The following is a 230043-nucleotide window of genomic DNA, read 5'->3' as shown; positions in this document are numbered from 1 at the left end:
CCGACACCATCCGGGCGATCTCCCGAGTGTTTCCCACACGCAGCACCACCGAAATACCAGGGTAGCGAGCAGCAAACAGCGCGATCCCAGTAGGCAGGAGGTAGTCCGCAATGGATGTACTTGCCGCGACGAGGATGCGCCCCTTACGAAGGCCACGCAGGTCCGCACTCTCCCGCTCCGCCTCATCCACAGCAGCGCAAACCCGCTTGGAGTAGGTCAGCAGATACCTACCGGAAGCGGTGAGCACAACTCCACGAGCCTGCCGCTCAAACAGTTGCACCCCCAACTCGCGCTCAAGTTCTGAGATCTGCTTAGACAAGGCGGGCTGACTTACAGAGAGTCGATCAGCCGCAGCAGAAATGTTCCCCTCCTCCGCAGTGACCATATACGCACGCCAGTGTCTAAGTTCGATCATTACTGTTAGTTATAGCTCGTATCATCAGAATGATTATCTGTTATGGCTGGCGAGGCTGTATTGTTTCACTATGAGCGCAATAACAGTGCGGGAAAGTTCAGTCAATCGAGTGGCGTTCTTCACCCTCGCCGCTCTTTGCATGGCCCCACTGTTTCCCATCCCGAAGGGCTCCGAGGCGTTCATCGCTCCGCTCTCGCTGGTCGCAGGCGTAATCCTCGGCCTAACCATCGGGAACCCCTATCCCGCAGATTCCAAAAAAGCGAGCAAGGTGCTTCTTCAGCTCGCCGTCATTCTGCTCGGCTTCTCGTTAGAGATTTCCGAAGTCCTCAAGGCCGGCAGCAAAGGCATTCTGCTCTCAAGCGTATCCATCGCTTTGGTATTCGGACTCGGGGCGCTGCTCGCTCGCTGGCTCAAAGTCCGGCCAGTGACCAGCCTACTGGTTTCCACAGGAACCGCCATCTGCGGAGGCTCAGCCATCGCCGCCATGTCCACCGTCATCGATGCTCCCCAGGAGGATGTAACGGTCGCAGTCGGCACCGTGTTCTTGCTCAACGGCGTAGGACTAATCATCTTCCCACCGATTGGTCACGCACTTGGTCTCACAGATGCCCAGTTTGGAACCTGGGCAGGCATCGCCATCCACGACGTATCGAGCGTGGTAGGTGCTGCCAGCGCATTTGGTGGGGCAGCCCTCGCCACGGCCAGCGCAGTAAAGCTATCTCGGGTGCTGTACCTAGTTCCAGCCACACTGATCGGAGCCTGGAAGTCACGTTCCGAACAGAAGAAGGTCCCAGTGCCCTGGTTCGTGGGCCTGTTCCTCCTGGCCTCCGTAGTTCACGGCCTCCTGCCCAAGGATATCACGACCACTGCGGTGCCACTCGCCAAGCATGTCGCAACGGCGGGCTTCGCACTCTCGCTGTTCCTCATCGGCTCAAGCCTCACCCGAAAGACCCTCAAAGCAGTCGGCTTCCGGCCCATGCTAGAAGGCATGATCCTCTGGCTCTTCATCTCCGTTTTTGCTCTCTACATCGCCCGCACTATCTAATTCAAAGGTTCAAACTATGTCCACCACCACCTCCGCCGCCAGTCTTTCCAAGCTCATCCAACTCCTGGATGAAGCCGTTGAAAAGCAGACCACCACGGGCTGTTGCAAAGCCGTTAAACGAACGCTAGAAGAGATCATCGCTTCCGAAGGCGAGTTCATCCCCGCCGAGTTCTTGCAGCCTGCCCCAGACAAATACGCCCGCCGCCTGGTCCACAAAGACCCCCAAGATCGCTACAGCGTGCTAGCCATGGTGTGGGGTGTCGGCCAAGGAACAGCCCTTCACGATCACGCCGGTATGTGGTGCGTAGAGTGCGTCTACCGAGGCCGAATCCTAGTCAAGAGCTACTCGCTAGACGATGAGATCGATGGCAAGTTCCGCTTCGAAAAGGAGCAGGAAGTCTATGCCGGTGTGGGCGAAGCCGGAACCCTCATTCCTCCGTTCGACTACCACACCATCGAGAACGCCGACACCGATCGCCCAGCAGTCACGCTGCACGTATACGGCGGCGAGATGGACTGGTGCAACGCGTTCATTCCAGACGGCGACCTTTACCGGATGGAAAAGCGGGCCCTCAGCTACACCGAGTAGCCCCTCGTTCCCACTGCTGGTCTAGGATATAGTGCAGGGACCAGCATGGCAGATCGAGATAGGAGGGTGCAGGAGTTAAGAGACCTGCTCGGCGCAGACAATGTGCTGAGCGGGGATGCGGTCTCGCGGGCGTACGATTGCGATGCGTACACCGTAGACCGCAGTTCGCCAGATGCGGTGGTATTACCCAAGGACACAGCTGAGGTTGCCAAGGTGGTGCGCTGGTGCAACCAACGGAGTGTCCCGTTCACCGCTCGCGGAGCAGGCACAGGTCTAAGTGGTGGGACCATGCCCGCGCTTGGCGGAGTGGTGATCTCCTCAAAGCGCATGACCGAGATCTTAGAGATCGACCGGGTCAATCGCTGCCTGCTGGCCCAAGCGGGGACGGTCAACAAGAAGCTGAGCGACGCCGTAAAACAGCACGGCCTCCACTTCGCGCCCGATCCTTCCTCCCAATCAGTCTCCACCCTCGGCGGAAACATCGCCGAGAATGCGGGCGGGCCGCACACCCTCAAGTACGGCGTCACCGTGCAGCACGTGTTGGGCGTCACCATGGTGGACCCTGCGGGCGAGATCGTGACCCTGGGCGGCAAAGTGGCGGGTGGACCAGGCTTCGACCTCGTGGGCCTGATAGTCGGCGGCGAGGGGACGCTCGGCGTGGTAACCGAGGCTTGGGTCAAGCTCACGCCACTTCCTGTGGAGGTTCAAACAGCCCTCATCTCCTTCGCAAGCGTCCGCGACGCCACCCAAACGGTAGCCGACATCATCGCAGCAGGCACCATCCCCGCGGCCCTTGAGATCATGGACAAGGGCATCTTAGTCGCCGTGAAAGCTGCCTTCAACTTCACTTTTCAGCCTGGGACGGAAGCCATGCTCTTGGTGGAGTGCGACACTGCCGCCTGCGAAGACCCAATCGGCAAGGTGGCCGCCGAGATGGAAGTCGTACACCAAGTGAGCCGGAAGAACGGTGCCCTCGAAATCCAAACAGCGCGAGACGAAGCAGAGCGCGCACGGCTCTGGATGGTCCGAAAGAAGAGCGTAGGTGCCATGGGACGCCTAGCTCCCAGCATCGTCACTCACGACGGAGTCATCCCCCGCTCCAAACTGCCCGAGATGCTGGACTACGTCTACGAAGTCGCCGCCCGAAGAGGACTCGGCATCGCCAACATGTTCCATGCCGGAGACGGCAACCTCCACCCCTGCTTCTACTTCGACGACCGCGACCCACATCAGGTGGAGCAGGTGGTAGAGGCCGGTGAGGAACTGATGCGCCGCTGCATCGCGCTTGGCGGAAGCGTCACAGGAGAGCACGGCGTGGGTGTCGAAAAGATCGACCTCATGTCCCTCATGTTCTCCGAAGAAGACCTCCGCTTCCAAGCCGACGCAAAGCGAATCTTCAACGATGGAACGCTCTGCAACCCCTGCAAGGTTCTGCCCAACCAGAAGTCATGCGTAGAGCACAAGAAACGTTGGCGAGGGGCAGCATGGTAGAGCCGGACCTTCGTAAAGTTCATCCTGCCAGCGTGCAGGAGATATCAGATTTGCTCAGAGAAGAGGGGCCAATCGTATTCGGTGCCTTTAAAGGATTCTCGTTGCCGACGGACTTACGTGCGGCTGCGAATCGCGATGCGGGCCGACAGGTTCGCGAGATGGAGCCTCAGCTTTACGATGCGTTTTTGCAGAAGGGCACGGAGGATCCAGACTTTTCTGAGCCGATGTCAGGCACGTTTTTAACTCTCAAGAATCTAGCCGGAGTGATCGAGCACGATGTGGCAGACCAAGTGGTGGTAGTTCGTGGCGGAACTAAGATTCATGACCTCCAACTCGAACTCAAAAAGGTGGGCCAGTGCCTTCCTTTGTTGGGTTACTTCCACCTCGAAGAGAACCCGACCGATGTAGCGGAGTTCGTCTCAAGCTATCCCAGTCGGCTGTCTGACGCGATCCTGCTGAACCTACCGCATGGCTTAGAAGCTCAGTGTGGAACCTGGCGCGACTGGGTGCTTGGGATGACGGTGGTGAGGGCGGACGGGACTGTGGTGAAGTGTGGAAGCAGAGCCGTGAAGAACGTCGCAGGGTACGACGTTCAGAAGCTGATGATCGGCTCACGCGGAACTCTTGGAGTCGTGGTGGAACTCATTTTGAAGACCCTCCCAATCAGTGCTGTCCCGTGGCACAGCGTGGTTCCGGGGCCAGCGGTCAAACTGTATGAGGGCTCAAACTTGGTTCAACGAGTGGCGCTAAGCGATCTTCCCGAAGCAGTCTCGCGCGCGGAGCAGTGGATCGTGGGAGCTGATCAGCTGACGGGCACTCTTTGGTGTCACGTCCCGCACGAAATCGACCTCCCGAGATACCCAGGTGACTGGTTGATTCGACGGGACGTCGGAGCGAGAAACCTCCAAATCACCGACCCCACACTAATCAAGTACATGACCAGGGCAAAAGACATCTTCGACCCAACCCGCAAGCTCAATCCTGGGGAGATGGGGATCTTTTGAAGACAGTAACTGAGTTGAAAAAGGTCTATCCCACGACCGTCGACGAAATATCGCAGCTGCTCCAGGAAGAGGGACCATTCTTGATGGGTGAGTTTGAAGGATTTTCTTTCCCAAATCAGCTCAGGCAAGTGTTTGATACTCAGCAATCCCGAGCTTGGAAACGACGTTCTCGGCCCACTGTAGAGGAGACGCTAGAGGAAGAATCGATCATTGAAGTCGGTACCAATATAAGCTTCCGTAAGTTCAAGGATGTGATCGATTTTCGCCCGGACGACCATGTAGTTGTCGTTCGGGCAGGCACCACGTATGGTGACCTCGAACATTTTCTGAAAGTGCATCAGCGTTGGTTACCGCTGTGTACTCACATCTGCTTCGGTCCAGTTCGAAACAGAGATGGGAATCTATGTAGGGGATTTGTGCGAGCAACCCCAATCTCTATCGGGGATTCAATCCTCCTGAATCTACCGAACGGATTTGCATCCCGGTTTGGGTCCTGGCGCGATTGGATAGTTGGGATGCGGGTCGCATTGGCGGACGGTCGCATTGTGGAGGATCGCTTTGAGGGGTATGACCTAGGCGATCTGTTCACAGCATCAAGAGGAACCTACGGGGTCATCGTCGAAGTGAGCCTCAAAACTTGGCCACTGGACGAACGTCAAAAACCTCTCAAATCTGAGATACCAATTCATGACCAGGATCGGAGCTATAACTGGATTCAACGTGTAGCGGACCATGAGTTTGAAGATGCTGTTCGGCGAGCCGGAGATAGCTTGTTTGTAGCGGACCAAGCATCCAACGCTCTTTGGTGCCACGTACCACCAGATCAAGACTTACAGCGGTACCCAGGCGACTGGGTCCTGCGTCGAGGTTGCGGAGAAAAGAACCTCCAAATCACCGACCCCACACTGATCAAGTACATGACCCGAGCAAAGGACATCTTCGACCCAACCCGCAAGCTCAATCCTGGGGAGATGGGGATCTTTTGAAAGACATTCTCGAACTGACAACCCACTGCATCCGCTGCGGCTTCTGCTTGGAGGCATGCCCAACCTTCACCACCACCGCCAGCGAAACAGACTCCCCACGAGGCCGCATCTACCTGGTGCGGTCGGCCGAAGAAGGGAAGTTAAAGTGGCAAGAAGATGTTCGGGAGTCGCTGGACAGGTGCTTGGGTTGCCGAGCATGCGAGACAGCCTGTCCCAGCGGAGTGGAGTACGGGCTGATCCTGGAGATGGCAAGGGATAAGCTAGAAGATGAAAAGGGGCAGCTTGCAAAGTCGCTACTCCTCAAGACCACGACAACGCCCGCCCTACTGAAGCTGAGCGGCTTGCTTCCAGGCCAGCGCGTGCCAGGCGTGCTCTCAAAAATGTTGAGCGGACAGGCACCAGAAGCGGACAAGCCGATCCCACAAAGAGGCCAGCTGCCCAAATGGGATGAAACCCAACTTCCGCCTGTAAAAGGGGAGGTGTACTTCCTGGAGGGCTGCGCCATGAGCGTCCTCTACAAGCGAGTCAACGAGGCGAGCAAGCGTCTGCTCAGGCGAGTTGGCTACACCGTTAAGGAACTGAAGGGGTGTTGTGGGGCTCTCCACGCACACAACGGTCATGGCGGCGAAGCGCGAATGATGGGTATTGAACTCGTGGCAAGCACGGCTAGAGGGCTGCCATTCGTGGTCAATTCCGCCGGTTGCGGTTCGACAATGAAGGAGCTTGGAAACCAATTTCAGATGCCAGGGGTGATTGATTTCTCAAGCAGAGTCTTCGACCTCTCCGAGTTCCTCCTCCAAAACGGCTTACCAGAACAACTCGCCAAAGCTCCAGGCATCACCCAACGAGTCACCTACCACGACGCCTGCCACCTAGCCCACGGACAGAAGATCCGAAACGAACCCCGAGAACTCATCAAAGCGATCCCAGGCATCGACTACGTCGAACTCCCCGAAGCCGACACATGCTGCGGCAGCGCCGGAATCTACAACGTCACCCAGCCGGTACTCGCAAGGCAACTGCTGGAAAGGAAGTACCAACACATCCGGGAAACAAACGCTTTACTGGTGGCAACAGGCAACCCAGGCTGCCACGCCTGGATCGCGCAGGCCGCGCGAGAGCACGGCCAATACGTACAGGTGATGCATACGGCTGAACTGCTGGAGTCCGCCTTTAACCAAATCGAGCAATAAGCGCTTCTTGCCGCTCGTTCATCTTTTCATCGACCTTCTGTCGAGTAGGGTCGGCATCGTACCAACTCATGATCTCCTCGGCGCCCCGTGAGAATGGAATGTCGCACTGGAAAGATGGCACAAGTTTCTTGACCTTAGAGTTATCAAACATCATGCTGTTGCTCTTGTCGCCCAGAAGTCCTGGACCCCAATCGGGGAACATCTTGGCAATAGCCAGCGAAGGGACGTGGACCTTCGTGGCCACCGTCCCTGCAGCCGAGGCCACGAGGTCGAAGATCTGGTTCCAAGTAAGCCACTCATCGCTCGTAATGTGAAACGCCTCCCCAATCGCGTGGCTATTACCCAGGAGCGGCACAAAGCCCTTGGCGAAATCCTTGTGGTGAGTGAGGACCCAAATGGAAGTGCCGTCACCAGGAACCACCACGGGCAACCCCTTCCGCATTCGATCAACAATCGTGTAGCCACCATCAAAGGGCAGCAGCGTCTTGTCGTAAGTATGCGAGGGCCGGACGATGGTGTAAGGGAACTTGTGTTCGCGGTATGCCCTCACCAGCACCTCTTCACAAGCGATTTTGTTGCGCGAGTATTCCCAGTAAGGGTTGTCGAGCACAGTGGACTCGGTCACAGGAAGTATCGACGGAGGAGTCTGATAAGCCGAGGCCGAGCTGATGAACACGTACTGCTGGGTTCGGTTCTTAAACAACTCAATGTCTCGTTCGATCTGACCAGGTGAATAAGCAATCCAGTTAACAACCCCATCGAACTTGAGGTCACCCAGCGCCTTCTGGGTGGCTTCAACGTCATTGATGTCGGCTTCAACAACATGCGCTCCCGGCGGCGTTCCACGGTGCGACTTGCCCCGGTTGAGCAGATACAGTTCAATCCCCGACTCCAAGGCAAGCGGGGAACAGGCCGAGCTGATAATCCCAGTCCCACCAATGAAAAGCACTCGCATGGTGGAGTTTTACCGGATCAAGACGAGGATAGTTGCCAGCCGCCAGCGTTTCCATTGCTGATGTCGATATCAACATCCAGACCAAGCACGTGAGTCACCGAAGTCTGCTTCATGTTCCAACTGCTGTAATCATGACCAGCCCACCCAGAGGAAACCGCAAGCCAGGTGTAGTCCAGGTAGGCCGCGTTCTCGGAAAGCCACTGACAAGTGAGGCCCGATCCGTACACACCAACGTGATACAGCGGCGTGTCCGTGGAAGCGTCTAGGAAGTCAGCAATCGCGTCGAAGTAAGGCTTGATCGAGTGGACCAGATGGGAAAGAGGCGCATCGTAGTCCACCGCAAAATAGATCGGCGACGTGGAAGGCTGTCCAGCTGCCTGAGCCTGCAAACACGCGATCTTAGCATCATGAACCCCTTGCTGAGCCGTGAAGTACGACCGATGATCCGAAGCGCCTTCGTACACGGTGACGATATAAAGCCCCGCATCAGTAAGCGCCTGTGCCTCCTTCCGCGTCAGGTGCGGATAAGAGCTCGCCTGCGACCGGTAGTACCGCACCACAAACTCAAACCCCTGTTCAGCAATGTCCGCAGCATAGTCGGTCGTGTCAACAGCAGTATCCAGTCCTTTGGGCATGAAAGGAGTTTACAACGGGTTCTTTCGTGAGGACTGTTAAGAACTCCTGACTCGGGCCAGAACCATGTCAGTGAGCCCCCTCGAAACTCCTCTCCCAAAACCGCCCTAAAACCAAGAAAAACCCAAAAAAACGCCCAAAAAACACCAAATTTTAGTACTATTTTTCACCCAACACGCCCTCTCCAACCCCCAAAAACCACCCCATCCCCAGCTTCAAACCCAGCCCAAAGCCCCACCCCCAAAAAACCTGTCCCGTAACATCCCAACCAAGGAACACCCCCAAACGACCTCTGAAAACCGAATATCCCCAAAAAATTTCCGAAAAACGAGAAAAAACGCCCCCACCAAACAGGTGGCTTTCAGAACTCGAAATGCAGGCGGAACCCTGCTACCGGCACGGGACCTCGGTCTTTGTTGTAGCCGGGGTTAGAGATCAGTTGGAGGTCAAGGCCAGCAGTAATGCCCTTCTTCACCGAGTAGTTGTAGTAAGACTCCAATATCCGCTCTGGCCCGTAGTTGAGCTTGCCGTCCCCCAACAGGAACCCAAGTCCACCCGCTGCCAAGTAGTCTCGATGAGCTGACGAGAGTCCGTTTTGAGCAAGTGCAATGGCGAAGTGGTCATCCGGTCGGTGCCAGCGCTTGCCGCTGATCTGCAATCCCAAGCTAAAGCTCTGCTCAGCCTCGGTATAAGCAAAACTCTCCGTAGCCCCATCATTCCATGCGGCTCGCGCGAAGAGACCGGTGTCCCCATCATCGTTCAGTGGCTGCTCAAAACTGGCACTGAACCCATACTTGATGGCCCCATCTTTGCGGACAGCCGTGATGTCAGGGGTACCGCCGCCCGCATGTGCCAGCGCATCTCGGTAGTTGCCCATACGTGCTTCGTTTCGATAACCAAGAACCCGCAAGGTAGATGGTGCGAGTTTGTGGGCGAGGGTGGGGTGGACTTCGAGTTCGAGTTGATCCCCTCTTGAAGACGAGATGTTCGCATCCAGCACCTCACCGTTTGCTACCTTGGGCATTTGAAATGAACCTAAACGGAGGGTGTAAGTAGGTTGCACCCACTCGATGGCAAGCCCTTGTGTATAGCCTCGCGTGTCGGCGGCGTAGTCATAGGCGGCGTTGTTGATGAGTGCCCAGTTGGCAAACTGGGTTCGGCTGCTATTGGCATAAGTGTTGACATCAAAGATGTCGTTGGAACCGAACTTGCCACCCGTGATAGTGATCCGATGGGTAGGTCGGGTACCCGCTACCTGGTTGGGGGCCTCGGCTACCTTCTCTTCACCTTCACCGGTCTTGATATTCCAGCGGAACATGTATCTTGCAAAGTAAGGGCTCACGTCAAGCGATGGGTTTCGAATGACTTCGCCATTGGTGTATCCAGCAAGTCCGATAGCATTGCCAACCCCCTGCCCACGTGCCATTTCTGGGTTCAAATACAGCTCAAAGTTAGGCGTCACTCGCTTGCCGATATAGAGCGTGTAGGTTTGTGAGAGCGCACCTTCCTGGCGGGAGGGAAGGCTATTGGTTCCAGCGTAAGGGCTCTTGAAAGGGAAGAGCTGCTGTTGAATAAAAGTTGCTTGCCCCAGGATCGAGATCTGGGGCTCAGGTGCCTTGCTCTCGGTTTGGGAGATGGCCAGAGGAGAGCAAGACAGGATGAGGGCGAGGGCGGCGGATTGGATCGTGGTCATAGTAGGTTCTCCTGTGTTTGGGTTGCTTCCTCAGCATCGCGGAGCAGGGCAGCGATTCCTCCAGTCTTTGGAAATGGAGTGGTCTCAAAAAAGGGTTGGCAGGCGGTCTTCACTTCCTGCTTGGTGGCTGGGGCGACTTTGCCCACGACGAAAAGGTTGGCCAGTTGGATGCGTGGCAGAGTCCATGCGCGCATGTTCTTACCTCCTGTTTTTCGGTCGTGTTCATCCGTAGGGGATGAACCCAGAAACGAAAAGGCGTTCGGAAACAGCTGTTTCCGAACGCCCTCAGGAGGGACTCCTAATCAGAGATTAGGTTCGGAAACGACGTTTTCGGTCAGCCTTGCCAAAGATGCACATGGTGCAACTCGGGGGTTGGGTTTTACTGTCGTGTTCCATTGGTTTGTTGGGTGATTTGTCATGAATTGACGTGAATCACCGATATTTGGACTGTACCGCCGTATTTTTTGGTTTGGCAACCATTTGGGTCCTTCTTAAACAGAAAAACTCACTTTTTCTTAGTGAATCGCGTGTTTTTGAAGCTGAATACGATACGGGCTTATGGTATTTCGATGTCCCGCTCGATCTGCGTTGAATCAGTTGAAAACCTCAAAACAAGTAGCTTGTGTTGGCGAAACTCAAGCAAATGGAACGCTCTTGACGGTATCTTTTTAACTTAGATTGAAGCGATTCCTCATCCTTAGTGACGGTATGGTCTACGAGGGCAAGCCCCTTGGAGCCTCGGGAGAAACAGTCGGTGAGGTTGTATTCAACACCGGCATGACCGGGTACCAAGAGATCCTCACAGATCCAAGCTATGCAGGTCAGATTGTCCTGCTCACCTATCCTCTCATCGGCAACTACGGCATTAACGACGACGATTTTGAGTCGGATCGAATCCAGCCGACCGGGTTCATCGTTCGCGAGGCCTGCGAGATTCCATCCAACTGGCGGGCTACTAAATCCATCCATCAGCTACTTGAAGAGCGGGGAACCGTCGCCATTCAGGGGCTAGACACACGAGCGATCACCAAGCACATCCGAAGTGCGGGCGTGACCATGGGTGTCATCGCGGATGACTTGGAAGCGGGCAAGGCACGTTTGCAGGCTGCTAAGTCTTACGATGAAACCGACTTCGTGATGGACGTCAGCACCAAGACGGCGTACAAGTGGGGCAGAGAGGGGCGCGAGTCCATTGGCGAACCTGGCGAGGCTGGAAGGTTGAAACTTGCTGTAATCGACTGCGGTCTCAAGTACAACATTCTCCGACGTTTCTACAAAGCAGGCTGCCAGCCCATCGTTTTCCCTGCAACTACAAGTGCCGAGGAGATACTGTCTTGGAAGCCAGACGGCATCTTACTCTCCCCTGGACCTGGCGACCCTGCTCGGCTTGAGCCTGTGGTTGAGACCGTGCGGGGGCTGATTGGTAAGAGGCCGATGTTTGGCATCTGCTTGGGTAACCAGCTACTTTGCCATGCGATTGGCGGCGAGACCTATAAGCTGAAGTTTGGACACCGTGGCTCGAACCACCCGGTGAAAGATCTTCTGACTGGAAAGGTAACGATTACCTCCCAGAACCACGGTTATGCGATTGATCCGAACTCCCTGGTGGGTACCGGTGCCGAAGTCACACAGATCAATCTGAACGATGAGACAGTTGAAGGTATCCGGATCAAGGCTGAGCAGGCCAGCAGCATCCAGTACCACCCAGAGGCCGCTCCTGGCCCTTGGGATTCACGCCCTTACTTCACGGAATTCGTGGAGCAGATGGCGCTTGTTGGTAAGAAGTAACAGTCGCTTAGGCGACCGTTGAGTTGTACGCTCCGATCTTCTTGGAGCGTACAAACCAAAATGTACCGAGTCCGACCAGAACCAAAACGGCGGACGACCCCACGATCACTCCAATCTCGCTGGAAGAGCTCTTCGTTTCCTGGATAGGTGCTTCACTTGTCGACTGGCTCACCGTCGGGCTGGATTGTGGCTTCGGTGCCGGAAGCACGGGGCCGGTGTCTGCGTTCTTTTCGGGTGTCGCTGCATTTCCAACAAGCGAATTGGTCGCTTTAGTGCCGGATGTTTGGGCTTGGTGTTGGAGACCAGGAAAGGACTGTGCGTGTGATACGCCCCCTGCAACAACCAAGGCTCCGATTATTAAAGTACAACGCATTCCCAAAAAAAACTCCTTAATCAAACAATCGGCAACAGCAGGACCGCAAAGAAGGGATACAGGCAAATGACACGCAACAACTAGTAATTGCGCCGGAGTTGCCTCTATCAGACAGAAGACGAGTTTATCTTAACTAAGAGTTCCCAATACCTGTCACAATAAACATTCGAGAATGAAGGTCCTCGTTATCGGCTCCGGTCCCATCGTTATTGGCCAGGCGGCCGAATTTGACTACGCTGGCACGCAAGCTTGCAAAAGCTTGAAAGAAGAAGGCCACGAAGTAGTTTTAATCAACAGCAACCCAGCCACGATCATGACCGATCCTGGGGTTAGCGACGCACTCTATATTGAACCGCTCAACGTCGATTTCTGTGAGCGAGTTATCATCCGTGAGCGGCCCGATGCGCTCCTTCCGACCCTAGGCGGACAGACCGGTCTGAACTTGGCTACCCAGTTGCAAGACGCCGGCATCCTAGAGAAATACAACCTCAAGGTTCTTGGAACTCCTCTGAGCGCCATTAAGAAGGCTGAAGATCGCGAGAGCTTCCGCAACTTGATGCGCGAGATCAAAGAGCCTGTACCCGAGAGTTGGATCATTACCAATGAGCAGGAGTTGGAGGCGATTATGGATGTCGTCCCTTATCCTTGCATCATCCGCCCTGCGTACACGTTGGGTGGTACGGGTGGTGGAATTGCGAACACCCGCGAAGAACTGTGGGAGACTGGGCGGAAAGGGCTCAAGCTTTCCATGCGTTCTCAGTTGATGGTAGAGCGGTCTTTGCTCGGCTGGAAAGAGGTCGAGTATGAAGTCATGCGCGACTCTGCTGGGAACTGTATTACGGTTTGTAACATGGAGAACCTGGACCCTATGGGCGTCCATACAGGTGACTCCATCGTTGTGGCTCCATCGCAGACCTTGAGCGACTTGGAGTATCACATGCTCCGCACGGCTTCGCTGAAGATCATCCAAGCACTTGGAATCGAGGGTGGATGTAACGTGCAGCTCGCGGTGAATCCGGAGAGCTTCGATTACTACATCATCGAAGTGAACCCCCGTGTGTCACGATCCTCCGCTCTGGCATCCAAGGCGACGGGGTATCCCATCGCACGAGTTGCTGCGAAGATCGCGGTTGGGTTGACGCTTGACCAGATTGAGAACCAGGTCACGGGTAGCACGAAGGCTTGCTTTGAGCCTGCACTTGACTACTGCATCGTCAAGATCCCTCGCTGGCCTTTCGATAAGTTCGCCAGTGGTGACCGGTCGCTCTTCACACAGATGAAGGCGACGGGTGAGGTGATGGCGATCGACCGATCTTTCGAAGCTGCCCTCATGAAGGCGATTCGTGGGTTGGAAGTGAAGCAGAAAGACCTGCGCCATGTTGGTTTCCAGGCGATGGACGACGAGGGGCTGAGAAGCGCGATCGGGAAGCCTACGGACGAGCGTCTTTGGGCGCTTGCAGAAGGTTTGCGACGCGGATGGGATGTGGATGAGATCAACCGCATCAGCCGCGTGGATCGATGGTTCTTGCGCAAGATCAAGACGTTGATTGCTACAGAGCTCAAGCTGACCCATGTGTCATCACTTGCTGATGACGGGGAAGCGATGGCGAGTCTGATTGAAGAAGCGTTTCTGCTGGGATTCTCTTCGCCGAGCATCGAGTCGATTGTTGGTATCGACTTGGAGTTGAAGAACGGTCTGAAGGCACTGTACGGTGTCGAGGGTGCTTCTTATGAGCCGCTTGCGAAGCTGGGTGCGAGTCTTCAGCCAGAGAATCAGGCTGGCTGGATGCAGATCGCGGCTTCCGCGACGAGCAGCAACCCGGATGCGCAGGCGTTTTGGAGTAAGTACGACAAGACGAATGGCGCTACGGTGGCCAAGATCTTCTGCGCTCATACGATTGCGCATCTGAAGGTGATGCCGGTGTTCAAGATGGTCGATACCTGTGCGGGTGAGTTTGAGTCTCAGACGCCTTACTACTACGGGACCTTTGAGCAGGAAGACGACGCGATCACTGTCCGCGCTTAAGCGATGATTCCGCCCGACGTTCGAAGCGAGATAATGCGCCGCCTTGCTGCCTGCGAGCAAGAGCACGGTGTGCGCATTCTCTTCGCGATTGAGTCGGGCAGTCGCGCTTGGGGGTTTGAATCACCGAACAGTGACTATGACGTGCGCTTCATTTATGTGAGGCCCGCTGAGTGGTACCTGTCGGTGGATCTTGAGTATCGGCGGGATGTCATTGAGTATGAGATTGTCGATGACATCGACTTGAACGGCTGGGACATTCGGAAAGCGCTTGGGCTGTTTTGGAAATCGAACCCCGGGTTTGTCGAGTGGATTCAGTCACCGATTACCTATCTGAATCGAGGCTGTTTTGCCGAGGGAGTGCGGAATCTCTTGCCGGGTGTGTATTCACTCGATAAGGGAATTTATCACTACCGCAGCATGGCGAAGACGAACTTCCGGGAGTATCTGCAGCAGGACATGGTGCGGATCAAGAAGTATTTCTATGTGCTTCGTCCCTTGCTGAGTGTCATGTGGCTGGAGCGTTACGGCTCTGTTGCTCCGATTGAGTTTGGAAAGCTGTTGCATTTGATCGAGGATCAAGAGGGGCTTTACTCTGACGTCCTGGAGTTGCTTGAATTGAAGCGCGGCTTGGAAGAGATGGGGCTTGCTGCGCCGGTTCCGAGTGTTGATGCTTTCATCCGGACTGAGCTGGAAAGGTTGGAGTTGTTTGAGCCTAGCCAGGTGGATCGAACGGAGTCGTTTACGGAGCTCAATCGGTTGTTTCACTCCGTGCTTCGAGAAACCGACGCAGGTTTGTTTCAGTAAAGGCTTCTGCTAACCGTGCACGGGCGGCTCGAAATGAGCCACAATTCTATCTTAGAATGTCTGAAACTGTGCTCGTCCTTGGCTCCGGCCCAATTCGTATCGGCCAGGGAATAGAGTTCGATTACTCTTGTGTTCACTGTGTGTGGTCCCTGCGAGAATTGGGATACCGCCCGATCATCGTGAACAACAATCCCGAGACTGTCAGTACCGACTTTGACACGGGTGACGGTCTGTATTTCGAGCCTGTAACCCTTGAAGATGTTCTTGACGTGGTCGCTCACGAAAAGCCCATTGGAGTTGTGTGTCAGTTTGGTGGACAGACGGCGATCAACTTGGCTGAGGGGCTTGAGGATCGTGGAATTGCTGTTTTGGGTACTTCGCCCAAGGCGATTGCTCAGGCTGAAGACCGCGAGCAGTTTGATGCCCTTCTTGAGAGTTTGAACATTCCTCGTCCTAAAGGCAAGGCGGTTCGTTCTTTAGAGGAAGCGAGAGTTGTCGCGGCTAATGTTGGCTATCCGGTGCTGGTTCGACCGAGCTTTGTTCTGGGTGGCCGAGCGATGGAGATCGTTTTCAGCGAAGACCATCTCAACCGGTTTTACAGTGAGGCAGAGTCTGCGAATCCTGGTCAGCCTGTGCTTGTTGATAAGTACCTGTTGGGCAAGGAAGCTGAGGTTGATGTTATCTCCGATGGAGAGGACACATTGGTGCCGGGCATCATGGAGCACATTGAGCGCGCAGGCGTTCACAGTGGCGACTCGATGGCGGTTTACCCACCGGTATCTCTGAGTTTGGACATCCAGTCTCAGATGGTTCTGAGCGCCTGCAAGATTGCGCGAGCGCTTGGAGTTAAGGGCCTGATGAACATCCAGTTCGTGATTGCGGACGGCCCTGATGGGAAGCCGTTGGCATATGTGCTTGAGGTGAACCCTCGTGCGAGCCGAACGGTGCCTTATCTCAGCAAGGTGACGCGGGTTCCGATGGTGGACCTTGCCACTCGCTGCATGATGGGCAAGAAGCTGAAGGATTTGGGTTACAGCAGTGGCCTTTGGTGCCTGCAGGGTGGCGAGAAGACTTCCATTATCCCTGAGTCACAGTTTGAGGATGGCAGTGCGCAGCTTCCGACTCCGATTCTGTATGCGATCAAGGCGCCTGTCTTTAGCTTCCAGAAGCTTGGAAAGGTTGAGCCAAGTCTTGGGCCTGAGATGAAGAGTACGGGCGAAATCCTCGGGATTGACCGGACATTTGAAGGTGCTCTGTACAAGGCGATGGTTGCCAGCCACATTGTGTTCAAGGGCGATGGGGTTGTGATGATCACGGTCCGAAATGAGGACAAACCGATGGCGATCGACATTGCTGAGAAGCTGCTTGCGAACGGCTACCAGATCGCGGCGACGCCTGGTACGGCGAAGTCATTGAACGATGCGGGAATCGCTTGTGAGTCGGTGAATAAGATTCAGGCGGGGTCTCCGAACATTCTGGATGCGATCATGACTGGGAAGGTCAGTCTTATGATCAACACTCCTGGTCTTAATGAGACCAGTGAGAGTGAGGCTGCAAGGATTCGACGAGCGTGTATTGAGACGGGCGTTCCTTGTGTGACGAGCATTGACACTGCGGCGGCACTGATCCGAGCTCTTGAAGTGTTCTCCGACCCGACTAAGGCGACTTGTCTGCGGTTGGAAGAGTATTTCCAGCCCGCCTAAATGCGCAAAAAAGCTCCTGCGTTGATTTCAACGCAGGAGCTTTTTTGTTTGGGATGGAGTCCTCACTAAGGAGGTGTGATTCGGCCAGTTCCTCCGAATCCGCCGTACGCTCCCATGGGGGATTTCTTTAGCTCGGCGTACTTGGCGTCGATCTGTTTTTGCATCTCGGCTGGGAGAGCGTTTAGGTTGACTGTCTTGGCGCCTTTTGGTAGTTTACGGTCGGTGAGAGTTTGTCTGGTGACCACTCCGGGTGCTACGTGGAATGTGAATAGCATTTTGGTTTCTTGGCCCATGAGCGCTTTCTCCGGCAGAGTTACGCTAGCGCCAGCCACGCCCTTTGTGAGGTCTTGCATCAACTTCATCGATGCCATTTCGTCCGCACCCATGGCCATGCCATCGGTGGACCCTTCCTTCTCGATCATCTGGAGGTAGTTGCCAGTTTGGGCGGTCACTTCAATGTATCCGTCTCCTAGCAGGCCGGTCGGTAGAAGTTCGGTGGGTTCTGATTTGTAGTCGACCGCGTTGCCTCCCATCCCGAACATGTCGAATGCTCCCATGAACATGTCGGTTGCCGATGCTTTTTGTCCTTCGGGTCGGAGAGCAGTTCCTGCCCCGTATACCATTGCGGCGATGGTGCTTTGTTGGTCTTGGGTAAGGCTACGGAAGGCCAATTTTTGGCCACCTATAAGAGCCTCGCGCTGGCCTTGTGAGAGCTGTCCGTAGAGTCGAAGCATGTTCCAGTTGGTGAGGCCCTGGAATCCGCTCATGATTTCACTCCGAGCGGACCCTGCTAAGTACATCAGCGATACGAGATTCCTCAAGGGTGAGTCTGACTTGACGGCAAAGGTGCTGAGTGCTTCTAGCCTTGTCACCGAGTCGCTGTTCAAGTTGCCCAGGAACTTAGCCATAGCCTCTCGATCGAGTTGTTTTGCCCTGGATTCTGCCGGCTTGCTGGGTTTTATGATGAGGAATGCAGGGTCTTTTACGATCTGAACCCCGCCTTCCTCGTTGAAGTTTTCTTCGAATGCTTCGACGGTTGAGGCGGGAATGCCGTCAAGCGATCCGACGAGGATAGAGTCTGGGAGGTCTGCGATTACCTGTTGCTTGTTTCGCTTGGCCATTGCCAAGATGCTGTCCGTTGTTGCCAGGCTTAAGGGGTCGATTGTGTCGGGACTTCTGAGGACGGCTTTGGCGTCGTCGGGAATTGGGCTGCCCATGAGGCCACCGCTGCTTAAGGCTTTGACTGCGGTAATGAACAGTTGCGTATTTTTCGAAAACTCGATGGGGGTTGTTGTTGTGGGTTCCTGCTTTCCTTTATCTTTCGCTTTGCGCATGGCGGAATTCACCATGCCCATGAAGCCGCCCATTTCTAGAGTTGTGGAACCGTCGAGGAGAACATTGCCTTTTGCGTCGTAGGCGATGGCGGATGCGGTGGTCATGTCGAAAAGTGGCATCTGAGAGATGATGAGGATGACCTTGGCTATGGGTTGGTCGATCTTTTTCATCTTGCGGGCCATGCTCTCTTTGAATCCTGGCGGCAACATGGCGTCTTCCTCGGGGGAATCGGGGGTGCCGATGTCGCTGGGTGCATCTCCAAGTGATGTGTTGTGTTGGCTGACCCAATCGGTAACGACTGCGTTGATGTTGCCCGTAAACGGCCTTTGCGCGTGCGTAGGTGAGCTAGAGAAAACAATTCGTCCATCAGATCCCAGCGAAGCAAGGTCCGCTAGGTTGGCGAAGCTGAGCAGCTTGACCACCGGGATATCTTGAGGGGCAAAGGAATCTGGGAATGGGGCCGCTCCCTCTCCTATATTTTTCGATGGTTTGTCACTTGCTGGCACGCCCTCTCTGGCGGCGGGAAGGGGTTTGGGTCTGCTTTCGTCTATCTTTTTCTTGATTAAAGCGCGCAGATCGGCGATCTTCTTGTTGGTTTCTGCCAGTTGTTCTCGTTGGCGAAGCCCCGCTGCTGGAATGAGTCTGTAGGTTTTGCCATCTTGCTTCCACTCCCCTGAGGTGACGACGGCTATCTTGTCGAGCACTGTTTGAACGGGGGCATCTTGTACCGAAATGAGAAGGACTTCGTTTGCCATGGACGGGGTTGCTTGGATGTCCAGCTTGGCGGCCTTTCCTAGTTCGGTCAGAACGGTCTTCGCTCTGCCTGCGGGCATGGAGAATGTGACGTTCGGCGACTGCGCGTTCGCGATAAGCAGATGAGCCAGACAAGTAGCGACCAACATAGCTTTATCTTACTGTTGATTCGCGCGGCAGGGAAGTCTTCTTACCTACGGAGTTGGTGGAACTGTCTTGGGGAGTGTTTCGGAGGGGATGTTGAAGAGGTTGTGAGTTTCCTTTCTCTGGTTTCGCACTGCTTGCATTTTCTTTTGAATCTCCTCTGGAAGCGAGGCCATGCTGTAGATTCGCGCCCCCTCGCGGATTCGTGGTTCAGTTAGGTTGATGGTCGCTACGATTTGGTTTGGTAGCTGAATCGTTATCTCCGTAGAGTGGAATGCCGCAAGGCGACACCCCTGAGGTTGTACTGGTGGCTTTGTTATGAGCACTGCGCCAGGAGAATTTGATGATAAATCTTGTCCCACTTGAGACCAATTGACGTACGATTCGGGAGTTAAGAAGGCGTACGACACAAATCCCGTAGGAGCTTCCAATTGGAGACATGTGTAAGTTGAGGCTTTGCTGACGATCACGCAGGGCTTTTGCAAACCCTCTGGAAGAAGTTCTGTGATCTCCATACGGTAGTCGTCGGTTGAGAAACCGAGCTGTGCGAGGTGAAGAGGATCGTCTAGGCTCGTTTCTTCTTGGCTGCTTATGGTTATTTTTTCAGACAGTTCCGTACTGAAGATCAAGCTTTCGAGTGCAGATTTTGCTTTTGTTCCGAGCGCGGTGGTTTTGAGGCTTCCGCCGTTCTGAACGATTTTTCGTTGTTGCTCCGTTAGTAAGGCGTAAAACTGAAGCGTTTTCCAGGCGCTCTCTGCGATACCGTCTGGGCCGCTGAACGCGCTGAGATACAGTCTGCCAAGGTTTGAGTAGACGGTATTGGGTGCTTCGACGGCCAAGGTAGATAGGCTATCGAGGGAGGCATATTTGTTCTTTTGGACAGATGCTACGAACTTCGCCATTGCGACACGGTTCATTCGTGTTTCCCTCGCCTCCGCGGGTGAGGAGGGCATGATGATGATTGCTTGCTCTGTTGGAATTGTTTTGACGCTACTTTCAAGTACTAGTTGCTCTTCAACGGAGGAAATGTCTCCCTCAATCTCCGGATAGAGCCGTTCTATGGCTGCATCTGGGAGGCATGCGATTAACTGCTTGTTTTGGTATTTTGCGAGTTCTAGCAGGCACTCCGATGTTGAGTAGCTTAGGGGGTCGTTTGTATCTGGGTGAGAGAGGATATCTGCGACTTCTGTAGGGACGGCCACTGCGTTGGCGGTGTCTTGCTGAAGCCATTGGATGAGTGTTTGGCTCTCTTTTGAGAAAACTAAGCGGCTTTTAATACGTGGTGTTGCTGTGAATGTCTGAGGATCGCTGGGTACCTCATCTATTTTGGATTTGCCGGCCATGAGGATCTTCCCAGTTGTTGCCAGGGCAAGAAACTTAGCCTCAAAATTGCCTCCGATTCCGTGCTGAACAGCTACTAGAACCTTTGAGATGGGGGCATTTATTGTTTTGTCGGTTTCCGGGTAGGAGTCCCAGTAAATGGGGCCCGTGTGTTCTGCAGCGAATCGCTCTGCATTTTTGTTATGCAGTTGCTGCCACTTCTTTACGAGTTCGAGAGCTGCCTGCGCGAGCGGATATTGTCTTGAATTTGGTTCGGTTGAAAAGACAGCACGTTCGCCGTCTGGGAGGGCTCCAAGTTGGTCGGAGTTTACGAATTTCAGTAGTCTGAGGCAGTTGTATTCGCATTCATCTGGATTTCTGTAAAAGGAGGTTTCTTGGATGTCGTCGGCGGGTGTTTCGTCTCCTCCTATCTCTTGATTTAGGAAGGCAAGTCGTTTTGCGTCTTCTGCTAGTTTCTGTTTGGCCCGTAGCCCGACGTCTGGGACTAGCTTGTAGACGCCGTTTGAGAGTCGCCATTTGGAGGAGGTGACCCGTGCGATATTGTCCATTACGAACTGTAGTGGAGCATCTTTTACGGACACTAAGATGATTTCTTGTGATGTTTCGGGGGCGACTTCGAGCGGTATGTTGGTCGTTTTGGCTAGCTCTAAAATGATGGATGGCGCTGCGCCTGCACGTGCCGAGAAAGTGACGGTTTGACCGAGCGGGTTGAGGGTCGCCGCACATGCTAGGCACAGGCTGATGAGCATTTTTACATGTTAGCGCGGGTGTTTCGGGATTTAGAAAGTACGTAATAGATTGTTAAAAAAGAAAGTGCTCCGGCCATGTCGAGGGCCACGTCTTGCCATTGGCCGGTGCGGTCTGAGGTCATGGATTGGCGGTATTCGTCGAATGAGGCTAGAGAGAGGGCCATGAGTAGGCCGAAGAAGGTGGCTCCGCCAAGGGATTGTTTGCCTCGTTTGAGGGCGATACAGCAGGCTAGTGCGACGGTTCCATAGAAGCTGAAGTGGATGGATTTTCGGACTAGGACGATTGAGTGTTGGGCTAGTTCGGGGGACATGTGTAGTTCGGTGATGAAGAACTTTAACATTCGGCCCGCGCTGCCTGTGCTGGTGCTGAAGTAGGAGACTAAGCCGACGGGGACGCCTACCATGAGGAAGGCAGTGGTTAGGAGTTGTCTTCCTTCCTTTGTGACGATGAGGAGGCAGAAGCCGACTGAGAAGAGGAGGCCAGAGACTCCCATGAGGACGATGGGGTGGTGGATGTGAGTGCGTGGTTCGGAGGCTAGCCAGCCGATGTCTGCCAGTCCGATGAGGGACATGGCTAGCGGGGAGAGGAGTTCGATTTTTCGGTATAGGGGGGCGGTGAATACCAGGAGCGTGATGACGACACCTAGGCTGGTTGGGAGCCAGGCTCCTTGGGCTTCGCGGATCACCAGGGTTACGATCGCTGTGGCTAGGAGTGCGGCGATTGCGTGTGGTGCTGGCTTCATCGAATGAGATTGAACCAGAAAAGTAGTAAGAATACGTGTAAAGCGGTAACCTTTAGGTTATGCCAGTGCCGGACCCGAAAACATTCGCTCGTATTCTTGATGCTGCTCAAGCAGGGAACTACGCTCTTCCTAGCATCAACGTGACGAGCACCAATACGGCTAATGCTGCTCTTGCTGCTTTTGCCGAAGCTAAGTCTGACGGAATCATTCAGTTCAGCACTGGTGGCGCAGAGTTTGTGAGCGGTCCTGCGAAGGACATGGCTCTTGGTGCGATCTCTTTGGCTGAGCATGTTCACCTCATTGCTGAGCGGATGGGAGTTTATGTTGCTCTCACGACGGATCACTGTGTGGAGCCTAAGCTGGATAAGTTTGTTCGGCCTCTGATTGCCAATGAGGAGAAGCGGAAGCAGGCTGGTCAGCGGAATCTGTTCAACGGTTTTATGTTCGACGGTAGTGAGCTGCCTATGGAGAAGAACATTGCGCTGGCGAAGGAGTTGCTTTCGCGGATGGCTCCTCTTGGGATTATTCTTGAGGTTGAAGTTGGTTTGGTTGGCGGCGAAGAGGATGGCATCGATAATACGGGTGCTCATCACGACAAACTGTATACGACTCCTGAGGACATGCTTTATTCCTATGAGCAGTTGAAGGATACGGGGCGGTTTACTCTTGCTGCTACCTTTGGCAACGTTCACGGCGTTTACAAGCCGGGCAATGTTAAGCTTGAGCCGACTATTCTGCGGGATGGTAATGCGGCGATTACTTCGAAGTACGGGCCTCAGGCTAAGCTTGACCTGGTGTTCCACGGTGGTAGTGGCTCACTTCTCAGTGAGATCCATGAGACTTTGGAGTACGGCGTGGTGAAGATGAACGTGGATACCGACTGTCAGTATGCGTTCACTCGACCGATTGCTGATCACATGTTCAAGAACTATGACGGCGTTCTTCGCGTCGATGGTGAGATGGGCGATAAGAAGGTTTATGATCCTCGCAGCTATCTGAAGAAGGCTGAGACGAACATGAAGGATCGTGTGCTTCAGGCATGCGCCGACTTGAAGAGCACCGGCAAGACCCTATTCGCATAAGGAGTTATGGATGATCAAAGAGCTAATTGGTAAGAAGGTGGTTGTTTTCTGCAGCGATGGGACCCGTGATGTGGGGATTCTGGAAGGTGCGGATGAGGGTTGGCTGAAGCTGCACAAGGCGGACGACGACATTCTTTATTTCTGCATCCATCACGTTCGATCTGTTAAACCATTCTGATTTTACGAGTCGTTCCGCATGGGCTTTAAGTGTCAAACTGAAGGCTCATGCGGATCCTCATTACCAACGACGACGGTATTCATGCGCCTGGCCTTAAGGCCCTTGCCTCGGTTGCCAAGCAGTTTGGCGAGGTTGTGATTGTCGCTCCTGACCGCGAGCGGTCGGCGTGTTCTCATGCGATGACCATGCGTGATCCTTTGCGTGTTTCTCCTGTTAGTTGGGAGGGGTGCAAGGCTTTTGAGGTCAATGGGTTTCCTGTGGACTGTGTGAATGTTGGGTTGACCACCTGTTATCCCGATGGGTGTGATTTGGTTTTGAGTGGGATCAACAACGGGCCTAATCTTGGCTTTGATATCACTTACAGTGGGACTGCTGCGGGGGCGATGGAGGGGACTATTAATGGGATCCCTAGCATCTCGCTGAGCATGGCGCTGTTTGTGAGTGGTGCGCCTTTGCACTATGAGACGGGTGCGCAGTGGTTACAGGAGCACTGGCATATGTTGGTGGATGCTCCTTTTGAGCCGCTTACGTTTTTGAACGTGAATATCCCTTCGATTCAGTATCAGGAGCTGCGGGGGCACAAGGTGGCTAAGATGGGGCAGCGGGTTTATAAGGACCGTGTGGAGTATCGCGAAGACCCTTGGGGACGCCCTTATTATTGGCAGGGTGGGGTTGTTGTGATGGACAGTCATCAGCCTGGGACGGACGTTCAGGCTGTGAGCGAAGGGTTTGTGAGTATCACGCCCGTGAGTTTGGATTGGACCAACTATCGACAGGCTGAGAGCCTTGGGAAGTTGTTCGAAGAGTACAAGGCTTAGTCTAGTTCGGCGGCGGTTACTGCTTCCATGAAGGCTGTTTCTTGACCATCGAGTGCGGTGAGCGGGATGGCTACGAAACCTGCGTAGCGTGTTTTGAGGATGATGTGACCGTTTCGGATGAGGGCTTTGCGGACGGAGTCTAGGTTCATCTTCATTCCTTTCTCGGCGGCGCCATAGAAGTACATGGTGCCGTTTTCTAGGCGCATGGTGACGCCTTCGCGGAAGAGTTTGCCGACCTTGCTGGTGATGATGATTGAGCGGGCGGGGATGGTGAAGGGCCAGAAGAGGGCCATGGCGCCGACGAGTTGCATGAGTCCTTGTCCGAAGATGAGGAGCACGATTCCTGAGAGGGGGATTGCCATGAACACCCACCAGAACGTCCTCACGTACTCTTCGGCTGCTAGTCGGGCTAGCATCCATCGGGAGATGGTGTATTTCTGGGTGGTGAGGACGGGCATGCTTTTCTATTGTGAATGAGATCCGTGGTTCGGTGCGTTGCAGCCTTGTCGGAATGCTTGTAGGCCTCCCTCTGACTCGGGGGAGATGATGGCAGTGATCTTCATGTGCTCTCGCAGCAATGTGTCTGCGTGGGGGACTGTTTCGTGTCCTTTTTCTCTGAGATTGACGAGTACGACTCCTTTGGGGAGTCCGAGGTCGCGGACGTACATTCCATCGAAGGGTGAGTGGGGTTGGACTTCTAGCTCCAGCACGATGGGTTCTTCATGGTGCAGCGTCACGCTGTTTTTCAGCAGGTCTCGCTGGAGTAGGGCTTCGTAGATTGGCATGTCTCCGAGGAGTTCCGCGACCATGTAGGAGCAGAAGCAGGTTACGAGAAGGGGGAGCATCTGTGCGTAGCTGCCGGTCATTTCGATGATGAGCACCATGCCTGTGAGGGGTGCTCTTACGATGGCGGTGAAGTAGGCGGCCATTCCAACTACGGCGAAGGCTCCTGGTTGGATGTGAGCGTTGGGTAGTAGGTGGGCTGCGGATTCTCCTATGCCTAGCCCGACGAGCGCGCCTAAGGCCAGTAGGGGAGCAAAGATTCCGCCTGCGACTCCTGTGGAGTAGCTGGTCATGGACATGAAGAACCTGAGTAGGAAGAATATGGGAACGATGGTCAGGACGACATCCCCCCTCAGCACTCTTTCGGTGAGTCCGTGTCCGCCTCCTGCCAGTATTGGATGGTAGTAGGCAATTGCTCCGACAGCCGCTCCGACTGCTGCGACATAGATTGCTTTTCGTTGACTCTTCATGTTTCCGACGAAGTCGAGCATTCTGAGGAGCGTTTTGTTAAATAGGACTCCCAGTGCGCCTAGTAGAAGGCCAAGCAGGACGAAGAGGGGAAGCGTGTTTAACGCTGGAGACGGGTATGCGGGGGCGGAAAAGACGGGGAGTTGGCCTGAGAAACATCTGCCTACGACGTCTGCGCATGCTGCGGCTAGGAAGGCGGAGCCGAACACGACTGGGCGGAAGTCTTTTTGCAGTTCTTCTAGGACGAAAACGAGGCCAGCGAGTGGCGCATTGAACGCTGCTGCTAACCCGGCTCCCGCTCCTGTGGCAATCAGGACGAGGGTCTCTTGGGGGTTCATGGACATTGCCTTGGCGATTCCCTGACCTGTTGCGCCACCCATTTGGACGGTGGGTCCTTCGCGTCCGAGGGCCATGCCGGAGCCAATGGCTAATACGCCACCTGTGAACTTAGCGATGAGGACGCGGCTCCAGTTCATGAGCTTGTGGCGATGGAGAACAGCTTCTAGAAAGGGGATGCCGCTGCCGGATGTTTCGGGTGCGAAGCGGCTGACGATTTGGTAGGCACCCAATGTCATGAGACTGCTGAAGGTGGCGACGACGAGCCAGCCCATGGCGGGGAGTGTGTGTGCCCATTCTATGAGACGGTTGCGGCTTGCATCACTGAGCTCTAGGGCGGCGCGGAAGGCTACTGCAAGCAGTCCGGCGGAGACTCCTACGAGAACGGCTCTTGGGAAGAGTCGCTTTCGTTCGCTACGGGTGGATAGATACTGTTTTAGCTCACTGGTTGCTTCTTCATAGCTCATTTTCTGGCTCCGATTCGGTGGGGCCAAAGAGGCTGTGAACGTGGCAGAACTCGTTGATGAGGAGAAGGATTTGCGGAATTCTTGGACCTCTCACTTTGTAGAAGCGTGACGTTCCGCGTGGCTCTACTTTTAGGATGCCTGCGCGGGTGAGCGTGGCTAGGTGTTGGGATGCACCTGATTGTCCTACGCCCATGGCGGTGGCTACTTCGCCTACTGTGCGCTCGCCCTCGCAGAGGAGTTCTACGATTTTTAGGCGGACGGGATTGGACAACGCAGAGAAGAGCAGGGAGGCTCTTTCACGCGTTTGGTCGTCCATCGTCGTGTAGTTCATAATATTATAATATCATGAAATTGTGAATTATTGTTTGACTCATAGAACCCCTGTCATACTTCGACTCATATGCTCAGAGTCGAGTCTGATGGGGCGATCCTTCGTCTTACTATTGATCGTCCGGAAGTGAAGAACGCTTTCAACGACGAGTTAATTGCTGCGCTTACTGAGGCCATTCGTGGCGTGAGTTCTGGTGTTCGCGCTGTTGTGCTTACTGGTGAGGGCGAGGCGTTTTGTGCTGGCGGTGACTTGAACTGGATGCGGCAGGCTGCGAGCTACACCGAGGAGCAGAACTATCAGGATGCGCTGAAGCTGGCGCATCTGTTTCAGAGCATTGTTGATTGCCCGGCGTATGTGATTGCTCGGGTGGTTGGGCCTTGTTTTGGGGGTGGTTGTGGGCTGGTTGCTGCTTCGGACAGTGCGGTGGCTGCGAGCAACGCAACGTTCGCGTTTAGCGAGGTTCGGCTGGGGTTGGTGCCAGCGACGATTTCACCTTTTGTGTTGCCGAAGATTGGACCTGGACATGCAAGAGCGCTTTTTGCTTCTGGGGAGATGTTTGATGCGCCGCGTGCTTTGCGGATCGGCTTGGTTCATGAGGTGTGCGAGCGGGAAGAGATTGAGTCTGCGGTTGGGGCGAAGCTCAAAGCGATTTTGAATGCTGGACCGGAGGCTGTTGCTTCGTCGAAGCGGTTGGCGAGTGAGTCGCCGCTTGCTCTTGAGGATGCCGCGCGGTTGTTGGCTAAGACACGGGCCGGGGCGGAAGCGAGAGAGGGGATCAGCGCATTTTTGGAAAAGCGCAAACCTTCGTTTAAGGGTGAGCTATGAAGAAATTGCTGATTGCCAACCGTGGCGAGATTGCCGTGCGCGTCATTCGAGCGGCGCGGGAGATGGGGATCCGGACTGTGGCTGTTTATAGCGAGGCGGATGCGGGGGCGATTCATGTTCAGCTGGCTGATGAGGCGGTTTGTATTGGTGGATCTGAAGCTAGCCAGAGCTATTTGAATATTGAAGCGATTCTTCAGGCTGTTCGAGCTACGGGAGCGGATGCTGTTCATCCTGGCTATGGCTTCTTGAGCGAGCGGGCTGAGTTTGTGGACGCTTGTGTTGCTGCGGGCATTGTTTTTGTGGGACCGAGTTCTGGGGCGATGCGGCGATTGGGTTCTAAGATTGATGCGAAGAACCTGGCTGTTGAGGCGAACGTGCCGATTGTTCCGGGGATGTTCAAGGTTGGAGCGACACCTGAGGAGTTGGAGAAGGCCGCGGTTGAGATTGGTTTTCCGGTGATGCTGAAGGCTGCGGCTGGTGGCGGAGGTCGCGGAATGCGGGTGGTTCGTTCTGCGGATGAGTTTCAGGATCAGCTGTCCATTGCTTCGGATGAGGCCCTGAAGGGGTTTGGCGATGGTGAGATGATGGTGGAGAAGCTGATTGAGAAGCCTCGCCACATTGAGGTCCAGGTGATGGCGGACCACCATGGGAATGTCGCTTGTTTGTTTGAGCGAGAGTGCTCGATTCAAAGGCGGCATCAGAAGCTGATTGAGGAGAGTCCTTCGGCGCTTTGGGAATCAGATGCGCGGGGCTGGCCTGCTATGCGCGAGGCGGCTCGAAGTCTGATTAAGACCGCTGGCTATACGAATGCGGGCACTGTTGAGTTCATTTATGATGATGCAACTCATGAGTTTTACTTCTTGGAAGTGAATGCGCGGTTGCAGGTGGAGCATCCGGTTACGGAGATGATCACGGGTCTTGATCTCGTGAAATGGCAGTTACGCGTTGCGAGGGGGGAGCGGCTTGAGATTTCTGAGAATCTATTGGCTGGGAGTCGCGATGCGATTTGCGGGCATGCGATTGAGGTGAGAATTATTGCTGAGGATCCTGCTCAGAACTTTCTTCCGAGTATTGGAAAGATTCTTGCGTGGGCTGAGCCTCAGATGCCTGGAGTTCGAGTGGACACGGGTTATGGGAACGGTCGAGAGGTTTCTCAGTACTACGACTCGATGTTGGCGAAACTGATCGTTCACTCGTCAATTCGTGCTGAGGCGATTGAGCGAATGAGACAGGCTTTGATGGATTTCCATGTTCTTGGAATTAAGACCAACATCGCCTATCTGCTCGATGTATTAGATCACGAGGATTTTCGCTCTGGCACCATAGATACTGGGTTCTTGGGGCGGGAGTTCCCGCACTGGGTGAGTTCTGGGGTTCCCGCTGAGTTGGAAGCGATTTTGGGCTTTTCTAGTCCGTCGCCAACTGAAACGAGGGGATCAAAGGTCCTGACTTCGGCCTGGTCTATGGCGGATGGGTTCCGCAATGTTAAGGGCCGGTAGGCACATGGCCCCAGCACGGGAACACCCATTGCGTATTAATTTGCGTGATGGGAACAAGCAGCACATTAGAAACAAAAGCGATTAGAATCGCGATGGGAATTGTAGTAGGGGTTGTTACGGCGAGCGCCATTCTTTCGATGTCTTCATCGAGAGCGACTGCGCGAGCGCTTTCTGTGGAAGGCGTAAGTATTATTTCACCTGAGCTGATAGCCCTCCAGAAAGAGGACTCCAAGGCAGTGGGTGACGGCAAGGTCGTTGTTCGTCAGAAACTTTCCAAACTGGTTAGTGAGGGCAAGCTTGCGACTGGGGCCGACTATTGTATTGCCGCCCGGATTGCTACTCAGGGTGACAGTGCTGAAGACAAGCTGATCGCACATCATATGGCAGTGAACGCCTTGGCTTTGGGGGCGCACGATGCGGCTCCGCTTGCAGCGCTTACTGAGCAGGATTTCTTGGCGAAGATCAAGTTTATGCCGAGTGCTACTGCAAGCAAACTTCTTGCTAAGATGGTCACTCCCAAGATTGGGGTCGTTGCTGCACAGCCTCGCGCTTTGACTATGGAGTAGGAGTGGGCGGGGATTCCAGGTTTGAGAGCTGCGCATGGACTCCCCTTTCTTATACGTCGCCTTCTTCGTTGATGAGGTAGATGGTCATTGCGTACAGGACGATATTAAACAGGTTCGCAGCAATCGCGATTGCTGCGTTAGAAGAGCGTACTGGCATCATCAACTGAAGCAGGAGATTGAACGAGGTGAGTAGCAGCGATAGCATGCACGAGTACTTGACCAGAAATTGAGCCCAGGTTTGGTGGAAAAGCATGCCGAGGGCTAGGGTGCAGTGGACGACTCCCCACACACCTATGAAAGCTGAACCTCCCCATTTCGTGTAGAGGTTAGGGATCACATCGAAAGATTGCAGGAGTTCTAGGACACCCAACAACAGGAGAAGTACGCTGACCACGACGTAGCCTGCCTCTTTCCATGTGGGCATGTTGCGGCGGCGGTGATCTTGTAGGTCGATGTGCCTTGCGTAGCCGTGGGTTAGTTGATAGCCACAGAACTGGCAAACCTGAGTCCAAGCGGGTAGTGTCTGTTGGCAACCCGGACACTGAACGGTTTGCATCTGATTTGCTCTCATGATTTCGCCAGGTAATACGGCTTATGATGGTCATGGTTGCATGCGAGGCGTGATTTTTAACATTAAGATAGGTGCTGCGCTTTGTGTGGGTGGGGTGTTGTTGGCATCTTCGTGCGCGAAAGCTCCCAAGCCGGTTTTGTCCAAAGCTGTTTGGTATTGGCACACTCCGTTTGCGGTTGACGACGGCAAGCTTAAGGATTTGGGTGTGGAGCGCGTGTTTGTGCGCGGTTGCACATTAAGTTATGACGGGGAGAAGTTGGTTCCCATTTTGCGGCAGCAGTTTGTGGGTAAGTCTGCTGTTGAGACTCATCTCGTTTACAACTTTGATGCGGGTGCGTTGAAGCACTTTGAGCAGCTTGATAATGAGGTGCTTGCGGCGCAGATTGTGGCTGTGTTTGCGTCTGATAAGGAGCGTGCTGGCGCGGCTGGAGTGGGCGTTTCCGGGTTGCAGTTCGACTTTGATGTTCCGACCCGGCTTCTTCCGAAGTATGGGGATTTGGCTAAGCGGGTGCGCTCGAAGTTGAAAGCCAACATTAAGCTCTCGGCGACGGGGCTTACTACTTGGTTTGGAAGCAGGGACCTTAGGCGTCTCACGGAGAACCTTGATTTCTATGCTCCCCAGTTTTATGAGGGACATATTCCTAAGTCGGTTGGCGAGGATGGTGTCGTCGGTGATTTACGGCTCTTGGAAAGGGGGATGGCGCAGTGTGAGCGGCTGGGAGTGCCTTACTTTGTGGGCGTTCCGACTTATGCTCAGGCGTTGCTGTTTGATGAAGCTGGGCATTTGAGGGGTTCTTATAAGGGGCTTTCGCTTGATGATGCGTTTCGTCATCCCTCGCTGAGGTTGGAGAGCAGCCGGATGGAGGAGAGTGAGCAGCGGGTGCAGTTTGTTGCCACTCAGGCAGGTAGCAACGGAAAAGGGAAGGGGTACCGCATTGTTTATCGGATTCCTACTTCGCAGACGGTAGGCAAGTTCTGGAGCGGGGTTCAGAAATATGGTGGCGAGCACTGCCTTGGGATTGCTCTTTTTCGATATCCCGAGCGAGGGGAATCGATGGCTTTAGGTTTGGATAGTGTTTTGCAGGCGTTTAAGGGTCAGAGTCTGGCGCCTGCGTTCCATGCGACGTGTGACCTGCGGGCTAACCCTTGGACCAGCGTGGAGGGGAAGAAGGGTTTTCAGTATGACCTGAGCCTTCGGCTTAAGAATGTTGGCGCTGAATCGAGTGCGATTGGGGAGGGGGCTGTGCTGTACGAGGTTCGGTTTCCGGTTGGAGCTTTGTTGGAATTGCCTCGGTCGGCGGCGGTTGTTCCGTTTGCTGGGGATGTGAGCACGGCTGGGAAGGTGAGCTTGGCGCGGGCGGATGGAGTGGTTATTTCTGGCTATCGACTGGGGCCGGGGAGTTCGTTTGCTCCTGATGCGATCACTTTAGGGAAGAAAGAGGGAGTAACGGCTACTTGGCGTGTTAAGCTCATGGACGGATCTACTCAAGCTGGTAGGTTTGCTATGGAAAGCCGAAATGTTGATGTCCCGTAAGTTCAGGGTAGTTGCGTTTGGAGTCGTCCTTGCCGGATCGGCGACGATGATTGCTTGCATTGGTGAGTTGACGAATACCGTTCACTTCAATACCAGCGAAGTTGATTTTGGGACGCCTCCGCCTCCGCTGGTGATTGCTCCTTGGGATGAGAATACGAATCGGCCTGTGGTCCACAGTTCTGACCTTTTGACGGAGACGCCGGATAAGGGAGTTGAGGATCTGCAGAAGAGCCTTTATGAGAAGGCGAGTTATCTTGAGAAGATCGGGAAGCTTGAGGAGGCTTCCAAGGTGTACCTTCAGTACGCTTTGATGAATCCCCCTGACGCGGAGCGGGCGCGGGATCGGTCTGAGGTTCTGAGTGAGCAGGCGTCTGGCAGAGAGAAGCCGCCGGTGCGGGACTACTTTGACGCTATAGAGCTTCCTGCTGAGCAGGCGGAGCCTTTGTTACAGCGGATTGTTGCTAACCCAAATGCTGGGTTTCTCAGGGCTCATGCGCTGTATGCGTTGGCGGGTTTGAAGTACGACAAGGTTTCGCCTGTGGCTGCTGCGCCGCTTTATGAGCAGGTGGCTGCGATTGCTGGGAGTCCGCGGCGCGAGGGTGCGTTGATCATGAGTGCTCGTTGCCTGCTGTATGGGCCGAATATTTCCAAGGATGGGCTTTTGTGGAAGGACGATCCGAAGACGGTTGTTGCGAATGCCTCCAAGGCTACGGAGCACCTGAATACGCTTCTCAAGTTGTATCCGAAGACTCGTTTTCGTTCGAGTGCTTTGGGTTGGCTTAATCGGGCGAAGTATGTGACTGGTCGCCGGGTGGATGCTTTGAAGGGGTATTTGCGGGAGTTTGCTGGGGAGACCGATGCGAAGAAGCAGGTGTCGCTTTTGAGTAGCATCCGGCGAGTTTCGGAATCGTTGGCGCCTGCTGAGGCGAATGGCTTGCGCGGGGCGATCCTTGCTGACTCGACGCTTTTAGAGCCTTATTTGAACTTTCGGCTTTATCACAGCCAGATTAAGGCGAATGAGTTGAAGGGGTTGGCGGCGTTTGCGAAGATGGCGTTGGGGCGGAATAATCGGGCTGTTGTGACCTCTTCTGTGTTGGCGCGGCTTGCTGAGATTTGCTATCTCTCGAAAGACCCGAAGAGTGCGTTGGCGTTTGCAGAGCGGAGTTTGCAGGTGGGCGGGAAAGCTGGTTCGCGGCATGATTTGGCGGCTTATGTGATGGCGGGGAGCTATTTGAAGTTGAATCAGTATGCGAAGGCTGTTGGGACGTTGCAGGCTCATCAGTCGGCGCTTTCTGGGAGCTATTTGAGCAAGCCGGCTCAGGAGCTTTTGGCGGTTGCTTATGAGAAGCAGGGTGAGCTGGCCAAGGCAGTGGGCGTGTACGAGAAGCTGGAGTACTCGCTGGATGTTGCTTATCTGGTTGATGTGAAGATGAGCTTGGCTCAGTTGAGGGCCTTTACGGAATCGAGGGCTTCGACTTCGAAGGCGAATGTTTGGCGGTATTCGTTGGGGCTGCGGTATTTGAGGCAGGACATGTTGGTTGAGGCTGAACGGGAGTTTAGTGCGATTCCTTTGGTGGCGCGGGACAAGCTTGCTTTGCCAGGCAGTCATGATTTTGCTTGGGTGGGGGCGGATGAGAAGGCGGGGATTGATACGCTTGTGGATCCGCTTGGGGTAACGCGTGACCTGATTCAGCTGAGGAAGGAGATTTCTAGGGCGTCTCAGGTGGAACTTAAGGCGAGTAAGACGTACGAATTAGCCTCGTATTATTACAATCACCGGAATCTGATGCTGTACAACGCGCCGTTGTGGGGTGGGATGCGGCAGGTGATGGCTGGCATGAACGGTTCGTTCAATACACCTGAAGACAACCGGGCGGTTGAGACTCATCACTATGAGCATGAGTGTCTTTGGCGAGCGAGGAAGATATGTTTACAATTGGCCAAAGAGTATCCAAATTCGAGTTTTGCTCCGAAAGCGTTGTACCGTGCGGCTTGTGCAAGTCGGAGGTTGGCTAACTTCAACAGTTGGTGGCGGGCTAGGAATTCGGTTCAGGATTTGTATACGGACGCTGCGGATACTTTGCAGCGTATTTACAAAGGGTATCCAAACGATATTTTGGCTCAGAATGCGCGAAAGTATGAGCAGGTGTTTCGTGATGAAGGAAAGCAAAAACAGCTTACTTCCATGTTTAAATCGTTCAAAATAGAGCCACAGGTTAATTGACCGGGCTCCGGGGACTTTTTGAGATCAACTAGCTTCTTAGTTGATCGAAATGCCTAGAGGTTTAGGTAAGTTACTTTGCGAAGGTACAAGACGACGATGTTCAAGGCAAGACTTTTACCACTGATGACCGCAGCCCTCATTGTAGTTGGCTGCAGCGGTGGCTCTAACAATGAGAGCACACCTACTAACGGCACGAAGGGATCTGCTTCTGGCGATGCAAAGTCAGGCGGGAAGCTTCGAATTGCGGTGATTCCGAAGGGAAGCACTCACGAGTTTTGGAAGTCGGTTCACGCGGGTGCAGATGATGCGGCGGCTGAACTGAAGGACGTTGAGATTATTTGGAAGGGCCCTCTGAAAGAGGACGACCGCGACAGCCAAGTAAAGACCGTTGAAGACTTTGTCAACCAAAAGGTTAACGGCATTGTTTTGGCGCCACTTGATGACACTGCTTTGAGAGCGCCTGTAAAGGAAGCTGTTAAGAGCGACATTCCCGTTGTGATCATTGACAGTGCGCTTAATGGTGGAAACACTGTTAGCTTTGTTGCTACTAATAACCGTAAGGGTGGATTTACCGCTGGTGAGCATTTAGCTAAGCTGCTAAATGGCAAGGGTAAGGTAATGATGATGCGATACCAAGAGGGTTCTGCTAGCACTATGGAGCGCGAAGCAGGTTTCTCGGAAGCTATCAAGAAATACCCCGGTATTGAGGTTGTAAGTGACAACCAGTACGGCGGAGCCACTGTTGAAAGTGCTCAGAAGACTGCTGAGAACCTGATCGCTCGATTTAAGCAGGGCGACAAGCTTTCTGTGGACGGTATTTACACTCCAAACGAGAGCACGACCTTTGGAATGCTGAAGGTTCTTGAGGGTGCTGGTGTTGCTGGCAAGGTTAAGTTTGTTGGCTTCGACGCAAGTCCTAAGCTGATTGACGGGTTGAGCGCTGGCAAGATCGATGGCCTCATCGTTCAGAACCCTCGCAAGATGGGCTACCTTGGCGTGAAGACGCTGGTGTCCTCGATTAAGAAGCAGAAGGTCGAGACATTGATCGACACAGGCGCTACTTTGGTGACGAAGGAGAACATGAACTCCGACGAAAACAAGAAGCTGCTTGCACCTCCTGGAAACTAATCGATCCCTCTCCCTATAAAGCGCGCAAGTCCTGAGTCGACTTGTGCGCTTTCTGTCCGTTAATCCCCAATTCGATGCCATTTTTAGAAGCAAAAGGAATTACCAAAACGTTCGGATCGACTACTGCTCTGGATGATGTTCAGCTCTTGGTAGAAGCTGGCGAAGTACACGCCCTTGTGGGTGAAAACGGATCTGGTAAGTCCACGATGATGAAGATCCTTGCTGGAGTGATTCAGCCGAACTCGGGATCTATCACGCTTGACGGGAAGCCTTATAAACCTAGGTCCCCGCTTGAAGCGCGCATCGCTGGGATCTCCATGATTCATCAGGAATTGTCCATCTGCGGAGATCTTTCCGTGGCAGAAAATATTCTGTTAGGGATGGAAGACACTTCGGTTGGAGTGATCAATCGAAGCTTGGCTCGTCAGAAGGCGAGAGAGGCTCTGACGCAGTTGGGGCAGGGTGATTTGGACCCTGAGACTCCTGCGAAGAATCTTCCGCTGGCTACTCGGCAGCTTATTGAGATCGGACGCTCGATTGCTATTGGTAGTCGGGTTGTGATTCTGGATGAGCCTACGAGTAGCCTTACTGAGAAGGACGTGGAGAATCTGTTCCGCGTGGTGAACTCGTTGCGTGCTTCTGGCAAGGCGATTATCTATATTTCGCACTTTCTGGATGAGCTTCATGCGATTTCTGATCGGATGACGATCCTTCGGGACGGGAAGTTTATTAAGACCGTTCTTGAGAAGGATACGACCGATGCTGATATTGTTCACGCCATGGTTGGTCGGGAGATTGAGGATTTGTATCCTCGTTCCCAGCGGCCTTTGGGTGATCCGATTATTGAGGTTCAGCATGTTACGGGTCTGTCCAAGCCTACTGATGCCAACCTGACGCTTCGGCGTGGCGAGGTTCTCGGCATTGCAGGTCTTAATGGATCGGGTCGTACTGAGCTTCTTCGCGCTGTGTTTGGATTGGATAGCGTTCGATCTGGCACGGTTAAAGTTGGCACTTATCAGGGTGCTGCTTCTCCGGCGATTCGCTGGAAGCAGGGCGTCGGGATGCTGAGTGAGAACCGGAAGGAAGAAGGGCTGTTTTTGAACCTTTCGATTGCTGAGAACACCATCATGGCTTCGATGGACAAGCCTTTCGTGAACCCTCATAAGCAGTCGCGGGAAGCAGGAAAGTGGGTTGAGAAGCTTCGTGTTAAGTGTCAGGGACCTGACCAGATTATTGGTCACCTCAGCGGTGGTAACCAGCAGAAGGTTGCCCTCGCGCGCATGCTCCACAAAGATGTTGACGTGCTTCTGCTTGATGAACCGACACGCGGAATTGACGTGGGTAGCAAACAAGAAATCTACGCACTCATTGATGATCTCGCGCTGAAGGGAAGAGCAGTTATTATGGTTAGCAGTTACCTTCCCGAACTCCTGGGAACCTGCGACCGCATCGCCGTCATGAACCGTGGAGTGCTCAGTGAGCCTGTTTCAGTTCAAAACGCTACGCAAGAGAGCTTGATGCAGCTTGCCATCAGCTAAGAAGTAACCGAATGTCCAAGCCAAATCCAGTTAAGTTTCAATTACCGAAGTCGACGCTCAATCTAGCGGGACTGGCAGCTGCACTCGCTGCTATCTTCATCTACTTCAGCGTTCAGGCTCCTCAGTTTCACACCCTCGACAATGTTGAGTTGCTGTTGCGGCAAAGCACTATTGTTGCGGTGGTTGCTTTTGGAATGACGTACGTGATTATCAGTGGTGGCATTGACCTGAGTATTGGGTCGGTGGCTGCATTTTCCGGCGTTGTCATTGCGACGTTGATGCAGAAGGGGTGGGCTACGCTTCCTTCGTGCCTTGTGGGCATTGCTGCCGGGTCTGTTTGTGGTCTGATCAATGGTCTTTTGATTACCCGGCTTAAGGTCGGGCCGTTCATTGTCACATTGGGCTCTTTGTTGATTGCTCGTGGCGCTGCGAAGGGGCTTGCTCATGAGCAGAAAGTGAATGCTCCTGAGACTTGGTTGGGAGACATCCTTGCCAAGCTTGGGCACAACGAGACCTGGAAGATCTTCCCGGTTGGCGTGTGGATGACTATTCTGCTTGCCGTTCTGATGACGTTGATTCTTCGATACACCCGCTTTGGGCGCCATGTTGTTGCTGTGGGTAGTAACGAAGCGGCTGCGAAGCTGTGCGGCGTGCCGAATGATACGGTGAAGATGAAGGTGTATGCGCTGAGTGGGCTGTTTGCGGGGATTGCGGGCATGCTTTATGTGAGCCGTCTCAGCGTTGGAGACCCGACGATTGCTGAGGGGCTTGAGCTTGATGCGATTGCCGCCGTTGTTATCGGTGGAGCGAGTCTCACGGGTGGTGAGGGTGGCATTGTTGGTAGCATCCTTGGTGCGCTCATTATGGCGACCCTGCGGGGTGGTGCTAGTCAGCTTGGTTATCCTAACTGGATCCAGCAGATTGTTACTGGCTCCATCATTATCCTGGCTGTGTTCCTCGACCGAGTCCGCAAGCGGTAAGGTCTCTTAGTTCTGTGCCCCGCTGGTTAGCGGGGCCTTTTTTATGCCTGTAGATTTGGTATGAGAAAGCCCCGCTGCGATGGATCGCAGCGGGGCTTTTGTATTTATGAATTGGGGGATTAGCCCTGCTTGTCTTCTTCCTTCTCGAACTTCTTGCCGGCCATTGCCTTTAGCTTGTCTTTCTGAGCTGCGGTGAGGACCTTTCCGATTTCGTCATCGAGAGCTTTGTTGTTCTTCTCCATGATTGGGCGGACTTCTTCTCGTGTGATTTCCTTGTTGCGCATCTTCTCGAAGACTGCTCGGTTAGCATCGCCTTGCGCTTTAACGAGAGCTTCGATCTTTGCTTTCTGAGCGTCGGTGATTCCGAGTTCTTTCTGGAGATCCTTGTCGGTGACGGCTCGATTGCCGGACATCTGGATTCCGATCTCTTTCAGTCGCTTGAGCTGATCTGCGGTGAGGATGGTCTTGAGTTCGGCGTTTGCCTTCTCCTGCATCTTGGTGAAGATTTTGCCCATTGCTTCGCGGTCGCCTTGAGCGTCCTGCATAGCAGCCTGCATGTCTTCTCGCATCTTGGTGCGCATCTCGCTCAGCTTGGACTTCTGGTCGTCCGTGAGAGCTAGATCCTTCTGGACGTCGTCGCGGTTGAGGAGCATTGCGCCGCTCATCATTCCGCCGCCGCCCATCATTCCGCCACGGCCGAAGCCTTGTCGTCCGCCACCGCCGCCTTGGGCGAGTGACATTGCGGTCATTGCACATAACAATCCAGCAATTGCAATCTTCTTAATATTCATGTTAGTTACCTCCGTTGCCTTTAGTTGGGGGAACGGTGCCTCCGCCAATTGTTTCGATAAGTCTTTTCTGCGTTTCTGGAGAAAGCTTCTTCTGTTGGTCCTCGGTCATCTTTCGTGCCTCATCTGGGTCGCGAATGATGCGAGGTGTTAGGAATACGAGGAGCTCCGTCTTCGTGTTTTGTTTGCTTGTCGAGCGGAACAGTTGCCCGAGGATGGGAATATCGCCCAGGATCGGAACTCGGTTGTTAGTCGTACTGACGAGCTTACGGATGATGCCGCCCAGAATGACCGTTTCGCCGTCCTTTACGGACACGGTGGTTTCCGCTTCGCGTTGGTTCACGATGGGCGCGTTGAATGACGAGTAGCCTTGAAGATCGTTCGCCGTCTGCGTTACTTCCATGGTCACGTAGCCGTTGCTCGTGATTCGTGGAGTGACGGTCAAGATGATTCCAACTGGCTGGAATGCATACGTAGATGTCGTCGCTCCGGTTTGCGGGTCGATTCGGTTACTCGTGATATAGGGAATGCTCTGGCTGATGTTGATCGTTGCCACCACGTTGTTCGAGGTGAAGATCTTCGGTGTTGACAGAACCTGGTAGCGAGAGTCCGACTGCAAGGCGTTTGCAAAGGCGCTGAATGACTTGCCGCTTAAGCTGAATGACTTGCCGCTTAAGGTGTACTTGAAGCCTGTGAGCGGGTTTGTGTTTGCAGGCGGGTTCTTCAGTTGGAAATCGGTGCCTGTGTTTGCGGTGGAGGTTACACCTCCCGCTGGATTGGTGGTGTTGTTTGCAAGGCTCCATTCAACGCCCAGCTTGGTGCTGGCGTCCAGTGTTGCTTCCACAATCACCGTCTCGATCAGAACCTGCTCTGGGATGTGATCGAGTTGTTCGAGAATACTTCTGATGATCGCAGCATTTTCTGGCGCGGTTACGATGATCAGGGAGTTGGTGTTGATGTCGGGGATAGCGGTGACTTGACCGGTTAGGTCTCGCACGTTGACCAGCTTTCCGTTGGAATCACGACCCGTTTGTTGGGTTGTTGAAGATGAGCCGCTGCCAGTGTTTCGGTTCTGTCCGCCACCGAAGAACTGCCCGCCGAAGCCTTGAGTCACACCAATTGATGTGAGGAGGTCTCCTGATGTGGCGTTTGGATCCTGCATCTGGAGCTCAAGATCTTTTGCTGCTTGCGCGAGTGTTTGCTCGTTTGGAATCGAGCCACCCAGCGCCCGCCCGCTGCTTGTGTTCGAGTTATTTGAGACACCGTTGTTGGGTCTTGCGGCAGTTGACGTGGTGGAGTTGAACGTTGAGTTTGTGACGCCTGAGCCCTGTCGGTTACCGAACGCCTGTTGGATGAGCTTCGCGACGGCATCCGCCTTTGCGTTGTTCAAGGTCACCACGAAGGTGGTGGTTTGAACTGGGACGTCCTTATCGAGATCGGCGATGACCTTTTCGACGGTCATCATATTCTCATCGGTTGCGGTCACGACCAGGGTGTTGGTTCGTGTGTCGGCAGCTACTTGGCCTGAGCCAGCATTCTGGCCTCGGATGGCGTTGATGAACGCCTGTGGGCCTTGTGTTTGCTGGGTGCTTGCGCCTCCACGGCCACGGGGGACGTTGGAGTTCAATACGTTCTGGACGACCGAAACGAGGTCACTTGCCACCGCATATTGAAGCTTGAAGACTCGGGAGTGGACGGGTGCGTCGGTGTTGTTATCGAGCTGCTTGATGAGGTCGCGTACTTGACCCTGCTCTTTTTCTGGAGCGTTGATAATCAACGAGTTGCTGAAGTCGTCTGACGATGCCTTTACGTTCGATGTGCTTTGGTTTCTTCCGAATGCACGTGCGAAGTTTTGGAAGTTACCGCCGTTGTTTCGGCCGCCTGCACCTCCTGCTCCGCCTCGGTTAAATCCGCCTGGGCCGCCAAATCCGCCGCCGCCACCACCAAATTGGGCAAATGGGTTGCTGTTGTTGCCGCTATCGGCAAATACGTCGTTGATCACGCGTGCTAGTTGCGATGCGTTGGCGTATTTGATGGGATAGAACTTGAGGACAGACTTTTCTTGTCCGCCTCCGCCTGCGAAAATCGACGGATCAAAAGACGGCATGTTGTCGCGCGCTGGCTGCTGCTTTTTCTGACGAACGATCAGCAGGTTGTCCTCTTTTACGATCTCGAATCCCTTGAGGGATAGAGTGGTGCTGAGGATGCTGAAAGCTTCTGAAATTGTGACGGCCTTCGCGCTGGTGAGGGTCATCTGACCGGTGAGGGCAGGGTCCTTGACGATGGTGATTCCGGATGTCTTCTGGTACATGCTCAGAATGGCATCGACACCGCTGTTCTTGAACTCAAGACGGATCTTTGTCTTGGTGTTCAGTTTGAACTCGGTCCAAGGCTTGTTGCTTGTGCTTGGGTTCGATGTTGTGCCGCCACCCCAGTCAAATTGAGCATGGGCAATGAGGGGAATCATGGCCACTAGGCATATCCACGTACGCTTATAAATCATTTTGTTCACCATTGCCTGCGCCTTGTCGGGCACTTCTGCTACTTCTTCTTCCACGCCGTGTTGGCTGAGCGTCTGCTGCAGGAGCGACCGGCGTCACGTCCAGAGACTGGCCTATTGTTCCGCGAAGAGCACCTGGTTGGACTTTCACCGGTGCAACTCCCAGTCCGGCAGCGCCTGCTGCTGAACCCGAAGCACCGATGGCGGCTGGTTCTGACATTTTCACGTTAATGTCTTCGCCTCCCACACCAACTAGAATTACTCGGTCCGAATCAATGCTCTTGACGGTTGTTTTCTTCCAGTGTTCACCTACTTTTAGATAAACACTGTCTCCGTTTGTCGAATTCTCAAAAAGGGCCTGTAGTTGACCGTTAACTTCAACGAGGCCTGTGTATGTCCACATTCCGTCGCCCTCTGTGAGGGAGCCAGGAATTCCGCCCGGATTTGGCAATCCGTTTTCCGCTCTGGCTACAAGAGGTTTGAATACGTTCTTGGCTGGAGTGGTGTAGGCGGCAAATTTTGCGCTGTAGTCTTCGGGAGTGAAGGTGTCTGTGGAACCAGTACTCGCGACGTTGGATCTTGGTTTCTTGGCGACTTTCGCAGGTTCGTCATCTGAGGATGTTGCGATGAGGACTGCGACGGCCAAGCCAGCTATTCCAACCCAAAGGATTGGGCTTGATTTCTTTTTAGGTGCTGCCATTGGCTTTTGACTCCTTTTGTTGAGGTGCTGCTGGTTTTGCAGGCGCGGCAACAACGTTGGTGCGAGGGTCGAGGTAGGCTAGTACGTTGATGCTGGCTGTGACGCGGTCCGAACTGTTGTCGGCCGATGCGATTTGCACCATGCTGACTGCGAGCTTTAGCTCTGGCTTTTCGAGCTGCTTCTCGAAGCTCATCACGTCGGAAAAACCGCCGTCTACTGTGACAAGGAAGGGGAGCTGTTGAATTGCGCCGTTGTCGTTGATCCGTTGTGGTCTGAAAGCCACGAGTTTGATCTTGTTTTTGTTCGCGAGATCGGTGACTTTGGCGAGGGCTGTGGGGCTGATTTCCGAAACGGCGCCGCTCCACGTCTTGCTATCGACGGTACCGATTAGGCTGGCATTCTTGTCTTCTGCATCCTTCTTGGCGATCCTTGTTTTCAGGACGTCTTTGTCGTATGCGACCTTAAGGCCTTTTGAGGTTGGCTTGGGAAGGAGCATGAAAATGAGTGCTCCGACAAACACGACGATGGAGCCGATCATCAGCGCGTTTGCGGGTGCGTTCTCTTTGTCGTTGAGGATCTTCATTTTGCGACTCCGGGTGTGGTGGACTTTCTGGTTTCGACGATTGGGAGATTGCCAACTGGAAACGCCGACACGCTGAACTGTACGACCGGTATGCGTTCGATCAAGGAGTTGTTAGCGATGACGAGCTTGACGTCTCGCAGTCGCTTCTCGTTGTTGAGGCTCTTGAGGAAGGCGGTTACCGACTCGTTGGATTTGGCGACACCTCGCAGGGAGATGGGTTTGCCGCGTTCGGCGGTGATTCCGGAGAGCCATACATCTTTCGGGACGTAGTTGGTGATGACACCGATGACGTCTGAGATGTTTTGTGCCGGTTGGAAGGCTGTTTCGAGTGTTTTGTTCCAGGCGGCGGTGGTGGCTGCTGTGGTTTCGGCTGCCGTTTGTGCTGCTTTGAATTTCTTGAGAGACGATGCCTGTTTCGCTTTTGTTGCTTGAATGGCTGCTGCGGCGTCTGCTCGATCCATGTAGGTGAACGCTGCGAGTGCGAGTGCACCGACTGCCATGAGTCCGCCCTGTCTCAGTCGCGTGTTGCGTCTCTTAAAGTTTCGCTTCGCTACTTCCTCTGGCGACTCCAGGTTGATGGTGATTTTCGTGTCCCAATGGGTGCCGAGGGTCTCCAGCACATGGGTTCGCGAGATGTGGTCTGGGTCGGTGAGGGTATTTGGCCCTATGGCGACGGTGGGCAGGCATGTGACGCCAGCCAAGGAGTAGCTTCGGGTGAGCTCAACGTCTAGGTTTGCTGTGGGGCCTACGATTCGGCAGGCTCGGAGAACGCCTTGAACGACTAGGTCGATGGTGGCTCCTTCTTCGCTTTGCTCGACGACTGCTGCGTCTTCCAGTCCAAACTGTTGGGCGACGGCAAGTGAGCCGATTCCCGCTGGGACTGTTTGTTTGACCTTGATGTTCGAGGCCTTGAGTTCTGCCATTGCCTTGGACAGTTCTGTGGCGGGCATGGCGGCGACGAAGGCGAGGCGTCCATCTTGGTTGACATCGTCTGCGAGGAAGAAGTCGTAGGCTAGTTCCGTTTGGATAGGGAATAGCTCGGCCATCCGCATCATCAGGACCATTCGGACTTCGCTTGCGCCGACGTTTGGAACGCGGGTGGTGCGGACGAAGGACGATCTACGGGAGATCACCAGGACTGCGTCTCGACCGGAGAAGGGGAGCGAGGTGCCTGATGCGAAAGACTCCGTTCGACCGGTGAGTGCGTCGAAGATGGTGGTTCCGCGGGGAGACCACTCTACCAGGAGGCTGGCGGGTGCTGCTGTTTTACTCATGTGTCTCCACCAGGACCGTGTCGGTCGTTGTTGAGTCGTGCCAACCCCAGCGGGTCTGCATGTTGCTAAAGGGCTGTTCTACCATTCTAAGAATCTTTGGAGTGCCATTTTGAATGTCGATCACTGCCTCGACGCAGTATTTAAAACTGCCGCTCATCCCCATGATCCTGACTAGGAACGTGTTGGATTGGACAGTAAAGTAACCAGCGAGATCTCGTAGCGCGGTGCCGCTATTGAGTCCTGGAACAGACAGCATGTCGGACATGGCAGTGAAGCCTTGTGACTGTCTGGAAATGATCCCCTGCGCGATATCGGTGGTCATGTTGGGGATCGTGTCGAGCACGGCTTCCGTAGCCGTATTCAGATTGATCTTTCCCTCCACTCTTGTTGCTGCAGAAGTTGTGAGGTTGTCGAGAATAGCCGCGTAGCTGTTCTGACCGATGCCTGGTAGGGCACAGATCTGACCTATGGAAGTGTAGCCAGCGCCGGGTTTGGCGTTGGCGATGATGGTTGCGTCTTGAATTCGGATGCCAGCACCGACTAGGTTTTGGATGAGCTGTTGGGCTGGAACGTTCGCGTTTACGTTGAGGAGAGCCTGGCCATTGGTTCGCGTTCGGGTGGTGTAGCCTTCCACGCATAGGAGGTCTGCGAGGGTTGCTTGTCTTCCGTCGGGGAGGTTGGCAATGGGGGTGGTGCTCACTTGGTTGGTGGAGGCTTCGTAGATGTCTTTTGCCGTGAAGCCTTTGACATTTAGGAGTTCGTCGAGTGAGTTGAGTCGGCCCAGTTTTGCGATGTAGGGGGTGGTGAGGGCTGTGTAGAACTCGTCCTTGCCACCGTCGGCGCGTGGGGTGGTTGAGGTCTCTCGCCAGTCTAGGAGTGAGTCGATTTGCTCCTGCGTGAGCGGTAGGCGGTCGAGTTGAGCCTCCGGAATCGTATTGACGTTGAGCAGGGAGTTTGCGTCGATGATTTGACATCGGAAGGATGCGTTTCCGACGATGAACTTCTCATCTCCGTTTGTGCCGAACAGCGCCCAATCGTCTTGGAGGGTGGTGGCTGAGCCTGATGTGCTGGAGGTGCTTGTTGAGGTGGTGGATGATGTGCCGTTTGTGATTTGGTACATCAGTTGCATCACGCGTTGCAGGCCCGCTTGAACCACGAACTTGGACTGGCGCTCCTCCATTCGGTTGACTTCTGCTTTGGCGACCACGTGTTGGGTTGCGGCCATTGAGACTAGGATCGCTACGAGTGTGGCGAGGATCGCGAGTGTCACGACCATGACGCTTCCGTTCTCTCGTCTCATTGTCCGATCACCAAGGGGTTGGTTGTTGTGACGTCGCTTGCAGGGATCGCGATGATGAGGATGTTGTCTTGTTGGTCCCCTTGCATGCGGTAGGTGATTCGTACGGCGGCAGGGAGTCTGCGGGTGGTCATGGTGCGAGTGTCCCAGGATTGGGTCCACTCGGTGCCGTCGTAGTATTCGTAGCTGATTTCTGAAAGCTGTTCGCTTAGGACTGATTCAAAACCGCCTTGAGTTGGGTCTGTGTCTGAAGGGGTTTGTTTGCGAAGGAACAGGCCTTGTTTTCCGCTTGCGTTGTCTCCAACGGCGGTGGTGTTGAGGGAGATTTCTGAGACTCCGCCCACTGGCCCGAAGCGTTGGTTGTTGGTTGTGAAATCGTCCGTTGAGGCTATTACTGCGCCTGAAACTCTTTGGCCTACCGTGGTGAAGGTGACGCTGTTGTTGTTGGAGGCTGTCGTTTGGAGCGCTGTTTGTCCGTTTGAGCTTGCCGCGTTGTTGGCGACGCCACCGATGAAGTAGGTGGTGAGGTCGGTGGTGGTGGGCGAGATGTAGGCGTGTTGGAACAGTTGCCTCATCTGTGATTCGAAACTCTCACGTGCCGCGATGTTGTCTCGTTCGCGGGCTACTCGGTCGCCGTAGCTGAGGCTGAGGACGAAGGCTCTGGAAGATGCCAGGGTCACGATTGCAATGATCGTGATGGAGAGGAGCAGCTCCACCATGGTGATACCACGTCTCATTGTGTGGCTCCTGTGGTTGAGGTGGTTGGCGGGATGTAGAGCAGTCCGGTGACTGTTTGTTTGACCGAGTTAGAGGATTCCGAGCGCTTCTTGACCGTTACAGAGATTGAGCTGAGATCGGTGATTCCGCTTGGCTGAATCTCGATGGTCCAGACGTAGTCGTTGTTGTTTCGGTCGCTGAAGTCGCCGCTTTGGGAGGCTGTTGTTTGGCCGGTTGCTACCATCTCGTCGTACTTCTGGATGGCGAGTTGTTGCATGGCTTCGGACTCTCGGAGTCGCGCTTCGCCTTTGGCGATGGCTCCGTAGGCACCGATGACGGTGGCTATTCCGCCGCCCAAGAGAACGACGGCGACCATGGCTTCCACTAGGGTGAAACCGAGTCTCCTGTGTTTTCTAGGACCGATGTTCATAGTCTCCTGCGGGCCACTGCTGGGTGGTGGCGTCTGGAATGGGGCCTTCTACCAAGCTGACTCGGCCGTCTTTTTTGATATCGACTGACTGGATGGCGGAGCCTTCTGTTATCTGGACGCTTCCGCCGTCGCTTCGGCCGTCTGGGTAGAACTTCACTTTCCACTCGGCGGCATTGGAAGCTTTATCTTCCAAAACGAAGTTGTTGCAGGTAAGGCCTTGCGGGAGGTCCACGCTGAGAAGCGTGTTATCGCCGTCCATTACCTGCATGAGGGTTTTTGATTCATCGTATGAGAGGGTGAGCGTTTTGTTTTGCGAGATGGCTTCCTCTCTGGCTTGACGAATGACTCTTCCGAGCTTCGTGTAGACCTCACGACGATCTCGGGACTTCTTCATGGAGACGACGTTGGGGATGACCAGTGCTGATAGGAGCGTGATGATCACGATCATCACGCTGACTTCTACCAGGGTAAATCCTCTTGTCGTTCTTTTCATGAGAAGTTCCGAATGAGTGAATTACGACTCGTTGTCGATGTCTGCGTTGTCGCCGTCGCCGCCGGGTTGGCCGTCTGCGCCCAGGGATTTGATGGTGAATGAGTCTGGACCTGTGGAGCCTGGTGAGGTGTACTCATATGGGTGGTCCCATGGGTCGAGGGTGATCGCCTTCTCTGAGTAAGGTCCGTGCCATTTGCCTTCTAGACCAGCGGGTGGTGTTTGAAGAGCGTTGAGGCCTTCTTCCGTGGTTGGGTAGCGGCCGCAGTCCAATCGGAAGTTGTTGAGCATGGAGCTCAGGGCGGTGATGTTTGAGTGTGCTGCACCCACTTTGGCCTGGTTTTGTTTGCCGATAACTTTCGGAACAACCAGTGCTGCGATGATCGAAATGATGAGGATTACGACCATCAATTCGATGAGCGTAAAGCCTGCCCGTTTTTGTCTGTTGAATCTCATAGTCATTACTCCTAGGCGACGGTTCGCCACAGATTTGCTTAAGTTTTGGTTCACTATTTCACGAGGTCCTGGGCCGCAAAGATCGGTAGCAGAACAGAGAGGACGACAAAGCCAACGAAGACGCCCATTCCGAGAACGATCAATGGTTCGACCATTGCCGTGAGTCGGCGCATTCCGTTGTCCACTTCGAAGTCGAGGGAGTCGGAAACGCGGTTGAGCATCTTGGGGAGGTCGCCGGTTTCTTCGCCGACTGCGACCATGTGAGTGAGAACTGGAGGAAATGCCCCTGCGTCGCGCATTGCGTCGGCGATGGGTCTACCTTCACGAACTTCGCGCTCTACTTCGATAGCGCTTTGGCGGAAGACACGGTTGCCAGAGGCCATGCCTGCAAGCTCCAGTGCTTCCAAAATGGGAACGCCGCCATAGACGAGGGTTCCGAGAACTCGGGAGAAACGAGAGACGGTTGATTTCTGGACGACCTTTCCGAGGACGGGCGCGTTCAGGAAGAACTTGTCTCGCATGTAGGCGCCTTGATCGGTCTTGGTCCAGAATCGGTATCCGAAGAAAGCGACGACGATTGTGATGATGATCGCCTTCCAGTTGTTCGTCAGGAAGCCTGTCATGGCCAGCAGCATCTTTGTGGAGAGCGGGAGGTCATTTCCGAGGCTTGTGAAGATGCCGGTCATTCGAGGAACGACGAAGGCTAGGAGGAAGATGATGACAAAGACGGCGGTGCAGGAGAGGATGACGGGGTAGATCAGGGCTGAGACAACCTGTGATCGTCTTTCGGTCTCTTTCTCTTGGAAGTCTGCTAGACGCGCTGCGACTTCACCAAACTGTCCGCTTTGTTCGCCCGACTTGAGGGTCTGGGTGAAGACGTCGTTGAACATCTTGGGGTAGGCGGCGAGGGCTTCGCTAACTGGTTTACCGCCTCGGACTTCTTCGAGGGCGTGTTCGGCGACTTCTGCTAGTTCGGCGCTTTCGGACTGTTCTGCAACGACTTGTAGTACGCGGTCGAGGGGGAGACCTGCTTCTGCCAGGTCCGACATTCGACGGGTGAAGAGGGCGAGATCACTGCGCGAGACTTTGCCTCGTCGCTTGCCCTCCATCTTGGCTGACGAGCCTTGCTTGGCGGCTTGCTCCTTTAGTTCCAGTACAAAACGGCCTTCGCTGGTGATGGCCGCGATCGCTGCGTCGCGTGTGGACGCATCGACAAAACCGGTTTTCCGCTTTCCGGAGGGTTCAAGCGCTGTGTATGCAAAAGTCGTCATGGTTGATTGCCTCTAAAGGGACGTACAAGTAAGGTTAAAAGTCCTCTCGTTGTGAAACTCGCATCACTTCTTCTGGCGAAGTCTTTCCGGCCATGACCGCGATACGTCCATCGCCGATCAGAGTTCGCATAGATTGGAACTTGACGGCGTGGTCGCGCATGGTGGAGGCAGATGCTCGATCGACCGTCATGCGGCGGATTGTTTCATCGACGAGGAACAGTTCGTAGAGACCTTGTCGGCCTTTGTATCCGGTGCCTTGGCATTTCTCGCAGCCTTTGCCTTTGCGATAGTTGGCCTTTTCGTCTGGCGAGATTCCGATGGCTTGGAGCATCTCGGGTTCTGGCTGATACGGCTCGGAGCAGTTGGGGCAGATCCTTCTGAGGAGTCGCTGAGCGACCACTCCGACGAGCGAGGAGGCGACCAGGTAGGGTTCGACGCCCATGTCTAGGAGACGGGTGACGGCACCGGCCGCATCGTTGGTGTGGAGGGTGGAGAAGACAAGGTGACCGGTGAGTGCTGCGTGGATGGCGATCTCAGCTGTTTCGTGGTCTCGGATTTCACCGACCATGATGACGTCGGGGTCTTGTCGAACGATGGATCTTAGACCCGATGCGAAGGTCAGTCCGATTTGGGGGCGGACCTGGATCTGGGAGATTCCGGAGACCTGATATTCGACTGGATCTTCGATGGTCAGGATGTTTGTGGTGGGTGACCAGATCTCCTGAAGGGAAGCGTAGAGCGATGTGGACTTACCTGAACCCGTTGGACCTGTTGCCAGGATGATTCCGTGCGGGATCGAGATAACTTTTCGGTACTTCTCCAAAACATCGGGCTGCATGCCGAGCTCTTCTAGGCCGAGCATGGCTGTGCCCTTATCGAGGATACGCATTACTGCGCGCTCGCCAAAAACTGTTGGGACGATGGATACGCGGACATCGACAGGACGGCCTGCGATCATGATTTTGATGCGTCCGTCTTGTGGAAGCCGGCGCTCTGCGATGTTCATCTCACCAAGGATTTTAAGGCGGGAGATGAGGGCATTGTGCATGCGCTTGGGTGGGCGCATCATGTCGTTGAGCATGCCGTCGATTCGATAGCGGACTTTGACTTCGCGCTCGAAGGGCTCAATGTGGATGTCGCTTGCACCGTCTCGGACTGCCTGGGCGAAGATCAGGTTCACCATTTGAACGACAGCTGTTTCGCCGGCCATCTTGGTGAGGTCGGCAAGGTCTGTGCTGTCGTCTACTTCGGCGGCGCCTTCTTCACCTGGGAGGCCTTGTAGGATCTTCTCTAGGAAATACTCTTCGATCTTTTCGCGGATGAGGGCGGGATCCGCGAGTACGGGCATGGTGGTTCTGCCGATGAGAATGCCCAAGTCGTCTACTGCTTGCAGCGCGTTGGGAGATCCCATTGCGACGATGAGGTTCTCGCCGTCGAGCGCCATTGGGAGGACTTGATTCTTCAGTGCGAATTCGCCTGGAGCCAGTGCGAGCGCTTGAGGGTTCGGCTTCGTAAGACTAAGGTCTACGAACTCGTACCCACTATCGGTCACATTGGTTTTGAGGGTTGTTCCCTCGCTGAAAGGCAGATTGATGCTCATTGGGGTCTGGCTCGAATTCCGGTGCTGGCACCGACGACTTTTTTTCTTTTTTGTTCACCAAACCGTGCAAATTGTCGGTGAATTTTTTGAGTCATAAAGCCGATACCCCGGCCTCGACGGATTCCCTGACAATATGTTCTCAATTCGGAAAAATAAACCTATCGCAATTGCAAAAATAGGTCGTTTGGCACAAAAAAGAAAACCCAGCGAAACCATTATGCGGGTTCGCTGGGCTAGATGCAATGAAGATGCGATGAGTTTTATGCAGCTTGTTGAAGTGCGTCGAGAATTGGGGTGCGTGCCTCGCGTGGTTTGTCTCTGAGGCAGGTGACAATCCACGCCGCCAGATCGAATTCTGACGCCTGATGAACTAGGTCTACAGGTTCGCCATTGATGGTGATCAGGTGGTTGGAGCGTGGCGGTTTTGCTGTGAGTGGGACGAAGAGACGATTGTCTTCTTTGTTGGGTTGGACTTGGAAGGCTTCTTCGAAGTGCTCTAGATTCCATTTCTCCAGGAACAGGGCAAGATTGCGGACGATGTTGCGGTCGTAGTCGATCTCTAGCTGTTTGAAGGTGGTGGAACCTGCGTGGTGCAGGAAGGCACCGTCGATGATCCAAAGTGTGTATCCGGCAAGTTTTGCTCGGAGGTTGAGGTCGTCGTCTTCGAAGTTGCCTAGGCCGTACACGGGATCGAAGCCGCCGATGTCGCTGAGACAGTCGTGGGTGATCAGCATGAAGAGTCCGCGTACTTGGTTGGCCTGGGTACCGGCTGAGTGGTGCTCGCGGTGCCAGGACTCGGAGAACTGCATCATCTCGGCGTAGTTGGAGTAGGTGCCGATGTCAACTTTTTGTGCGCCGCTTACTTCGTTGCTTACGGGGCCGATGATGCCTGGCTTTTGGCCTGAGGCTTCAAGTTCTTTCAGACCGCATACGAGTTGGCTTACGCAGTCTACGGATGGGAGGACATCGTCGTTGGTCACACCGAAGAGGTCGTACCAGCCTTCTTGCCACAGATAGTCTAAGCCCTTGTTGGCGCCTTGGCCGTATCCTATGTTCTTGGGTTCTTCAAGGAGCGTGACGATGTGGGGCATGTTGTCTCTTAGCGAGTGCAGTCGCATGAGAGCTTCGTTGTTCGAGCCGTTTGCGACGATCGCGAAGTGGACGGTGCCTGGATAGTATTTGGTGAAACTGTAGATTGCCTCTTCCGCGCGTTGTGCCTCGTTGACGGTTGGCATGGAGAGGCCGATGGATGGCCACTTGGGGAGGGAGCCTTCACCGATGACGGCGATTGTGTACTTGGCGGCTTCGTCTAGTCCCTCTTGAATGAGGCCTGGCCATCGGTTTTCTTGGGAGAGGAAGCGCACTTCGCGGTCGGGGAAGTGGTCTAGGATGAGCTTCGCAAACTCCGATGGGGTCCATTCGATGGTGTGGAACTGGTTCCAGGGCTTGTCGCCGAGGAGGTTGCCTGGTGAGTGATTGAGTCGGTTAGGAGTGGAGATGACGATGCGACCTTTGCAGGTGTTGAGTGCCTTGAGGAATTTCTCTGGGTCTGGAAGGTGCTCGATGGTTTCAAAGCTTAGGACCAGGTCGGCTTCGGAGTAATCAACGTCGCAGACATCGGCTGCCGCGAACTTGGCATGAGGATAGCGGTTGGAGGCGTGGGCCACTGCTTGGTCGGAGATGTCGTAACCGAGTGCGGTTGCGCTGAAAGTGGCGGCGTAGCCGAGACCGTAGCCTTCGCCTGAAGCTGCATCGATGATGCGTGCGCCTTCGTACCAAGGTCGGAAATACATGTATCGCTGCCAGTGGAAGGTTTCCGTGATTGGATCTGCCTGGTGGGGAACCATCCGTTCTCCGGTCCACGATAATGACGCTGGCGTAACAAGGGCACTCATAAGTTCTTTGACTCCTGGTATTTGTGTCGGCAGGAGTCAAAAAAACTTGAGTGGTTGTTGAGCTTATAAGTTAAAAAAGCTCAAGCAGTGAGGCAGATTTACTTTCTAGCCCCGATTTTTTCGATCTTGTAGATTCGGTTTGTGCCGTCGTCGCTGAATACGACTGTTCCATCTGGAGCTTCCTCGACATCTACGGGTCTACCTAAGACATCGCCGTTCTTTGAGAGGGTGCTGACGATGGGTTGGCTGCCGTATGGCTCTCCGACCACTGTATCGAACATGATGCGCTCGATTCTGTAGCCAGCTTTCTTGACGCGGTTCCAGGATCCGTGTTGCGCGGTGAGAACATCGCCTTTGAAATCGCCGCCAAGGGAAGTGTGGCTAAGGAATGTCCAGCCGTTGGGTGCCCAGTGAGGGCCGAATGACCAAACTGGGGGAGTGGTTTTGTTTACCAGGTCCAGGATGTCTGGTCGGTTCATGTATTCGTAGCGGGGGATTTTGTTGCCTACTACAAACGGGTGGCCGTAGAAGTTGCCTTTGATATATTTGTTGAACTCGCAGGGAGGATTCTCATCCGTGACTGGCTGGTTGGAGCCTTCGCGTTCCTTGAGGCTTTTGCCGAAGTTGTCGCTTCCGTGATCGCAGCCGTATAGCTCTGTGGTGCCGGGCTTGAAGCGAAGCTTCTCGGTGTTTCGGATTCCTGAGACGAATAGTTCGCGTGTGGATCCGTCGAGTGAGTATTTCCAGATCTTCTGTCGGTCGGTTGCTGTTTCGTCGTTGGCGTTTCCTGAGTCTCCGATTGAGGTGAAGAATCCGTCGTTTGTTACGAGAATCGATCTCCACCAGTGACCGCCGCTAGGGAGGTCCTTGAGGACGGTGACCACTTCATCTGCCTTGCCATCGCCGTCTTTGTCTCGGGCCATGAAAACGGAGCCTGAGGTGGTGAACCAGAGCCAGCCGTCTTTGTAGTCCAGACCGTGGACGCTCTTGTATCCTTCGACGAAGGTTGCCTTAGGAATGTAGCGGTTTCCTTGACGTTTGAGCGTCTGGATGGTGCCGCGTCCTGGCTGGGATACGTAGATCGTATCGTTCCCGACGAATTGAAGGAAGCGCGCTTCACCAAAGTTCTCCGCAACAATGGAAACCTTATATCCGGGGCGAACCCAGAATTCTGGTACACCTTCGCCACGACCTGAGGCAGCATAACCAACTTCCGGAAGGGTCTGCCAGACGGGCGTTGTTTGTGGAGCCGTTGTGACGGGACTCGAGGATATCAACGACGAAAAGAACATAATTGAAGACAGCACACTCATAGCAACAAAGTAGTAATACGTGGTGGGTAGGCAATACGTGCCATACAATTCTTGGAGACGATTTTAAAGGGGATCTCCCACCCATTTGTACAGCAGAGCGATAGACTTTTCGGCCATCTTGGATTAAGATCAGTTAATAGCCCGTCAACCAGTCAATGTTCAACCTTCAGAGGAATACGATAGGCCGATGGATCGCATGCATCACATGCGTTGTTTTGGCGTCGGTGGCTCTGGCGGCTGATCGATTCCCGACTAAAGAAGAGCTTGAAGAGGATGCGCCGAAGCCTGCGGTTGCGACTCCGCCTCGCCCTGTTCGGCCGGTAGCGCCGGCTGTTCCTCATGCGCCCAAGGCACCCAAGAAACGGGGGGCGACAGATGATCGGTGTGATGTGCCTCGGAAGCTGAGTGACCGTCCCAAGCGAAAGCGGCGCCGTCGGCTGATTTAGCCTTGCATCTGTCGCAGTTGCTCTAGGCGCGTGCTGTGGTTTTCCCAGTCGGTCATCTTCTGTTCCAATTGGTTTTGTAGATCTTGATGCTTCTGGGTGAGGCTGAGCAGATCTGCGTCGGCCGGGATGTTGGAGAGGACGTCTTCTAGTTTCTTGATGTCCTCTTCGGTTGTGGAGATTTCCTGTTCGGTTTGCTCGACGAGCTTTTCCATTCGGCCAATCTCTTTGCTGAGCTCTCTCGGGGTGAATTCGGGCGGCTTGGGGGCTTCGACTTGCTTTTGGGCTTGGGTGGTCTTTGACTGTGTGTTGGCTTGGAGTGTCTTTTGTTTTCGGCGGTATTCGGTGTAGCCGCCTGGATATTGGATGGAGCCGGATCGCTTGACGTCGAGGGTGTGGTCGGAGACCTGTTCTAGTAGCCATCGGTCGTGGCTGACGAGCACGAGTGTTCCTTGGAAGTCGCGGAGAACCTTGGCCAGGGCGTCTCTTGAAGCCATGTCCAAGTGGTTTGTAGGTTCGTCCAGGATGAGTAGGTTGGGGTTTAGGTGGGTGAGTTTGGCGAGGGAGAGCTTGTTCTTTTCACCACCGCTCATGGTCTTGATAGGGCGGTAGACGTCGTCTCCGGTGATCAGGAATCGGGCGAGGAGGTTGCGTGCTTCGGCTGGTTTTAGGTCTAGCTCGAACACGAACATGTCTATCGGTGAGAGTTCTTGGTCTAGGTCGCTGGCGTCTTGGGTGAAATATCCGACTACGACATTGGAACCGATTCGGGTCTTGCCGGAGAGCGGTTCGATGGCTCCCATTGCGACTTTGACCAGCGTGGATTTGCCTGCACCGTTCTCGCCGATGATGCCCCATCGCTCGCCGAACCGAACGGTCCACTCGAAGTCTTTGAATAGGTATTCGATGTCTTCGGGATTGGATGGGTTAGGGAAGCCGACGCTTAGTTTCTCGGCAGTCAGGACTAGATCGCCTGAGCGTTTGACTGTGCCGAATCCGCCCTTCATTTGGGCTTCGTTTTTCGGAGCATCTACTCGGTTCTCTACGAGGCGGTTCATCAGCTTTAGCCGACCGCGGGCTTGGGCTGTGCGTTGGGAGTTCATGAACCGCCGGACATACTCGTCCATCTTGGCGATCTCTTGATCTTGTCGCTTTGCGACTTCGATCAGCCGTTCGTCTTCTTCGGCTCGAAGCTGGAGGTACTTGCCGAAGGGGCCGGGGTAGGGGCGGATTGTGCAGTCACGAAGTTCTAGAACTCGGTCGGCTGTGTTTTCCAGGAAGGTGCGGTCGTGGCTTACGAGTAGGACGGCTCCGTGGTAACTGCGAATCCAAGACTCGAGCCATTCGGTCGCTTGCAGGTCGAGGTGGTTTGTAGGCTCGTCTAGGATGAGGAGGTCTGGCTCTTCGAGAAGAAGTCGCGCGATGGCTAGGCGCGTTTTTTCTCCGCCGCTGAGTTTGCTGGTGGGTTTGTCAAACTCTTCTTCTGTGAAGCCCATCTTCTGGAGGACAACCCTGAGGTCTCTTTCGGCGCTGTAGCCTTCTGCGTCTAGGAAGTGCTCATGCAGGAGGGCGTACTCTTCGAGGTCGTCTGCGGTTGGCGTTCCGTTCTCTAGGATGATCTCTAGTTGTTGAAGGCGAGCCTTCATGGAGAGCTGGTTTTTGAGAGCCTCTTCGGCTTCTTGAATGACTGTTCGTCCGGCGTCTACTTGTGCTTCTTGGCGGAGGTAACCGATCTTGGCTCCCCGTGAGAGAAGGACGGTGCCTGTGTCGGGTTCGTGCTGCTTGGTGATGATCTTGAGCAGGGTGGTCTTGCCGGTTCCGTTGCGACCTACCAGGGCGACTTTCTCACGTGCTTCCAGTCGAAAGTTCACGTTCTCTAGAACGATATCGACACCAAAATTCTTTGAAACGCTGGAAACACTGAGAAGCACTCGTAAAGTCTACTTTCCTGCGAATGTAAACAGATCACACGCGAAGCCCTAAGGCGTGCGATTGTATCGACCAAATTTAAAATAGGGGCTAATGGGCCCTCTCACGTTACAGCGTCGTTCGTGATTTCTATATTTGTGGGTTGATGCTTGGCGGAGTCCATGATTGTATAGGCAGCAGGAACGAATAGAACAGAGCTATCAGGCATTTCGCGAAACAGCATGCATTTTTGCGGCGCGAGTTCATGCTGCGATTCTGGTGGGTCTATGGCTCATCGCTTGTTTCGTTGGGTTATTCAGCGCTTCACATTTGGGCGACACCGTTGCAGCCCAGCAACGCATTTATCTGACATTGCTGGTTGGTGCGTTGATCATTTTTCCGGCGGGAGCTTCCACTGTCGTTCGATTTCCGACGAACGGTGCCAAGTTGTTGGTTACGGCGGCTGAGTGTGTGTTGGTCGGTCATCTGATCTTTCACTTTCAGGGCTCATTCAACGTCCATTTCCTTCCTTTTGTCTCGTTGGCGTTGATGCTTTTGTTTCGGGACGAGCAGGTGCTGATGTTGGGGACTGCCGGGCTCCTCGGTGTGTCCTGGATTTTCCGTGATCTGTTCATCAGTCGGTCAGGGCCTTACCCTGCTTCGCTTTTGGTGCTAGGCGCGGTGTTTACGGGTGCTACCTATATGAGCAACCGTCAGTTGCTGCGTTTTGCTTTAGCCACGGATGCGTTGAACAGAGAGCACGAGGAGCTGTTGGAACATCGCGAGGTGAAGATTCATGAGATTGAGAATCGTTGCCATGCGCTCAGCCTCGTCACGCCGAATGGGATGTTTCAGGTGGATGAACGAGGGAACTATGCCTATGCGAATGAGCGGTTCCACGATATTCTGGGCCTCTCGCGTTTTGATGCGGAGGGGCATGGTTGGTGGAAGGTCTTTAGCTTAGAAGACCAGCAGAAGCTGGAGCACTTGTGGGATCGTGACGATCCAGTTGATAGCTTGTCGCTCACGCTTCTTGTGCATAAAGAGAATTGTTCTGCGGAGCATATTCATTTAAGGGCGATTGCGATTGTTGATTTTAAGGGGCGCGTTTCGTCGTTTGTTGGGACGATTGAAGATGTTACTGATCAACGGCGGCAAGAGGAAGAGCTTCAGGAGTCTTTGGTTGAGCTGGCTATGGCGCGGTTTGCTGCTGAGGACAAGGCGAGTGCCCTTCAGGAGCAGGCGGAAGAGCTCCAGCGTGCACGTGATCAGGCGCTTGCTTCCACTCGGGCGAAGTCCTCGTTCTTGGCGAACATGAGCCATGAGATTCGCACTCCCATGAACGGCATTTTGGGGATGATGAACCTGCTGCTAGGGACGAGCTTGACAACGGAGCAGCGGGACTATGCGTCGGTTGTGAACAATAGTGCAGAAGCCTTGCTTACGGTCATCAACGACATTTTGGATTACTCCAAGATTGAAGCTGGGAAGATGACGCTTGAGAGTGTTGAGTTTGATGTTCGGGATGAGATCGAGGAGATCTGCGAACTTTTGGCGTGTAAGGCGCGGGAGAAACGTATCGAACTTGTTTCGAGCGTTCCGCCGAACTTCCCACGCACTTTGAAGGGTGACCCAAACCGGATTCGTCAGGTTCTGACGAACCTTGTGGGCAATGCTCTCAAGTTTACGGACCATGGGGAAGTGACCGTTGAGGTGGTGCTGGAGGATCGCATTGGCGACAAGGTCCAGTTTGTTGTGAATGTTCGGGATACCGGGATTGGTATTCCTTTGGATCGACAGGCTGTGGTGTTTGAGAGTTTTACTCAGGTTGATGGGTCCACTAGTCGAAGGTATGGCGGCACTGGGTTGGGTCTCACGATCTGTCGCCAGCTGGTTGAACTGATGGGTGGTTCGATTGGGGTTGTGTCTGATGGAAGGAACGGATCTACGTTTTGGTTCCGGTTGCTTCTTGCGGAATCAGAGGCTTCGACGAAGGAGTTGGAGTGCTGTAGTTCGCTTTCGGATCCGGTGCGGATGTTGCTTGTGGAGGACAATGAAACCACTCGGAAGATGATTACCGACTTGGTGCATTTCTGGGGCGGGGAGGTTGTTGCTTGCGAGTCCGGCAGGGCAGCCCTCGAGGCCGTTGGGAGATATCGGGCAGAGTCTTTTAGCATCATTTTGATCGATTCTTGTCTTGCTGACATGGGTGGATTGGCGGCGTTGAGCGCGATACGAGAGAAGGAAGGCTGGGAGTCTGTACCGACTGTTATGCTGTCCAATGGCACCGCTCGTCCTTCTGAAGATGAGCTTGCTGCGATGGACTTGCGGGGATGGTTGATGAAGCCTTTCCGAGCGTCTGGGTTGTTTGAGATGTTGGTCTCACTTTCGGACTCGGGCGCGAAAGGGGAGTCTCATGAGGGAGTTCGGGAGGAGTTCGCGCCGTTGAACCTCTCGATCTTGTTGGCTGAGGACAATCCGGTGAATCAAAAGGTTGCCCTTCGCTATCTTGAGCGCTGGGGTTGCCGGGTGCGGGTTGCAAACAATGGGTGGCAGGTTTTGATGCTGATTAAGGAGCAACCGTTTGACCTGATTCTGATGGATGTTCAGATGCCGGAGATGGATGGGATTGAAGCGACTGCTGAGGTTCGGCGTTTTGAGTCTCAGTTGGGCCGGAGGACTCCGATCATTGCGATGACGGCTCACGCTATGACGGGGGATCGGGAAACGTGTCTTGAGGCGGGGATGGACGACTACGTGACGAAGCCTATCAATACGAAGCAGCTACATGCTGCGCTTACTCGGTGGTCGGCACGTGCGGACCACCGAGCGGCATAGGGTTTTACTTCTGGATGGCGATGACGCTGGCATCGAAGATGGCGTCGTCGAGCTTGATGCTGAGAAGTGTTTGGTCGGAGGGGCTTTTATCGAGGGCGATCTGGGCGATGGCTGCTTTGGCTCCGCCGAGGATGATGTTCTCCATCTCTTGGACGTTGACACCGTCGTCTTTGAGCTTACTTAGGACGCCTGCGAGCACGCCGACTCGGTCGATGTGGCGAACTACCAGTAGGTGAGTTGCGTTCTCGGCTTTCTTGACGTTGACCACGTTGGGTACGACGCCTGTGTTCTTGTACTCGCGGACGATGCGGACGACTTCACCTGCGACGGCATCTTGGGCTTGGTCTGTGCTGGCTCCGATGTGGTGGGTGCAGTAGACGCCTTGTTTGGTTTTGAGTGAGCCTTCGTAGACTCCCTCGCCGCCGGCTGGTTCGCCGTCGAATACGTCTAGGCCTGCGGTGATGTGTCCGGAGTCCACCGCTGCTTCCAGGGCTGCCTGGTCGACTACTTCGGCGCGGCTTGTGTTGATGAAGATTCCCCCTGGCTTCATGGCTTTGAAGAATTCATCGTTCAGGATGCCTTTTGTCTCGGGGGTGAGGGAGACGTGGACGCTGACGATGTCGCACATGGCTGCGAGTTCGGTTGGGCTGTTGGCTCGGCCAATTCCGAGGGCTGCGGCGACGTCTGGGGTCATCCAGCGTGAGTGGGCGACGACGTTCATGCCGAAGGCGCGTGCTCGGACGATCATCTCCTGGGAGATTTTGCCCATGCCGATGAGGCCGATGGTTCGTCCGTAGAGTCCGCGAGCTTTGCTGAACTCTTTCTTGTTCCATTTGCCTTCGCGGAACTGGATGACGTTGTCGGCGATGTGTCTGTCGCAGGCGAGGATGAGGCCGAAAGCGAGTTCGGCGACTGCGTAGGAGTTCTTGCCTGGGCAGTTGGTGACGAGGATGCCACGGTCGCTGGCGGCAGCTACGTCGATGGTGTTGTAACCTGCGCCTGCGCGGATGACGACACCAAGTTTGGGGGCGGAAAGCATCGTTGCGTTGACCTTGGTCGAGCGAACGACCAGAATCTCGCTTTCCGATTCGTTCAGTGCTTTTACCAGTGACTCGTCTTTGAGATCGGGCTCGTAAATGACCTCGACGCCCAGCTTCGCCAGCCCGTCGAGACCGCTCTTCTCGAATTTGTCAGCAACTAAGACCTTCATAGAAGCCATAGCGTACCGAGGTTCGGGTCTTAATTTGTGGTGCGAGTGTCAATCCGACCAGTAGGGGGTCGTGTTTGCATCTTGTGTTTGGGGCATTTGTGTGATCCGCCGTTGCGATACGTCCATTTTGAGTTCTGGATGGAGTAATATCTTAACCTCACGCCGGGGTGGCGGAATGGTAGACGCGGCGGTCTCAAACACCGTTGAGCTAAAACTCGTGTGGGTTCGAGTCCCATCCCCGGTACCAGGTTTTAAGGGCCTGACTCTGTTTTTACAGAGTCAGGCTCTTTTGTTTTACTTTGCTCCGTGTTTGCGGAGGGCGGCTTTTACGTCGTCCCTATTTCCGGCTATTTGAAGCATGGAGATGTTGTTTAGGTTGGCGGGGGCGTGGACGTCTGCTCCTGCGCTGATGAGCAGTTCGACGATCCCGACGTAGTCTCCGGCCTGGTTTCGGCACCAGTGAGAGCCGTGGCAGGTCCAGCCGAGAGGGGGGCTTTTGTGGTTGGCGTCGGTGAGGTCTAGCGGGACCCGGCCTATTAGGAGTCGGACGACATTGATGTGTCCGAACCAGCATGCTAGGTGAAGGGCGGTTCCGGAGTCCATTCCGGGAGTGAGCGGATCTAGTCCGGCTTCTAGGAGCAGTCGGACTGTTTCGGTTTTGCCGGCTTGAGCTGCGTCTGTGATGGCGCGTGCTTCGTGGCCCATGTTCGTGCCGAGTCCTGGGTGTTGCTTGAGGATCTTTGCGAATGATTGTGGGTCTTCTGCCCAGGCAGCGGCTATTAGCTGTTGGCTGGGTGAGGCGACTTTTTGTAGTTCTTCCAAGGCGGCCGTCTTCTTTCGTTCGGCGGCGATGTGAAGCGGTGACTTGGTGGAGCCAAGGAGATAGGCGTAGATGTGGCCGCCATTTGAGCTGGTGGTGACAAAGGGAGGTGCGCCTACGTGGGCTAGAGCTGCTTCTGGGGTCTCCGCGAGTATTTGACGGACAAGATCTCGGTCGTCCAAGACAACTGCCGTGAAGATGTCTGGGGTGGCGCCGTGCTCTAGTAGGAGTCGCGCTATTTCGGGTCGGTTGATTTGATACTGAATTGGCGTGCTTTCGTGATCGACGTCGCGTTGTTCGAGGTCGGCACCTGCTTCTAGCAGGAGTTTTGCTGTTTCTAAGGTTGATGCAACGTGGAGTGGACGCTGGCCATCTCCGCCGGGGGCGTTGGCACTGGCGGGGTCTTGTTTCAAGATTGCTTGCAGTACGTCGGCTTTGCCTTGTGCGGCTGCTGAGAAGGCGGTGAACTTTGCTCCTAGCTCGACCAGCACGTCCACGACTTTCTCGGACGCGAGATCTAGTGCGTCGAATCCGCCTGCCCACCACTCGGAACGTCCATTTGGATCGGCTCCGAAGCGGACGAGGGTTCGAATCAGTTGGGCGGAATCGGCGCGTCTGCAGGCTTGGACGATGGCAGGCGTGTCGAATGCGAAGAGTGGTTCGTTCAGCTGCTTTCGTAGGGAACTGTTTTTGGTGAGGAGGGTCTCCAGCTCTGAGACATTGCCGGATTCGACCGCACTCTTGAACTTCTCGATGAGAATGGGTGTTTCGATTTTGTCGACGAGTTTGGGCCAGCTCTCGAAGCCGTACTTTCGGGCAATGAGCCTTTGGGCGTCTGCGAGTTTGGCGTTGGCTAGTTTTTCGCCATCGACCAGGGTTTCGCCAGTTTGAAGAGAGCGAAGAAGTTCCTTCGCTTGGGTTCGGAGCTGCCGGATATCGGCTCGCTCGGGGATTTGTTCAGACATATAACCTCCGCTGCATGTCCTGTGGTCCGCGAACAGGCGACAACAAAGGTCGGTGTACTTAACGATATCTGATTCGGATGGACTCAGTCCTTCCCGCGGACCCGGCGGCCCTCTTAAGGCCACATCAACTTTAGCACGATCATGGGGAAGTAGGCAAGATGGCCTTTTTGTTATGTTTGGCGTCGGTAATATTCCACTCTCAATGAAAAGGGATCGGCTCAGTATTATGATCCTCGCCTATGATGGGGCGGAAGAATCTCGAATTGGTCGATTCGTTGCGGCGAATCTGGCTGAGATGGGGTTTGAGTTTCGATTTGTCCAGAGCGCGTTTGAGTATGAGCAGTTCAGCAGTGAGGCAGACACGCGGAGGCTGATTGTCATGAGTTCGGATTGGGATTTCTTCCTAGCGGACTTGATGACTGCAGCTAAAGTCCATTGGTCTTCTACTGATTCAAGGATAGCGAAGGCTTTAAATCAGCAAGAAGAGCAGCGCCGTTTGCGTTACCGATCACCGAGACTATTTGTCATCTGCTCCCATGGATCGAATTGGGACACGCCATATGAAAGTGTTGTATATGCCTTTCGGAACGAGGAAGAAGTGGGGGGACGCTTTCAATCTGCCTTTCTTAACTGGCATGTTGATGAAGAGTTCTGAAGAAGTTTGGGGCTACAGAAATCTCTTGCCCTAAACCCTATCATCGGACCGGTGTGGTTCGGACATACTCGGCCAATGAGTTCGATTCCTGTAGCTCTTCAGCTTTACTCAGTTCGAAACGAGTGTGCTTCCAATTTTCTAGACACCATCCGCAAAGTGGCCGACATGGGTTATGACGGGGTTGAGTTTGCCGGCTTTCATGGGCACTCAGCCGAGGATATTAAGGCTGTTCTTGAGGAGACGGGTCTTCAGGTTGAAGGCGCTCATGTGCCGCTTAATGCTTTCAATGAGGACGTGTTTGACGAGACGATTGCTTATTACAACACGATTGGTTGTAAGTGGCTGATTGTGCCGTGGATCCCTGAGTCGATGCACAACTCCGTTGAATCTGCGACGGAAACTGCGAAGCTGTTTTCGGGGCTTGCGGCAAAGTTAGAGCCTCTTGGTCTGCGTACTGGGTTCCACGCGCACAGTGGAGATATGCGGATTTTGGAGAATGGGAAGTCGGCGTGGGACATTATTGCTGCGAACACCCCTGATTCGTTCTTGATGCAGTACGACACGGCGAATGGCATGGAGGGTGGGGCTGACCCGGTGCAGCCTATTCTTGATTGGCCCGGTCGATCTGCGTCCACTCACCTTAAGGAGTGGGCTGGGGAGCATGGGGCTGCGCTCATTGGTGAGGGTGATATTCCTTGGGAGCGCGTTTTTGAGGCTTGCGAGGGAACGGGAGGCGTTCAGTGGTACGTGGTTGAGCATGAGGATGAGACGCTGATGCCACCCATCGCCGCTATTGAGAAGTGTCTTGCCAATCTCCGGGCTATGGGCCACTAGTCTGGCCTGGGTGCCATAATCTCTTAATGCAAATCGAAGCGTTCAAAAAGGCTCTTGGAGAGTTGACCCTTACTCGGGAGCAGATTGAGCGCTTCGAAGCCTTTGAAGAAGGGCTGTACGAATTCAACGAGGTGATGAACCTCACGCGCGTTCCTCGTGACGAGTGCTGGTTGCGGCACTTTGTGGATTCGTTGCTGTTTCAGGATCTGATTCCTCATGGAGCGTCTGTGCTTGACATTGGGACTGGGCCTGGTTTCCCTGCGTGGCCACTGGCTTGTGCTCGGCCGGATTTGGTGGTTACGGCTTTGGATTCGAGTAACAAGATGCTTGGGTTCTTGAAGTCGCAGCCGTTGCCGAACCTGATAACAGTTCAGGACAGGGCCGAGGACTGGGGCATTCGGGAGCACTTTGATGTGGTGACCGGTCGAGCTCTTGCTCCGCTTCCTATCCAACTTGAGCTTTCTGCACCACCGTGTAAGGTTGGTGGGCAGCTTGTGTTGATGCGTACACCTTCCGATGATCTGCTGTCTGCAAACTTTGAGATACTGGGGCTTCGACCTGCCGGGTTGCACAAGCGGACTCTTCCGGGGACAGATATTGTGCGGGCGTTCCCTGTGTATGTGAAGGAGAGGCCCACTCCGGCGCGTTTTCCTAGAAAGTGGGCGGATATTAAGGCTAAGCCATTGATTAAGGGTTAGGGAGTCCTGGGTTCTCGGAGGAGAGCATAAACTTCTGCAGTGTCACTGCTTTGGGATATTTGGGGTCTAGCTTGAGTGCGATTCTCAATTCGTTTCTTGCTTCTTCCACTTTCTTCATCTCCCACAGGGCCGCGGCTTTTTGAGTGTGGTAGGGCGGGGATGTTGGCACTTGCTTTGCAGCTTCATTAGCAAGCTTGAGCGACTGTTCAATATTGCCTTTGGCTTGAGCAATTTCGGAGAGTTGAAATCGCGATTCGGAACTCGTGCTCTTGGCGAAATTGATCAGTTGCTCGTGCTTTTCCTGGTCTGCGCGCTTGATGCATTCCTCGAACATGGGTTCAGCGCTCGGATCGTCACCCAGAATACGGTAGATCTTTCCCAGCGCGAAGTAGGGGTGCCAGTTATTCGGTTGAAGCGTGGTGAGCTTTCGAAACTCAGGGATTGCCTTCTTGAGATCGCTGGTTTCGACATCTGTGAGTGCGTCGCCTTTGTCGTACTTTTCTATCGCTTTCGTGCTCAGCTCGATGGCTTGCTTCATCGTCGTGTCTACGTCTGTGGTTCCTGACTTCGGGCTGGTTCGGGAAGCGAGCACCAAGCCTGCGAGCACCGCAAATGCGATCAAGTAGGGAAGAGCTTTCTTGATTCCTGACTTGGTTTCAGTTTGCGACAATGTTCACCAACTTGCCCTTAATCACGATGACCTTTCGGACGGTTTTGTCTTCCAGGTGGATCTGTACTTTAGAGCTTGCCAAGGCGGTTGCTTGGAGTTCTTCATCGGAGGAGCCTGCGGCTGCTTCGAAGGTGTCTCGGAGCTTTCCGTTTACCTGAACGGCTACGGTGACGGTGTCTTCTTCGGCCAACTTAGGATCGGATTTTGGCCATTGGGTTTCGTAGGTGAAGCCGTCTTTGTTGATGGAGCTCCACAGCTCGTCTGCGCTGTGAGGCGCACCGGGGCTGATGAGCAGGATGAGGGATTCTACGGCCTCGGAGAGGGCGATGGCGGTTGCTCGGGATACATTCGCGAGGTCCAAACCGTTGCGGACTTCGTACAACGTGTTTACGTAGATCATGAGTCCGGAGACGTAGGTATTGAAGGCGAATCGGTCGATGTCGTAGGTTGCTTTCGCGATGGTTTGGTGTGTGGCACGGCGTACCTTTCGGGCGGTGTCGTCCATCTCTTCAAACTCGACCAGGTCGCGCCACTCAGCCGCGTAGATGGGTTTGAGATCTTCTACGAGGCGGAAGATTCGCGAAAGGAACTTGACCATTGCGGCCATGCCTTCGTTTTTCCATTCTACGTCGGCCTCGAAGGGAGCGACGAAGAGCAGGTACATGCGCAACGCGTCTGCGCCGTACAGTTCTACTGCCTCGTTCGGGGTGACGACGTTACCCTTGGACTTGGACATGCGTGCCCAGCGGTGGAAGACTTCGTCTTGAGGCAGTGATTTTGCTTCCTCGAAGGAGACCAGGATGCCATCTTCACCGACCCCTAGATTCTCGTCCTCGCGAGGCTTTCGGTAGGGAGTCATTGCCAAGACCTGGCCTTGGTTTTGGAGTCTTGCGAACGGCTCTTTCACCTTTACCAGACCGGCATCGTACAGCACCTTGGTCCAGAAACGGGCGTAGAGCAGGTGCATGACGGCATGCTCGGCGCCGCCTACATAGCAGTCCACGGGCATCCAGTATTCGGCTTTCTTGGTGTCCCAAGGTTCGTTGCTATTGTGTGGATCGATGAACCTGAGGAAGTACCAGCTGGAGCAGGCGAATCCACCCATAGTGTCGGTTTCGCGTGAGCCGAGACGACCGTCGAGGTCGGTGGTATTGACGAACTCTGGGATGTGGGCGAGTGGGGAGGTGCCGTCTCCACTTGGTTCGTAGTTGTCTACGACCGGGAGTTCCACGGGCAGGCTGGACTTGGGTGCTAGCTGCATCTCGCCATCCTTAGTGTGGATGATGGGGATGGGGCAGCCCCAGTATCGCTGTCTTGAGATGAGCCAGTCGCGGAGCTTGTACTGGATCTTGCGCTCGCCGATACCGAGGGCTTCGACCCAAGTGCCTAGGCCGTGCTGGGCTTCCTTTACCGACAAGCCTGAGTACTCGCCGGAATTGACCAATAGCCCGTCTTTGGAGACGAACGGCAATTCAGTGTCTTCGCCGGTTTCGGGGGCGATGACTTGGATGACTGGGATGCCGAACTTCTTGGCGAACTCAAAGTCGCGCTCATCGTGGGCTGGAACGGCCATGATGGCACCTGTTCCGTATGTCGCCAGGACGTAGTCGGCTAGCCAGATTTGCACTTTGGAGCCGTTTGCTGGGTTGATGGCGTAGGCACCGGTGAACACGCCTGTTTTCTCGCGGGTGGTGGATTGGCGGTCTGTGTCGCTTAGCGTCTTCGCATGGAGTTGGTAGGCCTTGATTGCTTCTTGGTGCTCTAGATCGACGTTCTTTAGAATGGTCTCGACCAGTTGGTGCTCGGGAGCTAGCACGCAGAAGGTCATGCCGAAGACGGTGTCGATTCGAGTGGTGAAGACCTCAAAGGTTAGGGGGTTGTCGCCGTGTGACCATTCTAGGTCTCCGGTGACGGCTCGCATCTTGCCCAAGACGGCATCTACATCTGCGCCTATATCTCCGATGCCTGCATGAGCATCTTGAGCTTTGCTGACCATCTGATCTGCCTTGGCAGCGGTGGCTTGATCTACTTCCGGTTTGAAGCCGCTCTCTAGGAGTTCGTCTTTGATCTTCTGTAGTTCGTCGATGGGAGCGGAGGCACTTGCCGTCGTTGGTAGGGTGACTGGAGCCTCGAATACGATCTGCATCGAGAATTGGACACCTTCGCTTCTGCCGATCCAGTTTCGCTGCTGGTTTTTGATGCCCTCGGGCCAATCGAGTTCGTCAAGGTCGTCGATGAGACGTTGTGCGTACTCTGTGATCTTGAAGAACCATTGTGGGATGTACTTCTTTTCGACCAGTGCGCCGGAGCGCTCGGCTCGGCCTGCGATGACTTCTTCATCGGCGAGCACTGTCTTGTCGATTGGGTCCCAGTTGACGGCTGCCATCTTTCGATAGGCCAAACCGCGTTCGTAGAGCAGTTCGAAGATCCACTGAGTCCACTTGTAGTAGGAAGGATCTGAGCTGGAGAAGGATCGCGACCAGTCGTAGCTCACGCCGATGAGATCCATCTGGCTGTGGTATGTGTCTGCATACCGTGCGATCATGGGCGCGGGGTGCGTTTTGCGTTTGATCGCTTCGTTCTCTGCGGGGAGGCCGAAGGCATCGAAGCCCATGGGGTGGAGGACGTTGTAGCCCTGCATCACCTTCATGCGGCAGATTACGTCTGTTGGAACGTAGTTGCGGCAGTGACCGACGCTGAGCCCTGCTCCGCTAGGATATGGGAAAAAGTCCATACCGTAGAACTTGGGAGCGTCTGGGTTTTCTCGGGTTTTGAAGAGGTCTGCGTCTTTCCAGCTTTGACGCCACTTGGCCTCAAAGGTGGACGGCTCGTATCGGTCTGCCATACACCTTTGAGGGTACCGCTTTCAGGACGGTTTCTTATAGACTATCGCTTTGATTCGAATCATGGTTCGGCCTGCTTCGGTTCCTACCATGATCAAAAGGTCGTTCCCTTTGGGTGTTCGCCCGATGAGCTGTTTGCCGTTGTCTTGTTTGAGGGCGTCCAGATGGAGCTTGTCCACATAGAAGGTGCAGACTTTCTCTACTGGGTCCTTGGTGGCTAGGACGAGCTCGTATCGAGTGCCGCCTTGTTTGTCATCGACGGGTGGTCGTGTCATGCGGTCTGGTGCTTCGCTGCCGGGGTAGATCGGCACTTCCATCTTCTCGGACAGGGAAGTTGGCGTTAGTTCGCCTGCGGACTTCTGAACTTCAGGTTTTGGGGCAGGCTTTGAGTTGGACTCGGCAGGTTGTTCTGCGGGCTTGGAGCAGCCAGCGAGGATGGCGCTCGCTACCATCAGCGGCCAAAGATTCTTCACATGCCGAGTTTATCCGAATGTGTCTGGTTGCTAGTGGTGGATGGAGTGGTAAAGCGAATCGATCTTGTTGCGAACGGTTGAGGAGATTTGGTCGAAGGGAACAGGTGGAGTCTGATCTGAAATTACTTCTTGCAGTTCGCCTAGCAAGATCGATTTGTGTGAGGGTGCCTCGGCCGTGAGCCTGAACAGCTTTCTTTGACAGGTTCTAAATTTGAATTGCTTGCTGAGATCTGTATGAATGCCGTCTTTGGACCACGAGCGCACGGCGATGGACATCAGATCCGTTACTGAGCACGGGCCATCCTCGTTGGGGAACATCATGAGGCCGTCGTCATCGTGCTCAGTATTTGACACCAGGACGTTGGCCCCGGGCATGAAACTTGGTTCAATTTCTTCAACGAAAACTGGTGCACCCAGACCTGGCTTAACAAATCCATTTTGTCTGTAGACCGATTTTCTAATCAGGTTCTGGATGTCGGGAGTGAGTGAGTCGTAGGTAACAGGCGTGCCTGGTGCGATCGCATTTCTGAGAGAAGGCACTTCACGGTTGGCAGATGCGGTGGATATTGCATCTGACAGCTCTGGGTAGATGCTCCGTAGCAACTGTGTGTCGAGACCATCTATTTGCATGGAATAGTCTGAGGATTGCGAGTATTTTTCCAAGCTGTCGAACGGAACGTAACCATGTGTGCCGAGGTCTTTGACGACTGTGCTGAGCTGGTTCCAATTGATACTTGCTACTGGGCAATCGGTGGTGTCTGGGCCGACCACGAGGCAGGAATCGATGACTTGGGCTTTCAGTCCAAGGTCGGAGAGGTGGTTGTAGAGTTTTTCGGGCGCGCTTGCTAGATATGCGGTGGCTGCACCCATTTTCCAGTCTTCGAGGCAGAGAACCAGGTCAAGGGAGTTCTTTTCTGCGATTGCCTGGAGAACGCCTTCGATGGATTGGCTGACTTCAACGCGAACTGGCTCGGATTTCAGGGTTTCCCTTCGGTCTGCTGATAGGAAGTGAGGGCGCTCTCGGACAAAGTGCGGTCGGAGGGCGTCCACTGTGCCTTTGACTCGACCCGAGAAGTTGGAAGGCATATTGAGCGTCGGGGCTGTGGATGGAGGCGTGAGGGTTACTAGAACGCTTGAGATCCACTGTTGTCGGTCGTTGAGGTAGTTCAGCTGGCACTTTAGAGATGGTGAGTGAAGGGGTCTCTCGATGCTGATGTACTCCGATGTCGGATCTTCGGAGGGGTTGTCGAAGAATGCGTTTTCGTCTGGGGAGACTGGACGTCCGGGAACGGCTAGGCTCCAATTGCGGGCGGTGGTTAGCCACTCTGTGGCTTTGGTTGCTGCCGAGTCTGGGAGTTTTTGCTGTAGGGAGTTTGGGTTAATGGCTAGGACGAGGCGTGAACCCGAGGGGATGGCTGCGATGGTTGGGATGTCTAGTGTGCCGAAGACGTTGGCCCAGGTCTTTTTTGCTACTTCTTCCGGAGTTGTGGGTGTTGCAATTTGTCCGAACGAGGTGGCGATGTTTGTGAGCCAGAGGGTTCTGGTTGCTGCCTCTGAATGACGAGTGTTCGCGATTACGCCGTCATCTCTTGTGAGTGTAGAGCCCTTCCATTCGCAGCCGGTTGCTGCTGCAATGTACTTCACCAATTGATCAGGGGTGGACTTGTTGGCGTGGATCGAGAGGATTTCATTTCCCACTGTTCGATCTGCTTTGGCTTCTTTGGAGGTTTTGGACCAGAAGTCTGCGAGGCTTGCTCCCACTGGGGCCGCCGAGATCTGAAGGTTCGATTGGGTGATTGCACAAACTGAAAGGAAAACTAGCAAGTAAAAATACTCCCTCTTTTAGGACGCGAAAGACGATGAAAAGTTCTTCTTGATCGAAAAGCACCGAATCTGGACCTTAACCTTTCACAATGAAGGGAATGATTCTCGTAGCGGACCAGTTAGAGCGCTTGGACAAGTTCCTGGCAAGAATGATGCCGGAACACAGCCGAACGAAACTTGTTCGCCTTATTGATGCAGGTGAGGTGCTTGTAAACGGTCAGGTGACGACCAAGTCTTCCTTAATGTTGGAGCCTGGGTGGGACGTTGCTCTTGATGAGCCAGAAGAAGCGCCTTCTCACGACCTGACCCCTGCGGATATTCCTCTGGACATCGTTTTTGAAGACGAGTGCATGCTGATTGTGAATAAGCCACGTGGTCTTGCTTCGCACCCGGCAGCTTCTTTGAAAGAGCCATCGCTTGTGAATGCGCTGCTCAACCGAAATACAGAGCTGAGTCAAACGGGTGGCGCTTTTCGGCCTGGGATCGTGCACCGTTTAGATAAGGAGACGACTGGTCTGATGGTTGTTGCCAAGACCGATGCGGCCCATGTTTCGTTGGCTAAGCAGATCGAATCTAAGGATGCTGAGCGACGGTATGTGGCTGTTGTTGGTGGGTTGGTTGAGCGAGATCGCTTCAGTATCGATGCGCCGATGGGCCGAGATAAGGTCAACCGCATGAAAATGGCGGTTGATCCTAATGGTAAACGCGCGATCACTCATATCAAGCGAGTGGGGAACTACGGTCCGGGGACACTTGTTGTGGTTCGGTTGGAGACGGGGCGGACGCACCAGATCCGAGTTCATATGAGTTCGTTTGGTATGCCGGTGTATGGCGATGCCCTTTATGCTCCTAAAGGGTTCAATGAAGGGCTGATGCAGCTCCATGCGGCTTATTTGGAGGTGGACCACCCTCTGAGCGGAACGCGGATGAGTTTCTTTGCTGAGCCAGATGATTCTTTCTTCGGGAAAGAGGCTGTGACTCTCGGTTTGCTGGATCCGTTCTAGACGGTAAGTCCTGGTACCTCGGACCATCCCTAGTATTATCTCGGGATGCTCCGGTGGATCTTGGATTATCCATATGATGAAGCACGGCAGCTTGTGTCGGAAGTGTCGGTTTTTCGATCGGACGACTGGGTGTCTGCGTTGGTTGACCTAGTGGTTGCGGAGCGCGGTGATCTTTCGTTAGCGGCTCTGAAAGCGCTTGATGACCTGGCGCTTGGTTCAGACTTTTTACGTAGCTCTGGGCGTCGACAGGAGTTGGCGGACCTCGTATCAAGTCAGCCGGTCAAAATCATCAGGGCGCTCCATCAACATCCTGAATCTCTTGGATTTGCGATCGCTTGTTCGTTTCTTTCTGACGGCTATGTGAGAGAGTCTGCCGTTACGAACTTGATTGCGTTGGATGGCGAGAAAACACTCCCGTATCTCGTTTTTCGTAGTGGGGACTGGGTTTATCCCGTCGCAAAAGCTGCGGGGAAGGCTGCGGAAAGGCTGATGCCACTGGTGTCCGACCGGGCATTGCATGAGGCGTTTCTGGCTGTTTGGACACTTCGAAACAAGAACTTCTGGAGTTCGGGTGGCGTGCGTGATGCATTTCGCACGGAACTATTGATACGTCCCGGATTATTGGAGTCGTTGCGGAAGAGCACCTTCACGCAGGGTGCTTTGTGGCTACTCAATCAAGAGTTTTCCGGTAAGAAGTTGCTGGGGCCAGGAGAAAGGTGGATCGACGTTCTGAGAGATATGTTGCTTCATCGAGACCCGGCTGGCGTTGCTGCGGCTCTTCGGTTTATTGATGAACTGGATGAGGTGACGCAACAGAGTCTGCTGCCTGAACTTGCCAGTTGTCCGGTTCGTGTTGTGAAGCTGAAGGCGTTGGCTATGGCGGACCGTTTGGGGCGGATGGAGATCCTTGAGGCTGGTCTCAAAGATAAGAAGTGGCGCGTCCGAAACGATGCTCGGTTCTATTTGGAGAAGCGGGGAAGAGGTGGGTTCATTGAGTTCTATCGTGAACTGTTGCCAAACCCCTATGCTGTTGCGGACTTTGGCTATCTAGCTCCACAAGCAGATTTGGTCGAGCTGTTGCCTTACTTGGAGCATCCTTCTGCGCTGGTTCGAGTTGAAGCGATTCGGGTGCTTGGGAATCGGGGTTATACGAAAGCCGCTGACTTGATTCGAGGCCAAGTTAGGAGCGAGTCTTCGAAAGTTGTTCGGGCGGCTATTGCGGCTATGAGACAGATCGCTACGGCCTTTTCCGTTGAGGAACTGTTTCCCTTGATGGATGACTTGTCTCGGTCACCGCAGGCGAGAAAGTCGATTCAGTCAACCATTGTTCTTCTTTCGCGGTGGGACCAGTTGTTGGTTGTGTTGAGACTGACTTGTTCTGGAGCGCTCGTGCACTTGCCGACGCCCATGCTGCAAAAGTGGCTGGCGCGATCCGTTAGGGATGTGGTTGGTCCCAGCTTGGCGCAGTATCAGGCGATTGTGGGACAGCTTAAAGACTCTCATTCATTCTTGCAGCCTGAGACGTTTGATGCGCTTGAGAAGGAAGTTCTTCATTGGGGCCGATTGAAGGGGTTTTGAAGACTGTGGGTCAGTACCCACAGTCTTTTGCTGCTGAATCGCCTGCGACGTGGCCTGTGGCGAAGGCTGATTGGAGGTTGTAGCCTCCTACTGGGCCTGCTACGTCTAGAACTTCGCCGCAGAGATAGAGGCCTTGAATGATCTTGGATCTCATGGTTTGTGGGTCGACTTCTTCTAGGGACACGCCGCCTGCGACTACTTCGCCTTTTTCGATGGGGACGGTTCGGACTTCGCCTAGGTTCCAGGATTTGATTCCTGAGACGAGGCGGTTGCGGCTTTTCTTGTCGAGCTTTGCGCCGAAGGTTTCGGGTGGCATTTCTGCACTGGTTAGAAGGGCAAGGACCAGGCTCTCGGGGATGAGTTCTTCTAGGTAGGTGCGAATGAGTTTCTTGGGATGTTTGGTTGTGAAGTTGAGGATGTCGGAGTTCAGGTCTTCAAAGGGTGTGCCAGGAACGAGATCGACCTCTAGCTGGACGGGGCCTAATTCCAACTTCTCGGCGACGATTCGGCTAATACCTAGTGCGGTTGGGCCCGAGATTCCTTGATGTGTGAAGAGTAGATCTCCCTGCCACTTGGCAACTTCTTTGTTGGATTGTCTGGCCTTGAGGATACAGTCTCGGAGGGCTACTCCGGAGCGTTCGACTACCACGTCTTTTAGGTAGATGGGTGCTAGGGCGGCTCGGATCTTTACAAGCGAGTGGCCCAGTTGTTTTGCCCATTGCCAGCCGTCTCCGGTGGTGCCGCTGGTTGGGTAGGAGCTTCCGCCGGTGGCGAGGATGACTTTGGAACACTGGATGAAATCTGGCAGTGGTTTTGAGGGTGCTTCAGTGACTGAGGCGTCGTTTTGAACTGCACGAAGCAGCCCTTTTGCACCATAAGCCTTTTCTGAGGAAAGGGAGGATGGCTTTTGGGAGACCTCTGGTTTGCCGAGTCTCACGCCGGTTACGACGTTTTGTTCTGCCACGATCTGTTCGACGGGGCACTCGGTTCTTACTTCAACGCCGAGATTTTTTAGATAGTCTCGAAGGATTGCGACTACGTCTTTGGCTGTTTGATCTACGGGAAAGACTCGGCCGTCTGGGCGGGTGTAGACGTTTAGGCCGCGACTGGTAAACAGCTCGATTACCTGGCGGTTGGGCATGCGGTAGCAGGCTGGGCGGATGAACTTTGCTTCGTTGGGGCGGAAGGCTTTGATGACGTCTTCGAGCGGGCCGTCGTGCGCTACGTTGCACTTTCCGCCGCCTGAAATGAGGATCTTGGTGCCAATGCGGTTGGTCTTTTCTAAGACCAACACCTTGGCACCGAGTTTTGCTGCCTGGATGGCAGCCATGATTCCAGCAGCACCCGCACCTATTATCACCACATCGGGCTTTGCCATAGGTTAAAGGGTACCGACTTTACGGAGTTTTCGGCGCAGTGAGTCCGGGCCAATCGTCGGTCCGGAATGGGGAGGCGGGTAGACCGGACATGTTGACGACGTTGCAATCTGGATTGTCGGCCCAGCCGTATCGTACGGCTACGGGCTTTGGCACGTTGGGGCTTGAGAGGCTCACTACTGAGCCATCGATCCTGGCTTCTGCCCAGTAGAACTTGCGATCTTCGCCTGCGATGGCGAAGCCTTGGGGGGGACGTCCATCGGAGGTCTTGAGGCTTCCGTTTGAGAGCGTTACCTTAGCGACATTGCCGGAGATTTGGAGCAGTTCGAAGCGTGGGCTGTCGTAAAAGAGGGGCTGATGGTAGGTCTTGCCGAGAGCTTGCAGGGCGAGACGTCGCCCTACTTCACGCTTGTTTTTGGGATGGATGTCGGCTGCTTCGCCGATGTCGATGATCACAGCCATGCCGGTGTTGGGGAGTTTGAGCGTCATGGTCTGGGCTTCGCGTAGCTCGGCCCATTGGCTCTCGCCTGGTTCTGGCTGGCGAGGTTGGTAGTTGGCCAACTGCACGAAGTAGAAGGGGAAGTTGCCCATGCCCCACTTGTTGCGCCAGTCTTTGATCATCGTTGGGAACAGATCTCGGTATTGGTAGGCGCGTTCCGCGTTCGATTCGCCTTGGTACCAGATCACGCCTTTGATGTTGTAGGGGATCAGGGGGGCGATCATGGCGTTGTAGAGGGAGGTTGGCATCCATGGGTTGCCAGGACCTAGTGGGCGAATGGGACGGGGAGCCTTGGGATCGAGTCGTTTCTCGATATTCATCTTCCAATCGCCTTCGATGGGCATGCTTTCGCTGCCGTCGGCTAGGCTGATTTTTAGGGAATCGGCTGGACCGGTCATTCCTCCTCCTCCGCCGGAATCGAAGACGCGAATTGCGAGGCTGTTGGCTCCGCGTCGCACCATTCCAGAGGCGATCCGGTAAACGCGTTTGGTCTCCCAGGCGTTCTCTACGCGGCTGTCTGTGAGGCCTATACGTACACCGTTGAAGTAGGTGATGTCGTAGTCGTCGATTGGACCGAGTTCGATTTTAAGTTCTTTGCCGTACCATGCGTCTGGGATGTCGATCGACTTTCGGTACCAGAAGGAGCCGTCGAAGCTTGGATCGAAAGCTGTCTCGCAAGAGGTGCAGGGTGGGAAGGACTTCCAGCTTGAGTCGTTGAACTCGGCGGCTGCCCAACCGTTTAGGAATCCTTCGTTTTGTCCGCCTTTCTTGCCGTTTAGCCAGGTGTCCATCTCGTGTTGATAGGCTTCGAGTGCTTTGGGGAAGTCGTTGGCTACCAGCTTGGAAGTGGCCGCCATCTTTTTGAATTCGGGCTTGGCGTTGAGTGCTCCGTAGCTGGTCCATGACTCTGCGGGAGTGCCGCCCCAACTGCTGTGGATCATGCCGATGGGGACACCTAGTTTGCGATGGAGCTCTCTTGCGAAGGAGTAGCCGACGGCGGAGAAGCCACCTACTGAATTCGGTCCGCCTACGACCCAGTTGCCGACTACATCGCTTTTGGGCTCCGAGCCAGTGTCTTTTTGGACGGTGAACATTCGGATGTCGGACTTCACTTCGGATACGGCAACTTGGTAGTCATTCGCATTGGACTCTGTAAACTCCATGTTGGATTGGCCGCTGCAGACCCATACTTCGCCTACCATGACGTCGCGAACGCTGACCGTCTCTCCACCACTGTTCACTGTTAGGGTGTACGGACCTCCGGCTTGGAGGGGTTTTAGACGGGTCAACCAGCGTCCATTTTTGTCGGCAGTGGCTCCTGCACGTTGATTGCCTATGAGAACTTGAACAAATGAGCCTGGAGCTGCTTTGCCAAAGACGGGTGCGTTGCTGAAACGCTGGAGGACCATTCCATCGGAAAAAAGGGAGTTGAGCTTAAGGTTTGCGTGCTTATGTGTAGCTACAACGCAAAGCAGAGTCAGGAGCATTACAAGGGCTTTTACCCGGTTATTTTCGCTGGTGACCAGCGTTTAGGAGGGCAAGTGGATGAATATCGCAATGTCATTGACATTGGTGTTGGTAGGTCCGGTTACGATGAGTCCGCCGCATGCCTCAAGGAAGTGGAAGGAGTCGTTGTTTTTGAGAGCTCCTCGGGTGGTTTGTCCTTTTGCTCGAGCACGTGCGACTGACTTTGGATCGACAATGCCCCCTGCTGCGATTGTGGGGCCGTCGTTTCCGTCGGTACCTGCGACCAAGAAGGCGGAATGCTCTAACGACTGCATGGTTGTGGCGGCTGCAACTGCCATTTCTTGACATCGTCCGCCAAGGCCTGTCCCGTGAATGGTTACGGTTGTCTCGCCGCCTAGGTAGAGGCACCAGGGGCTATCCGGCTGGTTTTTCATGTGCCGTTTTGCCACATCCATGATCTTTGAGGACATCTCGCGTGCTTCTCCAAGTAGGGGGTCTGAAAAGCCGTAAGCAGGGAGGCCGAGTAGGGTGCATGAATCTGCAATGGCCTGCATTGCCAGGGACACGCTTCCGATTACGTAGTGGGGCACTGGTGGTACGGAAGGGGTTTCTTGGGGCGAGCTGGCGAGGACTGTTCGAACCGATTCCGGTAGCTTTTCGTTCCAGTGGAGTGTTTGCAAGAGGGGGCTAACTTTCGAACTTCGTTGAGGGAGCAACGGACCTGAGCCGACGCTTGTAAGATCGTTCCCGACGACATCTGACAGTACGAGGCAGACAACAGTGGCAGGCGCAAATGCTTCAGCAAGTGCCCCGCCTTTGATTTTGGAGAGCTGTTTTCGAACTGCGTTGATGGTTTGGATACTTGCGCCACTTTCTAGTAGGAACTCAGTTGTACGTTGTAAGTCTTCCAAACTCACACCGTCCACCAGCACTTCCATCAGCGAACTTGCCCCTCCCGATAGCAGGAAGATGACCAGGTCACCTTCCTTTCGTTCTTGAGCAAACTGATGCATTTTTTCTCCTGCTTCCAGGGAGTTTTGATCGGGAACTGGGTGGCTACCTGCAAATACTTCTAGGCCAGTTACAGGAACGCTTAGGCCAAACTTGGTCACGATCAGGCCACCGGAGACTTTATCCCCTAGGATTGGTAGCAGTGCCGTTGCCATTGCGACACTGGCTTTGCCTGCCCCACAGACGTAGATGTTCTCGAACTCGTTCAGGTGAATGTGGTGGCCTTGGATGAATAGCTGATCTCCAAGGCGCTCGACCGCATCTGCCACCAAGTGATCCGCGCGTAGACGATCCAACACGTCCTCGTAGATCTGGAGCGCAATTTTGGATGCTTCGTTTGCGGGGGTGGCGATCATACGTTACAGCTGGCTCAGGAACTCGTAGGCCATGTCTGCGAAGCCGGGAAGGTGCTCGTGGCCGAAGTCTGGGAACACCACCACGTCTTTCTTGGACTGGATCTTGTTGTACGCCGCGAAGCACGTGGAAGGCGGCGTGATGGTGTCCATTAGGCCGATGCTCATTAGGATCTCAGCTTTGATTCGGGGTGCGAGGTGCTGCACGTCGATGTATCCTAGCTTCTCGAAAATGGCTGCTTCTCGCTTGTGGAGAGGGTCGAACTGGCGGAAGTATTTTCGCAGTTCTTCGTAGGCTGCGACGTCTAGATCCATTTCCCATACACGTTGGTAGTCGCTGAGGAATGGGAACGATGGGACGGCACGCTTGATTCTGGGTTCGAGGGCAGCGCACGCCAGTGCCAGACCACCGCCTTGTGAGCCGCCGATGGCTCCGACTCGATCTGCATCTACTTCATCAAGCGACATGACGATGCCTGCAAGTTGGGCGGCATCTAGGAAGATGTTTCGGTAGAGCATTCTCTCGGGCTTGTCGTCTAAACCGCGGATGATGTGGCCGTTCAGGGTCGTGCCGGTGGTGATGCCATGGTCTTCGGAGCGTCCGCCCTGGCCGCGACAGTCTAGGGAAGCGAAGCACATTCCGTTTGCTACGTAGTTCAGCTTGTCGCACCAGTCGCCGCTACTCATGCTGTAGCCATGGAACTGGACTACGGCTGCGCAGCCCTTCTTGCCTTTGGGGCGCAGGTACTTGGCGTAGACGCGCTCTCCACCGACGCCTGTAAAGGTGAGGTGGAACATCTCTACAAATTCAAGCTGGATGGAGTGGGGAACGAGCTCTACTTGAGCATCGAGCGCTTTCATTTCGGCCACTCCGCGATCCCAGAACTCGTCGAAGTCGGCAGGCTTTGGATTTTTGCCTGAGTATTGGAGAAGCTGATCGAGCGGTAGGTCCACGAGTGGCATGAGGGATTCTAGCGGTTCTTTGCCTGTAGTTTCTACAGGCTGCTCAGTTCCACTCGACTTCCACCGGATTGGCTACTGCGATAGATCGCCAGAACCACTTTCAGAGGCTCTAAAGCCATCTCACCTGTGAGGTAGGGTTCGCGGTCTTCGAGAACGGCCTGCGCGAAGTCTTGCAACTGGAGTTTGTGTTGCATGTCCCAACGGGAAGTCTCGTCGTCTTCTGGCTGTTCGCTGCCGTGCATGTGCCAGTTGGGGGTTGGCTGCTGCATCACTCCGTCTCCGTATTTGCCTTTCTGAGCCATTTCGGCGTCGACTTTCCAGAGCTTGGGCTTGTCGCCTTCGATGATGACGCTTCCGTAGGTGCCGTGGACTTCTAGTCGCTCTGAGAGTCCGGGGTAGCAGCAGGTGGAACCCTGAATGACTCCCAGGGCGCCGTTGTGGTACTCCACCAGGGCGAGGGCGGTGTCTTCTACTTCGATGTTGTGGGCTAGGGTTCGGCAGACTGCTTGGACGGACTTTACGCCACCCATGATCCACTGGATCATGTCGATGTAGTGAACGCCTTGGTTCATCAAGCATCCACCGCCATCGAGGGCGTAGGTTCCTCGCCAGTCTCCGGAGTCGTAATACTGTTGGGTTCGGTACCACTTGATGTAGGCGTCACCTTGGACGAGTTTTCCAAGTTGGTCCGAAGCGACGAGATCTCGGAGCTTTCGGATGGTGTTTGAGAAGCGGTGTTGGGAGATGCAGGCCAGTTTGACGCCGTTTGCTTTGCACTCTTCTACCAACCTGGTGGCCGCGTTTAGAGTGATGTCGATGGGCTTTTCGACAACTACATGCTTACCTGCGCGTGCTGCAGCGATGCCGAGTTCGGCGTGAAGTCCGCTGGGGACACAGATGACGACGACATCGACGAGTTGCAGGAGCGATTCCCAAGTGCTTGCTGCTTGGGCGCGGTATTTCTCTGCGGCGGCTTGAGCGCGTTCTGGAAGGATGTCGTAGAAGGCTGTCAGCTGTGCCTCTTCGAGCTGCAGTAAGGCGTCCGCATGGGTTGGGTAGATCGCCCCACATCCTACGATTCCAAAGCGAACCTTTAGCAGCTTGCTCCTGCCTCCGTTACAACTTGTCGAAGCGCGTTGACGGCGACTTCGAAGCGCTGGATACCGGAGAAGCCTCCTAGGTGGCCAGCATCGCTTAGGTGGGGTTCTAATGTGAGAGGACCGTTCCAGCCTTCTCGAATCAGATAGGTTAGGGTTTCCAGTAGTTGGCCGTCGCCTTGCCCGGCGGGAACAACGGAGCCGGTTGATTCGATGGCGTCTTTGATGTGAAGCGTGTCGAGGTAGGGTGTGAGCCAGGGGAACCAGTCCTGCATTGGGCGGTAGCCGATGAGGACGGTATTGGCAAAATCGAAAACAGCGCGGAAGTTTTCATCGCCTAACTCGCCGAATAGTCGCTTTGCGTTCTCTGGGTAGGCGCTCCAGTACCGAGCGTCGTTTTCCACGATCAGGGTGATTCCGGCGTCTACGGCAAGACGTTTTTGTTCGCGCATCCAGTCGATGATGACTGGCGCTAGCTCTTCACTTTTCGCTGTGGGGACCGCTGGAGTGAAGAGCCGGACTCGTTTGCAGTCGAAGAACTTTGCGATCTCGAAGGAGCGCTTGAGGCGGTCATTTTCTTGCCGGGTGTGGTTGATGTCGTAGTCGAGCTTGTTGATCGGAGAGCCGATGCACTGAATGTGGATGTGAGATGCTGCACAGGCGTCTCGGACCGTGTTCATGTGAAGTTCGCTGAGATTCAGGACATTGATCCCCCAGACGCTTCGAAGGTCGAGGCCTCGTACTCCCAGTCGAGTGAGAGTCTCTGTTTGAAATATCAAGTCAGCGTCAATCTCGTCCGCAAATGCCGTTAATGAAAAGTGCAATCGTTCCCCCACGAAGTGGCACCATACCCGCTAAACGGTACTGGTTCGGTGCTCCTTATGCCATTTTAAGTCCTAGTGTATTTGCTGGTTTTATGAAACGGGTGTATCCGTATGTTTGGAGTGCTTGTTGTAGAGCGTCCTGGTTTTCCACCAGAGCGATGACGGTTCCACCTAATCCGGCGCCTGCAAGTTTCGCGCTCACAGCCCCGTGTTGTTTGCACCTTTCGATCAAGAGGTCGATTGCATCGCCTGATCCGCCGAGGTCGGCTACGAGTTGGTGGTTTTCATCCATGAGTCGTCCCAATTCGGTGTAGTTCTTAGACATCAGTGCGTCTGCACCTGGAACGGCTAGCTCTGAGATCCGGTTGATGGCGGATCTGACGGCTGCCTCACCATCCAGCCACCTTTGCGCCATGGGAGAGTGCACGGAGCCACTGAGACGTTCGACGCCGGTTGTGATGAGCAGGAAGGGTAGGTCGCAGTCGAGAGGCTTGAGCGTTGCGTTGGGTCCCGGTTGTGTTGGGTGTTTGCCCGCGAAGTTCATGAGTTGGGTTCCGCCGTGCGTGATCATGTAGGCGTCTTGGAAGCCGCACATGATGCCTGCGTCGTTGCGCTCGATGTCGCGGGTGAGTTCGGCGACAGCGATTGGGTCGATTGGGTTGGGTAGCTCGTTGCGTGCTGCTAAGACACAAGCCAAAGTGGACGCAAGGAGAGCGGTCGAGCCGGATAGGCCGCTGGATCTTGGAACCTCGCACTCCCATTCGATCTTGACGGGACCCGGTAGTGGGAAGCGTTTCATCACGGCATCCCAGAGGCGGGTGTCTGGAGGCAGTTCGCCGGAAACGTCTGTTGTGAGACGGCAGGTGTTTCTTGTTGGGACAGAACAACTTAGGACTGATCCGCCGTAGATGTCGCTCGGGTTGCCGATGATTCCGCAACGACCGGGGGCGCTGGCTTCGAACGTCAATCCCATGGCAACTGCCTTGCGGCCATATATTCTTCGGGGCTGCCGCTGTCTACTCGCTGCTGGTTAGGTTGGAGGGGAACGCCTTTGATGTCGAATCCGGCTGCGATGCCTCGTTGAATGATCTCTGTGAAGCCGATCTCTCCGGTCGTTTGATGGCGAGATGCTAGTTCGTGTTGCTCTAACAGGAAGGTCATGAAACGGATTCCAAATGCGTAGCGACCGGCGATTGCGTATCTGCTTTCTGTTTCCGTTGGCTTGGGCTTTTCTACCAGGCGCTGAATTTGGCCGGTGAATGTGTTTGCTTCGGCGATGCCGTAGCGACTGACTTCTTCATCGTCCACGAGTTCCAGGGCGATGGCACCGTCGATACTTTTGCGGACGATTTCGGCGAGTCTTGGTGCGGGGGAGGTTTCGATGAAACAGCAGTCTCCGAGGAGGATTAGGGCGTCGTCTTCCACTTGAGGGGTTGCTATCGCGTCTCCTAGTCCGCCGGGGCGAGCTTGCAACACCACGTCGACATCGGGGAACCGCTCCAAGAACTCCTGGATCTGAGGCTTGCTTTCTGAGGAGACGACGATGATGCGGTCGCACATGGCTTCTCGCGCTTCATCGATCACGCGCTCTAGGATTCGCTTGGAGCCTAGTGGCATCAGCTCTTTGGGTTTGCCGTTTGTGATTGACGCCATTCGGGTGCCGAGCCCTGCTGCGGGGATAATGCCAGTCATCGAATCTCGATTCTAGCCGCTTTAGGGGAATTGAGGCTCGTTTGGTCTGGGCAATCTTTCGGCTACGGGCAGGAGTGTGGGGAAGGGTTTGTGCGGCTCGTGTTGATACCAATATGCCGTGCTGCTGTAGTCGTTGGAGAGCTTGTTGGCGTGGCCGTGTTCGATGCTGACGCGGATGGACTTCCGGAAACGAATCGGGTCCTCTACGTGGTAACGATACATGGAGTTCTTTCCTTTCCATCGCCACTGGGGATTGCCTGAGTTGAGGGTGATTCCGTGATAGGGAGCACAGTATTCGGCGACCGGGCCGAAGGCGGTTCCGAAGTAGTCCTCTGTGCCGGTGCCGTGGAGTCTGGGTGGCCAGGGCTCGCCATCGATGATGAACATGTCGTCGCCTTCGCCGTACCAGTCGTTTCCTTGGCGGTTGAAGCAGTCGATGTTTAGGTTGCAGCCGACGTAGATCCCATCTCCTTCGGCATCAAGGATGAGATAGTTGTCTTCGTCGGATAGGTTGGGCTTGCGCGACCAGATCTCCTTCTGGTTGTTTGGGTTTAGCCTCTCCGTTAGCCAGCCTTCTGTGTTTGCTTCGCGACGCCATTGGGCGTGGAAGCGGGCAAGTTGTCCTGAGTTGGAGGTTGGATACGCCTCGTAGTCGATGTAGAAGTAGAGGTTGACGGGGACGTCGCACTCGTTTTCGATCTCGATTCGACATGCATCAAATGGCATTGGCCACCAGCAGTTGAACCCGCGACCGTCTTCGGGAGACATTTGCAGGGGGAGGGAGACGAAGTTCTTGAACACTCCGTGTCCGATGCCGAAGAAGTCGCCTATTGGAACCTCGACGCTGGGTTCGGACTCGCTATCCCAGAACATTCTGAGGACGAGTTTTCGGGGGAAGGTGTCGTCGCCTCCTACGGTCATCCAGATGTGTTTGATGCAGCCAGGGCTATCTGATTTCAGTAAGGTTGTGTTTGAGCCTGAAGGGAGGGTCCACCAGTCGTCGTTGTTGCCGCTCTTGTCGTAGGAGCTTGCACGTTGCGAAGAATAGTCCCGAAGAAGCGGTAGTTGACCCAGTGAAGTCGGCCCGATCATGGTGACAACTTATCAAGCAATCTGATTTAGTTCACGTGTAATTGAATTATTGCGCATGCAGGCGCAATAATTCAAAAAGTCCTACCGGATTTCCGGGACCTGTATGACACTACGTTTGTTCCTATTGGACCGGTCAAGTGACTCGGTTTTTGTTTTCTGCTATCGCCCAAAAAAACTGTGCTTCAGCACAAAGTCGAGCTGCTTGTTTGCTATCATTGTGGCGCTTCACTGAAATCAGTGAGCGCCATATTTCATGAGTGGTTCAAGGGGTGATTTGGTTCGTGCCCGGATTTATTTCTCGCAAATTGCGTAGTATCCACCTGTACGGTGCCAACTCCAATGTCCCAAGAGTGTCTCAGCTTCGATCTCTCACAGCTCCCTCCTGCCCAAAGCTACGAACTTCTTACGCGGGCTGTCCAGCCTAGACCCATTGCGTTCGTCTCAACCATTGGCACAAACGGTGTCTTGAATCTGGCGCCATTCAGCTTCTTTATGGCGGGGGGAAGTAACCCTCCGAGTCTCTGTTTCTCCGCGACGCTCACGAGGAACGGTTCTGAGAAAGACAGCCTACGGAACATTCGTGAGACGGGAGAGTTTGTGGTGAACTCGATTCAGCGAGAGATGGTGAATGGCATGAACGCCACAAGCGCTCCGTTTGGGCCTGACGAGAGCGAGTGGGAAGTTAGCGGGTTCACTCCTCTTGCGAGCCTTAAGGTTAAGCCTCCGAGAGTTGCGGAGAGCATGATGCAGATGGAGTGTCGTCTTTTTGAGGTTTTGAACCATGGCGACTCCAGTTCATCGGCTCGTTACATTGTTGGCGAGGTGGTTGCGGTGCATATCCATTCTGCACTTGCGGAAGACGGTTCGGTCGATTGGTCCAAGTATCAAACGGTTGCGCGGTTAGGTGGGGCAGATTATTTGGACAGCGCTTCATTTGAGACGTTTTCCTTGTCAAGACCCTAGCTGTTTTTAACATTCCTGCCTCGGGTAGGTGCTAATCGGCCTTCAATGCCAGTATCCTGTTTTCTCTCAGAACGGCATGCGACTCAAGCGCGTACGCATTTTCGGATTTAAGACCTTCGCCGACAAAACGGAGTTCAGCCTCGACGGAGGCGTGATTGCGGTTGTCGGACCCAATGGCTGCGGCAAGTCCAACCTTGTCGACGCTATCTTGTGGGGCCTGGGTGAAGGCAATGCCCGGCAGCTCCGTGCTCAAACCGGGCAGGACGTCATTTTCAACGGTAGTTCCAAGCGAAAGGCTGTGGGCTTTGCGGAAGTTAGTCTGCTGTTTGATAACGAGGATCGCTCGCTTCCGATTGACTCGCCTGAAGTGAGCATCACGCGCCGCCTGACCCGAAGTGGCAACAATGAGTACAGCATCAACAAGCAGTCTTGCCGCCAGCGCGACGTTTTTGAACTTCTGGCTGACTCTGGTTTGGGACGGGCAGGTTATGCGATTGTTGGGCAGAAAGAGATTGATGCGGCTCTAAGTGCGAGCGTCGAGGACCGGCGTGCTTGGATTGACGAAGCAGCGGGAGTTCAGCGATATCGGTCACGCAAGGTGGAGGCGCTGCGGCGACTCTCACAGGCCAACGAGCATTTGGAGCGTGTGGGCGACATCCTTGGGGAGCTTGAGTCTCAGCGTGAGCCTCTTAAAGAAGAGGCTGAGCAGGCTCTGCGTTTCAAGAGCATTCAGGGTTCTCTGCGTGAGGTGGAAGTCGGCCTGTTGGTGAACGAAGCTGCGTCTTCTATCCGAGAGCTGGCTGAGCTTGAGACCAAGATTGAAGACTCCATTAAGCTTTCAAGAAGCGAGCTGGTACGCGCGGAGCAGATTGATGAATTGGTGCGTGCTGCAGGTGTTGAAATCTCCGAACTGGAGGTTGAGATGGACCTGGTGCGGATCAAGCAGCAGGGAAGCCTTACGAAGCTGGAACGCTCGGAAGCTGACTTAAGGCTTGCTCAGCAGCGGTTGGATAGTCTTTCCAATCAGGAGAAGACCCTCCACGACGATAGTGGTGAGGCGGAAGCGCGAATCCAGGAAGCCGAGCTGGAGCTTCAGAAGCTTATTGCCGAAGAGGAAGAAGAGCGAACTGGTTTAGAAACTCTCAAGGTGAGTTTGGCGGGTGTGGGTGAAGAAGCCAAGCAGCTCCGTGACAACCTGAAGAACGCGGAGACGGAGCTTGAGCGGGCGCGAGTGATCGTCAGTCGTCGCATGAAGATGGAGGCGGATTTAGCCCACCGTCAAGATCGTCGCAAGTTGGTGGATCGTGAACTCAAGGGCGTTGTGGATGCACTTCCTGAACTGGAAGAGGCTGTTGCCGAAGCGACCAAAGAGTTTGAGTCCCAGCAGGCGGGTTACTCGGAGATCCAGCAGAAGATCGCGGCTATTGAGAACGCTGTTATTGCGATACGGCAAGAGGACGAGAAGGATGCTCAGTCTGTGCGCAGTGCACTCACAGAGAAGGCATCTTTGGAAGGCAGACGTCGCGGCATTGAGGCGACGATTGATGCACATGAGGGGCTGACACAAGGCTCTCGTGCTGTGATGGAAGCGATTGAGCGGGGTCTCTTGTCTGGAGAGTACACGCCGGTTGGCCAAGCGGTCGAGACTGAAAAGGATTACGCGCTGGCAATTGAGACGGCGCTGGGTGGAAGTGCTAACGACCTCATCTGCGACCATCAGTCGGATGCGAAGGCAGCGGTTGAGTGGTTGAAGCAGCACCGAGCGGGTCGTGCTACGTTCCAGCCGATTCCTTTGATGCGGCCTGTTGAGCCTAGTTACGAGCTTCGGCGTTTGCTCAACGAATCTGGGATCATTGGTCGCGCAAGCGAGTTGGTGGAGTGTTCCAACAAGCACCGTCCGGTTATCGACAGTCTGTTGGGGCGCGTCCTTATCGTTGAGCATATTGACGATGCTCTGAAGTACGCCAAAACCACTGGGTGGTCGAGAATGGTCACGCTCGATGGCGAGGTCGTTCATAGCAGTGGAGCGGTGACCGGCGGTCAGCAGTCGCGCCAGGGTTATGGGCTTGTTCAGCGAAAGGCCGACCTTTTGGAGTTGGCAGACCAGATTGAGAAGCTGGACAAAGTGGTTCGGGAGTTCGAGTCGCGTAGCTCAAAGCGAAAGCAACGCAGTGCTGCCGAGAGCGAGAAGTTGGTCGGACTCAGAGAGGAACTCAAAGAAAAAGGCACCGAGGTTTCTGAAGCTCGGAGCTTCCTCCAGAATCTGAACGACGAGCTCAAGACAGCTCGAAAAGAGCAGACGAAGCTGGAGGAAGAGCTTAAGGTTCTCGCAACCGGACCTTCGGAAAGTGAGCCTGAGATCGACCTTGCGGACTTTGAAAGCAGACGTGATGAGGCTTTGAAGGCTCTTGCTGCGAAGTCTGCAGATGCGGATATTTCTGAAACGCGACTTCGTGAGGCTGAAGAGCGATCTCGCCAGGCTGGGTCTCGTTTGCAGCTTGCTCAGCGCCGACTTCAGGCCGCGCAGGAAGCGGAGCAGATCCGGCGTCGGCGCGTGAACAACTTGGAGCCGGAGCGAGATAATGCTCGCAAAGAGATTGCTGAGGCTCAGCATAACATCGAACTGGCTCGGGTGGAGAAGGCCGAAGCCGATGCGAAGCTTGCGGAGCTCCAGGGTGTCAAGCGAATTAAGCTTCAGGAGAGTCTGAGCCTAACTGAGGAGGCGAAGGCAGCACGAGCCAATTCAACGAGCGTTTCCGATGCGGCTCATCAGGCAGAGATCAACCGTGCGCGGGCTGATAGCCGACGGGCGCAGGCTCTCCAGCGGCTTTATGAAGAGTACAGCCTCACTGAGGAAGACGCAATGGCTCAAGAGGGGACCCACGAGGTGCCTGCTGATGCGGCGGCGGTTGTGAATAAGCTGCGGCGCGAGATGCGGGCGATGGGCGATGTTAACCTTGGGGCTATTGAAGCTTATGAGCGGCTTACGACTCGATTCGTCGAGCTGGAAGCGCAGAAGGACGACATCCTCCAGGGCATTGATCAGGTTCAGGGAAGTATCCGGGAGCTTGATAAGCTTACGCGGGACCGATTTGTTACGACGTTCGAGAAGGTGCAGTCGGAGTTTGCGCAGATGTTCCAGAAGCTGTTCCATGGCGGTGAGGGTGCTATTGAGCTGACGAATCCGGACAGCATTTTGGAGAGCGGTATCGATATCCAGGTGACGCTTCCTGGTAAGAAGCGACAGCAGCTTAACCTTCTGAGTGGTGGAGAGAGGGCTCTTTGTACGGCAGCGTTTCTGTTCTCGCTCTTGAAGGTCAAGCCATCACCGTTGGTGGTTTTGGACGAGGTTGATGCGCCGCTGGATGGTCGAAACGTTGAGCGGTTTGCTGCTGCGCTTCATGAGCTGACGGAGAACACGCAGTTCATTGTGATTACGCACAACCCGACCACGATTGAGACGGCTCCGATTTGGTTGGGAGTCTCCATGCAGGAGCCTGGTGTCTCTATGCTGGTACCTGCAAAGCTGCCTGACAGCAAAGCAAAGGTGGAGGATGCTTCCGCCATCACTCCGATGTCGGAAGCAGCGAGCGCGCTCTGATTAGATGATGCTTTGTTGGACAGCGGGTGCTGCCGGTGCAGCTGCTGGGGTCATCGGAGCGGGCTGCGCTATGTTCGTTGGGACAGGACCTGTTGCGATGGACTCAGTGGGGGTCTCACCGCCGGAAAGCAGTCTTACTCCGATCACGATAACAGCCACGAGCGCGACGATTCCGCCTGCGATAGCGGCGCTGAGGATGCCACTTCGGTCTACGAACTTGCGTTCTGGTACGTGCTTCTGAGAAACGCCGTTGGCTTTGGCGTGTAGGGCGATCACTTCCTCACGAGAAATGCCGAGGCTTGAGGCGAGTGAATCGATATCGACTCCCTCTGAAGGTTTCGTGGATTTACTCCACATCTTCACCACGTTTTCCGCCTCTTCAAAACTTAGAGTTTCTTTTCCCATTGTGCCTACTCCGCCACTATTAACATACTACACAGATGCAGAGTTTGGGTTCCCGCGAACCTGAAAATCTTGCACGTGAGTACGGACTAAAAAATGGACGTGGCGCAAGTTCGATTAGGTTCGGGGTTAACTCTACAAATCCATGTCGAAGAAGCCATTTCGTAACGCCTCACCTCCTCCATCTGATGCTTTCACGCTCGGACTGGCTGAGCACCGAAATGGGAGACTGGCTCCTGCCATTGCGAGTTACCGGAAAGCACTGTCGGTTGGTCCACGACGAGTTGAAGTGCTGGAGAGGTTGGGGGTAGCTCTTTGCGAATCGGGCAACCTCGACGAAGGTGAGAAGCATCTCCTCAAGGCCCACGAGCTTGCACCATCCAACGCTGAGATTCTGTTTGACCTCGGGGTGTTGGAGATGTTGAGGGGGCAGTTGGCTAAGGCTCTTCAGTTTTTCGACAAGGTGATCGTTTTGAACGTCGCTCATTCGGGGGCTCTTCATGCGAGAGGCTTGGTGCTTCGGGATCTTGGGCGTCTTGGAGAAGCAGCGAACTCGCTGAAGTTTGCTTGTGAAAGCAGCCCACGCAACATCTTGTACATCGTTGAGCTTGCGAACGTGTACGATCGGTCGGGTCGCACTGATGATGCGATCGAGACCTATAGTCATGCGCTTTTGCTTGAGCCGCGTAACGTGGTTGTTCTGCATGCTCTGGCTGACTTGCTGATGCGTCACCGCAGGTTTGAGGAAGCGTACAACGTGCTGACTGCGTTGCTGGCACATCAGCCGACCAACTCAAGGGCCATGGTGAATCAGGGCGTCGCGCTGTATTTTGGAGGTCAACATGATCAGGCTGAGCAGATTTTACAGAGGGTCCTGAAAGCTGCGCCCAAAGAACCCAATGGCTGGCGTTACCTCGCCAAGGTCCAGGAGAAGCTCGGCAAGTATGAGGAGCAACTCAAATCGCTTGAGAATGCGTTGGCCGCTGAACCTGGTGATGTGGATCTGATCTTGGCTAAGGCGGTGGCGCATAACACCCTTGGGCGGTATGAGGAGGCTTGTGGTTTTATCGATAGTCTTCCTGAAGAGACTCGTGGCCTCCCTGAAATTCGATGCTTCCGAGGGTTGTTGCTGCCGCTGGTGACCCAAAGCAATGAAGAGATTGATCAGCTACGGAGTGCGCTTAGTGAGAACATAGCGGAACTCCTCAAAGACAATATTCGGATTGAGGAGCCACATAAGGTCTTGCCCTCCACGGCCTTTGCATTGGGCTACCATGGGCGGGATGACCGTGAGATTCTCCAGCAGGTTGCGGACTTCAAACTGGCCATCTCGCCTTCGCTGAAGTACGTCTCTTCGAGGCTTGACCGGAAGCCACTGGAGAACAGAAAGATCCGTCTGGGGTTCATGTCGGCAAATCTGAGGAGCCATTCTGTGGGGCGTGTGTTCAACCGGTTCCTTAAGGAGATCGACCGCACGCGATTTGAAGTCATCTTGCTGGAACTGCCTGGTATGTACATGGGTGGGCAAGAGTTGGCGAGAGATCATGCTGACAAGACGGTCTATGTCTCTCAGGAACTGAGTGCTGCGAGGAGTCAGGTAGAAGATGAGCAGCTTGATGCGCTCTTCATTACTGACCTGATGCTGGACCAGTACACCGACTCCTTGGCTTATTCCAGGCTGGCGCCGGTTCAGTTCACTTCGTTTGGACATCCGGGCACTTCTGCGCGAGACAGCATCGACTATTGGGTCTCCTGCGACTGGTGGGATCCAGCTGGGAACGAGAGACACTATACGGAGAAGCTTGTGAGGCTCAGGAAGCCTCCGATGATCTTTGAGCAACGCAAAGAACCTAATGAGAGGTTTGGTCGAGATCACTATGGGCTTCCTGAGGATGCGCATCTTTATGTCTGCGCGCAGACGATTCAGAAGTATCACCCGGAATTTGATGAGATCCTTCTGGGGATTCTTGAGAAAGACCCTAAGGCGCTGCTGGTGATCAAAGAGTCGGAAGTGCAGCCGCAGATTGAGCCACTGCAGAAGCGACTACGACGGACCCTTGGAGTGGCGTATGACCGCGTGCGGTTCTTGCCTCAATTCAAGAATCCAGACGAGTATTTGAACCTCTTGATGTGTGCCGATGCGCTTTTGGACCCTGTTCATTACAGCGGATTTAACACATCGATGGATGCGTTCTCATTTGGCTTACCTGTCGTGACGATGGTTGGGCATCAGGTGCGGGACCGATCCACCTCATCGCTGTATCACGAAATGGGGTTCATGGATTTGGTAGCTTATACGCCTGAGCAGTATGTTGAGGCTGCCGTGAAGCTGGCGAATGATGCGGGCTTCAGAGAGGCCGCCGTAGGCAAGATTACGGCACGAGCAGAGGTGCTCTTTGAGAATGTCGCAGTGACGCGAGAACTAGAAGCCTTTATTGAGAAGGCAGTGACTGAAGTGATAGATAGAGGAACCGTTTGAGCGTTACATTTGATCAGATCGTAGCTGCCCGGCACCGCATTGCGGGCGGCATTATTGAAACAACCTGTTCTGAGTCCGTCGGGCTGTCTGAACTGCTTGGATGCCGAGTGTTTTGCAAGAGGGAGTATTTGCAGCGGACTGGCAGCTTCAAGGAGCGCGGCGCGCGTAATGCTCTGCTTCTCCTCACTGCGGAGCAAAAGCAGCGCGGTGTTATCGCAGCGTCTGCTGGGAACCATGCCCTTGCTTTGGCTTACCATGGACGGGAGCTGGGAATTCCGGTGACGGTTGTGATGCCACGTTTTGCTCCGCTGGTTAAGCAGACGCGATGCGTTTCGTTTGGGGCTAAGGTTCTTCTCTCGGGTGACAACATTGTTGAGGCCAAGGTTCGAGCCGACGAACTGGTCGAGAGTGAGGGGCTGACCTATGTTCACGGCTTTGATGGGCTTGAGGTTATTGCGGGGCAGGGCACGATTGGTTTAGAGCTTCTGGAAGAGGTTCCGGAGCCGGATGCCATTATTGTTCCGATTGGCGGTGCGGGGTTGATTGCTGGTCTCGGCTTGGCTGTTAAGTCCATGCGTCCGCAGACGGAGATCATTGGCGTTGAGCCGTATCATGCCGCTTCTTATACGGCTGCCTTGGAGAACGGTGCGCCGGTTCAAGCTGAGATGGATTCGACGTTGGCCGATGGATTGGCGGTTCCCAAGGTTGGGCCTAATGCATTTGCTCTGGCTCAGAGGGTGGTTGATCGAGTTGTTCTGGTGGATGAGGAGCAGATTTCTCTTGCCATTTTGAGACTGATCGAGCTGGAAAGGGGCGTTGTAGAGGGGGCTGGTGCTACTTCGTTGGCTGGCATGCTTTCGGGCAAGCTGGATGACCTTAAGGGGAAGACGATTGTGCTTGTTCTTTGTGGAGGGAACATCGATCCAAGCGTTTTGGGACGTGTTATGGAGCAGGGGCTTGTCGTGGATGGACGGCTTTCTCAGTTCCGCGCGGTGATCTCAGACCGACCGGGCGGGCTTGCGATTTTGGCTCAGACGATCGCTTCCAGCGGGGCCAGCGTGAAGCAGATCATGCATGATCGCGCTTTTGGAAGTGCGGACATTTCTCGGGTAGAGGTGGAGTGCACCGTTGAAACACGAGATCATCAGCACGTGAGGGACCTGCTTTTGAGTCTTGAGAAAGCAGGGATCCCTTGTACTGTTGAAGCGCGGTAGCGCTTAGAGTGGCTGTGCGGTAATGGCTGTGTGACCTTGCTTGACCGAGTGCTTCTTTCCATTGATGGTGAGTTGGAAAGGGGCATTTGTGTCGACATTGACCTGGTTTTTACCGTCGTAGACTACGTCTGCGACGATTGGCCCGAAGGACAGGTTGCGAATACCGTGGCGGTCCTTTCTGCGTAGATTCCAAACCAGTTTCCGGTGAGCGCCGTCTGGCTGGAAACCCATTACATCCTCGATCAGGAGTGCGATGGGGCCGATTCCTGACCAGCCCACGAAGTCGTTCCCAGCGATGTTGCCCTGGGCCATGGTGTCTGGAGCGTAGTTCTCCCAGACGGTATTGGTATTCAGGTACACGGTTGACATCGCTTGGAGATACCGCTCGGATGATTGAGCTGCGAATTCACGATTGAACTGCTCTAGTCCTTTGATGATTGCGTAGTTGGTTGGAGCCCACACGGATCCGTGCCAGTATCCACCCGCCGGTTCATATTCTCGCTCATCCGCGGCGAGGGTGGGGAAGACGTTGGTGCGCCAGAACTCTTTTGGATTCTTGAGGTGATCGATCAGGCGGTCGGCCTGTTTCTTTGATGCGACACCTGCGATCATCGGCCAGAAGCAGCCGGAGGTTTTCTTTCTAAACTGGGTGCCGTCGGCGAGGACATCGTAGTAGATCCCTTCCTTCTCGTTCCAGCACCATTGGTTAATGCGCTTTGAGATCGCGTTGGCTTCTTGCTCGAACTGTTTTGCTTTGTCTGGTTGTTTCAACTCGCGGCACATTTGGACAAGGTTTCGGTATTGCATCACCATTTGGCAGGACATATCCACCCAGCCTGCGCCTTTATCGGTCGGTTTGGGGGTGTTATCCATTCCGCATCCGAGGCCTGTGTTCCAGAAGAGTCTGTGCCTAGTAGATGCGGAGATGCGGCCGTTTTTCTCCCAGTCTTGCGCATTTGGGTCTCCGTCTCGGTTGAGCCATTCCACATACTTTTCTAGGACTGGCAACACCATGGCAAAGCGGCTTTTGTCTCCAGTTACGCGGTAGGATTCGCATTCGGCCCAGCTGAATAAGGGAGGGTTAATGGAGTTTTTCCAGCCAGTTGGTGCGAACTCTCCGCCATTGAAATCGAAGTGAATTTCCGCGCCATCTTTACGGCGGTATTCGCGACATATGTATCCGCTTGGTCGCTGTTGAGCATAGAAGTTGTCCAGCGATTGAATCGCGGGCATAACGCGATACCCGTACCGTCCGAACATCGTAATGAAGATCGTGTCCCACTGATAGATGTTTTCATTGAAAGCTGCATCCATGTGGTTGGACACTAGAGTTGAGCCTGGAAGTGGTGTGCGAGATTTTTCGCAAGCCAGTTCCCAGCACCGCCAATACATGGAGATCCAGTCGGGATTGCCATCTAGTATCGGACTGGGGAGCAGCTTCTTTGCCTCTGCAAACGTGGGTAAGGGTTCGGGGGTGTACCGCTTTTTGGCGAAGTAGATTCCTCGTGGCTGGGCTTTGTCCTGATTTATTCTCAGAGGATTCGCTTGGTGTGATAACGCAATCAGTGATACGAGCGCTAGGTGTAACAAAGTGACATGTGTTTACCTCATTCATATGTCGCAAGGTAAAGCAAATAATCCAAATAGTATTGAGCTTTTACTGTTTATTGGCGCATGAATATTGCGTTACCGGAGTCTTTTTCGGGACCATATGCCTAGGAAACGGATTTTGTTTGAATTAATGTAAGAAGATTCAGCTCTTAATAGATTGATGTTGAACAATAAAGGTGTTGCTCTCTTGGCAACTGCACTCCTTGTAAGTCTCTGTCCTATCGCCCATTGTGCTCAAGTTGCAGAGGCGAAAGACCAAAAGGTTTCGCTGAAAGTCGGTGACCAGGCGCCATTAATGAAGGTTGGGTCTTGGGCACAAGGCACCCCTATTAAAGGATTTGAGAAGGGCAAGGTTTACGTTGTGGAGTTCTGGGCGAGTTGGTGTGGGCCCTGCTTCAAAGCGATGCCGCATCTCAGTGAACTCTCCAAGAAGCATGCCGCTAAGGCTGTTTTTACCGGTGTTGACGTGTGGGAGGATCAAAAAGGTGGATACACCGCTCCTGCCATTGTGAAGAAATTCCTTGCCGACAACCCCGGTCGCATTACTTATAACGTAGCGGTGGATGGGCAGGATGCCTGGATGGGTAAGAACTGGTTAACTGCTGCGGGCAAGAACAGTATTCCGACTGCTTTTGTGGTGGACCAAAATGGAAAGATCGCGTTTATCGGCCACCCGATGGATCTTACGAATGTGTTGCAGCCGATCATTGATGGGAAATTTGATCCTGTTGCTTATGCCAAGCGGCCTGCGCAACCTGACTTCTTACCGCTTTATACCGCACTCCAGAAGAAGGACTTTGACACACTCAAGAACCTAGCGTCCAAGATGGCCAGCGAGTGGCCTGTGTACGCTGACATGCTGAACTCATTTCAAACGGTAGCACTTGCTGGCAAGGATCTTAAAGCTGGGAATGCCGCAGTAGACCAACTGATCAAGGATAAGAAAGAGGAAGAGCTCGCGAATCTTGGAATGTCGCTGATGGGCGTTGAAGGGATGCCAACCGATTTCTACAAGTTGGCGGTGAAGTCCTTTGCGGCGGCCTCTGGAAGCAAGCTTCTTCCACCGTCATTTTTGAAGCAGCTTCTCGCGGAGGCTTACTTCAAGGCTGGAGACAAAGCCAAAGCGATTGAGTCGGCCAAGGAAGCTTTGGCGGCTGCTAAAGCGGACAAGACCTTGCCAGCCGAATTTGCTAAGCGGATCGAAGAGATGCTGGCAAAGTTTGAGAAAGCCTGAGGCTAGTTATTGCGTTTGGGGGCTGGTGCCAGCCCCCTCTGTTATTTACTTGCCGAAAGCCTTGGCGAGATGCTCTTCGATTGTTCGACGACCTTCAAGGTCGATCAGTTTGCCTTGTGGGCTGATGACGAACATCTGAGGAATGGAGTCAATGCCCCATGAGGTGGAGAACTCGCTCTGCCAGAAGTTGCCCTGGTAGTACTGTGGCCATGCGACATCGTTCTTCTTGACGAACTCTTGTAGGAGCTTGAGGCCGCCCTTTTCGACAGGCTGATCCAGCGAGACGCCCAGGATTTCAAATCCTTTGTCGTGGTACTTCTTGTAGAGATCCTTTATTCGAGGAAGCTCTGCGACGCATGGTCCGCACCATGTTGCCCAGAAGTCGATAAGAACGAGCTTGCCTTTGTAGTCTTTGATGTCGACTTTCTTGCCGGACGATGCCTCGGTGAATGAGAGCTCGAAGGGCTTGCCGATGGCTTCGAACTGTTTGACTTTGCCCTTGAATCGCGCGGAGATTTTCTCTGGGTACTTGCTTACAATAAGCTTATAGATCTCAAGAGATTGCTTAGGATTTGGGCTGCTTCGAGCTAAATTGCCGAGCAATCGAGCACCGCGGGCATCTTCTGGGTATTCCTTAACGAAGCCATCAATAGCGGCTCTCTGTTCGTCGAAGGTTTTCCCGGTTCGGGTAAAGTCGACGACTTTCCAGTATTTGCCGGAGATAACGATTGGCTTAGGAGGATTAGTGTCGAGAATTGCATCAACATCTTTTGCATGCTCGGCCGGACCCAAGGTTTGGGAGAGGTTCATCCATCGCTCATCCATTAGCTTGGGAGTTTCGGCGTTCTCTGGGTACTCCTTAAAGAAAGCCAGAATCAACTCGCCTCGCTTGGCAGCCGAGGCGCTCATGTCCTTCATGTACTGCTCAACGTAGGCTTTGGATGTGGCTTTGTCTTTGTATTTAGCCTGATCGAAAACTGGAGCCTGCACGGCTTTGATGTCTTTCAACATTTCTTCGGCAGACTTTTTGGCTTGCGCGCTGGCCGAGCCAACTACTGCAATAAGCGCCAACGCGATTCCAGCAAGTTTTGAAACTGATTTCATCATTACTCCCATTGACCCGGCTGTTATACCGTTCTTGTTTACATTCTACAAATGCAAGGAAGTGATGTTAAGGGGAGTGTCTGAATAAAAAAGCTCCGACCTCAGGAAATGAGGCCGGAGCTAGCTTTGAACTTACTTCAGTTCAGAAGAGATGGCTTCTGCAAAGCCGGATGTGGTGGCGCTGCCACCGAGGTCGTAGGTCTTGATACCCTTTTGGAGGGTTGCCTCAAGGGCACCTTCGATGTTCTTTCGTGCATCGTGCTCACCGAGGTGGTCGAGCATGAGGGTTGCGGAAAGAAGCAGAGCGGTTGGGTTGACCTTGTTCATGCCGGTGTACTTTGGCGCGGAACCGTGGACGGCTTCGAAAAGCGCACAGTTGCTGCCGTAGTTGGCACCTGGAGCCACGCCAAGACCACCCATCATTCCTGCTGCGAGGTCGGAGATGATGTCACCGTATAGGTTCAGGGTGACCAGCACGTCGTAGATGTTCCACTTGGTGACGAGCTGCATGCACTGGTTGTCGACAATGTTGTCCCAGCTCTCGATTTCTGGGTAGTCCTTGGCGACCTGGTTGAACACTTTCAGGAAGAGTCCATCGGCGATCTTCATGATGTTGGCTTTGTGAACGCCAACCACCTTCTTTCGACCGTTCTTCTTTGCGTATTCGAACGCGGCGCGGATGATGCGCTCGCAGCCGGCGTCGCTGATCAGCTTCACGCTGTGAGCGACGTGCTCGGTTGCCATGTACTCAATCTGGGCATAGAGGTCTTCGGTGTTTTCACGGAAGATGACGATGTCTAGGTTGGTGAATGGGGTGACGACGCCTGGAAGTGTTTTGACAGGACGTACGCACGCGTAGAGGTCGAGTTTCTTGCGAAGCGTTACGTTGGGGCTAACTGAGCCTTTTCCAATGGGGGTGGTCATTGGGGCCTTAAGGCCAACGCCGATCTCTTTGATCTTAGCGATGGTCTCTTCTGGCACGATCGGCTTACCAGCTTCGACACACTTAAGGCCGGCTTCGACTTCGATCCAATCGATGTCGACCTTGGCGGCCTTGAAAATGGTTTCGACGGCGGACACCAACTCTGGGCCGGTACCGTCACCGCGGATGAGACAAACTTTATGAGCCATTTCTGTTATTTGTTTTGCTTTGCGGTAGCAGTCTTAGTACGGTTGCGAATAGGCGTTGGAGCCATCAATTTGGAACAGCTTTTGGCATTTTGTCCACTGCCATCCTAGTTCCGAAATGTGATTGACGAGCTCTTGGACCTGGGCGTCGGTTACGACTTCGACGCTTTCGTAGCGGCAACGTGGCCAATCGTCTAGTTCCATGTCAGGTACCAGACCGGGCCAGACTTTGGTGCCGCGGCTAGAAATCAGGATCAGTTTGAACGGACCGTGTTCTTTTGGTAAATCGGGAATCTCTGGGTTTCTAATGAAAATATCAACCCCGTGGAGTGTCATCATCAGCGCTTATCTCCGTTCGACATTATTTAGATGCCGATGCGGAATTATGTGTGCTTTTTCTTTGTTAAGTCAAACAGGAAATACGATATGCAAAGGAGTGCGCCCATGTATTTAGTGGTTTCAATCATTTCAACGATTTGTGTTAGTTGTCGGGCAGTACCTCACACTCCTGCTACGGTCGCCAGTACGTCTCCAAAGCTCAATCCAGTACAAGCCAAGATTATTAAGGGAGCCCGGCAACAAGTGTTAGAAGCCGCTGACTACACCCAGGATTACTACTCACTCTCCTACCCAGGTGGTGATCCTCCTCGCAACAAGGGTGCGTGCACTGATGTGGTGATCCGCGCGCTGAGAGAAGCGGGATATGACCTACAGAAGCTGATTCATGAGGATATGAAGAAGCACTTCTCGGAATATCCCAGAAGAGGCGAGACTGTCGACGCAAACATTGACCACAGGCGCTGTCCGAACCAGATGCACTTTTTCAAAAAGTTTGGTAAGAGCCTTACCACGAAGGTGGATAAGCAGAGCCTCGCCAGTTGGCAGCCGGGCGATATTGTTTATTGGAAGATAGGAGGTCGATTGGACCACACTGGAGTCGTTTCAGACCGGTTCAATGCAAATGGAGAGCCGCTTGTGTTTCATAACATCAGCAAATGCACGGAGCAAGATGCGCTCACGGCGTGGCCGATTGTCGCTCACTTCCGCTACCCAAAAGCAAAGACATCTCGTAGATCGTCCTAGTACCAGGTAGGGTAAACGATCAACATGGTAATCCAAACACACGAGTACGCGGTTTCAGTCAATTGGACAGGGGGACGGGATGGCACTGGAGATATCACGATTCCCGCGAGCAAAACGCATTTTGACCTTGCGGTCCCGACAGAGTTCGGTGGTCCTGGCGGAGCAACGAATCCAGAGGAGCTCCTGACGAGCGCTATCACAGGCTGCTACAGCATCACTTTTGGGATCGTGGCGACCTCTCGTCGGTTGCCGGTTACGGCCATCAAGGTAGAGTCTGTGGGCGAAGTTGAGCAGAATGGCGTGAGCTTTACTTATAAGAAGATCACCGTTCGACCAACCATCACTGTTGCTGCCGATGCACCTGATGAGGTTGTCGCTTCGACACGAGAATTTGCCCTCAAAGCCGACCACTACTGCATTGTGACCAACGCGGTTCGCGACAAGGTTGAAGTCGTGATTGAGCCCAACGTTATTCGAGCCTAAAGAAGATTAATATTCTCGTAGTGAGGACTTCCAACCCCTCACTACGGGTAAAAAGGCGCAATGCGCACTAAGCTTGTCGTGGGCAACTGGAAGATGAACCTTATCCAGGCGGAAGCCCTTGCTACCGTCGAAGCGTTCATCAAGCTCGTCGACTCTAAAACGAGCGTCGACGTTGGTATCTGCCCACCCTATTTGAGTATTTCGAAGCTACGTAGCGTCCTGAAGGACACCCACATTGCTCTTGGTGCCCAGGATGTTTTTTGGAAAGACAGTGGCGCATTCACTGGAAGAGTTAGTGCTTCTATGCTGAGCGATGTGGGAGTTACCATGTGCATCGTGGGCCACAGTGAGACCCGAGGGAAGTTCGGGAAGCTGGAAGTTCCCGAGAGCACCGTGGGCTTTTTTGCAGAAAGTGACGAGACCGTCAATCTCAAGATCAAGGCCTTGCTACTCCACTCGATAACTCCCATCTTGTGTGTGGGAGAGACGCTGGAAGAACGGGAAGCTGGCAAGACGGATGAGGTCATCCGAACCCAACTTGCAGGGGCCCTGGCGGGTATTGATGGCGTTGAGTTTGTGAATGGCGTGATTGCTTACGAACCTGTTTGGGCGATTGGAACAGGGAAGACCTGTGACTCGGCAGAAGCTTCTCGAGTTTGTGGCATGATCCGCGCGGCTATCGCCGAGTTGTTGGATGCCGAAAGCGCAGACAAGATCCGAATCCTATATGGAGGCAGTGTGAAGGGTAGTAATGCTCATGAGCTTTTCGCACAGCCGGACATTGATGGAGGTCTGGTCGGCGGAGCTTCTTTGGACCCGGCTGACTTCAGCCGAATTGTTCTCAGCGCGAAGTAAGTGTTCAGGGTCCCTCTATGTTGGAGGGACCCTTTTTTGTTCAGTTTAGTGGCGTGTGATGCTGCCGCTTACGGCTTGAAGAGGAAGGCCAGGGCCTTCGACTTCGAGGCTCAGGCTATTGCCACCTTCGCTGTCGAAGTACCGGATGTCGATGGGATACGCTCCTGCCTTGAGCTTAATACGTCCCATTTTCTTCTGCGCAGCATGAAGTCCTTCGTTGTCCACAACCAGGGCGTCCGCTAAGAATAGACGGCTACCGTCGTCGCTGCTCAGGGTGAATGTGTACACACCGTCCTGCGGGATCATGAGATAGCCCTTGAAGTTCAGTGCGAAGGTTTCGGGCCGTTGCTTCATCGAGATGTTGATGTCGCTTACGATGGAAGTTGCCGTCGGTGTGAGCTGATCGAAATCAGGGATCTTCTTGACTGCAACCTGATAGTAGTTGCAGACCAATCCAGGTTGGAGACCTTCTACTGACTTAGGCGTGTACTTGGATGCTCCGACGTAGGTGATGTCTCCATGGGTGCCGTTGGCTCGGAAGTATGAGGCGGCGATGATGCAACTCTTCTCAACTTTGATGGGGCCCCGGTATGCCGGAGACTTGCTTGTGGGTGCCGTGCCATCTGTGGTGTAGCGGAGGGTGAGACCCTGCATGGTCGGAGTATCCAATGTCACTTCTGCCTGGTCCGTGAACAAGACGGCGCTGAATCCGGCTGTTGGCATGGGCATCTTGTAGGAGACGTTTAGGTAGTCCAGGCGAGCGTAGTCTGCTTTGAGGCGGTTATGGAAGTCGGTCAGATCTCGTACGTCCGCGGGGCACCATGTTGCTTCGGCCATGGCGATGGCTCTGGGGTAGGCCATTCGCTCGACGTCGGTTTCTTGGGGTAGCCACTCGGTCCAGACATTGCCTTGAGCACCTAGAATGAGGTTCTCGGAGTTCTTCACTTCGGCGGGGACTGGGTTGTAGAGGTAGACCTTGTCTGTGCTGATGTTGTCGTAGGGGTAGTCAAAATAGGCGTGAGAGGTTGGGCTCATGACGGCGTGTTTGCCTTGCTTTACCGCCTCAATTCCGCCTGCCTCTCCGCGCCAAGACATGACCGTTGCGTTGGGTGCGAGTCCGCCTTCGAGGATCTCGTCCCAGCCGATTAGCTGGCGGCCTTTGCTGTTCAGATACTTTTCGATGCGGCGGATGAAGTAGCTCTGGAGCTCGTTTACGTCTTTGAGGCCCTCTGATTTGATTCGCTCGGCACACTTAGGACAGACCTTCCAGTCGGTCTTATCCACTTCGTCTCCGCCAATATGGATGTACTTGGAAGGGAAGAGGCTCATGGTCTCGTCCAATACGTTTTCTAGGAACTTGAATGCTTCCTCGTTACCAGGACAGTAGTTGCTGGAGATGATGGGTGTTACGCCGTCTGGCTTTACGCACCCGATGTTTGGATAGCAGGCGATTGCCGGGAGGTTGTGCCCGGGCATCTCGATCTCTGGGACGACTGTTACGTGCCGCTTGCTGGCGTAAGCTACGATGTCTCGAATCTCAGACTGGGTGTAGAAACCGCCGTAGACTGGCCCGGTCGGGTTCTTGGGGAAGGTGATGTTGCCGTAATCCCAGTGGCCCTTCAGCGGACTGCTTCGCCATGCACCCTGGGAGGTGAGGAGCGGATACTTTTTGCTCTCCATTCTCCAGCCGCCATCATCCAGTAGGTGCCAGTGGAAGATGTTCATCTTGTGCATCGACAGCAGATCGATGTACCGCTTGATGAATGAGGGCGCGTAGAAGTGCCGAGACACGTCTAGGTGCATGCCTCGCCAACCGAATCTTGGCTTGTCTTGGATCTCAACACTTGGAGCTGCCCATTTGATGTTTGCTTTGCTGCCTTTGGCAAAGACCTGTGCGGGTAGCAGTTGGGCGATCGACTGGGTTGCGTAGAACAGTCCTGCTGTTTTGAAGGCTACGGCCTGTATTCCGGAAGAAGTTACCTTCAGGCGGTAGCCTTCTGCTCCTAACTCCGTTGCTGTGGGGTCAATTTCGTAGCGGATGCTTGCAGCGTGTGGCTTACTCTGCGTGCGGAGCTTTAGCCCTGTCCCTTGCTTTAAAAAGTCTGCGAGCGTTTGCGCTTCCGATTTAGCAGAAGGGTTGAACGTGATGCGAGTTTGCGAGTTGATGACGAAGGCGCCCTTTCCGACTTTGAGGGAAAGAGGCTTCGGGAGGATATCAACTCTTTGAGCTTGTGCGCCTGCGCCCACTGAGGAGAAGGCAGCAACTGCGATGCGTATCCAGTGTTTTTTCATTTTAAGCGTGTAAGTGGAAGTGGTTAACCGCGAAGACTACCTAAATAACGGTCGAATTAGAACATGTGGGCGGCGTTTTGAACCTGGGGACCGTCTTGAAACACGTTCATGGTTTCTAAGACAGTCAGCTCTAGCCTCACCACAATGTCGGTAATCATGCTCCCTGGTGATGCTAACTTCCTTGGAAAGGTTTTTGGCGGCCGACTATTGTCGCTCATCGACCTTTGCGCTTACACGACGGCGGCTCGCTATTCTGGGGAGGCGTGTGTTACGGCGAGTTTCGATCGTGTCGATTTTCTGGAGCCTATCGAAGTGGGCGAAGTAGTGACCCTTCATGGGCGAGTGTCTTACGTGGGGCGTACGAGCGTTGAGGTGACTATCCAGGTGGATGCAGAAAACATCCTTAAGGGGACCAAGCGTCATACCAATACGGCACGCGTCACGATGGTTGCTATCCGCGACAACAAGTCTGTGCCTGTGCCGAAGTTAATCTGTGAAACCCGTGAGGACAAGATTAGCTTCCTAAGCGGAAGATTGCGGCGAGAACTCCGGATCCAGTATCGCGAGGAACGAGAGAAAATCGAACGTCAATTTGAGCAAGCTACCGATGAGGAACTTGATCGATTGATGACTTCGGAGTCGCTAAGTTAGCTTACAATGAGCTATGTCCGATAACGTTTCCCGAAAGCCCATTGCTGGAAAGGTCGTGATTGGAATCTTGCTTTTGATGGTTGCCGGATCACTGCTGGGTGCTCGTCGTTACAAGCAGATTGTTGCTGCGCAGACTTCAAACTACAAGGTTTCACATATTCCTCCACGCGGATGGGTGCCTGAACCTCATGGCACTTTGACCCTGTTTCTGTACCGAGATAAGGCTACGAACATTCTGTTGCGTGGGGCGCACAATCAGATATATGATGACGCCAACCCCAGCCCAGAGCTAGATACCAACAACATCGCGAAGTTCTATATTGATCGGACTCACGACAATATGAAGGACTGGACCGCGGAATTCGTAGGAAACAAGAAAGGGAAGGATTGCGAGTTTGCAATTATCAGAAGAGAATGTAAGGACAAGACGGTGGTTTGCGCTTTCTCTGTGAAAGGGAATACGACGCTTATTGTCAGCCTTTCGGGGAACGACAAAGAGAAGGCTCTGATCGACAAAAAGCTTCCGGTGTTCTACGAATTCCTTTCCCAAGTGTCGCTCAACTTGCAGAAGCCGCGGGTGGATCTGTGATCTTATTAAGAGAATAAGATTCCGGTGACTCTTGCAAAAAAAACAGGGCTTGATGGATCAAGCCCTGTTCCAATTTTAAAGAGTGACTTCTTAGCTCTTGAGGGCTTCTGCGCCGCCGACGACTTCGAGAATCTCGGTGGTGATCGCAGCTTGTCGCTCTCGGTTGGCTTTCAACGTCAGGTTGTAGATCATCTTGCCTGCATTGTCCGTTGCCGAGGTCATTGCGCTCATTCTTGCACCGAACTCGCTTGCTGTGCTTTCTAGCATGGCCTGCCAGAGCAGTGTGCGGAAGTAGCGGGGAAGCAGAGTTTTCAGCAGTTGGGCTGGATCTGGTTCGAACGAGTAGGTAACGCCGTGCGTAGCTGTGTCGCTCTGAGTCACAGGAGGTTCGATTGGGAGCAACTGAACGACCTGAGGAACCTGGCGGATTGCTGAGAAGAACTTGGAGTAGCAAACGAAGATGGCATCGACTTCGCCCGACTCGAACATCTGTCGAGCTTCGCGGGTGATCTTGTTTGCGTCTTCCAGTCGAGCGCCGGCCGCAGGAGCGGAGATTGCTTCGACTACCTTGAAGCCGCGCTTTGCGAAGAATTGGTTGCCCTTCTTACCTACGGAGTAGAGTACGACTTCGAACGGTGAGTTCTTGATGAAGTCGCTGGTCTTTCGGATAAGCGAGGTGTTGAATGCACCGGCTAGGCCACGGTCAGAAGTGATGAGGATCACGCAGGCTTTGCGGATCTCTCGCTTCTCCATGAGCGGGTGCGATGGAAGTTCGCCAGCAGCAGCAAGGCTTTCCATGAGGTCCTTCAGCTTGTCCGAGTAGGGTCGTGCTTCCAACACTCGGTCTGTGGCCTTCTTGAGACGTGCCGCTGAGACCAGTTTCAGAGCTTTTGTGATCTGCTGGATATTTTTAGCGGCGCGGATGCGCTGTCGAATCTGTTTTAAAGTTGCCATGCGTTGAGGTCTTTTAGATCTGCAGGTCGCGTATTCAAATCGAATTGAGGTGTCTTCACCCTAGAGTGAAGACACCGGGAGTTTGGAATCAGTCCTTGAAGGTGGCAGCGAACTCGCTGACGGCCTTCTTGAGGGTTCCTTCGACGTCCTTGCCAACGGCCTTGGTTGTGCGAATGGATTCGACTACGTCTGGATACTTCTCTTTCACAAACTTGAGAAGACCCGACTCGAACGCCTTGACCTGATCGTTTCGAAGTTCGTCGAGAACACCAAGGCTTCCCGAGAAGATCGAGATGACCTGGTCCACAACATCCATCGGGCTAGCAAGGTCTTGCTTCAGGAGCTCGGTAAGGCGTTGGCCTCGTATGAGCTGCATCTGCGTTGCCTTATCAAGGTCGGAAGCGAACTGGCTGAAAGCGGCAACGTCGCGGTACTGCGCCATTTCCAACTTCAACTTACCAGCAACGCCCTTCATGGCCTTGATCTGAGCGTTACCACCTACACGGCTAACCGAGATACCAACGTTAATTGCAGGTCGAACACCGGCAAAGAAGAGGTCTGGCTCAAGGTAGATCTGACCGTCGGTAATCGAAATTACGTTGGTCGGAATGTAAGCAGAAACGTCGCCTGACTGAGTTTCGATGATTGGGAGAGCTGTCAAAGAACCGCCGCCCTTTTCATCGGAGAGCTTCGCAGCTCGCTCTAGCAAGCGGGAGTGCAGGTAGAAAACGTCTCCAGGATATGCTTCTCGTCCTGGTGGGCGTCGCAGAAGCAAAGAGAGCGCTCGGTAAGCCTGAGCGTGCTTGGAGAGGTCATCGTAGATAACCAGAGCGTGCATGCCGCGGTCGCGGAAGTACTCGCCGATTGCAGCGCCAGCAAACGGTGCAAGGTATTGCATCGCGTTGGAGTCTGCAGCGGAAGCAACGACGATGGTGGTGTATTCCATCGCGCCGACTTCGGTGAGGGTCTGTACAACACGAGCCACGTTAGCCATTTTCTGGCCGCAAGCTACATAGATACAGTAAACAGGCTCATTGCCGGACTCGTGAGTCGATTTCTGGTTGATGATCGTGTCGATACAGATGGAAGTCTTTCCAGTCTGTCGGTCACCAATAACGAGTTCGCGCTGACCCTTTCCGATGGGGATCATGGCGTCGATTGCCTTGATACCTGTCTGGAGAGGTTGTGTAACAGGCTGTCGATCTACAACGCCAGGAGCAATCGTCTCAAGACGTTGGAACGCCTCGCCGTTGATTGGACCCTTGTTGTCGATTGGCTGTCCAAGGGAGTTTACAACGCGACCGAGAAGAGACTTACCGACTGGAATTTCGATAATTCGTCCGGTCTGTCGAACGGCGTCGCCTTCCTTGATCTTCGTATCGTCGCCGATCAAAACAGCGCCGATAGTTTCTTCTTCAAGGTTGAGGGCTAGGCCCATCACGTCGTTAGGGAACTCGAGGAGTTCTCCCATTTGACAGTCAGGAAGTCCGTACACGCGAGCGATGCCGTCGCCCACCTGCAGAACGCTCCCAACATGTTCGGTGTCGACTTTCTTCTCGAATTTCTCGAGTTCTTGTCTTAGGATGTCGGTAATTTCTTCGGGTCTGATGCTGGCCATTTAGGTCTTCTCTTGAGGTGGGTTTAAACCTGCTTTAGTAAATCGTGGCGGAGTTGTTCGCGCAACTTCGAAAGGGTGCCCTTCACGGAGCCGTCGAGAACGTTGCTTTCATAAGCAACCTTGACACCACCGATGAGGCTTGGTTCGACGCTGTAAGATGATTCAACCGTCTTGCCGAACTGCTGTTCTAGTTTTGCAGTGAGGGCAGTCTTCTCGGCGGGCAGAAGCTCAACGGCGGAAGTGACGGCTACGAACATCGTTCCCGAGTGAGCGCGTCGTAGTTCAGAATACGCGTCCTTTACGGAATCGATGTCGGTCTCTCTGCCTTTTCGAAGCATCACTCGGAGGAACTGCATGGTGAGTGCAGTCACACGATCAGAGAAGAGCTTCTCTGCAATCGTGACTTTCTCTTCGTGGCTCGTGTAAGGAGCGAGCAAGAAGCGCCGAAACTCAGCGTCGTTCTCAATAAGAGAGCTGATCGCGATAAGATCGTCTTCAACACTCTTGATCACGTCGTATTTCACGGCCGTGTCGAAGAGCGCCTGAGCGTATCGCATTCCTACTCGTTGATCTTGCATTTTTAGTGAGCAACCTCGACGGTATTGATGAATTCGGCGATGAGGCGGCGATTTCGATCGTTGTCCATGTTCTCGTTGATCACCTTCTCCGCTGCGCTCAGGGTCACGTCTACAACGTGAGTTCGGAGCTCAACAATCAGGCGATCTCGCTCGACAGCGATCTCTTGCATAGCTTTCTGAACCAACGCATCGGCCTTGCTGGAAGCTTCCGACATGAGGATAGCCTTGAGTTGCTGGGCTTCCTTGATCTGGTTCTGAATCTGCTCGCGAGCATTCGCTTCGGTTTCAGCCAATCGCTTCTCGTACTCAACCTTCATGGTCGCCATCTCTTGTCGGAGACTCTCGGCTTCCTCAAAGGTGTCTTCGAGATCGTTTGAGCGCGTGCTGATTGCGTCGGAAAGAGGCTTAAAGAAGAAAGAGTTGAGGACAGGGAACAGGATCAAGAACACACCGATCGTGGATACGGTCATTCCTGGATCGAGTGGTACTCCGCTTTCAGCAAGCTTCTTCAGTGCGTCGCTGTCGTGTGTTTGAACGGAGACGAAGTAGCCTCCAATCATCAAAACGGCTCCGATGACTATGCCGATAACTGTGCTGCCTGTTGACGACTTTTGCGTAGTTGACATGCTAAAGAAAATCTTTCTAGTTGGGTGATGTTTGGGCCGTGTTGGCCCAAACATCAAGTTGGTCGATGACTGCCTTACTTAGGAAGGCCAGGCAGTACGACGAAGACGGTCAGAAGGAATACAAGCTCAACGAACGCGAGAGCGATAAGCATAGCTGTCTGCAACTTACCGATAGCCTCTGGCTGTCGTGACATACCCTGAAGGGCGGAGTAGCCGATAAGTCCGAGTCCAAGTGCTACGCCGAGAGCTGCGATTCCAATTCCAAGTCCTGTAGTATTCATTCTGTTTTGATTCTCCGATTATTTTCGTGTTTGTTTGCAGATGTAAATTGTTTAGTGAGCCAGCGCCGCATGGCCGCCTTCTACTTCGTCGTGTCCGTGGTCATCGTCGTGATGTGTGACGAGTGAGATGTAGACGCAAGAGAGAAGCGTGAAGATGAGGGCCTGAACGATGCAGGTCAGAATCTTGATGGGGAGCAGGAACGATCCATAAGGAACGTAGATGGGTCTTCCGAGCTCGTTCATTGCCTTAACTGCTTCGTGACCACCGTGGATGTTTCCGAATAGTCGCAGGCTGAGGGAGACGTTCTTCATGACTTCCGAGATGAGTTCGATCACGAAGATCATTCCGGAGATGACTACCAACAGGCCGCCAAGCTTTGGACCGGAGAAGTGCTTCCAGTGACCAAAGACCCCGTTTGAACGCATGCCCTCATATTGGACGTATCCAATAGAGATGAGTGCCATTCCGAGGTTAAAGCTAAGCATCGCTGTAGGAGCGGTTGGGAAGAACAGTGCGACTACGTTGGAGATGAAGATGACGAGCCAGAAGGTCAACATCATTGGGATGTATTTGCGACCGTGGCTGCCAATGATTCCGACGCACATGTTCTCGATGAACAGATAAAGCTGTTCTGCCCACTTAGCAGGGGAATTTGAGAAAACTCTCGTGTTGATACCCTTCTTTGCAGAGGCCATCAAGCCGAAGATGATAGCAAGCACCAAAGCGGTGTACACCATCATGCCGATCCAAGTCGGGTTCTCGTGTTCGCCTGCTTCAGCGATGAGGGACGTGCCAAGTTGTAGTAAGTTGCCCATACACTAATCTGTGAGTCAGCTATCGAGAGATGCCCACCTGACGACACAAAAGTGTACCAGAACAAGACCGGCCAAGAAGCAATTGATTGCGCCCGGAAGCGTTCGTGCGTATAACCCTAACGCAATGAACACAGGCAGTTTTACGAGGAAACCTAGTACGGTAAGCGATGAACCCAGTTTAGGCATCGGATTTTCGTTTGCCACGCTGCCAATTAATCTGACAAGAAGCCAGAGTGCGTAGAAGTTCAAGCAGCTTCCGACCAGCCCCAAGCTCATACCGATCAGGCCATTGGTGCCCTTGACCGCAAATGATACGATCAGCCCTACCAAGGCGCAAACACCATACACGGCAAGGTCTATTTGGCGTGCTCTCTTCATTTAAGAGTTATTCGTACGGTTCATGATGATGACCGCGCCTGCGATACCTGTTACAGAACCGACCAGGATACAGATTGGCTTGACATGAGGGAGATGGGCGTAGGTTTCAAGAACCCAGCCTAAGCCGGCGCCGAACAGTGGCATTCCGATGATGGTGTAGGCAATCGACATACCAATGCCTAATCCCTTAGCATCTTGAGCGTCTGATTTAAGCGTTCGTGTCTTTTGGACCTCTTTGTGCTTCCGTTCTGAATGAACTCTGTCGGCTTTTTGTTCCAGAGCCTTCAGCTTCTGCTCAAATTCTGCATCGACCTCATGAACCTTCTGACTCACGTTTAGCTCCTCGGATTTCTTGTGGAGTTCTGCCAATTTCTGGTCAATCGGGTCGATTTCCGCGAGAGTTTCTTCGCCGAGCGCTTTCATTAGCTCTTGGATATCGTCATCAAGTTTAGGGTTTTGTGTTGGCAGGTTTGCGCGCTCCACAGCCTTGGCAAGACGCTGCTTGATCTCCTCGTCCGACGGGAGGTTTGAGGCTAAAGGGTCATTTTCTGCCATGCACATAGGGTACCACCGGTCACCAGCAAGCTAAAATGAACAGAACTAGTGGACATATGAGCACGTCTAGCCTGTTTTCAGAGATTCAATACTTAAAGGGAGTCGGTCCGCGCTCCGCGACCGGCTTCATTAAGGCGGGCATTCGCACGGCTGGCGACCTGCTCACGTACCTTCCACGGCGATACGACGACCGCCGCAACCTTCCGAGAATTGCTGATGTTCAGCCTGGTCAGTGGGTTACTGTTCGTGGTCGAGTTCGACATATAGAGGTTTGGCCCTCGCGCGGTGGCATGGTCATCATCAAGGCGATTCTCCATGACGGCTCTGGCTCGCTTGCGCTTATGTGGTTCAACCAACCTTGGATCCGTAAGCAGCTTGAGGAGTACGAAGGCGAGATCATTGCCTATGGCCAGGTCAAAGAGGGAAGCTACCACCTAGAAATTTCTGCGCCCGAGTGGGAGACGATTGGCGAGGATGGGGACCCAGAGGATTTTGCTCGGATCGTTCCTGTATATCCGCTTACTGAGGGTCTTCAGCAAAAGACGGTTCGTAAGGCTGTTCGGTCTGCGCTTGCAACCTGTCTGCCTGATGTCGTTGACCCATTGCCAACCACGCTCCTGAGACATCAGAAACTGGCTGACCTCAAGTGGAGCCTGCAGCAGATCCATATGCCAGACGACGAGGCTAATCGGGTGCGTGCTCGCAACCGACTTGTGTTTGAAGAGTTCTTTTATATGCAACTGGGTCTTGCCATGAGAAGAGCGGAGACTCATCAAGAGATCGGTATTGCGTTCCCGATCGATGATCTTCTCAGCGGAAAATTGGCCTCCCAACCAACTGTTGCGCCCAAAGAACAGAAGTCGAAGAAGAGTCCTGCGGCGCTGGAAAAAGCAAAGTCACAAATGAGGGCAGCCGAGGAAGGGCTCAATGGAAGGACAGTGAAGCCGGCTCTGCAAGTGGCAGATATGACGCCGGGCAGTCTCTTTGAAGAAGAGGGGCGTCTGCTGCGAGATGGGGTTCCTTTGTGGGATCAGATTCACCAGATGCTTCCGTTCGAGCTCACGAACGCCCAAAAGCGAGTTATTCAGGAGATCTGGTCCGACATGAAGAGACCTCACCCGATGAACCGGCTGGTTCAGGGGGATGTCGGGTCAGGAAAGACGGCAGTTGCTGCGTGTAGTCTGCTTGCGGCTGTTCGAAGCGGTTATCAGGTGGCCATGATGGCTCCCACTGAGATTCTTGCGGAGCAGCATGCCAACGGACTTCGCAAACTCCTCGGGCCGCTTGGGATTGAAGTCGCGTTTTTGGCTGGGAAGCTGTCTGCGAAGGAGAAACGCAAGGCTTATGAGCGTGTCTCTACAGGTGCTGCGCATGTTGCTGTTGGAACTCACGCGTTGATCCAAGAAGGCGTACACTTTGCGCGACTTGGCATGGTCATCGTCGACGAGCAGCACCGGTTTGGTGTGTTGCAGCGAAAAGCGTTGCGAGACAAGGGGTTGGGGAATCCGGATGTGTTAGTCATGACCGCGACCCCTATTCCACGAACGCTCACGATGACGTTGTATGGTGACCTTGAGCTATCGGTGATTGACGAGCTGCCTCCCGGTAGAAAACCGATCCGAACGCATTGGAAGCGCAGCATGGAGCGTGCGAGTATTTACGAAGGGGTTCGGAAGCTGTTGCAGGAGGGGCGACAGGCTTACTTTGTGTGTCCGATGGTCTCGGAAAGTGAGAAGATGCTCACTCAGGCGGCTGAGGAGCTTCACTACAGGCTCAGCACTGGGGTGTTCCAGGAGTTTCGCATTGGACTTCTTCATGGGCAGATGCCGGCTATTCAGAAAGAAGAAGTGATGGAGCAGTTCCGGCGGCACGAGCTGGACATTCTTGTGAGCACAACCGTCATCGAAGTAGGAGTGGACGTTCCGAACGCTAGCATGATGGTGATTGAAGACGCCAACCGTTTCGGTCTCTCCCAGCTCCATCAGCTTCGGGGGCGAGTTGGGCGTGGTGAACATCAGAGCTTTTGTGTTCTAGTCGCCGACGCCAAAACCGATGACGCGCGGGCTCGCATGGAGATCATGAGGGACACCACCGATGGCTTCAAAATTTCGGAAGAAGATCTGAGATTGAGGGGGCCCGGGGTGATGGCTGGGACGCAGCAATCGGGTAATGCTGACTTCAAGATAGCTGACCTTGTGAGAGACGGTCGGATGCTGGAAGTTGCGCGCCAGGCTGCGCTTGAAACCATTGAGCGGGATCCTCAGCTTGCTGGTCCTGAATGGAAATTGGTTTTGGCGAAGGTTCGAGAGCAGAGAAGTGATCTTGCGGTCATCTCAGTCTCGTAAACTACTCGTCAATGATTCCTTCAATTACTCCCGCCGAATTACGATCTGAACTTGACAGTGGGGTCGAGCTTAAGCTGCTCGATGTTAGAGAAAGCGACGAACTCGAAATCAGTAAGCTCGACGGTATTACGCACATCCCCCTTGGGTCTCTTCCTGAGCGGTTTAGTGAACTTGATCAGGATGCCAATTGGGTCATCATTTGCCGATCTGGTGGCCGCAGCGGACAGGCGACGCAGTTCTTGCTTGGTAACGGCTTCAGCCAAGTTCGAAATATGGTTACTGGAATGAACGGCTACGCCACTACGGTGGACCCTAGTCTGCCAACTTACTGATCCTCTACATCCTAAGAAGTGATATCGTATGGAGCTATGAGGTTCGGATTCAATGGATTGTGGGCTGCCATGGTGCTGGTGGCTGTCTCGTGCCCCAGCTTCGGGCAGAAGGTGCCGCAGATGAGCCTAAGCAAGAACGATGTGATTTGGAACAGTCCTTCTGAGGATGCCGCCGGATCGATGCCCATTGGCAATGGCGAGGTAGTTCTCAACGTGTGGGTCGAGGCCTCTACTGGAGATCTCTTGTTCTACATTGCGAGGACCGATGCGCTCTCGGAGATCAGTCGGTATTTGAAGTTGGGTCAGGTTCGGGTTCATCTGGAGAACTCACCGTTAAAAGGAGCCGCCAACTTTCGGCAGCACCTTCACCTACAAGACGGTTATATCGAGGTGACCGGGGGCGACACGACTCTCAAGTTGTTTGTGGACTCGGATTCTCACGTGGTGCACGTTCAGGGTGAGAGCAAGAAGGCTGGCAAAGTGTCGGCTACGGTTGTTAGCTGGCGCAATGAGCCTAGAACGCTGCCCAAAGATGAACAGGCTTCGGCTTGGACGGCCTCTTATGCTCCAGTAGACCTTGTGGAGTCGGCGGATGTGTTTCTCAAAGACGCTAAGCCGAGTGTGACTTGGTATCACCGAAATGAGACTTCGATTGTTCCGACCCTTTGGCAGAATCAGTCGCTGACCGGACTTGCGGGTGCCTTCGATCCTTTGATACATCGAACATTTGGTGGGCGATTGGAAGGTGACGGATTTGTAGCCGATGGAGAGAGGGGCATTGTTACCAGTCGTGCCGTGAAGTCTTTCAGTCTGCGGGTTGCCACGGAGACGTTTGTTGGCTCAGTTGGGGAATGGACTTCTGCTCTCGATAAAGTGATGAGTTCCTCGCCGAGCAAGGCTGCTGCGGCGCGGACTAAGTCTTGGTGGAATAGCTTCTGGGAGAGATCGTGGGTGTTTGCCGACGAGAGCAAGGCTGAGATTCCTGTTCCAAAGAACGCTCATCCTTTAAGGCTCGGTGTCGATTCCGGTGGAGGGAGCCAGTTTAAAGGGTCTAGCGGAGTCCGTGCGATTTTTGGTCGTGCGCTACAGGCAGCCGAGGTTTTGGCGATTGCAAGCGAGGCGAAGGATTTTGTCCCAGCAAATGCTCTTCAATCGTGGCCAGGTTCGGATGAACCCAATCCGAACGCTGCCGATAAAGATATCGATTTGAGCAAGGGGCTGACTCTGAGTGCCTGGATCAAGCCGACCCAGGAGAACGCGGGGCGAATTTTTGATAAAGTCACGGCTGGGGTGGATGATGGGTTCCTATTTGATAACTACCCGGCCAATGGGCTTCGTTTTATCTGCGGTCCGGTGAGCCTGCGGGCAGATCACGTGTTGAAGATTGGCGAGTGGCAGTACGTCACGGCCGTGTTTAATTCGGGTGATGGATCCGCAGCGATCTACGTGAACGGACGGGTGGTGGGCAAAAAGAGCTCCCAGTCCGGACAGAGCATTACCCAAGGTTATGTGTTGCAGCGGTATGTGCAGGCTTGCCAGGGAAGAGGGTATTCGCCGATCAAGTTCAACGGCGGATTCTACACCGTTGAACCGAAAGCCATGGGGCGCAACTCGAATGCCGATTTTCGGAATTGGGGCGACTCTCATTGGTATCAGAACGTGCGTCACATGTATCACCCCATGTTGCAGCAGGGCGACTTCGAGATGATGGAGCCGTTCTTTAAGATGTACGAGTCGTGCCGCCAGTTGGCAGAGTCTCGCACGGCGCTTTATCACGGAGCTAAGGGTGCGTATTTCCCCGAGACGATGAGCATCTTTGGCACCTATGCGGGGAACGACTATGGGTGGGACCGCAAAGGGCATCAGCCGAATGAAGTGATGAGTCCTTGGTGGCGTTATGCGTGGAACCAGGGGCCAGAGTTCGTTTCGTTGATGCTGGATCGTTGGGACTACACCCGTGATGAGAAGTTTTTGAAGGAGCGGGTGCTGCCGATGGCCGAGTCTGTGCTTCAGTATTTCGACACGCGGTTCAAGAAGGACGCACAGGGGAAGATCGTTTTGGATCCGACTCAGGTGGTGGAGACTTATTGGAAGGATGTGGTCAATGATATGCCCTCCACTGCTGGGCTGATCTACGTCACTCAGCGTCTCAATGCCCTTCCTCAGAATCTTTTGAGCGCCACGCAGCGAGAGTTCTTCAAGAAGATGGGGGCAGCGTGTCCCGACCTACCTTTGGAGACGGTTTCAGGTGCGGTGAAGCTAGCACCAGCGCAAAAGTACAACCCCGAGGTATCCAATGTCGAGAATGGCGAGCTGTACGGAGTTTGGCCGTTTGAGTTGGTATCGGTGGCGCATCCGAAGTATCTGGAGGAAGCGAAGCGTGCTTATGCGGCTCGGAAGAACCATCTTGATGTTGGATGGGGCTATGACGGGAACGTTGCGGCTCTGTTGGGAATGACGGATGAGGCAGCGCGCATTTTACGAGTTAAGTGTTCCAACTCGCATCCCGCCTATCGGTGGCCTGCTACTTGGGGGCCGAACTTTGACTGGCTTCCTGATCAGAATCATGGTGGGAACCTTTTGAATACGGCGAACCTCATGTTGCTGCAGGCGGAACCCATTGAGGCTGGGGGAGCCATTCGGTTGTTTCCAGCATGGCCTAAGAGTTGGGGAGTTGACTTCAAATTGCGTGCTCCAGGAAATACCACTGTTCACTGCATTGCTAGGTCGGGTGTGATCCTGCGAGTGGAGGTTGTTCCAGCGTCACGCGAGAAGGATATTGTCTGGCCTGCTGGTTGGGAACATCCAAAGTAGAAATCATCTATGCCGGTGCGTAGTTGTGGTGCGTCATCTCTATGACGTGCTGGAGATGGCTCGATTCTGGTTGAATGAGTTGAACCATCGATGAAAGAAGCGCGCCGGATGGACAATGATACGAAGCATCTTTGCAACAAGGTTGGTCAGCGGCATGTCTGCGTCTGATACCGACCTTGTTGCGGAGTTAGCTGCACGTGCGAAATCCGGCAGTCGTGAGGCTTTTTCTGAGTTGGTGTTGCGGTTCCGGAATGTTGTGTTCGGATATTCGCTGGCTCGCTTTCGGAATCGTGAACTTGCCGAGGAGGCGACTCAGGAGTCGTTTGTGAAGGCGTTTCTGTCGTTGTCGCAACTGAAGAATGTGAACCGATTTGAGCCTTGGCTCATGGAGATCGTGAGGAACAAATGCCACGATCTGGAGCGGCGCAAGAAGGTGCGGGCGACTGAGCCGATCCATGAAGGCTCTGCTTTAATCAGCTCTCACGAAGACGCTGTGATTGATCGTCTGGAGAGTGAACAACTTCAACGGGTGATCCAGCTTCTGCCTGAGCACAACCGGATTCCTCTCTTGATGTACTACGAATCGGGTTTGAGTCGACCCGAGATTGCCAGTGCGCTTGGTGTTTCGTTTACGACGGTTGCGGGGCGGCTCGCGCAGGCGCTGACGATCTTGAGGCGCGAATTGAATCCGGGAGGAGATCCCCAATGAGCTTGCTTTGTGGTTGGGTGCAAGGGCAGATCTCGCGTGGAGTTGAGTCTGGGTTTGTCCAGGGACATGTGCGCGGTTGTCGTAACTGTGCTGCTTTTGCGGAGTCTCTTGCACAGCTTGACCATGATCTAAGGGCAAGCTTTGTGAGCTTGCCGCGGACTGAGGTGGGTCCTGAGCAGATCTTTGCTCGTGTGGATCAGGAGATGGCTCGGCCGATAGCAGGTCGTACCATGCGTTGGCAGCCGGTTGCTGCTGGGTTTGTGGTGCTCGTAGCGAGTGGATTGGCGATCAAGTTTATGCAAGGAAAGCCACGGGAAGTCGCTGGAAGTTCCATTTTCGTGACTAGGACAAATGAGCCCAAGCACGATTCAAGCACGCTGGTATTGCCCTCCAAAAACGCAGTTGAAGCGAAGTCCAAAGTGGTGGGGGATCTCGCATATTGCAGTCAACAAGACTATCGAGATTACATCAGCCGAACGAAGTTCTTGCTGGATGTCAGTTTGGAGAACGATCCTGGCAAAGGAGGATATATCCAGATTCCTCCGGCACTGACGGCGAGCAGCGATGGAAGCCTGCCCGCGGACCCTGCTGAGAGGAGGAAGGAGCTTGCTGTGGTAGATCCGCGGCTCGGTACACGGCTCACGCTCTCGGAAAAGAGGATTACCTTCCAGCAGTTATGCCTTTTGCTCACGAGAAAGACCGGCGTGAGGTTTGATGCTGAACAGCCTGTGGCCGATTCTAAGCTGACTCTGTACTGCACGCGCCGCCCTTTGCGCGATTTGATGCGGCAGATCAATCAAGTGTTTGGATTCGCTTGGGAGCGAACCGGTGAGCCGGGGGCTTGGAAGTATGAGTTAAAGCATCCGGTACAGCTTCAAATTTATGAGGCTGCTCTTCGGGATACGAACTTCAAGCAGGTGGCTCTCGGGTTAGAGAAAGAACTCAGAACATATCAGGAGTTTCTTGCTTTGGATCCACTGGCGGCACGTGAGCGAGCTTTACTCGCAAGTGGAGCAAATCGGATCCGCTTAAAGGTATTGGGTGGGCCTGCGTGGGGAGCGATTCGGCTTTACCCAAGGTTGGACGTGGAGGATCGGCAGCTTTTGTGGGAAGGGAAGAAGATCTATTTAAGGCCCAGCCATGAAGAGGGATTCCCGGATGATTTCCGCAAGCCGATCTTGAACTCGCTTGATAGCGGTTCGAAAGACGACGGGGTGGTGGTTGGGTTTCAGCTTCAGTACGACGCTGCTGCGAATCGATATGTGCTGTTGGGTGGTGCTGGGGTTACTCGGAATGGGGTGACCTTTGCGGAGCGCTATCAGGCAATAGCGAGCGCCCCGGCAAGCAAGAAGACCAGCACCAAGTTGGATGCGAGTCTGAAGGGTCGAACGAGCGCCGATGTTCTGGAGTCGATCCACAAGTCTACGGGCAAGGATGTGCTTGGGGACTACTACACCCGTGTTTTTGAACCGACCAAGGTGAGCAAGCAGGAATCGGACGGTTGGCTCGTTTTTAGATCGACGGACTATTTTAATCTCAATGCCCAAGAGCCTCGGGATGAGTTGCTGAGCAAGTGGGCTAAGAAGAGAGCGAAAAACCGAGCCCTCGAACTCGACGACCTAACAGAAATGGCTCGTTTGCCAGATGAGCAGTTGAACAGTCGGTCCGTTGGTTCTGCCGTGCCGACTTTGTATGGACTTCCCGAATGGAAGTACATGGCAACTGGAGACACGCGTTTTGTGTGGCGCCTAGTGGACGAGCTGAGTACGGGACAAAGGAGCTTGCTTGTTCGAGAATCGGGGGTCGCTTTTGGACAGATGAGTGGGGAAGGGCAGCGGTTGTTCGTTAGGCTTGCAGTGGGCTACGATGCGGACGTTGACTTGCTCGCTTGGAGGAACGCGTCGATCCGACTGGTGGTGTCTTCTGGAGCGTACCGGCCCAATGATCGGTTCAAGTTCATCATTGTCTACCCTCGCAGCGGGGGGCTTATGGAGACCCGAATCCTCGGCGATGTTCGTTAACTTGATGTCGAGTGGCTAATCTGGGCTGAGGCTGCAGCGGGAGTGTCTTGGCCAAGCCAGAACTCTAGTTCTTTTAGTCTTTGGCCCTTGAGATAGGTGGCTTGCCAGCTATCGTTATCGGCTAATCCATGCCATACGTTTGGGTTCTGGCGGTTGTTCTCCACATAGCTGTTCCATCGATAGGTTTGGAAGATCGCAACGATGTTTACTGCGTAGGCGGCTGCGAGGGCATTGTTGCCTTCTATGATCACCATGTTGTCATCGTTTTCGTGTGAGGCTTTGGGGCCGAGATTGTGGGAACCCGTGATCACGACCGGCTTGGCCCCGAACGGATCGATAACGATCACTTTGCTGTGGATGTTCACCATACTGGCACCCAGCAGTTCCTTCTCCCAGTCGTGGAATTGGGTCTTTACGTTATGTGGCACGAGCACATCGTGCCCAAGTTGCTCTGGAGGCTCGATACCGTTTCGATAGAGGGTTACTGGGCTTGGGCTTGGATTGCTGGGGTCTACGGCTGTTGACGGAGATCCACCCACTGTCGTCAGTTGAGGAATATTTTGGTTGACTACGCCGCAGAAGAAAAGGTCTGGATTGAAGATGTCTGGGTTGTTCTGGTTGTGGCGCTCAAGGATGTTTTGAAGCAGCGTCCATTGTTGAGGTTCTTCTTGGAACTTCCCGGGATTGAAGAATAGGAATAAGATTCCTTCTTGAGCAGCATTGATATGTTTTCGCGCGTCTTCGAGGTCTTGGTATTTGGAAGTACAGGCGAACCAAGGAGTGACAGTGCTGTTTCCGACTGTGATCGACTCGGTTGTAGAGTTTCCGTCGATCAATTCGGGTGTGTAGCCACTTCCAGCCGCTTTGAGTCGTTGCCAAGCAGCGAGGTAATTGGCCGCAACGGCTTGGTCGTGGATGACGAGGCCATTGTTTGCCTGAGTGCATAGCCCACTGACGGTCCAGTTCGTGCTGCCAGTGAGGACGGTTTCGGGTTGGTCGTTTTCGTCACAGAACACGACGAACTTGTTATGTCCAAAATGGCTGCCTTTTACGAGTCGGTCGATGACATCGATCTTCGTGTTGGCTTTAAGTTGCGCCCGAACGTCGGCGTTTTCATCGATGGAAGGTGGATTGAATGCTCCGCTTGCGAGAATGAGATGACAATGATCCCCGAGCGAGGTTAGTGCATCGATCAGCTCCTTGTCATCGAGTTCGTAAAGGGCGGCGTAAACTTTGCCGCCTTTATCCTTAGTTGCTGACAGCAGCTCTAGAATCTTGGGGCGCAGAAGTCCACTGAGTGCCTCCCTTAGAGAATTCCCTGGCACGGAAACAAGGTTGCTGATCTTTGTTCCGGCGGGAGCCATGGAAAGTGCTTTAGAAACCCATTGCGCTGCGACCACTCCTTTATTGAAGTAAGCCTCCATGTTGTCACCGCATTGTCCGGTTACGTTCAGGTCCGCCGTCGGAGTGCTGGCATTTGTAAGGTCGAGACTCAAAGAAGACGACGTACCTACCACCGGAATCACGGTGTATTTCACGACATCCCCGATCTGGACCCCGTAGTCCCACCACATGAATCGTTGCACGGGGAACTTCCAGGGGTTTTGGAGATCGAGCTTGTCGCCATCGGAGAAGCCTACGAAGCCATGAAGGTAGTCGGATTGAGATTTGCCGTCTCTGATGCGGTCACGTTTGACGGTGAAGCCACGACAGTTGGGAATAGGTGTTAGGTCTGACGGTAGCCATACAATGCACGTGTGATCGCCGTTGTCGTAAACCTTGACTTGAATGCTCATCTCGATAACCTCTCCAAAAAATAAGTTTCAGTGAGGTTCGAGCGTAACACTTGGCCTTTTTAGAGGCAAGTACTTTTAAGGGTGGTTGTGCTGGATGGCACTTGTACACCATGTGCCAGGCACAAAAAAGCCGCCAAGCAGTGGTGCTTGGCGGCCTTGGTTTGTTCGGTTACTTAAGCGGACTGTCCAACTGCGAGGTAGACGAACTCGACAACCTTAGAGCCCTTGGCCTCTTCGGCTAGGTACTGGGCTACGCTCTTGCTTGCATCGGCGTAGAATGGCTGCTCGAGCAGGGCTGCCTGCTTGATGAACTCTTTGTTCACGCGGCCCTGAGCGATGTTCCGGGCGATCTTCTCGTCCTTTCCTTCGTTGATGGCGCGCTGGGTTTCGATTTCGATCTCAGCGTCTAGCTTCTCCTGGGACAGATCTTCCTTTCGGAGAACCTGTGGAGGGAATGCCACGGCCTGAATCGCAACCTTTCGCACGGCTTCGGTAGCTTCGCCTTCTACAACTACAGCGGCACCCTTGGTTCGATCGTGGTGTACGTAGGAGAGAACGGTGTTGTCTCCTGCGAACCGGATGTGCCGAGTAACTTTGATATTCTCTCGGATCTTTGCCACGGCGCCGTCAGTGATTTCCTTGATAGCTGCATCTGGGTAGGTCGCGTTGTCGCGAACGATTTCTGCGATCAGCTGTGCAATCGCGACGAAGTCGTCGTTTCGAGCCACGAAGTCGGTTTCGCACTCAACAACGACTCCACCGACGGTTTTGTTGTCGGCGGACGCTGCGAACGCTACCACGCCTGCGGCTGTGGTTCGGTCGCTTCGCTTGGCTGCAGCTGCTTTACCCTTCTCGCGAAGAAGTGCCTTTGCCTTATCGAAGTCGCCACCGGCTTCATCGAGGGCTGCTTTGCACTCCATCATAGGAGCGTCTGTATCTTCTCGTAGCTTTTTAACGTCTGCTGCGGTGTAATTCGCCATTAATTACTTTCCTCTGTATCTGCGCCGAAGGCTCGAAGCAGTTCCGCATCGATTGGCGCTGTGTAATCCAGAGCTGCATCAATCTCGGAGAGGTCTGTGTTCTCGCTGATTGTGCCCTCTGTTAGAGCGTCACTCAGTGGTCGTGCTTCTAGAATGACGTCGCTCACCTTCTGGGTAACGAGTCGGATCGCTCGGATCGCATCGTCGTTTCCAGGGATGACTACGTCAGCCAAGTCGGGGTCGCAGTTAGTATCTACGATAGCGACGATGGGAATGCCCAACTTCTTCGCTTCCTTAACAGCAATCGACTCTTTGTTGAGGTCGACGATGAACATGATGGTTGGCATCGCAGACATGTTGCGGATACCACCCAAGAATCGCTGCAGTTCGTCTCGCTCTTCGCGTCGCTTGAGGGCTTCTTTCTTTGGCAGTCGGTCTAGGTAGCCGTCTGCGTCCATTCGGTCGAGTTCCTTAAGTCGGTTGACGCGTCCCTGAATGGTTTTCCAGTTGGTAAGCGTTCCACCGAGCCATCGCTCGCAAACGAAGTACTGACCGCTTCGCTCAGCAGCTTCTTTGATCGCTGCCTGAGCCTGCTTCTTGGTACCGACGAACAGAACCGTACCGCCATCTTCGACGACCTGCTTCACGTAGTTGAGCGCGTCTTCGAACAGCTTAATGGTCTGATGCAGATCGATGATGTAGATACCGTTGCGCGCGCCATAGATGTAGCGCTTCATCTTCGGGTTCCATCGTCGTGTCTGGTGTCCAAAGTGGACGCCGGACTCCAGAAGCTCTTTCATGCTGAGTTGAGCCATATATTCCTCCAGGTTTATCCTCCGGATCGGCTGAATTTCATGCCGTAACCTAGATCAGACATGCTGAAATAGGACCTGTCGGCACGACCGAGTCCGTGTGTGATAGGGAGGGAGTATACCCATTGAGTTCAAATCGGTGCCAGGGGAGGCTCTGGAGACCAAACGCAATGCCATACGGGTCTGAGCATACGGGATGAAGGTCCTATGATCTGAAATCCCGCTTCTTGGGGATTTGGCTTCCGAGAATTCAATTGAAGGTGGTTTCTAGCATTACGAGCTGCTAAGAAGCCACTTTCTCAAAGATTGGTTCTTGGAGAAAAATAATGGCAATCGGCGGTTCACTATCGATCGCGTCAACGGATGCGACCTCGTCCGCGGGACAGACTCGGCAGGCGCAATTCAAGCAGCGCAAACAGGACTTTGACGACCTGAAGAGCGCACTAGACAGTGGAGATCTCAAGGCAGCTCAGGCAGCCTATGCAAAGGTGCAGGCAGATGCTCCTAAAGACAAGAAGGCTCCTCAGGGTGGCAACGGACAGCAAGATCCGTTGAGTAGCATTGGCGCTGCTCTTAGCTCCGGAGATATAGCTGGAGCACAGAAGGCATTTGCTTCGATTCAGCAGCAGATGCAGGCACATCATGCTCACCATGGCGGTGGTCAGCAAGGGAACGATAACGACGGAGACGATCAGGCTAAAGCTATGGTTGCTTCGACAACTGGTACCGGCGTCAACGTAGACACAACAGCTTAACAGGCAACAGCATCCCCTCTCTTCCGAGCCCTGGCACTCAGCGGTGCCAGGGCGTTTTTCGTTTATGGCTCCGTGATTTTGAACTCGGCGGAGTCGGAGTTATTGAGCCAGGCTTTGAACGGGGAGGACTCGTGCTCTCGAAAGAGATCGTAGGGCCACTCTTCTTGATGGATGTATCGCAACACCTGATGGGGAACTGCAATTCGTTCTTCTTCGGCGAGCTCGGCAGGCCAGTTGAGCTGATAGAAGCCGCTGAGAGGATTGTTGATGCTCGCTGGAAGTAGGCTGAGGATCATATCGGATTGGGATATTTCCTCCTTTAAGTTGCTTAGCACTTGCGTGATTTCGTTGCCTTCTGTCGCCTGAATGCCTGCTGTCTTGAGCTGTTTGTGGGCGCAATTCTCGTCCAGGCAGATCACGACGATATGAGCGCCCTCAAGTGCTTCTGATTGGTCTAGGGTGGACCTTAGGTTGTGATTGGTCTTTTGGAGCAGAAAGCAGAGGCGTGCAAAACGATCGAATAGGTCGAGTCGCTCTTCATCGGCGTCCCAAAACCGGATTTCAAGAGGCCGTTCGCCAAAATAGGTGGCTAGGGATGCGATGATGGCGGGTGTGCAACGCACACTTCCGGCTCCCAATATCGTGAGTTGCGTTGCTTCCATGTTGCTAAGTGTAATGACGCAAGAAATTGGTCGGTATGATCGTGACATGTCGGCAAAGCTCAGAGTTGGATTTGCTTCGTTAGTTCACGACCATGTTTGGGGAGAGATGTCTCATTGGCTCAAACGAACGGATGTCGAGATTGTTGCTGCAGGTGAGGCTGATCCTCGCTTACGCCAAAAAGCTTTGGATATGGGTGTACCCAAGGTGTACGACTCATGGCAGGAGTTGATCGCGTCGGAGCAGCTCGACATTGTTCAGGCAGCCAGTGAGAACTCTCAATGTGCGGATATCACCGAGGCTGCTATGGGTAAGGGAGCCCACGTACTCAGCGAGAAGCCTATGGCCGCGACGTTGGAACAAGCCAACAGGATGGTTGCTGCTGCCGATAAGTCGGGCAAAGTTTTGATGATCAACTGGCCCAATGTGTGGGAGCCATCGTTCCAAGAGTGGGATAGACAGCTGATGTCGGGTGCCATTGGTCGAATTCTCCACTTGAAGCGCCGCAATGCACACAACGGTCCCAAAGAGATCGGCTGTGATCCAGCGTTTTGGGGATGGTTGTACGATGCGGAGAAGAACGGTGCAGGTGCCCTGATGGACTACTGCTGCTATGGAGCAGATATTGCAGCACGTTTTCTCGGCCTGCCAACCCGAGTTACGGGTATTCGGGGCATCTTGGCCAAGGACTACCCAGTGCCCGATGACAACGCGGTGATCCTCATGCAGTATCCACAGGCCATTGCCATGACCGAAGCAAGCTGGACTGAGATTGCCAAGACCACGGTCTCGTCGACAGTCGCTTATGGGACTGAGGGAGCTTGCTGGATACAGGATGGCAAAGTTCTTCTTCACCGGGTTGGCAAAGACATCGAGATGATTGAACCGGCGCCACTGAAGGAGCCGATGCGGAACGGCCCCGAATATTTTATGCACTGTATCTCTACCGGCGAGCCAGTCGAAGGATTTTGCAGCGCCAAAGTGAGTCGCGATGCTCAAGAGATTCTAGAAGCCGGTCTGCGTTCAGCGGATACTGGCGTTCATTTGACTTTGCCTCTATAATTGTGGCCCTCGGCAGTCAATCGCTGCTGAGGGGTACATTCCCCTTGCACAATAATGGAAGACTTTAGCCTTGATAGGCCCGAACTGACAGGCAGCTTCATCTCTATGGAGTTCGGTCCCGGTGGGCGGATACATCAGCTTTGGGTCACCGACCCAACCATGCCCGAACAGACGGAGGAGTTCCAATTTGTTTGTCAGCCACTTCCAATGGGAGAGGAGACGAGCGAAGATTACTTCCCGGGCACGATTCTGATTGGGGCGAGGACCCATCCTGATGACCCTTGGATCGTGAGCCGAAATGTGACGGCTACCCGTGTGGACGACGATGGAGACCCTTCCGAGGTGGTTTTTCAGTACGAGTTCAATTTCTTGGACGAGATTCGCGCGACTGGAAGGTTTTACGAGATCCCAGGAGTCATTCCGCAGGTGGCGTGGGATCTGGAGATTGTGAACCGCAGTCGTCGGAGCCTGGAAATTGGCGAACTTGGTTTCCCGCTGGCCATGAACAATGTGTTGGAAGGCTTCCCCAAGACAGATCAGGGTCTGAAAGACATGTGTTACGACCGCGTTGCGGTGCATCCGTTTGTCGGCGGGGCCGCAAGCTACGTGCTTGCGCAGCGTCTCAATGGGAAGTCGCCTGGGCTTTTGATGTTTCCTGGGGATGAGACACGGTGGGAGTTCTTTAACCACGTTCCTGCTTCTTTGAACACCGCTTTCCGGTGGCAAGGTATTCCCGTGGTTTATGTCCACAGCCAGGCGGCCATTGAGCGCGAGGGCTGGCCCGAGTGGATTGGCGGGCATACGAGTATCGTTTTGGAGCCTGGTGAATCCAGAACTTACAAAATGCGGTTTGCGGCTACGGATCGGTTTAGAGGCGATCAGGTTTCGCAGACTCTGGTGACGGTTGGGCGACCCGCTGTTAGGCTGTTTCCGTCTGCCGTGGCACCGGCAGAAGTCGGAATTGCGGTTGAAGTCGGTGGAGCAACCCCAACCCGGTTCTTCTCGGATCGAGACGTTGACCTAGAAACGGACGCGGATGAAGACGGTGGGTTCTGTTTTGTAAAGCCATCAGAACCCGGAGATTTGAAACTCTCATTTGAGGACACCTTGGATCGCGAGTCGGAAGTGCATCTGTTGTTCACAGAGCCGATCGAAGAGCTGATTCAGAAGCGCGCCGATTGGATCATGCAGCACCAGGTGGTGACTGATGAAGGATCGTTGCTTGGGGCGATTGTGGCGGCGAATCTTGAGGAAGGTGTGCCGATTCTGGATCCTGAGACTTACTCGGTCCCCTTTGGCATTGAGTCCTCGCTTTCGGACGTGTTGTTCCTGGCAGAGAAGAACACGATCTACCCTGATAAGAGCCAGATCGAGGCGATTGATCGATATCTGAATGTGTTCCTGGAAGACCGGCTTCTGAATCCGACGGACAATGCTTTGGGAGCGTTGCTTCCTAATCCCAACTCGGTGGCATGTCATTTTGGGCGAGCCAGTTTGTATCCCTTAGTGTTCTGCCTATACGATTCGCTGGCTCGAGTTGCCGAAGGATATGGCGAGACGAAGCGTTCGGCGGAAGAGTATCGGCAGAAGGCACTTGGTGTGCTTGTTGGCTTTGAGCGGCATTGCCGGCTTGAGGCTGCGAATGGATTGGGGTTGATGTCTTGGGTGTACGAGGCTGTAAACCATCCTGGTTACCGCTCTCTTGCGGAGCTTGATCACGTTTTGGAGTTCTTGGATGAGCGCATGGCGAACGTTGCGAAGCGCGAATATCCATTTGCTGGAGACTCGGTCTGGAATAGCGATGGGTTTGAGGAAGCTCTCTATGTCAGCCATCGATCTCAGAATGGCGAGATGTGGGATAGGGCATTGAGTAGCGCGCTGGCGTTCCGGTCTGCTTCACCTAGTTGGTGGTGGTATGGAACTGAGAAGCGTTGGAGCGAAGAGCCCGAGGCACCGCCCCATCCCGTGACGATTGACAAGGGCGAACTCTGCCTTGGCCCGAGTTCGGTGGGCACTTCTACGGCGTATTTGAGAATGCTTGACCGCGACAGTCTAAACCTCGAAGAGACGGTGTTGAGAACCATGTTTGGCGGATTGCTTGGCGTTTGGGCCTTGGTCCGAAGCGATGGAGCGGCGAGCATGGGCTTCTGCCCGGATACGGCGAGCAAGATGTTCGGCATGAGCTGGACTACCGGCACGGTGGGGCTTGGTCTGTTTCACTATCTGAAGGGTGCGACCAGCTACGTGATGCCCAGTCGATCTGCAGGAGTGCAGACCTTTGGCTGTCACTTCGAGATGGAAGCTTCTCAGGGAACCGAAAACTACACCATTCGTCCATGGGATGGTATCGGGCAGCGAGTGGTTGTGCGTCACCTCGGTTTAGAGGTCAATGTGGAGAATGTATCGATTCAGGAAGTGCGTTTTGACGGTCGTAAACGGTTCGTAGAATTGGCACTGGCCAATAAATCGGACAAGTTAGTGCGCGCCAATATCGAAGTAAAAGGACTCTGGGGATCGCAATTTGATGTGGAGGGTTCGGTGATCCACTCCGACAATGGTGCTATGATCGCTCAGGTAGATGTACCTGCTCATTCAACTTCGAGGGTACGGGCAAAGGTGACTCAATGACAGAAATTCCAATGTGGTGGCTCGTAGTTTCAGGGCTGTTCTTCCTCCTGAACATCGTCGTCTTTGCAATTCTCATCGTGATTGCGCTCAAAGTGAACATGCAGATCCAACTGCTCCAGCCCAAGGTGAATAGCCTGCTGGACACCGTGAACTCCGTAGCGACGAAGGTCGATGGCATTGCCACCGATGTGAAGAGCACGGTAGCGCTGGTGGGTGATCGCGCAAAGGGTGTGGCGAACACCGCTGAGTCGACGGTGAACCATACGGGTCAACAGCTCGAACGGTTTACGCCGATTTTGATGGGCGTCGGCGCCGTGTACCGGATCTATAAGTTTGTGAACTTGATCCGTGGTGGCGGCAAGAAGCGCAAGTAACAGCCTTCAGAGCGGGATCAGTTTGGGCTGATCCCGTTTTTTTGTGCCAACAAAGCGGCTTCGGTCCGGTCGTTCACGTGCAACTTCTTGAGAATGCTGCCAACGTGACTCTTGACCGTTTTTTCGCTCAGGAAAAGTTTATCGGCGATTTGAGAGTTCTTCATGCCTGCAGAGAGGCACTCTAAAACCTCTACTTCTCGCCTGCTGAGTTCTGTGAACAGTTGCCGGTTATGGAGTGCTGAGGCGCTGATTCGGGTGAACTCGGCCATGACTCGCGAGACCAGTCCCGGGCTCAGGAAGCCTTCGCCAGCGTGCGCATTGCGAACTGCCTGTCGGATTTCGTCCAGTCCGGCATCCTTCAGGACATAACCTACAGCACCGGCTTTGATGGCGTTGAACACGTTGTCGTCATCCCCAAACTTGGTAAGGATCACGACTTGAGTTTCGGGGAGGAGTTGTCGGATTTGGCGGGTTGCCTCGATGCCGTTCATCTGAGGCATTTCTATGTCTGAGAGGACAACGTCGGGCCGCACGACTCCAGCTTCTTGCAGGGCTTGCTTGCCATTGGGACACTCGGAAACAACGTGAAAGTCCTTTTCCAACTGGAGCAGCTCGACGAGCGTGCGTCGGAGCAACGCGTCATCTTCTGCGATGAGAATTCTTATTCGTGGTTCAGACATATCTATCCTTCGTGATATACGGCAAGCTTACTACGACGCTTGTTCCGGTACCCATTTCTGATTCGATTTGGAACTGCCCACCGGCTCGTTCGGCCCGTTCTTTCATGCTCTGGAGGCCGACTGTTTCATGGTGGTCGCTGGGCGTGAATCCCTTTCCATTGTCTCGAATCGTCATCACTATCTGGTGGTCGCTGTCAGCGATATCGAGGCTGAGTTTGGTGGCTCCTGAGTGTTTGAGAACGTTGTTCATGCACTCCTGCGCGATTCGGAATAGGGCCTGTTCTTTCTCGGCCTCCATCATGCGTAGGGTGTTTGGGACGGTGTACTCCAATTCCATACCGTGTCGGGTGCAGACGTTGTGGGAGTATTGCCGGAGCGCCTGTACGAATCCTGCCGAGAGGCTGGGACCACGCAGCCTGTGCACCAGGAACCTCAGTTCATCTGCGGCCTCACGTGCGGATTCTCGCGCCTCTTTCGCCAGCTCACTCGCCCTCGGGGAGTCATGCTCTGCGATATGCCCGATGAGTTCGAGTTGTGAAGAGAGCGTGATGAGGTTGCCTTGCACGCCGTCGTGCATTTCTAGGGCGATGCGGTTGCGATCTTCTTGTACGCCGAGACGGGCTTGGTATTCGGCGGCGATGAGTGACTGGTAAGTCATGAGACTCGCGATCACGATGAGGAAGAGGATTCGGAAGCTCGCGTTCAAGGGATCTTCTTGGATGAGTTGCCTTGCGCCCATGAGTGCTGGGTCAAGCATCATCTTCGGATTCGTGGGTAGGTAAGTGGCACTTGGGGGTTCTAAAGTGGCGATAGCCGTCCCCAGCACGACGAGCACTCCTACAAAGGCTGCCCACTTCACTTTGTGAGAACCGGACGCCTCGATGATGGGTAGGAAGTACAGCATCGTGAGGTTGCTGAGCGGACCTCGATGGCTGATGTAGAGGATGCAGGAGATGAGCAGCACATCGAGGGGAGGGAACACATATTCCCACTTCAGCCACTTCGGGTCCTTCCAGGCGAGGTAAGTGCGCACCACGAGGTAAAGGACGATGACGCCGACCACGGGCTTCAACTTGGCGATGGCAGCATCGCCAACTTTCGCATGGACCGTAGGGTCGCTCAGCCATGGGATCATGAAAGGGGCGAACACCCAGACGTGGGCCAGGAACACGAGGTGTTGCGATCGACGGGAGATCAGGTCGCGGACTAAACGACGAACCAAGGCCATAGTCGCAATGGTAGCTGTAAACCGAGTGAGAGTGTCGTCCTAAATTTCTGGGACCACTATTTTGTGTTGGGGCGACTTTGCCCCAACATGATTATTCCGTCGGCGACGCGGTGAACTTTGGTCGTTCGGCCGGGGAGCTTAGCTTGGTGAGGTCTTTGCGAGTCATGGACATGATGCTGGACTGCTGGGCCAGCTTGCCTGCGATTTCGCGGAAGGCTACTGCTTGGTGCTTTTCGGGATTGGCGATGAGGCTTGGGATGCCATCGTCTCCGGCAACGCTGATGGTGGGGTCCAGAGGAACGCTGCCTAAGTAGGGAACCTGGAGCTTCTGCGACAGCTCTTCACCTGTGGTGCCAGCGAAGATCTGTGTGACGGTATTGCAGTTGGGACAAACAAACCCGGCCATGTTCTCCACCACGCCAAGAATCGGAGCATTGAGTCGCTTGAAAAGCTGTACCGACTTGCCTGCGATGTTTGCAGCTACGTGGTGTGGGGTCGTGACGATGACTACACCGGTCAAAGGGGCAAGCTGGGCCAGGGACATCGGGGCGTCGCCGGTTCCAGGAGGGAGGTCGACGAGTAAGTAGTCAAGGTCACCCCAATCAACGTCAGCGAGTAGCTGCTTGACGGTGCCTGCAACCATCGGGCCGCGCCAGAGGACTGCCTGACCTTCTTCCAGAAGGAATCCGAGAGACATCATGTGGATTCCGTAGCGCTGGATGGGGATGATCTTTCCTTCACGAGTGAATGGCTTCTCGTTCTCAGCGCCCATCATGAGCGGGATGCTGGGTCCATAGACGTCTGCGTCCATGAGACCCACTTTTGCTCCGGACTGAGCCAGTGCGATGGCGAGGTTGACCGTGACCGTGCTCTTTCCAACTCCGCCCTTACCGCTGGCGATGGCAATGCAGTTCTTGACTCCTGGAATCAGGTCGTCTTGTTGGGTGTCGCGCTGTCTCACCTGGGCAGTCATCTCGACAGTGACTTGCGAGACTCCTTCGAGTGCGCCCACGAACTGCTCACATTGCTCTTGCAGGATCTCTTTAACTGGGCAGGCTGGGGTGGTCAGTTGGACTTTGAAACTGACATTGCCGCCGTCAATTTGGACATCTTTTACGAATCCGAGTGTAACAATATCTCGGTGAAGATCGGGGTCGATGACCTTGCGAAGGGCATCTAAGACTTGGGACTCGCTAACGGACATATATGCCTCTAGGGTACCAGGGTGTTGTGGGCGGTCACGGCAAGATCGGCCGCCCAGTAAGGTTTATGCGTGCGCGTTGAGGAACGGATAATCGAAGTTCAGCGCATCGATGTTGCTTCTTTGGAGAGCCATGTTGATCTGGCCTCGGTGGTAGTTCTCGTGGTTGAGGATATGGAATAGAATCTCCTCTGCAGTGAGAACTCCAGCGTGGTTCCAGTTAGGAAGCTCGTAGGAGATGGGTTCGTTCATTCCTTGGTCGCCTAGTTTCACCAAGAGGTCTCGCGTATTGGCGCGCGTTGTCCAGAAGTCCGCGAAAATTTGCTCCATATCTGTCGGGGCATTGTCTTCGTATCGGGTTACCGGATTGCCTTGAAGTCTTGCGGTCCAGCGTCGCTCGGTGCCAATGCTATGAGCCATGAGTTCTCGGATTGACTTGAAGTTGCTGAGTGTTTCGAATGGCTGGTCGAACGCCTCAGGGTGCTCCGTGAGGAACTTTTGCAGTAGACGGTTGCAGTTGTCGCTGTACGCTAAGATGTCTGCGATTTGCATGGTTTTAGGGAGGCTCCTTGAATTGCCTTACAAGGTCAGGTTAGCTCATGCGCGCAGCGGAAAGGTGATGAATTACTTCAATTTGGGGGTGATTTTCATCGCCCCCAAATTTGTGAAGATTGGCTATTTAATCGAGACGATTTCCACATCGAAAACGAGGGTAGCGTTGGGTGGAATGACTCCGCCCGCTCCGCGCTCGCCATAGCCGAGGTTGGAAGGGATAGTCGCTTTGCGGCGACCACCGACCTGCATGCCGAGGACCATCATGTCGAAGCCCTTGATGACTTGGCCAGCGCCTACTTTGAAGCTAAATGTCCCACGACCGCGGCTGCTGTCGAAAGTCGATCCGTCTTCAAAGGTGCCTGTGTAGTGAATTTCTACAGTATCGCCATCTTTCACGCCCGGACCTTCGCCCGCGCCTAGTTCTTCAATTTCAATCATAAATTAACCTTTCGAAATCTCCAGCAGCTCCAGATCGAAGATGATGGTTGCGTTGGGTGGAATCACTCCGCCTGCTCCGCGCTCACCATAGCCCAGGTACGGAGGGATTTCGATATGTCGCTTCTCGCCGACCTTCATGCCTTCTACACCGAGGTCGAATCCTTGCACGACCATGCGGGCACCCAGTGTGAACTGGAATGGTGTCTTGCCGTAGCTGGAGTCGAACTCTTTGCCGTTGGCAAGAGTGCCGCGGTAGTTGAGCGTTACTTGGTCGCCGCGGTGTGCGCCGTTTCCTTTGCCTGGTCGGAGCGTCTTGACCGTCATGATCTTGACCAGTTCCACGTCGAATACGAGATCCGAATTCGCTGGAATGTCGCTTCCCATCTCTCGCGATCCGTATGCCAATGAGGCAGGAATGGTCAGTGTTCGCTTGCCACCAACCTTCATTCCCAGAAGACCCTGATCCCAGCCTTTGATCACTTGACCTGCGCCGAGGACAAATGCGAATGGTGCTCGGCCTTTCGATGTATCGAACTGCTTGCCACCTTTCTTGAGGCGACCGGTGTATTCCATAATGAGGACATCGCCCACTTTCGCGGCAGGTCCTTTTCCGATCTTTGTATTCTTGATCTCGACCTTAGGACCCGACGTGAGGAGTCCTAGAGTGAGCAAAAGCATAGGAACGTGCATCTGAAAAGGCTACCACTTTGTAGCCTTTCTATTTATGCGTTGGCGAATTCTCGTTTGTCGTAAACCAGATCCGATGCCAACTTCCAGATGTCTGGCTCGATTCGGTTTTCTGGCTGGATCTTGCTGAAGTGGACAATTGCGGAGGTTAATCCAGCTTCTCGACAGTAGGAGAGGAATACCGAATTGATGATTTGACGAGCTGCCGGTTTCAAACCAAAGCTGACGTTCGAGATTCCGAGAATCGTGTTCACGTGTGGGTGGCGTCGCTTCACTTCGCGGATCGCTTCGATGGTGTCGATTCCGGACTTGCGGAACTCTTCCTCACCTGATCCCAGTGTGAACGTGAGGCAGTCGAGGAACACATCGTGATCCGCAATGCCGTACTCCCGAGTTAGCTTCAGGAGCCGCTCTGCGACTTCTACTTTCTTCTCAACCGTCTTCGCCATTCCAAGCTCGTCGATGGTGAGAGCGACGACGGCAGCGCCGTACTTCTTGACGAGGCTCAGCACCTTTCGCGGTCTGGTTTCGCCGTCTTCAAAGTTGATCGAGTTCACAATCGGTTTCCCAGCGACGGTCTGCAGGGAGGCTTCCATAACCGGCCACTCGGTGGAGTCGATCATGATTGGGACCTGGATGTGGCGGTTGTAGTAAGAGAGGAGCGTCGTCATGTCTCGGACTTCGTCACGTCCTACATAGGCCGTGCAGACATCGAGGACGTGTGATCCCTCTGCTTCCAACTCACGTGCTAACTCGGTAAGCCCTTCCCAGTTTTCGCCAGCCAGCATCTCGCGGAACGCCTTTGAGCCGTTTGCGTTGGTTTTCTCTCCAACGATGAGGATGGACTTGTCTTGATCGTAAGGCTGGAACTGATAAAGCGAAGAGCACCCGATAAGAGCCAGTGCCTCGTCTTGTTCCTCGGTCTTGAATTCAAAGTCGAAGCCAGGGAAGATGTTTCGGACTTTCTGCCAATGCGCGACGTTGCCGTGGGGCATGCCTCCGACACGTTCCGCAACGGCCTTGATGTGGCTTGGGGTGGTGCCACAACATCCGCCGCATAGAGCGACTCCGTACTCGGTAACAAATCGGTAGTGGTGCTCGGCCAGGTCTTCTGGACCAAGCTTATAAACGGCCTTGCCCCCTTCCATCATGGGTAATCCCGCGTTGGGTTGGATAGCGAGAGGTCGTGTGGAGTTTTGCCCAAGAAATCGCACGTGAGGAGCCATTTCAACCGGACCTGTTGCGCAGTTCATTCCGACAGCCTTCACGCAAGGGAACGCTTCGATCATGTTCAGCGCCGCACCGAGTTCGCTGCCAAGAAGCATGGTCCCTGTCTGTTCCATGGTGACTTGAACGAACACAGGAACTTGCCGGCCGATCTCGTCCATGGCTCGCTGAGCGGAAACAATTCCCGCTTTAACCATGAGTAGGTCTTGGAGTGTTTCGAGCAAGAGAGCATCCGCGCCCCCTTCTAAGAGTCCGCGGAACGACTCGGTATAGGTGCTCTCTAGCTCTTGCCAGTTGGTTTGGCCGAGCGATACCAGCTTGGTGCCTGGTCCCAGTGCGCCCACAACAAACCTCGGTTTGTCGGGAGTGGAGTGCTTGTCTGCTGCGCGTCTGGCGATCTTTGCTGCCTCAAGCGAAATGTCATAAACGAGGTCTTCGATGCCGTACTCGCCGAGGACGATGGAGGTTGAACCGAATGTGTTGGTCTCCACCATGTCCGAGCCTGCTTTGAAATAGGCGCCATGGATCTCCTCAATGACCTCGGGACGTGTGAGGACGAGGAGCTCGTTGCATCCGTCGTGGAGGGTTTCGCCTACACGCTCAGCGGCCGCGTTTACGGCAGCGCTGTATTTTGGTGACGGGCGCAGAATGAAGTCGTCGTTGGTGAGACTTGCCCCCTGGATCTGAGTTCCCATAGCGCCGTCGTAGATGAGAACGCGTTCTGCAAGTGATTGAAGAAGTAGGGAGTCCACGTTCTTTATTGTACTGTAGCGGGTTGTGCTACCCAGCAATTTGAACTTTCCTGAGTTGAATTGGACAAGTTGCCAATGAAACGAATCCAAATTCCATACCGCTACATGTACTTAACGAAGATTTGCCAGCCCGTAAGTTGGCTGTCAGCAAGCGTGCCGGATTCAAAGCGCACCTGGTAGGAACCCTAGCCGAACGTGTCATTGGTTGCGGCATTCATGCTGTGGTGCCACTGGTGCCGAGGAAAGGGGAGAGAACAACGCAATGTACAACGTCGTGTGCGTCACTGTTTGCTTGGCTTCTATTGTGGGGGCTTGGGGGTTGTTTAAAGACGCTCTGAAGCAAACAGCGGACAATAACAATTCTGTCTGAGTTATAAACTCAATTAAGTTCCTTAAACTGTTGCGTCTGCCAGCCTAGAACTGTCCAAACTATGGGGTGCGATCATTTCGGCGCACCCTTCTGATTTTGAGACCCTACCGTGTGAGGGTTGCTCTTGCCGTGGTGCTCACGCTTTTAGTGACGCTGCTCCAAATCCTGCCTCCCCGAGTGTATCAACTTGCGATCGATAACTCGATCCAGCCAGCGCTGAACGCGCGTAAGCAGGCGAAAGCTATTCGTCTGGAAGCCAAGGATTCCGTTGTTCTCAACCAAAAGGCGGATGATCTCATCAAATTCGCCGATGAGACGGCACCGAGAATTCTCCTTTGGACCGCAATTGCTCTGGTCGCCATCGTCGGACTTCGCAATGTCCTCAGCTACTTCAATAGCTACATGGTCACGTGGATCGGGCACCGGTTTGTTTTCGATTTGAGGTTTGCCACTTGGCGGCATCTTCAGCGCCTGAGCCTTGCCTATCATAACCAGACCCAGACTGGAAAGATCATGGCCCGCGTCACGGGCGACATTGAGCTGATTCAAGGCTTGATCCAGGGGCAGCTCGTACAGTTCATCACGGACTTAGTGACTCTGGTTGCTGTCCTTGGAATGTTGTTCTTCATGGAGTGGCGGCTTGCCACCGTCATCATCCTTCTGGTTCCGTTCTATGTAATCAGCTATCTCGCGTTCCTTAAGCACATCCGCGAGGTGAGCAACGAACAGCGGCGACTGTGGGACGAGATGCTTGGAAAGCTCTCGGAGAAGATCGCAGGCATTGCAGTGGTTAAGGCGTTCGTACGAGAGAACTATGAACGTGACAGCTTCATGGCCAGCGTCAAGGCGAAGTTTGACGTTGACATGCGTCAGGTTCACCTTAATAGGCGACTAGGATTGGTTTCGGGCGTGGTGAGTGCGCTTGGCACTGGTGTGGTTTATGCGTATGGCGGTTCTCTGGTACAGCATGGCGAGATGACCGCTGGCAAGCTGGTTGCCATGACCTTCTATATCGGATTTGTATTCAATCCTGCTGTCCGAGTGGTCGATTTCAACAATGCATTGCAATGGGCAGTGTCGGCGATGGACCGAGTGTTCCAAACGCTTGATACCCGCCCCGATATCGAAGACAAGGCGGGTGCCTTACCCTTGCCAACTATTCGAGGTGAGGTTCTTTTTGACAACGTCTCCTTTGCCTATATGGAGGACAATCCCGTTGTCCACGATATCAACCTCAAGGTGGAAGCCGGCGAGGTGATCGCACTGGTGGGCCATAGCGGAGCAGGGAAGACCACGATGATGAACCTGCTGATGCGGTTCTACGACCCTACGAAGGGCCGAGTGACCATTGATGGATTCGATCTTCGCGACGTTCGCTTGGAGACCTTACGGCGGCAGGTGAGCATGGTGGCCCAGGAAAATGTCCTGTTCAGTGTGACCATCATGGAGAACATCAAGTATGGGAACCATGATGCCACCGATGAGGAGGCGATTAACTCGGCGAAGGCTGCGGACCTCCATGAATTCGTGATGGGGCTTCCAGACGGGTACGAGACTATGATTGGAGAGGACGGCATCAAGCTTTCTGGCGGTCAGAAGCAGCGGCTAGCATTGGCCCGCGCATTAGTTACCGATCCAAAGATCCTCATTCTCGACGACGTAACCAGTGCTCTTGATGGCGAAACAGAGGCCCGTGTTCAGGATGCTCTGCGGGTCGTGATGAAGGGCCGAACCACATTCATCATCGCCCACCGCCTTTCATCCGTAGTAGAAGCTGACCGGATCGTCATTGTCGATGATGGACAGATCGTCGATATTGGCTCTCACCAGCAGTTGGTCCAGAAGGATGGCGTTTACCGCGATCTATACGAAGAGCAGTTCAAGAGCGCTCTCGAAGCCTCTACCAACTGATTTCTAGGTTTTGACTGGGACCAGTCCTCCACTTTTCTCCACTTCCGGTCATTTGTCGCCTCATTACGTTCAAGAACCCTAGAAGAGGCCGTTTCTGAACCAATTATCCCTTTAGTAGAATGCGTAGTGGAACATGTATCATTGCGTCTACATGTGTGTAATTTATCCTACTTTTCTTGTTAAAAACCCCAACAATTAGAGAAAAAGTAGTTGCATTCCCAGTTCATTCCCAGCATAATCCCATTCAGGTGGAGACGAGAGCCATGAGGGTTTTGGTCTCGCCGGGAAGGGCGGGGTGCTCATCCCAGAATTCGCGGACGACGAGCATGGATGCAGAAGTCGTCCGCATTAAGTTCTTCTTGTAACGAGGTAATCGCAAATGTTAGCCAAGGCAGAAAATGGTCAAAAACCAAAAGCCTTGCTCGGCACGGATGAAGCGATTATTGATGACAAAGGAAGGATCCTCGTTGGCAAGAAGAAACGAGATCGTCTTGGCACTGACTTTACGATGTGCATCGGAGATAACGGATGTCTCTATGCATATCCCGCAGAAACGTGGGAAGCCATTGTAGAAGACGTTCTTTCAAAGGACCCTACTAGTTTAGGTAGGCAAATGTATACGCGTTTGGTGTTAGGTAACGCTGAAGATGAATTGAACTTCGATCAGCAGGGTCGAGTGGTCGTTCCTCGTAAGATGCGTGAAGCAGCCAAGCTAAAAGAAAAGGTTCTTCTGGTAGGTTGCGGAGATCGATTAGAGATCTGGGCCAAAGAGGAATACGAAGTTTACGAGAAGTATCCGCAGACGTACGGCGAAGAGCGATTGGATCTAATCCGAAAGGCTAAAGCTGATATGAAAGCCGAGTAGGAGTCAGTATGCGACACGATCCAGTGATGCTAGCCGAGGTGCTGGAGTATCTCCAGCCGAAGCCGCATTACGTGTACGCAGATGGGACTCTCGGTTTGGCCGGGCACACGTTAGCTGTCTCGGAAAAGCTTGAAGGGCAAGGGACGGTAGTAGGTCTGGACTGGGATGAATCGATGCTTGCAGAAGCAAAATCGAGGCTCAGCGAACAGAAGGGGATTATCTACCATCTCGTTCACTCGGACTACCGAGGGATGGAAGCGGTAATGAATAGCCTGGGCTTGAAGGCTGATGGGATCCTTCTAGATCTGGGTTTGAACAGTGCGCAGATCGACGATGCCACGCGTGGTATCGCATTCAAAGTGGAAGGCCCTTTGGACATGCGCATGGACAGAAGCAGTGGTGAAACCGCTGCGGCTCTACTGAATAGGTTGAGCCCAAATGAGATAGAGAAGATCTTGTTTGAGTATGGAGACGAGCGATGGGCTCGAGCCATTGCAAGAAAGATTGTTGAGATACGTAAAGACAAACCTTTGAGAACAACTCAGGATTTAGTGGATGCGGTCTTGGCGACGATTCCGGCAAAGGCAAGAGATAAGAGAATCCATCCAGCAACTCGGACTTTTCAAGCAGTTCGAATTGCAGTCAATAGAGAATTAGAAGGTTTAGACGACGCGGTTCGGGGAGCAGCTCGATCATTGGCAGATAACGGAGTATTAGTTGTACTCAGTTATCACAGTGGTGAAGATAGAGCGACAAAGATCGCATTTAAGGACCTTGCACAAGAAGGTTTTGTAGAATTAACTAAGAAACCGTTGCAGCCATCCACGGAAGAGGTGGCGCGCAACCCTCGTAGTCGTAGTGCTAAGATGCGCGCTTTGAAGAAAGTGCCTGCTTAGGATCGGTTGGGCGAAAGTCGCCATAGTTTGAATTAAAGGATTAGTCTCAGGATGAGCGCATTACCGATTATCGATATTGAAACTCCTACGCGAACAACCGCTCGCGATAGATCTGGTTACGTGGTGCTGGAATCGCCAGCAATGCCCCGTACTCGTGTTGCCCGACGCGCGAAAGTCAAAACGAACGCTTCAGCCGAAGTTCTGGGCTATATGGGTTCGTTCACTCTCATTGCTGCCGCAACGTGGGCAGCAAGCTGTCTGGTTGGTCAGGTTCAGGTGGAGCAGATGCGGCGACAGCAAATTGCGGCAATTCAGCGAACTCGAGCTGCTGTGCGCTCCGAAGCGGTGCTTCGCAATCGTCTTGATGAGATGATGCGTCCTGACAAGATTAGAGAATGGGCACTTGCTCACGAGTTCGTAAGCGGAGATGTGGTGGCATCCAATGCTCAGGCAGGAACCAAGACTCCGGAGTCGGTCGATGCCTCCGCGCGTTGATTCAAAACGCCAGCAGTTTACGGTGCTTGGCATCGGACTCTGCTTTGCAGGCGCTCTAGGGAGCCAAATTGGCAAACAAACCCTAGAGCGCGGTCACACAATTGACCTTGCAAACAAAACGAAACGCTACGAACTCACTCAGCACGATTACGCCTCGCGGGGCGCGATCCTTACAGCAGATGGCAAATATCTGGCACGTGATGAAGAGAGCTACGATCTAACTGTTAACTTCAATAAGTGCCCCAAGACCGACGCGTTCTGGATGGATCTCGCCGAGGCTACAGGTATCCCTGCAACCGAGTTCAAAGAGATGGCGGCGTCTGGTGCGGAAACTCGTATTTGGCCGCAATCTGTCAGCAACACCCAGAAGCCAGATATTGATCGGGTTCGACGGTTCTGGCGAGCTGACGGTGTTTCCGCAAATCGCACTGGACGTCGTGAGTACGCCTTTGGAGATGTGGCCTCTTGCTTGGTAGGCGTTATTCGCAAGGATTACAATGTGGTCCAAAAGGGCGACCGTGGTTATCAGGCGCTTTATGAAAAGCTTGGTCCTCCGCCCGCAAGCAAGCCCTACTACGTGACCGACTTATTGACCGGCATGGAGGCTAGCTTGGACGACCATCTGAAAGGAACAGATGGGGTCAAGATTGGGGTCGCCGATCGCAACGGATACTTCCTTCCCATGCGGGTGAACGAAGAAAAGTCGAAGCGCACAGATGGTGAAAAGGTGGTCCTCACCATCGACAGCGAGATGCAGTCCGTGGCGAGTCTCGCGATTCGTAAGGCAGTCGAAAAAGAAAAGGCCGAAAGTGGCGTTGCCATCGTGCTCGATCCGAGCACTGGAGACATTCTAGCCATGGCGAACTGGCCTTCATTCAAGCCGTACGATGAAGATGGAAGCTACGCTACTCTCGGGAAACACGGCGGGCTCAACCAGGCCTACATGAGTGCGTTGGAGCCTGGCTCCATGTTTAAGGTTTTGACTCTTGCGAAAGCACTCAACGATGGAGTTGTTCATTGGGGTGATCACTTGGCCTGCGCAGGTGAGTGGAAAGCCTTCAAACGTGCAAAGCCTATTCGGTGTGATCTGCACGCAAGTGGTCGAGCGCACGGGGACATCACTGTTTCACAGGCTATCTCCAGAAGTTGCAATATTTCCGCCGCTCACTGGGCTTTGGCAGTCAAGCGTGACCCTTTCATTCAGTACATGAAGGACCTTGGGCTTTTGCGAAAGCCACAGCTTGGTTTAAAGGGTGCCCAGGCAGCACTGTTCCAGCAGAAGAGTCCAGCGCCTCAGCTACAGTTGGCCATTGTTGGTTTTGGTCAGAGTATCAACGTGACGCCGGTCGCTCTGGCCGGAGCGTTCGGCACGATCGCCAACGGCGGTGTTCGGATGGAACCAAGGCTGATCAAGCAGATTGGTCGCAAGGTCATCGCCCCTGAACCTGGCAAACAGGTGCTGACTGCCCAGAGTTGCAACTATGTGCTTGAGGCGATGGAACAGACCTTTGAGGATTCACACGGTACCGCAAGAAGTCTCAGGATTCCTGGATACCGACTGGGTGGAAAGACGGGAACTGCTCAGAAGCTGGCGAAGACTCAGGACGGCAACGTGAGTAACTTCATTGGCTTTGTCCCAGCGGACAAGCCGAAGGTCGAGATTCTTGTAATGGTCAACAAGCCAGGTGCCGGTGAGGTCCATGGTGGCGTCGTTGCAGGTCCCGTGTTTAAAGAGATTGCACAAGCCGCTATCCGAAGGTTCCAGATCCCAGCAACCGCACCAACCGTGGCGACGCGGGTACCTTCTGTAGACCAATCGAAGAGCCTTGCAGGATCGGGCCCACAGATTCAAGTTAGGAAAAAACGTGACGTTAAGAGAGCTAATTGACGCTGCCACGGTGAGTCCCGTCTCTATCGAAGGGGATGCATCGCTGACAGCAATGACCATCGATTCGCGGCAGGCCAAGCCTGGCGCGATCTTTGTATGTATGCCAGGAATGACTCGCGAGAGCGAGCAGTTTATTGGTGCCGCTGCGCAGATGGGTGCGACTGCTGCGCTGGTGTACTCGCAGGCTGGGGTTGAGCATGCAAAAGCTGCCGGGATTGCCTATGTGCGGTTTCCGGAAGATAAGACTGAGTTCCAAAGGTCGCTGTGGAGACTTTGTGACGCATTCTTCCAGCATCCAACGCGGAACATGAAGCTCATTGGGGTCACGGGAACGAACGGAAAGACCACCACTGCTTGGTTAATGAGGGACATCCTCAATGCACTGGGTTTGAGGGCAGGCTACATTGGAACCCTCGGGATTCAGCTACCGGGCGAAGAGCGCGAGTTGAACAATACGACGCCCTTCGCGGTTGAGCTTTATAATCTTGTTGCGGAGGCCCGGAATAAAGGCGTAAATGCACTCACCTTAGAAATCTCGTCGCACGCACTTGCTGAGTTAAGGGCTGATGGACTTGAGTTCGACTCAGCCGTTTTTACAAACCTAACTCAAGACCACCTCGACTTCCATAAGACCATGGATGAGTACGAGAAAGCCAAGTGGCGGCTGTTTGATGAACTACCCAAGCAGACAGAGAAACGGTTTACAGGGGTTGTTAATATTGATGATGCCACGGGTGCTCAATGGCGAACACGGGGAGACTTGCTAGGCTACTCCTTGGTTGGAGATGCCGATATCACCGCCCAAGCGCATTCTGTCAAGGTGGATTCGATTGAAATCGAGATTGCGCACGGAGAGGATCGCGGTGTCGCGCAGGTCCGACTCGGTGGAAACTTCAATGTCTACAACACGTTGAGTGCGGTGGCTGGTGTTCACGCGCTGGGTTACACCATCGCCGAGATCATGGCTGTGCTTCCTGCCGTTCACCCGGTCCCTGGCCGATTTGAGGCTGTCCCTAACGATCTCGGTATTGGAGTGCTGGTGGACTACGCCCACACCCACGATGCGCTTGAGAAGCTGCTCGATTCAGTAATTGAGCTTAAACCAAATAAGATCATCACGGTATTCGGTTGCGGTGGAGACCGTGATCCAACAAAGAGACCGAAAATGGCGCGTTCGGCAAGCCAGAGAAGTGATCTCACCGTGGTGACCAGCGACAATCCTCGAACGGAAGATCCCGAAGCGATTCTTGCGGAGGTACTCACCGGCATTGTCCCAGGGAAGGACAGCGTCGCGATCATCGATCGAAAGCAAGCTATCCAACACGCCATCTCAGTAGCCGAACCAGGGGATGTTGTGGTCATTGCTGGCAAAGGGCACGAGAACTACCAGATCATTGGTCGTACCAAGTATCCAATGGATGATCGTTTGATGGCGAAAGAAGCGCTGGAAGCGAGGAAGCCTTGATCGCAATATCCTTGGATCAATTTGCCTCGATCATTGGTGGGACGCCATCTGTCGGACTCGGCAATAGGCCGATCAAAGGCTTCGCTACAGATAACCGACATGTGAAACACGGCGACGTGTTCATTGCGATCAAAGGGGCTAAGGTAGATGGCGCGGACTACGCTCCAGAAGCGGTCAATTCCGGCGCGATTTGCGTTCTCACTGAGCGGCCTGTTGATGCACCGTACATCCTGGTTGAGAGTGTTGTCGTGGCTTTGGCGCGGTTTGGGAAACACATGCGTGACGGCTTTCACGGGCCAGTCGTTGGAATCACGGGTAGCGCGGGGAAGACGACGACAAAAGAGTTCTTAGCCGCTGCACTCTCGCCCCTTGGTTCAATCCTCAAGACCGACGGTAACCGCAACACAGAGTACACCAGCCCACTGCTCTGGTCCTATTTGAGCTCCGAGACCAAAGCCGTTGTTGTAGAAATGGCCATGCGAGGGTTTGGGCAGATTGAGCACCTCGCCCGTATTTCGAAGCCAAACATTGGGTTGATTACCAACATTGGATACTCGCACCTTCTTCAAGTGGGATCGCGTGAGGGGATAGCCCAAGCGAAAGGCGAACTCTTAGATGCTCTTCCTGAAGACGGAATTGCAGTGCTTTGGCAGGAAGACGACTTCTTCGACTCCCTCAAATCGAGGTGCGGCGAAAAAGAGATTGTCACGTTTGGCTATTCCGAAAAGGCCGATTGCCGCGTGCTGGGTTATCAGGCTGTGGGCTTAGAAGAGGCGTTGGTGCACGGAGAACTGTTTGGGAATAAGTGGGAGTGCCGACTCCCAGCGGTCGGACGGCATCTCGCCCTGAATGCCGCCTCGGCAGTGCTGGTTGCCCATCAGCTCGGCATAGACGTGGCAGAGGCTGCGGCCTGTATTCGATCAGCCACGCTCCCGCCAATGCGCATGGAGACACGGCCGTTTCGAGGTGGGACATTGCTGCTGGACAACTATAACGCCAGCCCGCCCAGCATGATTGCGTCTATCGAGACGCTGAAAGAGCTGCCCGTGACGGGACGTCGATTGGCGGTCATCGGTGAGATGCGAGAGCTTGGGGATCAAACGGAGCAGGCGCATCGGTCTGTCGGAGATTGCCTAAAGGCCTCAGGAATCGATGAAGTTGTTTTCGTCGGTGAGCCGATGAAGTTTGCGGCGGAACAGCTCTCGGAGACCCCCTGGAAACTCGCGAAAGATCTGGAAGACGTGCGGGAGTTCTTAAAAGGTGTATCGTCCGGCGACGTGATTTTGATCAAGGGAAGTCGTGCGCTAGAGTTGGAGCGATCCTTGGAGGGTTTGGAATAGTTCATGCAGGTTAGTGAGTCGCTCTTATACGGTTGCTTGGTGTCTTTTTGGTCAGCTCTGGCGGTGGCGGGTGTGTTTGCTAACCCTATCCTACAGACCCTGATCCGGCTCAAGAGTCGTCAAACCGTCAGCCAATTCGCTCCTGAGGGACACCAGAAGAAACAGGGCACACCCACCATGGGAGGGCTCATCGTTGTTCTAGGTGCACTCGCTGCTTTTGGGGTGTTGGCTGCACGCGGTTCAACCTTTACGCCTCAGTTCGTTCTGCTGGTTGGATTCGCCGCGATTGGATTCATCGACGACTTCGTGGTCCCAAGAGTGTTTCCAGGCAAGCGAGGTTTGGGTTGGAAGCAGAAGATCCTCATGCAGTTCGGACTCGCAATCGCTGCTGCGTTGCTGTGGCGTGGCACGTTTGATCTAGCTGCTGCGGAGATGGTGTTCTTGGTCCTGTTCTTCTCCAACGCCTACAATTTCTCCGATGGCTTGGACGGTCTGGCAGGGACGTTGCTGCTTGGACTTGGGTTTGGCTTGACGGGTATCGCAATGATGGTCGGAGCACCCGAGTCAGTAGTGACCACGCTGATCGCGCTTATGGGTGCGATCGTTCCATTCCTATTCTTAAACGCGCCGCCAGCAAAGGTCTTTATGGGCGATGTTGGGTCGCTTCCCATTGGAGCGCTTGTTGGCTACGTAGTTACCGTGATTGCCATACCACCTAAAACGCCAGACAGCTTCCGACTGCTTGCCTGGACGAACAATGGTCTGACCATCAGTTCCGGACAAGTGTTGGCGGCTCTAGCTGTGGTGAGCATCATGATGGTGGTTGAGCTTGTTCCCGTGCCTTTGCAAGTTCTTTCTGTAAAACTCAGAAAGAAAAAGCTCTTCCCCTACACCCCGATCCACCATGCATTTGAAAAAGCAGGCTGGCCCGAGAGTCGAGTGGTTTGGATGTTTGCACTTATCCAAGTGCTGTGTTCCGCATTAGCCATCGCAATTCTTCTCGGAATTCCTGCCCGACCAGCACCAGTGCTAGAACGACCGACGGTTATGCGATGACAGGCAAGCGAATTGCGATATTTGGGCTTGGAAGAAGCGGAATAAGCGTTGGAAAGGCAGCGTTGTCGCTAGGTGCCGTTCCCAAAGTCTATGACGAGCAGACTGCAGACAACCTGGCCAAGAAGGAGATTCTTGTCGAAGCGCAAGATATCGGTTTGGATGTCGAACTCGGCTGGAAGGGGCAGTTCGCGGAAGCCGCTCCAGACCTTATCGTCGCGAATCCTGCCATTCCTAAGACTCACCCAAGACTGGTTGCTGCCCTAGCTGCTGGGTTGAAGGTGATCAGCGAGGTTGAGTTTGCCTATCTCATTAGCAAAGCTCCCATCATCGCGATCACGGGAACCAACGGGAAGAGCACGACCACCGTGATGACCTACTTGGTTCTCAAAGCATGCGGCGAAGAACCCGTGCTCTGCGGCAACATCTTTGGCTCGGGGTACGACGAGCAGCCACTCACAGAGGCAGCGCTCAACAGTACTCCTCATCAAATTCTCGTGGCGGAGATCAGCTCTTTCCAACTGGAATGGGTGGATCAGTTTCAGCCAGTCAGTGCTGCTATTACGAACATAGAAGAAGATCACCTAGATCGCTACGAGTCGTTCCAGGAGTATGCGAACACCAAGAAGCGGATCTTTGCCAGGCAGACAGCCGATAACTTCGCAGTGGTCCAGGAAGCGGACCGGGAGTTTGTCCAGGGTAGCACCGCCAGAGTGTTGAGTTTCGATGGGCAGGCAACCGATCTTGAAACCTTCAAGATCCTATCGACCGTGCTTGAGAAGACGGACTTTCCTTTCTCAGAACCACACAACTTCCGAAATGCAAGCATGGCCGCCCTGTTAGTCTACGGCGTCTTGAATTGGAAGGCCGTGCGAGATTCCAACTCAAATGCTGCCCGGATCTTGGCAGGCGCCGGACCCGATTCGCTTCCACGCGAGATATCTGAGGGCCTCAAACAGTTTAGGCCACTTGCACATCGTATGGAATGGCTGGGTGTCAAACATGGGATTCGTGTCAACAACAACTCTATGTGCACCAACCCTGATGCTGTCGTGAATAGCGCCATTGCGACTGGGGCGACATGTCATTTACTGGTCGGTGGAGTCAACAAGAACTCCGACTTCGCGCCGCTCAAATCGTATCTTGCTGGAAACCCTCATCAGGTCTACCTGTATGGACGTGACGCACTTTCCATCAATGGCGAGCTAGGAGATATTTGGCCTGTGTTCGAGACTATGGCGGAGTCTTTCCATGAGGCCACAGCGAAAGCCAGCAATGGGGAAGTGATCATGTTAGCGCCTGGGTGCGCCAGCACGGATCAGTTTAGAGACTTCCGACACCGTGGTGACGTCTTCAAAGAATTAGCTAAGGAATGGCTAGAAACATGAACCGAACGAAGAGCATCTTTGATCCATGGCTCCTCCTGTTCGCATCGCTGGCAACGGTGATGGGACTGCTGTTCATTTTTGACGCCGGATACGCTCGGTCGATTGGGGCCGAGAAGGGGTTTGTACCCCCTGAATTTCGAAGCCAGATTATCGCACTCGTGCCTGCTCTGTTGGTGTGCTGGGGGGCCAGTAAAGTGTCGCTTGACATCTGGCTTAAGCTAAGCAAACCGATCTGGATCGTCACGCTGATCTCACTGGTTCTTGTGCTGAAGTTCGGCCACCTCATGAACGGTGCCCGACGCTGGATCGATGTAGGGCCGATTCCGATCCAGCCTGCTGAGTTCGCCAAAGTTGCGACCGTTCTCTACCTTGCAGGAATCTTTGCCACCCGCCAACCATGGACAAAACCTAAGCCAAGCAAGGATTGGGCTCAGTGGATGGACAGAGTATTCGTGCCGAAGTTCATCCGAGCATTACCCGCTGTCCTCGTCCTGCTGGCCGTCGGTCTTATTGAGAAAGAGCCTGACCTAGGCACGGGTGCCGTGGTGGCCGTCATCGCGTTTGCCATGTTCATCCCTGGCGGTGTAAGCAAGACAAGCATCGCCATTGCGCTTGCGTTTGCGGTAGTGGGTGGCTGGTGGATGGTCCGCAACGAACCTTACCGCATGGAGCGGATCGTCAACCATGTGAACCGCTGGAGTGAGAAGAATGTGGACGACACCGGCTTCCAGACAGTGCAGGCAGAGCTTGCAATGGCGAGCGGAGGAATCACGGGTGTAGGAATCGGCAACGGACGCGCGAAGCAGGTCATCCCAGCTCCGACCACGGACTTCATCATGGCAACGGTCGGGGAGGAGTTCGGTCTCTTGGGTGCGGTCGCCGTAATGGCTGTGATCGCAGCTGTTGTATGGCGAATTCTAATGCTCGCAGCCAAGGCCCCTTCTATGTTTGGCGGACTGATTCTCTATGGTGCAGCGGCTTGGATTGGCATTCAGGCTTGTGTGAACGTCATGATGGCCAATGCTTTGCTTCCTGCAATCGGCATCCCTTTGCCATTCATCAGCTCTGGTGGAAGCAGCCTCCTTGCGCTGTGGGGCATGGTGGGGATTTGCCAGGCCGCGATGCAACAATCGTCTCCAAAGCCTGAACCAAAGGCGGTTGTAGACACACGACGTGCAGCGCCTCGAAAGAAAAAGAAGAGGCTTTCAAGAGTCTGAATATGCGTTTGGTTATTACGGGTGGCGGCACCGGGGGACATATCTACCCGGCATTGGAAGTTGGGAGATTAGCTGAGAAAGATGGCGCGGAGCTGCTTTATCTAGGCTCACTCAGAGGGCAAGAAGGCGAGATTTGTCGCCGTTTAGGGATTCGGTTTGAGGGATTTCCGAGTGAGCCGGTTTACAGTCTAAAGACTCCGCGTGGCTGGAAGGCGTTGGCTCGCTTGGCGAAGGCGACAAAGCTGGCGAAGGTAGCACTCAGGGCAGCACATCCCGACGTAGTGTTTTCGACCGGTGGTTACAGTGCAGCCCCTATCATGGCCGCCGCTCGCTCGCTCCGAATCCCTTATGTAATTCATGAGTCGAATAGCGTCCCAGGGCGATCCAATCGAATGTTTGCGGCGAAGGCTAAGGCAGTGAGTTGTGTATTTCATGCGACTCTCCAGCATCTACCCATGGCCGTTCGAACTGGCCAGCCGATCCGCGAGGAGCTACGCAGTGCGGTTGGTCAACGGAATCCTGCAACGAACGAAGTGATTGTCCTGGGTGGGTCTCAAGGTTCGGCCTTTCTGAATGAGGCAGTGATTGGTGCAGGTCGCCTCAACAATGCCCAGTTCCTGTTAGCCGCAGGGAAGGGCAATTTTGAGAAAATCAAGGACCAAGCGTCAGAGAAGCTTCGAATCTATCCGTTCTTAGAAGCTCCTGAATTGGTGCAAGGGTATCAGCAAGCGACCATTGCCATTGCTCGAAGTGGGGGAACAGTGGCAGAGTTCGCCATGTTTGGACTGCCGTCTATTCTCATTCCCCTGCCTTCTTCCGCAGACGATCACCAACTTCACAATGCAAGGGAGTTGGCTTCCTTGGGTGGAGCGACAGTGTTAGAACAGAGTCATGTCACTGCTGAGTCGCTTTCACGAGCAGTTGACGAATGGCTAAGTGATGCCGAGCGTAGAGAACGTGCTGCAAAGGTTTTGATGGATTGGGACGTTCCCGATGCGACAGAGAGAATAGTCCGTCTCATGGGGTGAAGTGAGGGCCGGTCTATGCCGGCCCTTTTGCTAGGTTTACTTAGCTTTTGCGAGGCTTGGCGGGAGTAGAACCGTGTCGATCACATGGATGACACCGTTTGTGCAGAGAATGTCTGCCTTGGTGACGGTTGACTTATTGAATCGAACACCATGCTTGTTGATCTTGACGGTGACCTTTTCACCCTCAACTGTCTTAGCCTTGAGTCCGTTCTTGAGGTCGGTTGAGAGAACCTTCCCGGAAATGACGTGGTAAGTGAGCACCTTCTTGAGGAGCTCCTTGTCTCCAGCAAGCTTGGCGAGAAGTGCCTTTGGAACCTTCGCGAAGGCCGCATCGCTTGGAGCGAGTACGGTGAATGGGCCTGCACCTTTCAGGACATCAACGAGTCCGGCGTCCGTCACAAGCTTGGTGAGGGTCTTAAAGCTGCCGGCCGAGACAGCGGTGTCGACGATATCTTTACTCTGCGCAGCAAACGATGCTGTTGCGAGCGTGAGCATGGCAAGTCCGGTTGTAAGAATCTTGTTTTTCATGGAATGTCCTTCTTTGGCTTCCGATCGAATCGGTACTAGGATATACGCGGTGATTTCATACGTATCACCAAATAGTGATGTTTATTTCCGTAGGAATTGCGACATATCTCGCTAACATCTGGTTGCCTACTCATCGTTTGGCCCCATGGGTTGACACGGTCGATGATCTCAAGTCATAATTTCAAATTGTCTGGAGTCCGTATGGGTTTCAGATAGATCACGTCTGAGGAGGCAACTGCCGGGTTCTCGGGAACTTTTAATTAGTGACCACATCTAGCACCCTAAGCACTGCACCTCTTTGCGTGAAAAGCGAAGGGGTTTTTTGATGCCTAGAGCATGAACCCAAAAGACGAAGCGAACATGAAACAATTTAGAGGTGTGAATGCCAACCGTTAACCAATTGGTGCGCAAGGGGCGCAATGCGCCCAAGGTCAAGTCAAAGTCTCCTGCGTTGAAGAGCAATCCGTTCAAGCGCGGAGTTTGCACAATCGTGCGAACAATGACGCCGAAGAAGCCAAACTCCGCTCTTCGAAAGACGGCTCGTGTGCGCCTTACTAATGGTATTGAGGTTACGGCATATATTCCTGGTGAGGGTCACAACCTCCAGGAGCACTCCGTTGTTCTCGTTCGCGGTGGTCGTGTGAAGGACCTTCCCGGTGTCCGATATCACATCGTCCGTGGAACGCAGCAGACCGCAGGTACCGCCAAGCGCATGCAGGGTCGATCCAAGTATGGAACGAAGCGACCTAAGGCCGGTGCAGCAGCTGCTCCAGCAAAGGGAGGTAAACGATAATGCCAAGAAAAGGACCCGCAGTTAAGCGTGTGGCAGTTCCAGACCCGATTTACCACTCGGAGATGATCACTCGATTCATCAACCGAATGATGGTTGACGGAAAGAAGGTCACTGCAGAAAAGATTTTTTACGGCGCAATGAAGATTTGCGAAGAGAAGGCAGGCGTACCGGCTGTCGAAGTCTTCGACAAGGCTCTTCAGAACGCGATGCCAACCGTTGAGGTTCGACCTCGACGTGTTGGTGGACAGACCTATCAGGTTCCTATGGAAGTTCGACCTGATCGACGACGAACCTTGGCTCTTCGCTGGCTCATTGCTAACGCCCGCAAGCGCTCTGGTAAGACGATGATCGATAGGCTTTCATCGGAATTCTTGGATGCATACAATGGCACCGGCTCTACCATTAAAAAGCGTGAGGACACTCACCGTATGGCCGAGGCTAACAAAGCATTCGCTCATTACCGTTTTTAATAACCCATAGAGGAACAAAATGCCCCGAAGTCACCCCCTAGAACTCGTTCGGAATATCGGAATTGCCGCTCACATTGATGCCGGTAAGACTACAACAACCGAACGAATCCTTTTCTACACCGGTAAGTCACATAAAATCGGTGAGGTTCATGAAGGCGCTGCTACCATGGACTGGATGGAGCAAGAGCAGGAGCGTGGTATTACCATCACTTCTGCTGCTACATCCTGCTTCTGGAAGGGCTCCAAGGGTGATAAGCCCGAGCACAAGATCAATATCATCGACACACCTGGACACGTTGACTTTACTGTTGAAGTAGAGCGATCACTGCGTGTCTTGGATGGTGCCGTTGCTGTGTTCTGTGCAGTGGGTGGCGTTCAGCCACAGTCTGAGACTGTTTGGCGCCAGATGAATAAGTATAAGGTCCCTCGAATCATCTATGTAAACAAGATGGATCGATTGGGCGCTGACTTTTACACCGTTCTCGCTCGTGTTAAAGAGCGACTCGGTGCAGTGGTTGCTCCTGTGCAGATTCCGATTGGTGCTGAATCAGACTACCTTGGCTACATTGATCTCATTACGATGCGTGCCGCTATCTACGATACGGATGACGACAAGGGTAAGACTTTCCGCGAGACCGAAATTCCTGCGGACATGAAGGCCAAGGCTGATGAGTTCCGTGAGATTATGATCGAAGCCATTTCGGACTTCGACGATTCGATCATGGAGCGATTCCTTGAGGGTGAGGATATCCCAGCAGATGATATCCGAGCTGCCTTGCGAGCAGGAACGATCGCGAACAAGGTCGTGCCAATTCTCTCTGGTTCATCCTTTAAGAATAAGGGAGTTCAGGCAATGATCGACGCGGTCGTTGACTATCTTCCTAGCCCGCTTGAAAAGGGTGAGATTAAAGGCGTCAATCCAGATACAGAGGAAGAGATCGTCCGGCATGCAGATGATAAGGAGCCATTCTCAGCGCTTGCATTCAAGATCATGAGCGACAAATATGTTGGTCGTCTTACATTCTTGCGTGTTTACTCTGGCGTTCTGAAGAAGGGAACACCAATCACTGTTGCTTACCGCGATCCACAGACGAACGACTTCCGAACTCGCACCGAACGAATTGGTCGAATCCTTGAGATGCACGCCAATAGCCGAAACGATATTGACGAAGTTTACGCTGGTGACATCGTAGGCGTCATCGGTCTCAACGACGTCAATACCGGTCACTCGATTTGCGACAGTGATCATCCGATCGCTTTGGAGAGCATCAAGTTCCCAGAGCCGGTTATCCAAATCGCGATTGAGCCTAAGAGCCGCGCAGACCAAGAAAAGCTTGGTTCTTCGCTTCAGCGCTTGGCTCAAGAAGACCCAACTTTCCGAGTCTTTACTGACCAGGAAAGCGGACAGACGATTATCTCTGGAATGGGTGAGCTTCACCTTGAGATCATCGTGGACCGACTCAACCGTGAGTTTGGTGTTCAGGCAAACCAGGGTAAGCCTCAGGTTGCCTATCGAGAAACAGTTCGCGTCAAAGCGAAGGCAGAAGGTCGCTACATCCGCCAGACAGGTGGTTCCGGTCAGTACGGACACTGCTGGATCGAGATGGAGCCACTCCCTGCTGGATCAGGTTTTGTTTTCGAGAACAAGGTCACGGGCGGTACCATTCCTAAGGAATACATTCCTGCCTGCGAAAAGGGAATTCGAGAGGGTCTCATTAGTGGAATCCTCGCCGGCTACCCTGTCGTAGACATCAAGGTATCCTTAACGGAAGGTTCGTACCACGAAGTGGACTCGAACGAAAACGCGTTTAAGCAAGCGGGACTCCTCGCTTTCCGGGAAGCAATGAAGAAAGCTAACCCGGTTCTCAAGGAGCCTATCATGCACGTAGAAGTGACCACCCCCGAGGGTAACGTTGGTGACGTCGTTGGCGACATCAACAGCCGTCGAGGTCGCATCGAAGGCATGGAGCAAGCTACAGGCGGTGTTACCGTTGTGAATTCACACGTACCGCTTTCTGAGATGTTCGGCTATGTAACCACGCTGCGGTCTTTGACCCAAGGCCGGGCCCAGCCGAATGTGACCCCTTCGCACTACGAAGAGGTACCAAACAACATTGCCGCGGAAATTACCGCGAAGGCCGCAGGCGGCCGCTAAGGAAGGAAACTGAATCATGGCACGAGCTAAATTCGAGAGAAACAAGCCGCACGTCAACATTGGCACAATCGGTCACGTTGACCACGGCAAGACATCGCTCACCGCGGCGATCACTGGTACGCTAGCCCTCAAGGGTCTGTCGAAGAAGGTCTCTTACGCAGAGATCGACTCCGCACCTGAAGAAAAGGCTCGCGGAATAACCATCAACATCTCGCACCAGGAGTACGAGACGGCAACGCGACACTATGCGCACGTCGACTGTCCTGGTCACGCTGACTTCATCAAGAACATGATCACCGGTGCTGCCCAGATGGACGGCGCTATCCTGGTTGTGTCCGCGACTGACGGTCCTATGCCACAGACTCGAGAGCACATCTTGCTTGCTCGACAGGTCGGTGTTCCATACATCGTCGTCTTCATCAATAAGGTTGACCTCGTTGATGACGAAGAGCTCATCGAGCTCGTCGAAATGGAAGTTCGAGACTTGCTCAGCAAGTACGGATTCCCAGGCGATGACACACCAATCGTGAAGGGTTCGGCTGTTAAGATCATCGAGGCTCTGGAAGCAGGTAAGCCAATCGAAGATCCAGCTTACAAGCCAGTTCTCGATCTGATGGATCAGGTTGACAGCTTCATCCCTAACCCAGAGCGCGACAAAGACAAGGCATTCTTGATGGCTGTCGAAGACGTGTTCACGATCACGGGTCGTGGAACGGTCGCTACCGGTCGTGTTGAGCGTGGTCAGCTGAAGTCCATGGAAGAAGTTGAGATCGTTGGTCTTTCCGAGGCTCCTCGAAAGACTGTCTGCACTGGTGTTGAGATGTTCCGAAAGACTCTCGACTACTGCGAGGCAGGCGACAACGTGGGTCTTCTTCTCCGAGGCGTCGATCGAACAACGATTGAGCGCGGAATGGTTATCTGTAAGCCAGGTTCCATTAAGCCTCACCGAAAGTTCAAGGCAGAGGTTTACGTTCTGTCCAAGGACGAAGGCGGACGACATACCCCATTCGTTACCGGATACCGACCTCAGTTCTTCTTCCGAACAACTGACGTTACCGGTACGCTGGCACTCCCAGACGGCGTCGAAATGGTTATGCCTGGTGACAACATCACGATGACCATCGAGCTGATCGAAGGTAAGCCAGTTGCTATGGAGCAGGGTTCCAAGTTCGCTATCCGTGAGGGTGGTCGAACCGTTGGTGCAGGCACCATCACCGAAATCCTCGACTAATATCGAAGATTGAAAACTTCAAACGGACATCTGCGAAAGCAGGTGTCCGTTTTGTTTTGTGGATATCATATGTTCAATGGCATCCGAGTTTGAAGTGCTAAGCGAATCCCTTGAATTTGATCTTTGGGCGAACACCATCTGGATCAATTATCTTTCGGAAAAAGGGTGGCCGGAGAAAGAGCGGGAGGTGATGCTGCACGTCCTAGGTGCGCTGGATCTTTGGTTAGCTCGCAGTACCGGCACTTTTCCAGAAAGAATGCCGACGCCAGTGGTGTCCGTTGAATCCCTGAACAGCCTGATAGAGGGGTGGCGACAGGCGCTAGATCAGAATCAGGACAACCCAGAAATCAGTTACAAGCGCTTTAATGGCGATGAACTGCGTAGCTCCTTTTATCAGATACTAAGACATGTCATCGATCACGGTACCTACCATCGCGGTCAGCTTCGCCAAATGGCGGATGAGCGAGGTTGGGATGACTTCCCAGAGACCGGTCTGATGTTGTTCTACATCACAACCGGGAAACGGTAGCTCAACTCGGGTACAATACTGCGTCCGCCGAGAGGTTGGGGCATCCGCCAGATGCCTGTTATTCGCGGTGGTTAGGATTATATCAATGGCAGGAATCAAAGTAAGAATTCGCCTTCGCGCGTACGATCACCGAATCATCGACCAGTCGGCTGAGAAGATCACCGACACAGCAAAGCGCACCGGTGCAAGAGTTTCGGGTCCAATCCCCCTCCCAACCAACATCCGCCGCTTCTGTGTCATCCGCGGACCCCACATCGACAAGGAGTCGATGGAGCACTTCGAGCTTCGCACCCACAATCGACTCATCGATATTCTTGAACCAACCAACAAGACCATCGACGCGTTGATGCGACTCGACCTGCCAAGCGGCGTCGATATCGAAATCAAGTCTGCTTAAGTCTAGGTAACCATATGTAAATGAGGTCGTCTTTCGGGGCGGCCTTTTTTGTTTGCGGATGTTATCGGCTAGTTTAAGGGTGCCAAGAGGGCGCGTAAGAGTCATTTCTTGCGTGACGAGCGATACCTACCGATGGGGGAGTTTCAAGCTTGGAACCGTCATCGAGAACGCATCGAGTATGCGCGGATCCGGTGAGATTTCCCGCAGGCCTGAAGAAAGCCATGCCCGGTAATTAAGCCTTCGGGGAACTAAACGCGACTTCGTGTGGAATAATCATATAGATGCCGAGGGGCGCTGCGATCTTGTGCGTACAAGACCAGGCTCGGCAAGTTCCCCGAAACCGGGAGAATGAAAACGGCGCTCGTGGATCTTGGGTTCGCGGGCAATATCTTGCCTGGGTACCTGTAAACAGAGCAAGAAAATGAATACCGTTCAAAATGCAAACGACTACCACGTTGCAGATCTCGGCCTAGCGGCTTGGGGAAAGAAAGAGATCTTGATCGCCGAGACCGAAATGCCCGGCCTTATCGCGATTCGAGAAGAGCTAGCACCTAGCCAACCCCTCGCTGGCGCACGAATTGCCGGATCGCTGCACATGACGATCCAAACTGCTGTTCTCATCGAGACACTCCGCGCTCTTGGCGCCGATGTTCGATGGGCTAGCTGCAACATCTACAGCACACAAGACCACGCCGCAGCAGCCATCGCTGCAGGCGGAACTCCTGTCTTCGCCTATAAGGGTGAGAGCCTGGAAGACTATTGGGAATACACCCATCGCATCTTCGAGTGGAGCGACGGTGGCACGCCGAACCTTATCCTCGACGACGGTGGAGACGCAACTCTTCTCATCCTGCTAGGCAGCCGAGCCGAGTCTGACGCCACGGCCATCGCCAACCCCACAAACGAAGAAGAGCGAGTGCTCTACGCGGCAATCGCCAAGCGTCTCAAGGATAAGCCAGGCTTCTATTCGAAGATCAAGCAGAACATCCTCGGCGTCAGCGAAGAGACCACCACCGGCGTCCACCGCTTGTATCAGCTCCAGAAGGAAGGCCGCCTGCCGTTCCCTGCATTCAACGTGAACGACAGCGTTACCAAGTCCAAGTTCGACAACCTCTACGGCTGCCGAGAGAGCTTGGTCGATGCCATCAAGCGCGCGACAGACGTAATGATCGCGGGCAAAGTCGCAGTCGTCTGCGGCTATGGCGATGTGGGCAAGGGAAGTGCTCAGGCTCTCCGAGCACTCAGCGCCCAGGTTTGGGTCACAGAAGTAGACCCCATCTGCGCTCTACAGGCTGCAATGGAAGGCTACCGAGTCGTCACCATGGATGAAGCAGCCAGCCAAGGCGACATCTTTGTGACCTGCACGGGCAACGTCCATGTCATCACTCACGGCCACATGGCTGCGATGAAGGATGAGGCGATCGTCTGCAACATCGGTCACTTCGACAGCGAAATCGACGTGGCTTCTCTCGAAGGCTACACCTGGGATGAGATCAAGCCTCAGGTGGACCACGTCGTGTTCCCAGACGGCAAGAAGATCATTCTGTTGGCCAAGGGGCGCTTGGTCAACCTCGGCTGCGGAACTGGCCACCCATCCTACGTGATGTCCTCCAGCTTCGCCAACCAGGTCCTGGCTCAAATCGAGCTGTGGCAAAAGAAGGGCGAGTATGCACCAGGCGTCTACGTTCTGCCTAAGATCTTGGATGAGAAGGTTGCACGGCTTCAGCTGAAGAAGCTCAATGCCAAGCTCAGCACCCTGCGAAACGAGCAAGCTGAGTACATCGGCGTTCCGGTTGAAGGCCCTTACAAGCCAGACACCTACCGGTACTGAAAACAATGCGGGATGGGGCTCACGTCCCATCCCTTTTCTGCGTCCCCAAAGGATTCAATACGAATCATCTCCACGATTCGAACATTAAATTTTGTGTTTTCGGGTATAGTTGACCCTTGTGCGCTTCGTGTGCACATAGATCGCTTCAAGGTATCGTGGCTGCGCGACCCGTCTGGGCAACGCGGTGTAGTTTAAAAACTACCTACTGGCAACGAATCCGCAGGAAGCGAAGGTGGAAAATTATGCTGTCCGGAATCCTGGGCACGAAGATCGGTATGACCCACCTCTTCACAGAGGAAGGGAAGATGGTTCCTGTAACTGTCGTACAAGCCGGTCCCGTTTACGTAACACAAATTAAAACAGAAGAGAACGACGGTTACACTGCAGTCCAAGTGGGCTATGGCGAAGCAAAAGAGAAGAATATCACCTTCCCTAAGTTTGGTCACCTCAAGAAAGCAGGCGTAACTAAGAACCTCCGGACTCTGAAAGAGTTCCGCGTGAAGAGCACAGACGGCTTGAGTCTCGGTCAAGAGATCGGCGTCGATATCTTCGCAGATGGAGAGGTTATCACTGTAACCGCAAATAGTAAAGGTCGTGGTTTTGCTGGTGGCGTTAAGCGCTATCACTTCCGCGGTCAGCACATGACCCACGGTTACATGACTCACCGACGACCATTGTCGAGCGGTGCAACTGGTCCACAGCGCGTTTTCAAGGGCGTTAAGAAGCCTGGTCACATGGGCGACGCTCAGGTAACTCAGAAAGGCCTTAAGGTCGTGAAGATCGATACAGAGCGAAACCTCATCCTGATCGACGGTAGCGTTCCTGGTCCTAATGGTGGATTCGTGATCATTAACAAGGTGGCTAAATAACCATGGCAACTAAGAAATCTGACGCCAAGGGTGCAACCGTTAGCGAGAAGCTAGCAAACGCTCCAGTTAAGTTGGTCTCAACTCACCGTGCTGTCGTTGCTGAAGAATCCAACAGTCGTCAGGGTACGCAGTCTGCAAAGACTCGATCTGACGTTCGTGGTGGTGGTCGCAAGCCGTACAAGCAGAAGAAGACAGGTAACGCTCGACAGGGTACTGTTTCTGCTCCTCACTACCGTCACGGTGGTATGGCGCTGGCAGTTAAGCCTCGCGACTACGACAAGAAGATCAACAAGAAAGAGCGACGAGCCGCCATCCTGGGTGCGTTCTCAGCTCACAACGAGGCAGGCAATGTGTCGGTGGTCGAGACTATCGCTTTTGCAGAGCCAAAAACAAAGAACGCTACCGCGCTTCTGAAGTCCCTCGGACTTGAGAATGCACGCCGCGTGCTTGTGATTCTTCCTCAGTACGACGAAGTGACCTACAAGTCGTTCCGAAATATCCCTAACGTAACCGTCCGCACAGCACCTGCATCGACTGCTGGTGGCGCTGAGGCAGTGAAGACTGCGGTCTTCTCAACTCGCGACATCCTAGTAGCTCACAAGATTGTGGTTGCACAGGGCGCTCTTGCTAAGATGGAGGAGGTCTGGGCTAAATGAGAGACCCATACTCGATCATTGTTCAGCCGCACATTACTGAAAAGTCGGTAGCTCTTTCTTACGGCGACAGCCGAATCCGAGAAGAGTCCGAACTCGTGCGCAAATACACTTTCATCGTGTCCACAGATGCCAACAAGATCGAAATTAAACAAGCGATCGAAGCTATCTACAACAACGGCAAGAAGAAAGAGCAGGCGATTGACGTAACTTCCGTGCGAACCATCAAGGTTCTCGGTAAGAAGCGCCGCCGAACTCAGAAGAGCAGCGGCTATGAGCCCAATCGCAAGAAGGCGATCATAACGCTGGCTAAGGGTCAATTGTTGGAGGATTACGGAGTCTAAGATGCCAACAAAACCAACAAAACCAACATCCCCAGGACGTCGCCACGCGATTAAGTCGACCTATTCGGAAGTTACCAAGGGTAAGCCAGAAAAGTCGCTTACCAAGGCTAATCCAAAGAGCGGTGGACGAAACAGCTACGGTCGAATTACTTCCTTCAACATTGGTGGCGGTAACAAGACTCTGTATCGCGTCATCGATTTCAAGCGAGACAAAGACGGAATCCAGGCTAAGGTCGCAGCGATCGAATACGATCCAAACCGAACTTGCCGAATCGCACTCCTTCACTACATGGACGGAGAGAAGCGATACATTCTGGCTCCTCGAAACCTAGCGGTTGGAACTCGAGTTGAGAGCGGCGAAGGCGCAGACATTCTGCCCGGCAACTGTCTCCCACTCAAGAACATTCCTCTTGGTACGCTCGTTCACAACATTGAGCTACAGCCGAAGAAGGGTGGACAGATGGTCCGCGCTGCTGGTGCTTCTGCTCAGGTGATGGCGAAAGAAGGCTCTTATGTAACTCTCCGACTTCCAAGCGGCGAAATGCGAATGGTGCACAACACCTGCCGCGCAACCGTTGGAGAAGTAGGTAACGCTGAGCACGAGAACGAGGCGATCGGTAAGGCCGGTAAGAACCGCGGTCTTGGTCGCAAGCCACACGTTCGTGGTGTTGTTAAATCACCTCGCGACCACCCACACGGTGGTGGTGAAGCGAAGTCGCCAGTCGGACGTAAGAAGGGACCTGTTGACCGATGGGGCAACAAGGCTCTTGGTACCAAGACTCGAAGCAACAAGCGAAGCAATAAATTTATCGTACGTAGGAGAAACGGATAAGGAAGACCTGAGGTTGGCCGCCTGAAAAGGCGGCCAACCCAGGGTCTCCTAGACCCTCCCCTCGTGCCCTGCCCCGGCAGATAAAAAGGGGCATCACAGGAATCAAATGGCAAGAAGCTTAAAAAAAGGTTATTTTGTTGATGATCACCTTATCAAAAAGGTGAATGCACTCAACGCCACTGATGAGAAGAAGCTCATCAAAACATGGAGCCGACGCTCCACGATCATCCCTGACATGATCGGTCACACATTCGCCGTCCATGACGGTCGAAAGCACGTCCCAGTCTTCGTAACCGAGAACATGGTCGGTCACAAGTTGGGAGAATTTGCGCCTACTCGAACTTACCGCGGTCACCAGGGCGGCATCCCAGAAAGGGGGGCCAAGCTGCGCTGAGAGAGCAAGTAGCCTGGCAACAGAGCCTGTTTAGGTTCTACGGCCAAGCGACGAGCCTCCTCAAGTGGGTAATATAAGCGGCTTCGCGGCCACTTATGGGATAACTACGATGGAAGTACGAGCAGTCTCAAAATACGTAAGAGTGCAGCCACGCAAAGTTCGCATTATCGCGGACGAAGTGCGTGGAAATAGCGCAACGCACACAGCCGCGTTGCTGCGCTATCACACTAGCAAGAGTGCCAAGGCACTGCACAAAACTCTAGTTCAGGCTATGGCCAATGCAGCAGAAAATCACGGCATTGCACCAGAGAACCTGAAAATTAGCTCAATCATGGTCGACGAGGGTCCTCGTCTTAAGCGAATGCGAGCTCGCGCCATGGGTCGAGGTAATCAAATTATCAAGAAGACCAGCCACATCACTGTGGTAGTCGAAGATTTCGAACCAGCGAAGGCCGTCAAGCCACATGGCACAAAGGCTAAGCCAAGACCAACGTTCGCCAAGCCAAAGGCAGCTAAGAAGTCAGCTCCTAAGGCAGAAGTAGCAGAAGAGCCAGTAGTCGAAGCAACGCAGGTAGAAGAAGTAACAACAACGGAAGTTGTTGAAACCACTGCTCCTGAGGTAACCGAAGCAGCAGTCGAATCCACACAGGCAGAAGCCACGACCGAAGAGGCAGCCGCCTCTGACGATAATAAGGAGACGGTGTAAGTTGGGTCAGAAGATTCATCCAGTCGGCTTCCGCGTTGGTGTAATCCGCGGATTCGACAGCCATTGGTTCTACGGTAAGAAAGGCTACGGTCCTGCGCTTTTGCAAGACGACCGTATCCGACGATATATTAAGCGACGAACAGGTCTCGGAAACGTTAGCCGAGTCGAAATCGAGCGCGCAGCCAACCGCATTAAGGTCACGATCTTCACAGCTCGTCCTGGTGCAATCATTGGTCGCGGCGGTAAAGGTATCGACGAACTGACAGATACCTTGAACCGAATGGTTCGACGCGCAGATCCTACAAGCGTTGTGCAGGTGAACGTCACTGAAGTTCGCCAGCCAGAGCTTGATGCTCAGCTCGTTGCAGAGAATATCTGCTTGCAGCTTGAGAAGCGAATCAGCCACCGACGTGCGATGCGACAGGCAATGACCCGCGTCATGCGAATGAACGGACGAGGCATCAAAGTTCTCGTTTCCGGTCGATTGGGTGGTTCGGAAATTGCACGAAGCGAAGGAGATAAGACCGGTAAGATCCCTCTCCACACTCTTCGAGCAGACATCGACTACGGTCAGGCAACGGCTCATACCATGTATGGATCGGTTGGCTGTAAGGTTTGGATCTACAAGGGCGAAGTTCTTCCTGAGAAGAGAATGAAGCCAAACGAAGAAGGTCCAGGCTCACAGGGGCCTCGACGACGCGAGCGACGAGATCGACGCGACAATCGAGATAACCGAGGGCCAGAGGCATTTGCTGCAACTCAGTCCGCAGCTCCAGCGCCGGCACCAGCACCAGAGCAACCAGTCCAGACCGAAACCACTGGAGGCGAAGCCTAATGTTAATGCCAAAGCGCGTCAAAGAAGGCCGACGTAAAATGCACCGCGGTCGAATGAAGGGTAAAGCCACTCAGGGCAACACCATTTCGTTCGGCGATTACGCGATCGTTGCACAAGAGCCAGCTTGGATTACGAGCCGACAGATTGAAGCTGCTCGTATTGCGATGACCCGCCACATCAAACGTGGTGGAAAAGTCTGGATCCGCATCTTCCCAGATAAGTCCTACACCAAGAAGCCACTCGAAACCCGTATGGGTAAGGGTAAGGCTCCTGTTGAAGGATGGGTAGCTGTTGTGAAGCCAGGTCGCGTGATGTTTGAAATGTCCGGACCAGCAGAAGAAGTTGCCAAGGAAGCGATGCGACTTGCCATCTTCAAACTGCCAATCCGATGCAAGTTCATGACGAAGCGAGACTTCGAAGCGACTCAGGTCGCAAAGCAGGAGGCCACGGAGGAAACCGCCACGGCCTAAGCCGCGGTCCCCTGGAAAATACTATGAAAGATACGAAAGCTAGCGACCTAAGGGATAAGACGGTGCCCGAGCTAGAGGCTCTCATTGCAGAAGCACGAGCAGACCTTTACAAAGCTCGACGAGACTTGGTATTTCGCCGCGTCACCGACACGGCGAGCATCCGAGTGCGACGGCACAACATTGCTCGCATCCTCACTGTAATCGCAGAGAAGAAGGGAGGCAAATAATGGCAGAGCAAGAAGTTGTGACGGCTACCGAGCGAGGCGCTCGTAAGGTTCGACAGGGAATCGTTGTATCCAACAAAATGGATAAGACGGTTGTTGTGAAGATTGAGCGACGAGTTCAGCACCCTCTCTACGGAAAGGTTGTTCTTCGAACCAAGAAGTTCAAGGCTCACGACATCCTTGGATGCGACGAGGGAGACCGAGTCGAGATTATGGAAACACGACCCATCAGCAAAGATAAGCGATGGCGCGTGTCCCAGATCCTCGAAAAGGTGAAGTAAAGCAAACGGTTTATCCGTTTGCCAAGATAATGGGCGTCTTAACCGACGCCCTTTGCCACGCCAAACTTGCTTCGTGTAAGGGAGGCCTCTGGAAATGGAAGGAAATTCGGAATGATTCAACAGTTCACAAGGCTTAAAGTGGCCGACAACTCAGGAGCACGCGAAGTTATGTGTATTCGCGTTCTTAAGGGTTCTCAGCCTCGATATGGTCGAGTTGGCGACGTGATTGTAGCGTCGGTCAAGTCTGCCACCCCTAACATGCCTGTTAAGAAGGGCGATGTTATCAAGGCAGTTATCGTTCGAACCCGACGCGCAGTGCGACGAGTTGACGGTAGCACCCTGCGGTTCGATGACAACGCTTGCGTCGTCATTAACCCAAACAACCTAGAGCCCCGCGGCACCCGTATCTTCGGACCAGTGGCTCGTGAGCTCCGAGACAAGAACTTTATGAAGATCGTCTCGCTGGCACCGGAGGCCCTGTAATGCCTACTAAGGCCGAAATTAAACTCAACGCAACCCACATCAAGCTGAAAGTCCGAAAGGGCGACAAGGTCATGATCATTGCCGGTAAAGATAAAGGCAAGGTCGGATTCGTTGCAGCTGTTGCACCAAAGGAGCGCAAGGTCATCGTCCTCGAAGAAAACACCGAGAACGCTGAGCAGCCATTGCCTTTGAACGCAGCTATCAAGCACCGAAAGGCCAAGGCTCAAGGCGAGCGATCCGCTCGTATCAAGATCCCTGTGCCCATCCATGTCAGCAACGTGATGGTGCTCGATCCTAAGACCAATCAGCCTAGCCGAGTTGGTCGAAGACTCGAGGATGGCAAGCTCGTTCGATACGCTAAGAAGAGCGGTCAGAACCTTGTCGATGCAGATTACAAGGCTTTCTAAGGAAAGCCTTCACAACAAGCCTGGTCAGTAATCAGGCAAAGGAAAACCCATGGCACGCAAACAGAAAGAAGAAGTTCAGCAGGGAAGCATTACTCTGCCAACGCCCCGTCTCCGAAAGAAGTACAAGGACGAGGTTCTCCCTAAGCTCCAAGAGCAGTACAAGTACAAGTCGGTGATGCAGGTCCCTAAACTGGACAAGATCGTCATCAACATGGGTACAGGCGCTGCAGAAAAGGATCCAAAGCACCTCGAGAACTCAGTCCGCGACATGACCCTCATCTCGGGTCAGAAGCCGATTGTTACCACCGCAAAGAAAGCTATCTCCAACTTTAAAGTTCGAGAAGGCATGAAGATCGGATGCAAGGTAACTCTTCGCGGCGACCGCATGTACTACTTCTTCGACAAGTTGGTCACAGTTGTTCTCCCCCGAATCCGAGACTTCCAAGGTCTCTCGCCAAAGAGCTTCGATGGCCGCGGCAACTACGCGCTCGGTCTCAAAGAGCAGTTGGTTTTCCCTGAAATCCCATACGACACCTTCGACAGAATCCGTGGTATGGACATCGTAATCTGCACAACCGCGCAGAACGATGAGGAAGCACGATCCTTCCTCAAAGCAATGGGCCTCCCACTTCGCGAGAAGTAAGAAGCACCTTCAACAGCTTACAAAGGCGGTGACTCCAAGAGTCACCGCCTTTGTTGTTTGTGCTTATGATATGCTTCGTGGGTCCACCCGACCGCTATGATCCACGCACTCATCCTCGCTTCTATCCTTTCCACTCAGACCAAGTCACCCGCGCAGTCTCCATACGCAAACGTGCTCAATTACTCGGGGACAGTTGACAAGCCTGATACAAAGGGCGTTTGGCCAATGTTCGATCAGGGCTCGTGGTTTGGATTTGCTAACGCTTCGCCTGATTCGAAGGAGGTAGGAGGCTTTCTTGGCCCCTACACGATCAACTCCGGGGGGTGGGTTGGTGGACCAATTGGGCATCTCATCATTTCAGATGGTGGCCAGAATGTTGTTCTGACTAATGCAGACGCACATGTCTATAGTCTCCCTGGCAGACTGGTTCAAGAGTTCAAAACACCTCGTCTTAGTATCACCCTGTCTCTAGTATTTGCTAGTTCCAGCACTGCCTTGTTGGTGACCCAAATTAGGAATGTGGCTGCTGAGGTAGCCGCCCTCGATCTTAATTGGCTAGGACAGACCTTTGGAAATGACGTAAGCGTCCAGATAAAGCAAGCTGACAACGACCAACGGCTAAGCTTTAAGATGAAGTCGGGAGAGTGCTTTGATCTCAGATTCTTGCCTCTCCTTAAGCCATACGCCGGGGGCATCGAACCCAAAAATGGTTCCCTTTACGGCGTGTACCTGAAGGATGAAAGCGCGAAGCCTAATCCAAACTACAGGCACATATCCCCCGGACATATCAGGTTAGATGCGCAGAAGACCTTCACTTCGGCCTATGCCATTAGCTATTCATCGACCAAGTCCGGTCCAGGAGATTCTAATGACCAAGTTAACAAGTGGCTAGCCAACCCTGAGAAGGTCCTCGCCGAAAATAAGTCCCGCTGGGACCGATACCTCCAGCGACTCATCACCCCCGAACTCAAGAAGAAGCCACTCAACCAGCAGCGACTAGCAGTAAAGTGCTTCCAGACCCTCCTCAGCAACTGGAAAGCGCCCAACGGCGACATCCTACACGAAGGTGTCTTCCCATCGAACTTCGACTTCGCCGGCTTCTGGCCCTGGGACTCTTGGAAGCATGCTTATGCCCTAGCCGACATCGCCCCGGAGCTCGCGAAGAACCAGATCCGAGCCATGTTCGACTACCAAGACGCAGTGGGCATGATCGCGGATACCGTCAATTACGACAAGAAACAGAACAACTGGCGCAACACAAAAGCCCCCCTTTCCGGATGGGCCGTTTGGAAAGTCTTCGAGGAGACAGGCGATAGAACCTTCCTCAAAGAGATGTATCCCAAAGTAAAGCTGTATCACGAGTGGTGGTACAAGAACCGAGACCACGATAAGAACGGCCTCTGCGAATACGGCTCAACCGATGGCACTCGACAAGCAGCCGCCTGGGAAAGCGGCATGGATAACGCCGTACGATTCGACAACGCCAAGATGGTCCAGAACGGCCTCAAAGCTTGGTCACTCGATCAAGAATCAGTGGACCTCAACTCCTACCTCTACCTCGAAAAACGATGTCTGGTGAGCATGGCTAAGGCGCTCAACCTAAGAGACGAAGCTACCAAGTTCGATCTCGATGCCGACGACCTTAAACTCAAAATACGAAAGGCATTCTACGACCCCGAGAGCGGCTACTTCTTCGACAGAAGACTCGGAACCCACGCGCTGATCAAGGAATACGGACCAGAAGGTTGGACTCCCTTATGGACCCAAGTCGCAACACAAGATCAAGCAAGCAAGGTTTCGATGCAAATGCTTAACCCCAAACGCTTCTACACCAAACTACCGCTGCCGACCCTCGATGCAAGCAATCCAAAATTCGACCCCAACAATGGATACTGGCGCGGACCCGTTTGGCTGGATCAAGTCTATTTCGGCATCGAAGGCCTCCGGAACTACGGATACACTGCGGAGGCAGACACCGTGCAGAGACTGCTCCTCGAAAATGCCAAGGGACTGCTCGAATCGGCTCTCCCCATTCGAGAGAACTATCATCCGATTACCGGAGAAGGACTCAATGCGAACCACTTCAGTTGGTCGGCAGCACACCTTTTAATGCTTCTAAGAAAGTAAGATTCTCACGTGACGGCAACCTTAAGAAAGTGGAAAGCCCTGTTCTCAATCTTCTTCCAAGAGGGGATTGCGTACCGGGCAAGCGGCGTGATCTGGATCATGACCGACGTGGTGACGGCCGTCACAATGCCTCTTGTGTGGGCAAATGCCTCACGCGGCGGACCAGTAGGCGGCTTCACCTCCAGCGACTTTGTGCTGTACTACCTATCGTTCCTCATGGTGCAGTCCTTCGTCACCTCCCACGTTCTCTGGGACGTCGCCATGGAGATCAAAGAAGGCCAGTTCTCAAACTATCTCCTCCGGCCCATCTCTTTCTTCCAGCTGAAGTTCATTTCCAACTTCACATGGCGTCTCATTCGCCCGACCTTGTTCCTGCCGTTCTTTCTACTGTTTCTCTATCTGTACAGAGGGTATCTATCGGGCGCCCACGTCCACATGGGCTGGACATTCTGGGCTTCACTGTTCATGGGCCACGCCCTGAGCTTTACCTTTGTGCTCGCCTTGTCAATGATTGCGCTCTACACCCAGGAAGCGATGGCGATCTTCGAGGTCTACTACGCGCCCATGATGTTCTTGTCGGGGCAACTGTTTCCTATCGCCGTCCTGCCGCAGTGGGCGCAGAAGCTCGCTATGTTCTTGCCGTTCTACTTCACGGCAGGCGCACCTACCGAGATCCTTGTCGGGCGCGTTGCAGATGACCGAGTGCCTCAAATCTTGTTAGGACAAGCCCTCTGGCTGGTGTTCTCCTACGTCATGTTTCGCGTGCTTTGGAAGAATGGCCTCAAGCACTACAGCGGTGTCGGGATGTGATGTCGATTTGAGTAAATCGACGACCGTTATACATTTCCAATGATGAGACTTCATCCTAATCATCATTTAATGTTGATCATCAATTTTGTATAGTCCTCAGGCTTACGAATCGCTGATTAATCAAATTATGATACGAAGGGCGTTCACCCTCATTGAGTTGCTCGTGGTCATTGCGATCATCGCGATTCTAGCTGCGATTCTCTTCCCAGTGTTTGCGCAGGCAAAGCTCGCCGCTAAGAAAACTGCCAGCATCAGCAATGTGAAGCAAGCAGGCCTGGCAAACGTTCTCTACATGGGCGACTATGACGACGTAGTCCATATCCTAGAAGAGAACGACGTCCCTTCCTCATCTCTGGGCCAGCAGTACCCAAGCGCCTGCTTCCAAGGCCAGTGCGTCTTTGGCTACCCGCTCCTTCTTCAGCCCTACAGCAAGAACACAGACATGTTCATGGATCCAAGCGACCGAGCGGACGATCCAACTCTCGCGGATTCAAACGGCAAGGGAAGATTTGATAAGAGCAGTCAGCTGTACTGGTATGTGTACGGACACTATCCGTCCTACGGTTTCAACCGCCGCTACCTCAACACCCGAACCATCGATCCAAACACCGGTGTCTTCACATACTTCGGCGTCTCAGCATCATCCATCGCCTCAACAGCCTCCACAGTCCTCTATGCAGAAGCAAGCGGAAAGGATGTGGTCAGTCCAGGCAGACCCGTGGTTGTAAACCCGATCGGTTTCTACCGTGTTGATGCTCCCAGCTACTGGGCAGCGCCAACCTATCCGAACAACAAGGGCAACGCAGCAGGCCAAGGCCAGCTATGGGGTCGCTACGATTCCAAGAAGGTCATCGTCGCATGGCTCGACGGACACGTGAAGTTTGTCCCCATCGACAGTCTCGTGGGTCAAGGAACCACCAAAGACGACATCGACAAATTCTGGAACGGCCTAGCTAATTAACTTAGTCTAGAACAACAAAGCCCCTCCCACCAGTAAGGTACGAGGGGCTTTGTTGTTGATTACTTACCGGCCAGAAGATCCTGACCATCTACCGTGTAAGTCGCAACCAACAGGAACATCTCGTCGGTCGTTTGCTCACCCCAATACACAGCTTTAGGTGGGTGCGAAGGATTCCTCGGATTCTCGGCGCTGTTGTCGTAGCTTGCCGATACCAAAATCTTAGAACCCTTAGGAAGGTGCAAGGGCTCTTTCAAGCTGTACTGCAACTGCCAGTTGAAGTCCCAATCCTTCACAAAGACCAGAGGCTGCTCGTGGCCATCAGGAAACACAGCCTTGGCCTTCATCTCCTTACCCAGCAGATGCATGTGAGGCATTACCGAGTACAGCGTGATGTCCTGAGGCACGTTGTAAGTCTTAGATAGACTGTAGTCTTTGCTGCCAGCAGGGATGTTGAGCATGAAGTTGTAAATCCACGCCAACTTAACCTCTTTCTTGACAGGCTCTTTCGCCAAGTACAGGCCAACCTTGGTGAGATCTGTCTCTTCCTTGCCGGTCTTGTGATAATGAACCTGCAAGACGATGGTCGCGCCAGGCTTGATCTGGAATGCCGTTCCCTTTGCGGTCGAGTAGGCGGTAATACCAGGAGCCCAACCACCGAGTGAGCCAGAAGGCAAGAACCCAACTCCACCACCCGAAGAAGTGTATCCCTCCTGTCCATCTGTCATCTTTGCTGCGAGCTTTGCTGCCTGATTGCCGTTGTCGAGATAAGCGATGACATGGTGAACGATCTTTCGATTGCCTGGCTTAACATCCACGCCAGTGACCCACATTGGCTCCTTGCTGTCTGTTTTAATGATGAAGTTGCGATAGACGTCATCTCCTTCGGCAGAAAGCTTGAAGCTCTTTGTCGGACTCACAATCATGTCTGGCTTTCCAAGAGGCCATTCGCCAGGGAAGGTAGGAGCCTTAGGCTCAAGCTTCGCATTGCCCCTCGGAGCGCCTGCACTACTCCACGCCTTGAGGGTCTTGATCTCCTCGTCGGTCAGTCGACTCTCGTGCTTGAACTCGCCGTACCCCTTCACCGCCTTCCAAGGCGGCATCTGTCGGCTCTCGGAGACCGTTGCCACCATAGCAGCCCATTTCTTAGCGTTATCGTAGCCAACCAGAGAGAACGGAGCGACTTCATTGGGTCGGTGGCAGCTCACACAACTGCGATTCAAAATCGGAGCAACGTTAACAGCGTAGGTCACCTTCGCCGGTTTATGGGCAGCCGCCTTCTTGCCATCCGAAAACCCAGCCAGACATGCCGCGCCGACAAGGACACCCCCCGCGCAAAGAAAGACTCGACTCGCAATCATCCCTTGATTCTAGATTGGTTTAACAGTTCCTTTAGCAGGTTTAGGAAAGTAGACTCACGAATAATGTCGAAAAGGGTTTTGGTGACGGGCAGTTCGAGGGGAATTGGTCGTGCGATCGCAGAAAAGCTGGCCGCCGATGGTTGGTCCGTGGCTCTCCATTACGTGAACAATAAGCAAGAGGCACTCTCATTGCAGGATCAACTGGGCACCCGATGTAGCGGCACCTACCAATCTGATCTAGAAGAGCCCGTCAACGCATCCGCGTTATTTGCAAAGGTGGTCGCCGACGGACCACTCCACGCAGTCGTGAACAACGCAGGCATCTACCAACCGCTTGACTTTGTTTCTGCCGACGATGCCTCATTCGAAGAGAACTACCAAAAGACGTTCCGAGTGAACTTCGAATCCCCATTAAGGCTAGTCCGAGCCGCAAGCCAGTATTTCGCCACCCAAGGGGGAGGGAAGATACTAAACGTTGCCAGCCGAGTCGGCTTTAAAGGGGAGTCAGGCGCAGCACTTTATGCTGCCTCCAAAGCCGGTGTCATCAGTCTCACACGCAGTCTCTCCGTAGAACTCGCTCCAAAGAACATCCAGATCTTCGGCATAGCACCCGGCTGGGTGAATACCGCCATGGCCCGAGACGGTATGGAACAGCGTTTACCAGCTATCCTAGAGACAATCCCCATGGGACGCATGGCTTCACCCGAGGACTGTGCGGCCACCACGAGTTTTCTCCTTTCAGACGCAGCGAGTTATCTCAGTGGCGTCGTGATTGATATCAATGGCGCGAGCTATTTCCACTAAAAACACGTCTGACTTGTACACGGATTAATTAGAATGTTGTCCACCTTCGCGTGCCTCCTAGCCTTGCATCAAGCGCCCATCCAGCAACCACCTCGTCTTCGGACGATTCTCGGAAACGGTGCAATCATCCTGGTGGATCGAGTGCCAGACTCCCCCAACGTCTCATTGCAACTGTTCGTATCCTCGCGAGCTGTCCCAGATACGAAGACCAATCACGGACTACGACATCTGCTGGAGCACTTCGAGGCCAGAGGACGAAACAAGAACATCGACGCCAAAGTGGAAACAGCCGGCGGGTTCCTCTACGCCAAGACCACCCGCGTTGCAACGCAATACGAGGTTGTCCTACCCAAGAAGTCATGGAAGATGGGAGTCGACGTAATCCAGGAGATCATGCAACTCGGCGATGTCCGTAGCGAGGACATCCAACACGAAGTGAAGATCATGCGTCAAGAAGGTGCCATCCGAGACGTCTCCGCGCACCTGGCAGATGCCGCTTGGTCAGCAGCTTATGGCGAAGCCGGCTTGGATCCCTTCGGAGACCTCGGGGTGATGGGGGCTGCCACTCCAGAGCTCCTGACACAGGTCTACAAAAAAAGCATGGTCGGCTCCAATGTGCTCATGGTCATCAGTGGAGACGTTGATCTCGACGAAGGAACTCAGTCGGCGCGATCCATTTTAGCTAGTCTGCCACGCGGCAACTCGCCTGAGAGGCCCCCCAAAATTGGACGGGGCGGCTTAACCGCTGCTGTCGGTCTGGGTGAAGCCCGAGGTGCTATTGTCGGAGACATGGAAGACCCCTTGACCATTGCAACGGTCGCAGCGGGCCTCGGTGTTGCAAGCGAAGTCGATGGCTCGTTCATGATCTACACCCCAACCAAGGCACAAGGAATGGTCGTCATCGGACGAGTGGGCGAAACCACCGGAGTCGGAGCAGAGTTTGAGAAAGTTGACCCAGCGGTCATTTTCGATCGAGGACGATCACTCGCAAGGAGATGGGTGCGCGGACAGATTCGAGATGCCAGCGGATCAGGCAATTTCCGTGGCCAACTCATGATCCAGTCCCCTTCATTCAAGCCCGAAAGGTTCTTAGACATGCTCGATAGAATGAGTTTCGAAGACTTCAAAGAAGGTCTCGCTCGGTTCCGAGAGCCAAACTGCGTGACGGTGACAGGACGATGATTACTCTCATTGCTTTGACAACTCTATTGGCAAACCCCATCAGCGAATTTCCCGAGCGCAACGCCCAAGAAATTTCGTTGGTGGCCATAGCAAAGCTCCCCAACCTAGGTGCCAAAGACCGCCAGATCCTCGACGTCATCGGAAAAGCCATCACACGCGGAACCGAGATCTACGGCCGCCGCGAAGCCTATCAGATTACCGACGGACGAACCGTCACCTGTTCAGTGCTTCCAGATGCCGTAATCCTACAATTCAGTGTTCCGGCAAACAATCTCAAACTTGGCATCAGCCTCATGGACGCCTTGATCCACAATGCGAGTCTCACGCAGATCGAGATCGACCGCGCCGTGGACTCCCTTGGCCGAAAAGAACAGGACTACTGGCACACCGCCCTCAGCCCCTATAAATTCGAACTTGGCTCAGTCACAAGAGAGCAAGTGCAGGACCTCTACGCCCGAGTGTTTCGCCCTGAAGCGGTGTATCTGGGAGTTGGAGGTGCGATCAAACCCGGCGAGGCTGAAGATGAGTGGAGCAACCGTATCGAACGCTGGCACCCGGTCCCACTGCCTCAATATCCCGACATCTCATTGGACAAAGTCGCCGTGGCAAACTCATCTGGCATCACAACAGGTGAAATCCGTGGTCAAGAGATGCCAAATGGCGATCCGGCCATCATCACCAAAACGCTCGCTCTCTACGCACTGGGTTCCGGTAAGGAATCGAGCCTCCACCGGATTGTTCGAGAAAAACTCGGACTCAGCTATCGACAAGAGAGCATCCTCTGGCCCACCACTAAAGGGTGGCTCCCACGGCTCATCATTGCCATGGCAGACGCCGAAGATCCCGCTGCCTCCCTGGACGCCGCAAAGAAGGAACTGCTAGCAGATATAGAAACCTGGCAGGAAAAAGACCTCAAACGCGCTATCGGAATGGCAAACGCCAACCTGCGTCTCGGCGTCCCACTCGGACCACTCGGCTTCTTGGAGGCCTACCCCGGAAGATCGGTGGAAGATCGCGTCAAAATGGGGACCTACTGGCAAATGAAAACCGGCACCCAGTGGAGCACGGAGAAGTTTCTGAACACTCTGGAGTTTGTGCAGCTACAAGACCTCAAAGATGCCGCCACTGCCATCGTCCGAGACGGCACCACGGTGGTGCTTTCCGGTAAGTAGCCGGTTATTCCTCGGAAAACTCTTCATGCTTTCTGCAAAGAGGCAGAAAGTCGCAAGTAGGGCAGAGGTTCTTATAGACGGGCGTGAGTTCGTGATAATCCTCCGAAAGGATCTGCATTCCAAGCTTTTGGATATCACGCTCAAACTCGTCTAGCTCCTCATCCGAAAGGCTTGCCGTGGCGCTCTCACCCGTCCTCAGCGCCAAGATGGAAGCCGATACAGGGTGGTCTGGATACTTCCGCTTCACCAGAAGTTGGTAACAACACATCGCAATGTCCGTCCGAACCTGGTCTTCAGACACACCGGACCTTCCCGACTTGTAGTCCACGATCTCCAAAGTGCCGTCCTGGTGCTCATCCACCCTGTCAAGCCGCCCCAGCAGTACGAAGTCACCCATGTCATAGCGCAGCTGCCTCTCAAGCAATAGCACCTTCGCGGTAGACACCCGAGTCTTGGCCTCCTCTACGTGTCGTTCAAGTATGAGCTTGCCCTCACCAAAAGCCTCCGCCATCTCGTCAGCAGATGAGAAGCCTGCGTCGATCCAACTCTCCTCATAAGCGGCCAGCACTTGCTCGGTGGTGGTGACACCCGCATCGCCCGCATCATGAAACCGCTCAAGCACCCTATGCAGAGTCGATCCAAAGCTGTAGTAGCTCTTGGAGCGCAAATACCACTTGCCCCGTTCGTCCACATACGTCCATCGGTATTTCACCGGACAGGCCAAGTAGGTCGTGATTTTGCTGGGACTGAGGGTGGGCTTCCGTGGCACGTGATGATTGTATCGCCCAATTCGTGCCGATTTTGCGACAGAGCCCCACAGAAACCAACTTTCATTTGTTTTTGAAAGTAGAATACATACATGGAGACTTCCGCCCCCCTAAAAATTCGTTTAGGCCATTCCCCCGATTCCGATGACGCATTCATGTTCTGGGGCCTTGCCAAAGGAGAAGTTCAGTCTCGCTACGAGTTTGAGCACATCCTTCGAGACATTCAAACCCTAAATGAATGGGCGATGGAAGGGCGTTTGGAGTCAACCGCTATCTCAGTACATGCATTCGCCTATGTGGCCGACAAGTACGCCCTCCTTCGCCACGGCGGATCGTTCGGCGAAGAGTACGGCCCCATGATCGTTGCCTCCCGCGAGATCCCACTCGAAGAGTTGAAGGACCTCACCATCGCCGTACCAGGCAAGCTCACTTCCGCCTTTCTCCAGCTCAACCTGTGGTTTGCCGAGAAGTTTGGTGATGGCGTCAAACCCAAGTTTGAGATCGTCCCCTTCGACGAGATCATCCCAGCCATTCAGGAAGGCAAGTACGAAGCAGGTCTGATCATTCACGAAGGACAGCTCACCTACAAGCGAGACGGACTGACCCTCATAGCTGATATGGGTGTATGGTGGAAAGGGAACACAGGCCTCCCGCTTCCTCTCGGCGTGAATGTAGTCCGCAAAGACCTCGGACCAGATGTGGTAGCAGACGTAAGCCGATGCATGCGCGAAAGCATCAATGCCGGCCTAAACAATCGAGATAAAGCTCTCGACTACGCCTTGCAGTTCGCACGCGGTATGGATACCGATACGAGCGATGAGTTCGTCGGTATGTATGTGAACGGCCGAACGCAAGACATGGGCGACGAAGGCGTTACAGCAATCAAACTGCTCCTGAAGAAGGGCGCCGAGATCGGTCTGGTTCCAGCTGTTGAAGTTGAAGTCGTAGACTAAAAAAGACAAACAAAAAAGCCTCTAAGTTGGCGTACCAACTTAGAGGCTTTTTTGTGAATTAGTGACCTGTGTGAGCAGCCACCTTATATGGATGGCCCACGACTTTTCGACCGTGTCGCTTGGCGACGTGGTGAGATTTGTGCTTCTTCGAAACGTGGTGCTTAGCAACTGCGTGCTTTGCGACAACATGCTTTGGTTTCGCTGCGTGGGTCACTGAAGCATGACCATGTGCAGGTGCCGAAGTGTGGTGAGGAGCCGCATGAGCAGCCGGTTTGATTGTACTAGGTGCCTCTACCACGATCACATGATCGAGGAAGGTAGTGTTTCCAGTCTTCAGGTCGTAAATAGCGCCAACCACTTTGAGATGCCCCTTCTCGACCATATCCTTGAGGGCTGGTCCGGAGTTCTTGAGGCGCTCCACAGTAAGACGAACGTTCTCTTCCACCACTTGGTGAACCATATCTGCACCTGGGTGGGCCGATTTCACAGCAGGTGCGATTTCTTTGATGATCGCATCAATGTGATCGTGTGTCGGCTGACCAGCAACGGCAGCTTTCACAGCTCCGCAACTCTCATGTCCCATAACAACGATGAGTGGTGCTCCGAGATGCTCAGCGGCATACTCAATGCTACCAAGGACGATGTCGTCCACCACATTACCAGCCGTTCGAACAACGAACAGGTCGCCAAGACCCTGGTCGAAGATCAGCTCCGGTGGAACGCGAGAATCCGAGCAAGTAAGGACGATCGCCAGAGGGTGCTGACCCTTCGACACTTCAAGCCTCCGCGCAGCAGTTTGATCTGGGCGAATAGCTTGAGACTTCTCGAAACGAAGGTTGCCACGCACCAGACTCACCAGTGCGCTGTTTGCTGTAACCGTTGACTTGTGTTCGTCAGACGCATGTCCGAGAGCGCCAGTAAGAATAGCGCCAAAACACGCAAGTAGTCGGATAGTGTGTGACCTGATCATTAACTAGATCATCAGCATCTTCACGGCGAGTTCTGTAGTGAATCCGCAGACTAAATGAGCGACCACGAGCAAAACTGTCATCAATACTTGTTTGCTCGTGCTCGATCAAATGTCACAGGGTCTCGGTGACCTTCTGGATATGTCGAGGATCGTCCGGATTCAGTCCCCGTGCCCGCGCAGCTTGAAGAGCAACCCACTGGCCGTAGATCACATCCCAGATTGGACTGAGGACTTCATGCTCCAAAGACAGTGGAGCCTTAGGCGCCTCGATAATGGTGCAACCATGCTCAGCCAAGTGCGGTTTAGGGCCGTCAAATACTAATGCAGCACTACCATGTCCTGCAAGCGCCTTCGGACCATGCTCAAAATCGGCAGAGGAGTAAGCCTTGCACGGAATCAACGCACACTCCATCAGCTTAAGGGCCGATTCCTGCGCCGTGCTAAACCCATACCCACGTCCAAGAGAAAACACCGGGCTGTATCGAACTACCGGTCCACTCGCGCTCTTGGCAGCCTCAAGCGCTGTCTCTACCCAAGCATCAGTAGGTGTAAGTCCCTTAGGATCAGGCAGACCTGCACCCAACGCGCGTACCACCTCGTACAGCGCCAATTGAGAAGCACTGTAAGTTTTGGTCGCTGCCACCGATTTCTCTTGTCCAGCTTCCAGCAGAAGCGAGTACTCAGCCTCGTGGGTTAAGCGAGACCCTGCCGTGTTGGTGATCGCAAGCGTCGTATGCCCCTTCGAACGTAGATCAGCCAACACCTCAGCCACGTCCGGTGCAGCGCCGCTCTGAGAGATGCCGATCGCCAAGCAGTTCTGGTAGCGGACATGCTTGCCAAACCGGGTCAAAACGGATGGCGCTGCCAAAGAAACAGGAATGCCCAAGTGAATCTCAAACAGATATCGAGCATAAAGAGCCGCATTGTCCGAAGACCCACGAGCTGCAAGCAGCACCATGTCAAAGCTCTTGCCCTCCAGGCTGGTCTTCAAAGTTGAAAAGTAGTTTTGTGCGCCTCGCGCAAGCACTTCCGGTTGTTCCCGGATCTCTCGCTCCATCCACTCGCCTAGCATCGCAATCATTATGACCGACTCGATTCTTTACTGGGTTACAGGTTTAAGTCATTTTGGTCAACCATAATCTTGTCATGTCTGTGGCGTCCCGTCTAGCGGCCATCGTTGCCGAAGTTACTTCCGAGCCAAATTACGACCTTGCATTGGACCGACTCGCACAGGCTGCCATGGAACTCACAGAGAGTCGCCACGTCCTCATCGCACTCCTCAACGAAGAACGGGGAAGTCTCGAAGTAAAACACGGTGCAGGAGAAGGTTTCCGAGCAATTGAGAAGGGAGAAAACCTCCCACTCAATATAGGCAGCTCTGACGGGATCGTCGGTTTCGTTGCGGAAACAGGAGACACTTTCGACTCAGGCGACGTCACCCAAGCCCCACAATACCGACGCCTCTTCGAGTCCACCCGCAGCGAAATGGCGATCCCCGTAAAAGACCGCCACAATCGGGTTTGGGCCGTCTTAAACCTAGAAAGCGATCAAAAGAACGCCTACGGCGAGGAGCAAAAGGATGTCGCCGTAGCGCTAGCCCACCTCGTGGGTGTCGTAGTAGAGCAGCAAGACCACGTCAACCGAGAGCAAGCTCTCATCTCGGTAGGCAACTCACTGGATGCAGTTCTCACGGAAGAAGCCCTCGTAGATCGCGTCATCCACGTCGCCAAAGATGTCCTCCGCATGCAGGCATGCAGCATCTTCCTCCTAGACCCTCGAATCGACCGATTCGTCCTGGAAGGCACCATCGGCCGACTCAAGGACGATGTTGGCCAACTCAGCTACGCACGTGGGGAAGGATTCACTGGCTGGGTGTGCGATCAAGGGCAGCCGATCCTCCTAGACTCCCCCCAAGGAGACCCGCGCTGGCGAGGCAAGTTCGTCGAGTTCCCAAGCGAACAGATCGCAAGCTTCCTAGCCGTACCCATCGTCACACGCACAGGCAGCATCGGAGCCATCCGAGTTCTGCGTCGGCGGATGGACAACAAGCTCCTCGACAACTCCTTCACCAACGACGATCTTCAACTGCTCCAGGCAATCGCCGAGCAGATGGCTATCGGCCTGGAAAACATCCGAAACATCGAGAAGATCGTCCGCAGTGAGCGGATGATCGCCTGGGGCGAACTCAGCGCGAAGTCCAGCCACATGATCGGCAACCGTGTCTTCGCCCTCAAAGGCGACGTGAACGAACTCAAACACGTTCTCGACTCTCCCGACTTCAACGTCGAGGATATTAGGGCCCTCCAAAAGAGCCTCAACACCAATATCACCCGCGTTGAGGAAATCCTTCAAGACTTCAGAGACTTCGTCACCGCCACCAAACTAAACCGCACACTTTGCGACCTTAATGAAGTAGTGAGTGAAACCGTCGAAGAGGTGTTCCCACGCAGGTCCTCGGTAGAACTCGATCTCAAACTAGGCGAAGTCCCCAAACTGCTCATGGACGAGAAAAAACTCCGACGAGCCATCAGCGAGCTGATCGAAAACTCATTCAACTACATGGACAAAGGGCGGCTAAGGATCTCTACTCAGGTGGTCGGAAACGAAATCCACGATCAGACCCGCCACAGCAAATTGGGCCGCTTCGCAAGCATAGAAATCGAAGACAACGGCCCCGGAGTCGATAACGATCAAAAGGCCCTCATCTTCCAACCATTCTTCAGCAAGCGAGTGAAGGGAATGGGGCTGGGACTAAGCATCGTCAAAGGCATTGTCGATGCCCATGGAGGGGAAGTCTTTGAAGCGGGTCAAGAAGGCACAGGTGCCAAGTTCGTGATACTTCTGCCGCTAGAAAGCTAGCTCATCAGCCGACTGGGATCTCCTGCCCAGCGAACCACTTTAGCAGCAAGTTTAATAAACGGGTTCGCTTCATGGGTGTCCACAAGCAGTGACGTCACATTCTCATCGAGTACCCAATCGAACCCTTTCCTACCTGGCATATGAGACTCAGGAGTGAGTCTCCCTGCCATCAAAGTCGCACTCTTGTTCTCTTTGATGAACACCATCCGGGTTCGGTCCAGTACAGGAACTTCCTGCCAGCCATCGCACAAAAGCTCCACACGAGCCCAAGGCGCTGTCTCAGTGAAACTCTGCTTACTCACATAGCTGGTGCGAGTCCCACCACCATAAAGTAAAGGAAACCGACTCTCTCCGCTCGGATAGTTCGTCTCAATAAATGTGAAGTTCAGCGGATCTTGCTGGGGAAACAAGCGGGCGTGAATGTTTGCACAAACCGACAGCATGATCAAAACGAGCAAACCCAGGAACCGCCTCACTCGTCCATTGTAACTCAGGATCGATGAAAGTCAGTTCCTAAGACCTAAGGAGAATCATGTTCACAGCACTAGCACTAGGAGCCATCTTGGCCAATGCCGCTACTTCAACGGAGGTTACGGTTTACAACCAAGGATTTGGTTTGATCAAAGAAGTTCGAACCCTTCACTTAAAGCAAGGAAAGCAAACGGTATCCGTCGAAGACGTCGCCTCCATGGTCGATCCATCAAGTGTTGGAATCAAGAATCTCAGCAAAAATGCCTTCTCCGTTCTCGAGCAAAACTACCAATACGACCTCATCAACACACAGGCGATCTTGAACAAGTCGGTCGGCCAAAAGATCCGATTTATCAGAACGGTCGGTGGTAAGAGAGAAGTTCTAGAGGGAACTCTGCTAAGCGCTCCCACAGCCATCGTGGCCAACCCGCAAGGCTACAGCGAGCAGACATACAACGGCCTCGTCATCAAGACCGACGATGGAAGAATCGTTCTGAACCCAACAGGTGAGATCGAAGTGAGCAGTGTCCCCGCGGGCCTCATCAGCAAGCCCACGCTCCTCTGGGATATCGACTCAGAAGGCACAGCAGATAACAACATCGAACTCAGCTACATCTCGCAAGGCATGAGCTGGAACTCCGACTACGTCCTCACAATCGATGGTGTGAACCAAGCAGATCTCAAGGGGTGGGTCACCATCAACAATCAATCCGGAGCCACCTTCGAAAACGCAAAATTGAAACTGCTTGCTGGAGACGTAAACCAGGCCCCCCAAGCAATGTTCAAAGGTGCGAGGGGTGGATTTGGCGGTGGAACTGGCGGACCTGGCGGTGGCTTTGTTGAGCAGTCTCTGTTTGAGTACCACCTCTACACACTCGATCGACCCGCCACAGTGCGCAATAAAGAGACGAAGCAGATCAGCCTCCTCGAAGGTCACGGTGTGCCCTACAGCAAGAAGCTCATCGTAGACGCAACTATGAACATGGGACAGTACTACCCCTCAGAGGGAGAAGTAGGCACAGGCCCAATCAAACCGCAGGTTCGTATCGAGTTTAAGAACGACGAAAAGAGCGGACTAGGTATGCCACTTCCAAAAGGCAAGGTTCGTATCTACCAGCGAGACAACTCGGGCAGCGTCCAACTTCTGGGCGAAGACAACATCAACCACACACCGAAAAACGAGCAGCTGAGCCTCATCGTCGGACGAAGCTTCGACGTAGTCGCAAGCCGAAAGCGAACGAATTTCACCGTTCTCGGCCCCAACCACTGGCGGGAGTCGTTCGAAGTTGAAGTCCGCAACCGTAAGACAACTTCCGAGACTGTCTCAGTGTATGAGCGCCACTGGGGAGACTGGAAGGTCACCGAGAAGTCCATGAACTTCACAAAGCTAGACGCCCAGACCATGGATTTCGAGATCACTCTCAAGCCAGACGAAGTGCGAACAATCGCCTACACCGTCGAGACCCGTTGGTGAGCACGAATCGATTCAAAGCATCTGAACGATTGAAGCCTCAGATGCCACTAACCTGGGGGACAAGTACCTCGGAGAAAGCATGTTCGTAACATTTGCATTAGGATTAGCGCTGGCAGGTGGACCGAGTTCCACGGAATTGACCATTTACAATCAAGGGTTCGGACTCGTCAAGGAGGTCCGAACCTTCTCCCTAAAACAGGGTGAACAAAGCATCGGCGTAGAAGACGTCGCTGCCATGATCGAGCCTTCCAGTGTGGCGATCAAGAGCCTCACCGGCAACCAGTTCCGAGTTCTGGAACAGAACTACCAATACGACCTGATCAGCCCGCAAGCCATCTTGGCAAAGTCAGTAGGCCAACGCGTACGCTTGGTAAGGACCTTAGGCGGGTCAAAAGATGTTCTAGAGGGGACTCTCATGAGTTCCCCAACAGCAGTCATCTCCAACAATGGAAGCCCGGAACAAACGTACAATGGCCTCGTCATCAAAACCGACGACGGAAGAATCGTACCAGACCCAACGGGCGAGATCGAAGTCACAACCATCCCCCCAGGACTCATCAGCAAGCCAACCCTCATCTGGCAACTAGCCTCAGACCTGGAAGAGGAAACAAAGGCAGAATTAAGCTACATCTCTTCGGGAATGAGCTGGAATGCAGATTACGTCCTCACTCTTGACGGCGTAGGAAAGGCCGATCTCAAAGGCTGGGTCACCATCAATAATCAATGCGGAGCCACCTTTGAAAACGCAAAGTTAAAGCTCCTAGCCGGTGAGGTCAATCGAGTTCAGGCACCAGATAGGGCCCAATCTCTGACACGCGATGGAGCCATGGAGCTTCAAGCGTACGCGAAACCCAGCTTCGCCGAGCAGTCGCTTTTCGAATACCACCTCTACACCCTCCAGCGACCAGCAACGATTCGAAACAAAGAGACAAAGCAGCTAAGTCTGCTGGAAGGTCATCACATCCCAGTAGTGAAAAAGCTCGTCTTCGATTCCATGGCAGAGTACGGCCAGTACTACCCCAACGAAGGCGAAGTGGGTACCGGTGATCTCAAAGCACAGGTGAGGCTCGAATTCAAGAACGACGAAAAGAGTGGTCTGGGGATGCCACTGCCCAAGGGCAAGTTCCGAGTCTATCAAAGAGACAAGTCCGGAAGTGTCCAACTCCTGGGTGAAAACCAAATCGACCACACACCCAGAAATGAAAAGCTAAGCCTAGTCGTAGGGAAGAGCTTCGATGTCGTGGCGAATCGTAAACGCACCAACTTCAGCCGTACTGACAAACACTCTGTCAGTGAATCGTTCGAGATCGAAGTCCGGAACCGCAAGGAATCTACTGAATCCATCACACTGCTAGAGCGCCACTTCGGCGATTGGAAAGTGACCGCCAAGAGTTCCGACTTCACAAAAGTCGACTCCAACACCATGCAGTTCAGCCTGACCCTCAAACCCAACGAGGTCCGAAAGGTTACCTACACCGTAAAGACACGCTACTGAGTTTCTGCCGTCTCGGGCGTTGGATGAACAATCCCAACGCCCAACACCGCCAGGGCCGCCGTATCGTTCACCCATCGAGCGCGAAGCGCCATGTCATGAGCCAAGTCTTTGAGACACCCGTTCGCGTAAGAGATGTTGGGTACGAAGCAGTTGAACACCACCTGCTCATTCTCAACGCTCCATGAACCCAAGTCGTGGCACCAATTCCACTCCTTACGCTCCATTTCGTTCAGCGCAACCGCCGTTCGACCAAGGTCGGTATCATCATTCGACCAAGGAAGGGTGAGCGTGGCATACAGCCCATTGCCATACTCCACGTGCTGCCGATCAGCCCTTAACTCCATTCGGATAGGGCGATCGCTCAGCCAGTCAAACTCCGCCCAAAGATGAGTCTGCTCGTCACAGCCCGATTTTCGAGCAACGCGCTTGATGCACCCATGCGCCTCTTCCCACTCAGGGCTGCCAAGCCATCGGTTCGGCATCTGTCCATAGGGTCGGAAAAACTGGTCAATGGCATTCACCAGAGGATCAATCGGAGTTCGTGGACCATGAATCGGGTGGACCGAAATTGCAGGCTCCAACCCCATGTTCTTTTCAAGGTAGCGGGCCAGTGTAGGGGCTTTCGATATCTGTAGTCCAACGGCACCCAACAGAACCTTGCTCAGCCACTCTTCGTTGTCCATGTGTGCATAAACGCTGCAATGGATCTTATAAAGGTCCCGCTCTGGCTCGTAAACAATCGCCGACAGCGAAGCCCCCGCCATGAGATGAGCTAACTTGGATTGCACCTCACCAGGATCGCCATGCCCCCGCACAAGGTCAATCTCCGCATGCACCCGAAAGATCGAGTACGCATTGTGGAAATTAGGAGGATCCGTCACAACCGTTAGGGCGTAGTCAGACGCCCAGTAGGTAAATCCACGTCCACAATCAATCAGCCAGTGGTCGTTGATACGCAACTGATCATGCAGCTTTGCAATAAAACAGGATCCGAAATCTTCTTTTCGTCGCCAACTCATGAGCCGTCTCCGTTAACAGCTAACGAAAACCATCATACGCCAGGAGTCGGAATTTTGTTAAAGGATTTACGATCTGATCAGAGTTCTTGAGATAGCTTCCACAATTCGGCGCTTGGCTTCTGCTCTCACAAGGCGATCCTGATCCGAAATCTCGATCTCATTCATGATAAGTCTGCAGGTTGCGCGGTTCGTAACAAGCCGATCCTCGGGGACGCGTAAGAACTCTGCAATGGCCTCTAGTTCACCCTCCTGCACCCAAATACCCCCACACGCATCACAGCCATCGAGACGGACTGGAGAGGTGTACTGGAAGTTGTATTCATGCATAAAACTCTGACAACCTGGGCAAGTTCGGACCTGCTTGACGTTTGTGACAGCGATTCCCTCTGGAACAATCTCGTATTCCAACTCTTCAAGTGCCGCAAGTCCCTGGTTCTTCAGATCGCCAAGCTCACCCTCATCAAAGAACACCCCTGCGCAACTCGTGCATACATCGAGCATGAGGTGATGAAACGCCTTCTGCACAAGAGGGAGAGAGCAGTCAGGACAGACCTTTGCCATTACCCCATATTGTAAATCATATGGCTAGGCGGATGTATAGCTGAGGTAATTTTAAGGTGTGCCTAGTCCCTTAGTGGAAGACGCAGCGCACTGGCAAGCAGCCTTGGAACTGTACGATGCAGACTTGGTCTGCGAGGCACTTGCGCAGATCGAATCTCGCGGCATTGGCGAGGGTGGCACCTTCATGCGCTGGTACCGAGTGATCGAGGCAGAAGCAGTCGCCAGATCGCAAAGCAGCGTTCATGAGGTCAACTCTTGGCTGAGCGTCGAAACCATCCCGACAGAAACACTCGGAACTGAAGAGGCCCTATCTAACCGAATCCTAGCAGCCTGCGAGCAGACCGCCCTCAAATTTGATTGGGACCACGATGTACCTACCCGAATCTCAATCCTCTCTCGGGAGTCAGAAGCGCCCTGGGCCATGCACCCCCATGGCTATTGGGTCTCCAAGTCCCGCTATGACAAGATCTGCCTCCCATTCTATCTGCTAGACGATCTCGACGAACTGTCCGGAGCGGTCGCCCACGAGTACGCCCACGTCATCAGCTCCTACCTAAGCGACGAGCAAGCACCACGCTGGCTAGAGGAAGCACTAAGCGTCATCGCCGAGCAAGACTTCGATACCGAGATAGCAAGACAATTCCAGCGCGGAGAACTCCCCTGGCTCGCCCCAGAAGAACTTGAGCTATGCCTAATGGAAAAAGCAGCAGGTGAAGATGTGGAAGTCTTCCATGCCTACCAACAAGCAGGCTGGATCGGGCGCTACCTGCAGGCAATGGGCGGGGACGAGAAACTCATCCAACTCCTGAAAGAACACAGAAACCAGGCGTTCTTCACCACTCTCCAACTCTCGATGCTTGGTAAAAATAGGGCAGAAGGCGCCCTCGACCGAGTGTACGGATTCAAGAGTGAAGAGCTATTCAAACGCACTCTCTACTGGCTCAAACAAAACTAGGCTCCACCCGAAGGCAGAACCTAGTTCCTCACATCAATAGCTGTAGTTGCCGTTGTGAGCGTCTTCGATGTACCGCGCCAACAGATCGATACAAGCCTGAACATCGTCAGGATGAACCGTCTCGTTTACGGTATGAACATATCGAGTCGGGATCGAAAGTGTGAACGAAGGAATGCCTCCGTGCAGCTTCTGGATAGCACCCGCATCTGTTCCTCCTGCGCTCAAAATCTCCATCTGGTGAGGAATGCTCTCCCGCTCAGCGATCTCTCTGAAGTGCTCCACCATCTTGGGGTGGCAGATGAGCGAGCTGTCCATAATCTTGATAGCAGCCCCGCCGCCAAGCTTGGTGATCATGTCCTGCTCCGGTACGCCCGGAATATCGTTGGCAAGTGTGATATCAAGCGCGACAGCAATATCAGGAGCAATAGCTGAAGCCGCCGAAGCCGCACCACGCAACCCAATCTCCTCTTGAACCGTCGCCACCGCGTAAACATCTACGTCATGGCTCTTCACAGCCTTGATCGCCTCAATCATCACAAACACGCCGACTCGGTCGTCCATGGTCTTGCTGGTCAGTAGATTGCCAACTTTCACCAACGGTCGATCCATGGTGACTGAGTCACCCAATCGAACCTTCTCCTTGACTTCTTCAACGCTCAGGCCAAGGTCCACAAAGAAGCTGTCATGCTTCTGCCCCTCGCGCGCCTCAGCCTCGGTAAGCATGTGCTTCGGCTTGGTGCCATACATCAGCACACCCTGCAAATTGCCCGTCTTGGTCTGAACAATCACACGCTGGGAGTTCATCTGGCGAGGATCCCATCCGCCAAGAGTTTGCAGTCTCAGGAATCCGGTGGACTCAATGTGCTTCACCATAAAGCCGATCTCGTCCATGTGAGCGGCGATCATCAGCTTCTTGCCACTGCTCGTTCCTTTCTTCAGCAACGTCACATTGCCCATAAAATCAGTGCTGAGCTCCCCGTAGGCCGCCAGCTCACGCTTTACGATGACGTGGATATCCTCCTCGCGTCCCGACACTCCGTGTGCTTCGACCAATTCTCTCAACAATTCAATATTCATGCATCTGGTTTACCCTTTATTAACCATTTGAAGCTTAGGGGGTGATCGGTGTGCCATTCAAGCGGATCAACTCGGTATAACCCCTGTGTGGCTCACACTGTTGTACGTCCATATCAACCCGGCGACGAAGAAGGATTCGCTTCGGTCAGGAGCCTTACATACAACGACGGACTCCCCATCCCCCCAGAAAGGGCTGAATCCAGGTTCTCGGATCGCTTCGTAGCAACCATAGACAACGAAGTAGCAGGCATCTTCTCCGTCCTCCCAATGACAGCCAGTCGTGGCGATGCGCTCCTCAAGTCAGGAGGCGTAGCAAGCGTCGCCGTCTCCCCAGAGCGCCGACGTTCCGGTATCGGCCAAGCAATGATGGATTGGCTCCCAGGACATCTCAAATCCACGGGTGTCCACTTGGCGTCGCTATACGCATACCGAGAGACCTTCTACGCAAAGTCAGGCTACGCAGTCGTGGGCAAACGAGTCGTGGTTCGAGTCCCGGTCCACCGTCTTCCCAAAGTGGAATCCGATCTTCAAGTAAGGCGACTCACCCCAGCGGATTGGCACCTCATCCACCCATGCCATGCCGCCTTCGCTCACGCCCGAAGCGGAGTCCACGTTCGCAACGAACTGATGTGGGAAAGAATCCTCAATGAGAACAAACCCCTCACGATCTACGCCTCAGGCGACCCTGTAGAGGGCTACGTTGCCGTCAGCCATTCCACATCGTTCTGGACAGAACAGTTCCTCAGCGAAGTGGTCTGGAGTACACCAAGAGGCTATCAAGCCTGCCTGGAAACCATCCGTCAGCTTGGCATCAATAAAGGAACCATGGCCTGGTTCGAGCCCTCCGATAGCCCCTACTGCGCATTCTATGTCGACCAAGGTGTGCAGTTCGGCATCGAGCGCCCAGTCATGTTCCGAGTCTGCGATGTCCCAGGAGCTCTAAGACTCTTGAAACCAGCAGGATCAGGCGAGTTCACCATCAAAGTCTTGGATGCACAGGTCCCCAGCAACGAAGGACCCTGGCTCGTCAAGTTCTCACCAGGCGAAGTACAGGTCACTCCTAGCCCCTCTGCAGATATCACCCTCGACATCCGCCCATTCACCCAGGCATTCATGGGCGAACCAAGTCTCACAGAACTAATCCGCCACGGCGCGGTCACATCCGACAATCCAGAAGCCTTAGCAGCCGCGCAGCAACTCTTGCCAGCGCTCCCCGTGTATTGCAGCGACTTCTTCTAACCTAAGCCTTGGCCTTGGTTGCGTAAATAGCAATCAAGGCCCAAGCGCTCAGAAAACACAATCCACCAATCGGAGTAATCGCGCCCAATTTCTTTTCGCCAGTGACAGCAAGTAGGTAAAGACTGCCGCTAAAGATGCAAATACCGGCTGTAAAGAGCCACCCACTTATCCGAAGCTGCTTGGGGGAGTTTTCAGTGAGAATCGCACCGAGCGCAAACAGCGCGAGTGCATGGAGAAGCTGATACTGGCTCCCCGTCTGCCAGATGGTTAGCATATCCGATGAGAGCTTATCCTTAAGCGAGTGGGTACCAAACGCGCCACAAGCAACGCCCACAAACGCGAACGCTGCACCAATCGAAACGAACCTTCTATCCACACATAGAGGATGACATGTCCCCGCCATAAGACGGGGACATGAAACGCACTAGTTGGACTTGACGACGATACTCTGCTTGTCTTTCGTGTATCGCATTTCGTAGCGACCCGAGTTCTTTGAAATGCCAAGCATGTTCTTCTGAGCCGAGCTGAGATCGCTCACCTTGAGGTAGCCCTGCTTCTTGTGGAGCGCCTTCTGCTTCGTCGTCAGGCTCTTTACGAACTGATCAACATTAGTCGTCTGGAAGTTAAAGGAATTGGTGGAACCAAACCCCTTACTAAACGACTTGGTGAAAACCTCAGGATTGAAGTTCTTCGTGAACTCCTTGGCAAACTTCTCGGAATCAAAGTCGCTTTTCAGCTTATCTGCCTTGAAGTTGAGCACCAGGTCCTTCGACATCTTCTCCATGTTCTTCTGCATCTTCAGCATGTCCGACTTGAACTTCGGATCGTTGAACTGCTGGGTAAACGCCTGGTTGTCGAACGGCACGTCGGGCATTACAGGAAAATCAGGCTGAGCAGGAAAATTGATGCTATCTCGGCTCTTCTTGAAAGCCCTGGCATTAACCCCACTGGGGCCGCCGAATACGATCGCTGGCTTTTCGCTCGTGAAAACCTTGATGCCGTGGTGATCGTTCCACTCTCCGCCAAGCACTTCAGCAAGAGCATCCATCACTTCGTCAATAGGCTGATCCTTAATGTTCAAAGAGACGGTCTTTTCCTTGAGGTCAGCATCCTTTACGATGAAGCTAACACCCTCAGACTGAAGCCAATCGAGAACCTCTCCAACTTTTGCAGACCGGAAGTGAACACTCACCGTCTTATCAGATTTCACCTGCGAGTCAGTAGTCGCAGTAGCTTCTTGCTGATCAAACGAAGTCGAGGTTGCGCTCACCTGGTCCTGGTTGTGAGGCACAGCAAGCTGATAGTCGAAGGATGGGTCCTGTTGAACATGCCCTACAGTCGTGAGGCCCAAAGCCGCCGCCGCCAGTTTCAAAGTAGTCGTAAATGCCATAGTGCTTGATTCTCCGCTTGGTCGTAAAACACCCCTTTGCCTGTGCATAGCAAAAGCGATAGAAGCGGTACGTTCAATCCTATGCCAGAAGTGCCCGGTGCACGTAAAAAACATGCACCGGGCACCAATTTAGCGCTTCTTAGAGAGCCAAAGGTCCCGGAGATGCACCGCCTCAGCGCTGGCATTACTCACAGGCTCAATCCGCAGGGAAGTCGTTTCCGTCGCAACAGGAGAAACCGTAAGCGTCTTGATATCATTGCTTCCGGGCAACTTAACCCGCAAACTCAGTTTGCTTTCAGCCGTCAGCTTCTCGGTCACGTTCCTCAATGCCTGGCGCATTTCACGCTCACTGTCCTTCTCAAAAACGTGATCGTTCAGCGACAAAAGGATCGTTCCTTTCGGAAGCACTTCCGCTCCCACAGGTTTGTACTCAGACGTCAGCACGACACCTTTAGCATCAAGATCCGGTGTTCCCCTAAAGCCAAGCTCCATCACCTTCGTCGGCTTACTCGTAACCTCAAGCCCGACCTTTGCAAGCTGAGCTTCGTAAGGCAACTCACCCGGCTTCATCACATAGGTGTCATAAAACTCACCCAAGGAAGCCCCGCCAAAACGAACCAGCTGATTCCGAATCTCTCCCTCTTCAAACCCAGGCTGATCGTCTTTGCACATCTTAAAGAGCGCCTTCTCCACGTCATCCAGCGAATGCTTACCGTTCGTTTTCGAGAGCAGCTCAATGTCCAAACAAAGCCCTAGAATGTGCCCTGTGTCGTAGTAGCTGATCTTATAGCCTTGGCTGTTCCCGCGCCCGCCAGCCGCATCTCGCACACGATAGCTAGCCTCATAAGCCGAGACCTCCTTGTGCGCTGCATTCCGAGTCTGCGAACGGATATTGCCCACGACTTCCTTGAAGTACTGCGTGTTATCCGTCCATCCATATCGCCGCAAAAGGTTGTGCGCAAAGTAGTCATCCACACCCTCTAGCCACCACAACGCACCCGTCTGAGGCAACTGAGTGTAATCGAACGGCCCCAATACCTTGGATCGAATCCGCTTCACGTTCCACAAATGGAAGAACTCATGTGCGAGAACACCCACCGAACCGACTCCAACACCAGACGCCAGCTGAATCTGTGTGCTGCTCAAGTGTTCCAATCCACCCGCACCATCAGGAGCATCAAAAGTCGTGAAGTGCCAGGTGTAAGTGTCGTAGGGCACCCCACCAAAGAAGTCCCCCGCCATCTCCGAAACGAACTTGCAAGCCTTCACGAGATGAGGCCGATCAACCTTAGACTTAGCAGCTCCTCGGAGCGCGATCACGTGCTTCTTCCCAAAAGCGACGTACTCATCACGAACAAACTTGCCCAAAGAAATGGGGTTGTCCGCAAAGATATCGTAGTTCTTCGCCCGAAACTCCTTCCCGTGACCAACGATCCCAATCGCAGAATCCCAGCCTGCGGGAATGTCCAGTGTGACCTTACAAGGCTCCTGAAGCCGCCCCACCACATACATGTAAATCTGTGGCCCAGAAAGAGACATCACTCCATCCACCGTAGCAGACGGCACTTGATACTTCACGGTGATCTCGCCACCGTTGATGCCCGGCACGCGCCACGCATTCTCGCCCGAGTGGACAAACTCAACGGGCTTGCCAGAAGCATCAAACGCGGAAAAGTCAGTTACCCTCCGACCGTACTGCTCAAAAACGTAGTGACCAGGAGCCCAGTTCGGCATCTCAAGTTGAGTGCCAATCCCCTTGACAGGGATCTTCATGGTGATCGTCACACGATCACTGCCTTCAGTGGCGGAAATCTTGTAGGCGACTTCAGCTTGGGCAAGGGAAGCGGTACCGATTGTGCCTAAACTGGAAACAATTGCAATAAGACTGCGATATCTCAATTTCATGACTACCAACGCTAATGCGTATGGTAGTCATAAATCAAGACTGTTGCAACGAATCGACCGATTTTAGGCACCCGTTGCAGAAAAATCGTGGACTTCGTCTTCCGTTCGAGTCGACACGTGCTGTGACAACGTGTGGAACACACCTTGCTCCTTTCGGCGTTCAACCCGCTCAAGAAGTGCTGCCTTAGCCGTCTGAAGATGCTGAATCGCGCGCTCGTTCTCAACGCACGCAAGAGCCTGCATCTGATATCGCTCCAATCGCTCAATGGCGATATCAAGCAGATCTTCGATCCGGCATCCATTGATCCCCACATTGCCTGGGATGCCTTTGTGGAACACAATTCGAATGTAGTCCCGCTCTAAAAGCTCGCCGCCTGTCGGTTGGACCACTGCTTTTTCACTCATATCGTTCCTCCTATCATCACTGTATCGTTTTGAATGGCGAAATTGGCTATGGTTTTAAAGAATTCAGAAAACTTAATCGCCCCTGCACATGTGCATGGGGCGATCAGTGTTTTTGTAAGTACAGGTTATCACGGCTGAATCTTGTGAGCCGTGCCACCCTTATGCGGATGCATCGCTTTTAGCTTGGCAATCTGCTCCTTCGTGAGAAGAGCCTTGATAGCGTTTTTAGAATCCTTGTGAAGCTGCTGAAGCTTCGCCTTCTTCACGTCCGGAGCAAGAGCCGTGTTCTTGTGAATCGATTGTGCCTGCTTTCGCTCGTCTCGAAGAATCGTGGTGATCTCCTTCTCCTGCCTCTCGGTCAGGTTGAGAGCTTTGGCCATCTTGTCTACCCTCTGCTCGATGCTGACATGCTTCTTGCCGGCAGGATGGGTAGGTGTGGAAACCTGAGCCATTGCGGAGGTTGTGATCAGTGCAGCGGCGACAGTAGCGAATAGTACGTTGAGTTTTTTCATTGTTCTCCCTTTCACCAATTCGGTTCAGTGAGGGAGGAGACGCAGGGCCACCATCAGTGTTCAGTAGACCTAGTAAGTCCTAGGACACCGAAGACCCTGCGCCAAAACTATTCCACCGGCCAAGTAGGCAACGTGTGCTTCAACGGCTTGTCAGACCGATAGCCCAACTCATATTCAGCCTGCATGATGGTGTGGATCTCATGAGTGCCTTCATAGATCATGGCGCCACGAGAGTTTCGGAAGTACCGCTCAACAGGGAACTCATCAATGAAACCATAAGCCCCGTGAATCTCCACCGCATCGTTAGCAGCTTTGAAAGCAGCTTCACAATTCTTCCACTTACAAAGAGAGCACTCGCGCGTGTGCCGTAAGCCAGCATTCTTCATCCAGCCAACCTGGTAGTAAAGCAACCGACCAATATCGCGCGACGAAGACATCCCAGCAATCATCTGCTGAACCAACTGCTTGCGACCGATCTCCTCAGTCCCAACCTTGCGCTCGTGGCAATACTTCACGCACGCGTCCAAACAAGCCGTGATAATGCCAACCGCTCCGGCACCGACGGTATAGCGTCCGTGGTCCAAAGCCGACATAGCGACCTTGAACCCGTCCCCATCTTCGCCAATGCGGTTCTCAGCAGGCACACGCACATCTTCAAAAAAGATCTGGCCGGTGTTACCAGCTCGCACACCCAGTTTGCCGTGCAGCGCTTTGCTATGGAACCCAGGCATGGTGCGATCCACCACAAACGCAGCATATGGGGCAGTCCCCTCAGGAGCATTCTCAAGCTTCGAAATCACGAGGAACTGGTCAGCATAATCGGCCAAGCTGATCCAAGTCTTCTCGCCATTCAAAATGTAGCTGTCGCCATCTTTCTTGGCACGGGTCCGAATGTTGGCAGCATCACTGCCGGCGTTAGGCTCAGTCAGACCAAACGCACCAAACCGCTCGCCCTTCGCAAGTGCAGGTAACCATCGCTGCTTCTGCTCCTCAGTGCCCCATTGCAACAAAGTAAGCGAGTGCAGACCGCTGTGAACGCTCATCACCACGCGAGCGCTGGTGTCAGCTCGCTCTAGCTCTTCACAAACGATGCCTAAGGAAATATAGTCCGTGCCCGATCCGCTGTACTTCTCAGGAATGCTCACACCGGTAATCCCGGCTTCGGCCATTCGTTCCAACATCTTGCGGTCTGCAATCGCCTCGCGATCGCGTGTCATGACATCTGGAACGATCTCCTGCTGGCCAAACTTATAGGCCATCTCGCGGATCAGTTCGTGCTCGGCTGTGAGGGCGAAATCCATGCCTAATAGGTTACCGTCCCAAGCTCTCTCGCCACTGACCCCATTTGATGTGCGTTTCTTGCAAAAACTTTGCGCAACGCTCCTGATCGAACCGACACCTGTTAAGCTAGCGAGGAACAAACCTTGGAATTGGGTATATCACCCTCGCTGATCGATGAAAACTAGTCTAGCCCTCCTCTCGCTTATCCTCGCCGCTTCTGCAACCGCTCAGGTCGAAAAAAAGAAGCCAGTGCCACCAGCGCAAGTGGTTGAAGAAGCCAAAGCACTTCAGATCACCGAGCCTTGGTCATCTATCACCCAAAGCCTCAACCCGCGGTCTCTTGGCCCCGTCAACATGGGCGGACGAATTACCGACATCGCCGTATTCGAAAAAGACCCTCGAATCTTCTATGTCGCCTCCGCATCCGGCGGCCTGTTTAAAACGGAGAACAAGGGCACCACTTTCAAACCCGTCTTCGAAAAAGAAACCTCAGTTTCTCTCGGAGCAGTCGCCGTCGCACCTTCCAATCCAGACGTCGTATGGGTAGGCACTGGCGAAGCAACATCCCGCAACTCCGTAGCATGGGGAGACGGTGTCTACAAATCAACCGATGGCGGCAAAACCTGGAAGAACATGGGGCTTCCAGAGACAAGGCATATCGGCAAGATCGTCATCGATCCGAACAACCCCGACATCGTCTATGTCGCAGCCCTCGGACGACTTTGGGGCTCCAACCCAGAACGCGGAGTGTACAAAACAACCAACGGCGGAGCCACCTGGACCCAAGTTCTGAAAGTCGACGACAACACGGGTGCCATTGAACTCAAGATGGACCCCAAGAACCCTCGAAACCTGCTGTGCGGCATGTGGCAGCGGCTCCGAAAACCCTACGACTTCATCAGCGGTGGCCCGGGCGGCGGTCTCTACCGTTCAACCGACAGCGGTAAGAACTGGCACAAAGTCACTAAAGGCATCCCAACTTCACCCTTAGGACGCATCGGCATCTCCTACTTCCAAAAAGACCCCAAGATCGTCGTCGCCACCATCGAGTACAAACCAGAAGGGAAGAAGCCAGAAGCAGGCGCAACGGCTAGGGAAGGGGGCGGAACGTTCAAAAGCACCGACGGCGGAGAGAGCTGGACCAAGATCAACCCTCTCAACCCTCGCCCGTTTTATTTCAGCCTCCCAGTGATCGATCCCAACGACTCAAATCGAATCTATGTGTGCGGCGACTCCCTCAACGTCAGCAAAGACGGGGGCAAAACCTTCACAGGCACCTTTGGAAGCCTTCACCCAGACATCCACGCCTTCTGGATCGATCCCAATAACAGCAACGAAATCCTCGTCGGCTGCGATGGCGGAGTCAGCTTCAGCCACGACAAAGCCGTCACCTGGGACCACCTCAACGGAATGCCCATTGCCCAGTTCTACGCAGTGGCAGTCGACATGCGAAAGCCGTACTGGATCTATGGTGGACTTCAAGACAACCAGTCCTGGGGCATCCCCACCCAAACAACGCACGGCGGCATCTCGTTCTTCGATAGCCTAGCCCTTCCCGGCGGCGACGGTTTCCACTGCCAGGTAGACCCCAACGATTGGACAACGGTCTACAGCGAAAGCCAAGGCGGCTCCATGACGCGCGCCGACATCAGAACAGGTGCCACCCGCTACATCCAACCTCGAAGCACAGGCCTCAAGCTCCGATTCAACTGGAGCACCCCGTTCAAGCTCTCGCCACACAACTCTCGAACCATCTACGCAGGTGCGAACTACCTGATGAAGAGCATCGACCGTGGCGACACTTGGAAGGCGATCTCCCCAGATCTCACCACCAACGATTCAACGAAGCTCCAGCCAGGCAAACTAAGCGTCACCCCCGAGAACACCGGCGCAGAGATGCACTGCACCATCATCACCCTCGGCGAGTCTCCTCTCAAACAAGGACTCCTCTGGGTAGGCACCGACGACGGCTTCGTCCACGTCTCCCAAAACGACGGCACCACCTGGACCAACGTGACAGCAAACATCCCAGACCTTCCGAGAAACACCTGGTGCTCCCGAGTCTGGCCAAGCAAGTGGAACGTCAATCGAGCCTACGCCACCTTCGATGGCCACCGCTCCAACGACTTCAAGCCGTACGTGTACCGAACAGATGATCTCGGCAAAACCTGGGTCAAGTTGAACTCGGGACTCCCCGATTTCGATAGCGTCTACTGCATCTGCGAAGGCCTCACCAACCCAGATCTTCTCTTCCTCGGCTCGGAGATGTCACTGCGAGTCTCGCTCGATGCAGGCAAGACCTGGGGCAGAATCCGAAACACCTTCCCAACCGTCGCCGTCCACGACCTCCTGGTTCACCCAAGAGACATGGACCTCGTCATTGGAACCCACGGAAGAAGCATCTGGACACTAGACATCAGTGGCCTCGAAGCTCTTGAGAGCAACAAACTCGCCATGGATGTCACGCTCGCCAAGCCGCAAAACGTGCTTCTGATGGGTCGAACCTCATCCGCCGAATGGGAAGGAGACCGGCTCTACACTGCCCGAAACACGCAGCCAGGAACCCGAATCTCCTATCACCTGAAAGCCGTCGCAAAGAACGTGAAACTCGTCATCGAAACCCCCGATGGAACAGCCAACGACGAGTTGCGCTCAACTAATGTCGCTGGCCTCAACACCGTCACCTGGAACGGAAGAATCGATGGCCGAATCGCAACACCCGGTGACTATCGAATAGTCCTCACCGTAGATGGCAAGGACTACATCACGTCCGTCCGAGTCGAAGAACCGACCACCGGAAAAGAATAGAGCGAGCAACTAGCTCGGCAGTGCCTAGGCGACTCGTCTTCTACGATGAGTCGCCTTGGTAGTAGGCATCTCAAAGCTCGCAAGGCGATTGAAGAGGAACGCAATCAACATCCAGATCGCCGTAATCCCGCTCCCAATGCCGATACCCGCAAACAGCGTATCAGACTCAAATTGCTGCTTCTGACGAACGGCAGCCAGAGCATTCGCATACCACTGTTCCCGATAGGACTCGCTCCAATCGTGCACTCTCACCTTGAAGTATTGGTCCCACGCCGTGTAAGCCTCCATGAAGTCCTGGGTGTGTCCAAGCCTTCGTCCAGAGTTCAAAATCATGTTCGATGCACTAGAAACAGGTAGACCAAGAGCAAAGCGCATCGGTGATTGATAGGCATACCAATACTCTGGAATCGCATATCCCTTAGCGTCTTGAATGATCTCAGGACTTACCGCACCTTCCTGATCGGCAAAAATCCGCTCAGCTTTCTCGGCCACTTTTGTGAGATTTAGTTCCTCAGCCTGATGTTTCAACAATGCATTTTCCAGCTTCTTCGCATCACCCTTCCGAATAAACCCGGTGTCATAACCCATGAACTTATCGGCAGCGATGTAGGACAGTCCAGACATCCCAAGAATCATGGTAATGCCAAACATCAGGCCCGGAAACGCACCACGTCGAGCGCACAAAAGAGCGGCCACAATCAGTCCGATCACACTCAAAACGGCAGCAATGAGAATGGAGTTATAAGTCCCCACCACCAAAGCAGCGCCCAAAATCCCCATCGAACCGAGAAGCACCAACAGGGGCGCCGTCCAGTTCGCACGCTTCCGTCTCTGACGCACCGGTTCAGTTCCCGTCAGGTTCTCAAGTCGTCCAAACCGTTGAACAGCCGCCTGCTCAGCCTTCAACTCATCCATCCCCGCGTTGAGCAGCTCTTCCTTGATCGACCAAATATGGTCCTCAGCCTGCATCAACAGGGTATGCGTGTCCTCAGCGCCCATCACGCGGTCCAGCTTCCGCTCAAGCTCCACCAAATACCACTCAAGATGCCTTGCCATCGCGGAACCTCCTCCTCTGGTTAGGGTCTAGAACGGCATCCACAGCCTCGGCAAATCGGACCCAAGCAGAGCGCTTCGAGTCCAGAGCAACATGCCCCTCAGGTGTGAGCTGATAAACCTTGCGAGGAGGGCGTGCCTCCTGCTGCTCCCAACTCGCACAAACCAGCCCCTCATCTTCCAACTGCTTCAGAGTCGGATAAAGCCGGTTCTCCCCAAGCTCCAAAGCGCTGGAACTCAAGCTCTTAACCCGCCGAGCAATCTCGTATCCATGAGCTGGGCTTTCGTGCAACACAGCCAATACGAGAGCCTCAAGGTCGCTTTTAAATGCCACGATATACCTCCATGTTGGATGCATAATACATCAAATTTGGATGTGCATCCAAATTTGAGAAAAAGTGGCTTAAGTTAAATAGCTCTAAGTTACAGAAGCTCAAAATCCCTGAGACATATACTTGCCTTATGTTCCTAGCACCTTTGAGCCTGTTGATGGTTTCGAGCATCACTGCGATCAAACCTCAAGTTCCTCAGTATTCCGTCCTCAAGAAGATCAAAATCGGCAGCGAGGGCGGTTGGGACTATCTCACCGTGGACTCAAACTCCCACCGCCTCTTCATCTCGCGGGGCACCCACGTAATGGTCATGGATACGGTAACAGGAAGGCTCGTTGGCGACATCCCCAACACACCTGGAGTTCACGGCATCGCCCTCGCCACAAAGTTAGGGAAGGGATACACCAGCAACGGAAGAGACAACAGCGTCACTGTCTTCGACCTTAAGTCTCTCAAACCGCTTGCTCGGATCTCAGTAGGCAGCAACCCCGATGCGATCCTTTACGATGCTTTCACCAAGAAGGTCCTCACGTTTAATGGTCGCAGCTCAGACGTCTCGGTGATCGATGCAGTAGCTGGAAAAGTGGTCGGTACGATCAAAGTGGCAGGCAAGCCCGAGTTCCCAGCAAGCGATGGAAAAGGCATGGTCTACGTGAACATCGAAGATCAAAACCTTGTGGAGAAACTGAACATCAACAAGCTCGCATCAGTAGCCAAGATGCCAATCACCCCCGGCGAGGAACCCTCAGGGTTAGCATTCGATCTGAAAGCCGGTCTCATCTATTCCACCTGCCACAACAACATGATGACGGTCTTAAACATCAAAACTGGCAAGGTGGTCGGAACGCCAAAAATAGGAGACGGCCCAGACGCCGCAGCCTTCGATCCAAAGCAGAACCTAGCGTTCAGTTCCAACGGACAAGACGGCACCATCACCGTGATCCAAGGAACAAGGGTCGTCCAGACCCTCAAGACCCAAAAGTCAGCGCGAACCATGACACTCGACCCCAAGACCCACCTGATCTATCTCATCTGCGCCGATACCCAGCCCTCAGACAACACCAGCGGACGCCCAAAGATGGTCCCAGGCTCCGCCGCCATCCTAGTCGTCGGCCCCAAGTAACGAACATATTGAAGGAATGGGTAACTAAGCTACCCATTCCAAACAGCAGCACAAGTGCCCAAACACAACTTACTGAGTCGTTAGGTTAATTGTCATCTGCTGAGACATGGCTTGTCCGCCCGTGTTCATCTTATAGCCAGCCTTCATGTTCATCTTCGCGGTGACACCGTTCGACTTGTACACAGAGGTAACCCCGGTCCCGTTGACGACCATCTTCATCTTCATCTCACCCATGCTCATGTTCATATTTCCACCCATCACACAAGCAAGGTCAACAAGAGACGGGCCAATCTTGACCACCTTGAAGCTCATGGTGATCACGCCAGTCGATTTAATGTTCGCCGATTGAGGCATCCCGCCAAGGGCCTTGCCAGGATCCATACTCGTCTTCCAGGTCGAACCAACATGAATCGGTCCTTTCGGGAAATCGAGCCCCGTCAAACTAGCAGACATGGCCCCAACCACCATCTTCGCCATAGGATCTTCAGTGAGCGACTTCACCGCCTTAATGTTCCCAAAGTTGTCCATGGTCGTCTGCCACTTCATTCCCTTGAGCTTCTTAGTGGAGTCCCCAATGGCCGGATTCGAAGGAACTGAGCTGATCGTGTAGTTGTCCACAACAGAGGTGAGGGTTACAACCCCGTTCTCGTTCGAAACCACGCGAATAGTGGTACGCATGTCCGTCTCAGACTTAATCGACTGAGCGCCAAATGCCTGCGAAGTCGTTGTGACCATCCGCTGTCGATACTTCACACCAGGCGCAGGATTGTAGCGAAGGGTAATCGACTGAGGAACACCAATAAGGGCAACCGTGATCGGGATGAGAGCAACCATGATCGAATTATGGATGCTATTTCACAACAAGCACAGGCCAAAGGTCCGTGGATTCCACCGCACGTTCACCAGTGGAACCCACAACAACGAGGACCTACTGAATGGTCGTAACGATCTTCATGTCCCGAATGAGCTTCTCACTGCTGTTGGACGCTGTCATCTCGTTTCTGGAAGATAACGTAGTCTTGATGAATAGACCTGTAGCTCGCGAGATCGTCCAAACTCCCTTTCCATTGCCTTTTCCGGTCACCTTAATGCCGCCAGCCTCCATGTTGGTCACCATATCCATCAGAACTTCAATATCAATCGTCGCATCGGTGATCTTGATCACCCGGAAATTCAACTTTGTGGTGATCTTAGGTGTTACACCCGTGCCCAACGCGGCGTCCATAACTTTCCCCGGATCCACAGTAGCTGTCCAAGTGCTTCCTACTTCTACCGGTGTCTTTGGGTAAGAAAAGCCTTCAAGTGCACCCGTAATCTGTTTGACCGAGCCCTTGACCACAGGATCATCAGAAAGCGATTTTGCGCTGCGTACAACCCCAAGAGAGTCCATTGTGACCTGCGACTTTGTCCCAATCATCTTCTTGGCAGCTTCGTCAACGCCGGGCATCTCTGGATCCCAAGTCATCTTCATCGAGTCGATGACCGACTCAAGCGTGAACTGATCATCCTTCTTTGACAGAACAACTGTCGACATGTCCATGGTTTGCTCCATCTTCATGTCAAACGTAGGCGCCGACTGCTTCATCGTCATTTGAGTGTGCTGTTTGAAACGCGAACCCACCGGCGGATTGTAACGAAGCAAAACGCCAGTCTGAGTCTGAGCCAAGACAAGGCTTAACGGAATAAGTGCGAGCATCTCACCATTATGGATGCTGGCCGCTAGAACTAGTGGGTAGTCGACTCAACGTGGACGATCTGTTTCACATCGGAATGCTGAGCAATCGTTGTGCGAGTGTTGGAGTCAAGCTTAGTATAAAGAGGTACGCCATCAGATAACCGAACTGTCATCACTCCACGTGACCAAAGCTTCGTAACCACTTTGGTTCCTTTGATGTCTGCAGAAAACTCACCGTCCAACTGTAAGGAAATCTGAATCTTGGTGTTTGTTAAAGAAACCACCTTGGATTGGATGGCGACCTTGCCACCAGGAACAGCACTTGCAGTTGGGAGCGCCTTCTTTACAAGAACGTCAGGGTCCAGTTTTCTACCCCACACGGATCCCAAATGCACCGGGTCGTTGGGAAAAGCAAAGCGAGAAGTCAGGGTTGGGATTTGATGGAGCAAAGTCTGTGTCAAGTAACCCTCATCAATCGCTTTGGTCTTTACTGGTTCGTACAAAGAGTTATAGGTCATCTCTATCTTGCGACCAACGACCTCCGACTCAGAACTTGCAGCACCATTACTGAACGACTTCACTTCGTTTCGGGTTGTGATGAACCCAGCCTTATTCCCAGTCACGATCGTGGAGATCTTGAACTCTTCAGCCACGCGATTCTCATCCCGCGTTCCTACTTCAAAGCTCGTACGTTTCGTGTGAGTCGTCAAATGCGTACCAACGCTTGGCTTAAACCGAACCAAAACAGATCGAGATGAGGGCAGCAAAACGACTGCAAGCGTTAGCAGGGGAATCATCGCCTCAGTATGAACGCCTCATCGACAATTCAAAGAAGGGAAGAGAAGAAAACTTCGTAAGAAGTTTGGTGGGCGAGGAGGGACTCGAACCCACACCCCTTATCAGGACCAGAACCTAAACCTGGCGCGTATACCAATTTCGCCACTCGCCCAACCGAGGCATAAATCGTACCCGATTTATGGAGCGATCGTGCCCTTCATGACCAAACATCCAGCATCTGCATCCACACTTTGAAGCCGCGCATCAAAAGGAAGGTCACTGCTATTCAGCACCGGATTCAACTTATCCAACTGCGATTGAACCAAGTTCTTAGCCCCCGCCCCCATAATGTCCACCGATTCCAAGTCAATGAAAAGCTCCTTCTCATTAACAATCCGAATCTTGGCCACTGCATAAGCCTTCATCTCCACGATCATCACTTTGACCGCAGTCACATACACCTTCTGATCGCGAATCTCGATCTGGAAATTCTTCAAACCTGCAGGAGCCTGAAGCTCAAGAAAAGCAGCCAAAGCCTCGGCCGTTACAGTCGCCTCAATCTGACCCGGCTGGGTGATCTCAACCTTAAAAGGATCCTTCTCAAGGTGAAGCTGCGACCCGCGAATCAGCACCCGATCAACCATTAGCCCCATCGGTAACTTCACGTTTCGCAACTCCGCAGTTAGGCTGCCAACGTCTAAGGTCTCTGTTGAACTCATGTGAACATAACAATACCGGGGGAACGCAAGGTTACAATGACCTAAGCCCATGTTTATGCTCCTGTTCCCGGTCGTGATGCAGCAAGATCCCCTGCCAGAAGTGCAACGCGAGTTCAGAGCAGCCTGGGTCGCCACGGTCGATAACATCGACTGGCCCTCCAAGCGCACCCTCTCCACCGAGGTTCAAAAAGACGAGATGATCCGAATCCTAGATCGGGCCGTCACACTCAACCTAAACGCCATCATCTTCCAGGTCCGCCCAGCGGCAGACGCCATGTACGCCAGCAAGTTCGAACCCTGGTCGGAGTACCTCACCAACAAACAAGGCAAGCGCCCCAACCCGTCTTACGATCCACTAGAATTCGCAGTAACCGAAGCCCACAAGCGCGGCCTGGAACTCCACTGCTGGTTCAACCCCTACCGAGCAAAACACCCAACAGCCAAAGGCCAACTCGCACCCTCCCACATCGCCAAAAAGAACCCAGGAGTCGTAAAACAGTACGGCAAGCTCCTCTGGATGGACCCAGGCGAACCACTCGTCCAAAAACGAACCCTCAATGTGGTCGAAGACGTCGTCCGGCGCTACGACATCGACGGCGTTCACATCGACGACTACTTCTACCCCTACCCAGAAAAGGGAATCGAATTCCCCGATGCAAGCAGCTACGCGAAATACGGCAAAGGACTTTCCAAGTCGGACTGGCGACGGAAAAATGTCGACGATCTCGTCTCCAACCTCTACACGGGAATCCACAAAATCAAACCTTGGGTAAAGTTCGGCATCAGCCCCTTCGGCGTGTACCGTCCAGGAATCCCGCAAGGAATCCGTTCAGGAGTAGACCAATACGCCGAACTCTACGCCGACCCTCTCAAGTGGCTGCAACACGGTTGGTGTGACTACCTCACCCCGCAACTCTACTGGGCCATCAACCAAAAGCCACAAAGCTATCCCGTCCTCCTCAACTGGTGGATCTCCCAAAACGCCATGGGCAGGCACATCTGGCCAGGTCTCTTCACCAGCCGAATCATCCCAGGCGAAGCCAAGCCCATGTACACCACCCAAGAGGTGGTCAACCAAGTGCTGCTTACACGCCAAACACAAGGCGCAACCGGACACGTTCACTTCAGCATGAAGGCCCTCTCTCTCAATGCAGGCGGAGTAGCCGACGCGCTCCGTGGCGAGGCCTACTCCCAAGACGCCATCCCCCCAGAAACCACATGGCTCAGCGCCCCACCCGCAGACGCCCCAATCAAAGCCGAAGCTGGTGAAGGCTCCTACGCCTGGGAACACTCCGAAAAACACCCCGCCTTCTGGTACGTCGTCTGGCTCAAGTACGGTGAAACGTGGACCACACGCGTTCTCCCCGGCGGCTACTCCAACATCACGCCGCCCAAGTCCCTCGCAATAGGCGATCTCAAAGAGGTTCGAGTAGCTGCAGTCAACCGGCTTGGCAAGATGTCTTCTATCGTTCCCCTGAGATGAGCTAGACTGATCGCGTCATCACGGGGTGTCCGCGTCAATATGATCAGTCTTCTATTAATTTGTTCTGTCGGTGTCTCTGGCCTACACGTTGAGAATCTCCAGTGCGAATCCTGGACCAACCCAGTTGGGATAGACGTGTCACGCCCCAACCTCTCGTGGATCGTGACCTCTCCAGAAAAAGGACAGAAGCAGACGGCCTACCAAATCCAAGTAGCCACCACACTCCTGGGACTAAAAGGTGGCAAAGCAGACCTTTGGGATTCCGGCAAAGTCCAGTCGTCAGAAACCCTGCAACGCCCCTACAAAGGCAAGCCACTCCAAAGCACCCAACAAGCCTTCTGGCGAGTGCGATCTTGGGACTTCAAGGGCCACCCTTCAGATTGGAGCACCATCAACACCTGGACCACGCACCTCCTGAACAAGTCCGATTGGAAAGCAAAATGGATCGCCATCAACACGGGTTCACCGTCCTCCGGAAACCTCGGCTTTCATGCCCAGCCTACAAAGGATTTAGACGCTCAAAAGTGGGTGCAAGTAGATCTCGGAGCCGTCCGCAAAATCGAGAAAGTCTCTCTCTTCCCAGTACGCTTCCACGATAACCAGTCGGTCTTTGCATTCCCTAAATCACTTACCGTTCAGTATTCAAACGACCAAGACTTCCGCCAAGTAGTCGCCTCCCAAGACCTCGGCCCCAACATCGTCCCACCTTCGGACCAGCCGGTCGATATCAAGAAGAGCATACAAGCCAGATACGTGCGCGTCCTTTGCACCAAAATGAGCACCCGCCACGACGGTGTCGGTTGCTTTGCCATCTCAGAACTGCAAGTCATTTCAGGCGGAAAGAACGTAGCGCTAGGCGCACCCGTCACAGCTCTCGACTCAGTCGAAGACAACGGCTGGACCAAGCTCGGCCTCACAGACGGATCCATCTCCCGCTCAGACCCATCCTCCACCTTTTACGCGCGCAAAGAGATCACCATCCCCAAGCGAATACGACGCGCTCTCTGCTTCGTAACAGGCGTCGGCCAATACGAGATGCGCATCAACGGTGCCAAGGTCGGCAACGACTGGCTGACCCCAGGCTGGACCCAATACAAGAAAACCACAATCGCTGACTCCTACGACGTCACCAAGATGCTCCGGTCAGGCAAAAACGCCCTCGCACTCCATGTGGGCAACGGCTTCTACGACATGAGCGGCGACCTACGCGGCGCCCAAACCCCCGGAAGCCTCGGCGCCTCCAAAGCCATCTGCCAGCTTCAACTGGAATACGTCGACGGAACACGACAACTAATCTGCACAGATGGTTCCTGGAAAGTCCACACAAGCCCTTCAACCTACTCCGGCGTCTACGGAGGCGAAGACTGGGACGCCCGCAACGAACAAATAGGCTGGGACGGACCCAACTTCAAAGCCAACAACTGGAAAGCAGCCCTCGTCGTCGCACAGCCCTCAGAGTCCCTCGTCGGTCTCACCCACTCCGCACCACCCGTCCGAGTAATCGAAGTCCGCAAGAGTGTCAACTCAACCACCCCAAGACCCAATCTCCTAGTCTTGGACCTCGGCCAGAATGCTCCCTACATCCCAGAAATCAAGGTCATGGGGGCAGCGGGCTCACAAGTTCGGCTTTGGCCTGCAGAGTGGTTGAACCCAGACGGCACGGTCAACCAGAACTCCATGAGAGCAGGGAAGCACGTGCAATACACCCTGAAAGGTGGCACCGCCGAGACCTGGCACCCAACCTTCTGGTACACCGGCTGCCGCTACTGGCAAGTCGAGGCAACCGACCAATACGGTCGCGTCACCAACCCCCGCTCGCTCCTCGTAGATTTCAAAGGCCTCCTCGTTCACAGCTCAGCCAAGCCTGTCGGCGACTTCGAGTGCTCGAACAATCTCTTCAACAAAACCCACGAGATCATCCGTTGGGCCATGCGTAGCAATATGGTCAGTATCCTAACGGACTGCCCACACCGAGAAAAAAGCGGCTGGCTAGAGCAGGATCACCTGGTGGGTGCAGGCCTCATGTACACCTACGACATGAGCACGCTCTTCCGCAAGACAGTGCAAGATATCCGCGACACCCAACAACCCAACGGCATGGTCCCCACCATGGCACCGGAGTACTTCATCTACGCGGATGGCTTCCGAGACTCAATCGAGTGGGGCGGAACCTACCTACTACTCCCACGCTTCATGAGAGACTGGTACGCAGACGGAGCACTCATCCGAGAGCACTACCCAACCATGAAGCGGTACGTCGATTACCTCCACAGCCGCGCCAAACACGGAATCCTCTCCAACGGACTAGGCGACTGGGACGGAGACGGAACCGACCCAAGAACCCCCGTCGCCATCACTGACACCGCCTACCTCTACTATCTCACCAAGACCCTATCCGAGTTCGCCAAGACCAGCGGCCACGCAGCAGATTCCGCCAAGTACGCTGCTCTCGCCCTCCAAACCAAGCAGTCCTTCAACATCGCATTTCTGTCCTACAAAACAGGGAAGATCGGGACAATAGGTTCCCAGTCTTCACAGGCCACCGCCCTCGACCTGGGCCTCATCGATAACATAGACAAGCCCAAAGTCTTCGCCCAACTCCTCGCAGATCTAGACCACACCAACTACGCGATCAGCGCGGGCGAAGTCGGTCACCCGGCTATCCTCCATGCCCTGACCCAAAATGGCAGAGCCGACCTAGTCGCGAAGATCCACGGACAATCAGACAAACCCGGCTATGGGTACCAAATCAAAAACGGTATGACCACACTCGGCGAGTGCTGGGACGGCAAACGCAACTCTCTCAACCACTTCATGCTCGGCCACATCATGGAGTGGTTCTATGGCGAACTGGTAGGCATCAAACCAGACCCAACCGGAACAGCCTTCTCGAAGATCGAAATCAAACCGCACATCGTCCCCGGCGTCACTTGGGCCAAAGCAAGTTACGACTCCATTCGTGGCCGTATCGAATGCAGTTGGAAGCTAGAAGACGGCCACCTAAAACTAGACCTCGTCATCCCCGCCAACACCACTGCAACCGTGTGGCTTCCCACCTCAACCCAATACGTCCCGCACCATTTCTCCAGCGGACACTTCAAGATCGACACTCACCACTAAACAAAAAGAGCCCGCGAATCAAAGATTCGCGGGCTCCCAGTGAAAAAGAAGCTTACTTCTCTTTGCAGCCGTCTTTAACCCACTTGGTGATCAGGTCAATCTTGTCCTTTGGCATCACACCGCGAGGTGGCATCACAGGTCGTCGCTTCCCAGAAATTACTTGCACAAGGTTGCTGCCATCTGGATCTCCAGGAACAACAATCGCACCCTCACGTCCGCCGCGCATAATCGCCGCATAGCTCGTGACGTCTATGCCTTCCTTAGGTCGCTCCGAACCGTGGCAGGCGCCACAGCTACCGTCAAAGATAGCCTTCACATCTTCCCAAGTAGTGATGTCGCTCTTCTCGATCTTCTTGGCACCTTCAGGCAGCTTCAGCATCAGGCTATCAGCTGCTGGAGCTTCCTTGCCAAACTCAATCTTAGTAGCCAAAACCAAAACGTTCTGCTTCTCTTCGCCCTTCACAACAGTGAAGTAAAGACCTCGAGCAATTCCGATGTTCTCATCCATCATCAGAGTCATCGTTCGCTCACCCCGAGTAATGGCAACTTCCTTAACCGAAACGTCCTTAATCTTGCGAACGTTGCCGGTCACAGCAGACTTGATGTCCTTGCCAAAAGCCTTGTCAATAATCGGAGACCAAGCCCAGAGCAAGTCGCCCCGAACGATCTTCTGAACCTTCTCAGGAGTCGCTTCCTCTTCGGTGTAGGTGTTGGCCTTCTTGTCCACATTCAAAATGGAACTGCCGTTCACAATCGTAAGCTGGCTAGGCGTCTCCCATCGAAGGTAACCAGGCTTACCCAAGCTGAGCGTATCTTCCTCAGTCCCAAGACCCAGTCGGTTCACATTTAACTTGAGGGTCAGACTTGGCGTGGCCTGAAGCTTCTCCACGTGTGCCTGAATGAGAGGATTCGTGCCCTGGCCAAAACCCACAATTGCAGCACCAATCATAGGTGCAGTGCAGAGATACATAAACTTAGATGGAATGCGCATAGAGTTCATCACCGTAAAAACGCTGTAGACGCCCCATTATAGCGATTGTTCACCACAGATGAACGAGCTTTCGTGTTATCAAATTGCATTTGCTCTTGCCGAACGTTGTGATGCGGCAAGAGCAAAGAAAAGCCAGCTACACGGCCTTTCTGCCTTGCAGCATTCTCACGATAAACACCACAAGCGCCACCACGAGCAGAAAGTGAATGAGAGATCCCACGTGAACCACAAAGAAACCAAGGAGCCACAGGATCAACAGAACGACAATGATTGTTTCTAGCATCTGCGTACTCGGACGGAGGGTTGCTACCCCCAGTTCCGTGAATCCGCAAAGGACCTGCCATTCAAATACTTTTCTGTAAGAACACACTCGTCGCAATAGATTGCGGATCCTTCGACGAATAAGGCTCGAAAGCACCGCATCTTACATATCCTGAGCGCTCATAAAAACGAATAGCCGCGATCTGATGAACACCTGTCTCCAGACGCATAACGCTATAGCCAAGGCGCTTAGCCTCAGCCTCCAAACGTTCCACCAACGCCGCCGCAACCCCCTGCCCACGAAGCCCCGGGCGAACATACATCCGCTTCAACTCAGCAAAGTCCCCAAACAAACCCACCCCGCCACAACCCACCGCCTTTCCCAGAACCTCAGCCTGGAAAAACAGGATATGCGGTTGAAAAAGGGCATCAAGAGACAGCGCGTGCCGCTGCTCAGGAGGATAGTGCAAAGACAACTCCCCATCCAACTCGCGAAGCAGTTCAACCACCTCATCAGTAGGTCCCAGCACGCGCTTAAGCTCAACCGTTACATGCTTTGCCAAAGTGCATTCTTCATACACCAATCACACCCGAAAACAGAAGTGCCAAAAAATTGGCAATTCCTCTTGGCAATTCAGAAAATGTGTGCCAATATTTTGGCATGTTCCAGTTGAGAGCAGGTGAAGACAAATGAGCGCCAACCCCGAGCAAGACGGACTCAGCAGAAGAGAGCGCCAAATCATGCACTCCCTCTACCGACTGGGAAGCGCGTCAGCAGCGGAAATCCACGAAGCCATCCCCGATGCCCCAAGCTACACGGCAGTCCGCACCCTGCTCACCATCCTCTGCGAAAAAGGCCACGTCCGCTTCACCCGCAACGGAGCCAAGTACATCTACGAGCCAGTCGTCTCCAAACAAGACATGGCCAAGTCCGTCATGGAGGGAGTCATCGAGAACTTCTTCGAAGGGTCAATCGAGCGAGTCGTCGCCACTCTCATCGACCGAGAAGAATCCAACCTCACCGACGACCAACTCGCAAGGCTCAGCGAAATGATCGAACAAGCCAGGAAACAGGGAAGATGATCGAAGCAACTTCCACCACCATCCTCCTATGGGCACTCGCATCGGTCGCCAAAGCCACCCTCATCCTCGCGCTTGCAGCCAGCATCACCAAGCTCCTAACCCGCTCCAGCGCTTCACTGAGGCACTTCATCTGGCTATGCGCCTTCGTCAGCGTTCTAACAATCCCCGCCATCTCCTGGGTGACACCCTCCCATAGCGTCGTCTCACTCTGGACCAACGATCAAAGAGTTACACCCAGGAAAGCTCCCACGACCTTCGACATCACCACCGGCTCCCGCATCGCGGACCAAACCGCAGCACCAACCTCCCCAGAACCCCAAGACGCCTCGTCCCCCGCCGTCATCAAGCTTTTTTCAGACCAATTCGTCACCTGGTCCCTGGGCATATGGCTCGTCGGCGCCCTGGCATATCTCCTGCGAACGGCCTTCGGTCTCTACTCCCTACAACTCATGAAGACCGTTGGCACCTCGGCTGTGAACCTGGAAACAGACCACCTTTCACACCTGTCCGGGGTCACCAAAAAATGGGTCTTACTCCAAAGCCTCACCAACCAACCAGTCACCGCCATGACTTGGGGAGTGCGAAACCCCATCATCCTACTCCCCAAGAGCGCCGATGATTGGACCGAAAAACGACTTGAAGCAGTCCTGCTTCACGAACTCGCCCATGTGCGCAGATGCGACTACCTCAGCCATTTGGTAGCTGAGATCACCTGCGCCCTCTTCTGGTTCAACCCAATCGCCTGGCTCAGCGCGCGTGCCATGCGAGCGGATGCCGAACTCGCTGCGGACGACTGTGTTCTTCGAACAGGCATGAAGCCCTCCGATTACGCACATGAGTTACTCCAAATCGCTGCAGAACTCGGCAAGCGACGACAAACCCTTGTCCTCAAAGGAACTCCGGTTATGACTCAATCAAAAATCGAATCTCGTCTCGTATCCGTTCTCTCCACCGCGCAGAGAACCCGTGGCCTCACCACACTCAACGTCCTCATCGCACTCGGTGTCGCAGCCCTCGCGGTCCCGGTCCTCTCATCCTTCAAAGCGTCGGCGCTACCCCCAACCCAACAAAAATACGGCCTGGAGCAGATCAGCCAGTCTGTATCCCGACTCAAGCAGGTCGGGCTGGCAACCATCATGTACGCCAACGACTACGACAACATGTACCCCTATGTCCAAAACACGGCGTCCGTCAAGTCGCTCATCAGGCCATATCTAAAGAATCCCACCCTGTTGGAATCACCAGTTAAAGGAGGGAAGTTCCTGTTCAACCTAAACGTCGGCGGAGTCGATCTCAATTCCATGAGAATTCCCGAGGTCCCGATGTGGGTGGAGTCACTCCCCGACCCAAATCAGATTTTCGTGGTCAACTACTGCGACGGCCACGTCGTCAAGCAGTTAGGCACCGCACACGACAAGGTGAACAAAGAACTAGCCAAGAAGTACAAGCGCTCGCCCAAGTCCAAGCCACTGCCTGCAAACTACCCACCCAAGGGTCGGTAAACCTGCAGCAGGGATGCGTTGTTGTTCATCATCGTACGTAGAACAGAAGTGAGGGGGTTGCCTTCCTATGAACAACAACTATCCCAGTGCATCGCAGGTGATACGGAACCTGTCAGACATCAAAACGGAGTTCGAAATCCTCGAAACCGTAGGCAAATTTCGCATCGTAAGATTTGCCCCACCCTACTTCGATGGATACGAATTTTGGGTGGTCAATGAAAAAGGTTTCCTCTGGGAGTCCGGTGAAGGGCTCGATCAAGTCCTCGCCTATCTCGAAACAGACGAGGCAAAGGAGTACAACTCTTAAGCCTCTTGTGCGGCCAGGGTTCTCAGCGCATTCAGGTTGGGAACTCTACTCTCCGGGCTGTCCAGACTAAACGCTCGACAGTCCCCAAGCTCCGTAGTAATCCGCTCCTCCATCTCAGCAACGGCCTTCTTCAACTCCGAACTCCGTTCAACAAAGCTGGTCCAAACAATGCTGCGGGAACTAGGTTCGTACTCCCAAAGTCCAACAATCCGCCCCCGATCCACAATCGCATTGGAAGACAATTCCTGAAGATTTCCCAGCGCCTGCAGCCCCTTACCAGTTGCCGCCTGCCGCTCCAGATCCTCAGCGCTCGTAAACGACACCACGTCGCGCTTAAGCATAAACAGCGAATCCAGCCCCGCAACTAACCGATAATTGGGCTCAGACGGCACGCGGAACGCATGCAGATCATCTAACTGCTCAGGCAAAATCAACAGTTCCGAACCCGCTTCAATCGGAACTAGCCCAAGCGAAGCCGTAGCGTCGTTCGCCAGCTTCACACCCAACCCAGAGAACCACCGGAACTGCGCCAAAGTCGCGGGCCCAATCCAACGGAAATACAGTCGGGCAAGCTCCACAAACGCTTCTTCGGGCGAGAGCGATTGTGCCAGAACCGGATTCGGTTCCCATGCAATATATTTGTACCTTTGCTGGTCCAGCCGTCCATCAGTCGGAACGCGCCGAATCTTCCCATCCGTTTGCATGCGTCCCAAGGCCAGCGGTAACGTGGTTGTAACCCCACGCTTTTTCCCCTCAGCCCCAAGATTCCGCGAGGCGTCCCCCACCAACTCCTTAATCTGCTTCGGATCCAACGCCTCCTTCTGAAGAACCGCTAAAGTAGCCTCCTCCAGCCGCACCAACTCCTCCTCCGTAACCCCCAGGAACTTCTTCGCGCCCGCAATCTCCGCACTCTCCCCAAACCCCCGAGCCACGGCCAGACCGAGAGCAAAATGCTCGCGAGGAAGCACATAAGTACACCCACGCGCAGAGGGAAGTTCATGTATCTCTACTGAAGCCACGTCGCCATCAATCTGTTCCCGAGTAGCCCCATTCCGGGAGAAAAGCGTCACATAAGGATTAGCCCCAGCAACCGACCGACTCCACCCAGCACAAAGTAAAGCCTCCCGATTCGTCACCCCCACAAGAGCCCCATCCAACCCCTGCCGATAAGCCCACCAAGCCCGAAGAGCAGCCGCATCCATTTGAAGACTAGGATACAGTGATTCAGTTGCTCTATGTAAGAACTCTATAACCTTTGAAAGTAGTGTTAGGTGAGGTCAGTATTCGGTGAATGGCGGATGAAAGTTGTCATTCACCGAACTGTTCAATTCCAGATTCGACTTACAGTACGGGTTCGGAGTTAACGTATGCAATCTTAGCGATGTGCTGCGAGCCAGCCATAAGTGGCAACGCACTGTGTCCACCCAGAAAGGCGTTAAAGCCAATTGAAGTACTTGGCGTGAGAATGCCAGTCCCAACCCAGTCATTGCCTTCTTGTGCAAACGTTAGCCCACCATATGGGTAGTTCTCGACATGCTCTGTTTGATGATCGCTTGGAGCGGCGGCCGTAAGAGTTGAAGTGAAGTTCATCGCCCACGTCGGGATGACACCGAAGCCTACGACCAGCATCGCGTTTACGGGAGTTCCGTACCAAGACGATGCAATGCAGTCTAGAGCGGTGTCTGAGTTAACACCAACAATTCCCGAGAGCGGGGCAGGTTCGCCAGGGTAACTAGGTGTCCACGAGACCTTGAGTGTGATGGACTGCTGACACTGTGCCTGACCGCTGAATAAATGGTACGGATTATAGTAAACCGTCTGCTTGAAAGTGTGATTTGTATTGTTGATCTCTCGTGTACACGTCCCGCCAAGAGGATTCCAAGAAGTTTCCGTCATGCTCACATAGTGATAAGTGCCTGCCGAAACTTGGGAAGCTAACGCCGATACGAGAAAGACTAAGGTCGAGATTTTCAATAGAGACTCCTTTGTGGATCTTAAGTTCCACAATGGGTAATTTATTACTAAAAAAGTGCAATTGACTAATCATTATTTGCTTATAGGTATTTGTGCCTACTCGGTGTACTCTGAACTGCACTAATCTTGTGGATCCCTCTCCATTGATGACTGGCAAAATGCGTCACGGGTGATTCAGTTTCAGTTGAGAGTGTGACGTTGAGCTTGTGCAAATGCTGTCAAGTCGCTGTCGCATTTTGTTTGTGAGCATTCTAAAAAGCGGTCGTTTTCATTTCTCTTAGCGGAAACGAATTGTGCCAGTTGAGAAATGTACTTGGTAGAAAGATAAGCCGCGGATGTGATTGCATCCACGGCTTATATTGGCTTGAGTTATTTGGGTGTCTCGCCAGTCTGTGTCGCAGGCGCACCAATAGGATTATCCCCGCCGGGTTTCATCCCTGGCCCCCCGCTGAAGCCAGCAGGCCTCTTGTAAGGTACAGGCTTGATAGGTGGGCCAGCGTCTCCAGGCTTGAAAGCCAAGATACCAGCGACAACAATTACGACGATGACTACGCCAACAACGATTGCAATTGTGGTAGGGCTAACTTGTTTCTTCATGCGTGTGAACTACTTAGTTCCATCCCACCAGGTTCCCCAGAAGTTGAGTACGCGTGGTGTGAGATAGAATGTTGACCACTCATTGTTAGGGGTGTAATCGCCTTGGCTTGATTTGCCAGACCACCAAGCTGATGTCTGTGCATCACAGTCGTTCTTTGGGGCAGTGTAGATCATTCCCTTAGCCAGGACTGCATGACCATCCATGATGGCACTTGAGACGCCACCATTATGCCAAGTCTTAGCAGCCAGTCCTGGGCTTTGGGGATCTTCCCATCGACCTTGAACAGCGTTAAAGCATGATGGCTGTGTTTCCGTGAACGCAAAGCATCCCTGTGGGTTGCTGGTCTTACAGGATGCCATCATCATCAACTCCGCAACGTGTTCTTGTGAACTCATTACTCGTGGAGCATATCCATTCTTTGGGACTGTCATTCCGCCGTTTGACCATCCAAGGGTTCCGGTATAAGTCCAATCTCCCCAGTAGCCTGCTGGCATCGGTCGTCCACCAACGAAATTCGGAATTCCGCCATTTACGTCCCAGGCGATGTCGATACTCTTGACATACGGGTAAAGCAATTGGATTGCAGCGTAGTCTCCTTGCCATGTGAGCACGACCGTATCGTCGGCGTCATTTGCATACATCGAAACGGCCAGGGCGTTTTGTTTCAGATTTGAGATGGTTGCGGCACCCTTCGCGGCAGCCTTAGCCTGTGCAAACACAGGGAACAGAATTGCAGCGAGGATGGCGATGATTGCGATGACAACAAGAAGTTCAATCAGAGTGAAGGCTTGCACCTTAGATCTGTTTGAACTGCGAAAAGTTAAGTTTTGCGACATTGCTTAGCTCCAGATTAAAAGTAGGGACCGAGCTACCGGCTCGGTGAATATTATAAGGATGAAACTTGAAACATCCAAATGCAAAACTTAGTCCACAGCACCTGGAATAAAAGCCGGAGTTTGTTTCTAATGGAAAAAGAAGCGACAAGAAACTGTCAATTTACTTATCGTTGAACGAGCTGAAAATGAACCTAACATCGCGAGACAAGTCGCAAATACGTGTAAATTAAGCCTTAATGAAACATGCAAAGAAACGCATATGTAAGAGAAATTAAACTGAGTAATTAGTTCGATGCAGCCATCAACTTGATCGAAATCAATCAGTGATTGACCTAAATGGGTAAATGCGAAACTAAAAAGAGTCAGAGACCCGACCGAATTCGCGACCTTAACAAGATTTTAATCACCCGGCATCCACCACAACAACAGTACTGCGAACACCAAGCTAGACCAGCCAACCCCTCCATGCAGTAACATCCCCATCATGAGCGGTTTACAAGGAGTGGGTCCGGAAGTGTTCGGACAAGTGGATGGGAAAGACGTTTTGAAGTTCTCTCTCACCAATTCCAAAGGCATGACGGTTGAACTGTGCACCTATGGTGCCATCATCATCTCCCTCACCGCCCCAGACCGTGCGGGCAAATACGAGGACGTCGTCCTAGGCTATCCAACCCTCCAGGAGTACGTAAACGGCAGCCCCTACTTCGGCTCCGTAGTGGGTCGATATGGCAACCGAATCGCCAATGGCAAATTCACCCTCGGTGGAAACACCTACCAACTCGAAATCAACAACGGTAACAATCACCTCCATGGCGGCCTAAAAGGCTTCGACAAGAAGGTCTGGGACGCAGAAATCGTCCACTCCGTCCACGGCCAAGCAGTCGCCATGACCTGTGTCAGCGAAGACGGCGAAGGTGGATATCCAGGCCGACTCACCGCAAAAGTCACCTATACCCTCACGGAAGAAAGCGCCCTCCACCTCGACTACGTGGTCACCGCAGAAGCCGAAACCGTCGCCAACCTCACCAACCACACCTACTTCAACCTTGGAGGCCCCACCTGCGAGAACTGCCTGGGCCACCTTCTCACCCTCAACGCCGACGCCTTCACACCAGTCGACGCTGGTTCCATCCCAACCGGTGAAATCCGAAGCGTAGCAGGCACACCCATGGACTTCCGAACCTCCACAGCCATCGGCGCACGCATCGAATTCGACGACGAACAGCTCCAATTCGGCATCGGCTACGACCACAACTTCATCGTCAACGGCCCAGCTGGAAGCCTCCGCCTAGCCGCAGAAGTCTCAGAACCCACATCAGGACGACACATGGAGTGCTGGACCACCGAGCCAGGCGTCCAGTTCTACAGCGGAAACTTCCTCAACGGCTCCTTCATCGCCAAGGGCAACAACGTAGCATCCCACAGAAAGGCGTTCTGTCTAGAAACTCAGCACTACCCAGACTCTCCCAACAAGCCAGAGTTCCCATCCACTGTCATCCGGCCCGGACACCCATACACTTCCACGACCATCTACAAGTTCCGAGCTTTCTAAACTCAGAGCCCAGCGGGCTTCTGAATCAAATAGTAAAACTGATCCCGAATGCTGTTCACACTCGATTCGGGATCTTCTCTTGGGTACCGCAACAGATCCCCAAGGTTGCTAGCCTTCAAATCCTTCGGGTCTACAGTCCATTGACCAACACCCTGCACTGCCACATGGTAGTACAAATGCTCAGCAGTCACATGCCCGTCAATCCACTGCACGTTCGCCACACCACCCGCATGCCGACTCTGAAAATGACTGCTCCATCCATCGCCATATAGCCAAGGATGCCCCACAGGAATCTTCCTGTCAAAACTCCAGTTCGCAGAATCCCCGCCAAGGAGTGTCTCAGTAGGCCGTTCAATCTGCGTCATCGCCACCGTTCGAAAAGACATAAACGGCTCCGGCGCATAGCCATAAAACAACCGGAAGTTCATCCCATATCCCATGGTGTAGAAGTAAAACGCCTGATTGGGTAAGTCCAAAGCAGAAGGACAAGCACGGATTTTCCCACTCTTGGTATATGGGTAAAGAAGGCCTCCAGTAGCATCCCCGTTCGTCAGCTCACCCCACCAAGTCACGTATTTCGGACCCTGCTCATACCCAAAAGGAAACAGCCGATCGTCGTTGTCCTGAGCATAGATATGGGCGGCCAAAGAGAGCTCTTTCAAGTTGGAAATACAGCTTGTTTTCTCAGCAGCTCCCTTCGCCTTGGCAAAAACAGGGAACAGCAAAGAAGCCAGCGTTCCAATAATGGCGGTCACCGCGAGCACTTCCATGAGGCTAAACCCCTTGCGCCGCAACCTCAAGCTACGCTCTCCTTCACTTCGTGCAACCCGGTACCCAACGCCATCTGCAGGTGCTTCTGCACACGCTTATATCGAGCTCGTCGATCAAGAGCAGCAGAAAGGTAAGCAGTCCCACACCCCACAGGTAACCAATACACAGTCTGAATCACCGCAAAGATCAGGCCATCCGTGATGGGAAGCAACAGAATCCCAATGATGTAGCTCGCCACGATCATCGGCATCAACACACCATACACGGCCTGATACGGCCGCACATGCACGATGCGCCCAATAACCCATCCGAGCAATGGCGGAGCCACAAAGGGCGCCCCAGTCATCAACAAGAACTGGAGGGAGAAGTCTGGGAAGGGCAACGGCTCAGGGAAATACCGGCGAATCTGGCTGGGACTCCAAGGAAGATGAAAAGCGGAGTTCGAAGGCAGAAACACACGAAACTGCAACAGAATCCAGTACCCAAGCGCAGCCATACCAAACAACGCCAAGACCTGCACCGCGCCAGGTCCTATCCGCTTCTCCAAAGCACCTAAGCGGGAAGGTTTGGTGAACCAAGCTTCAATGAAGTCATCAGAAACTTGCCGAGGAGAACCATATTCACCTGCCAGAAAAGCCATCGGCTCCATGCCGTCATAAGCATCTTCCGGAGTCTCTTCATAAAGAGATTCAAGGTGATCAGCGGTTTCCTCGATGAACCGAACAATGTCTTCCTCAGGGACAATCCCCTCAAGGTAGAAATACAGTTCTTGAACGTAGACGTCGAAGCCAGCGCAATGCGCAATCGTTAAGTCGCAAAAATCGAAACCCAAAGGGTTACGTTCTCTTGACACCTGGCTCCACTCCCGTGAGGTCTATCATTGCCTGGCTAAATACCCGCCAAGCGTCAAGTTTGTTGGTCAGTTCAGCCAGCCCCTTTTCCGTGATGGAATACACACGTCGTTTTCGACGGTTTCCTGGGGTGAGCTCCTGCCACTCACTTGTGATGAGGCCCTCATCTTCGAGGACGTGAAGTAATGGGTAAACGGTTCCTTGCTTAAACTGCAAGATGTTGTTCGACCTGCGCGCGATCTCAAAATAGATCGCGTAACCGTGGCTCGGTCCTTCTTTCAAGATAGAAAGCACAAACACACTGGTATTGCCTTTAAGTAGGTTGGTGAGGGAGGTATCGGAAGTCCGCTTTGCCATGGTGCACAATTCGCCTGCCTATTTTAACCGAGCACTTGCCGCTGCATTACGAATAAATTACGGAACTAGCGAAAATATGAGCCAAATTTAATGTTTGGCTCATATATCTTGTGGCGTTAATGATGCAATGTTGCTTTTGGGTTACTTTGTCAGCTTGTAGTAATACTGATCCTTGTCGCTCAACATCGGGCTGTTGGGATCTTCCTTACCGTACTTCAACAAGCTTCCCAGCTTATTGGCCTTCAGCGTAGCGGCGCTGATGCCCCACTGGTCAACCGTGCTGTAATACAACTTGTGAGACTTGGAATGTCCGTCCAACCAAGCAACATTCGTCTGTTCGCCGCCGTGCAGCGCGTGAAGATAGAAAGGACCACCATTCACCCAAAGAATGTTGTAACGAGCGAGTTTCGGACCGAACATGGCTGCAGCATCGCCCATCAAAATCGTCTCAGCCGTCATCTCAACAGACGTAAAGCTAACGGATCGGAAGCCAGAATTCGGATCCAAGAATAGGAACTGGTTCACCGCATACGCCACAGGCATGTCCGTACTACCGTTGGTAAGAGTAGCGGCAGAAGGACAGTCAATGATCTTGCCGTTCTTCATGTAAGGTCCCAACAACCCCTGATTGAAGTCCCAGGTATCAACGCCATCAATCTTCTGAGCAAACCAAAACCGCTGGCCACTGTTCGTGCCGTCGTTGAAGGCGTACTGCATCGGATAAATCGTGTCCTCGTAGTCACCTGCATACATGATCGTTGCGAGTGAGATCTGCTTGGTATTCGATAGACAACTGGCTTTCTTAGCCGCTTCTTTCGCCTGCGCAAAAACAGGGAAGAGAATGGCCGCAAGGATAGCAATAATGGCGATGACGACGAGCAGTTCAATAAGTGTGAAGCCGTCTCTCTTGCGCTGAATAGGGTTCATAGATATTCGATTCCTTCGTGAAATAAATGGAGCAAACAAGTGCTTGAGTCTCCCTGCCAGTGCTAGGAACGCCTATGTCCTCTTTACCATGGCTGGCGACACATGAAATCGCGACGTCTTAATATACGACATATAGCCAGAGATGACAATTACAATCTCCAATCACGTCACATAACAGCAAATTTAAGAGGTCCTTAAGACACAAAAAAGCCCTGCTCGGTACTCCAAGCAGGGCCGCTGACTCTTGAAAACGAACGCTTAGCGAGCGCCGCCTGGTCGTCCAGGCCCGCCAGGTCCACCAGGGCCTCCTGGACCACCAGGTCCGCCCCGCATACGTCGAGCCTTCATCTTGGCCTCGTAAGCTTCGTACTTCTTAACCTGAGCAGCAGTCAAAAGCTTCTTGATCTTCGCCGTGGTCGCCTCGTTGCTCTTCTTAAACTCCGCACGCATATCCGTCTTCGGGTTGTGTGCATCAAACGTCTTCTTGAGAGCAGTCATGGAGTTGAGGATCACAGCCTTCACCTTAGCCTGCTGAGCAGTCGTCAAGCTGAGTTCCTTCGTGAGAGCCTTGGTTCGGCGCTCAGCCATTTCCTTAGGATCAAGCGGTCTGCGGGGACCACCAGGACCCCCGGGGCCTCCAGGTCCGCCGGGCCGACCAGGACCTCCTGGGCCGCCAGGTCTGCCTTGCGCTACCGAACTTGTAATGAGAACGGCAATGCTCAATAAAACGAGTAAAGATCGAACGTGCTTCATGACTCTCCCACGTTACCTAAAGCTAATGAACCACTTTAGGTTTCCGCTACGTCGTAAAGACGGATGCCATTGTTCATTGTTCAGTCTGCAGTAGATATTCAGCGATCTTTAAATCCAAAGCTCGAAGCCTCCTACACGGTCGAGCTCAATTCAGCCGGCGCAGACGGCAAGCGAACCAGCACCTACACCCTGAAAGCCAAGATAGGGACCGTCAAACCGGACATTAAGCAGCTACAGATATTCCTGCTCAATGCAGAGACCAAATTTGATGACCGGACCGTCAAAACAGCTCGCCTAGGTCTCGGCGCTTTCGACGTAGAAACAACCGGAATGCCGGCAGAAATAGTCCTGGGTGGACGTAACGATTTCTACTTCCTGCCCATAGTCGGATGGTACATACCACCCAAGTGGGATAGCGGAGGACACTTCGATCTCAACAACCTTGCCATCTCAACCAACCAAACACTCAACGGGAGTGGGTACATGTCCCGCTACGCAGGAGATGGCTATAAATACACAATGACAGCCGATCTTTCAGTAGGCGAGAGAAAGGTAGGAAAACTAACGATCACCTCTCTTCTAGACCTCAAAACAGCATGGCCAATTAATTTGGAAGGCAAACTAACTGCCGAAGACGGGACTGTCTCCTTCACCATGAAAAAGATCCAGCCCCGCTAGATTCATGTCAATCCTTGTAAGGATCAATCACGTCCATTCCAGCCATCGCTACGCCCACTGGCTGTAGCAAATGCTTCACGCGAACGGTCTCCCCGTGGTATCCCAAGACCTCTTGCAAGGACTTGTAAACCTCCGGTGCCTCGTCCGCACCAGCACCACGCAACTCAATCCCTTGCTCCCGAATCCGAGCCTGCACAGCCTCCCAATCAACCACGCCAGGCTTCAACTGAATGTAACCTTGCTTGGTCCGACGGAACCGCCCCGCAGCCTTCGACCGGCTCATCACCCGTCCAGCGCCATGAACCGTGGAGTACAAAGCTGCCTTCGACTCCTCAGAATCCACGCCTTCCAAAATGACCGAGCTATCGCCCATATTGGCTCCCACAAATCCAGCCTGACCAGGAAATGCCGGAGTGCAGCCCTTTCGAACCACCCAAACATCCTCACCAAAGTGAGTCTCACGCCAAGCAAAGTTGTGATGGTTATGAATCGACTCCAACTCGGTAGCACCCAAGATCTCCAGAACCTTCGCACAAACCATATCCCGACCTGCATAAGCGTAGTCTCCAGCAAGATGCATCGCCTCAAGGTAATCCTGCCCAAGCTGGCTATCCACCTCAAACAACACTGGCGGAGAGTGCATCTCCCCTTCAGGAGCATGCTCCTCAAAGTGCAGCCCAGCAGCCAAAGCTAAGAACCCAGAAGCAGTCTTATGCCCAAACCCGCGCGATCCAAAGTGAACCCCGATCCAAAGTCGACCCAACTCATCGCCAAAAAGGTCCACATAATGGTTCCCAGACCCAACCGTTCCCAACTGGTTCCGAGCCGTCTGCCACATCTTCCGCTGAGGCCGAAACTCAGCCTTATAGATCTTGTCTAAAACCTCATGCTCAACCGGCTCCGGATTCGGGCGTCCCATTCCAAACCCAATTAGACGAGCAATGTCATCCATCACCTTCGCAATGTCAACATCCGCCACCATCGCGTCCGTCAGAACCGCCTTGTTTCCGCAAGCAATGTCGTACCCAACACCGCTCGGCGAAATGTGCTTCTTATAAGCGACCGCTCCCCCAATCGGCTGGCTGTATCCAAGGTGGTTATCTGCGCACAGAACACCAAACGAAGCCTCCTTCCCACAGGTCTCGATCTGTTGAAGAACAGCATCTTCAACCGGTCCAAAAGTCTTTAAATTCATTGTCTAAACTGATTCCTTGGTGGCCTGGCCGCAGCCAAACCACCGGTCTGTGCCTCCGCAGAGGCACTATTGAGTCATGAAGTGAGCCATCACCTCGGGCACCGAAGTGTCAAATCCCACAACGTCCAACATCCCCGGATCGTTCGGATTCGCAATGCTGAACTCCGTCGCAGTGATTCCAACCACAATCAACTTCGCCGGTATTCCCATCACCTTCCGGTATCTCTCCAACGCCTGCGAAGGATGAATGTTCCCAGCCCAAGTTTCGTTGTCCGTATAAACCACGAACACATCCACAGGGATCTTGTTCTTAGCGGCGTACAGCATCGGCACCGCGCAGTCTGTGCTTCCAAAAGCGTTGTCAGTCGTCACTTTCATCGCATCCTTCAGCGTCATCCCACGCTTCAACGGAAGAGGCCGAAACTCGCTCGCAAAACCAAGCACTGAAACATTCTTCTCCGTCTCCACAGCAACCATCGCCATGGCCGTCGCAACCTCACAAGCGCTAATGGCAGAACCAGCAGCCTTGTAATAGGTCATCGAACCCGACACGTCAATCCCAAGCATCATCCGCTTCCCAGTAGCCTGCACATTGGCAAAAGAAGCGTAAAACGCCTGATCCAATGCGTCCACAATGATCGGTACCGGGTCCCACATTCCGCTTCCACGGAGTCCGCGACCGCTCTGGTACGTCTTCATCGCCATCAACAAAGTCATCGGGTGCACACGCGCTTTCCGCAACTTGTCGTAGTCCATCAACTGCCCGACCACCTTCGCTGTCGCAGAGCTCTGTCTCTCAAGCAACCCGATCTTGGTCATGTTCCCCAAGTTGCGGATCAATGCAGTCATCGGCATGTTGTCCAACAACGCATCCCAAACTTCGGCTTTGGTTAACCACTCAGTCGGTACCACTTCTCTCGGAAGAGCCGCGGAGCGAATGATCTCCGCCACCTGGTCACTCGTCTGAGCAGCCTTCAGCATCTCCATCGCCTGAACTCTCGGCATGTTCGGAGCCTCGCCCTTTCCACAAGCCCACTTGAACAACTCTCCGTGAGCTTCAGAAGCTGGCTTAGGGTGCGACAACCTTAACAAGTCACGGTTCGACCATCCGTTTCTAGACTGGTACTTCACCAACTGATACTCAAGATCCTCCACCGATCGGCCGTTGTACCAACCGCTAATCGCCTTCTTAAGCCCCCGACCCCAGCCTCTCATGTTGTTGCATGCCTCTGCAAACTGGAAAAGGTGAGTTCCAGTTCTGCAAACCATCGGCAACACATGAAGCGCAGCAGCTCTCACTTTCTCATCGCCAAGCGAAGCACAAAGCGCAAGCGTAAACACAGCCGGATCATTCTTGGGAGCACGTCCACCGAAACTAACTTCAACCACCTTCTGGACAACCCGCTCACCGTCCTCATGAATGAGTGCAATGATCTTAGTAGCGCAGTCAAGTGTGAGTTTCGATTCCTTGACGTAATAAGTTCCACCCTCGCTTCCAAGGATCAAGAACCGGTCAAGAACAGCCCATGGATTCAGCGTCCAAACAAAACCACCGGCGTTGTTCGGCACTTGCTCCGATCCTGGGATCGACTGCGACTGAGAGGTCTTCCTCTTATTCCAAATTTTGCTATAGATCATTCCATTCACCTCAAAGTGACAAGCTTCTTGCTTGTCGAGCGGGCTTGCGCAAATCTCTGGCGCAAGGCGGTCAGGTTGAGGGAGCGGGAAGAGAGACTACTTTTGAAGTCCGCCCGCTCCGTGCTGGAGAGGCGGTCCTAAGTAAGCCTTTAGGCTATTTGGAGCGCGTCCCCGGCAGGGGGTTCGTCGTTGGATGACATGGGTGCGAAGCACAGTGCTTTACTACCGAGGCCATACGTGCCCCGATAGATGACTGTTGTGTGTGTGGTTTGCTTCTTCATGTCGATTCCTTTTGTTTTGTTCTTATGTATGAGTAGGTATGCGGTCGATACGAGGACAAGTGAGTGAATCGCCTGCCGATAGAGTTATGCATTTCCTCTAGCGACCTACGATTGCGTTCGGTCCACGCCTTTATAAAATTGCTTCAGTAGACAAATTGTCTGGCTGGATATTTTCGCTAGCCCCACGGCGTTGCAGCACTACTGCAGGTTGGACTTGAACCAACTAACGAAGCCGATAACCCATACCAATCGGTCCACTATTTTTCTGTTCTCAAAGACAAGTGATCTGACTAGCTAAACTGTTGCTCTATCCACTGAGCTACAAGAATCTTCTCAGACTCAAGGCCGGATTCGAACCAGCGACCCACAGCGCGATAACCTAGTCAATCGGTCCACAAGGGACAGTTGAGTCACGTCGGACATTTGCGAAACATCCGAACTATGATTGTTCAGAGCAAGGTTTTGGCCTGGGGCTGTTCATTGGTGTGATAACCCAAACCAGCGGCTCTAAACTTTGTTAGCAGATTTCTCCACCAACAGAGAGAAAAGTATGCGAGACCCTCCCCGGCAATTGCAAGTGGGTCCCACTCCTTTTTCGAAGTTTCTTAACAAAAAAGTCCATCAGGCCGAAGAAAAGCACCTACTCCAGTCGATTCCGGCGCGTTTCGGAAAGCAAAGTGTCAGTTCTGACAAACAATCAGAACATGGGTAGAGCATCAAGGTTCACCACCACAAAAGGGCCGACCATCACAAACTTAAAAGCCTAACGCTTAGCCACAGGAAGAACCGGAATGCTCTCGGTCCACGACTTCAGCGGCACAAACCGCTTGTACCTTGCTTTTATCTTCATGACGATAGATCTAGTGCTCACAGTTGGGATTGCTACAGCGTTTGAATTCCCAATCGGGCTACCGTTGAATCTGAGATAGTTAAGGCCAAGGTGACTTGGTGAGGGGCCAAGCCACTCCATCTCGCGATCCCAAACCACTTCGGATGTTTCAATTGGCACCTCAAATAGAGTTTTGCGGCGCACATTCACGTCGAACACAAACGCGCCCGCCTTTGTCTTTTTGGGAGTGGAAACCTCTATATCCGCAATCCACTTGCAACGGTCGTCAACATGCTCAACCGTTCCTGGAGTAGAAACAGTCATTTTCTCAGGCTTACCCGTCAGACTCACTAAAGGAAACAGAAGAGTCCTTTCATCAGAAATAACATTGACAATAGTCGCCCGGAACTTGAGCTGCCTTGTTCCTTCTGGTGCTATACACGTAATTCCATCCCCATGGTTGTCTAAGTTCTCACTGATAAAACGTGGCCCATCTTTTTGGTATGTGGACTGGATAGGTTCAAGCCGAATCTTTTGATCAGGACCTAAACCTCCAAAATAAGTGATGCTAACGTGCGTTTCGTCATGGCCCCGAATCTGCATCGCTCGAAACTCAGAGTGACTCTTTCGCGAAGGTTCCAAATAGACCCGTGCTTTCGGAATCACATCAATTTGAATGTCCTCAACCTTGCCGGAAGGATATGTGATGTGCAAAATCGGCTTCTCGCCGCCACTGTCGAGTGGCAGAGGAAAGCAAAACCGTTTCGTCCAACTCTTCTTCACCGTCTCCATCAAAGGAGACTCTGCATTCTGAATAATTCTGCCTCCAACACGCGCACTTAGGGCGGCCTTTGCATCTCCCTGATAGGGCAACCCTGTTTTCGCATTCACCGCATGGAGCAGTAAAATACATGAATAATCTCTCCGATCAGTGGCCGAGACTTCAGCAATAGCAGGCTCCCGCAAATCGCACATATTAATCTGCTGAAACAGCACAAGCTTGAAATCATCAGGTGCGACTTTAACCTCATTGTTCCCACTGGAATTGCAGCTGATAACCAAGCAGGCAATCAGAGAAAATGAAAGAACGAGTCGCCAATATTTCTCGCGGGTGTCAAGTCGTCTAGATTTCATAGATACTCAGCCCGGGTATGTACGATCTCGTTAAAGACGCGCTTGCAATGAAGGGAATACACGCCAGCCGAATACCCCTACAAGATCCCGACACCTAGACGTAAATACGACCAAAATTCGTTCACGTACTAGAACTTAGTCTTAATCACGCCACCCGTAGGCTCTTGAACATTCAGCGACAAAGTCGTAGGCCGCCAGTACCCAACAATCTCCGGCACCAACTGAGCCAGCAACGGCTTAACCAAATACCCAATCTTCTTCGAAGGAGGAGACACCCGCACCAGGTTCACCAAAAGACTCCGCTTAGGCAAATCAGACGGAGTCACCTCGCACAGCTTCAATGCCAGTTCAGTCAAGAAGCTCTCCGCATCAGGAATCTTCACTTCAAGGTCTATCGAGGCAGGTCGATCAGCCACCGGCCCAGCCACCAACCCAACAAGGCTGGCCTCAGCAGGGAGCGAGTAACCCTTCAGGATAGAAGAAATGCGTTCCAACTCCTCTGGGTCTGCAAAGTCCCAAGTAGCAAGAACCACCTGAAGCCGATCACTAGGAGTAAATCGCACTCCCTGCCGCTCAATCGAAGCCCGCAGCTTCTTCTGAGTCTCAACCGCAACGGTCAGCGTTGCATCGTCAAGCTCTAGCGCAACAAAGCCTTTCACTTAAGGATTTGTCCTGATGTCGCGCATCCACTTGGCGTGGAAATCCAAGAAAAGACGATTGCGTCCACCAGAGTGAACGGCAAGCCCACGCAAGGTGGGTTGAACGAGTTTGATGTTAGGGAAGTAAGGATCAACACAAATTTCTACATCGGCCACGCTATCCGGATACCCATCGAGCGGATTATTCGCAGCGCGGATATCGGTCACGGCTTGGTCAGGGGTCTTGGCCCAAAGGTTGTCAAGCTCAATCTTGGTGGGGTCAAAGTGGTCAAAGCGCCAAAGCCAGTATCGCGAAGTCCCTTTCTCGGAGACCTGCCTCACCTGTGGCAATTCGGCAATGCCCAATCCACTCAGGCTAGGGCACGTCCATATCTGACCATTCCGAATATACGGATCAAGCACCACAGTCGCCCAACCCCCGCGAGGGTCAGAAGTGGGCCAAGACCAAGTGTCGGTCCCCCGCAGAGAAGCTTTGATATCCCGAGCATCTGGAAATCGATCGTCCGAATCCCCAAGGTACAAAGCAAACCCCGTCCCAATCTGTCGCAACTGCTGCAAGCAAGAAGCTTTCTTAGCAGCCTCCTTGGCGCGGGCGAAAACAGGGAAGAGGATAGACGCTAAAATCGCAATGATCGCAATCACTACGAGCAGCTCAATAAGGGTAAATGCCTGGCGTCGGTTCATTTCGGTCTTTCGTTATTTACGCCAGAAACTCTCAATCCTCTCAACAATTCAGCTGCGATACTGGGGATAAGGTCGGCGGTATCCGACTGCCCCTTGGTAAAGATCGCAAACACAAACTCCCGATTGTCTGGAAGCACAAAGTATGCCACGTCATGGCGCACCGAATCCGTATATCCAGCCTTGGAGAACAACTTAGAACCACTCGGAAGCACTTTGCCAGTAAATTCTCTAGACTGATAACCCGCCGCCTTGTCATCCGCAAGAATCGTTCTGGAGAGATAGTGCCGCATGAAAGAGCACTGAGCAGACCCAACAATCTTGTCCGTCGCAATCTCCGCCATCAGCCGAACACAGGCGTTCGGAGTCAAAGAGTTCCGAAGTTCAAAGTTCTTCCCATAACCCTGCCGCTCGCGCCCATAAGGTCCCTCATTCCAAGTCTTCTGGCAAGCATTCACCCCTTGATAACGCTTCTGAGCAAACCATTCATTCACGGCCTGCCGCTTCCTCATCCATCCCTCCAACTCCTTAGGAGGAAGCTCAGGGCCACCGGTCGTCTGAGTAATCGTCTCCAGCACAAGCCCAGTCGCGTCATTCACCGACTCCACAATCATGTCCCGGACAGCACGCTCAAACTCAGGAGTAAGCGCCAACTTCTTGTGCTCGATCAAATCGCAAGCATAGGCAAGGTAGAACAGCTTCACAACACTGGCCGGATACATAGCCTTCTCACCCTGAAAACTGCCAGAAACAAACGTGTGATGTTGAGGATCAACCTCCGCAACGGAAACACCCAACTGCTCCGCGGTGAGCTTCTTGGACGCAAAACGCACCACAGCCCGATCACACACCGCCTTGGCAATATCAGAAAGTTCTTGGGACGTAAATTCGTGCATCGTGACCGCTGCCAATGCCCACAGAAGCATTTCGCAGGTTTACCACAGTCCAGGTTCTGACAGAATGAAGCGTGGAGAAACGACCGCTTGTTTAAGAGAAGATTCAGAATATCCGGACGAGTCCAAGGCGTAGGCTTTCGCGTCTATGTCCAACAGTTAGCAACAGACGCCGGGCTCGTTGGGGAAGTCTGGAACTGTCTCAACGGCGATGTGGAACTCGTAGCGTGCCACGATCAGGAACTGGTCCTGTACGGCTTAGCAGCAGCACTCTGGCAAGGTCCAGGCAACGTCGAATCCGTCACCTGGGTTCCCGAAGAGTCCTCGGAACAATATGAACGGTTTCGAATCGGCCCAACACGTTAAAATCGATCCATGTCTGCACTCGTGCGCAAAGTTCATAAGGCCCGTCAAAGCGCATCCAAACCGCTCACCCTCGTTCTACTCCATGGTCTAGGCAGCAACGAAGATGACCTCCTCGGACTGGTCGAGTACCTCGACCCACGTCTCACCGTCATCTCCATGCGCGCCCCCCACCAAATGGACAGTGACGGATTCTCCTGGTTCGATGTCGATTGGTCAGATGGCACCTTCAATGTAGACGGACAACAAGCCATCGAGAGCGTAGAAACGATGCAGCAAGAACTGAAAGCCCTCCGAGCAGAATCAGAAGGTCCCCTATGGCTCGCAGGCTTCAGCCAAGGCGCCATGATCTCAATGGGAATCGTCCTCAAAGACCCCACACTCGTTGACGGTGCAGTTCTCATGAGCGGGTTCCCGCTGGAAGATCTCATCCCAAGCGAAGCGCCAGACGGACTCGCGGGCTTTCCAATCTTCGTCCAGCACGGAACCATGGACACCCTCCTCCCAGTCGCGTTCGCCCGAGAAATGGGACAAACCCTTAACCAATTGGGCGCCGAAGTCTCCTACCGCGAATACAACATGGGCCACGAAGTATCCATGCCCAGCGTCCGAGATATGTCGACCTGGCTAAGAGTCCAGGCCGACACCAAACTCGAAAATTAGATGCCAATCGTGTGAACCGGGTTGAGAGTCACTTCTCGGTTCACCTTCTTGTCGTACATCTCTTGGTCAGCCGAAGCAAGTAGGGCAGTAAGGGTCATTCCGTTCTTGCCAAGCTCAGCAAGCCCAAAGGTAAAGTCCGCCTTCGCACCCATCAGAATCGTGGCTCCCCGGAAAAGGTCTTGAGCCGATTTCAGCTCTTTCCGAGCCTGCTCTGGAGTCCGTCCAGGCAGAATCACAATAAATTCGTCTCCACCAGACCGGCCAACAATGCCACCACTCTGGATGCTTGCCGAGAGGTGACGCACCAGCGTCTTAAGAACCTGGTCACCATAAGCATGACCGTGAGTGTCGTTCAACTGCTTAAAGTTGTCGCAGTCAACCATCGCAATACTCACGGTCTGGCGTGTACGGATGGCAGTGTCGATAATCTCACCCGCATACCGCTCAATCCCAATCCGATTGGCAGCACCCGTGAGAGCATCTTTCAAAGCCACTTCATTCGACTGCCGAATGCGCAACTGTTGCGAATGTAGGATCGCCAAAATCGCACTGAGAACCAACAGCCTCAAAACGAAGTTCTGAATCAGCAACGGCGAATCATCATGCCCTCGCTGAACATCAACAAAGATAGCAGCCAAAAGAGTAAGCACCGCAGCACCCGCTCCGGCCCGCGTGCCATGTCGGTAAGTCGCATATCCAACAGGAATCACAAATCCCATGGAAAGCCCTTGGGGCCAGCTGAGAACCGCATCAAGCGCGATTAACAATCCAAGGCTCCATGTAGCGTCGAATAACCCGTTAAGAACGGGCTTAAGGTGGACTCCCAAGTTGACCCTACCGAAACACTTGCTGACAGAGTTAGCAATATCTTCCATCCGATCACCAACCCATAAAAGGGTGTAAGTCCATCTCTCCTTCAAAGAATGACGTCTAGCGTCCACAACCTTAATCATCGTCGGATCACCTGTTTTTCTTTAGGTCCACGAGCCAGAAAGTGAAGAATCTTTGTGAGGTTTTTGAAGCTGAAAGCTGTCAACACGCTCCAGATTTCATCTCGGTATGAACTAGACGGACTAATAGGCGGCTTCAGTAGGCATTCAGTCCTATCGATCCTGCAGAAACGGCGGATTCGCGTGTTACGAAGTTGGTTCTGATCCATGTCTATCGCTCGCTTAAAAAGGATGCAAACGTGGCTCGGTCCTCTACTTCTGATCTTCGGGGCAACATAAAGGTTCCTTCTAAGAAACGTATAGGAAACTGGTAAATAGTTATATACAGATCAGAGCGTCGGAGACCAATAAGCGATTTTCATGTCCCAAGGCATCACGAACAAGATTAGAATCGTATGGAGAGAAAATGAAGCCAATCGGAGTGTTATTAGGAGTCTTACTTGTCACCGCCGCGGTGGTTGCCGGGCGCATGGGCCAATCAGGAACAGTCGTCCCTAAAAAGAACGTCGGGACCAACCCAGGGGGCATCCGCTCAACCTCAAACCCCAAGCCTGCACCGGGTCATCAACTGGCAGCATTCAGCGGCGGCTGCTTCTGGGGCACGGAAGAGCAGTTCCGGCAAATCAAAGGTGTCCTCGCCACAGCAGTCGGCTACACAGGCGGAACCACCAAGAACCCAACCTACGAGCAAGTCTGCACCCACACCACAGGACACGCGGAAACGGTCCTCGTAGAGTTCGACCCCAAGATCGTCACCTACAAGAAACTCCTAAGCGAGTTCTGGACAATGCACGACCCAACCCAGCTCAACCGCCAAGGGCCTGACTACGGCGACCAATACCGCACCGCCATCTGGACATATAGCGCCGAACAACTGAAAGAAGCCAAAGAAAGCGTGAAAGCCCAGCAGAAACGAGAAACAGGCAAGATCGTGACCCAAATCCAACCGGCCGTCACCTTCTATCTCGCAGAGGATTACCACCAGCAGTACGACGAGAAAACAGGACGCAACACCTGCCCAGCTCCCCGCAAATTCAAGGGCGGCTAGTCGCCCGCGTGTGCGGATCTAAAGTGAAATAGAACGTGGCTCCCTGGTTGGGAGCCGAATCAGCCCAAATCCGACCACCGTGACGCTCCACCACGCGCTTCACGGTGGACAACCCAATCCCAGACCCACCAGCGCTAGGTCGCGTGGCCAGTCGCTCAAACGGCTTGAAAATCCTACTCGCCTGCTCATTCTCAAACCCAATCCCGTTATCCTGCAAGTAGTAAGTCACAGCCCCTTCCTTACGAATCGACCCAAACAGCAGAATCAGCGGCTCAGAAGACTTCGCAAACTTCAGCGAGTTTTCCATCAGGTTCTGAATAATCGTACGGCACCACTTCCGATCGGCATAAGCAACCGTGTCAGGCTCATACACAAACTTGGTCTGAGTGCTGTGTCCTACTACCACCTCATCCCAAATCTCCTTCGCCAGCAGCCCCATATCAAACTCAGTTCGCGTGATGTGGATCCGCCCAACACGAGCCAGCCCCAACAGATCATCAATCAAAAACGACATCCGCCGAGCCGCCACAGTCTGCCTCTCAATCAGAGCACTCACCGCTGGCAAAAGTTCGCTTCCGTAATCCTCAGCAAGCACCTGTGCAAACCCTAGGATCGACCTCAAAGGCGACCGGAGGTCATGCGCAACAGCATAGCTAAACTCTTCCAACTCTTCGTTCGCCGCGCGCAGTTCAGCAGTGCGCTCCTCAACGCGCTGGTCCAACTGCTCGTTCGCCTCCCGAAGCTGCTCCACAAGCTCCTCATTCACCAACATCACTGCAACATGGTTAGCAATGATCTGTAGGTACGCAAGATCTGAGTCTCGGAACACCTTGTGCTCGTCGCGAGTATAGAGCCCGACTACACCCATGACACGATCCCCCGAAATCATAGGTGCGCCAGCATAAGAAAGCCGAGAAGTGCTCCCGCTGCTCGAAGATGAGGCATGAAAATTCGCGTCATTGATGCGGATCGGCTGCCCCATTTTAATGAGCTGATCGGAAACATCGCTGTTGGCCCGTAGCTGGTACACCAACTTATCGTCGGGCATCCCATGAAAGGCTCGAAGCTCAAGGAGTTCGCCCTCAAGTTTTCGGATAACGCAAGCATCTGCTTCGAAAGCCTCGGCCGTAATGACACACAAGCTTTCGAGCTGATCACTTAAAGAAGCCGTACTATGCGCCGTTGCAGTGACGCGCGCAATGAGCTCTAAGCGTTTTTCGAGACCGAGGTGACCCTCCTCACCCGAGACAGCATTTCCCATTGATTTAGATGCGTAGGCAGTTTGAACTATATAAAGAGTAACAGACTTTGTGCAATGAGGGGGGAAGTTAAGGAGTTTTCGTCGGATGTACCTAAAACACGGGTTTTTCGGTACTCAAATCTTAACAATTTGAGTCAGAAAGAGCGGAAAAATCTCCATCAAATTTAAATCATCAACGTTTATTACATTTGATCTGAGAAGGGCTTCTTTTCGATAGATTCTGGAAGATGGACAAAGTTATACTGACGCCGTTGGATTAAGAATGAAAAACACATTAACTATCGCACTCCTTCTGTTAATGTCCGCTACTGCGACGCCTTCATCTGAGGGAAAGAACCGCACTCGAGTTAACAAAACCAAAGAATCCATTGCCCGATTCGATACGTTTCGAGAAACATCACTCACATCAGTTGTCCCACAAGGCTGGCTAAGAGAGTTTCTTCTAAGGCAAAACTCGGGACTAACAGGCCACCGAGCAGTTTTGTCCTATCCGTTTGACACCTGTATGTGGGCTGGACAAATCGGAGACCGAGGCACCGGATGGTGGCCCTACGAACAGACCGCCTACCTATCAGATGGAATGATTCGCCTAGCCTACGAACTAGGAAACAAGAAGCTGCTGAGGGAAGTCCACGAGGGCGTCAGCTACGTTCTCGCACATCCAATGGAGAATGGTCGCCTCGGCCGCCCAAACTTTAGCAGTCAGTGGCCACTAGCCGTGTATTTCCGAGTCCTACAGGCCGAATACCTGGCGACCGGTGACCCCAAGGTTCTCGAAGCTTTAAGAAAGCACTACCTCTCCTACACAGTCGAGGAACTGACCAACTCGCACCGCCATATCGTCAACATCGAAGGCATGCTCTGGACCTACGGCAAGACCGGCGATCCCAAACTGTTGCAGTTGGCAGAAAAAGCTTACGCCTGGCATGATCAGCACCCTCCAGATTCAGGTGAAGTGACCATGTCTCAATGTCTTTCAGATAAGAAGATTGTTACTCATGGCGTGACCTACCTGGAAGAATCCAAGTTACCAGCGATCCTCTACGCATACACAGGCAAGAAGCAGTATCTGAATGCTGCCGTAAATGCCATGAAGAAGATCGACCGCGACTACATGCTGCCCGACGGCGTGCCCAGTTCCAACGAGTACCTATCCAGCAAAGACCCCGTGCGCAGCCACGAAACATGCGACATCACGGACTACACCTGGTCAGCTGGCTACCTGCTCATGGCTACCGGCGATGCAACTTGGGCAGACCATATCGAGAAGGCCATCTTTAACGCCGGACCAGGCTGCGTCTCAAAAGACTTCAAGAACCTCCAGTACTTCTCAAGTCCCAACCAAGTCATCGCCACCGGCGACTCCAACGTAAACAACGGAAGCGTAGGTTGGGCCTACGGCGGAAACTGGATGGCTTTCTGGCCATGCCACGACGTGGAATGCTGCGCCGGCAGCGTGCACCGATTTATGCCGAACTACGCCGCTCGAATGTGGATGAGCGGAAAAGACGGTGGAGTAGTCGCGGCCCTCTACGGCCCCTCAACGGAGAAGGTAGCAGTCAACGGCGGAAAGACACCAGTCACCATCACCGAAGCGACCAACTACCCATTCTCCGACACTGTCACATTCTCATTCAGCATGTCCCGCGCAGCCAAGTTTCCCTTCGGCTTCCGCATCCCCGCATGGTGCAGTAACCCGTCGGTGAAGGTCAACGGAAAACCAGTCAGCATCAAGCTCACTCCAGGCACGTTTGCCACCCTCAACAGGCAGTTTAAGAACGGCGACAAGGTCCAACTTCGCCTGCCCATGACCGCAAAGCTAGGCCAATGGGGCGAGTATGGGGTCACCGTCGAGCGCGGTCCGCTGCTCTACGCCTATCCAGTAGCCGAGAAAGTGGCGATCGACACAAAGACCTACCCAACGATGGGCGGTAAGAAAACACCCGATCCAGTCAACTTTCCAGCTCTCGACATCCGTCCAAACGGACCCTGGAACTATGCCCTGGCAGTCGACGCAACCAACTTTGCAAGCAAAGCAAAGGTTGTCCTAACCGGCGCATCTGGCTACCCATACGACCCTGCAACGGTGCCTGTAGTCATCAAGGTCCCAGCGAGAAGAGTCAAAGGTTGGACACTGCGCGAAGGTCGCTACACCCCAGATTTGCCCGCAACAGGCAAATTCGAATGTGAAGACGCCGTCGAGATGATCACTCTGGTCCCCTACGGAAGCACGCGATTGCGAATGACCGTCTTCCCACAAGCGAAGTAGCACCAGAGGCCCTGAATCATCGGAGATTCAGGGCCTCTTTCAACTCAATCCTTGCTGCGCCTAACCGGCTCAGAGTCGTTCGTATACAGAACGACCAACAAACACATCTCATCCCGAGTCCCCTCGCCCCACCAAACGGCCTTCGGCGGAGTGTTCGGATTCCGAGGATTCTTGCTCGAGTTATCAAAAGTCGCAGACACGTTCACACTGAACTTGCCCTCCAACTTGATCGGCTCCTTAAACAAGTACTGCAACTGCCAGTTGAAGTCCCAATCCGCCACCTGGATCAAAGGCACCTCACGCGACTCCTTCTTAACAACAGCCTTCATCGTCCGCCCCAACAGATGCATATGAGGCATCACCCCATAAAGCGTCACCTTATCCGAGGCAAACCTGAAGTCCGCTGAGTGCTTATAATTCGTCTCACCCGCAGGAATCGCCAGATTTCCGTTATCCAGGAAAGCAACATGCATCACCTTCTTAGGCGGCTGCTTGTCAAAGTAAATCCCAACTTTCGAGGAGTCTAACTCCTCCTTGCCCGACTTGTTGTAGTGAACCTGCAACACAATCGTCGCGCCCGGCTTCAACTCAAAAGCCGTATCTTTCGGAGTCGGCACCGTCCGAAACCCAGGAGCCCAAACCCCCAAAATCGTATTCGGAATAAAATTGGGTCCACCCTCAAACGAATATCCCGGCTGCCCATCCTGATGCGACTCCGCATACTTTGCCGCCATCCCAGTGGTATCAACCCAAGTGATGATGTGATGCACCACGCGCTTGTTATCAGGCCTAGCCTCAGCCGCCCGAACCCATCGAGATTCCTTAAAGTTGGTCTTCACCAGGAAGTAACGATAAACATCCTTCCCCTCAGCAGCCAGCTTATAAGGCTTCTGCAACCCAACCACCATATCCGGCTCACCCAAAGACCAACCAACCGGAAACTTGGGAGTAGCAGGCACCCGCTTAGGATTCCCTTGCGGCGCCCCCAGCTCAGCCCACTTTGCTAATGTCGCCGCATCAGCTTCAGAAATCCGCGCGACATCCTTAAACTCACCAAAATGATCCACCGCCCGCCAAGGCGGCATCAGCTTCTTAGAGGTGACCTCAGCCACCATCTTGGACCACTTCTTGGCATTCTCATAACCCACCAGCGAGAAAGGAGCCACCTCGCCAGGTCGATGACAAGAAACGCAGTTCTTATTCAGAATCGCCGCAACCTGCCCAGAATAAGTCGGCTTCACAGCCTTCTGCTCAGGAAGAACAGCCCCCAAACCAGCAACGGCAGACACACCAATCAGAGCAAGCACGGCTTTCATAAACGATCTATTTTAGAAGGAGAATCAAGAGGACGCCGAAAGGTCCTGGGCTGGTGCAGAAACACTTCCAACCGGAAGCCGAACCGTAAACGTAGAACCCCGATTGAGCGAACTCTCAACAGCCACCGCACCACCGTGAGCCTCCACAATGTGCTTCACAATGCTCAGCCCCAGCCCAGTGCCACCCGTATTCCGACTCCGGCCTTTATCCACCCGATAAAACCGCTCAAAAATCCGGCTGATGTACTCACTCGCAATCCCAATACCCGTGTCCTTCACCTGAACAATCACAAGATCACCCTCAGGCCGCATCTCCACACAAACCTTTCCTTGAGTCGTGTAGTTAATCGCGTTGTCCACCAGATTCAAAGCAACCTGCGTCATCTGCGCAGTGTTCGCCTCAATAATCACATGCTGAGGCCCCGTAAACTCCAGCTTCAACCCCTTGTCCTCAGCCTTCAAAGTCAACTGCTGAAGCACAGACCGAAACACATCAGAAAG

At 53.6% G+C, this 230043-nt stretch carries 213 protein-coding genes, 2 tRNA genes, 4 pseudogenes and 1 riboswitch (2 of these 220 running past the window's edge); of the genes and pseudogenes, 105 read left to right on the top strand and 114 right to left on the bottom strand.

What is annotated here, in order from left to right; all coding sequences use genetic code 11:
* Positions 1-415, bottom strand: partial view of a LysR family transcriptional regulator gene (locus tag ACZ51B_RS03005; RefSeq protein ID WP_464295750.1) — the 5' portion only. The gene continues 539 nt to the left of window position 1, outside the view; the window shows 415 of its 954 coding nt (coding positions 1-415); its start codon is at positions 413-415; the stop codon falls past the left edge of the window.
* 70 nt (positions 416-485) lie between these two features.
* Here ACZ51B_RS03005 and ACZ51B_RS03000 point away from each other — a divergent pair, with 70 nt between their 5' ends.
* The 7 genes and pseudogenes from ACZ51B_RS03000 (at position 486) to ACZ51B_RS02970 (ending at position 6723) form a co-directional block, all read left to right on the top strand.
* The gene (locus ACZ51B_RS03000; RefSeq protein WP_464295749.1) at positions 486-1460 is read left to right on the top strand and encodes a YeiH family protein; all 975 of its coding nucleotides are present in this window, start codon (positions 486-488) and stop codon (positions 1458-1460) included.
* Between the two features lie 16 nt (positions 1461-1476).
* Complete coding sequence (locus tag ACZ51B_RS02995; protein WP_464295748.1) at positions 1477-2049, top strand: cysteine dioxygenase family protein; 573 nt, start codon at positions 1477-1479, stop codon at positions 2047-2049.
* Positions 2050-2094: 45 nt separating this feature from the next.
* Positions 2095-3540, top strand: a complete 1446-nt coding sequence (locus ACZ51B_RS02990; protein ID WP_464295747.1) for an FAD-binding oxidoreductase — start codon at positions 2095-2097, stop codon at positions 3538-3540.
* Complete coding sequence (locus tag ACZ51B_RS02985; RefSeq protein WP_464297213.1) at positions 3498-4544, top strand: FAD-binding oxidoreductase; 1047 nt, start codon at positions 3498-3500, stop codon at positions 4542-4544. The genes ACZ51B_RS02990 and ACZ51B_RS02985 overlap by 43 nt, the downstream gene beginning before the upstream one ends.
* Positions 4545-4627: 83 nt before the next feature.
* Positions 4628-4840, top strand: a pseudogene (locus tag ACZ51B_RS02980) (hypothetical protein); the annotation flags it as partial.
* A 219-nt stretch (positions 4841-5059) separates the two neighbouring features.
* Positions 5060-5530 carry a hypothetical protein gene (locus ACZ51B_RS02975; protein ID WP_464297212.1) on the top strand — a complete coding sequence of 157 codons (471 nt, stop codon included), beginning with the start codon at positions 5060-5062 and terminating at the stop codon, positions 5528-5530.
* Positions 5527-6723: a (Fe-S)-binding protein gene (locus ACZ51B_RS02970; protein ID WP_464295746.1), complete on the top strand. Its 1197-nt coding sequence runs from the start codon at positions 5527-5529 to the stop codon at positions 6721-6723. The genes ACZ51B_RS02975 and ACZ51B_RS02970 overlap by 4 nt, the downstream gene beginning before the upstream one ends.
* Here ACZ51B_RS02970 and ACZ51B_RS02965 read toward each other — a convergent pair.
* The 4 genes from ACZ51B_RS02965 to ACZ51B_RS02950 form a co-directional block, all read right to left on the bottom strand.
* Positions 6704-7678: an SDR family oxidoreductase gene (locus tag ACZ51B_RS02965; RefSeq protein ID WP_464295745.1), complete on the bottom strand. Its 975-nt coding sequence runs from the start codon at positions 7676-7678 to the stop codon at positions 6704-6706. The two genes, ACZ51B_RS02970 and ACZ51B_RS02965, sit on opposite strands and share 20 nt — an antisense overlap.
* Before the next feature lie 17 nt (positions 7679-7695).
* Positions 7696-8313 carry a DUF1906 domain-containing protein gene (locus ACZ51B_RS02960; protein WP_464295744.1) on the bottom strand — a complete coding sequence of 206 codons (618 nt, stop codon included), beginning with the start codon at positions 8311-8313 and terminating at the stop codon, positions 7696-7698.
* A 359-nt stretch (positions 8314-8672) separates the two neighbouring features.
* Complete coding sequence (locus ACZ51B_RS02955) at positions 8673-10004, bottom strand: carbohydrate porin (RefSeq protein WP_464295743.1); 1332 nt, start codon at positions 10002-10004, stop codon at positions 8673-8675.
* On the bottom strand, positions 10001-10198 hold the full coding sequence (locus ACZ51B_RS02950; protein ID WP_464295742.1) for a hypothetical protein: 198 nt from the start codon (positions 10196-10198) through the stop codon (positions 10001-10003). The genes ACZ51B_RS02955 and ACZ51B_RS02950 overlap by 4 nt, the downstream gene beginning before the upstream one ends.
* A gap of 484 nt (positions 10199-10682) precedes the next feature.
* On the opposite strand from ACZ51B_RS02950, the gene carA reads away from it, so the two are divergent.
* Positions 10683-11792 carry a glutamine-hydrolyzing carbamoyl-phosphate synthase small subunit gene (gene carA, locus ACZ51B_RS02945; RefSeq protein WP_464295741.1) on the top strand — a complete coding sequence of 370 codons (1110 nt, stop codon included), beginning with the start codon at positions 10683-10685 and terminating at the stop codon, positions 11790-11792.
* 7 nt (positions 11793-11799) lie between these two features.
* Here the strand turns inward: carA and ACZ51B_RS02940 are convergent, their stop codons facing one another.
* Positions 11800-12138, bottom strand: coding sequence for an EGFR-like transmembrane domain-containing protein (locus tag ACZ51B_RS02940; RefSeq protein WP_464295740.1), 339 nt, complete (start codon positions 12136-12138; stop codon positions 11800-11802).
* A 199-nt stretch (positions 12139-12337) separates the two neighbouring features.
* Between ACZ51B_RS02940 and carB (ACZ51B_RS02935) the strand changes: the two are divergent.
* From carB (ACZ51B_RS02935) to carB (ACZ51B_RS02925), 3 genes and pseudogenes are all read left to right on the top strand, one after another.
* Positions 12338-14176: pseudogene (gene carB, locus ACZ51B_RS02935) on the top strand (carbamoyl-phosphate synthase large subunit); the annotation flags it as partial.
* Between the two features lie 18 nt (positions 14177-14194).
* Positions 14195-14995, top strand: coding sequence for a nucleotidyltransferase domain-containing protein (locus tag ACZ51B_RS02930; RefSeq protein ID WP_464295739.1), 801 nt, complete (start codon positions 14195-14197; stop codon positions 14993-14995).
* Positions 14996-15057: 62 nt separating this feature from the next.
* A pseudogene (gene carB / locus ACZ51B_RS02925) lies at positions 15058-16698 on the top strand (carbamoyl-phosphate synthase large subunit); the annotation flags it as partial.
* Positions 16699-16763: 65 nt separating this feature from the next.
* On the opposite strand, the gene ACZ51B_RS02920 reads toward carB (ACZ51B_RS02925), so the two are convergent.
* Genes ACZ51B_RS02920 through ACZ51B_RS02910 form a run of 3 tightly spaced genes read right to left on the bottom strand, consistent with a single transcriptional unit; the run spans position 16764 to position 21763 of the window.
* Positions 16764-18935 carry a hypothetical protein gene (locus ACZ51B_RS02920; protein WP_464295738.1) on the bottom strand — a complete coding sequence of 724 codons (2172 nt, stop codon included), beginning with the start codon at positions 18933-18935 and terminating at the stop codon, positions 16764-16766.
* 45 nt (positions 18936-18980) lie between these two features.
* Entirely contained in the window at positions 18981-21020 is a 2040-nt protein-coding gene (locus ACZ51B_RS02915; protein ID WP_464295737.1) for a hypothetical protein, read from the bottom strand.
* A gap of 2 nt (positions 21021-21022) precedes the next feature.
* Positions 21023-21763, bottom strand: coding sequence for a VanZ family protein (locus ACZ51B_RS02910; RefSeq protein ID WP_464295736.1), 741 nt, complete (start codon positions 21761-21763; stop codon positions 21023-21025).
* 59 nt (positions 21764-21822) lie between these two features.
* On the opposite strand from ACZ51B_RS02910, the gene fbaA reads away from it, so the two are divergent.
* Genes fbaA through surE form a run of 3 tightly spaced genes read left to right on the top strand, consistent with a single transcriptional unit; the run spans position 21823 to position 23841 of the window.
* Positions 21823-22845, top strand: a complete 1023-nt coding sequence (fbaA, locus tag ACZ51B_RS02905) for a class II fructose-bisphosphate aldolase (protein ID WP_464295735.1) — start codon at positions 21823-21825, stop codon at positions 22843-22845.
* 10 nt (positions 22846-22855) lie between these two features.
* The gene (locus ACZ51B_RS02900) at positions 22856-23023 is read left to right on the top strand and encodes a hypothetical protein (RefSeq protein WP_464295734.1); all 168 of its coding nucleotides are present in this window, start codon (positions 22856-22858) and stop codon (positions 23021-23023) included.
* Positions 23024-23070: 47 nt separating this feature from the next.
* The gene (gene surE, locus ACZ51B_RS02895; RefSeq protein WP_464295733.1) at positions 23071-23841 is read left to right on the top strand and encodes a 5'/3'-nucleotidase SurE; all 771 of its coding nucleotides are present in this window, start codon (positions 23071-23073) and stop codon (positions 23839-23841) included.
* On the opposite strand, the gene ACZ51B_RS02890 is transcribed toward surE, so the two are convergent.
* Genes ACZ51B_RS02890 through ACZ51B_RS02880 form a run of 3 tightly spaced genes read right to left on the bottom strand, consistent with a single transcriptional unit; the run spans position 23838 to position 26226 of the window.
* Entirely contained in the window at positions 23838-24299 is a 462-nt protein-coding gene (locus ACZ51B_RS02890) for a hypothetical protein (protein WP_464295732.1), read from the bottom strand. The two genes, surE and ACZ51B_RS02890, sit on opposite strands and share 4 nt — an antisense overlap.
* Positions 24300-24305: 6 nt before the next feature.
* Positions 24306-25895, bottom strand: coding sequence for a H(+)/Cl(-) exchange transporter ClcA (gene clcA / locus ACZ51B_RS02885; protein WP_464295731.1), 1590 nt, complete (start codon positions 25893-25895; stop codon positions 24306-24308).
* A complete protein-coding gene (locus ACZ51B_RS02880) occupies positions 25885-26226 on the bottom strand; it encodes an ArsR/SmtB family transcription factor (RefSeq protein ID WP_464295730.1) in 342 nt (113 codons plus the stop codon). Before ACZ51B_RS02880 ends, clcA begins: the two co-directional genes overlap by 11 nt.
* A gap of 69 nt (positions 26227-26295) precedes the next feature.
* Between ACZ51B_RS02880 and ACZ51B_RS02875 the strand changes: the two genes are divergently transcribed.
* From ACZ51B_RS02875 to ACZ51B_RS02865, 3 genes are all read left to right on the top strand, one after another.
* Positions 26296-27051, top strand: coding sequence for an enoyl-CoA hydratase-related protein (locus tag ACZ51B_RS02875; RefSeq protein ID WP_464295729.1), 756 nt, complete (start codon positions 26296-26298; stop codon positions 27049-27051).
* Positions 27048-28550, top strand: a complete 1503-nt coding sequence (locus ACZ51B_RS02870) for an acetyl-CoA carboxylase biotin carboxylase subunit (RefSeq protein ID WP_464295728.1) — start codon at positions 27048-27050, stop codon at positions 28548-28550. Before ACZ51B_RS02875 ends, ACZ51B_RS02870 begins: the two co-directional genes overlap by 4 nt.
* A 92-nt stretch (positions 28551-28642) precedes the next feature.
* Positions 28643-29116 carry a hypothetical protein gene (locus tag ACZ51B_RS02865; protein WP_464295727.1) on the top strand — a complete coding sequence of 158 codons (474 nt, stop codon included), beginning with the start codon at positions 28643-28645 and terminating at the stop codon, positions 29114-29116.
* A gap of 49 nt (positions 29117-29165) precedes the next feature.
* On the opposite strand, the gene ACZ51B_RS02860 is transcribed toward ACZ51B_RS02865, so the two are convergent.
* Positions 29166-29687: a hypothetical protein gene (locus ACZ51B_RS02860; protein ID WP_464295726.1), complete on the bottom strand. Its 522-nt coding sequence runs from the start codon at positions 29685-29687 to the stop codon at positions 29166-29168.
* Positions 29688-29736: 49 nt separating this feature from the next.
* Between ACZ51B_RS02860 and ACZ51B_RS02855 the strand changes: the two genes are divergently transcribed.
* The 5 genes from ACZ51B_RS02855 to ACZ51B_RS02835 all read left to right on the top strand — a co-directional run bounded on the left by ACZ51B_RS02855 (position 29737) and on the right by ACZ51B_RS02835 (position 37091).
* A complete protein-coding gene (locus ACZ51B_RS02855) occupies positions 29737-31221 on the top strand; it encodes a DUF3142 domain-containing protein (protein ID WP_464295725.1) in 1485 nt (494 codons plus the stop codon).
* Positions 31211-33445: a tetratricopeptide repeat protein gene (locus tag ACZ51B_RS02850; RefSeq protein ID WP_464295724.1), complete on the top strand. Its 2235-nt coding sequence runs from the start codon at positions 31211-31213 to the stop codon at positions 33443-33445. The genes ACZ51B_RS02855 and ACZ51B_RS02850 overlap by 11 nt, the downstream gene beginning before the upstream one ends.
* Positions 33446-33541: 96 nt before the next feature.
* Positions 33542-34573, top strand: a complete 1032-nt coding sequence (locus tag ACZ51B_RS02845) for an ABC transporter substrate-binding protein (protein ID WP_464295723.1) — start codon at positions 33542-33544, stop codon at positions 34571-34573.
* Positions 34574-34647: 74 nt separating this feature from the next.
* Positions 34648-36111, top strand: coding sequence for a sugar ABC transporter ATP-binding protein (locus ACZ51B_RS02840; protein ID WP_464295722.1), 1464 nt, complete (start codon positions 34648-34650; stop codon positions 36109-36111).
* An 11-nt stretch (positions 36112-36122) separates the two neighbouring features.
* Positions 36123-37091 carry an ABC transporter permease gene (locus ACZ51B_RS02835; RefSeq protein ID WP_464295721.1) on the top strand — a complete coding sequence of 323 codons (969 nt, stop codon included), beginning with the start codon at positions 36123-36125 and terminating at the stop codon, positions 37089-37091.
* Positions 37092-37210: 119 nt separating this feature from the next.
* Here the strand turns inward: ACZ51B_RS02835 and ACZ51B_RS02830 are convergent, their stop codons facing one another.
* The 14 genes from ACZ51B_RS02830 to ACZ51B_RS02765 form a co-directional block, all read right to left on the bottom strand.
* Positions 37211-37882: a hypothetical protein gene (locus tag ACZ51B_RS02830; RefSeq protein WP_464295720.1), complete on the bottom strand. Its 672-nt coding sequence runs from the start codon at positions 37880-37882 to the stop codon at positions 37211-37213.
* Position 37883: 1 nt separating this feature from the next.
* Positions 37884-40346, bottom strand: a complete 2463-nt coding sequence (locus tag ACZ51B_RS02825; RefSeq protein WP_464295719.1) for a secretin N-terminal domain-containing protein — start codon at positions 40344-40346, stop codon at positions 37884-37886.
* Positions 40347-40371: 25 nt separating this feature from the next.
* The gene (locus ACZ51B_RS02820; RefSeq protein ID WP_464295718.1) at positions 40372-41079 is read right to left on the bottom strand and encodes a hypothetical protein; all 708 of its coding nucleotides are present in this window, start codon (positions 41077-41079) and stop codon (positions 40372-40374) included.
* A complete protein-coding gene (locus tag ACZ51B_RS02815) occupies positions 41066-41662 on the bottom strand; it encodes a hypothetical protein (RefSeq protein ID WP_464295717.1) in 597 nt (198 codons plus the stop codon). The genes ACZ51B_RS02820 and ACZ51B_RS02815 overlap by 14 nt, the downstream gene beginning before the upstream one ends.
* Positions 41659-42936 (bottom strand): PilN domain-containing protein, encoded by a 1278-nt coding sequence (locus ACZ51B_RS02810; protein WP_464295716.1) that lies wholly within the window; start codon positions 42934-42936, stop codon positions 41659-41661. Before ACZ51B_RS02810 ends, ACZ51B_RS02815 begins: the two co-directional genes overlap by 4 nt.
* Positions 42929-44236, bottom strand: a complete 1308-nt coding sequence (locus ACZ51B_RS02805) for a type II secretion system minor pseudopilin (protein ID WP_464295715.1) — start codon at positions 44234-44236, stop codon at positions 42929-42931. Before ACZ51B_RS02805 ends, ACZ51B_RS02810 begins: the two co-directional genes overlap by 8 nt.
* Positions 44233-44970, bottom strand: coding sequence for a type II secretion system protein GspJ (locus ACZ51B_RS02800; RefSeq protein WP_464295714.1), 738 nt, complete (start codon positions 44968-44970; stop codon positions 44233-44235). The genes ACZ51B_RS02805 and ACZ51B_RS02800 overlap by 4 nt, the downstream gene beginning before the upstream one ends.
* A complete protein-coding gene (locus tag ACZ51B_RS02795; protein WP_464295713.1) occupies positions 44967-45380 on the bottom strand; it encodes a type II secretion system protein in 414 nt (137 codons plus the stop codon). Before ACZ51B_RS02795 ends, ACZ51B_RS02800 begins: the two co-directional genes overlap by 4 nt.
* Positions 45364-45873, bottom strand: coding sequence for a GspH/FimT family pseudopilin (locus ACZ51B_RS02790; protein WP_464295712.1), 510 nt, complete (start codon positions 45871-45873; stop codon positions 45364-45366). The genes ACZ51B_RS02795 and ACZ51B_RS02790 overlap by 17 nt, the downstream gene beginning before the upstream one ends.
* Positions 45874-45894: 21 nt before the next feature.
* The gene (gene gspG / locus ACZ51B_RS02785; protein WP_464295711.1) at positions 45895-46326 is read right to left on the bottom strand and encodes a type II secretion system major pseudopilin GspG; all 432 of its coding nucleotides are present in this window, start codon (positions 46324-46326) and stop codon (positions 45895-45897) included.
* Positions 46327-46379: 53 nt separating this feature from the next.
* Positions 46380-47597: a type II secretion system F family protein gene (locus ACZ51B_RS02780; protein WP_464295710.1), complete on the bottom strand. Its 1218-nt coding sequence runs from the start codon at positions 47595-47597 to the stop codon at positions 46380-46382.
* Between the two features lie 34 nt (positions 47598-47631).
* On the bottom strand, positions 47632-49197 hold the full coding sequence (gene gspE / locus ACZ51B_RS02775) for a type II secretion system ATPase GspE (protein WP_464295709.1): 1566 nt from the start codon (positions 49195-49197) through the stop codon (positions 47632-47634).
* Between the two features lie 260 nt (positions 49198-49457).
* The gene (locus ACZ51B_RS02770) at positions 49458-51044 is read right to left on the bottom strand and encodes a methyltransferase domain-containing protein (RefSeq protein WP_464295708.1); all 1587 of its coding nucleotides are present in this window, start codon (positions 51042-51044) and stop codon (positions 49458-49460) included.
* Positions 51045-51190: 146 nt separating this feature from the next.
* Positions 51191-52369 (bottom strand): PQQ-dependent sugar dehydrogenase, encoded by a 1179-nt coding sequence (locus tag ACZ51B_RS02765; protein ID WP_464295707.1) that lies wholly within the window; start codon positions 52367-52369, stop codon positions 51191-51193.
* Between the two features lie 191 nt (positions 52370-52560).
* Between ACZ51B_RS02765 and ACZ51B_RS02760 the strand changes: the two genes are divergently transcribed.
* Positions 52561-52851 (top strand): hypothetical protein, encoded by a 291-nt coding sequence (locus ACZ51B_RS02760; RefSeq protein ID WP_464295706.1) that lies wholly within the window; start codon positions 52561-52563, stop codon positions 52849-52851.
* On the opposite strand, the gene ACZ51B_RS02755 is transcribed toward ACZ51B_RS02760, so the two are convergent.
* On the bottom strand, positions 52848-54719 hold the full coding sequence (locus ACZ51B_RS02755; RefSeq protein ID WP_464295705.1) for an ABC-F family ATP-binding cassette domain-containing protein: 1872 nt from the start codon (positions 54717-54719) through the stop codon (positions 52848-52850). The two genes, ACZ51B_RS02760 and ACZ51B_RS02755, sit on opposite strands and share 4 nt — an antisense overlap.
* A 223-nt stretch (positions 54720-54942) precedes the next feature.
* Here ACZ51B_RS02755 and ACZ51B_RS02750 point away from each other — a divergent pair, with 223 nt between their 5' ends.
* Positions 54943-57594: a response regulator gene (locus tag ACZ51B_RS02750; RefSeq protein ID WP_464295704.1), complete on the top strand. Its 2652-nt coding sequence runs from the start codon at positions 54943-54945 to the stop codon at positions 57592-57594.
* A 4-nt stretch (positions 57595-57598) separates the two neighbouring features.
* On the opposite strand, the gene ACZ51B_RS02745 is transcribed toward ACZ51B_RS02750, so the two are convergent.
* A complete protein-coding gene (locus ACZ51B_RS02745) occupies positions 57599-58804 on the bottom strand; it encodes an NAD(P)-dependent oxidoreductase (RefSeq protein ID WP_464295703.1) in 1206 nt (401 codons plus the stop codon).
* A gap of 161 nt (positions 58805-58965) precedes the next feature.
* Here ACZ51B_RS02745 and ACZ51B_RS02740 point away from each other — a divergent pair.
* Positions 58966-59051, top strand: a tRNA-Leu gene (locus tag ACZ51B_RS02740).
* 47 nt (positions 59052-59098) lie between these two features.
* Here ACZ51B_RS02740 and ACZ51B_RS02735 read toward each other — a convergent pair.
* Complete coding sequence (locus ACZ51B_RS02735) at positions 59099-60589, bottom strand: ankyrin repeat domain-containing protein (protein ID WP_464295702.1); 1491 nt, start codon at positions 60587-60589, stop codon at positions 59099-59101.
* Positions 60590-60761: 172 nt separating this feature from the next.
* On the opposite strand from ACZ51B_RS02735, the gene ACZ51B_RS02730 reads away from it, so the two are divergent.
* The 3 genes from ACZ51B_RS02730 (at position 60762) to rsmG (ending at position 62776) form a co-directional block, all read left to right on the top strand.
* Positions 60762-61244, top strand: a complete 483-nt coding sequence (locus ACZ51B_RS02730) for a UBA domain-containing protein (protein WP_464295701.1) — start codon at positions 60762-60764, stop codon at positions 61242-61244.
* Positions 61245-61319: 75 nt separating this feature from the next.
* Complete coding sequence (locus ACZ51B_RS02725; protein ID WP_464295700.1) at positions 61320-62078, top strand: sugar phosphate isomerase/epimerase family protein; 759 nt, start codon at positions 61320-61322, stop codon at positions 62076-62078.
* Between the two features lie 26 nt (positions 62079-62104).
* Entirely contained in the window at positions 62105-62776 is a 672-nt protein-coding gene (gene rsmG, locus ACZ51B_RS02720) for a 16S rRNA (guanine(527)-N(7))-methyltransferase RsmG (protein WP_464295699.1), read from the top strand.
* Here rsmG and ACZ51B_RS02715 read toward each other — a convergent pair.
* The 4 genes from ACZ51B_RS02715 to ACZ51B_RS02700 are packed head-to-tail and all read right to left on the bottom strand — an operon-like array spanning position 62766 to position 68586.
* Complete coding sequence (locus tag ACZ51B_RS02715) at positions 62766-63446, bottom strand: tetratricopeptide repeat protein (RefSeq protein WP_464295698.1); 681 nt, start codon at positions 63444-63446, stop codon at positions 62766-62768. The genes rsmG and ACZ51B_RS02715 overlap by 11 nt on opposite strands.
* Positions 63433-66291 carry a leucine--tRNA ligase gene (gene leuS / locus ACZ51B_RS02710; protein ID WP_464295697.1) on the bottom strand — a complete coding sequence of 953 codons (2859 nt, stop codon included), beginning with the start codon at positions 66289-66291 and terminating at the stop codon, positions 63433-63435. Before leuS ends, ACZ51B_RS02715 begins: the two co-directional genes overlap by 14 nt.
* Positions 66292-66312: 21 nt before the next feature.
* Complete coding sequence (locus tag ACZ51B_RS02705; protein WP_464295696.1) at positions 66313-66762, bottom strand: hypothetical protein; 450 nt, start codon at positions 66760-66762, stop codon at positions 66313-66315.
* A 30-nt stretch (positions 66763-66792) separates the two neighbouring features.
* Positions 66793-68586 carry a hypothetical protein gene (locus ACZ51B_RS02700; protein ID WP_464295695.1) on the bottom strand — a complete coding sequence of 598 codons (1794 nt, stop codon included), beginning with the start codon at positions 68584-68586 and terminating at the stop codon, positions 66793-66795.
* A 98-nt stretch (positions 68587-68684) separates the two neighbouring features.
* Between ACZ51B_RS02700 and ACZ51B_RS02695 the strand changes: the two genes are divergently transcribed.
* The gene (locus ACZ51B_RS02695) at positions 68685-69590 is read left to right on the top strand and encodes an RluA family pseudouridine synthase (protein WP_464295694.1); all 906 of its coding nucleotides are present in this window, start codon (positions 68685-68687) and stop codon (positions 69588-69590) included.
* 45 nt (positions 69591-69635) lie between these two features.
* Positions 69636-71168 (top strand): HEAT repeat domain-containing protein, encoded by a 1533-nt coding sequence (locus ACZ51B_RS02690; protein WP_464295693.1) that lies wholly within the window; start codon positions 69636-69638, stop codon positions 71166-71168.
* A gap of 10 nt (positions 71169-71178) precedes the next feature.
* On the opposite strand, the gene ACZ51B_RS02685 is transcribed toward ACZ51B_RS02690, so the two are convergent.
* From ACZ51B_RS02685 to ACZ51B_RS02640, 10 genes and pseudogenes are all read right to left on the bottom strand, one after another.
* Positions 71179-72546, bottom strand: a complete 1368-nt coding sequence (locus ACZ51B_RS02685) for a BaiN/RdsA family NAD(P)/FAD-dependent oxidoreductase (protein ID WP_464295692.1) — start codon at positions 72544-72546, stop codon at positions 71179-71181.
* A gap of 19 nt (positions 72547-72565) precedes the next feature.
* Entirely contained in the window at positions 72566-74530 is a 1965-nt protein-coding gene (locus ACZ51B_RS02680) for a sialate O-acetylesterase (RefSeq protein WP_464295691.1), read from the bottom strand.
* A gap of 42 nt (positions 74531-74572) precedes the next feature.
* Positions 74573-75877 carry a glycerate kinase type-2 family protein gene (locus tag ACZ51B_RS02675; protein WP_464295690.1) on the bottom strand — a complete coding sequence of 435 codons (1305 nt, stop codon included), beginning with the start codon at positions 75875-75877 and terminating at the stop codon, positions 74573-74575.
* A 3-nt stretch (positions 75878-75880) separates the two neighbouring features.
* The gene (locus tag ACZ51B_RS02670) at positions 75881-76837 is read right to left on the bottom strand and encodes an acetylxylan esterase (RefSeq protein ID WP_464295689.1); all 957 of its coding nucleotides are present in this window, start codon (positions 76835-76837) and stop codon (positions 75881-75883) included.
* A 32-nt stretch (positions 76838-76869) separates the two neighbouring features.
* Positions 76870-77625, bottom strand: a complete 756-nt coding sequence (locus ACZ51B_RS02665; protein ID WP_464295688.1) for a Gfo/Idh/MocA family protein — start codon at positions 77623-77625, stop codon at positions 76870-76872.
* 21 nt (positions 77626-77646) lie between these two features.
* A pseudogene (locus tag ACZ51B_RS02660) lies at positions 77647-77871 on the bottom strand (Gfo/Idh/MocA family protein); the annotation flags it as partial.
* 59 nt (positions 77872-77930) lie between these two features.
* On the bottom strand, positions 77931-78758 hold the full coding sequence (locus tag ACZ51B_RS02655; RefSeq protein WP_464295687.1) for a sugar phosphate isomerase/epimerase family protein: 828 nt from the start codon (positions 78756-78758) through the stop codon (positions 77931-77933).
* Positions 78759-78813: 55 nt separating this feature from the next.
* Positions 78814-79731: a mevalonate kinase family protein gene (locus tag ACZ51B_RS02650; protein ID WP_464295686.1), complete on the bottom strand. Its 918-nt coding sequence runs from the start codon at positions 79729-79731 to the stop codon at positions 78814-78816.
* Positions 79722-80450, bottom strand: coding sequence for a sugar phosphate nucleotidyltransferase (locus tag ACZ51B_RS02645; RefSeq protein WP_464295685.1), 729 nt, complete (start codon positions 80448-80450; stop codon positions 79722-79724). Before ACZ51B_RS02645 ends, ACZ51B_RS02650 begins: the two co-directional genes overlap by 10 nt.
* A gap of 21 nt (positions 80451-80471) precedes the next feature.
* The gene (locus tag ACZ51B_RS02640; RefSeq protein ID WP_464295684.1) at positions 80472-81542 is read right to left on the bottom strand and encodes a glycoside hydrolase family 172 protein; all 1071 of its coding nucleotides are present in this window, start codon (positions 81540-81542) and stop codon (positions 80472-80474) included.
* Positions 81543-81881: 339 nt separating this feature from the next.
* On the opposite strand from ACZ51B_RS02640, the gene ACZ51B_RS02635 reads away from it, so the two are divergent.
* Together ACZ51B_RS02635 and smc are read left to right on the top strand one after the other, a co-directional pair.
* Positions 81882-82505, top strand: a complete 624-nt coding sequence (locus ACZ51B_RS02635; RefSeq protein ID WP_464295683.1) for a flavin reductase family protein — start codon at positions 81882-81884, stop codon at positions 82503-82505.
* A gap of 76 nt (positions 82506-82581) precedes the next feature.
* Positions 82582-86106, top strand: coding sequence for a chromosome segregation protein SMC (smc, locus tag ACZ51B_RS02630; RefSeq protein ID WP_464295682.1), 3525 nt, complete (start codon positions 82582-82584; stop codon positions 86104-86106).
* Here the strand turns inward: smc and ACZ51B_RS02625 are convergent, their stop codons facing one another.
* The gene (locus ACZ51B_RS02625; RefSeq protein ID WP_464295681.1) at positions 86107-86511 is read right to left on the bottom strand and encodes a hypothetical protein; all 405 of its coding nucleotides are present in this window, start codon (positions 86509-86511) and stop codon (positions 86107-86109) included.
* Positions 86512-86653: 142 nt separating this feature from the next.
* Between ACZ51B_RS02625 and ACZ51B_RS02620 the strand changes: the two genes are divergently transcribed.
* Complete coding sequence (locus tag ACZ51B_RS02620) at positions 86654-88987, top strand: tetratricopeptide repeat protein (RefSeq protein ID WP_464295680.1); 2334 nt, start codon at positions 86654-86656, stop codon at positions 88985-88987.
* Positions 88984-90201 (top strand): threonine ammonia-lyase, encoded by a 1218-nt coding sequence (ilvA, locus tag ACZ51B_RS02615; protein ID WP_464295679.1) that lies wholly within the window; start codon positions 88984-88986, stop codon positions 90199-90201. Before ACZ51B_RS02620 ends, ilvA begins: the two co-directional genes overlap by 4 nt.
* Before the next feature lie 3 nt (positions 90202-90204).
* Here the strand turns inward: ilvA and ACZ51B_RS02610 are convergent, their stop codons facing one another.
* Complete coding sequence (locus ACZ51B_RS02610) at positions 90205-91791, bottom strand: MGH1-like glycoside hydrolase domain-containing protein (protein WP_464295678.1); 1587 nt, start codon at positions 91789-91791, stop codon at positions 90205-90207.
* 181 nt (positions 91792-91972) lie between these two features.
* Between ACZ51B_RS02610 and ACZ51B_RS02605 the strand changes: the two genes are divergently transcribed.
* The gene (locus ACZ51B_RS02605; RefSeq protein ID WP_464295677.1) at positions 91973-93046 is read left to right on the top strand and encodes a TlpA disulfide reductase family protein; all 1074 of its coding nucleotides are present in this window, start codon (positions 91973-91975) and stop codon (positions 93044-93046) included.
* 45 nt (positions 93047-93091) lie between these two features.
* Here the strand turns inward: ACZ51B_RS02605 and ACZ51B_RS02600 are convergent, their stop codons facing one another.
* The 3 genes from ACZ51B_RS02600 to ACZ51B_RS02590 form a co-directional block, all read right to left on the bottom strand.
* Complete coding sequence (locus tag ACZ51B_RS02600; protein ID WP_464295676.1) at positions 93092-94153, bottom strand: TlpA family protein disulfide reductase; 1062 nt, start codon at positions 94151-94153, stop codon at positions 93092-93094.
* Positions 94154-94282: 129 nt separating this feature from the next.
* Positions 94283-95281 (bottom strand): isocitrate/isopropylmalate dehydrogenase family protein, encoded by a 999-nt coding sequence (locus ACZ51B_RS02595; protein ID WP_464295675.1) that lies wholly within the window; start codon positions 95279-95281, stop codon positions 94283-94285.
* A gap of 33 nt (positions 95282-95314) precedes the next feature.
* A complete protein-coding gene (locus ACZ51B_RS02590) occupies positions 95315-95617 on the bottom strand; it encodes an isocitrate dehydrogenase (RefSeq protein WP_464295674.1) in 303 nt (100 codons plus the stop codon).
* A gap of 30 nt (positions 95618-95647) precedes the next feature.
* On the opposite strand from ACZ51B_RS02590, the gene ACZ51B_RS02585 reads away from it, so the two are divergent.
* Genes ACZ51B_RS02585 through tpiA form a run of 3 tightly spaced genes read left to right on the top strand, consistent with a single transcriptional unit; the run spans position 95648 to position 97699 of the window.
* On the top strand, positions 95648-96361 hold the full coding sequence (locus ACZ51B_RS02585; protein ID WP_464295673.1) for a DUF1287 domain-containing protein: 714 nt from the start codon (positions 95648-95650) through the stop codon (positions 96359-96361).
* A 24-nt stretch (positions 96362-96385) separates the two neighbouring features.
* The gene (locus ACZ51B_RS02580; protein ID WP_464295672.1) at positions 96386-96844 is read left to right on the top strand and encodes an OsmC family protein; all 459 of its coding nucleotides are present in this window, start codon (positions 96386-96388) and stop codon (positions 96842-96844) included.
* Positions 96845-96904: 60 nt separating this feature from the next.
* The gene (gene tpiA / locus ACZ51B_RS02575) at positions 96905-97699 is read left to right on the top strand and encodes a triose-phosphate isomerase (protein WP_464295671.1); all 795 of its coding nucleotides are present in this window, start codon (positions 96905-96907) and stop codon (positions 97697-97699) included.
* Between the two features lie 45 nt (positions 97700-97744).
* Here tpiA and ACZ51B_RS02570 read toward each other — a convergent pair whose 3' ends face one another.
* On the bottom strand, positions 97745-99991 hold the full coding sequence (locus ACZ51B_RS02570; protein ID WP_464295670.1) for a family 20 glycosylhydrolase: 2247 nt from the start codon (positions 99989-99991) through the stop codon (positions 97745-97747).
* Between the two features lie 108 nt (positions 99992-100099).
* Here ACZ51B_RS02570 and ACZ51B_RS02565 point away from each other — a divergent pair, with 108 nt between their 5' ends.
* Together ACZ51B_RS02565 and ACZ51B_RS02560 are read left to right on the top strand one after the other, a co-directional pair.
* Positions 100100-100642 (top strand): acyl-CoA thioesterase, encoded by a 543-nt coding sequence (locus tag ACZ51B_RS02565; RefSeq protein WP_464295669.1) that lies wholly within the window; start codon positions 100100-100102, stop codon positions 100640-100642.
* A gap of 13 nt (positions 100643-100655) precedes the next feature.
* Positions 100656-101231: a hypothetical protein gene (locus ACZ51B_RS02560; protein WP_464295668.1), complete on the top strand. Its 576-nt coding sequence runs from the start codon at positions 100656-100658 to the stop codon at positions 101229-101231.
* A 90-nt stretch (positions 101232-101321) separates the two neighbouring features.
* Here ACZ51B_RS02560 and atpG read toward each other — a convergent pair whose 3' ends face one another.
* From atpG to ACZ51B_RS02520, 8 genes are all read right to left on the bottom strand, one after another.
* Positions 101322-102185 (bottom strand): ATP synthase F1 subunit gamma, encoded by an 864-nt coding sequence (gene atpG / locus ACZ51B_RS02555; protein ID WP_464295667.1) that lies wholly within the window; start codon positions 102183-102185, stop codon positions 101322-101324.
* Between the two features lie 88 nt (positions 102186-102273).
* Complete coding sequence (gene atpA, locus ACZ51B_RS02550) at positions 102274-103803, bottom strand: F0F1 ATP synthase subunit alpha (RefSeq protein WP_464295666.1); 1530 nt, start codon at positions 103801-103803, stop codon at positions 102274-102276.
* A 23-nt stretch (positions 103804-103826) separates the two neighbouring features.
* Complete coding sequence (gene atpH, locus ACZ51B_RS02545; protein WP_464295665.1) at positions 103827-104381, bottom strand: ATP synthase F1 subunit delta; 555 nt, start codon at positions 104379-104381, stop codon at positions 103827-103829.
* Positions 104382-104383: 2 nt separating this feature from the next.
* Entirely contained in the window at positions 104384-105007 is a 624-nt protein-coding gene (gene atpF / locus ACZ51B_RS02540; protein ID WP_464295664.1) for a F0F1 ATP synthase subunit B, read from the bottom strand.
* A 74-nt stretch (positions 105008-105081) separates the two neighbouring features.
* On the bottom strand, positions 105082-105288 hold the full coding sequence (locus ACZ51B_RS02535) for an ATP synthase F0 subunit C (RefSeq protein WP_464295663.1): 207 nt from the start codon (positions 105286-105288) through the stop codon (positions 105082-105084).
* Between the two features lie 51 nt (positions 105289-105339).
* Entirely contained in the window at positions 105340-106104 is a 765-nt protein-coding gene (locus ACZ51B_RS02530) for a F0F1 ATP synthase subunit A (protein WP_464295662.1), read from the bottom strand.
* Positions 106105-106119: 15 nt separating this feature from the next.
* On the bottom strand, positions 106120-106482 hold the full coding sequence (locus ACZ51B_RS02525; RefSeq protein ID WP_464295661.1) for a hypothetical protein: 363 nt from the start codon (positions 106480-106482) through the stop codon (positions 106120-106122).
* Entirely contained in the window at positions 106483-107037 is a 555-nt protein-coding gene (locus tag ACZ51B_RS02520) for an AtpZ/AtpI family protein (RefSeq protein ID WP_464295660.1), read from the bottom strand.
* Positions 107038-107093: 56 nt separating this feature from the next.
* Between ACZ51B_RS02520 and ACZ51B_RS02515 the strand changes: the two genes are divergently transcribed.
* The 5 genes from ACZ51B_RS02515 to ACZ51B_RS02495 all read left to right on the top strand — a co-directional run bounded on the left by ACZ51B_RS02515 (position 107094) and on the right by ACZ51B_RS02495 (position 115258).
* Positions 107094-109382, top strand: a complete 2289-nt coding sequence (locus tag ACZ51B_RS02515) for an ATP-dependent DNA helicase RecG (protein WP_464295659.1) — start codon at positions 107094-107096, stop codon at positions 109380-109382.
* Positions 109383-109393: 11 nt separating this feature from the next.
* Positions 109394-109714 (top strand): rhodanese-like domain-containing protein, encoded by a 321-nt coding sequence (locus ACZ51B_RS02510; RefSeq protein ID WP_464295658.1) that lies wholly within the window; start codon positions 109394-109396, stop codon positions 109712-109714.
* Between the two features lie 36 nt (positions 109715-109750).
* Positions 109751-112528 carry a DUF5703 domain-containing protein gene (locus tag ACZ51B_RS02505; protein WP_464295657.1) on the top strand — a complete coding sequence of 926 codons (2778 nt, stop codon included), beginning with the start codon at positions 109751-109753 and terminating at the stop codon, positions 112526-112528.
* A gap of 154 nt (positions 112529-112682) precedes the next feature.
* On the top strand, positions 112683-113237 hold the full coding sequence (locus ACZ51B_RS02500) for an RNA polymerase sigma factor (protein WP_464295656.1): 555 nt from the start codon (positions 112683-112685) through the stop codon (positions 113235-113237).
* Positions 113234-115258: an anti-sigma factor gene (locus ACZ51B_RS02495; RefSeq protein ID WP_464295655.1), complete on the top strand. Its 2025-nt coding sequence runs from the start codon at positions 113234-113236 to the stop codon at positions 115256-115258. The genes ACZ51B_RS02500 and ACZ51B_RS02495 overlap by 4 nt, the downstream gene beginning before the upstream one ends.
* Here ACZ51B_RS02495 and ACZ51B_RS02490 read toward each other — a convergent pair.
* From ACZ51B_RS02490 to rpsB, 3 genes are all read right to left on the bottom strand, one after another.
* Positions 115255-117054: a phospholipase D-like domain-containing protein gene (locus tag ACZ51B_RS02490; protein WP_464295654.1), complete on the bottom strand. Its 1800-nt coding sequence runs from the start codon at positions 117052-117054 to the stop codon at positions 115255-115257. The two genes, ACZ51B_RS02495 and ACZ51B_RS02490, sit on opposite strands and share 4 nt — an antisense overlap.
* A gap of 173 nt (positions 117055-117227) precedes the next feature.
* A complete protein-coding gene (gene tsf / locus ACZ51B_RS02485) occupies positions 117228-118034 on the bottom strand; it encodes a translation elongation factor Ts (RefSeq protein WP_464295653.1) in 807 nt (268 codons plus the stop codon).
* Positions 118034-118849: a 30S ribosomal protein S2 gene (rpsB, locus tag ACZ51B_RS02480; protein WP_464295652.1), complete on the bottom strand. Its 816-nt coding sequence runs from the start codon at positions 118847-118849 to the stop codon at positions 118034-118036. Before rpsB ends, tsf begins: the two co-directional genes overlap by 1 nt.
* Before the next feature lie 323 nt (positions 118850-119172).
* Here rpsB and ACZ51B_RS02475 point away from each other — a divergent pair, with 323 nt between their 5' ends.
* Positions 119173-119601: a hypothetical protein gene (locus ACZ51B_RS02475; protein ID WP_464295651.1), complete on the top strand. Its 429-nt coding sequence runs from the start codon at positions 119173-119175 to the stop codon at positions 119599-119601.
* Between the two features lie 62 nt (positions 119602-119663).
* Here the strand turns inward: ACZ51B_RS02475 and ACZ51B_RS02470 are convergent, their stop codons facing one another.
* A complete protein-coding gene (locus ACZ51B_RS02470) occupies positions 119664-120263 on the bottom strand; it encodes a hypothetical protein (RefSeq protein ID WP_464295650.1) in 600 nt (199 codons plus the stop codon).
* 13 nt (positions 120264-120276) lie between these two features.
* On the opposite strand from ACZ51B_RS02470, the gene ACZ51B_RS02465 reads away from it, so the two are divergent.
* The 3 genes from ACZ51B_RS02465 to ACZ51B_RS02455 are packed head-to-tail and all read left to right on the top strand — an operon-like array spanning position 120277 to position 124325.
* Positions 120277-121323, top strand: a complete 1047-nt coding sequence (locus ACZ51B_RS02465) for a Gfo/Idh/MocA family protein (RefSeq protein WP_464295649.1) — start codon at positions 120277-120279, stop codon at positions 121321-121323.
* Between the two features lie 54 nt (positions 121324-121377).
* Positions 121378-123951 carry a DUF5695 domain-containing protein gene (locus ACZ51B_RS02460; RefSeq protein ID WP_464295648.1) on the top strand — a complete coding sequence of 858 codons (2574 nt, stop codon included), beginning with the start codon at positions 121378-121380 and terminating at the stop codon, positions 123949-123951.
* Entirely contained in the window at positions 123948-124325 is a 378-nt protein-coding gene (locus ACZ51B_RS02455) for a hypothetical protein (protein WP_464295647.1), read from the top strand. The genes ACZ51B_RS02460 and ACZ51B_RS02455 overlap by 4 nt, the downstream gene beginning before the upstream one ends.
* A 17-nt stretch (positions 124326-124342) precedes the next feature.
* On the opposite strand, the gene ACZ51B_RS02450 is transcribed toward ACZ51B_RS02455, so the two are convergent.
* The 7 genes from ACZ51B_RS02450 to ACZ51B_RS02420 all read right to left on the bottom strand — a co-directional run bounded on the left by ACZ51B_RS02450 (position 124343) and on the right by ACZ51B_RS02420 (position 131093).
* Positions 124343-125005, bottom strand: coding sequence for a response regulator (locus ACZ51B_RS02450; protein WP_464295646.1), 663 nt, complete (start codon positions 125003-125005; stop codon positions 124343-124345).
* Entirely contained in the window at positions 124998-126140 is a 1143-nt protein-coding gene (locus ACZ51B_RS02445) for a sensor histidine kinase (RefSeq protein WP_464295645.1), read from the bottom strand. The genes ACZ51B_RS02450 and ACZ51B_RS02445 overlap by 8 nt, the downstream gene beginning before the upstream one ends.
* A 184-nt stretch (positions 126141-126324) precedes the next feature.
* Positions 126325-127437 (bottom strand): Mrp/NBP35 family ATP-binding protein, encoded by a 1113-nt coding sequence (locus ACZ51B_RS02440; RefSeq protein WP_464295644.1) that lies wholly within the window; start codon positions 127435-127437, stop codon positions 126325-126327.
* Between the two features lie 63 nt (positions 127438-127500).
* The gene (locus ACZ51B_RS02435; protein WP_464295643.1) at positions 127501-127986 is read right to left on the bottom strand and encodes a DinB family protein; all 486 of its coding nucleotides are present in this window, start codon (positions 127984-127986) and stop codon (positions 127501-127503) included.
* A 123-nt stretch (positions 127987-128109) separates the two neighbouring features.
* Positions 128110-128427, bottom strand: a complete 318-nt coding sequence (locus ACZ51B_RS02430) for an FKBP-type peptidyl-prolyl cis-trans isomerase (protein ID WP_464295642.1) — start codon at positions 128425-128427, stop codon at positions 128110-128112.
* A gap of 3 nt (positions 128428-128430) precedes the next feature.
* Positions 128431-129105: an FKBP-type peptidyl-prolyl cis-trans isomerase gene (locus tag ACZ51B_RS02425; protein ID WP_464295641.1), complete on the bottom strand. Its 675-nt coding sequence runs from the start codon at positions 129103-129105 to the stop codon at positions 128431-128433.
* A 44-nt stretch (positions 129106-129149) separates the two neighbouring features.
* Complete coding sequence (locus ACZ51B_RS02420) at positions 129150-131093, bottom strand: homocysteine S-methyltransferase family protein (RefSeq protein ID WP_464295640.1); 1944 nt, start codon at positions 131091-131093, stop codon at positions 129150-129152.
* A gap of 436 nt (positions 131094-131529) precedes the next feature.
* On the opposite strand from ACZ51B_RS02420, the gene ACZ51B_RS02415 reads away from it, so the two are divergent.
* The 11 genes from ACZ51B_RS02415 (at position 131530) to ACZ51B_RS02365 (ending at position 145009) form a co-directional block, all read left to right on the top strand.
* Positions 131530-133374, top strand: coding sequence for an ABC transporter ATP-binding protein (locus ACZ51B_RS02415; RefSeq protein ID WP_464295639.1), 1845 nt, complete (start codon positions 131530-131532; stop codon positions 133372-133374).
* Between the two features lie 379 nt (positions 133375-133753).
* Positions 133754-134239, top strand: coding sequence for a division/cell wall cluster transcriptional repressor MraZ (locus tag ACZ51B_RS02410; protein WP_464295638.1), 486 nt, complete (start codon positions 133754-133756; stop codon positions 134237-134239).
* An 8-nt stretch (positions 134240-134247) separates the two neighbouring features.
* Positions 134248-135135 (top strand): 16S rRNA (cytosine(1402)-N(4))-methyltransferase RsmH, encoded by an 888-nt coding sequence (gene rsmH / locus ACZ51B_RS02405; RefSeq protein WP_464295637.1) that lies wholly within the window; start codon positions 134248-134250, stop codon positions 135133-135135.
* Between the two features lie 51 nt (positions 135136-135186).
* A complete protein-coding gene (locus ACZ51B_RS02400; RefSeq protein ID WP_464295636.1) occupies positions 135187-135630 on the top strand; it encodes a hypothetical protein in 444 nt (147 codons plus the stop codon).
* On the top strand, positions 135614-137518 hold the full coding sequence (locus ACZ51B_RS02395; protein ID WP_464295635.1) for a peptidoglycan D,D-transpeptidase FtsI family protein: 1905 nt from the start codon (positions 135614-135616) through the stop codon (positions 137516-137518). Before ACZ51B_RS02400 ends, ACZ51B_RS02395 begins: the two co-directional genes overlap by 17 nt.
* Complete coding sequence (locus ACZ51B_RS02390) at positions 137496-138983, top strand: UDP-N-acetylmuramoyl-L-alanyl-D-glutamate--2,6-diaminopimelate ligase (protein WP_464295634.1); 1488 nt, start codon at positions 137496-137498, stop codon at positions 138981-138983. Before ACZ51B_RS02395 ends, ACZ51B_RS02390 begins: the two co-directional genes overlap by 23 nt.
* Positions 138980-140323, top strand: coding sequence for a UDP-N-acetylmuramoyl-tripeptide--D-alanyl-D-alanine ligase (locus tag ACZ51B_RS02385; protein ID WP_464295633.1), 1344 nt, complete (start codon positions 138980-138982; stop codon positions 140321-140323). The genes ACZ51B_RS02390 and ACZ51B_RS02385 overlap by 4 nt, the downstream gene beginning before the upstream one ends.
* 39 nt (positions 140324-140362) lie before the next feature.
* On the top strand, positions 140363-141379 hold the full coding sequence (locus ACZ51B_RS02380) for an MraY family glycosyltransferase (protein ID WP_464295632.1): 1017 nt from the start codon (positions 140363-140365) through the stop codon (positions 141377-141379).
* Positions 141376-142764, top strand: coding sequence for a UDP-N-acetylmuramoyl-L-alanine--D-glutamate ligase (murD, locus tag ACZ51B_RS02375; protein WP_464295631.1), 1389 nt, complete (start codon positions 141376-141378; stop codon positions 142762-142764). The genes ACZ51B_RS02380 and murD overlap by 4 nt, the downstream gene beginning before the upstream one ends.
* Positions 142761-143981: an FtsW/RodA/SpoVE family cell cycle protein gene (locus ACZ51B_RS02370; protein ID WP_464295630.1), complete on the top strand. Its 1221-nt coding sequence runs from the start codon at positions 142761-142763 to the stop codon at positions 143979-143981. The genes murD and ACZ51B_RS02370 overlap by 4 nt, the downstream gene beginning before the upstream one ends.
* A gap of 2 nt (positions 143982-143983) precedes the next feature.
* Positions 143984-145009: a UDP-N-acetylglucosamine--N-acetylmuramyl-(pentapeptide) pyrophosphoryl-undecaprenol N-acetylglucosamine transferase gene (locus ACZ51B_RS02365; protein WP_464295629.1), complete on the top strand. Its 1026-nt coding sequence runs from the start codon at positions 143984-143986 to the stop codon at positions 145007-145009.
* A gap of 36 nt (positions 145010-145045) precedes the next feature.
* Here the strand turns inward: ACZ51B_RS02365 and ACZ51B_RS02360 are convergent, their stop codons facing one another.
* Positions 145046-145537, bottom strand: a complete 492-nt coding sequence (locus ACZ51B_RS02360; protein WP_464295628.1) for a fasciclin domain-containing protein — start codon at positions 145535-145537, stop codon at positions 145046-145048.
* A gap of 382 nt (positions 145538-145919) precedes the next feature.
* Between ACZ51B_RS02360 and rpsL the strand changes: the two genes are divergently transcribed.
* The 23 genes from rpsL (at position 145920) to ACZ51B_RS02245 (ending at position 163982) form a co-directional block, all read left to right on the top strand.
* Positions 145920-146330, top strand: coding sequence for a 30S ribosomal protein S12 (gene rpsL, locus ACZ51B_RS02355; protein ID WP_464295627.1), 411 nt, complete (start codon positions 145920-145922; stop codon positions 146328-146330).
* Positions 146330-146800 carry a 30S ribosomal protein S7 gene (gene rpsG, locus ACZ51B_RS02350; RefSeq protein WP_464295626.1) on the top strand — a complete coding sequence of 157 codons (471 nt, stop codon included), beginning with the start codon at positions 146330-146332 and terminating at the stop codon, positions 146798-146800. The genes rpsL and rpsG overlap by 1 nt, the downstream gene beginning before the upstream one ends.
* Before the next feature lie 19 nt (positions 146801-146819).
* Positions 146820-148955, top strand: coding sequence for an elongation factor G (fusA, locus tag ACZ51B_RS02345; RefSeq protein ID WP_464295625.1), 2136 nt, complete (start codon positions 146820-146822; stop codon positions 148953-148955).
* 16 nt (positions 148956-148971) lie between these two features.
* Positions 148972-150186, top strand: coding sequence for an elongation factor Tu (tuf, locus tag ACZ51B_RS02340; protein ID WP_464295624.1), 1215 nt, complete (start codon positions 148972-148974; stop codon positions 150184-150186).
* Positions 150187-150262: 76 nt separating this feature from the next.
* Positions 150263-150715, top strand: coding sequence for a DinB family protein (locus ACZ51B_RS02335; RefSeq protein WP_464295623.1), 453 nt, complete (start codon positions 150263-150265; stop codon positions 150713-150715).
* A gap of 85 nt (positions 150716-150800) precedes the next feature.
* Complete coding sequence (rpsJ, locus tag ACZ51B_RS02330; protein WP_464295622.1) at positions 150801-151112, top strand: 30S ribosomal protein S10; 312 nt, start codon at positions 150801-150803, stop codon at positions 151110-151112.
* Between the two features lie 280 nt (positions 151113-151392).
* Positions 151393-151482, top strand: a riboswitch (S-adenosyl-L-homocysteine riboswitch).
* 51 nt (positions 151483-151533) lie between these two features.
* Positions 151534-152943, top strand: coding sequence for an adenosylhomocysteinase (gene ahcY / locus ACZ51B_RS02325; protein WP_464295621.1), 1410 nt, complete (start codon positions 151534-151536; stop codon positions 152941-152943).
* A gap of 242 nt (positions 152944-153185) precedes the next feature.
* Positions 153186-153812 (top strand): 50S ribosomal protein L3, encoded by a 627-nt coding sequence (gene rplC / locus ACZ51B_RS02320; RefSeq protein WP_464295620.1) that lies wholly within the window; start codon positions 153186-153188, stop codon positions 153810-153812.
* A 2-nt stretch (positions 153813-153814) separates the two neighbouring features.
* On the top strand, positions 153815-154468 hold the full coding sequence (rplD, locus tag ACZ51B_RS02315) for a 50S ribosomal protein L4 (RefSeq protein WP_464295619.1): 654 nt from the start codon (positions 153815-153817) through the stop codon (positions 154466-154468).
* Entirely contained in the window at positions 154465-154809 is a 345-nt protein-coding gene (gene rplW / locus ACZ51B_RS02310; RefSeq protein WP_464295618.1) for a 50S ribosomal protein L23, read from the top strand. Before rplD ends, rplW begins: the two co-directional genes overlap by 4 nt.
* A gap of 1 nt (position 154810) precedes the next feature.
* Positions 154811-155641, top strand: a complete 831-nt coding sequence (rplB, locus tag ACZ51B_RS02305) for a 50S ribosomal protein L2 (RefSeq protein ID WP_464295617.1) — start codon at positions 154811-154813, stop codon at positions 155639-155641.
* A 106-nt stretch (positions 155642-155747) separates the two neighbouring features.
* Entirely contained in the window at positions 155748-156035 is a 288-nt protein-coding gene (rpsS, locus tag ACZ51B_RS02300) for a 30S ribosomal protein S19 (RefSeq protein WP_464295616.1), read from the top strand.
* A gap of 109 nt (positions 156036-156144) precedes the next feature.
* Positions 156145-156741, top strand: coding sequence for a 50S ribosomal protein L22 (gene rplV / locus ACZ51B_RS02295; protein ID WP_464295615.1), 597 nt, complete (start codon positions 156145-156147; stop codon positions 156739-156741).
* 1 nt (position 156742) lies between these two features.
* Positions 156743-157576, top strand: a complete 834-nt coding sequence (gene rpsC / locus ACZ51B_RS02290; protein WP_464295614.1) for a 30S ribosomal protein S3 — start codon at positions 156743-156745, stop codon at positions 157574-157576.
* Complete coding sequence (gene rplP / locus ACZ51B_RS02285; protein ID WP_464295613.1) at positions 157576-158046, top strand: 50S ribosomal protein L16; 471 nt, start codon at positions 157576-157578, stop codon at positions 158044-158046. The genes rpsC and rplP overlap by 1 nt, the downstream gene beginning before the upstream one ends.
* Before the next feature lie 23 nt (positions 158047-158069).
* Complete coding sequence (rpmC, locus tag ACZ51B_RS02280; RefSeq protein ID WP_464295612.1) at positions 158070-158273, top strand: 50S ribosomal protein L29; 204 nt, start codon at positions 158070-158072, stop codon at positions 158271-158273.
* On the top strand, positions 158273-158551 hold the full coding sequence (rpsQ, locus tag ACZ51B_RS02275; RefSeq protein WP_464295611.1) for a 30S ribosomal protein S17: 279 nt from the start codon (positions 158273-158275) through the stop codon (positions 158549-158551). Before rpmC ends, rpsQ begins: the two co-directional genes overlap by 1 nt.
* Positions 158552-158662: 111 nt before the next feature.
* Complete coding sequence (rplN, locus tag ACZ51B_RS02270; RefSeq protein WP_464295610.1) at positions 158663-159034, top strand: 50S ribosomal protein L14; 372 nt, start codon at positions 158663-158665, stop codon at positions 159032-159034.
* 44 nt (positions 159035-159078) lie between these two features.
* Entirely contained in the window at positions 159079-159441 is a 363-nt protein-coding gene (rplX, locus tag ACZ51B_RS02265; protein ID WP_464297162.1) for a 50S ribosomal protein L24, read from the top strand.
* A 49-nt stretch (positions 159442-159490) separates the two neighbouring features.
* Positions 159491-160084, top strand: coding sequence for a 50S ribosomal protein L5 (gene rplE, locus ACZ51B_RS02260; RefSeq protein WP_464295609.1), 594 nt, complete (start codon positions 159491-159493; stop codon positions 160082-160084).
* A gap of 96 nt (positions 160085-160180) precedes the next feature.
* Positions 160181-162211, top strand: a complete 2031-nt coding sequence (locus tag ACZ51B_RS02255) for an MGH1-like glycoside hydrolase domain-containing protein (protein ID WP_464295608.1) — start codon at positions 160181-160183, stop codon at positions 162209-162211.
* A gap of 9 nt (positions 162212-162220) precedes the next feature.
* Positions 162221-163021: an ABC transporter permease gene (locus ACZ51B_RS02250; RefSeq protein WP_464295607.1), complete on the top strand. Its 801-nt coding sequence runs from the start codon at positions 162221-162223 to the stop codon at positions 163019-163021.
* Between the two features lie 127 nt (positions 163022-163148).
* On the top strand, positions 163149-163982 hold the full coding sequence (locus ACZ51B_RS02245) for a prepilin-type N-terminal cleavage/methylation domain-containing protein (RefSeq protein WP_464295606.1): 834 nt from the start codon (positions 163149-163151) through the stop codon (positions 163980-163982).
* Positions 163983-164041: 59 nt separating this feature from the next.
* Here the strand turns inward: ACZ51B_RS02245 and ACZ51B_RS02240 are convergent, their stop codons facing one another.
* Positions 164042-165340: a monooxygenase gene (locus tag ACZ51B_RS02240; RefSeq protein ID WP_464295605.1), complete on the bottom strand. Its 1299-nt coding sequence runs from the start codon at positions 165338-165340 to the stop codon at positions 164042-164044.
* Between the two features lie 63 nt (positions 165341-165403).
* On the opposite strand from ACZ51B_RS02240, the gene ACZ51B_RS02235 reads away from it, so the two are divergent.
* The 3 genes from ACZ51B_RS02235 to ACZ51B_RS02225 are packed head-to-tail and all read left to right on the top strand — an operon-like array spanning position 165404 to position 168498.
* A complete protein-coding gene (locus ACZ51B_RS02235) occupies positions 165404-166144 on the top strand; it encodes an SDR family NAD(P)-dependent oxidoreductase (protein ID WP_464295604.1) in 741 nt (246 codons plus the stop codon).
* Positions 166145-166177: 33 nt separating this feature from the next.
* Complete coding sequence (locus tag ACZ51B_RS02230) at positions 166178-167326, top strand: M16 family metallopeptidase (protein ID WP_464295603.1); 1149 nt, start codon at positions 166178-166180, stop codon at positions 167324-167326.
* Positions 167323-168498, top strand: a complete 1176-nt coding sequence (locus ACZ51B_RS02225; protein ID WP_464295602.1) for an insulinase family protein — start codon at positions 167323-167325, stop codon at positions 168496-168498. Before ACZ51B_RS02230 ends, ACZ51B_RS02225 begins: the two co-directional genes overlap by 4 nt.
* 4 nt (positions 168499-168502) lie before the next feature.
* Here ACZ51B_RS02225 and ACZ51B_RS02220 read toward each other — a convergent pair whose 3' ends face one another.
* Entirely contained in the window at positions 168503-169267 is a 765-nt protein-coding gene (locus ACZ51B_RS02220) for a RecB family exonuclease (protein ID WP_464295601.1), read from the bottom strand.
* 90 nt (positions 169268-169357) lie between these two features.
* On the opposite strand from ACZ51B_RS02220, the gene ACZ51B_RS02215 reads away from it, so the two are divergent.
* A complete protein-coding gene (locus ACZ51B_RS02215) occupies positions 169358-170218 on the top strand; it encodes a menaquinone biosynthesis family protein (RefSeq protein ID WP_464295600.1) in 861 nt (286 codons plus the stop codon).
* Between the two features lie 58 nt (positions 170219-170276).
* On the opposite strand, the gene ACZ51B_RS02210 is transcribed toward ACZ51B_RS02215, so the two are convergent.
* Together ACZ51B_RS02210 and ACZ51B_RS02205 are read right to left on the bottom strand one after the other, a co-directional pair.
* On the bottom strand, positions 170277-171188 hold the full coding sequence (locus ACZ51B_RS02210) for a carbonic anhydrase (protein ID WP_464295599.1): 912 nt from the start codon (positions 171186-171188) through the stop codon (positions 170277-170279).
* Between the two features lie 112 nt (positions 171189-171300).
* Positions 171301-172269, bottom strand: coding sequence for an SIS domain-containing protein (locus tag ACZ51B_RS02205; RefSeq protein ID WP_464295598.1), 969 nt, complete (start codon positions 172267-172269; stop codon positions 171301-171303).
* Between the two features lie 65 nt (positions 172270-172334).
* Between ACZ51B_RS02205 and ACZ51B_RS02200 the strand changes: the two genes are divergently transcribed.
* Positions 172335-174047: a GAF domain-containing protein gene (locus ACZ51B_RS02200; protein WP_464295597.1), complete on the top strand. Its 1713-nt coding sequence runs from the start codon at positions 172335-172337 to the stop codon at positions 174045-174047.
* On the opposite strand, the gene ACZ51B_RS02195 is transcribed toward ACZ51B_RS02200, so the two are convergent.
* Complete coding sequence (locus ACZ51B_RS02195) at positions 174044-174523, bottom strand: hypothetical protein (protein WP_464295596.1); 480 nt, start codon at positions 174521-174523, stop codon at positions 174044-174046. The two genes, ACZ51B_RS02200 and ACZ51B_RS02195, sit on opposite strands and share 4 nt — an antisense overlap.
* Positions 174524-174579: 56 nt before the next feature.
* On the opposite strand from ACZ51B_RS02195, the gene ACZ51B_RS02190 reads away from it, so the two are divergent.
* Together ACZ51B_RS02190 and ACZ51B_RS02185 are read left to right on the top strand one after the other, a co-directional pair.
* The gene (locus tag ACZ51B_RS02190) at positions 174580-175992 is read left to right on the top strand and encodes a DUF4139 domain-containing protein (RefSeq protein ID WP_464295595.1); all 1413 of its coding nucleotides are present in this window, start codon (positions 174580-174582) and stop codon (positions 175990-175992) included.
* A gap of 79 nt (positions 175993-176071) precedes the next feature.
* Positions 176072-177487, top strand: a complete 1416-nt coding sequence (locus tag ACZ51B_RS02185; protein ID WP_464295594.1) for a DUF4139 domain-containing protein — start codon at positions 176072-176074, stop codon at positions 177485-177487.
* Here the strand turns inward: ACZ51B_RS02185 and ACZ51B_RS02180 are convergent.
* A complete protein-coding gene (locus tag ACZ51B_RS02180; RefSeq protein WP_464295593.1) occupies positions 177481-178506 on the bottom strand; it encodes a hypothetical protein in 1026 nt (341 codons plus the stop codon). The genes ACZ51B_RS02185 and ACZ51B_RS02180 overlap by 7 nt on opposite strands.
* A gap of 66 nt (positions 178507-178572) precedes the next feature.
* Positions 178573-179067 (bottom strand): TFIIB-type zinc ribbon-containing protein, encoded by a 495-nt coding sequence (locus ACZ51B_RS02175; RefSeq protein WP_464295592.1) that lies wholly within the window; start codon positions 179065-179067, stop codon positions 178573-178575.
* A gap of 58 nt (positions 179068-179125) precedes the next feature.
* On the opposite strand from ACZ51B_RS02175, the gene ACZ51B_RS02170 reads away from it, so the two are divergent.
* Complete coding sequence (locus tag ACZ51B_RS02170) at positions 179126-180022, top strand: hypothetical protein (RefSeq protein WP_464295591.1); 897 nt, start codon at positions 179126-179128, stop codon at positions 180020-180022.
* A 33-nt stretch (positions 180023-180055) separates the two neighbouring features.
* On the opposite strand, the gene ACZ51B_RS02165 is transcribed toward ACZ51B_RS02170, so the two are convergent.
* The gene (locus ACZ51B_RS02165) at positions 180056-181099 is read right to left on the bottom strand and encodes a M42 family metallopeptidase (protein ID WP_464295590.1); all 1044 of its coding nucleotides are present in this window, start codon (positions 181097-181099) and stop codon (positions 180056-180058) included.
* An 87-nt stretch (positions 181100-181186) separates the two neighbouring features.
* Here ACZ51B_RS02165 and ACZ51B_RS02160 point away from each other — a divergent pair, with 87 nt between their 5' ends.
* Entirely contained in the window at positions 181187-182338 is a 1152-nt protein-coding gene (locus ACZ51B_RS02160; RefSeq protein WP_464295589.1) for a GNAT family N-acetyltransferase, read from the top strand.
* A gap of 1 nt (position 182339) precedes the next feature.
* Here the strand turns inward: ACZ51B_RS02160 and ACZ51B_RS02155 are convergent, their stop codons facing one another.
* From ACZ51B_RS02155 to ACZ51B_RS02130, 6 genes are all read right to left on the bottom strand, one after another.
* Positions 182340-182714, bottom strand: a complete 375-nt coding sequence (locus tag ACZ51B_RS02155; protein WP_464295588.1) for a DUF423 domain-containing protein — start codon at positions 182712-182714, stop codon at positions 182340-182342.
* A 48-nt stretch (positions 182715-182762) separates the two neighbouring features.
* A complete protein-coding gene (locus tag ACZ51B_RS02150; RefSeq protein WP_464295587.1) occupies positions 182763-183728 on the bottom strand; it encodes an STN domain-containing protein in 966 nt (321 codons plus the stop codon).
* A gap of 129 nt (positions 183729-183857) precedes the next feature.
* A complete protein-coding gene (locus ACZ51B_RS02145) occupies positions 183858-185633 on the bottom strand; it encodes a M61 family metallopeptidase (protein WP_464295586.1) in 1776 nt (591 codons plus the stop codon).
* A 63-nt stretch (positions 185634-185696) separates the two neighbouring features.
* Positions 185697-186038 carry an Acb2/Tad1 domain-containing protein gene (locus ACZ51B_RS02140; protein WP_464295585.1) on the bottom strand — a complete coding sequence of 114 codons (342 nt, stop codon included), beginning with the start codon at positions 186036-186038 and terminating at the stop codon, positions 185697-185699.
* Positions 186039-186166: 128 nt separating this feature from the next.
* Positions 186167-186550 (bottom strand): hypothetical protein, encoded by a 384-nt coding sequence (locus tag ACZ51B_RS02135; protein WP_464295584.1) that lies wholly within the window; start codon positions 186548-186550, stop codon positions 186167-186169.
* Positions 186551-186657: 107 nt separating this feature from the next.
* Positions 186658-187851, bottom strand: coding sequence for an acyl-CoA dehydrogenase family protein (locus tag ACZ51B_RS02130; protein WP_464295583.1), 1194 nt, complete (start codon positions 187849-187851; stop codon positions 186658-186660).
* 154 nt (positions 187852-188005) lie between these two features.
* Between ACZ51B_RS02130 and ACZ51B_RS02125 the strand changes: the two genes are divergently transcribed.
* The gene (locus tag ACZ51B_RS02125; protein ID WP_464295582.1) at positions 188006-190639 is read left to right on the top strand and encodes a WD40/YVTN/BNR-like repeat-containing protein; all 2634 of its coding nucleotides are present in this window, start codon (positions 188006-188008) and stop codon (positions 190637-190639) included.
* A gap of 24 nt (positions 190640-190663) precedes the next feature.
* Here the strand turns inward: ACZ51B_RS02125 and ACZ51B_RS02120 are convergent, their stop codons facing one another.
* Complete coding sequence (locus ACZ51B_RS02120; protein WP_464295581.1) at positions 190664-191695, bottom strand: hypothetical protein; 1032 nt, start codon at positions 191693-191695, stop codon at positions 190664-190666.
* Positions 191679-192026, bottom strand: a complete 348-nt coding sequence (locus tag ACZ51B_RS02115) for a PadR family transcriptional regulator (protein ID WP_464295580.1) — start codon at positions 192024-192026, stop codon at positions 191679-191681. Before ACZ51B_RS02115 ends, ACZ51B_RS02120 begins: the two co-directional genes overlap by 17 nt.
* 128 nt (positions 192027-192154) lie before the next feature.
* On the opposite strand from ACZ51B_RS02115, the gene ACZ51B_RS02110 reads away from it, so the two are divergent.
* Complete coding sequence (locus ACZ51B_RS02110) at positions 192155-193147, top strand: YncE family protein (protein ID WP_464295579.1); 993 nt, start codon at positions 192155-192157, stop codon at positions 193145-193147.
* Positions 193148-193216: 69 nt separating this feature from the next.
* Here ACZ51B_RS02110 and ACZ51B_RS02105 read toward each other — a convergent pair whose 3' ends face one another.
* From ACZ51B_RS02105 to ACZ51B_RS02085, 5 genes are all read right to left on the bottom strand, one after another.
* Positions 193217-193981, bottom strand: coding sequence for a hypothetical protein (locus tag ACZ51B_RS02105; RefSeq protein WP_464295578.1), 765 nt, complete (start codon positions 193979-193981; stop codon positions 193217-193219).
* A gap of 94 nt (positions 193982-194075) precedes the next feature.
* Entirely contained in the window at positions 194076-194843 is a 768-nt protein-coding gene (locus ACZ51B_RS02100) for a hypothetical protein (protein WP_464295577.1), read from the bottom strand.
* Between the two features lie 29 nt (positions 194844-194872).
* Positions 194873-195619, bottom strand: coding sequence for a hypothetical protein (locus ACZ51B_RS02095; protein ID WP_464295576.1), 747 nt, complete (start codon positions 195617-195619; stop codon positions 194873-194875).
* Positions 195620-195685: 66 nt separating this feature from the next.
* Positions 195686-195771 (bottom strand) — tRNA-Leu (locus tag ACZ51B_RS02090).
* 25 nt (positions 195772-195796) lie between these two features.
* Complete coding sequence (locus ACZ51B_RS02085; RefSeq protein ID WP_464295575.1) at positions 195797-196318, bottom strand: LmeA family phospholipid-binding protein; 522 nt, start codon at positions 196316-196318, stop codon at positions 195797-195799.
* A gap of 76 nt (positions 196319-196394) precedes the next feature.
* On the opposite strand from ACZ51B_RS02085, the gene ACZ51B_RS02080 reads away from it, so the two are divergent.
* Together ACZ51B_RS02080 and ACZ51B_RS02075 are read left to right on the top strand one after the other, a co-directional pair.
* Positions 196395-197801, top strand: coding sequence for a glycoside hydrolase family 10-like protein (locus tag ACZ51B_RS02080; protein WP_464295574.1), 1407 nt, complete (start codon positions 196395-196397; stop codon positions 197799-197801).
* Positions 197802-197840: 39 nt separating this feature from the next.
* Positions 197841-200921, top strand: coding sequence for a family 78 glycoside hydrolase catalytic domain (locus ACZ51B_RS02075; RefSeq protein WP_464295573.1), 3081 nt, complete (start codon positions 197841-197843; stop codon positions 200919-200921).
* Positions 200922-200973: 52 nt separating this feature from the next.
* Here the strand turns inward: ACZ51B_RS02075 and ACZ51B_RS02070 are convergent, their stop codons facing one another.
* The 3 genes from ACZ51B_RS02070 to ACZ51B_RS02060 form a co-directional block, all read right to left on the bottom strand.
* A complete protein-coding gene (locus tag ACZ51B_RS02070) occupies positions 200974-201912 on the bottom strand; it encodes a c-type cytochrome domain-containing protein (protein WP_464295572.1) in 939 nt (312 codons plus the stop codon).
* A 136-nt stretch (positions 201913-202048) separates the two neighbouring features.
* Positions 202049-202195, bottom strand: coding sequence for a lmo0937 family membrane protein (locus ACZ51B_RS02065; protein ID WP_464295571.1), 147 nt, complete (start codon positions 202193-202195; stop codon positions 202049-202051).
* Positions 202196-202256: 61 nt separating this feature from the next.
* On the bottom strand, positions 202257-202736 hold the full coding sequence (locus tag ACZ51B_RS02060; RefSeq protein ID WP_464295570.1) for a GNAT family N-acetyltransferase: 480 nt from the start codon (positions 202734-202736) through the stop codon (positions 202257-202259).
* Between the two features lie 127 nt (positions 202737-202863).
* On the opposite strand from ACZ51B_RS02060, the gene ACZ51B_RS02055 reads away from it, so the two are divergent.
* The 3 genes from ACZ51B_RS02055 (at position 202864) to ACZ51B_RS02045 (ending at position 205065) form a co-directional block, all read left to right on the top strand.
* Positions 202864-203256: a BlaI/MecI/CopY family transcriptional regulator gene (locus ACZ51B_RS02055; protein WP_464295569.1), complete on the top strand. Its 393-nt coding sequence runs from the start codon at positions 202864-202866 to the stop codon at positions 203254-203256.
* Entirely contained in the window at positions 203253-204758 is a 1506-nt protein-coding gene (locus tag ACZ51B_RS02050; RefSeq protein WP_464295568.1) for a M56 family metallopeptidase, read from the top strand. The genes ACZ51B_RS02055 and ACZ51B_RS02050 overlap by 4 nt, the downstream gene beginning before the upstream one ends.
* A gap of 67 nt (positions 204759-204825) precedes the next feature.
* A complete protein-coding gene (locus ACZ51B_RS02045) occupies positions 204826-205065 on the top strand; it encodes a hypothetical protein (RefSeq protein WP_464295567.1) in 240 nt (79 codons plus the stop codon).
* Here the strand turns inward: ACZ51B_RS02045 and ACZ51B_RS02040 are convergent.
* The 4 genes from ACZ51B_RS02040 to ACZ51B_RS02025 all read right to left on the bottom strand — a co-directional run bounded on the left by ACZ51B_RS02040 (position 205062) and on the right by ACZ51B_RS02025 (position 208473).
* Positions 205062-206267 carry a DNA glycosylase AlkZ-like family protein gene (locus tag ACZ51B_RS02040; RefSeq protein WP_464295566.1) on the bottom strand — a complete coding sequence of 402 codons (1206 nt, stop codon included), beginning with the start codon at positions 206265-206267 and terminating at the stop codon, positions 205062-205064. The genes ACZ51B_RS02045 and ACZ51B_RS02040 overlap by 4 nt on opposite strands.
* A gap of 139 nt (positions 206268-206406) precedes the next feature.
* The gene (locus ACZ51B_RS02035; protein WP_464295565.1) at positions 206407-206961 is read right to left on the bottom strand and encodes a hypothetical protein; all 555 of its coding nucleotides are present in this window, start codon (positions 206959-206961) and stop codon (positions 206407-206409) included.
* 447 nt (positions 206962-207408) lie between these two features.
* The gene (locus ACZ51B_RS02030; protein WP_464295564.1) at positions 207409-207636 is read right to left on the bottom strand and encodes a hypothetical protein; all 228 of its coding nucleotides are present in this window, start codon (positions 207634-207636) and stop codon (positions 207409-207411) included.
* Between the two features lie 9 nt (positions 207637-207645).
* Positions 207646-208473: a prepilin-type N-terminal cleavage/methylation domain-containing protein gene (locus ACZ51B_RS02025; RefSeq protein ID WP_464295563.1), complete on the bottom strand. Its 828-nt coding sequence runs from the start codon at positions 208471-208473 to the stop codon at positions 207646-207648.
* Between the two features lie 484 nt (positions 208474-208957).
* Here ACZ51B_RS02025 and ACZ51B_RS02020 point away from each other — a divergent pair, with 484 nt between their 5' ends.
* Positions 208958-210025, top strand: coding sequence for an aldose epimerase family protein (locus tag ACZ51B_RS02020; RefSeq protein WP_464295562.1), 1068 nt, complete (start codon positions 208958-208960; stop codon positions 210023-210025).
* Between the two features lie 2 nt (positions 210026-210027).
* On the opposite strand, the gene ACZ51B_RS02015 is transcribed toward ACZ51B_RS02020, so the two are convergent.
* The 5 genes from ACZ51B_RS02015 to ACZ51B_RS01995 form a co-directional block, all read right to left on the bottom strand.
* Positions 210028-210819 (bottom strand): type II secretion system protein, encoded by a 792-nt coding sequence (locus tag ACZ51B_RS02015; RefSeq protein WP_464297161.1) that lies wholly within the window; start codon positions 210817-210819, stop codon positions 210028-210030.
* Positions 210820-210821: 2 nt separating this feature from the next.
* Positions 210822-211628, bottom strand: coding sequence for a hypothetical protein (locus ACZ51B_RS02010; protein ID WP_464295561.1), 807 nt, complete (start codon positions 211626-211628; stop codon positions 210822-210824).
* A gap of 4 nt (positions 211629-211632) precedes the next feature.
* The gene (locus ACZ51B_RS02005; protein WP_464295560.1) at positions 211633-212004 is read right to left on the bottom strand and encodes a PadR family transcriptional regulator; all 372 of its coding nucleotides are present in this window, start codon (positions 212002-212004) and stop codon (positions 211633-211635) included.
* A 141-nt stretch (positions 212005-212145) separates the two neighbouring features.
* Entirely contained in the window at positions 212146-212931 is a 786-nt protein-coding gene (locus tag ACZ51B_RS02000; RefSeq protein WP_464295559.1) for a prepilin-type N-terminal cleavage/methylation domain-containing protein, read from the bottom strand.
* Positions 212932-213189: 258 nt separating this feature from the next.
* Positions 213190-213684, bottom strand: coding sequence for a hypothetical protein (locus ACZ51B_RS01995; RefSeq protein WP_464295558.1), 495 nt, complete (start codon positions 213682-213684; stop codon positions 213190-213192).
* Positions 213685-213747: 63 nt separating this feature from the next.
* Here ACZ51B_RS01995 and ACZ51B_RS01990 point away from each other — a divergent pair, with 63 nt between their 5' ends.
* Complete coding sequence (locus ACZ51B_RS01990) at positions 213748-214362, top strand: hypothetical protein (protein WP_464295557.1); 615 nt, start codon at positions 213748-213750, stop codon at positions 214360-214362.
* A 7-nt stretch (positions 214363-214369) separates the two neighbouring features.
* On the opposite strand, the gene ACZ51B_RS01985 is transcribed toward ACZ51B_RS01990, so the two are convergent.
* The 7 genes from ACZ51B_RS01985 to ACZ51B_RS01955 form a co-directional block, all read right to left on the bottom strand.
* The gene (locus tag ACZ51B_RS01985; protein ID WP_464295556.1) at positions 214370-215557 is read right to left on the bottom strand and encodes an RtcB family protein; all 1188 of its coding nucleotides are present in this window, start codon (positions 215555-215557) and stop codon (positions 214370-214372) included.
* A 66-nt stretch (positions 215558-215623) separates the two neighbouring features.
* Entirely contained in the window at positions 215624-217195 is a 1572-nt protein-coding gene (locus ACZ51B_RS01980) for a TROVE domain-containing protein (RefSeq protein WP_464295555.1), read from the bottom strand.
* Positions 217196-217344: 149 nt separating this feature from the next.
* Positions 217345-217476 (bottom strand): hypothetical protein, encoded by a 132-nt coding sequence (locus ACZ51B_RS01975; RefSeq protein WP_464295554.1) that lies wholly within the window; start codon positions 217474-217476, stop codon positions 217345-217347.
* A gap of 763 nt (positions 217477-218239) precedes the next feature.
* A complete protein-coding gene (locus ACZ51B_RS01970; RefSeq protein ID WP_464295553.1) occupies positions 218240-219439 on the bottom strand; it encodes a hypothetical protein in 1200 nt (399 codons plus the stop codon).
* A gap of 128 nt (positions 219440-219567) precedes the next feature.
* Positions 219568-220098, bottom strand: a complete 531-nt coding sequence (locus ACZ51B_RS01965; protein WP_464295552.1) for a hypothetical protein — start codon at positions 220096-220098, stop codon at positions 219568-219570.
* Entirely contained in the window at positions 220099-220782 is a 684-nt protein-coding gene (locus ACZ51B_RS01960) for a prepilin-type N-terminal cleavage/methylation domain-containing protein (RefSeq protein WP_464295551.1), read from the bottom strand.
* Positions 220779-221705, bottom strand: coding sequence for a serine hydrolase (locus tag ACZ51B_RS01955; protein ID WP_464295550.1), 927 nt, complete (start codon positions 221703-221705; stop codon positions 220779-220781). Before ACZ51B_RS01955 ends, ACZ51B_RS01960 begins: the two co-directional genes overlap by 4 nt.
* A gap of 57 nt (positions 221706-221762) precedes the next feature.
* Here ACZ51B_RS01955 and ACZ51B_RS01950 point away from each other — a divergent pair, with 57 nt between their 5' ends.
* Together ACZ51B_RS01950 and ACZ51B_RS01945 are read left to right on the top strand one after the other, a co-directional pair.
* The gene (locus tag ACZ51B_RS01950) at positions 221763-222038 is read left to right on the top strand and encodes an acylphosphatase (RefSeq protein ID WP_464295549.1); all 276 of its coding nucleotides are present in this window, start codon (positions 221763-221765) and stop codon (positions 222036-222038) included.
* A 9-nt stretch (positions 222039-222047) separates the two neighbouring features.
* On the top strand, positions 222048-222698 hold the full coding sequence (locus ACZ51B_RS01945; protein ID WP_464295548.1) for an alpha/beta hydrolase: 651 nt from the start codon (positions 222048-222050) through the stop codon (positions 222696-222698).
* Here the strand turns inward: ACZ51B_RS01945 and ACZ51B_RS01940 are convergent.
* Positions 222695-223465, bottom strand: coding sequence for a GGDEF domain-containing protein (locus tag ACZ51B_RS01940; RefSeq protein ID WP_464295547.1), 771 nt, complete (start codon positions 223463-223465; stop codon positions 222695-222697). The genes ACZ51B_RS01945 and ACZ51B_RS01940 overlap by 4 nt on opposite strands.
* A 589-nt stretch (positions 223466-224054) precedes the next feature.
* On the opposite strand from ACZ51B_RS01940, the gene msrA reads away from it, so the two are divergent.
* Positions 224055-224696 (top strand): peptide-methionine (S)-S-oxide reductase MsrA, encoded by a 642-nt coding sequence (gene msrA, locus ACZ51B_RS01935; protein ID WP_464295546.1) that lies wholly within the window; start codon positions 224055-224057, stop codon positions 224694-224696.
* Here msrA and ACZ51B_RS01930 read toward each other — a convergent pair.
* Positions 224683-225957 (bottom strand): sensor histidine kinase, encoded by a 1275-nt coding sequence (locus ACZ51B_RS01930; protein WP_464295545.1) that lies wholly within the window; start codon positions 225955-225957, stop codon positions 224683-224685. The genes msrA and ACZ51B_RS01930 overlap by 14 nt on opposite strands.
* Positions 225958-226219: 262 nt before the next feature.
* Here ACZ51B_RS01930 and ACZ51B_RS01925 point away from each other — a divergent pair, with 262 nt between their 5' ends.
* Complete coding sequence (locus ACZ51B_RS01925) at positions 226220-228226, top strand: beta-L-arabinofuranosidase domain-containing protein (RefSeq protein WP_464295544.1); 2007 nt, start codon at positions 226220-226222, stop codon at positions 228224-228226.
* Positions 228227-228270: 44 nt separating this feature from the next.
* Here ACZ51B_RS01925 and ACZ51B_RS01920 read toward each other — a convergent pair whose 3' ends face one another.
* Positions 228271-229542 carry a monooxygenase gene (locus ACZ51B_RS01920; protein WP_464295543.1) on the bottom strand — a complete coding sequence of 424 codons (1272 nt, stop codon included), beginning with the start codon at positions 229540-229542 and terminating at the stop codon, positions 228271-228273.
* A 24-nt stretch (positions 229543-229566) separates the two neighbouring features.
* Positions 229567-230043, bottom strand: partial view of a sensor histidine kinase gene (locus tag ACZ51B_RS01915; RefSeq protein ID WP_464295542.1) — the 3' end only. 705 nt of this gene lie beyond the right edge of the window; 477 of the gene's 1182 nt are visible here — the last part of the coding sequence; the start codon falls outside the window, past its right edge; the stop codon is at positions 229567-229569.

It is taken from the genome of Fimbriimonas sp. LA-C6, assembly GCF_055398105.1.
This window is presented reverse-complemented; position numbering and strand designations above follow the sequence as displayed.

Bases quoted from the DNA above. Each gene is read 5' to 3' on its own strand.
- ACZ51B_RS03000 (WP_464295749.1), top strand. From the start codon at position 486: ATGAGCGCAATAACAGTGCGGGAAAGTTCAGTCAATCGAGTGGCGTTC.
- ACZ51B_RS02995 (WP_464295748.1), top strand. From the start codon at position 1,477: ATGTCCACCACCACCTCCGCCGCCAGTCTTTCCAAGCTCATCCAACTC.
- ACZ51B_RS02990 (WP_464295747.1), top strand. From the start codon at position 2,095: ATGGCAGATCGAGATAGGAGGGTGCAGGAGTTAAGAGACCTGCTCGGC.
- ACZ51B_RS02985 (WP_464297213.1), top strand. From the start codon at position 3,498: ATGCGTAGAGCACAAGAAACGTTGGCGAGGGGCAGCATGGTAGAGCCG.
- ACZ51B_RS02975 (WP_464297212.1), top strand. From the start codon at position 5,060: ATGCGGGTCGCATTGGCGGACGGTCGCATTGTGGAGGATCGCTTTGAG.
- ACZ51B_RS02965 (WP_464295745.1), bottom strand. From the start codon at position 7,678: ATGCGAGTGCTTTTCATTGGTGGGACTGGGATTATCAGCTCGGCCTGT.
- ACZ51B_RS02960 (WP_464295744.1), bottom strand. From the start codon at position 8,313: ATGCCCAAAGGACTGGATACTGCTGTTGACACGACCGACTATGCTGCG.
- ACZ51B_RS02955 (WP_464295743.1), bottom strand. From the start codon at position 10,004: ATGACCACGATCCAATCCGCCGCCCTCGCCCTCATCCTGTCTTGCTCT.
- ACZ51B_RS02950 (WP_464295742.1), bottom strand. From the start codon at position 10,198: ATGCGCGCATGGACTCTGCCACGCATCCAACTGGCCAACCTTTTCGTC.
- ACZ51B_RS02930 (WP_464295739.1), top strand. From the start codon at position 14,195: ATGATTCCGCCCGACGTTCGAAGCGAGATAATGCGCCGCCTTGCTGCC.
- ACZ51B_RS02920 (WP_464295738.1), bottom strand. From the start codon at position 18,935: ATGTTGGTCGCTACTTGTCTGGCTCATCTGCTTATCGCGAACGCGCAG.
- ACZ51B_RS02915 (WP_464295737.1), bottom strand. From the start codon at position 21,020: ATGCTCATCAGCCTGTGCCTAGCATGTGCGGCGACCCTCAACCCGCTC.
- ACZ51B_RS02910 (WP_464295736.1), bottom strand. From the start codon at position 21,763: ATGAAGCCAGCACCACACGCAATCGCCGCACTCCTAGCCACAGCGATC.
- fbaA (WP_464295735.1), top strand. From the start codon at position 21,823: ATGCCAGTGCCGGACCCGAAAACATTCGCTCGTATTCTTGATGCTGCT.
- ACZ51B_RS02900 (WP_464295734.1), top strand. From the start codon at position 22,856: ATGATCAAAGAGCTAATTGGTAAGAAGGTGGTTGTTTTCTGCAGCGAT.
- surE (WP_464295733.1), top strand. From the start codon at position 23,071: ATGCGGATCCTCATTACCAACGACGACGGTATTCATGCGCCTGGCCTT.
- ACZ51B_RS02890 (WP_464295732.1), bottom strand. From the start codon at position 24,299: ATGCCCGTCCTCACCACCCAGAAATACACCATCTCCCGATGGATGCTA.
- clcA (WP_464295731.1), bottom strand. From the start codon at position 25,895: ATGAGCTATGAAGAAGCAACCAGTGAGCTAAAACAGTATCTATCCACC.
- ACZ51B_RS02880 (WP_464295730.1), bottom strand. From the start codon at position 26,226: ATGAACTACACGACGATGGACGACCAAACGCGTGAAAGAGCCTCCCTG.
- ACZ51B_RS02875 (WP_464295729.1), top strand. From the start codon at position 26,296: ATGCTCAGAGTCGAGTCTGATGGGGCGATCCTTCGTCTTACTATTGAT.
- ACZ51B_RS02870 (WP_464295728.1), top strand. From the start codon at position 27,048: ATGAAGAAATTGCTGATTGCCAACCGTGGCGAGATTGCCGTGCGCGTC.
- ACZ51B_RS02865 (WP_464295727.1), top strand. From the start codon at position 28,643: ATGGGAATTGTAGTAGGGGTTGTTACGGCGAGCGCCATTCTTTCGATG.
- ACZ51B_RS02860 (WP_464295726.1), bottom strand. From the start codon at position 29,687: ATGAGAGCAAATCAGATGCAAACCGTTCAGTGTCCGGGTTGCCAACAG.
- ACZ51B_RS02850 (WP_464295724.1), top strand. From the start codon at position 31,211: ATGTCCCGTAAGTTCAGGGTAGTTGCGTTTGGAGTCGTCCTTGCCGGA.
- ACZ51B_RS02845 (WP_464295723.1), top strand. From the start codon at position 33,542: ATGTTCAAGGCAAGACTTTTACCACTGATGACCGCAGCCCTCATTGTA.
- ACZ51B_RS02840 (WP_464295722.1), top strand. From the start codon at position 34,648: ATGCCATTTTTAGAAGCAAAAGGAATTACCAAAACGTTCGGATCGACT.
- ACZ51B_RS02835 (WP_464295721.1), top strand. From the start codon at position 36,123: ATGTCCAAGCCAAATCCAGTTAAGTTTCAATTACCGAAGTCGACGCTC.
- ACZ51B_RS02830 (WP_464295720.1), bottom strand. From the start codon at position 37,882: ATGAATATTAAGAAGATTGCAATTGCTGGATTGTTATGTGCAATGACC.
- ACZ51B_RS02825 (WP_464295719.1), bottom strand. From the start codon at position 40,346: ATGATTCCCCTCATTGCCCATGCTCAATTTGACTGGGGTGGCGGCACA.
- ACZ51B_RS02820 (WP_464295718.1), bottom strand. From the start codon at position 41,079: ATGGCAGCACCTAAAAAGAAATCAAGCCCAATCCTTTGGGTTGGAATA.
- ACZ51B_RS02815 (WP_464295717.1), bottom strand. From the start codon at position 41,662: ATGAAGATCCTCAACGACAAAGAGAACGCACCCGCAAACGCGCTGATG.
- ACZ51B_RS02810 (WP_464295716.1), bottom strand. From the start codon at position 42,936: ATGAGTAAAACAGCAGCACCCGCCAGCCTCCTGGTAGAGTGGTCTCCC.
- ACZ51B_RS02805 (WP_464295715.1), bottom strand. From the start codon at position 44,236: ATGAGACGAGAGAACGGAAGCGTCATGGTCGTGACACTCGCGATCCTC.
- ACZ51B_RS02800 (WP_464295714.1), bottom strand. From the start codon at position 44,970: ATGAGACGTGGTATCACCATGGTGGAGCTGCTCCTCTCCATCACGATC.
- ACZ51B_RS02795 (WP_464295713.1), bottom strand. From the start codon at position 45,380: ATGAACATCGGTCCTAGAAAACACAGGAGACTCGGTTTCACCCTAGTG.
- ACZ51B_RS02790 (WP_464295712.1), bottom strand. From the start codon at position 45,873: ATGAAAAGAACGACAAGAGGATTTACCCTGGTAGAAGTCAGCGTGATG.
- gspG (WP_464295711.1), bottom strand. From the start codon at position 46,326: ATGAGATTCAACAGACAAAAACGGGCAGGCTTTACGCTCATCGAATTG.
- ACZ51B_RS02780 (WP_464295710.1), bottom strand. From the start codon at position 47,597: ATGACGACTTTTGCATACACAGCGCTTGAACCCTCCGGAAAGCGGAAA.
- gspE (WP_464295709.1), bottom strand. From the start codon at position 49,197: ATGAGCATCAATCTGCCTTTCAGCGAGGGAACAACCCTCAAAACCAAT.
- ACZ51B_RS02770 (WP_464295708.1), bottom strand. From the start codon at position 51,044: ATGGTTCCCCACCAGGCAGATCCAATCACGGAAACCTTCCACTGGCAG.
- ACZ51B_RS02760 (WP_464295706.1), top strand. From the start codon at position 52,561: ATGTTCAACCTTCAGAGGAATACGATAGGCCGATGGATCGCATGCATC.
- ACZ51B_RS02745 (WP_464295703.1), bottom strand. From the start codon at position 58,804: ATGAAGGTCTTAGTTGCTGACAAATTCGAGAAGAGCGGTCTCGACGGG.
- ACZ51B_RS02735 (WP_464295702.1), bottom strand. From the start codon at position 60,589: ATGTCTGAACAAATCCCCGAGCGAGCCGATATCCGGCAGCTCCGAACC.
- ACZ51B_RS02730 (WP_464295701.1), top strand. From the start codon at position 60,762: ATGTTTGGCGTCGGTAATATTCCACTCTCAATGAAAAGGGATCGGCTC.
- ACZ51B_RS02725 (WP_464295700.1), top strand. From the start codon at position 61,320: ATGAGTTCGATTCCTGTAGCTCTTCAGCTTTACTCAGTTCGAAACGAG.
- rsmG (WP_464295699.1), top strand. From the start codon at position 62,105: ATGCAAATCGAAGCGTTCAAAAAGGCTCTTGGAGAGTTGACCCTTACT.
- leuS (WP_464295697.1), bottom strand. From the start codon at position 66,291: ATGGCAGACCGATACGAGCCGTCCACCTTTGAGGCCAAGTGGCGTCAA.
- ACZ51B_RS02695 (WP_464295694.1), top strand. From the start codon at position 68,685: ATGATTCTCGTAGCGGACCAGTTAGAGCGCTTGGACAAGTTCCTGGCA.
- ACZ51B_RS02690 (WP_464295693.1), top strand. From the start codon at position 69,636: ATGCTCCGGTGGATCTTGGATTATCCATATGATGAAGCACGGCAGCTT.
- ACZ51B_RS02685 (WP_464295692.1), bottom strand. From the start codon at position 72,546: ATGGCAAAGCCCGATGTGGTGATAATAGGTGCGGGTGCTGCTGGAATC.
- ACZ51B_RS02680 (WP_464295691.1), bottom strand. From the start codon at position 74,530: ATGCTCCTGACTCTGCTTTGCGTTGTAGCTACACATAAGCACGCAAAC.
- ACZ51B_RS02675 (WP_464295690.1), bottom strand. From the start codon at position 75,877: ATGATCGCCACCCCCGCAAACGAAGCATCCAAAATTGCGCTCCAGATC.
- ACZ51B_RS02670 (WP_464295689.1), bottom strand. From the start codon at position 76,837: ATGCCACTCGTGGACCTACCGCTCGATCAGCTTCTCCAATACTCAGGC.
- ACZ51B_RS02650 (WP_464295686.1), bottom strand. From the start codon at position 79,731: ATGGGATTGACGTTCGAAGCCAGCGCCCCCGGTCGTTGCGGAATCATC.
- ACZ51B_RS02645 (WP_464295685.1), bottom strand. From the start codon at position 80,450: ATGACTGGCATTATCCCCGCAGCAGGGCTCGGCACCCGAATGGCGTCA.
- ACZ51B_RS02640 (WP_464295684.1), bottom strand. From the start codon at position 81,542: ATGATCGGGCCGACTTCACTGGGTCAACTACCGCTTCTTCGGGACTAT.
- ACZ51B_RS02635 (WP_464295683.1), top strand. From the start codon at position 81,882: ATGTCCCAAGAGTGTCTCAGCTTCGATCTCTCACAGCTCCCTCCTGCC.
- smc (WP_464295682.1), top strand. From the start codon at position 82,582: ATGCGACTCAAGCGCGTACGCATTTTCGGATTTAAGACCTTCGCCGAC.
- ACZ51B_RS02625 (WP_464295681.1), bottom strand. From the start codon at position 86,511: ATGGGAAAAGAAACTCTAAGTTTTGAAGAGGCGGAAAACGTGGTGAAG.
- ACZ51B_RS02620 (WP_464295680.1), top strand. From the start codon at position 86,654: ATGTCGAAGAAGCCATTTCGTAACGCCTCACCTCCTCCATCTGATGCT.
- ACZ51B_RS02605 (WP_464295677.1), top strand. From the start codon at position 91,973: ATGTTGAACAATAAAGGTGTTGCTCTCTTGGCAACTGCACTCCTTGTA.
- ACZ51B_RS02600 (WP_464295676.1), bottom strand. From the start codon at position 94,153: ATGATGAAATCAGTTTCAAAACTTGCTGGAATCGCGTTGGCGCTTATT.
- ACZ51B_RS02595 (WP_464295675.1), bottom strand. From the start codon at position 95,281: ATGGCTCATAAAGTTTGTCTCATCCGCGGTGACGGTACCGGCCCAGAG.
- ACZ51B_RS02590 (WP_464295674.1), bottom strand. From the start codon at position 95,617: ATGATGACACTCCACGGGGTTGATATTTTCATTAGAAACCCAGAGATT.
- ACZ51B_RS02585 (WP_464295673.1), top strand. From the start codon at position 95,648: ATGCCGATGCGGAATTATGTGTGCTTTTTCTTTGTTAAGTCAAACAGG.
- ACZ51B_RS02580 (WP_464295672.1), top strand. From the start codon at position 96,386: ATGGTAATCCAAACACACGAGTACGCGGTTTCAGTCAATTGGACAGGG.
- tpiA (WP_464295671.1), top strand. From the start codon at position 96,905: ATGCGCACTAAGCTTGTCGTGGGCAACTGGAAGATGAACCTTATCCAG.
- ACZ51B_RS02570 (WP_464295670.1), bottom strand. From the start codon at position 99,991: ATGAAAAAACACTGGATACGCATCGCAGTTGCTGCCTTCTCCTCAGTG.
- ACZ51B_RS02565 (WP_464295669.1), top strand. From the start codon at position 100,100: ATGGTTTCTAAGACAGTCAGCTCTAGCCTCACCACAATGTCGGTAATC.
- ACZ51B_RS02560 (WP_464295668.1), top strand. From the start codon at position 100,656: ATGTCCGATAACGTTTCCCGAAAGCCCATTGCTGGAAAGGTCGTGATT.
- atpG (WP_464295667.1), bottom strand. From the start codon at position 102,185: ATGGCAACTTTAAAACAGATTCGACAGCGCATCCGCGCCGCTAAAAAT.
- atpA (WP_464295666.1), bottom strand. From the start codon at position 103,803: ATGGCCAGCATCAGACCCGAAGAAATTACCGACATCCTAAGACAAGAA.
- atpH (WP_464295665.1), bottom strand. From the start codon at position 104,381: ATGCAAGATCAACGAGTAGGAATGCGATACGCTCAGGCGCTCTTCGAC.
- atpF (WP_464295664.1), bottom strand. From the start codon at position 105,007: ATGTCAACTACGCAAAAGTCGTCAACAGGCAGCACAGTTATCGGCATA.
- ACZ51B_RS02535 (WP_464295663.1), bottom strand. From the start codon at position 105,288: ATGAATACTACAGGACTTGGAATTGGAATCGCAGCTCTCGGCGTAGCA.
- ACZ51B_RS02530 (WP_464295662.1), bottom strand. From the start codon at position 106,104: ATGGGCAACTTACTACAACTTGGCACGTCCCTCATCGCTGAAGCAGGC.
- ACZ51B_RS02525 (WP_464295661.1), bottom strand. From the start codon at position 106,482: ATGAAGAGAGCACGCCAAATAGACCTTGCCGTGTATGGTGTTTGCGCC.
- ACZ51B_RS02520 (WP_464295660.1), bottom strand. From the start codon at position 107,037: ATGGCAGAAAATGACCCTTTAGCCTCAAACCTCCCGTCGGACGAGGAG.
- ACZ51B_RS02515 (WP_464295659.1), top strand. From the start codon at position 107,094: ATGAGCACGTCTAGCCTGTTTTCAGAGATTCAATACTTAAAGGGAGTC.
- ACZ51B_RS02510 (WP_464295658.1), top strand. From the start codon at position 109,394: ATGATTCCTTCAATTACTCCCGCCGAATTACGATCTGAACTTGACAGT.
- ACZ51B_RS02505 (WP_464295657.1), top strand. From the start codon at position 109,751: ATGAGGTTCGGATTCAATGGATTGTGGGCTGCCATGGTGCTGGTGGCT.
- ACZ51B_RS02500 (WP_464295656.1), top strand. From the start codon at position 112,683: ATGTCTGCGTCTGATACCGACCTTGTTGCGGAGTTAGCTGCACGTGCG.
- ACZ51B_RS02495 (WP_464295655.1), top strand. From the start codon at position 113,234: ATGAGCTTGCTTTGTGGTTGGGTGCAAGGGCAGATCTCGCGTGGAGTT.
- ACZ51B_RS02490 (WP_464295654.1), bottom strand. From the start codon at position 117,054: ATGAGCATTCAAGTCAAGGTTTACGACAACGGCGATCACACGTGCATT.
- tsf (WP_464295653.1), bottom strand. From the start codon at position 118,034: ATGGCGAATTACACCGCAGCAGACGTTAAAAAGCTACGAGAAGATACA.
- rpsB (WP_464295652.1), bottom strand. From the start codon at position 118,849: ATGGCTCAACTCAGCATGAAAGAGCTTCTGGAGTCCGGCGTCCACTTT.
- ACZ51B_RS02475 (WP_464295651.1), top strand. From the start codon at position 119,173: ATGGCAATCGGCGGTTCACTATCGATCGCGTCAACGGATGCGACCTCG.
- ACZ51B_RS02470 (WP_464295650.1), bottom strand. From the start codon at position 120,263: ATGGAAGCAACGCAACTCACGATATTGGGAGCCGGAAGTGTGCGTTGC.
- ACZ51B_RS02465 (WP_464295649.1), top strand. From the start codon at position 120,277: ATGACGCAAGAAATTGGTCGGTATGATCGTGACATGTCGGCAAAGCTC.
- ACZ51B_RS02460 (WP_464295648.1), top strand. From the start codon at position 121,378: ATGGAAGACTTTAGCCTTGATAGGCCCGAACTGACAGGCAGCTTCATC.
- ACZ51B_RS02455 (WP_464295647.1), top strand. From the start codon at position 123,948: ATGACAGAAATTCCAATGTGGTGGCTCGTAGTTTCAGGGCTGTTCTTC.
- ACZ51B_RS02450 (WP_464295646.1), bottom strand. From the start codon at position 125,005: ATGTCTGAACCACGAATAAGAATTCTCATCGCAGAAGATGACGCGTTG.
- ACZ51B_RS02445 (WP_464295645.1), bottom strand. From the start codon at position 126,140: ATGATCCCATGGCTGAGCGACCCTACGGTCCATGCGAAAGTTGGCGAT.
- ACZ51B_RS02440 (WP_464295644.1), bottom strand. From the start codon at position 127,437: ATGTCCGTTAGCGAGTCCCAAGTCTTAGATGCCCTTCGCAAGGTCATC.
- ACZ51B_RS02435 (WP_464295643.1), bottom strand. From the start codon at position 127,986: ATGCAAATCGCAGACATCTTAGCGTACAGCGACAACTGCAACCGTCTA.
- ACZ51B_RS02430 (WP_464295642.1), bottom strand. From the start codon at position 128,427: ATGATTGAAATTGAAGAACTAGGCGCGGGCGAAGGTCCGGGCGTGAAA.
- ACZ51B_RS02425 (WP_464295641.1), bottom strand. From the start codon at position 129,105: ATGCTTTTGCTCACTCTAGGACTCCTCACGTCGGGTCCTAAGGTCGAG.
- ACZ51B_RS02410 (WP_464295638.1), top strand. From the start codon at position 133,754: ATGTTAGCCAAGGCAGAAAATGGTCAAAAACCAAAAGCCTTGCTCGGC.
- rsmH (WP_464295637.1), top strand. From the start codon at position 134,248: ATGCGACACGATCCAGTGATGCTAGCCGAGGTGCTGGAGTATCTCCAG.
- ACZ51B_RS02400 (WP_464295636.1), top strand. From the start codon at position 135,187: ATGAGCGCATTACCGATTATCGATATTGAAACTCCTACGCGAACAACC.
- ACZ51B_RS02395 (WP_464295635.1), top strand. From the start codon at position 135,614: ATGCCTCCGCGCGTTGATTCAAAACGCCAGCAGTTTACGGTGCTTGGC.
- murD (WP_464295631.1), top strand. From the start codon at position 141,376: ATGACAGGCAAGCGAATTGCGATATTTGGGCTTGGAAGAAGCGGAATA.
- ACZ51B_RS02370 (WP_464295630.1), top strand. From the start codon at position 142,761: ATGAACCGAACGAAGAGCATCTTTGATCCATGGCTCCTCCTGTTCGCA.
- ACZ51B_RS02365 (WP_464295629.1), top strand. From the start codon at position 143,984: ATGCGTTTGGTTATTACGGGTGGCGGCACCGGGGGACATATCTACCCG.
- ACZ51B_RS02360 (WP_464295628.1), bottom strand. From the start codon at position 145,537: ATGAAAAACAAGATTCTTACAACCGGACTTGCCATGCTCACGCTCGCA.
- rpsL (WP_464295627.1), top strand. From the start codon at position 145,920: ATGCCAACCGTTAACCAATTGGTGCGCAAGGGGCGCAATGCGCCCAAG.
- rpsG (WP_464295626.1), top strand. From the start codon at position 146,330: ATGCCAAGAAAAGGACCCGCAGTTAAGCGTGTGGCAGTTCCAGACCCG.
- fusA (WP_464295625.1), top strand. From the start codon at position 146,820: ATGCCCCGAAGTCACCCCCTAGAACTCGTTCGGAATATCGGAATTGCC.
- tuf (WP_464295624.1), top strand. From the start codon at position 148,972: ATGGCACGAGCTAAATTCGAGAGAAACAAGCCGCACGTCAACATTGGC.
- ACZ51B_RS02335 (WP_464295623.1), top strand. From the start codon at position 150,263: ATGGCATCCGAGTTTGAAGTGCTAAGCGAATCCCTTGAATTTGATCTT.
- rpsJ (WP_464295622.1), top strand. From the start codon at position 150,801: ATGGCAGGAATCAAAGTAAGAATTCGCCTTCGCGCGTACGATCACCGA.
- ahcY (WP_464295621.1), top strand. From the start codon at position 151,534: ATGAATACCGTTCAAAATGCAAACGACTACCACGTTGCAGATCTCGGC.
- rplC (WP_464295620.1), top strand. From the start codon at position 153,186: ATGCTGTCCGGAATCCTGGGCACGAAGATCGGTATGACCCACCTCTTC.
- rplD (WP_464295619.1), top strand. From the start codon at position 153,815: ATGGCAACTAAGAAATCTGACGCCAAGGGTGCAACCGTTAGCGAGAAG.
- rplW (WP_464295618.1), top strand. From the start codon at position 154,465: ATGAGAGACCCATACTCGATCATTGTTCAGCCGCACATTACTGAAAAG.
- rplB (WP_464295617.1), top strand. From the start codon at position 154,811: ATGCCAACAAAACCAACAAAACCAACATCCCCAGGACGTCGCCACGCG.
- rpsS (WP_464295616.1), top strand. From the start codon at position 155,748: ATGGCAAGAAGCTTAAAAAAAGGTTATTTTGTTGATGATCACCTTATC.
- rplV (WP_464295615.1), top strand. From the start codon at position 156,145: ATGGAAGTACGAGCAGTCTCAAAATACGTAAGAGTGCAGCCACGCAAA.
- rplP (WP_464295613.1), top strand. From the start codon at position 157,576: ATGTTAATGCCAAAGCGCGTCAAAGAAGGCCGACGTAAAATGCACCGC.
- rpmC (WP_464295612.1), top strand. From the start codon at position 158,070: ATGAAAGATACGAAAGCTAGCGACCTAAGGGATAAGACGGTGCCCGAG.
- rpsQ (WP_464295611.1), top strand. From the start codon at position 158,273: ATGGCAGAGCAAGAAGTTGTGACGGCTACCGAGCGAGGCGCTCGTAAG.
- rplN (WP_464295610.1), top strand. From the start codon at position 158,663: ATGATTCAACAGTTCACAAGGCTTAAAGTGGCCGACAACTCAGGAGCA.
- rplE (WP_464295609.1), top strand. From the start codon at position 159,491: ATGGCACGCAAACAGAAAGAAGAAGTTCAGCAGGGAAGCATTACTCTG.
- ACZ51B_RS02255 (WP_464295608.1), top strand. From the start codon at position 160,181: ATGATCCACGCACTCATCCTCGCTTCTATCCTTTCCACTCAGACCAAG.
- ACZ51B_RS02245 (WP_464295606.1), top strand. From the start codon at position 163,149: ATGATACGAAGGGCGTTCACCCTCATTGAGTTGCTCGTGGTCATTGCG.
- ACZ51B_RS02240 (WP_464295605.1), bottom strand. From the start codon at position 165,340: ATGATTGCGAGTCGAGTCTTTCTTTGCGCGGGGGGTGTCCTTGTCGGC.
- ACZ51B_RS02235 (WP_464295604.1), top strand. From the start codon at position 165,404: ATGTCGAAAAGGGTTTTGGTGACGGGCAGTTCGAGGGGAATTGGTCGT.
- ACZ51B_RS02230 (WP_464295603.1), top strand. From the start codon at position 166,178: ATGTTGTCCACCTTCGCGTGCCTCCTAGCCTTGCATCAAGCGCCCATC.
- ACZ51B_RS02225 (WP_464295602.1), top strand. From the start codon at position 167,323: ATGATTACTCTCATTGCTTTGACAACTCTATTGGCAAACCCCATCAGC.
- ACZ51B_RS02215 (WP_464295600.1), top strand. From the start codon at position 169,358: ATGGAGACTTCCGCCCCCCTAAAAATTCGTTTAGGCCATTCCCCCGAT.
- ACZ51B_RS02210 (WP_464295599.1), bottom strand. From the start codon at position 171,188: ATGATCAGGTCACACACTATCCGACTACTTGCGTGTTTTGGCGCTATT.
- ACZ51B_RS02205 (WP_464295598.1), bottom strand. From the start codon at position 172,269: ATGATTGCGATGCTAGGCGAGTGGATGGAGCGAGAGATCCGGGAACAA.
- ACZ51B_RS02200 (WP_464295597.1), top strand. From the start codon at position 172,335: ATGTCTGTGGCGTCCCGTCTAGCGGCCATCGTTGCCGAAGTTACTTCC.
- ACZ51B_RS02190 (WP_464295595.1), top strand. From the start codon at position 174,580: ATGTTCACAGCACTAGCACTAGGAGCCATCTTGGCCAATGCCGCTACT.
- ACZ51B_RS02185 (WP_464295594.1), top strand. From the start codon at position 176,072: ATGTTCGTAACATTTGCATTAGGATTAGCGCTGGCAGGTGGACCGAGT.
- ACZ51B_RS02180 (WP_464295593.1), bottom strand. From the start codon at position 178,506: ATGAGTTGGCGACGAAAAGAAGATTTCGGATCCTGTTTTATTGCAAAG.
- ACZ51B_RS02175 (WP_464295592.1), bottom strand. From the start codon at position 179,067: ATGGCAAAGGTCTGTCCTGACTGCTCTCTCCCTCTTGTGCAGAAGGCG.
- ACZ51B_RS02165 (WP_464295590.1), bottom strand. From the start codon at position 181,099: ATGAATATTGAATTGTTGAGAGAATTGGTCGAAGCACACGGAGTGTCG.
- ACZ51B_RS02150 (WP_464295587.1), bottom strand. From the start codon at position 183,728: ATGGCATTTACGACTACTTTGAAACTGGCGGCGGCGGCTTTGGGCCTC.
- ACZ51B_RS02145 (WP_464295586.1), bottom strand. From the start codon at position 185,633: ATGAAATTGAGATATCGCAGTCTTATTGCAATTGTTTCCAGTTTAGGC.
- ACZ51B_RS02140 (WP_464295585.1), bottom strand. From the start codon at position 186,038: ATGAGTGAAAAAGCAGTGGTCCAACCGACAGGCGGCGAGCTTTTAGAG.
- ACZ51B_RS02135 (WP_464295584.1), bottom strand. From the start codon at position 186,550: ATGAAAAAACTCAACGTACTATTCGCTACTGTCGCCGCTGCACTGATC.
- ACZ51B_RS02130 (WP_464295583.1), bottom strand. From the start codon at position 187,851: ATGGATTTCGCCCTCACAGCCGAGCACGAACTGATCCGCGAGATGGCC.
- ACZ51B_RS02125 (WP_464295582.1), top strand. From the start codon at position 188,006: ATGAAAACTAGTCTAGCCCTCCTCTCGCTTATCCTCGCCGCTTCTGCA.
- ACZ51B_RS02120 (WP_464295581.1), bottom strand. From the start codon at position 191,695: ATGGCAAGGCATCTTGAGTGGTATTTGGTGGAGCTTGAGCGGAAGCTG.
- ACZ51B_RS02110 (WP_464295579.1), top strand. From the start codon at position 192,155: ATGTTCCTAGCACCTTTGAGCCTGTTGATGGTTTCGAGCATCACTGCG.
- ACZ51B_RS02105 (WP_464295578.1), bottom strand. From the start codon at position 193,981: ATGGTTGCTCTCATCCCGATCACGGTTGCCCTTATTGGTGTTCCTCAG.
- ACZ51B_RS02100 (WP_464295577.1), bottom strand. From the start codon at position 194,843: ATGCTCGCACTTATTCCGTTAAGCCTTGTCTTGGCTCAGACTCAGACT.
- ACZ51B_RS02095 (WP_464295576.1), bottom strand. From the start codon at position 195,619: ATGATTCCCCTGCTAACGCTTGCAGTCGTTTTGCTGCCCTCATCTCGA.
- ACZ51B_RS02085 (WP_464295575.1), bottom strand. From the start codon at position 196,318: ATGAGTTCAACAGAGACCTTAGACGTTGGCAGCCTAACTGCGGAGTTG.
- ACZ51B_RS02080 (WP_464295574.1), top strand. From the start codon at position 196,395: ATGCAGCAAGATCCCCTGCCAGAAGTGCAACGCGAGTTCAGAGCAGCC.
- ACZ51B_RS02075 (WP_464295573.1), top strand. From the start codon at position 197,841: ATGATCAGTCTTCTATTAATTTGTTCTGTCGGTGTCTCTGGCCTACAC.
- ACZ51B_RS02070 (WP_464295572.1), bottom strand. From the start codon at position 201,912: ATGCGCATTCCATCTAAGTTTATGTATCTCTGCACTGCACCTATGATT.
- ACZ51B_RS02065 (WP_464295571.1), bottom strand. From the start codon at position 202,195: ATGCTAGAAACAATCATTGTCGTTCTGTTGATCCTGTGGCTCCTTGGT.
- ACZ51B_RS02055 (WP_464295569.1), top strand. From the start codon at position 202,864: ATGAGCGCCAACCCCGAGCAAGACGGACTCAGCAGAAGAGAGCGCCAA.
- ACZ51B_RS02050 (WP_464295568.1), top strand. From the start codon at position 203,253: ATGATCGAAGCAACTTCCACCACCATCCTCCTATGGGCACTCGCATCG.
- ACZ51B_RS02045 (WP_464295567.1), top strand. From the start codon at position 204,826: ATGAACAACAACTATCCCAGTGCATCGCAGGTGATACGGAACCTGTCA.
- ACZ51B_RS02040 (WP_464295566.1), bottom strand. From the start codon at position 206,267: ATGGATGCGGCTGCTCTTCGGGCTTGGTGGGCTTATCGGCAGGGGTTG.
- ACZ51B_RS02035 (WP_464295565.1), bottom strand. From the start codon at position 206,961: ATGACGGAAACTTCTTGGAATCCTCTTGGCGGGACGTGTACACGAGAG.
- ACZ51B_RS02030 (WP_464295564.1), bottom strand. From the start codon at position 207,636: ATGAAGAAACAAGTTAGCCCTACCACAATTGCAATCGTTGTTGGCGTA.
- ACZ51B_RS02025 (WP_464295563.1), bottom strand. From the start codon at position 208,473: ATGTCGCAAAACTTAACTTTTCGCAGTTCAAACAGATCTAAGGTGCAA.
- ACZ51B_RS02020 (WP_464295562.1), top strand. From the start codon at position 208,958: ATGAGCGGTTTACAAGGAGTGGGTCCGGAAGTGTTCGGACAAGTGGAT.
- ACZ51B_RS02005 (WP_464295560.1), bottom strand. From the start codon at position 212,004: ATGGCAAAGCGGACTTCCGATACCTCCCTCACCAACCTACTTAAAGGC.
- ACZ51B_RS02000 (WP_464295559.1), bottom strand. From the start codon at position 212,931: ATGAACCCTATTCAGCGCAAGAGAGACGGCTTCACACTTATTGAACTG.
- ACZ51B_RS01995 (WP_464295558.1), bottom strand. From the start codon at position 213,684: ATGAAGCACGTTCGATCTTTACTCGTTTTATTGAGCATTGCCGTTCTC.
- ACZ51B_RS01990 (WP_464295557.1), top strand. From the start codon at position 213,748: ATGCCATTGTTCATTGTTCAGTCTGCAGTAGATATTCAGCGATCTTTA.
- ACZ51B_RS01985 (WP_464295556.1), bottom strand. From the start codon at position 215,557: ATGAATTTAAAGACTTTTGGACCGGTTGAAGATGCTGTTCTTCAACAG.
- ACZ51B_RS01980 (WP_464295555.1), bottom strand. From the start codon at position 217,195: ATGATCTATAGCAAAATTTGGAATAAGAGGAAGACCTCTCAGTCGCAG.
- ACZ51B_RS01975 (WP_464295554.1), bottom strand. From the start codon at position 217,476: ATGAAGAAGCAAACCACACACACAACAGTCATCTATCGGGGCACGTAT.
- ACZ51B_RS01970 (WP_464295553.1), bottom strand. From the start codon at position 219,439: ATGAAATCTAGACGACTTGACACCCGCGAGAAATATTGGCGACTCGTT.
- ACZ51B_RS01960 (WP_464295551.1), bottom strand. From the start codon at position 220,782: ATGAACCGACGCCAGGCATTTACCCTTATTGAGCTGCTCGTAGTGATT.
- ACZ51B_RS01955 (WP_464295550.1), bottom strand. From the start codon at position 221,705: ATGCTTCTGTGGGCATTGGCAGCGGTCACGATGCACGAATTTACGTCC.
- ACZ51B_RS01945 (WP_464295548.1), top strand. From the start codon at position 222,048: ATGTCTGCACTCGTGCGCAAAGTTCATAAGGCCCGTCAAAGCGCATCC.
- msrA (WP_464295546.1), top strand. From the start codon at position 224,055: ATGAAGCCAATCGGAGTGTTATTAGGAGTCTTACTTGTCACCGCCGCG.
- ACZ51B_RS01930 (WP_464295545.1), bottom strand. From the start codon at position 225,957: ATGGGAAATGCTGTCTCGGGTGAGGAGGGTCACCTCGGTCTCGAAAAA.
- ACZ51B_RS01925 (WP_464295544.1), top strand. From the start codon at position 226,220: ATGAAAAACACATTAACTATCGCACTCCTTCTGTTAATGTCCGCTACT.
- ACZ51B_RS01920 (WP_464295543.1), bottom strand. From the start codon at position 229,542: ATGAAAGCCGTGCTTGCTCTGATTGGTGTGTCTGCCGTTGCTGGTTTG.